The following is a 225,046-nucleotide window of genomic DNA, read 5'->3' as shown; positions in this document are numbered from 1 at the left end:
CTTGAGCGCCGACACTTCGACATTCTGCACGTCGCCGCCCATTTCCTCGACCACCAGCTCATGTTCGAGCAGGCGTTCGCGGACGCGTTGCGGGTTGGCGCCTTCCTTGTCGACCTTGTTGATCGCGACGATGATCGGCACGCCGGCCGCCTTCGCATGCTTGATCGCCTCGATCGACTGCGGCTTGAGCCCGTCGTCGGCGGCGACCACCAGGATGACGATGTCGGTGACGTTGGCGCCGCGCTGGCGCATTTCGGTGAACGCCTCGTGACCCGGAGTGTCGAGGAAGGTCACCAGGCTGCCGTCGGGAGTCTTCACCTGATAGGCGCCGATATGCTGGGTGATGCCGCCGGCTTCGCCGGCCTGCACATTGGCCCCGCGCAGCGCGTCGAGCAGCGAGGTCTTGCCGTGATCGACATGGCCCATGATCGTGACGACCGGTGCGCGCGGCTTCAGATGATCGGCATCGTCGACATCCTCATCGTGGCGGATGTCGATATCGCCTTCGCTGACGCGCGTGATCTCGTGCCCGAATTCGGTGACGAGCAGTTCGGCGGTGTCTTGGTCGATCGTGTCGGTACTGGCCGACGGGACGCCCATCTTGAACAGCGCCTTGATCAGGTCGCTGGTCTTTTCGGCCATGCGGTTGGCCAGTTCGGCGACCGTGATGCTTTCGGGCACGACGACTTCACGGACCTGCTTCTCGCGCGGGCCCGACGAGGTGGTGTGCGAGCGCTTTTCCTTTTCGCGGGCGCGCTTCAGCGCCGCGAGGCTGCGCGCGCGGGCGCCCTCGTCGTCGTTCAGCGCGCGGGTGACGGTCAGCTTGCCCGACTGGCGGCGGTTGTCGGCGCCGCGGTTCGCCTTGGGTTCGGGGCGCTTGGGTTCGGGACGCTTCGGCGCCTCGACCGGGGTGAAGCGGCGCGGCGCGGGGGCCGCGCTCGGCGCGGCGCGCGGCGCGGGCGCGGTTGCCGGTGCGGGTGCCGGTGCGGGTGCCGCTTCGACTTCCTCGGCCTTGGCGACGGGCGCTTCCACGGCGGGCGCCGCTTCGACCGCGGGCGCGGCGACGGGTTCGGCCACCGGCGCTTCGGCGCGGGCCTTTTGTTCCTCGGCGGCGCGGACGCGCGCGGCCTCTTCGCGGCGGCGCGTTTCTTCCTGCGAATTCATGCGCGCCTCTTCGGCCTCGCGCAGCAGCTGCGCCTGGCGTTCCTGGCGCGACATCAGGCTGTCGTTCTCGCTCGCACGCTTCGGCGCGGGGGGAGCTGGCGCAGGGGCCGGCGCAGGGGCGGGCGCAGGCGCCGGAGCGGCCTGAACCTCTTCGACCACCGGCTCGGGCGCGGCTTCGCCGGGACGACCGAGCACGCGGCGACGCTTCACCTCGACCACCACCGTATTGCGGCGGCCGTGGCTGAATTGCTGCTGCACCTGTCCGGCCTCGACCGTCCGCTTCAGCCCCAGGGGCTTGCGGGTAAGGGTCGGTTTGTCCTGTTCGTCACTCATCGAAAACCATCATTCCTTCAAAACGCGTCCGAAGCGGCGGTGCCATCTGGCCCCGCCCCAATTTCTGCCCCATCGTCGGACGACGGGTTGTGCGGGTCGGAATCGCGGTTGGCCGCGTCCCTACTCCATCCTGTGAAAAACTGCCAGCGGCTCAAATGCGCAAGCACACGCGCCGCAGCGCGGGCATCGGTTATCGCCAGATGCACCGCATTCTCGCGCCCCAATGCCATAGATAGGGTGCCACGGTCCACCGGCAAGACCCGCCCCTCGCGGCCCGAGCCCTCATCGTCCTCGCCGACCCGCCACGCCTGCGCCAGTTTCTTGCGCCCGTCCTCGCCCGCATCGCTGGCATGGAGGAGCAGGCGAACCTGGCCCTTGCGTGCCGCGGTTTCGATCTTTTCATTGCCGCTCAGCAAGGTGCCCGAGCGCGATTCGAGCCCCAGCCGGTCGAGCGTCGCGCGTTCGAGCTGCGCCGCTATGCGCGCGCCGAGGTCGTCGGGGATGGTGAACTGGCCCTCGTGCAACGCACGCGCGAGCCCGCTTTTCAGCTTGCCCTTTGCCTGCGCCGCTTCGAGTTCAGCACGGGTGACGCCGATCCACGCGCCGCGCCCCGGCGCCTTGCCATGGACGTCGGGCGCGATGCTGCCGTCGGGACCGAGCGCGAGGCGCACGAGTCGCTCCGCCGGCGAAACCTCGCCGGTGATGACGCAGCGCCGCTCGGGCACATGCTGGCCGCGCCGACCAGCGCGGTCTGGTTCGCTCAGTTGATCATTGTGCGGGGTCCGCATCAGCGGCCTCCCCGGTTGCGGGTTCGTCTTCGAACCAGTGCGCGCGCGCCGCCATGATGATCTCGTTGCCCTGCTCTTCGGACAGGCCATATTCGCCGAGCACGCCGCCCTTGTCCTCGGTGCGCTCGCGCGCCGGACCGCGGCGATTGTCCTGACGCTTCTTGGCGATCAGTTCGTCGGTGGCGAGGTCGGCGAGGTCGTCGAGCGTCTTGATCCCGGCCTTGCCGAGCACGACGAGCATCGCTTCGGTCAGGTGCGGGATTTCGGCGAGATCGTCCTCGACGCCCAGGCCGCGGCGTTCCTGGCGCGCTGCCTCTTCGCGGCGTTCGAGAGCTTCGGTGGCGCGGCTCTGCAGTTCCTGGCCGAGTTCGTCGTCGAAACCTTCGATGCTCGCCAGCTCGTCGAGCGACACATAGGCCACTTCCTCGAGCTCGCCGAAGCCTTCGGCGACGAGCAGCTGCGCGAGCGTTTCGTCGACGTCGAGCTCTTCCTGGAACATCGTCGAGCGTTCGACGAATTCGCGCTGGCGCTTCTCGCTCGCGTCGGCCTCGGTCATGATGTCGATCTGGCTGCCGGTCAGCTGGCTGGCGAGACGGACATTCTGGCCGCGGCGGCCGATGGCGAGCGACAGCTGGTCGTCGGGAACGACGACTTCGATGCGGCCGTCGTCCTCGTCGATCACGACGCGCTGCACCGTCGCCGGCTGGAGCGCGTTGACGACGAAGGTCGCGGTGTCCTCGGACCAGGGGATGATGTCGATCTTTTCGCCCTGCATTTCCTGGACGACCGCCTGGACGCGGCTGCCCTTCATGCCGACGCAGGCGCCGACGGGATCGATCGAGCCGTCATAGCTGATGACGCCGATCTTGGCGCGCGAGCCCGGGTCGCGGGCGGCGGCCTTGATCTCGATGATGCCATCGTAGATTTCGGGCACTTCCTGCGCGAAAAGCTTTTTCATGAAGTCGGGGTGTGCGCGGCTGAGGAAAATCTGCGGCCCGCGGTTTTCGCGGCGCACCGACAGGATCAGCGCGCGAACGCGGTCGCCGACGCGCATCAGTTCGCGCGGGATCTGCTGGTCGCGGCGGATGACACCTTCGGCGCGGCCGAGGTTGACGACGATGTGGCCGAATTCGACCGATTTGACGACGCCGGTGATCAGCTCGCTGGCGCGGTCCTTGAACTCTTCATACTGGCGTTCGCGGTCGGCTTCGCGGACCTTCTGGAAGATCACCTGCTTCGCCGACTGGGCGTCGATGCGGCCCAGATCGACTGCGGGCAGCGGGTCGACGATGAAGTCGCCGAGCTGGGCGTCCTTCTGCAGCTTCTGCCCGGCGGTGAGATCGACCTGCTTGAAATAATCCTCGACGGTCTCGACGACCTCGACGACGCGCCACAAACGAAGATCGCCGGTCTGGACGTCGAGCTTGGCGCGGATGTCGTTCTCGGCGCCGTAGCGCGCGCGCGCCGCGCGCTGGATCGCTTCCTCGATCGCCTCGATGACGATGCCCTTGTCGATCATCTTCTCGCTGGCCACCGAATTGGCAATGGCGAGCAGCTCGGCGCGGTTGGCGGAAATGGCAGTGGCCATCAGTCCTGTCCTTCTTCTTCCAGTTCGTCCGCGCCGTCGAGCGACAGCGGGATGGTTGCGGCAATCAATTTGTCGGTGAGGACGAGCTTCGCCGTGTCGATCGCGTCGAACGGCAGTTTGTGCTCGACCTCTTCCTTGTCGACGATGGTGACGAGGTCATCGCCATCGATCCCGGCGAGCAGCCCGTTGAAACGCTGACGCCCGTTCAATTTTTCCTTGAGCGTGACCTTCGCCTCATGCCCCGCCCAGTCGGCGAAGTCGCTGTGGCGGGTCAGCGGCCGGTCGATGCCGGGCGACGACACTTCGAGGCGGTACGCCACCTCGATCGGGTCCTTGCCCGCTTCCTCGAGCGCGTCGAGCTGGGCCGAGATGCGGCGCGACAATTCGGCGCAATCCTCGATCGTCAGCTGGCGCGTCTCCGGCCGTTCGGCCATCACCTGCAGGGTCGGATCGCTCTCGCCGCCAAAAAAGGCGACGCGCACCAGCGCAAGGCCGAGCGCTTCGGCTTCGGGGGCGATGATCGCATTGAGAACGTCGAGATCGGCCAAGCGGGTCTTTCAAAACGGTTGGGCGGAAAACCATGCGGGAATAGCCGCCGCGGCCCGCGGCCCCGACGTCCCAACTGGCTAACCATGTCAAGAAGTAGGGCGCATATAGGCGGTGCGGGGGATTCGGGCAAGGGGGAATGCCGCCGGCTGTGGAGGCCCGGAGCCAACCCCGCATCGCCATACCAAATGGCGGCGCCCATCAACGCCTTCCCCCCTTGCCTTTTCGTAATTCCACCCAGCGACCGCGGCCCTTTTGGTACCGCCATTTTCATACCATTTTTCCGCGACTTCCTATGTCGCAAGCTGTTATGCTAACGACATGCAAGCCCAAAACGCCAGCTCGCCCGCGCCCCGGCCCTTTGCCGACCTGATCGATGGAGCCAGCGATTTCGGGCCGCTTCCGCCCAAAGCCAACCCGATGTCGGGGGTCTATATGGGGCGGGAAATCGTGATGACCCAATTGTGGACCGGGCATAGCTTTCTCGCGTCGACCCGCGACATGATCGTCACGCCCAACATCCTCCACTTCGGGATGGTCGAACCGCACAACAGCCGACTGCTCGTTTCCTTGATCCAGCCCGGCGACGTCGTCGTCGACGTCGGGGCGAACACCGGTTTTTATTCGGTACTCGGCGCGTGGCGCGCGCAGCCGGGTGGCCAGCTCTGGGCGTTCGAGCCAAATCCGACCGCCTATGCGCTGATGTCCGACAATCTGCACAACAATGGTTTTGGCGGTATCGCCCGCCGCCATCGCATCGCGCTATCGAATCGTCAGGGGGAGGCGATGCTGCGTGTCTTTCCGGGCTATGAGGCGACCTCGACGATCCGCGACATCTCCTCGGCCTTTGTCGAACATACCGAACGCGAAACGGGACGCGCCTCGCACGAAGTCGCGGTGCCGGTCGACACGCTCGACGCTGTCATGCACGGCTGCCCCGGGATCGATTTCATGAAAATGGACGCCGAGGGTCATGAACCCGAAATCATCGACGGCGCGCGCGAGATATTGGCGCGGTCGAAAAATCTGAAGATGCTGATGGAGTTCGTGCCCCCGATCCTGGACGCGGAAAAGGCGCGGGCAATGCTGAGAACGCTTCGCGAATTGGGCCTGATCATCTACCGGCTCGACACCGATGCGAATCTGACGCGATACGACGATGACGACGCGTTGATGGCAATCGATTTTTCGGATCTGGTCGTCGTCAGGCCCTGATCACGTCCGGTCAGCCCTCTGTTTCCACCACGATATGCGGCCACTGCCCCGCGAGCCGTTCGGCCCAGCGCTCATAAGGCCAGGGAATGACCTCGGCATCGAACCAGAACAACCGTTCGCCCTCGAGATCATAAAGCGACACCGCGTCATCGCTCTCGTCCTGCCGCACGATGCGGATCTTGCCGATGCGCGAGGGGTGGATGCGCCCTTCGTCGCCACCCGACGCGCCAACCCGTCCCTGCCACCAGACAAGATCGCCGGTCGCGGGATCGACGAAGCTGCCACGGTTCGGGTTGGCGAGCATGTTGAGCGCCGCGCCGAGTCCGACCAGCGCCCCGAAACCCTGCGCCAACGGCACCAGCCAGGGCGCGCACTCGCGGCCGTCCGCGCTGCAATTATGCGCCGGATCGATCGCCGACCCCGCCCAGAAAAAGGCGAGGCCGAAGGCGAGCAGCAGCCACATGCGGTAGTCGGTTCGCGCGCTGCGCCGATAGCTGGGAATGGCGGTGCCGGTCATGGCGATGCCATAGCCCGACGGCGTCAACGACCGGCTAACGACCGGCGGCATTCCCCTTTCGGATGACGCTTGCTAAAAAACCGCGAGCGCGGCGAACGGAGGCCCATATGACGGCGGCAAACAAACTCGAAGGCCAGTGCCTGTGCGGCGCGGTGACGGTGCGGATGACGCCGCCCGAACCGCATGTCGATGCCTGTCACTGCGGCATGTGCCGGCGTTGGGGCGGCAGCGCGCTGCTGTCGCTGCGCATGGTCACCGACCCCGAGATCGAGGGGGCCGAGCATATCGGCCGCTATGCCTCCTCCGAATGGGCCGAGCGCGGCTTTTGTCGCCAATGCGGAACGCACCTGTTCTTTTTCTATAAGCCGAAGGCGAGCTATTCCTTCACCGCCGGGCTGTTCGGCGGCGCCGACGGTTTCGCCATGGTCGAAGAAATCTTCATCGACGAAAAACCGGCCCATTATGCGTTCACCGGGACGCGCGAACGGCTGACCGGAGCCGAGGTTATGGCGAAATTCGGGGTCGGCGAAAGCTGACCGGCGGCACGGCACCGCGCCGCCCGGGCATAAGCATGCGTTACAATCCTGTCCCCGTGCGGGACACCCTCGGCGCCGCGCAACATTTTGTTCGCACCTCGCGGCATAAGACAGGCTGCCGGACCCCGCGCGAATCGGTCGCGAAGGGGGGCACGAGACGCATTTGACGCATGAAGCCCGAATTCAACCTCTCGGCGCGATCGCCTTGGCTCGACCCGGCGCGCGACGCCGCGCCGCGTGGACCCCGGCGACGCTGGTGGATCGGCCTCGCCTTCGCCAGCCTGCTCGCCTGTTTCGCACTCGTCGCGACCACCGGGCAACTGCGCGCCTATGTCCCCGGCCCCTATAGCGTCAGCGTCCCGCTGACTTTCAAAGTCTACGACCCCACCCGCTGGGCGATCATGAACGCCGGGGACTATGAGGACGCGCTGAAACTCGATCCGACGCTTCCCGATCCGGGCAGCGTCGGCTGGGCCGACGCGACCGCGACCCCCGGGGTCGATCCCGCGACGCTGCGCCAGGAGACCTTCGTCGGACCGCCCGCCAAACCCTATGTGTTTCGCGGCGTCACCGCGCTCGACCGCGAACGCGCCCATTATTGCCTGACCTCGGCGATCTATTACGAAGCCGCGTCGGAAAGCGACGACGGCATGCGCGGCGTCGCGCAGGTCATCGTCAACCGTGCCCGCCACCCGAGCTTTCCCAACACGATCTGCGGCGTCGTGTTCCAGGGATCGCAGCGCGCCGGGGTGTGCCAGTTCACCTTCAGTTGCGACGGCGCGATGGCGCGCGCGCCGAGCAAGGCCAACTGGCTGCGCGCCAGCCGCATCGCATCGGCGGCGCTGAACGGCTATGTCTTCCCGGGGGTCGGGCTCGCGACTCATTATCACACGCAGGCGATCTGGCCGCGCTGGGGCAAGAGCCTGGTGATGACCAACATCGTCGGCGCGCATATCTTCCACCGCTGGCGCGGCCGCTGGGGCATGCCCGACGCCTTTCGCGCGCCGTATCTCGGCCGCGAGCCGGTGCCCGGCCCCTATCTGCCCGTCGCCCAGCAGCTCGCGATCCTAAAGGGCCAGGGCGCCGCGCCGACGGGCCTGCTTCCCGAAGGCAGCGGCACGCTCGCGCCGTTGCCCAACGTCGCCCCCGCGCCGACGCCGCAGGCGATGGCGCAAGGCGAACGCGCGATCGGCACCCCGGTGGCGACACCTGCCGCGCCCGCGAAAACCTATGCCGACCCGCGGCTCAACCAGTCGGGACAGGTCCGCGAGGAATATAACAAGAGCGGAGAGTGGATTCGCTGACCCGTTAGGCCTAGCCTGCCACCATCATCCGCAGGGAGGTTTGTCATGGGACATGTGAAGGGCATCGGCGGGCTGTTTTTCCGGTCGAAAGACCCCGCCGCGCTCAAGACCTGGTATCGCGAGCGCCTGGGCATCGGCGGCGGGTGCAGCGCCGACGAGAGCGTCGCGCCAAATGAATGGGTGTGGAATGTCGCGGCGGGTCCGCTCGTCTTCGAACCCTTCAAGGCCGACAGCGACTATTTCCCAGCCGACCGGCAGCATATGATCAACCTGCGCGTCGACAACCTCGACGCCGTGCTCGCCCCGTTTCGCGCCGCGGGCGACGAGGTGATCACCAAACCCGAATGGGATGACCCGAGCCTCGGCCGCTTTGCGCGCGTTTTCGATCCCGAAGGCAATCCGATCGAATTGTGGGAACCCGCGGCGGCGTAAGCGGCATCGACCAACAAAGCCTCGTCATTGCGAGGAGTCAAAGGCGACGCGGCAATCCAGAGTCGCGTAACCCGCCCTGGATTGCTTCGCTTCGCTCGCAATGACGATGCTTGGAAGCTTATCGTCCCTGGCTGCGCCAGCGCTTGACGACGCGCTCGAGAATCTCGGCCTCGCCGCCGGTCTCGCGCCATAGTTTCGAGAAGAGCGGATCGCTCGACGCCGGGCGCTTGTCCTCTTCGAGCGTGTCGAGATAGACGCGGATCGGGATCGAGACGCCTTCGCCGCAGATGATGCATTCGCGGTTGCGCAGCGCGGGGATCGAATCGATGAAGCCGCGCGCGCCTTCGGGCATTGCCGCCTTGACGAAATGCTGGTCGCGTTCGTTGTTGAGGCGCATCGAGATGATCGTGCCGCACTGCGACAGCACGCCTTCGGCCAGATCCGACGGGCGCTGGGTGATCAGGCCCAGCGAGACGCCATATTTGCGGCCTTCCTTGGCGATGCGTTCGAGGATCTTGCGCACCGCCTGGCCCTGGCCGACGTCCTTGGCGGGAATATAACGATGCGCCTCTTCGCAGACGAGCAGGATCGGGCGCTGCGGCTCGCCGCGCGACCAGATCGCATAGTCGAAGGTCAGCCGCGACAGCACCGCGACGACGACGGCGGTGATGTCCGAGGGGACCCCCGACACGTCGATGATCGAAATCGGCCGGCCGTCCGACGGCAGGCGAAAAATCTTGCCGATGAAATTGGCCATCGTGTCGGCGACGAGCATGCCCGAGAACATGAAATTATAACGCGGGTCGGCGCGCATTTCCTCGATCTTGCCCTTGATCCGCATGAAGGGCGCGCTCGACGACGCCTTGTCGAGCCGGCCCATCTCGTTCTGCAATATGTTGAGCAGGTCGGACAGGAGATAGGGGATCGGCGAATCGACGGTGAGCTTGGTCATGCCCTCGGCCAGCCGGTTCTTCTGCCGCGCCATCAGCAGGCACTTGGCGAGCACATCGCAGTCGCCCTGGCGATCGCGGCCCTCGCTGGTGACGAACACCTCGCAATGTTCTTCGAAGTTCATCAGCCAATAGGGCATGGCGAGATTGTCGACGTCGAACAGCGCGCCGGTGTTCTTGAACGCCGCCGAATATTCGCCGTGCGGGTCGATCATCACGATATGGCCCTGCGGCGATTGTTCGCAAATCTTGTGGAGGATCAGCGCGGCGCTGGTCGATTTGCCGGTGCCGGTCGATCCGAGCAGCGCGAAATGCTTGCCCAGCATCGCGTCGACATAGAGCGACCCGCGAATATCCTTGGTCGGATAGACGGTTCCGATCTCGACATGCGCGCGGTCGTCGGCGGCATAGATTTGCTTGAGGTCCGCGCTGGTCGCCGCATAGGCTTGGCTGCCGGGAATCGGATAGCGGGTGACGCCGCGGCGGAAATTGTGGATGCGGCCGGTCAGCTTTTCTTCGTCGCCTTCCCCCAGAAAGTCGATCGAGGCAAGGATCAGCCCTTCGCTGCGCTCGTGCAATTGCTGGTCGCGAATGCTGGCGAGCAGCCAGACATTGCCGACGCGAACCTTGATCTGCGCGCCGACCTGGCCCGCCATGGCGACCGCCGGATCGCCCGAATCCGACAGACGCTGCAGCGCCCCTACGTCGAGCAGGATGCGCGAAGCGGAGCCCGAAATATCAATGACTTCGCCGACCAACAGGTCGTCGCGATGATGTGCGGCGGCGGGGTTGACCGGCGCTGCGGTCGCGACGCCGCCAGCCAGCCGGACGTGCTGCACCGGCGCAGCTTCCCCGGCCTTGTACCCGCCACCTTGCATATCCATCAAAACTGCCCCGCCTGTGTCGTTTCGTGACCCCGGACACCGGTATCGCATCTGATGGTAAAGAAAGCGCTTATGATCGGCAAAATCGAGGGGTTAGCGCCGCTTGAAGGCTGCCGACGCCGCATAGCCGAGGAGCAGCGACAGCGCGACCGCGGCCAGCCCATAGAGAAAGCCGTGGCGCTGCGCCGCAAGCGCCACGAAGCGTTCGAAACCCGCCTTGCGGATCTCGACGTTGCGCGACGCGACCGCGAGCACGCGCCCCTTGCTGATCAGGAAGGTTTCGGCGCGATAGGTTCCGACCGGCACCCGCGCCGGCACCGGAATGCGCGCGCGGTACAACACGCCTTCGCTGATTTCCACCGCCGCCGGATTCTCGTAAAAAAGCCCGAGACGGCGATAAAGGTCGATCAGCCCGTTTTCGAAACGCTCGAGCTTGGCAGCCTCCGAAAAGCCCGTCGGCGACATCGACAGGTTGGTAAGGCCGAGCTCGAAGATTGCCGCAGTGCGCTCGTCGACCAGCTGATCGATCGGCCGCGACGAGCCGATCGCGTAGAAGCCGGGCGAGGTACGCAGGCGGATGCTGTTCGCATTGACCCAGATGCCCGCGACGCGTTTCTTTTCGCGCAGGACGATCGGGCGCACCGGCCCCTTCAGCACGACGACGATGTCGGCGCGGTCGTCGGGCAGGCGCTGGCCGGGATAGAGGATCGCGCCGAATAGCAGCAATTCCTCGCCGGTGAAACTGTACTGGATGTCGATCGCGCGGCTCGACACGTCGGGGACAAGACGCGGATCGTCGGCGCGCGCCGGGCCGGTCGCGAAGAAGGTCGCAGCCAGCAACAGCAGCAAGGCGCAGACGCGGGTCACTGGACCGTGTAGATTTCTTCGGGGCGGATGAAGAGGTCGACCGCCATGCGCAGCGCGACGAGCAGCACGATCACCGCGAGCGCCATGCGCAGATATTCGGGCTTCACCTTTTGCGCGAAACGCGCGCCGACCTGCGCCCCGGTGACGCTGCCGATCAGCAGCAGCCCGGCGAGCACGATGTCGACCGCGCCGGTGGTCATCGCATGGACCATCGTCGTCGCGATCGTCACGAACAATATCTGGAACAGCGAGGTGCCGACGACGACCTGCGTTCCCATGCCGAGCAGAAAAATCATCGCCGGGACCATGATGAAGCCGCCGCCGACCCCGAGCAGCATCGTCAGCACGCCGACGGCCATGCCGAGCAGCAAGGGCGCGAGCGGCGAAATATAGAGGCCCGAGCGATAGAAGCGCCAGCGCAGCGGCAGGTTGGCGACCATCGGATGGTGCCGCCGCTTACGCGCCGGGGCCGGCACCCCCGCCTTCATCGCCCGCAGCGCCCCCCACGCCTCGCGCGCCATGAACGACCCGACCGAGCCGAGCAGTGCGACATAAAGGATGTTGATCGTCGTATCGATCTGCCCCCACGCGGTGAGCAGCTCGAACAGCGCCGCACCGATCAGCGAGCCGATCAGCCCGCCCGCGACGAGCACCGTGCCCATGCGCAGGTCGATCCCGTCGCGTTCGAAATGCGCGAGCGCGCCCGACACGCTGGCGCCGGTGACCTGGGTCGCCGCCGATGCCGCCGCGACCGTCGGCGGAATGCCATAGAAGATCAGCAGCGGCGTGGTCAGGAAACCGCCGCCGACGCCGAACATGCCCGACAGGAACCCCACCCCGCCGCCGAGCAGGATGATGACCAGCGCATTGACCGACAAATTGGCGACAGGAAGGTAGAGATCCATGGGCCCCGAATGCGAAAATGCGCCCCGGACGGAGCGGCTGCGCCGACCCTAGACCAGTTTCATGCCATGGGGAATCGCCGCAGCACGGAAAATCGGGAAAAATCAGAAGTCGGCGGCGAGAGTCAGCGCGAGACCGCTGCCGGGCTTCGCATCGCCCGCCACGCGCTGCCGCCAGTCGAGCGCGAGGCGGCTGCCCTCGCCGACTTCGGGCAGGCGCAGCGTCAGCCGCGGGCCGACATCGACCCGCCCCGCGCCCGGCTGTACCGCCCCCGCCGCGAGCGCGCCGAGATGCAGGCTGGCCTGCGGGTTCCGGGCGATTTCGCGGTCGACGACGACCGCCGCATCGGCAAAACCGTCGCGCCGCCGCGCCCCCACGATGCCTGCCTGTCCATAGGCTTCGAGCCGGAAACGCCGCGGCAAGGCGACATCGCCGACCCCGCCGCTGACCATCGCCGCGAGGGCGGTGCGCCCGGCGCTTCCCGCCGCGACACGCTGCTCGATCGCGACATCGAGCGGCAGGTGCCGGGCCGGAGCGAAAGCAAGGCCGAAGGCGAGTTCGCGCTGGCGCGTTTCGGCGAGCGCGAGCGTCGCGCGGCCATAGGCGCGCACGCGCCCGCTGTCGCCGAAACCAAAAGCGAGCCGCGCGCCGGCCTGGCTGCCGCCGAGCTGGCTCGCCGCGGCGATGCCGCCGGGCGGCGCATCGCCCGACCCGCTGCGCATATAGGCCCAGCTGCCGAGCGACCAGCCGGCAAGCTGACGCTGCATCCAGAAGGGCTGGCCGCGGCCGGGCGGCGCGGCACGCGCCGGCAGCGGCGCGGTCACCCACGCCGATGCACCGGCCGGAAAGGCGGCGGCCGAGGCGCCGCCGACTTGCGGCGGCAGCAATCGCGCCATCAGCGCGAGCCGCAGATTGTGCCGGTCGCCGCCGCCCCATTCGCCGCTGGCCGCGTCCGTATCCGCGACCGGGGTTTGCGGCAGCGGGCGCGACATCCGTTCTTTCTGCTGTCCGCCCGCAGCGATCATCGAAGCCGGCACGGCGCGGGGCGTCGCTTCGGCGGTCGCCCATGGTGCAGGCATGGCCTCGCCCGCCCAGGGCGGAGGCGGCATCCCGGGTGGCGACGACGGGATCGCTGGGTTCCAGTGCGCCATCACCCGCACCAGCGTCCAACCGCCGAGCAGGAGCAACAGGAAACGCAGCGACCGCGCGTCGCGACGCGTGTGGCGGGCGATGATGACGCCCGTCACCCGCTGCGCCCCGGTGGCAGCGCCGGAACCGGCAGCGCGTCGCGCTCGCCATGCGGTGTCTTGTCCCATACCACCCGCCCCGACCGGAGCATGCGCCAATAGACCGCGACCGCGCGCCGCGCCGCGAGCATCGCGACGATGTTGGCGACAAAGGCGCGCGGGATCGACCGCAGCCCCTGCCGCCAGCCATAGGCGCGCGCCGCGAAATGGCCGCGCATGCCCAACCGCCAGAGCAGCAATGTCGCCGACAGGCCCATCAGATATTGCAGCATCGCCCCCGGCGGACGCGCCTGCCAGCCGAGGAGCGCATGGCCGATCCAGCCCGCCGCGCCGACGACCAGCGCGGCATAGGCGGCGAGCAGGACAAGCGCCGCGAGCGGGGCACGGCGATCGCGCCACAGCATCCAGCGGGCACGCCAGCCGCCGTCCTGCGGCCCCGCCCAGCCGAGATGGTCCCATCCCGCGAGCGCGATCCCCGCGATCCAGCGCGATTTCTGGCGCACCGCGGTCTCGATCGTTTCGGGGAAAGCGCCGCGCGACACGATCCAGTCGCCCGCGTCGTCGATGGCCGCGACGAACGCGGTGCCAAGGCCATGGGTGCCGACGAGGATCCCGATCTCATAATCCTCGGTCAGGCTGTCGGCGCGAAAGGGCTGACCGCCGCGTTCGATCGACAACAGGGTCAGCGCGTGGCGCGTCAGCGCGCAGCCAACCCCGGCCGAGGGCAGCGGCGCACCGATCCGCGTGCGCAGCGCCAGATCCTTGCCATGCGCCTCGGCGAATTCGTCGGCATAATGGCCCGCGACCCATTGCTGCCCGAGCCCGAGCAGGGGCAGCACCGGAATCTGCACCATCGCATGGCGCGTCAGTTCGGCGCGGTAGAGCGCGAGCTCGCCGCGGTGGACGATATCCTCGGCGTCGTGGAGCACGATGCCCGCGAACCATATGTCCTCGACCCGCTCGTCGCTGCCCATCGCCGCCCACAACCGGTTGAGGTTGTCGCCCTTGGTCGTCGGCCCTTCGGCATCGCCGATCACCAGCCGGAGGCGCGGATCGCCCGCGACCAGCGGCGACACCGCGAACAGCGTCGCCGCATCGTTGGGATAACAGCCGAGATAGATGCGGAAATCCTCGCCCTGCCAGGCGGCGAGCGTCCGCCGGATCATCGCGGGCAGCACCTTCGCCTCGTCCCAGGCCGGAACGAAGATCGCGAGCGGCCCCGCGAGCGGCGCCCGCGGCCGATGATCGCGCAGATAGCGCGGCGCGGCATCGCGGTCACGGGTGACGAACCACAATATGTCGAAGAACAGATCGTCGAAACCGATGACCAATATGCCGACCGACGCGAACAGCATCAGTTCGTGGCTGGCCAGCGCGACCAGCATTTCCAGCCCTGCGGTCGACAGCCCCATATGCCCCGCCCCCCTGTGGCGTCAGGCACCACAAGCATCTGGAACTAGTCAAAAACACGCGGCGGGTAAAGGGTGACGCGACCGCCATCGCACGCTAGGAGAGGCCCCTCCAATCCACCGAAGAAGCCGCTCTCACCCTATGACCCGCCGCTCGACACGTCCCTCCGCCCTGCGCGATTTCCTCGAAAGCGAGAGCGCGGGCGGGATGTTGCTGATCTTCGCGGCGGCGCTGGCGATGCTGATCGCCAATTCGGCCTTCGGCGAGACATATTCCCACGCGATCCATGCGGTGACCGGCCCCGTGCTGTCCGACAAGCTCGGCCCGATGACGGTCCATCTGTGGATCAACGACGGACTGATGGCGATCTTCTTCCTGCTCGTCGGGCTCGAGATCAAGCGCGAGTTCGTCGACGGCCGGCTCGCCAGCTGGGACCGGCGGCGGTTGCCCTTCATCGCCGCAGCGGCGGGTATGGCGGTGCCGGCGCTGCTCTACATGGCCTTTGCCGGCGGCACGCCGGGCCTCGCGCAAGGCTGGGCGATCCCGGCGGCGACCGACATCGCCTTCGCGATCGGCGTGCTCGCGCTGCTCGGCAAGCGCGCGCCGACCTCGCTCAAGCTGTTCCTCGTCACCGTCGCGATCGTCGACGACATGGGCGCGGTCGCGATCATCGCGCTTTTCTATACCGCCAAGATCAACCTCGTCGCACTCGCGGCGGCGGGAGCGGTCTTCGCCCTGATGTTCGTCTGCAACCGGATGGGGATCAAAAGCCTGCTCGTCTATCTGCTGCTGTTCGTGCTGCTCTGGTACGCGATGCTGCTCTCGGGCGTGCATGCGACGATCGCCGGCGTCCTAGCCGCGATGGCGATCCCGTTCGAGCGGACGCCCGGGGCCCCCGACAGCGCGACCTCGCCGCTCCATCGCCTCGAACATGCGCTGCACCCGTGGGTCGCCTTCGCGATCGTGCCCTTGTTCGGCTTCGCCAATGCCGGGGTCGATATCTCGGGCCTCACCGCCGAACAGATTTTCGCTCCGCTCCCACTTGGGATCGCCGCAGGGCTGTTTTTGGGCAAGCAGATCGGCATCTTCGGCAGCGTCTGGCTGGCCGTGAAATTCGGCATCGCCGGCAAGCTGCGCGGCGCGACCTGGCTGCAAATCTATGGCGTGTCCTTGCTGTGCGGTATCGGCTTCACGATGAGCCTGTTCATCGGCGGCCTCGCCTTCCCCGGCGATGCGCTGCTCATCGAGGAAGCCAAGATCGGCATATTGATGGGTTCGCTGGTTGCCGCGCTCGCCGGTTATGCGGTACTGCGCTTCGCGCCGCTGCACCCGCAGCATGGCGCGGTCGAAGCCAGCTGCGATGACGAAATCGTCGGCGACGGCGACGTCCGCGATACCTCGGAGCCGATTTCCGCATGATGCACCGCCTGCGCTTACCTCTGGCCGTCATGCTGACCGCCTCGACGCTGTCGGGCTGCTATGCGCTCGACCCCGAGATGAAGCGCACGGTCGAGGCACGCAAGACGCAGGACAGCCCCGCCGGCCCGGAGCGCAACCCCGCGCTGCCCGACACTGCCGCGAAGGCCCCGGTGCCGGAAGCAGCGGTGCCCGAAGTCGACGTGCGCCGGGTCGAGGTCGTGCGCGGCATGACCGCGCTGCCGCCGCCTTCGGGCGCGCCGGCCGCCCGGCCCGACGCCAATGGCGAAGAACGGGCGACGATCATTCCGGGCCTCACCGCCCTGCCGCCGCCGTCGGGATCGGCACCCGGGCTGCCCGCATCACCCGACCTGCCCCCACCGCCCGCGCCCGCCGCCGATTGGCCGGTGCGCTCGGCCGCCACGGTCGACCCCGCCGCCGCGACGCTCGCGGGTCAGACGGTCGACGCCATCGCCACCGCCTATGTCTCGCTCAGCCTCGAAATCGGCACACATGAAAAGGGTTATATCGACGCCTATTATGGCCCGCAAAGCCTGCTCGACGCCTCGACCGCGGCGCCCCGCGACCAGAAGGCGCTGCTCGTCTCGACCCGCCAGCTGATCGCCAAGCTCGAAGAGATCGCACCCGACCTCTCCGACCCGATCGAGCGCCAGCGCCGCGCCTTCCTCGCGGCGCAGCTCCGCGCCGCCGAGACGCGGCTGATGATGATGGGCGGCGCACGTTTCTCCTTTGCCGAAGAGGCCGAGCGCCTGTTCGGGGTGCGCCCGGTTCTGAAGCCGCTCAAAAGCTATGACGCGGCGCTCGCCTCGGTCGACGCGCTGGTTCCCGGCGAAGGCGCGCTGGCGACGCGGGTCGAGGCCTATCTCGACCGCTTCACCATCCCCAAGGACAGGTTGCAGGGGGTGTTCGAGGCCGCCATCGCGCGCTGCCGCGGGCGCACCGTCGCGCATGTCGCGCTGGCGCCGGGCGACAGTTTCGAATTGCAGTTCGTCACCGGCAAGAGCTGGAGCGGCTATAATTATTACCAGGGCGGCTATCACAGCATCATCCAGGTCAACACCGACTTGCCGATCCGCCTGTCGCGCGCGCTCGACCTCGGTTGCCACGAGGGCTATCCCGGCCACCACCTCCTCAACATGAAGCTCGAGGAGCAGATGGTGAAAGGGCGCGGCTGGATCGAGTATAGCGTTTATCCGCTGTACAGCCCGCAGAGCCTGATCGCCGAGGGCACCGCGAACTACGGCATCGACCTCGCCTTCCCCGGCCAGACGCGCCCCGACACCGAGCGTGACGTGCTGATGCCGCTCGCGGGCATCGAGCCGCCGTCGGACGACCGCTATTGGCAATTGCTCGACGCGATGAAGGCGCTGACCGGGGCGCGGCTGACGATCGCCCAGCAATATCTCGACGGCGTCATCGACCGGCCGACGGCGGTCCAGCTCACCGAAAAATATCTACTCGTCTCGCCGGCGCGCGCCGAACAGTCGGTCAGCTTCACCGACCAGTATCGCAGCTATGTGATCAACTATGGACTCGGCGAGGAAATCGTCCGCGCCTATATCGAGCGCGGCGAACCCGACCGCGACGAAATCTGGCGCCGCTTCGCGCTGATCATCGGCGAGCCGACCCTGCCCTCGGACCTGCTGGCGCGATGAAGCGCGCGGCGCCCTTGCTGTGGCTCGGCCAGTCGGGGTCGCCGCGCCGTCCCCCGGCGGGGGTCGCGCCGCGCGGCTGAACACCTTCGGCGCGCCGCGACGCGCGCCGTCCGTTCCTCCGTGCCATTTTCGCAAGGGATAAGCCCATGCTCGACAAGACCGAAACCCACCGCCGCATCGAAACCCCCGACATGAAAGATTATGGGGTCTATCTCGCGGTCGACCGCCTGCTGCTCTGCCAGAAACCGCTCGCCGAACTTTGCACCCCCGACGAATTGCAGTTCCAGATCGTCCACCAGGTCGAGGAATTGTGGATGAAGCTGATGGCCTTCACCCTCACCGAGATCGACGGCCATATGGCCGCGGGCGAGACGATGCGCGTGCTCAGCCTGTTCGACCGGGTCAATCGCATCATGCGGATGATGACCGACCAGCTGGGGCTGCTCGAGACGATGAGTCCCTTCGACTATCAGTCGATCCGCCTCCAGCTCGGCAACGGGTCAGGGCAGGAAAGCCCGGGTTTCCAGCTGCTCCTCACTTTGCCACAGCCGTTATGGGCGCGCTACAAGGCCGCCTATCTCGACCCGACGGGCCGCAGCGTCGCCGACGTCTACGACACCGGCTACAAGCATGACGACGCTTATATGGTTGCCGAGGCGCTGGTCGAGTTCGACGAATTGTTCCAGCTGTTCCGTGCCCATCACATCACCCTGATCCACCGTTCGATCGGCATGGGGTCGAAGTCACTGAAAGGCCGTCCGGTCGAACTGCTCAACGCCGGCGCGCGCCACCGTTTCTTCCCCGAGCTCTGGGACATCCGCGCCGAGATGACCGACCGCTGGGGCGCCGAATATGGCGTCAAGCGCGACAGCATCAGCGGCGGCGCGGCGGGGCACGGGAGCGGGCTGTGACGCCCGCGCTGCTTCAGCCCGCGGTCGCGGCGCGCTTCCACCTGCCGCCCGGCAGCGTCTATCTCAAAAGCCATAGCGTCGGCTGCCAGCCGCGCGCCGCAGCCGACGCGCTGCAGGCGCGGCTGCTCGATCCGTGGCGCGAGACCGGCGAGGCCTGGCCCGGCTGGCTCGCCGCGATCGACGACTGGCGTGCCGCACTTGGCGGCCTGATCGGCGTCGAAGCGCGCGACCTGTGCCCGGCAACCAATGTCAGCGCGGCGCTATCGCGTTACCTGTCGGCACTTGGGCAGGCCACCGACCGCCGCACGATCCTGCTCGCACCGAGCGCCTTCCCGACGATCGGCTATGTCGCGAGCGGGCTGGCGGCGGCGGGCTGGACGACGCGCTATTTGCACGCCGACGCCGATGTGCGCGATCCGGCGAGCTGGACCGCAGCGCTCGACGACAGCGTCGCGCTCGTCGTCGCGATGCATGTCAGTTCGAACAGCGGCGCGCTGACCGATATCGCGGCGGTGGCGCGCGCCGCCAAGGCGGCCGGCGCACGCTGCGTCGCCGACTGCGCACAGTCGGTCGGCATCGTCCCTGTGAACCCCGCCGCATGGGGCGCCGATGCCGTGATCGGCACCAGCGTCAAATGGCTGTGCGGCGGCCCCGGCGCGGCGTGGCTGTGGGTTGTCCCGCACGACCGGACGGCGCTCGACCCGATGGAGCGCGGCTGGTGGAGCCACGAAAATCCCTTCGAGATGGACATCGCCGACTTTCGCTACGCCCCCGACGCCCGGCGCTGGTGGGGCGGCACCCCCGATGTCGCGCCCTTCATCCTGTCGACGGCGGGGATCGGCGAGATCGCGGCGATCGGCGTCGATGCGATCGGCGCGCACAATCGCACGCTGCAAGCAATGCTACGCGACGCGCTGGAACCGAAGACCCCCGGGTGGAGCTGGCCCGAAGGCGCTGTCGGCGGGACGCTCTGCATCGATACCTGCACCGACCAGCCGCGCGTTGCCGAGGCGCTCGACCGGCACGATCTTCGCGCCGATTTCCGCGGCACGATCCTGCGTCTATCGTTCCATGCCTATAATGGCGTCGCCGATGTGGAGCGGGCGCTCGCCGCGCTCGGCTAGATATCGACGACAATCTTGCCGAAATGCGCGTTGGCGATCTGGTGACGGAAGGCGTCGCCGAGCCGTTCCAGCGGGAAATGATCGCTGATCACCGGCCGGATGCCATTCGTCTCGACGCCGTCGATCAGCGCGAGTTGCTGCGCACGGCTGCCGACGGTCAGCCCTTGCACCCGCAAATTCTTGCCCATCAGCAGCGCGGTCTGCACCGGTCCGGCGATGCCGGCCAGCACGCCGATCAGCGCGACATGGCCGCCGACGCGCGCCGCGACCATCGACTGGTCGAGCGTACCCGCGCCGCCGATTTCGACCACCGTGTCGACTCCGCGCCCGCCGGTCAGTTCGAGCGCCTTCGCGCCCCATTTCGGCTCTTCCTTGTAGTTGATCAGTTCGTCGGCGCCGAGCGCCTTCAGCTTGTCGAGCTTCGCATCGGACGAGCTGGTCGCGATCACCTTCGCGCCCGCCGCCTTGGCGAATTGCAGCGCGAACACCGACACCCCGCCGCTGCCCTGGATCAGCACGGTCGAGCCCGGCCGGGTCGCCCCGTCGACGAACAGCGCGCGCCATGCGGTGAGGCCCGCGCAGGTCAGCGTAGCCGCCTCGGCCGCCGACCAGCCCTGCGGCACGCGGGTGAACCAGTGCTGCGGGGTCACCACCACCTCGCGCGCATAACCGTCGATGCCGTCGCCCGGCACTTTGGCAAAGGCACTGGCGGGCGGTGCGCCGTCATTCCATTCGGGGAAAAAGAGCGATACGACCGGGTCGCCGACCCGATAGTCTGTCACGCCCTCACCCACCGCCTCGACCGTCCCTGCGCCATCGGACATCGGGATGCGCCCGGCGGCGGTCGGGATCATCCCGGCGACGACGGCAAAGTCGTGGAAGTTGAGCGACGACGCCGCCAGCCGGACGCGGATCTCGCCCGGACCCGGATCGCCCGGATCGGCGAGGGTGGCGACCGCCAGACTGTCGAGCGACGCGGGCGCGCCGAGGCGCATGGCCTTCACCATGAAGTATCTCCTGAAAAGCGGCTCCGCCGCGCTATTTCTGAAAGCAGCCGTAGCTCGCCGTACCGCTGCCGAGCGCGTCGGCGATCCGCACCGAACAATCCCATTCCTCCGGCGCCGCGCCCTCGGCCTGGATCGTCGCCTTGCCTTCGAAGCTGCCATCGGCCTGCGCGCTGAGGTCGGCCTTGAGCACCTTTTCGCCGACGGCCGCCTTGCGCTTGGTCAGATAGGCCTCGGCATCCTTGGCGGTCGGCGCCTTGTTGGCGGGCGCGGCATCGCCGCCGCACGCGGAGAGCAGCAGCGCGGCGGCGAGCGCCGCGCCTGCCCCGATCGACGCGCGCCTCATTCGGCGGCCATCGCCAGTTCGGCGCGCTGCGGTCCGCGGATCACGCCGCCGGGGGTCGGCCCCTGCATCGCGCCGTCGCGGAAGGTCACTTCGCCCGACTTGATCGTCGCGACATAGCCGTCGGCCTTTTGCAGCAGGCGCTTGCCGCCCGCGGGCAGGTCGAAAGCAAGCCAGGGCTTGCCCAGCTTGATCGCGTCCATGTCAATGACGTTGAGGTCGGCGAGATAGCCCGGCGCGAGCACCCCGCGATCCTCCAGCCCGTACAGCACCGCGGTGTCGCGGCACTGGCGCTTGATCGCATGTTCCAGCCCGATGCGGTTGCCGTTGCGGTCGCGCACCCAATGCTGGAGCATGAAGGTCGGCGACGCCGCGTCGCAGATCGTCCCGCAATGCGCGCCGCCGTCGGACAGGCTGTTCACCGTATCGTCGGCGGCCTGCAGGTCCTCGAGGAAATTGAGATTGCCGTCGCGGTAGTTGAGGATCGGGAAATAGATGAAGCCCTTGCCGTCGTCCTTCATCAGCAGGTCATAGGCATATTCGGACGGCGTCACCCCCGCCGCAGCAGCGCGATGCGCGATGCTTTCGTCCATCCGCGGCTCATAGTTGAAGTCGGGGTCCATCTCGAAATGGACCGGCCAGCCCTCGGCGACGACCTTCAGAAAGTCGAGGATATCGCTTTCGGGCCAGATATTGGCTTCCTGCGTCATGCGGGTGCGGAACGCGGGGTCCTTCAGATGCGCGAGCTGCTGCTCCCACGGCAGGTCGATGATTTCGTTCCACGCCGGCTTGAAGCGGAACGGATGCACGGTACCCTGCCACGCCATGATGACGCCATTGCCGCGCAGCGCGATCTGCGCGACGATGTTCGCGCCGGTCGCGTTCTGCTTGCGCATTTCCGCAATCTGCTCCTCGAGCGGCAGTTCCTTGGCGATCGACTGGAGCGCGGCGAAGGTCACCGGGAGGCCGGTTTCGCGGCTCAAATCACCCATCCACTCGAACTCGTTCCACTCGCGCTTCATGTCGCTCGCCATTTCGAACACGCCGTAACCGACGCGCCCCATCGCGCGGCCGATCGCGACCAGTTCCTCTGCGGTCGCGGTGGTGCCGGGGACGAGTTCGCCGTCGATCGACTTGTGGAGTACGGTGCGGCTGGTCGAAAAGCCGAGCGCGCCGGCGCGCACGCCCTCCTCGACGATGCGCGACATTTCGGCGATGTCCGCCTCGGTCGGGATCGCGCCGGGCTTTTCACGGTCGCCGAGCACATAGGCGCGCACCGCGCCATGCGGGACGTGGCACGCGACGTCGACGGTGCGCGGCAGCTTTTCGAGCGCGTCCATATATTCGGGGAAGGTCTCCCAATCCCACGACATGCCTTCGGCGAGCGCGGTGCCCGGAATATCCTCGACGCCTTCCATGAGGCTGATCAGCCATTCGTGGCGGTCGGGCTTGGCGGGGGCGAAGCCGACGCCGCAATTGCCCATCACGACGGTGGTGACGCCGTGCCAGCTCGACGGCGCCATTTCGGCATCCCAGGTCGCCTGGCCGTCATAATGGGTGTGGACGTCGACGAAGCCGGGGGTGACGACCTTGCCGGCGGCGTCGATTTCCTTGGCGCCCTTGCCAAGGTTTTCGCCCACGGCGACGATCCGGTCGCCGTCGATCGCGATGTCCGCGACAAAGGCGTCGCCGCCCGTTCCATCGACGACGGTGCCGCCGCGAATCACCAGATCATGCATGTCCACTCTCCCGATTTTTTCGTTTCAGGGAGAAACCTATCACGGATATTCGATATGCCAAGGCCTCGCGACCGGAGGACAATCAGCCGGGCGGCACATCGCGAAGGAAGGGTGAAAGCAGCTGCCGGTCCCAGCGGTCGGCATCGCGATCATGCGTGGGTCCCAGTCCCAGCGTCTCGACGCGTTCGACATGGGGATCGCGCCAGGTGCCGAAGAGGCGATCCCAGACGGTAAAGAGCGAGCCATAATTGCTGTCGGTCTGCACTTGCCGACTGCTGTGATGGATCAGGTGGACAGCGGGGGTCGCGAACAGCCAGGTGGCGGCGCGCCAGGCACGCCCCTTAGCACGAATATTGGCGTGCTCGGCGATGCCCGCGACAAGCAGCACGAGCTCGGCGATCGCGACCGCCGTCGGCGGCAGCGCGAACAGCCAGATCGCCGGCAGCGCGCACAGGAACGACACGAACTGCTCGACCGGATGATGGCGGAACCCCGTCGTCGCATCGACCCCGGTGTCGCTGTGATGGACGCGATGCAGCCGCCACAGCCAGCCGATGCGGTGCGAGGCGCGGTGCGCCCAATAGGCCGACAGGCTGCGCAGCAACACCGTCACAAGCACCGCGAGCGCGAGCGGCGCGGACGGTAGCGGCAGGGGCGCCGTCCCTTCCCGTCCGGCCCATGCGGCAAAGGCGATCAGGCTGACCGGCACGAGCGCGGCGAGCAACAGGCCGAGGATACCGAGCAGCAAATTGGTCGCCGGGCGCCGCAACCCCGCCCCCACATCGTCGCGCGTGCCGAACAGCGCCTCGGCGCAGGCAGCCGCAACGAAAGCGCCGGCCATCGCAAAGGGCGCCCACGCCATCACCTCCCGTGCGAATATCTGCTCCATCGTGCCAAGCGGTAAAGCCGCTTGCCGCCGTGGCAAGCGCTCGCTACGATTCCGGCACGACGTTATTTTTCCGAGGGGCTTCGATCATGCGCGCATTGGCCGTCACCATTCTTCTTGCCATCCCGACCGCCGCCTTTGCCGGCGTTGCCCCGACCCCCGGCCCCGAAGCCGGCGTCGGTGCCGCAGCGATGGCGGCCGTCGCCGCGGGCTATCTGTTCCTGAAGCGCCGTCGCAGCCGCTAAACCGGCGATGACCGCAGCGGCGGCGGTTTCGCCGCGACGAATCGAGCGCAGTGTCGTTTTCGCCGCCGCGCTGCTGATCGTCATCGCATCGGCGCTGACCACGCGCATCGGCGCGGCGATCGCGCATCGCGGCCTCGTCCCGTCGCTTTTCGAATTATTCGGCGTCAGCGCGATCGTCTGGTTCGCCGCCTTCGCGATATGCGCGATCGCGCGCGACGATGATGGCCGATCGGCCGACCATCGCGGCGACGCGCCGGTCCTCGCCGCGATGGTCGGCGCGGCGCTGCTGCCGCTCCCCGCGCTCGGCGCGGCGGCGGTCTTTGGCGCAGGCGCATGGCTGGCGCTGCGCTCCGAACCGGCATCGGGCGCGCGGCGGATTGGACTGGTTGCACTGGCTCTCAGCGCCCATCTGCTCTGGGGTCCGCTGATCCTGAAGCTGCTCGGCAGCGAGTTGCTCGCCTTCGATGCGCAAATCGCCGCGCTGTTCGCGGGCGGCAATGCCGACGGCAACATCTTCGGCCAGGCGGGATCGCAGGCTTTCACGGTCGGCCAGAACTGCTCGTCGCTGACCAATCTCTCGCTCGCCGGGGTCCTCGCGGTGACGCTGGCGCAATTGTTCGAACTGCGCTTCGATCGCCGTCTCGTCATCGCCACGCTGCTCGCGATGCTCGGCACGATCGTCGTCAACGGCATCCGCCTCGCGACGATCGCACGCCATCCCGACCTCTACGACTATCTGCACGGCGGCGCGGGGATGATGTTGTTCGGCTGGGCCTCGCTGCTCGTCACCGCCGCGATCGTCGGCACCGCCGTCGCGCGTCACCCCGATTTTGCGGCGCGCTGATCGCATCCTGATCGGCGCGGCGCTGCTCGCCGTGGCGCTTGTCGCGGCGAAATTGCTGTGGCTGCCGCGCAACGTCTACCCCGACCGCGAACGGCTGGCGGCGGCGATCGAGACGCGGCTCGCCACGGCGGGCCTGACGAGCAGCCGGCCGTGGGAAGCGGCACCCTTTCGTATCCGCGCCGCCGGCGGCGCCTGTACGATGATCGTCCAGCAACTCGACGTCGAGGCGGCGGAAAAGAGCATTTTCGCCGAACGCGCACGCATCATCGGTCCGGTGCGCTATCTATATGGCGATGGCGTGCGGACCGACTTCCCGCGCACCGGCACGGTGCTGCGCGACCAATATCAGCGGCAGGCGGCGCGGCTCGGCCTGTCGGTCGCGATCGACCCGATCATCGGCGTCGCCGCGTCGCCCGGCTGTCCAGATCCGGCGGCGCTGCTCGCGGGCCTCAAGCTCCGGCCGCGCGCCGGACCGCCGGCGCTGCCCTGACCGATTTCGCGCGCCAGCATCCCGGCGAGCCGTTAGAGTCGCGCGATACCAGCAAGGAGTCGATGCCATGAACCGCAAGCTCGCCGTCCCCTTCGCCCTCGCCCTGCTGCTCGCGGGATGCACCGCCGACGGCGCCGCGCCGCCGCCCACCGCCAATTATGCCGCGGCGCTTGCCGACCCCGCCCGCCCCGCGACCGATCGCGAGCGCGACGCGGCGCGCAAACCCGCCGAACTGCTTGCCTTCGCCCAGATCGCGCCGGGCGAGGCGGTCGGCGACTATGTGATGGGCGGCGGGTATGTCACGCGACTGCTCGCCGCCGCGGTCGGCCCCGAGGGCAAGGTCTATGCCTTCCAGCCCGCCGAATTCATCGCCTTCAAGAAACAATATGGCGACGATCAGGCGGCGGTCGACGCCGCCTATGCCAATGTCGACCCGGTCGGCGGGGCGTTCGCCGCGCCCGCCTTTCCGGTGCCGCTCGACACGATCATCACGGTGCAGAATTTCCACGACCTCTACCTCAAACCCTTCCCCGAAGGGACCGGCGCCAGGGCGAGCGCGGCGCTGTTCGCGGCGCTCAAGCCGGGCGGGACGCTCGTCGTCGTCGATCACAGCGCCGCCGACGGCAGCGGCAAGACCTTGTCCGACAGCCTGCACCGGATCGACCAGGCCGCGGTGATCGAAGCCCTGACCCGGGCGGGTTTCAGGCTTGATGCGACGAGCGACATCTATAAACGCCCCGAGGATCCGCGCACCACGAACGTCTTCGACCCCGCCATTCGCGGCAAGACCGACCAGTTCGCGCTACGCTTCCGCAAACCGAAATAGGGACCAACATGGCCGACGATGATTATGTCTATGACGAAGCGAGCGGCGAATGGATGTCCGCAAGCGATATCGCGGCGCGCGATGCTGCCGCATCGGCAGGTCCCGAGGTGCGCGACGCGGTCGGCAATCTGCTCGCCGACGGTGACAGCGTGGCGCTGATCAAGGATTTGACGGTCAAAGGCGCGGGCCAGACGCTCAAGGTCGGCACGGTGATCAAGTCGATCCGCCTGACCGGCGACGCGCAGGAAATCGACTGCCGCCACGACGGCATCAAGGGGCTGGTGCTGCGCGCGGAGTTCGTGCGCAAGCGCTGACGCGTCAGTGCTGCGACGGCGGCTTTTCGGCGCTCCAGTTCGGGCGCGCCGCATCCATGCCCGCGACGACCTTGTCCCAATAGGCCTCGGTCCGCCCCTGGAATTTCATGTCGAACGCATCGACGGTGCGGAACTCGAGCACCTCGACCCCCTCGGGTCCGGGCTTGTAGGTATAGGGGACGTCGCGCCCGACGAAGAAGCCGTCGCCCGCGCCCAGTTCCTCGGTGCCGAGTTTGAGCGATCCGGCGATGATATAATAGAGGCAGTCGGCGTCGTGGCTGTGCAGCGGCAGCGCGAAGCCGCTTTTGAACCAGGCATAGGTCAGGCTCATGTGCGGCAGCGCGAACAGCACCTTGGTGACATTGCCCTCGCCCACCCCGGCCGCGACCCAGCGGCCGATGCCCGCCTCGACGATCGGGGTCAGCCCCGCGAGCGTCATCTTCTCGGTCTCGTTGAGGTCGGGGGCATCGATGCCCCGATAGACGCGGAACGGCGCTGCGTCCGGCTTGCGATCGGCCTCGGCCATGGCTCTCTCCTCTTCCCGTTTCGATTTGCGACGTATCATGCCGCAACGGGAGGAGGAGAGTCCATAGCCCGGTCAGATTTTGCCCAGCGTTTCCCGGCGCGGTCCGAGATAGCCGAACAGATAGGCGCCGACCTTGCGCATCTGGATTTCCTCGGCGCCCTCGGTGATCCGGTAGCGGCGGTGGTGGCGATAGATATGCTCGAACGGTTTGTGGCGCGAATAGCCGATGCCGCCATGCACCTGCATCGCGCGGTCGGCGGCTTCGCAGCACAGGCGGTTCGCCCAGTAATTGCACATGCTGACCTTGTCAGACAGGTTCCGCTCGATTTCCTTGTGCGGCATATTGTCCATGTCCCACGCGGTCTTGCGGATCAGCAGGCGCAGCATTTCGGCTTGGGTCGCGAGCTCGACGAGCGGGAACTGGATCGCCTGGTTCTTCGCCAGCGCCTCGCCGAACGGCTTGCGCTCGCGCGCGTAGCGCACGCTTTCCTCGATGCAGAAGACCGCCGCACCCAGCGATGACGCGGCCTGCCGGATGCGGTTCTGATGGACGAAGCTCTGCGCGATCGACAGCCCGCCGCCGACGGGACCGAGCCGCGCGCTGTCGGGAACCCACACGTCGGTGAAGGTCATGCGCGGATGATCGGTCGGCATGTTGAAGGTCCACATATATTCGTCGACCGTCATGCCCGGGGTGCCGGTGGGCACCAGCAGGCAGGAGATGCCTTTCGCATCGCCATCATTCCCGTCGGTGCGGCAGAAGGTCGCGCAGTGGGTCGCGACATGCATGCCGGTGATCCACATCTTGCGCCCGTTGATCAGCCAGCCCTCGACCCCGTCGCGGGTCTCGCGCACCGCGCGGGTTTCCATATGCGTCGCGTCGGACCCGTGATCGGGTTCGGTCAGGCCGAAGGCGGTACGGCGCTTGCCCTCGAAGCCGCCGAGGATGAACTCCTGCTTCTGCTCCTCGCTCGTCGCGAATTGCTCGAACATCTGGACGAAGGGGAAATTGCCGACGATGCTGTGTTCGTTCTGCAGGTCGTTGTGGAGGCCGAGGCCCTTCGCGGCGAAATGCTCGCGGATCACCGCCATCCACAGGTTCGACCCGTCCTTGCCGCCGTACTTCTTCGGCGCCGAAAAGCGCCAGTGGCCCGCGGCATCGGCCTTGCGCGTGGCCGCCTTCAGCAATTGTTCCCAGTCGTGGCGCGGCAGGCCCTGATTGTCCCAGTCGGTCCGCGCATGTTCACGGCGATGGTCAAAGAAACGGATATTGTCGTCGGCGAGTTCGAGCGGCTTGATCTCGGCCTCGATGAAGGCGTCGAGTTCGTCCAGATAGGCCTGCAAATCGGCCGGTACGGCAAAATCCATGTCTCTCTCCTTTGGCTGTCGCCTCCGCCTTGCCAGCGTTCGGCGAGCCGCAAAAGCGCAAAATGCTTCGTAGACTAATCTTCTTGGACCTGCGCCCGCCAATGCCGCTTTTCGAGCTTCCGCAGGTTGGCTGCGTCTTTCAGCCGTTCGAGATAATGTGCGAGCAGCAGCAGTTCGTCGTCATCTTCCCGCCCGTCATATTCGCGCGGATAGATGGCGTTGCCGTAGTTCCGGACGCATTTTTCGGGGGTGTCGTCGACAATCAGCATCTGGTCGAGCGTCCAGCCGAAGCGTTTGAGCTTGGCGAGCGGCTTCAGATAGTGGCGGTGGTTCCACGGATCGAAGAAGGTGTAGTCATCATCGTCGCGTCGCACCCGGCTGAAGCTTGCCTTGCTTCGACCCCAAATGAATTCGAGCCGCCCCGGATCGGGAACGATCAGTTTGGCGACCGCCTCGACATATTCGTCCGACGCCGACGACCAGATCCCAACCGAATAATGCTCAAAACAGCTTGCCAGAAACGCGTCCAGATGCGGCCGCCGATACACGTGATAGCCATAGACGATATGATCGGCCACGCGGTGAAGCGGATCTTCGCTGGCGTGGATCAGCGTTTCATCAAGGTCGAGCACAAGCAGATGCCGCGCACGCCCTCGCGAATGCAGAGGCTGCTTCATCCGCCCCAGAGGTTGCGCGCCGCGCCGAGCGCGGTATATTTGGGGCTGTCGACCGCGCATTTGTCGATCGCTGCGCGTCGCAACTTCGCAAGCAGGCCGGGTTCGGCGAGCGTCGTCGTCCCCGCCATCAAGGCGGCGGACAAGGCCGCATCCTCGGCGCGTGTCCCGGCATCGAGGTCGCGCATCACGATGCCCAGCGCGTTCATCGCGACCACCGCCTCGAACTTGGCATGGCCCTCGGCGCGCGGCTTGATCGCACCCTCGATCCAGTCGCGCACCGCCTGCACGATTTCGCGGTTGGTCGGCTCGCCCGCCGGTGCGGCGGCGGCGGGCGGCGATGCCGGCAGCGCGCGCGCGCGTTCGGCCTCGGGCGCTTCCTCTTCGAGCAGGAGCACGAGGTCGAGTTCCTGTTCGGCGGTGCGCCGCCCGACGACGACACGCTCGACCGTGGTGTCGGCACCGCTGCGCCAGGCCTGCCCCATCTGCAGGCAGCCGAGTGCCCACCACAACGTCCGATAGACCAGCCAGAAGCGAAAGCGGGTGCGGTCGACGGGGGTGCCGCCCGCGGCTTCATAGGCCGCGAAATATTCCTCGAGGCTGCCGACCCCGAAGGCGGGGTTGTCGAGCCGGCCGAAACGCCACACGGTCATGCAGCCGAAAGCGAGGTCCTCGTGCGCGTCGCCGCGATGCGCGAGTTCCCAGTCGAGTACGACCGCAAGGCCATCGGCATCGACCATGATATTGCCCATGCGATAGTCGGCATGGACGAGCACCGGCGGCGCCGGTTCGGGCAGATGATCCTCGCACCATTTGATCGCGAGCGCGATCGCCGGCAGGTCGCCGCCATAGGTCAGGAAGCGCGCCTTCAATTCAGCGAGCGCCGCGGCGGTGTCCATATGCGGGATCGCGTCGGGGATGGTTTCGGCCGGGATCGCATGGATGCGCGCGAGTTCGCGCCCCAGGTCGGCGACGAGCGATGGCGGCGGGCTCGCGAGAATCGTCGCCGGGTTCACCTCGGCGATCACGCGCTTCATCACATAGCCGGTGCCCATGCCGTCGCCGTCCGCCAGCACGCCGACGACTTCGGGCGCCTTCACCCCGGCGGCATGCGCGGCCATCACCAGCGCCGCTTCGGTGACATGGCCATAGGGGCGGTCCGCCATATATTCGGCCGACGGCGCGCGGCGCAGCACATAGGGTTTGCCCGCGAAATCGAACGCCCAGCTTTCCATGTTCGCGCCCCCCGACAGGCGGCCGAGGCCCGAGAGCGTTCCGGGGCCGACGGCGCGGGTCATGAAAGCGGCGAGCAGGGTGTCGAGATCGGTCATTACTTTCCGATGCTAAGCTTTTCGGATCATCGCAAGCCGTTTTCGGCTTTCAACGAACGAAGTGCGCCTACACGGGCGGTCAGAACTGGAACTGGACCGCGTTGACATAATAGGACGCCAGCGGCTGCCCGTCCTTGTCGAGCGCTGGCTCGAAGCGCGCACGGCGCATCACGCCCTTGCACACCGCATCGTCGAATGGCTTGCCGTTGGTCGAGCGCTGGATATGGCAAGCGGTGGGAACCCCATCGGCTCCGACCGACAGCCGGAAACGCACAAGGCCCGGTTGGCCCTTCGCGAGCATGGCAGGCGGATAGTCGTTGCTGTTCAACCATTTTCCCGGCGATCCGACCGGCATCGCCGACCGCGACCGTTCGCGGTGCCGCGCCGCGTCGATTCCCCAATGCTCGAGCAGCTCGTCGGTGCAGCTGTTCATCGCGGTAAAGGCGGCTTTCATCGGCCCCGTCTTTAACCGCACCGGCTGGCGCAGCGGCCGTCCGATCAGCAGGCTGGCCGCCGCGGCCTTGTCGGCCTCGCTGATGGGTCCCGCCGACTCGGGATAATAGCCATGCTTGGCGGCAAAACGGCCGTCGTCGGTCGAATAGGGGCGGATCCGGATGTTGCCGCTGAAAATCCAGGCCGGCATATCGTCGCCAACCGTCCCCGGGAAAAACTGGAGCTTCTGCTCGCCCAGCTCGCCGAATGTGATCGACGCTTCGTCCTTGCCGCCTGGCCCGTCGAGAATCGCCCCCGCCAGCGTCAACCGAAAGCCGTCGCCCGGCTCGCCCTGTTCCATCGACAGGATGACCCGCTGCTTGCCCTCGCCGAAAAAACGCGCCAGCCGGCAATAATCGTCGGCATAATGCACATTCCACGGGGTCGTCGGCGCGAGTTCGACCGGTGCCCTTTCGGCCGCCATCGACGGCGCCGCCACGATCAGCGAGACAAGGCCCACCATTCCCATCCTGCTTCCCATGGCGCGATGCTACACCGCTGTTTTGCCGCGCGCAATCCGGCGGCGGACCTTAACGCCGCAAGCGGCCCTTCGTCCGCCGATCATGCCATTTCGCCGCGAAGTGCAGCCCCCACGCCAGCGGCACCGCGGCGAGGAACCAGCCCCATTGGATGCTCTCGATCATCCCGTCGCCGCCCAGATGCCCGAACATCGCGAGCAGGATCACCGGCGCGATGACGACATAGACCCCGATCTGATACCAGTTATGGCCGCTCGCGATATTCTGCGGATCGATCGGCAGCGGCGCGCGCGCCGCGACCGCCGCCTCGATGGCGTCGCGCCGCTCGCGCCAGCCGCCGATATAATCCCACGCCTCGATCCCGATCGTGCCGGCCTCGACGATGAAGATCGCGAGGCCGATCGCGGGGCCATGAAAGCGCGGCTCGATCGCGAGCAGGTCGAGCAGCCAGCCGCCGAGGAAGACTACCGTCAGCAAGCCGCCGACCGCCCACATCGCCTGGAACGGCAGCCCCGCGATCATCGCGTCGATATGCTGCTCCAGGTCGGCGCGCCAGCGCGCGACCTCCTCGGCCTTCACCCCGCGCACCCGCCCGTCGCGGCCGCGATAGGCGGGGCCCATCGCGGTCTCGACGAACCAGCGGTCGAAGCGGCGCAGTTCACCGTCGCGGATCTGCCGCTGCTGATAGTCGCTCGTGAATGCCATGCATCGCCCTCCGCATGCCGCTTTAGCCAAATGCGGTTACCACCCGGATAACAGGCGCTTGACCTTTGCCCGGCGATGGCGAACATCGGGCCATGCGATCTATGCTCCTCACAATATTCGCCGCATCCGCTCTGGCCGTCACGGGCACCGCCACCGCGGCGCCAACAATGTGGCAGCCAGCCGGACCGGCGCGGCTCGACCAGCAGCCGACGCAATGCACGCTGTCGCGCGAATTCACGGTCGGCGAGGAACGGTTGCTCGTCCAGTTCCAGACGACCTTCTCGCTCGCGACCTATCGGGTCACGCTCGCCAGCGCGACGGCGCTGCGCGACGTCCGCCCCGGAAAAGTCGAGCTGGCGCTGGCGGGATCGGACGCCGCACGCGAATTCGATGCGCAAACCGGCACCGTACCGAACCGGAAAGAACGCTTGCTGCAATGGTACGCGCATGACTTTTACCTCCCGCCGCTCGTAAAGGATGACCAGAATTTCCGGTTTTCAAGCGGCAGGTTCGACGCCGAACTGAGTTGGTCCGGAGCGGGTGAGGCCTTTCGCCAACTCGGCGGCTGCCATGACGCAGTCCTCGCGCAGGCGGGCGTCGATACGTCGATCGTGCGCGCAGCGCCCGTGTCGGCAAAGCCCGCAAACGTACCGGGCTACTGGGCGACAAACGCAGACTATCCTTCATCGGCCATGCGCGCGCGGGAGGAAGGCGAGGTCGGCTTCCTCGTCACGATCGGAACCGACGGGAATGTCAGCGAGTGCCGCGTGGCGAGCAGCAGCGGTTTTGCCAATCTCGACGACGGCACTTGCCCGCTCATCCGGCGACGCGCCAAATTCGAGCCCGCGCGCGACGCAGCGGGTGCACCGGTGACGGGCTATTACCTCGGCCGCATCATGTGGAAAATTCCGCAGTAGAGGGCGTCACCCCGCGCGTTCGCGCCCGCGCTCCATCACCGCGATCCGCCGCGCCTCGACTTCGTCGGCGCTGACGCTGCGGTTCGCCGCCGACGAGCGCTCCTGCTCGAGCGCCATCGCCGCGCCGAAGGGCAGCGCATAGCCGTCGTCGACCAACGCCTTGTACGCGCGCACCATCGCCGGGTCGGCGCTCGCGATATCGCGCGCCAATGCCTGCGCGGCGGGCAGCAGGTCGTCGGGCGCGACCACCCGATTGACGAGGCCCCAGGTGCACGCGGTCTCCGCGTCGAGGAAATTGCCGGTCAGCGACAATTCCTTCGCGCGGCCAATGCCGATCAACCGCGACAGTTTCTGCGACAGCCCCCAGCCGGGCATCACGCCGACCCGCGCATGGGTGTCGGCAAAGCGCGCGTTGGTCGATGCGATACGAATGTCGCACGCCAGCGCGACCTCGAACCCGCCGGTGATCGCGACCCCGTTGATCGCGCCGATCACCGGCTGCGGGCACAGCTCGATCGCCTTCACCGGATTCTCGTCGGCACCGGTCGCATTGGCGGCACCGAGATTGCTGGTATCGGCACCGAGCTCCTTGAGGTCGAGTCCGGCGGTGAACGCGCGTGTCCCCGCCCCGGTCAACACGATCGCGCGGATGCTGTCGTCGCCGGCAACCTCGCGCATCGCGGCGGCGAGGTCGGCGCGCAGCGCCTTCGACAGCGCGTTCATCGCTTCGGGGCGGTCGAGGGTGACGGTGGCGACACCGTCGTCGCGAGTGATGAGGACGAGGGACATCAGGCTATTTCTCCATAGGATGCGTAATCCTCTACATGGACATTCGGCCGACGAAAGCTGGTAAAACTCATGCTCGCCGACAAATCGAGCGCCTCGACCTGATGCCACCAGCCGACGGGCAGGAAGATCGATTCGCCGGGTCCGATGATCGTTTCCAGCACCGGCGGCGTATCGGCATCGCCCGCCCCGGCGGGCAACGGCTCGTTGCCCCAGTCGGAGAAGCAGTGGCGGCTGTTCTTCATCCGCGCAAAGGCCCAGGGCGGCGCCATCCGCACCCGCTTGCGGCCCAGTACCTGCACCAGCAGATTGTTGGTGAGGTCGTGGTGCCAGGGGGTGAGCGTGCCCCGGGGGCCGAGCCAGAAAAACCCGTCGCGGGTCCGACCGGTATCGAGCAGTTCGATCGGCGCCAAATCGTCCCACAACGGCCCGAGCGCCGCGGCGTTGGTGCCGCTGTTGTAGGCGGTCAGATAGATGTCGTTGCTCGCCTCGTCCTTGCGCAGCCAGTCGACGAATTCGCCGAAGCGTAGGAGGCGGCGGTGGTCATCCTTGGCGAGTTCGTAATCGGGGTCGCGCTCGCGCTCGACCTGCGCCTCGACGACCGCATCGCCCGCGAGCGCCGCAAAATGGTCGAGCGACCAGCGCGTCAACGCCGGCCAATGGTCGATCAGCCCGGTGAGTTTCGCCGGGCGGTTGCTCTCATAATAGTGCGGGTAAAAATGATCGGCATCCGGCGTCTCCACCAGGTCGAGCGCAAAGCCGCCCTCGGCCTCGCGCGCCAGCCGTTCCTGGTTCGCGAAGATCCAGCGCTGCTTCGCGATACGCGCCGCCTGCCGCCGCAGCATCGCCGCCATCGGGTCCTTCACCAGCCGGTCGATCTCGTACTTCGCCGACGCCGCCGACACCCCTGCGCCGACGAGCCGCGCCTGCAGCGCGGCATCATCGTCGCCGGCGGCGAGGCCTTCGGCGATCAACGCTCGCTTGTCGGATTGGGCCATGGCAGAATCTCCTTGGGTCCGCCCAAGGCTATGCCGATGACAATCGGATGACAATCAGTCGCCCATGGGCCCCTTGTAAGCCGGCCCATAGACTGCCGCACGGAAATCGCGATGCAGCGTTCCGTCATAGGGCAAAGTCTGGACGAAGAAGACCGCGGTCAGCTTGTTCGCCGGATCGACCCAGAACAAGGTCGAGGCCATGCCGTCCCAGAAAAATTCGCCGGTTGCGCCCCGGCTTTCGTCGGCACTCAGCGGCTGCCCCTTGCGCACCGCGAAGTCGAAACCGAACCCGACATTGCCCTTGCTCGGCAACCACGAGCGCTCCTTGATCGCCGGGTCGAGTTGGTCGCTCGCCATCAGCTTGACCGTCGAGGGTTTGAGGATGTGCGCACCGTCGAGGCTACCGCCATTGAGCAGCATGCGCGCGAAACGCTGGTAATCGTCGAGCGTCGAGGCGAGGCCGAAGCCGCCGGGGGTCAGTTTGTGATCGCGAAAGTTCAGCACCTGCGCGGTCGCCGCATCTTGCTGCACCATCTTGCCGTCGCGCTTCTCGTACATGGCGGCAAAGCGCGGCAGTCGTGTGTCGGGCTGGCGCCAGGCGGTCTCGGTCATCTTCAGCGGTTCGAAGATATGGGTGCGGACATAGTCGGCGAAACGCTGGCCCGAGAGCTTCTCGACCAGCGCCGCCTGCACATCGACCGCGATACTATACTCCCACTGGCTGCCCGGCTGGTACAGCAAAGGCACGGTCGCGAGGCGGCGGTTCGCCTCGGAGAGGTCGATGTCGAGCGCGAGCGGCGCGGCGGCGACATAGGCGTCGTGCGCTGGAGTCGGCCCCGCGCCATAGGCAAAGCCAGCAGTGTGGCGGAGGACGTCGCGCACCGTGATCGGCCGTTCGGTGGCAACATAGCGCGGCTGCCCCGCATCGTCCTTGCCCGCATAGACACGCATGCTCGCATATTCGGGCAGATATTTGGACAGCGGGTCATCGAGGCGGACCTTGCCCGCCTCCCACAGCTGCATCAACGCAACGCCGGTCACCGGCTTGGTCATCGAATAGATTTGCGCGATCGTGTCGCGGCGCATCGGACGGTTCGCGGCGCGGTCGGCCATGCCGGCGGTGCCGAAATAGACCTCGCGCCCGTCCTGCCAGATCAGCGCCGAGACGCCGCCCGCACGGTCGCTGGCGATCATCCGCTGGAGCGCCGCGTCGACCCGGGCCTTGTCGATGGCTAGCGATGGGGTCGCGGTCTGCGCCTGTGCGGGCAATATGGCGGGCGCCAGCGCGACTGCTGCCGCAGCCAGAGCCAGTGCTATTCGCGCGGTCCGCATAAAGCCATCTCCCACGGCCCTGCTTGGCGAGCCTTCGGCTCTGTCTATCGAATCGAACCCCGTTCGTCAGCATGCGCTGCGGCTGAATAGGTCTGCAAGCCGATCAGGGCGCCGCCGCCGGCTCTTCGGGCGTCTCGGCCTCGGTCAGCGCACCATTTTGGATCAGCCATTGCGGGTGTCCCGCCTGCACCGACGCCATGATGCGGTCGATCGCGGCGGCGACCTGTTCGCCTTCGGCCTCGCGGTCGCGCGCGACGACGACGCGGCGCGCCTGCGCGTCGATCAGCACCCGGTCGCGCGGCACCAGCTCGCCGACGGTCAGCCCGGCCATAATGTTGCGGCTGTCGTCCTCGCGCTGCTCGAGTGCCGAAAGGCGGCGGTTGAGCTGTTCCTCGACCTGCGCCGCCGCATTACTCTGCTGCCGGATCTGGACGATGCTGACGCGCACGTCACGTTTCAGCTTGGCGCGCACCTTCCGTGCGAGGTCGCTGTCGAGCTGCGACGCATAGCGGTCGACAAGGACCACACCGTCGACGGCGACCGCGTCATCCTCGATCCGCACGTTCAGGCTGTCGACCCGGTCGTCTTTTGCCAGCAGGCCGCCAAGTTCGCTCTGCACGGCATTGCGCGCGCCGATCTCGCGGACGATCGAGTTGAGCGACAGCGCCAGCGGGATCGATAAAACCCCGAGCGCCCCGACGATACCGACGACCTGCATCGCCGTATGCTGCCGCGTCAGCGACGGACCGAAATGATTGAGGCGGGCGACGATCGTCGCGGCAAAGGCGATCGCCAGCGTGTTGGTCAGGAAAAGCAGCGACGCGCCGAGCGCGAAATCCATTCGTCCGGTGACCAGTCCGAACGCGACCGTCGACAGCGGCGGCACCAGCGCGGTCGCGATCGCGACTCCCACCATCACCCCCGACAGCTTGCGCATGATCGCATAGACACCGGCGATACCGCCAACGACCGCGACACCGAGGTCGAGCAGCGTCGGCTGGGTCCGCGCCCGCAGTTCGGGCGTAACGTCGGCGATCGGCGAGACCCAGATGATCAGTGCGGCGACGAGGATCGCCACCGCCATGCCCGCCGCGAGCGTGACCAGCGAGCGTTTGATCAAATGGCTTTCGATCGTCGCCAGGCCAAAGCCGAGGCCCATGATCGGACCCATCAGGGGCGACACGAGCATCGCGCCGATGACCACGGCGGTCGAACTTTGCAGCAGGCCAAGCGTCGCGATCGCGGCAGCGAGGATGATCAGGAGCAGGAATTTCTTGTCGAGCCGCGCGTCGCGCGCGACGCTCGCCAGAATCAACGAGCGGTCGAGGGCGTCGTCGCCCCCGACCGCTTCGTCATTCGCGTCATTCCGCGTTGCCCGTCGGCCGCCCGCGTTGAAGGGGGCATCGCCGAGACCGGGCACGCCGGGGTGATCGCCGGTCATCGTCAGATCTTGCCGGTCAGCTCCGGAACGGCGCTGAACAGGTCGGCGACGAGGCCGAAGTCGGCGACCTGGAAGATCGGGGCGTCTTCGTCCTTGTTGATCGCGACGATGGTCTTCGAATCCTTCATGCCGGCGAGATGCTGGATCGCGCCCGAGATGCCGATCGCGAAATAGACCTGCGGCGCGACGATCTTGCCGGTCTGGCCGACCTGATAGTCGTTGGGGACATAGCCCGCATCGACAGCGGCGCGCGAAGCCCCGAGCGCAGCGCCGAGCTTGTCGGCGAGCGGGACGATGACTTCTTCGTACTTTTCGCTCGAACCCAGCGCACGGCCGCCCGACACGATGATCTTCGCCGAGGTCAGTTCGGGGCGATCCTGCTTGGCGATTTCGGCGCCGACGAAGCTCGACAGGCCGGCGTCGCCGCCCGCCGAGACGGCTTCGATCGCACCCGAACCGCCCGAGGTCGCGGCCTTGTCGAACGCGGTGCCGCGCACGGTCAGGACCAGCTTGGCGTCGCTCGATTCGACGGTCGCGATCGCGTTGCCGGCGTAAATCGGACGGGTGAAGCTCTTGTCGCCCTCGACCGACAGGATTTCCGAAATCTGCATCACGTCGAGCAAAGCGGCGACGCGCGGCGCGATATTCTTGCCGGTCGTGGTCGCGGGGGCGAGGAACGCGTCATGGCTTGCCATCAGTTCGGCAACCAGCGGTGCGATATTTTCGGGCAGATTGTGTCCGAAGGCGGCGTTGTCGGCGACATGCACCTTGCCAACGCCGGCGATCTGCGCGGCTTCCTTGGCGACGCCATCGACGCCGCTACCGGCGACCAGCAGATGGACTTCGCCAAGCTTCGATGCGGCAGTGATCACCGCGAGCGTGGCGTCCTTTACCGACGAACCGTCATGTTCGACCCAAACGAGCGTTTTCATGAGTGCACTCCCATGGCTTTCAACTTGGCAACCAGTTCATCGACATCGGCGACCTTGACGCCGGCCGAGCGAACCGGCGGCTCCGAAACCTTGACGACCTTGACGCGCGGCGTCGTGTCGACGCCGTAATCGGCGGGGGTCTTGGTATCGAGCGGCTTCGACTTCGCCTTCATGATGTTCGGCAGCGAGGCATAACGCGGCTCGTTGAGGCGAAGATCGGTGGTGACGATCGCGGGAAGCTTGAGCTTCACCGTCTCGAGGCCGCCGTCGACTTCGCGGGTCACGTTGACGCTGTCGCCGTCGACATTGACCGCGCTGGCGAACGTGCCCTGCGCCCAGCCGGTGAGCGCTGCGAGCATCTGGCCGGTCTGGTTGTTGTCGTCGTCGATCGCCTGCTTGCCGAGGATGACAAGGCCGGGCTGCTCCGCGTCGGCGATGCCCTTCAGGATCTTGGCGATCGCGAGCGGCTCGACCGCATCGTCGGTCTGCACCAGGATCGCGCGATCGGCGCCCATCGCCAGCGCGGTGCGCAGCGTTTCCTGCGCCTTCTGCGGGCCGACGGAAACCGCGACGATCTCGGTCGCGACGCCCTTTTCCTTCAGGCGGATCGCTTCTTCGACCCCGATCTCGTCGAACGGGTTCATCGACATTTTGACATTCGCCAGGTCGACGCCGGTGCCGTCGGACTTGACCCGCGGCTTGACGTTATAATCGAGCACCCGCTTCACGGGGACGAGGATTTTCATGGCTTTTAAAGCTCCTCTCAAAAATTGTGCACTGCGCCATAATTGGCGTTTACGTAAACGTCAACCGGCAGTCCCGCACCCCCTCTTCGTGGAGGGGGTGCGGGTTCTCACGCGACCCGCCGAACCTCGGCGACGATCTTCTGTGCGGCGTCGCCCAGATCGTTGGCCGCGACGATCGGCAGCCCCGAGTTGGCCAGGATGTCCTTGCCTTCCTGGACGTTCGTGCCTTCGAGGCGGACGACCAGCGGCACCGACAGATTCACTTCCTTCGCCGCCGCGACGATGCCGTCGGCGATGATGTCGCACTTCATGATGCCGCCGAAGATGTTGACGAGGATGCCCTTCACGGCGGGGTCCTTGAGGATGATCTTGAACGCCGCGGTGACCTTTTCCTTGCTCGCGCCGCCGCCGACGTCGAGGAAGTTGGCGGGGAATTCGCCGTTGAGCTTGATGATGTCCATCGTCGACATCGCCAGACCCGCGCCGTTCACCATGCAGCCGATGTTGCCGTCGAGCTTGATGTAGGCGAGGTCATATTCCGACGCCTCGACCTCGGCCGGGTCTTCCTCGGTCAGGTCGCGCAGCTCGGCGAGGTCCTTGTGGCGGAACATCGCATTGCCGTCGAACGCGACCTTGGCATCGAGGACGAGCAGTTCGTCGCCATTCGCGCCTTCGCACACCGCGAGCGGGTTGATTTCGATCTGCTCGGCGTCGGTCGCGAGGAAGGCGTCATAAAGCCCGGCGAGCACTTTCGCGGCCTGCTTGGCGAGGTCGCCCGACAGCCCGAGCGCCGCGGCGACGCTGCGGCCGTGGTGCGGCTGCAGGCCCGTGGCGGGGTCGATGGTGATGGTGTGGATCTTTTCCGGCGTGTCGTGCGCGACGGTTTCGATGTCCATGCCGCCCTCGGTCGAGGCGACGACCGCGACGCGGCTCGAGCCACGATCGACGAGCAGAGCAAGGTAGAATTCCTGCTTAATGTCGGCGCCGTCGGTGATGTAGAGGCGGTTGACCTGCTTGCCGGCTTCGCCGGTCTGGATGGTCACCAGCGTGTTGCCGAGCATGTCTTTGGCGTGCGCTTCGACCTCTTCGATCGTCTTGGCGAGACGGACGCCGCCCTTCGCGTCGGGGCCGAGTTCCTTGAACTTGCCCTTGCCGCGGCCGCCCGCGTGGATCTGCGATTTCACGACATAGAGCGGCCCGGGAAGCTGCTTCGCAGCGGCGACGGCTTCTTCAACACTCATCGCGGCGATGCCCTTGGGGATGGCGACGCCAAATTTTGCGAGCAGTTCTTTCGCCTGATATTCGTGGATGTTCATGAGGTCTGCCGGGCCTTTCGAGTCTGGGGCGGGGAGAATTGGCGCCGCCTAAGCACAAGTTCGCAGGCAAGGCTACCCCCGGGGCGACAAGAGATTCTTTCCGCTGGGCCGAGCAAACCTACCCTTCGTCATCCTGGCGCAGGCCGGGATGGCGATCGCGGTTCAGCCAAAAGCGCACACCGCCGCCGAACTCGTCGTCACCGCCAATATCTCGGCATCCTTGAGCGCGCGGACCTTGTGCAGGAATTGATTGAGCGACAGGTCGCTGGCATTCTTGTCCTTGAGGCTGGCGAGCGAGCCGATCCGTCGCAGTTGCACCAGCGACAGCCGGTCGACCATGCGTTCGGCCATGCAGCCCGCGACGCGCTGCGACAGGCCGGCATCGACGAGCCCCGTGCGCAGCCGCGTCTCGGGGGTCGCGCAACCCGTCAGCGTCAGCGCCACCAGCACCGGACCCAGCAACAGCTTTTTCATCGCTTTATCTTCCATGAAATTCAGCGACCGCGCGCGACACCGCCTGCATCGTCGCCATTCGCGCCGGGATCGGCGACGTCGCCTCGCCCATCATCACCACGATCGCATAACGGGTGCCGTCGGGGGCAGTCGCGATGCCGATGTCGTTATACCCCACGGTCATGCCCTTGTAATCCTGGCCGGTACCGGTCTTGTGGAGGAAGGTCCAGCCAGCGGGCAGCCCGGCCTTCAAGCGCTGCGGCCCGCTCTTGGTGCGGCTCATCACGCCCAGCATATATTGGGTCGATTCGGGCGACAGCAAAGTGCCGCGCGCCAGCCGGGTGAGCGCGCCTGCAATCGCAACGGGGCTGGCGCCGTCGGGCGGATTGGCGCGATAGGCATCCATCGCCGCCTTGCGCGTCGCCTCGGGCAAGGCCGCGCGCGCGGTCTGGAAATTGCGCGCGTTCGAATAGCTTTGCTGCCATTTGAGGCCCGCCGTGCCGGCCTGCAGCAGCCGCTCGCCGGGACCGAAGCGGATCGCGCCGAGATCCTTCTTGTCGATGAAGCGCCGGATCGCGTCGGGACCGCCGACGGTGCGCAGCAGGCTGTCGTTCGCGGTGTTGTCGCTGTGGGTGATCGCGGTTTCGATGAGGTCGCGGACGGTCATCGTCACCGCCCCCTGCGACTGGACGCGCGCCGCGATCGGCTGGTGAAAGACGGTGAGATCCTCGGGGCCGATACGAACCTTCTGGTCGAGGCTGAGCCGGCCGTTGTCGACCGCGTCGAGGACGGTCAGCGTGACCCAGAATTTCGATACGCTCTGCTGTGGAAACAGTTCGGCGCCGCGCTGGGCGAGCGTCCATTCACCGTCGATCCGCTGCACCGCGATTCCGGTCTTGCCGGGAAAGGCTTTCCAGATCTGGAAGATTCGGTCGTCGAGACCCGCCGGTGCACGGCGGAAGCCCGGGTCAGCGGGAAGCTGCGGCGTCGGCGTCGAACTGCGCACCGGCGGCCCGATCGGCACGCTGACCGCGCCCGGGGGATTTTTGGTCGGCGGCACCGCGCGCGGCGTTGGCACCACGGCAGCACTGCTGACGCAACCCGCGAGCACCATGGCTCCCATCAGAACCGCGAACGCCGCCTTGCCCGAAAAATCGACTTTCATTCAAACCCCGAAGCGACTGCGACCGTCATTCTATCCCGGCCTTTTTGGCCGGTTTCACCCGTCCCGCACCGGGTGTGCGGCGACCAGCGGTTTGCGACGAACGATTCCTTGCGCACGATGAGCGGCGGAACCTTTCGCCGGATCAGGGGGCCGGGGTGGCCCGCACGAGATTGGGATAGAGTCGCTTGAACGCCGCGAGCTTCGGGGCGTCCCAGCGGACGATGTAGCCGTTCGACGGATTCCGCTTCATGAAATCCTGATGACCGGCCTCGGCGCGATAGAAGGTCTTGTAGGTCTCGACCGGCACGACGATCGGCTTGGCGAAAAATTTGCCCTTGCCGATCTGCGACAGATAGGCGGTCGCGACCTGGCGCTGGGTCGCGTCCATCGGCACGATCGCGGCGCGATATTGGGTCCCCGTGTCGGGACCCTGGCGATTCTTGAGCGTCGGGTCGGCGACGACCGAAAACAGCACGCGCAGCAGGGTGCCATAGCTCACCTGCGTGGGGTCATAGACGATCCGTACCGCCTCGGCATGGCCCGACTTGCCGTCGTGGGTCAGCTCATATTTCGCGGTCGCGGCGCTGCCGCCATGATAGCCCGATTCGACCGAGACGACGCCCTTGACGTTCGAAAACACGCCCTCGACGCCCCAGAAGCAGCCGCCGGCGAGCACCGCGGTCGCGCGCTTCGCCTTGACCGCCGGATCGACCGCCGCCGCGGGCAGCTTGACCACCGTCTCCGCCTGCGCCGGCCAGACATGGGTGAAGATGACGACCCCCGCCAGCGCCACGATGACGTGGCGGGCGAAATTCATCCGGATCGGTTTCACAGCGTCATCGCGAGCGCCGGCTGCTGCATCATCACGAGCAGCCCGCCGATGGCGAAGCCTGCGAGCATGGTCGGAAACCAGTCGGAGCGAATCATGGAGAGCATCGGTTTGTCCTGTCATATCTATCGTTCGTGGCCGAAGCCTTGTTGGTTACACCGAACGATATGACGCGCCCCGAGCCGTCGTGCAGTGACGTGGGTCACCTTTAGGCGGCAGGCCTTACTTTCCGGTGAACCGGCTGGTTGTCCGGGGTTCAGAAACAGCTGCCCCTCCCGCCTGCGGGAGGGGAGCAAAATCAGCTCAGCGCCGCGCACGCCTGCTGGATGCGCACGCACGCCTCCTTCAGCACCGCTTCCGACGTCGCATAGGACACGCGGAACGCCGGCGACAGACCAAACGCGCCGCCGTGCACCGCCGCGACCTTGGCGCTGTCGAGGAAATAGTCGATCAGCGCCTCGTCGGTGTCGATCAGCTTGCCGTCGGGGGTCTTCTTGCCGATGCAGCCGCTGGCGTCGGGATAGACGTAAAAGGCGCCGTCGGGGGTCGGGCAGTTGAGGCCGGGCGCGTCGTTGAGCATCGCGACCACCTTGTCGCGGCGCTTCCGGAACGCGGCGTTGCGGTCGTCGAGGAACTGCTGCGGCCCGCCGAGCGCGGCGGCGGCGGCGGCCTGCGCGATCGAGCAGGGATTCGACGTCGATTGCGACTGCAGCTTGGCCATCGCCTTGATGATCCACGCCGGGCCGGCGGCATAGCCGATGCGCCAGCCGGTCATCGCATAGGCCTTTGAACAGCCGTTCACCGTCAGGATGCGATCGGCAAGGTCAGGGCAACGCTGCGCGAAGGTGGTGAAGGCGAAGTCGGCGTACCAGACATGCTCGTACATATCGTCGGTCATCACCATGACGTGCGGGTGGCGACGGATCACCTCGCCGAGCGCGTCGAGTTCCTCGCCCGAATAGGCGGCGCCCGACGGGTTCGACGGCGAGTTGAACATCACCCAGCGCGTCTTTTTGGTGATCGCCTTGTCGAGCTGCTGCGGGGTGATCTTATAGTTTTGTGCCGCCGTTCCTTCGACGATCACCGGCGTGCCGCCGCAGAAGGCGACGATGTCGGGATAGCTGACCCAATAGGGCGCGGGGATGATCACCTCGTCGCCCGGATCGACCGTCGCGACGAGCGCGTTGAACAGGGTGTGCTTGCCGCCGACGTTGACCGAAATCTGGTCGAGTCCGAAATCGAGCCCGTTGTCGCGGCGGAACTTCCCGCGGATCGCGTCCTTCAGCGCGACGGTGCCATCGACGAGCGTATATTTGGTCTGGCCGCCCCGGATCGCCTCGATCGCGGCTTCCTTGACGAAATCGGGCGTGTCGAAATCGGGTTCGCCGGCGCTCAGGCCGATGACGTCGACGCCCTCCGCTTTCAGCTTGGTCACCCGCGCGGTCATCGCGAGCGTCGCCGAAGGCTGGATGCGGCCGAGCGCGGCCGAGACATGGGGCGGAAAGGTCGACATGGAAAGCGTCCCCTGATTGGCACTGGAAGCGAGCGATTTGGCAGAAAATTGCGCGGGGCCGCGCCTAAAGCTTCCGCCCGCAAATCGCAAGGCGATGCGGGGATAATTTACCTATGCAGGCCTAAACTCCGCCCGTCATCCCGGCGACTGGGTTTGAGCCTCGCCCGCCAGCCGCGCCGGGATCAGCCCGCGCAAGCTGTTGCCGATGAAAAAGCCATCGGCAAGGTCCGCGAGGCGCAGGTGCGATTCGACCGCGCGCCCTTTCTCGATCAGTTCGGCGCGCAGCACCCCGGGCAACAGCCCGAGCGACAGTGGCGGGGTGAGCAATTGCCCGGCGCGCTCGACGAAGATGCTGCTCCAGCTGCCCTCGGTGACGAAGCCAGGTTCGTCGACGAACACCACCTCCGCCGTTCCGGCCTCGCTGCGTGCGGCGTCGAAGGCGGCGCGCAGGCTGGTCTTGTGGACGAGGCGGAAATCGTCGGCAGCCATCGGCGCCGGCCGTACCGCGACGGGGACCGGCAGTTCGGCGAGGCGCGGCAGCGGCGACACCTCGACCGCGAGCGCGCCCGACGGCGCCAGCCGCATCCGCACTCGCGCCGCGCTGCGCAGGCGGAACGTCGCCGATTGCAGGACGTTGCGCGCGCCGTGCCGGTCGAAGGTGAAGCCCAGCGCCGCCGCGCTCGCCTTCATCCGCGCCAGATGCCCCTCAAGCCGCTGCACCCCCTCGACAGGATCGAAAAGCATCGTTTCGATCAGGTCGAAACTTTCGCGCGCTGCCCCCACAAATTCCCCCTTGGCCAGACACTCCCGCCATTCCTCCGACGGCAGGCTGTCGGCGACGATGCCCGATCCCAGTCCCAGCGTGGCGCGAATCGGGCCATCCTGCAAGCCGGATAGCGGTGGACAGGCGGCCGGAAACACAAGCGTGCGGATCGCGACGTTGAACGCCGCGTCACCGCCGGGCTCGATGAAGCCGATCGAGCCGGTGTAAAGCCCGCGCGGGCTCGCCTCCAGTTCGTCGATGACCTCCATCGCGCGCACCTTCGGCGCGCCGGTGATCGATCCACACGGGAAGGCGGCGCGCAGCACGTCGACCGCGCCCTTGTCGGCGGGCAAGGTCGCGGTGACGTCGGACACCAGTTGATGGATCGTCGGAAAGCTTTCGACGCGAAACAGGTCGGGCACCGCGACCGACCCCGGCCGCGCGACGCGCGACAGGTCGTTGCGGATCAGGTCGACGATCATCAGGTTTTCGGCGCGCTGCTTGGGGTCGGTGGCCAGCGTGCGCGCGGCATGGGCATCGGCGTCGTCATCGGCCAGCCGCGCCGCCGTCCCCTTCATCGGTCGCGCCATCGCCTCGCGTCCGCGCAAGCCGAAGAACAGCTCGGGCGACAGCGACGCGATCGCCTGTTCGCCGGTCCAGATAAAGCCGCCATAGCCCGCGCGTGCCGTCCGCCGCAGCCGCGCATAGACCGCGAGCGGATTACCGATGACCGGCACCGCGGCCCGAAAGGTCAGGTTCGCCTGATAGATGTCGCCGGCGCGGATATAAGCCAGCACCGCTTCGACCGCGGCCTCGTAATCGGCGCGCGCGATTCCCGGTTCGACCGCGCCGATCCAGCTCGCCGCCGGATCGGGCAACCGCGCCGGTACGGCATCGGCGTCGATCCGCTCGACCCGCTCGAACAGGCCGAACCAGCCGAGCGGCGTGCCGTCGCCTGCGGGCGCACCGCCGCGCCACGCCGGCGCCAGCCCCTTGCCGCCTTCATAGACGAGATAGCCCGCGACATGCAGCCCGCGCGCTGCCGCCGCCTCGACCGCGTCGAGCAGCGCGGGAATTTCGGCGGCGCCGTCGGCGTGCAAAATCTCGACCGGATCGGCGAACAGCCGCGCCGCCACGGCATCCTCGACGCGCGCATCGTCGAGCAGGACGAAGGGCGCGCATCCCGGGCCGGGGAGCGGCAAGGCGGCGGCGTCGGTCATCTCCGTCCCGGCGGGTCGCCCCCGCCGTCCGCCACGATCAGCGGTCGCGCTTCATGCGGATGGTGCGGCCGCCATCGATCGTCGCGAAATAGCTGCCCATCGTCGCGGTCTTGATCTTGACCTTCTGCCCCGGCTTCGGCTGGCGCGGCAATTTGGTGGTGTCGATCTGCACCCACACCGCATCGTCCTCCATCACCAGCGTATATTTGCCCGACCGGTCGATGCTCGCGGAACGGATCGTCGTTTCGATTTCCCTGATCTCGTCCTCGTCGCCGCCGAAAATCCCGCCGAGCTTGGGGAAGGAGAAGCCGAACAGCCCGCGCCGCGTCTTCTTGGCGGTCTCGCGGTCGGTGAAGGTGATTTCCTTCGCCTGGTCGGCCGCCGACAGTTCGCCGACCTCGCGGTCGAAACAGGCAAGGCGCGCCGCCGCATCGCCGATGTCGCGGCACGCGTAAAGTTCCTGAATCTGCGTCGGAAGCGGCGGCGGCGCCTTGTCCCTGGCGACGGCCGGAACCGCCATGGCGGTCGCGATAATGGCGAGCGGCGCGATCAGCCGGAAAGACGGATGCAGCATCGAAACCCCCTGAAATATGGCGTGCGGACGATATCGCCCCTGCCTAGCCGCCGCGCCGCCGCGCCGCAAGCTGGCCCTGTTGCGACACTGGCTTGCTTACCCTAGTGTCAGGAAGCTTCCCCCCGAGCAAAAGGATCTGGCATAGAGATGGATAGCGGTTTTTCCTGGTCGACGAATTACAACCACCCCACGCCCTGGGACCAGGATTTCCCGCCGCTCTCGCTCCCCGACATGCTCGCCGCAAGCGTCGCGAAGCGCCGCGATGCGCCGATGCTCGATTTCATGGGACGCCATTTCAGCTACAACGAGGTCGCGCACGGGGTCGCCCGCGTCGCCAGGGGCCTGCAGGAACGCGGCATCGGCAAGGGCACGCGCATCGGCCTCTTCCTCCCCAACGTCCCGCATTATGTCGCGGCCTATTATGGCGCACTCGCCGCCGGGGCGACGGTGGTCAATTTCTCGCCGCTCTACACCGCGACCGAACTCGAGGCGCAGGTCGAGGATTCGGGTACCGAAATCCTCTTTACGATGAGCGCGACCGCGCTGCTGCCGACCGCCTTGAAGGTGCTCGACGGATCGAGCCTGAAACAGTTGATCGTCGGGTCGGTCGCTGGCGGATTGCCCGGCGCCAAGTCGCTGCTCTACCGGATGCTGCGCCGCAAGGAGGTCTCGGCGCTGCCCGACGACAGCCGCGTCACCCGCTTCTCGGCGCTGGTCGCCAATGACGGCCATTACGAACCCGCAACGATCGATCCCGAAACCGACGTCGCGCTGATCCAGTACACCGGCGGCACCACCGGCACGCCGAAGGGCGCGATGCTGACCCACCAGAATCTCACCGCCAACGCGCGGCAGGTCAACAGCATCGACCCCGATCACGACGCCGACGACCGCATCCTCGGCGTCCTCCCCTTCTTCCATGTCTTCGCCAACACCTGCGTCCTCAACCGCACGGTGCTCAACGGCGGCATGATCGCGATGCTGCCGCGTTTCGATGCCAAACAGGCGCTGGAGGCGATCACCCGCACAAAAACGACCGCGCTGCCCGGCGTGCCGACGATGTATCAGGCGCTGCTCGACCATCCCGACCTCGCGAAGACCGACTTCTCCAGCCTGCGCGTCTGCATTTCGGGGGGGGCGCCGATGCCCGCCGAGCTCCGCGAGAAATTCGTCGCCGCCACGGGCGCTTCGCTGGTCGAGGGCTATGGCCTCACCGAAAGTTCGGGCGTCGTCTCGACCAACCCCTATGCCGGCCCGGTCAAGGCGGGGACGATCGGCCAGCCGCTGCCCGCGACGCACATCCGTCTCGTCGACAAGGAAGACCCTATGAAGGACGCCCCGGCGGGCGAACCGGGGGAACTGGTCGTCAAGGGCCCGCAGATCATGCGCGGCTATTGGAACCGCGCCGACGCCGATGGCGACAGCTTCACCGAAGACGGCTGGCTGCGCACCGGCGACGTCGCGGTGATCGACGAAGACGGCTATGTCCGGATCGTCGACCGACTGAAGGACATGATCGCGGTCGGCGGCTTCAAGGTCTACCCCAGCGTCATCGAGGCGCATCTCTATGAACATCCCGCGGTCAAGGAAGCGATCGTCCTCGGCGTCCCCGACGCCTATCGCGGCGAGGCGCCCAAGGCGTTCGTGACGCTCGAGGACGGCTTCGACGTCTCCGGCGAAGCGCTCGCCGCCTGGCTCAACCCGCAGCTCGGCAAGCATGAGCGGGTGAACGCGGTCGAGGTGCGGCTGAATTTGCCCAAGACGATGATCGGGAAGCTCGATCGCAAGGCCTTGCGGGCGGAAGAGGGGGCGTGAATTTTGCCGCCACCCTTTTTCTTCGTCACCCCCGCGAAGGCGGGAGTGACGGGAGGGCGCGACTTGTGACAATGAGACATTGTAACCTTTGTCATGATATGCCATATCCACCATCGCAATTGCCCCAACGGAGAATCGGGTGACCCACGTCGCCAGCCACGACCATGCCACGACGCGCCTCGGCGCGCTGGTTCGGGCTGCGCGCGATTCGAAGCCGCTGACCTCGCTGTCGGGCGACCAGCTGGCGATGGGCCTGTCGGGGCTGTGCCTCGTCCACTGCCTCGCGACGACGGTCTTTTTCGCCTCGATCGCCTCGGTCGGCGGGGTGATGTTCGACAATCACCTGTTCCACGAAGTCGGCCTCGTCGTCGCGATCGGCTTCGCGCTGATCACGCTCGTCTCGGGTGTGCTCAGCCATGGCTATATGATGCCCTTCGCGGTCGGCAGTTTCGGGCTGGGCATGATGGGCGGCGCGCTGTCGCGGCCGCATGACGGCAGCGAAGTGCTGGCGACGATGATCGGCGTCGCGATCGTCGCGCTCGGCCACGACCTCAACCGGCGGGCGCGGCACTAGCGCGCCGAAACGGACCGGTCCGCCGCTTGCGGCACCCCCGCAAAGAGCCTACATTGTGCCCAGTTGGGCAGATTGGCGCGCGCCATTTCGGCCACGCGCATAAGGAAACGCCGATGGGCAAGCATGATCATCCGCACGTCGAGGCCAGTGGCGCCTCGCTCGCCAGTGCCGCGCAGACCGCGCTCGAGGCTGCGGGCGAAGCCTGGACCGACATGCGCGCGCAGATTTTTGACGCCGTCGCCGAGATCGGCAAGCCCGCCAGCGCCTATGAAATCGCCGACATCGTGTCGAAGAACCGCGGCAAGCGCGTCGCGCCGAACAGCGTCTATCGCATCCTCGACCTGTTCGTGGCGAACAACCTCGTCCGCCGGGTCGAAAGCGCCAATGCCTTTGTCGCCAACAGCCATCCCGGTTGCCTCCACGACTGCATCTTCCTGATCTGCGACAGCTGCGGGTCCGCCGTTCATATCGACAACGACAAATTGTCCGACGGCGTCCGCGCCGCCGCCGACGCGACCGGCTTTGCCGCCGAACGCCCGGTGATCGAAGTGCGCGGCAAATGCGCCGAGTGCCAATAGGGCGCCCCGATCGCACCCCGCCGGACCCGTAAATGGCTGGCGGGGGGCTCCATCGCTGGATCGAGGCGCAGCGCACGCGCCCGCCCGCCCCGACCCGCTGGTGGGTGCTGACCGTCGCGATGGGGGCCGCCATGCTCCTGTTCGGCCTTCACCTCGGGCGGGTCTTCCCGGCCGATGCCGCGGCGATCCACCCCGGCTATGGCGCGCCGGTCATCGCCTTCGAATTCGCACGCGGCGAGGCCGATCTGTTCGCGGTCTTCGGCACCAGCGCCGATCCGTTGCAGGTCGCCCGCCTCGCCGCGATGCGCGCGGGCAACGAGCAGGACTATCTGTTCATGCTGCTCTACGCCGCCTTCCTCGGCAGCGGCTGTTTCGCGCTGTGGCGCGAACTCCGGCTGCGCTGGCTGCTCGCCGCTGTCGCCCTGCCGATTTTCGCCGCGCTCTGCGACGCTTATGAGAATTGGCTGCTGTTCGACATCCAGGCGGCCTTCACGCTGGGCGATTATTCGCCCGCCATGGCCAGCCTGCCCTGGCCGGTCGCGGCCAAATTCCTCGCGCTCACCCTGACCAATGTCGCGATCGGCTATGCCATGGTGCAGATGGGGCGATGGTGGCAGTTCGCCGGCACGCTTGTCCTCATCCCCACCCTCGCGACGATCATGGCGTTGATCGCCCCCGCCGCCTTCGGCTGGACGCTGACCGCGGTGATCGGCGCCGGCTGGTTCGCGCTGCTCGTCATGGCGGCGATCGGCGCATGCTACGCGCTGGTTCGCCGCGAGCCGCTGGTCAATTTCGATCCCGAAACCCCGCACCGCCGCGCCGCCGATCGCGACGAACCCGAAATTTCGCTGGCGCCCGGCAAGCGCCGCCATTTCGGGCGCCGAAAGGAAGATATTTAGGGTCCGTACTCCCTTACAGCACCGTCGAGGTTTGAGGCAAAATGGCCCACTGCGAGGAGAGAAGGCGAAGACATATGTCAATATTTCGAGACTTCTCGACGAAGCAATGGGCCATTTTGGTCAAATCCCTTCGGGACGTCCAAATGGCTTCCATCTCGAACCGAAAGCCGCTTGGAAAGGCAACCAGCCTTCCCGGCGCACCTTTCGGTCCGACCTGTTCGCCATTTGGGCGCCTCGACGGTGCTGTAAGGGAGTACGGACCCTTAGCCTCTTTTCGTCGCGGCGCGGCGGGTCTAGGGACACGGGCGAATCCTGACACAGGGCAAAGGGGACTGCACCCATGAACACCGTCATCATCCGCGAGGACGACCTCGTCGAAACCATCGCCGACGCGCTCCAGTACATCAGCTATTTCCACCCGATGGACTATATCCGCGCGCTCGGTGCCGCTTATGAACGCGAAGTCTCGCCCGCCGCGAAGGACGCGATGGCGCAGATTCTGTCGAACAGCCGCATGTGCGCCGAGGGGCATCGCCCGATCTGCCAGGACACCGGCATCGTCACCGTGTTCATCAAATGGGGCATGGACTGCCGCCTCGACTCACCCCGCAGCCTGCAGCAGGTCGTCGATGAGGGCGTGCGCCGCGCCTATCTCCATCCCGAGAACAAACTGCGCGCCTCGATCCTCGCCGATCCCGCGTTCAGCCGCGTCAACACCAAGGACAACACGCCCTCTGTGCTCAATGTCGAAATGGTCCCCGGCGCCAAGGTCGTGATCGACGTCGCCGCGAAGGGCGGCGGCAGCGAGAACAAGTCGAAGTTCAAGATGCTGAACCCGTCCGACAGCATCGTCGACTGGGTGCTCGAAATGGTGCCGCAGATGGGCGCCGGCTGGTGCCCGCCAGGCATGCTCGGCATCGGCATCGGCGGCACCGCCGAAAAGGCGATGCTGCTGGCGAAGCAGTCGCTGATGGACCCGATCGATATGACCGAGCTGCTCGCGCGCGGTCCGTCGAACCCGACCGAGGAACTGCGCATCGAGCTGTATGAAAAGGTCAATGCGCTCGGCATCGGCGCGCAGGGCCTCGGCGGCCTCGCCACCGTGCTCGACGTCAAGATCGCCGACTGGCCGACCCACGCCGCGTCGAAGCCGGTGGCGATGATCCCCAACTGCGCGGCGACCCGCCACGCGCATGTCACGCTCGACGGCAGCGGCCCGGCGTTTCTCGAACCGCCGGTGCTTGCCGATTATCCACAGATCGACTGGAAACCCGACCAGGCGGCGATCCGCGTCGACCTTGACAATCTCACGCCCGAAGTCGTCGCGAGCTGGAAGCAGGGCGACCGCCTGCTCCTCAACGGCAAGATGCTCACCGGCCGCGACGCCGCGCACAAACGCATCGCCGAGATGCTGGCGAAGGGCGAAGAGCTGCCCGTCGCGTTCAAGGACCGCGTCATCTATTATGTCGGCCCGGTCGATCCGGTCGGCGAGGAAATCGTCGGCCCCGCAGGTCCCACCACCGCGACGCGCATGGACAAGTTCATGGACATGATGCTCGATCAGGGCCTGCTCGCCTGCGTCGGCAAGGCCGAACGCGGCCCCGCCGCGACGCAGGCGATCGCGAAGCACAAGAGCGCCTATCTGATGGCGGTCGGCGGCGCCGCCTATCTCGTCGCGCGCGCGATCAAGGGCAGCAAGGTCGTCGGCTTCGCCGACCTCGGCATGGAGGCGATCTACGAATTCGAGGTGCAGGACTTCCCGGTGACCGTCGCGGTCGACAGCGAAGGCCAGAACGTCCACGTCAATGCCCCCGCGCTGTGGCAAAGGCGAATCAAGGACGAAGGGTTGCTGGAGAAGGCGTGAGCGCCGCGCCACCATGAGCCGCTTCCCGATATGCTTCACCGTCGCCCTTGGGGTGGCGGTGCTGTTCTTCCTGATCGTCCCCTTCGGCGCGGGCGCCGGCACGGGCACGCGCCTCTTCTTCTCGATCCTCATGGGCGCCCTCATCACCGGCGGCGCGGCGGTGATCCTGTCATTCCTCCGCGACCTCGCCGGCCTGGCCCGTCGCCGCGCTGCACCGCAGCCGCCGATCGTGCCGCGCGCGCCGCCGCCCGACCTCTCGCCCGCGCGCAAAACGGCGGTGCGCAAGACCGTGGCAGTCCTGGCCGCACATGACCTCTTCGCGCCCGAAACCCCCGATCCCGCGCTCTTCTTTCCCGGCGTCGCCGACATGGACGAGAGCGTGAAGCCCGACACCATCCTCACCGCGCTCTGGGAACTCGATTATTACCATCCCGGCACCCGGCCCAAGCGCTTCATGGCCAACCTAGTCATGCTCGATTCCAAAACGGAACAGGAACCCGCGTATCTGCGCAAACAGGTCGAAGATCTCGCGCGGATCGCAGGCGTGTCGATCTCCGAGCTGACCGTCGACGCCGACTGGCCGCCGCACGACGGCCCGGTGCCGGTCCGCATCGCGATGCAGGCGGGCGGATCGCCGCTCGCGATCGAATATGCCGGGGCGGTCAAATATGCGAGTTCGTACATAGCGCACGCGATTGATGCGCGCGCGGGCGAGGTCGATACGGGCCGCCGCCTCGGCTGGCTGTGGACCGACCAGGGCGCGTGGATCAGCGCCTTGCCTGATGGCGCGGTCGAGGCGATGAATGCGGCGCTGAAGCTGACCCCGCAAAGCCGCTGCTGCTGGGAATGGGTGGGTGACGCCGCGCCAATGGCGGCGGGCGATCTGCCTTAATCGCGGCGCCTTACCGGCGCCCCCGATTCGATGGCCCTTTGAACGTCCATCGCTTCGTCGCCGTCCTCGCGCGGCGCATAATCGGCGAACGCCGCATAGGCCTCGGCCCAGCGCTCCTCCATCCGCACGACATTATAGGGGTGGCTGACGAGGTAGAATTGCCCCGCCTCCATCTGCGGCACGATCCGCGCCGCAAAGGCATCGGCATCCATCGCGGGCTCGGCATGGCGCGTCATGTCGGACTTGACCCAGCCGGGGATGATCACGCCGACCTCGATCGCGGACGACACCTCGTTCCGCAGCATATCCATCAGCCCCAGCACCGCATGCTTGCTCGCGACATAGGCCCCGCCCTTCACGCGCACCGCGTTGAACAGCGCATTTTCCGACGCGGTGGAATAAATCCCGGCCGGAAGCCCGTCGGCCTGAAAACGGCGCCCGAAGCTGCGGATACAGTTCCACACCCCCCAGAAATTGACCTCGAACAAGGCGCGCGCCGCCGCCGGATCGCAATCGATCACCGATGCACGCGGCCCGCCGACCCCAGCGTTGGCGATGATCGCATCGGCGCGGCCATGCGTCGCCCAGGCGAAGTCGGCGAGCGCCTCGACCGAAGCCGCATCGGTCACGTCGCCGACGAAGGCACGCGCATCGATGCCGAGCGCCGCCAGCGCCGCCACGGCCTCGGCCAGCTTCGCCTCGCGCGGTTCGCACAATATCAGCTTCGCCCCCGTGACCCCGAGCCGCTTCGCCAGTGCAAAACCGATCCCCGTCGCGCCGCCGGTGATCACGACGCATTTGCCAGCAAAATCCATCGCTCGGCCCTCCCTTGCGGATCAGGCTAGGCTCGCCCCGCGCCGATCGTCAATCGCCAGCTTGCCTTCCACGCCAGTTCGTCCAGACTTGCCCGGGGCCAAACCGCATAGGGGACGCAGCATGGATTTCCGCACCTTCGACCGCTTGAACCGCCGCGACGTGATTCGCGGCACCGCGATGCTCGGCGCCGGCGCCATGCTGATGCGCCCGCTGCCGTCGCTCGCCGCGACCGGCCCGATGGCCGAGATCCGTAAGGCGGCGGAGGCGGGCAAGGAAGCCTCGATCAAGCGGCTGCGCGACTGGATCGCGCTGCCCTCGATCGCCGCCGAGAACCGCAACATGCCCGAGGGCGCGGCCTATATGGCCGAGCTCGCGCGCGACGCGGGCTTCACCAATGTCGAGATCGTGCCCACCGACGGCCATCCCGGGGTCTTCGGCACGATCGACGTCGGCGCCAAACGCACCCTCGGCATCTATTTCATGTACGACGTCAAACAGTTCGATCCCGCCGAATGGTCGTCGCCGCCGCTCGAGGGCAAGTTCGTCGCCAAGGAAGGCCTCGGAACCGCGATCGTCGGGCGCGGCGCGACCAACCAGAAGGGCCCGGAATCGGCCTTCCTCGCCGCGCTCCACGCGATCCGTGCCGCCAAGGCGACGCTGCCGGTCAACATCGTGCTGATCTGCGAGGGCGAGGAAGAGATCGGCTCGCCGCATTTCCGCCAGGTCGCGACCAAGCCCAATGTCCTTGCCGCGCTCAAGAAATGCGACGGCATCTTCATCCCCTTCCCGTCGCAGGACAAGACCGGCGCGGTCGACGTCAACCTGGGATCGAAGGGGATCATCGAACTCGAACTGGTCGCGAGCGGCGAGAAATGGGGCCGCGGCCCGAAGGGCGACGTGCATAGCAGCCTCAAGGCGATGATCGACTCGCCCGCCTGGCGGCTGGTGCAGGCGCTACAGACGCTGGTCACTCCCGACGGCAACACCCCCGCGATCGAAGGCTGGTTCGAAAATGTCCGCCCGCTCACCGACCGCGAAAAGACGCTGATCCGCGAAGCCGCGAAGACCGCCGACGAAGCCGCCGACAAAAAGGCGCTGGGGGTCAATGTCTGGATCGACAACCTCAAATATGACGACGCGCTGATCCGCCTAGCGCAGGAACCGACGGTCAATATCGAGGGGCTGGTCGCGGGTTACACCGGCCCCGGCGGCAAGACCGTGCTGCCCGGCCGCGCGGTCGCCAAGCTCGACCTGCGCCTCGTCCCCAACCAGACGCGCGCCGAGGCCGAAAAGAAGCTGCGCGCGCATCTCGACAAACATGGCTTCACCGACGTCGAGATGAACGTGTCGGGCGGTTACGACCCGACCGAGGTCGCCGAGGACAGCCGCCTCATCCGCACCGAGCTCGCGACCTACAAAAAACTCGGCATCGCGACCAACATCAACGCGCGGCTCGCGGGCAGCTGGCCCGGCGCGACCTTCACCGCGCCGCCGGTGTCGATCCCGGCGGGCCATTTCGGCACCGGCCACGGTGGCGGCGCGCACGCGCCGAACGAATATTATCTGATCGATTCGACCAACCCCAAGGTCGCGGGGCTGGTCGATGCGACGATGGGCTTCGCCGAGTTCCTCTACACCCTCGCCGCCATCAAATAGGGAGGGGCAAATGACCGACCTCAACGGCGTCGCGCACGTCATCCTGACCGCAGGCGACTTCGCCCGCTCGACGGCTTTCTGGCGCGACGTCATCACCTATCTCGATCTCAAGATCGTACTCGACAGCGACGCGATGCTCTATGGCGTCGGCGGGCGCACCGCGATCGGCATCCGCACCGGCAGCCCCGAGAACGCCGGCAAGCGCTTCGACCAGGGCGCCCCCGGCCTCCACCACGCCTGCTTCCGCCTGCGCGACCGCGCCGCGGTCGATGCGATCCATGAATTCCTCAAGAATCGCGGCGACATCGTCTTGGTCCACGGCCCGCAGGAGGAACCCTGGGCGCCCGGCTATTATTCAATCCTGTTCGAGGACCCCGACGGCATCCGGATCGAGTTCAACCATGTGCCGGGGGTCGGGTTGCTGGCGGAGGGCGAGACGATCGGCGGGGCGGAGGTGTTCGACTAGCTGGCCGTTCTCGCTCTTCGTCATTGCGAGGAGCAAAGCGACGCGGCAATCCAGCGTGGGCGTAATCCGCCCTGGATTGCTTCGCTTCGCTCGCAATGACGCTGATCTAAAACCCGTACACCAACGTGAATCGCGTCTGCGTATCGACGCTCTCCACCCCCGGCGGCGGGCTCGAATCGATCTGTGCCGAATAGGCGATCCGTGCCGACAATTTTCCGCTCAGCTTGGCGTTGAGCGAGGTCAGCGAACTGGTCGAGCTGTTTGCCTCGCCGACGACGGTCGAGGCGACCTGCGTCAGCCGCAGCGTCGGTGACAATTGCCAGCCGAAGTCGAGTCCGGCGAGCGCGGTCAGTTCATTGTCGATGTCGCCGCGCACGAAATCGGTGCGTCGCCATGCCGGCCCGCCCTTCAGGCTGAGTGCCACCGACTTGCTGTCGATCAGCTTGTAACCGAGCCCGCCCGACAGGTTCCAGCGGCTGTCATAGCCGAGGATGCGATCCTTCTCCCAGCGCCCCAGCCCATAGACGAAGCCGCGGTCGCTCAGCCGATATTGCGGCTCGACCTCGCCGAGATAACGTTCGATCGAGGTACGGCCGTTGGTGCGCTGATAATCGGCCTGCAACCGCAATTTGTGCGTCCAGTCGATCCCCTTGCGCGCCAGCGCCAGCCCCGCGCTCAGCCCCGCCGATTTGGTGTTGCCAGTGCTCAGCGATCCGCCGATCTGCCCCTCGCCCTTCCAGTTTTCCCAGAATTTCGCCGCCGCCAATTTGGCGCGCACCGCCGCCGCCGCTTCGTCCTTCAGCCGTTGCCGCTCGGCGCGATAGGCGACGACCCGCGCGTCGATTTCCGCCGCGTCGTCGGGATTGGCCGCTTTCGCCAGCTTGGCGACGGCTTCGACATCGGCGTCCTTGCCGCTCGCGATGGCCGCGGTCAGCATGTCGCTCACCGGATCGGGCGGCACCACCGCGGGGTTCGCGCTCCGGTAATAGGCGATCAGCGCGTCGATCTCGCCCCGGCTGCCCGGATTGGTCCTGCGGGCGAGCCTGACCACCGCTTCGACATCGCTGTCCTCGCCGCTCGCGAAGGCGGCGTCGATCATCGCGCGCACCGCATCGGGCAAGGGCGGGTCGGGATCCATCAGCATCAGCGGGAGCGGTTCGACCAGCAACGGGTCGGCGAGCGCCGGGTCGGGCTGGAGCGGCATCGCGGGATCCTGTGCCGCATGCGCGGGCAGAATCGCAAGGGCGAGCGGCAGGCAAAGCGCGGCCAGTCGGGGGAGAGAGGTCACCGAAGACGTCCTTCGCTTGGGGGCAGAAGCCGGGTTCGTTCGACCGATCGCGCGGGCCTGCGCACGTTCGATGGCGCCCTATAACCCGAAAGTCGCTGGCATTTCCACCCCGGCTGTCCCATTTGCAAACCTATGTGGATCGCGATCATCGCCATTTTCGGCGCCGGCATCGGCAATTTCGCGATGCACCGCGCGTTCATGGAAAGCGACGACCCGCTGTTGCAGGAGATGCTCCGGCCGTTCACCGACAAGGTCGGCCCGAATATCACCTATGTCTTCGAGTTCCTGCTGCTCGTCGGCGCGATGGCGATCGCGACGCGCAACTGGTTCACCGGGCTTCTGCTCTACGGCCTCTACACCATCTTCAACGCGATGGCGTTCAGCTGGGTGATGCACCGGCCGAAATAGGCGCGGTCCACGCCGGCCCGACGATCGGCAGGCCCTGCGCCCGCAGCCGGTCGAGCACCCCGTCGGGTTCGGCGAGCACCAGCAACGGCACCACCGCCAGCGTCACGCCGGGCTTCGCCGCCGCATCATTGATCGCGCCGACCCACTGCTGGCGCAGCGCCGGGCCGAAGCCGTCGTTGGTCCATGGCCAGCAGCGCCCGAGCGCCCTTTCGAGCGGGTTGGCCATCACCGCCGGCACGTCGAACTCGGTCCACGCCTGCCCGCGCGCGGCGACGATATCGCCGCCGGCCTCGGTCGCCGTCATCGCCGCGTCGAGGCAGGGGATATGCGTTTCGGGAGCCGCCGCGAACAGATTGTCGAGCATGTCCTCGCCGCGCATCTCGCCCACCGGCTGCGCCGGAATGTCGGCGCGGTTCGCCGCCTTGCGGACGATATCGGACGCGTCGTCGGCCGTGTCGCGGTTGAAGGCGAGCCGCTTCGCGAGCAGATCGAACGCGGTCATCAGGAAATTCTTCTGCGCATAATCCTGATCGAACCGCGCCTCGAGCGCCCGCAGCCGCGCGATCTGATCCACGTCGAGATAGTCTGCGGCGACGCGATCCTTGGGCAATTTGGTCAGTCCGCCACCCTTGAAGATCAGCCGCAATATGTCGCCCGGCGACACCTTCGCCTTGGTCCCCAGGATGACCCGCTGCGCGCGCTCGGTCGCGCCCTCCAGTCGCTCGGGACGCCATGGCGTCGCTTTCGGCACGTTGCGGATTTCGCCGACCAGGATCACCGCGCCCGTCGGCGTCTTGATCGTCCACATCGGGGCGCCCGACCGGCGCGCGGTGACGACGATCTCGTCGGTGGTTTCGCCTGTCGCGGTTGGGGCGGCGGCGGGCTCGGTCGCCATTACATGCGGCGTCGTCGCCGCCAGCAGCGCGGCGATCAGAACGCCGCGCGCGGTCACGCGACGCCGTGGTACCACCACACCCCGTCGCGATCCTCACGCCGGACGCGCCCTTCGACCTCGAGCCGCTTCAGATGCGCGAGCGCCTCGCCGGTCGCCATGCCCAGCTGGTCCGGGCCGATCGGGCGGTTGAACAGCAGCGGGAAGGACTCCACCGCGCGCATCGGCGCCTTCGCGATCGCCTCGGCCAGATTATAGAGCCGCATGCGATGCTCGTCGCGCAGCGCCATCAGCCGGACGTGCAATCCCTTGAACGGTTCGCCATGCGCGGGGCAGGTCAGGACGTCGCCGGGCACCGTCGCGATCAGCTTGTCGATCGAATCGAGCCATTCGCCCAGCGGATCGGCACCGGGTTCGGTGATATTGATCGACACGTTCGAACTGATCCGCGGCAGCACCTGGTCGCCCGACACCAGCACGCCCTCGCGCTCGTTCCACAGGCACGCATGTTCGGGGCTGTGCCCCGACCCGACAACGACGCGCCACTGGTGTGCGCCCATGTCGAGCACATCGCCGTCCTTGATCCGCTGGTAGCTGCGCGGCAGCGGATAGACCATCAGGCCGAAGCGGCCCCAGCCCTCGCTCTTCTGCCGCTCGATCGCCGCCTCGTCCCAACCGGCGGCGCGCGACTGCGCCAGCGCCTCGTCGGGCGCCGTGTCGCTGGTGTCGCCAACGATCATTCGCGCGGTCAGCATTTCGCCGCGCGTCATCCACAGCTGGACGCCCTTCTTCTTCGCGATCCAGCCGGCAAGGCCGATATGGTCGGGGTGCAGGTGGGTGCCAATGACACGGGTGATCCGCGTGTCGGCAAGCGCGCCGGCGTAAAGCGCCTTCCACGCGTCCGAACAGATGGTCAGGCAGACGCCGGTGTCGACCACGGCGACGCCGTCCCCTCCGTCACTTGAAACGTCGTCGAGCAGCCAGCTGTTGATATGGCCGAGCGAGCCGGGCATCGGGATGCGCGCCCAGCGAATCCCCGGCGCGATGCGGATCGTCTCGCCCACTCCCGGTGCGGCGTCGCCCCAGGGATAGGTCAACCCGGCGCGGCTCGTCGCGGTGAAACTGTCGTCCTGGGTCAGCGAGGCGTCCGGCGAACCGCTGGCCGCCGGAATACCCTCTTCGTCACTGACCGACGCCACGCCTTATGCCGCCGTTTCGTCGTTCGCGGCGGCAAGCGCGGCTTCGCTGGCTTCCTCGGCGGCGCGCAGCTCGTTCGCGGCGATGCGCTCGGCGCGCAGTTCCTCGAGCAGCGCCTCGCGGTCGCCCTCGAAACGATTGTCGGTCGGCGCGGCGATACCGGCCTTCTTCGCAGCCTTGGCGACCAGCGCGTCGAGTTCACGCTGCGAACAGAGGCCGAGCGTCACCGGGTCCTTGGCGACGATGTTCGCGCTGTTCCAGTGGCTGCGGTCGCGGATCGCGCCGATCGTGTTGCGGGTGGTGCCGATCAGCTTGCCGATCGCGCCGTCCGAAACCTCGGGATGGTTCTTCAGGATCCACGCGATGCCGTCGGGCTTGTCCTGGCGCTTGCTGACCGGGGTGTAGCGCGGGCCGCGGGTGCGGCGGATCGTGTCCTGCGCCTGCTTGCTCATCTTGAGCTTGTAGTTCGGGTCGTTCTGACCCTTTTCGATCTCGTCCATCGACAGTTCGTGCGCGCGAACGGGATCGCGACCGGTATATTTGGTCGCCGCGGTCTCGTCGGCGATCGCCTGCACTTCGAGGATGTGGATGCCGCAATAATCGGCGATCTGGACGAAGGTGAGGCCGGTGTTGTCGACCAGCCAGGCGGCGGTCGCATGCGGCATCAACGGGGTGGCGTCGGGGTTGACCATGACTGCTCTCCAAAAGCGCAAATAATAAGGGCCGCCCCTCGCGGGGCGGCCGGACATTGGCAGCGGCTATATGCCGGTTTCGAAAAAGGGGCAAGTGCGGGGATTGGCGGGGCAGATGTCGGACTTGGAGCGGTTTCCAGACCACTCTCCATTTCCGTTCGTGTCGAACGGGATTTATCCGCAACCGTCCGATACGGCCTTCCCACTAATCCCCCATCGCCACGAAACCCGGCTCGCCCTCGACCCGCGCGATCCACGCCTGCACCCCCGGATAGTCCGCCAGTGCGAAAAACCCGCTGTCCTCTGCGACATGGGTGTAGGCATAAAGCGCGATATCGGCGAGCGTCAGTCCCGCGCCAACCAGCCAGTCGCGCCCCGCCAGATACTCGTCCATCAACGCCAACGCCGCCGCCCCCGCTTCCTGCTTCACCGGCACCAATGCCCGCTGCACATCGCTCAAATTCGCTTCGCCGATCCATTTCATCCAGAAGCGCAGCGTCGCGACATTGGGCTCGTGATTATATTGCTCCCAGAACATCCAGTGCAGCATGTCGGCGCGCGCGAAGCGATCGTGCGGCACCAGATGTGTGCCGTCGGCGAGCCAGAAACAGGCGGCATTGCTTTCGGGCAGGAATTTGTCGCCGATCTGCAGCACCGGGATGCGCCCGTTCGGGTTGACCTTCGCGAGAAACGCAGGCGTCCGCGTCTCGCCGGCGATGATGTCATATTCGCGCCGTTCGATCGGATAGGCGAGCAGCGCCGCGGTCAGCCGGATCTTGTAGCAATTGCCGCTCGCCGCATATTCGTGAAGGATCGGTCTCTCGCTCATAATGCCCCCAAGGCTCTTTCCGCGCGGCTAAGTGGCCTGGCGCGCCGGTATCTGGATCAGGTTGACAAAGGACATCGCCACCGCGCCGTGCTGGTTGGTCACGGTCATCAACATGGTCAGGACCCCTCGATCGGGTTTGCTGTCGGACCGGCGAACATCGATGATTTCGCGCCGGATCGACAGCAGATCGCCCGGCCGCACCGCGCTCCGCCACTGCAGGTCGTCGACCTTGAGGCCGAGCAGCGGCGTGTCGCCGAAGGGCGCCGAATCGACGAATTCGCGCATCACGACCGCAGCGACATGCCAGCCGCTGGCGATCAGGCCGCCAAAGCGTCCCCTGGCCGCTGCCTCGGCATCGACATGCATCGGCTGCGGGTCATATTCGCGGGCGAAGCGGATGATGTCCGCCTCGGTCATCTCGATCGGACCGCCAGTCCAGACCTGCCCGATTTCAAGGTCTTCGAGAAAGAGCGAATGCGCAGCCAAAATCACCTCCGGAACCGATACCCCCGCACCCGGAACGCCCGGTGATGGCTCTCGGCGCCTATGTCAACCACAGGCGCGGCGGCCTCATTCGACCGTCAGCACGATCTTCCCGACATGCGCGCCCGCCTGCATCCGCGCGTGCGCCGCGGCGGCTTCGGCGAGCGGAAAGGCTTGGTCCATCGCGGGCTTCCACGCGCCCTCCGCCAGGCGCGGCCACAATGTGCGGTGGATTTCGTCGGCCAGCGCCGCCTTGAAGTCGGCGCTGCGCGCGCGCAGCGTCGATCCGGTCATCGTCAGGCGGCGGCGCATCACCTGGCTGATGTCGATCTCGACCTTCGCCCCGCGCTGGAAAGCGATGGTGACATGGCGCCCGTCGTCGGCGAGGCATTCGAGATTGCGCGGCACATAGTCGCCGCCGACCATGTCGAGCACGGCGTTGACGCCCTTGCCGTCGGTGAACGCCTTGACCGCCGCGACATAGTCGTCGTTCGAATAATCGACCGCCAAGTCGGCACCGAGCGCGGTCGCCGCGGCGCATTTGTCGGCGCTGCCGCAGGTCACGATCACCTTGATGCCAAACAATTTACACAGCCCGATCGCGGTGGTGCCGATGCCGCTGGTGCCGCCATGGACCAGCACCGTCTCGCCCTCCATCACCCAGGCGCGTTCGAACAGATTGTGCCACACGGTGAACACCGTTTCGGGCAGCGCTGCGGCCTCGGCCATCGAAAAGCCGTTCGGCACCGGCAAACAGCTGCCCGTCGGCGCGGTGCAATATTCGGCATAGCCGCCGCCCGCGATCAGCGCGCACACCGCCTGCCCCAGCTGTTCGGGGTCGCCCCCCGGCCCGACCGCGACGATCGTCCCCGCGACCTCCAGCCCCGGCAGGTCCGATGCCCCCGGCGGCGGCGGATAAAAGCCCATGCGCTGCAGCACGTCGGGGCGGTTGACCCCCGCTGCGGCGACGCGGATCAGCACCTCGCCCGGTCCCGGTCGCGGCACGGGGCGCGTTTCGGGCACCAAAACTTCGGGGCCGCCCGGCGCGCTTATCGCGATGGCGGTCATGCTTTCCGGCACGCTGGTCACGTCTTGGTCCCCCTGCTTCCCACAGGCGCGCCTTATTGACAGCGCGGGGCGGCGGGTCAACAGTTTCGCCGCCGATCAACAGCATGAGGACAAAAGGATCCGGGCGATGGACGACGACAACGAACCCCGCCGCCGCGACGATGTGCTGGCGGCGCTGACCAAGCAGCCGCTCGACCCCTTGTCGGTCGACGAACTGAACGACCGCATCGTCGTCTTGCAGGAAGAGATCGAACGGACGCGCGCGCGGATCAGCTTTGCGACGAGCCACAAGCTGAGCGCCGACGCCTTGTTCAAGAAAAGCTAGCCGCGCGGCCCGGACTCGCTCCATAAGGCGCCATGGATTTCAACGACCAGCTGACCCGCTATTTCGGCACCGCCGACCTTGCGGCGATCCACCCCGAGGCGCTCGCCGCGGGCACCGAACGCATGCGCGTCGATTTCGGCCTCGAAACCAACCCCGGCCGCCGCTTTGCCTTGTGGGCGTTGATGCACATGCTCGGCGTCGCGCCCGACCTCGATGTCGCGTTCAAGGACGCGGGCGAGCGCGATCTGGCCCGCGATTTCATGGATATGGTCGACAGGGCGGGTGAGGATGACGGCTGACCACCGGTTGCGGGCATAAATCCTCCCTGCGGCGAAGCCGTGGGGAGGGGGACCGCCGCGAAGCGGTGGTGGAGGGGCCGCGGCCGCGCGCCAGTCTTTGACGGCGTCGGCCCCTCCGTCAGCCCTACGGGCTGCCACCTCCCCATCGCTGCGCGACAGGGAGGATCGGCAAGGTCCGCTTCCCACCCCAATCCCCAACGCCGCGTTAACCATATTCCAACCCCGATCTGCGCAAATTCGTGGCACCGACCGCTTTTCCCTTGCAGGCTGGCGGCGGCGTCGCCACCTTGTGTCTATCGGGCGGGCCTCTCCCCGGCTTGTCCCCAAGGAGATAAGCCTATGCCGTCCTTTTCGGAGAGCCTCGAAAAGACCCTGCACAATGCGCTGAAGGCGGCTTCCGAGCGCCATCACGAATATGCGACGCTCGAGCATCTGCTCTACGCGCTGATCGACGACGATCATGCCGCCGAAGTGATGCGCGCCTGCGGCGTCGCGCTCGACGACCTGCAATCGGCGGTCGTCCATTATCTCGACACCGAACTCGACAGCCTGAAGGTCGAAGGACACAGCGACCCGTCGCCGACGAGCGGATTCCAGCGCGTCGTCCAGCGCGCGATCCTGCACGTCCAGTCGTCGGGCAAGGATGAGGTGACCGGCGCCAACGTCCTCGTCGCGCTCTTCTCCGAACGCGAAAGCTATGCCGTCTATTTCCTGCAGCAGCAGGATTTGACGCGCCTCGACGCGGTCTCCTACCTCAGCCACGGCGTCGGCAAGGGCGGCAAGCCCTCGCCGCAGGCCGAGCCCGAGGAAAAGGAAGAAACGAAGGACAAGGCAGACGCGAAGAACAAAAAAGAGACCGCGCTCGACCAGTTCACCGTCAACCTCAACGAAAAGGCCAAGGTCGGCAAGGTCGATCCGCTGATCGGCCGCACCGCCGAGGTCGATCGCACGATCCAGATCCTTTGCCGCCGGTCGAAGAACAACCCGCTTTATGTGGGTGATCCCGGCGTCGGCAAGACCGCGATCGCCGAAGGTCTCGCGCGCAAGATCATCGAAGGCGACGTGCCCGAGGTGCTGCTGCCCGCGGTCATCTATTCGCTCGACATGGGCGCCTTGCTCGCGGGCACGCGTTATCGCGGCGATTTCGAGGAACGGCTGAAACAGGTCGTCACCGAGCTCGAAGGGCTGCCTCACGCGATCCTGTTCATCGACGAGATTCACACGGTGATCGGCGCCGGCGCGACCAGCGGCGGCGCGATGGACGCGTCGAATCTCTTGAAACCCGCACTGTCGGGCGGCGTGATCCGCTGCATCGGCTCGACGACCTACAAGGAGTTCCGCAATCACTTCGAAAAGGATCGCGCGCTGCTGCGCCGCTTCCAGAAGATCGACGTGATCGAACCGAGCCTCGAGGATACCAAGAAAATCCTCGCCGGGCTGCGCAGCGCGTTCGAGGCGCATCACCAGGTGCGTTATACGCAGGATGCGATCAACGCCGCGGTCGACCTGTCGGCGCGCTACATCAACGACCGCAAATTGCCCGACAAGGCGATCGACGTGATCGACGAGGTCGGCGCGATGCAGATGCTCGTCGCTCCGTCGAAGCGCAAAAAGACGATTACGGCGAAGGAGATCGAGCAGGTCATCGCGACGATGGCGCGCATCCCGCCCAAATCGGTGTCGAGCGACGACAAGGCGACGCTCGCCAATCTCGAAACCGACCTGAAGCGCGTCGTCTTCGGCCAGAACACCGCGATCGAGGTGCTGTCGTCGGCGATCAAGCTGAGCCGCGCGGGCCTGCGCGATCCCGAAAAGCCGATCGGCAACTATCTGTTCAGCGGCCCCACCGGCGTCGGCAAGACCGAGGTCGCCAAGCAGCTCGCGTCGATCATGGGCATTCCGCTCCAGCGCTTCGACATGTCCGAATATATGGAGCGCCACAGTGTGTCGCGCCTGATCGGTGCGCCTCCGGGCTATGTCGGTTATGATCAGGGCGGGCTGCTCACCGATGCGATCGACCAGAATCCGCATTGCGTGCTGCTGCTCGACGAGATCGAAAAGGCGCATCCCGACCTGTTCAACATATTGTTGCAGGTGATGGATCATGGCCGGCTGACCGATCACCACGGGAAGACGGTCGACTTCCGCAACGTCATCCTGATCATGACGACCAATGCGGGCGCCAGCGACATGGCGCGCGAAGGCATCGGCTTCGGCGCCTTCACCCGCGAGGATGTGCAGGAGGAAGCGGTGAAGAATCTCTTCACTCCCGAATTCCGCAACCGCCTCGATGCGATCGTGCCGTTCGGCTATCTGCCGCCCGAAGTGGTCGCGCGCGTCGTCGACAAGTTCATCCTCCAGCTCGAAATGCAGCTCGCCGACCGCAACGTCCATATCCAGCTCGACGAAGCGGCGCGCGAATGGCTGACCGGCAAGGGCTATGACAAGCTGTACGGCGCGCGTCCGATGGGCCGCCTGATCCAGGAAAAGATCAAGCAGCCGCTCGCCGAGGAGCTATTGTTCGGCAAGCTCGTCCATGGCGGCGAGGTCAAGGTGAAGATGAAGACCGGCGACGATGCCAAGGTCGGCAACCCGCTGACCTTCGAAATCGTCTCGGCGCCCCCCAAGGCGAGCAAGGCGAAAGCCAAGCCTAAAGCCGACAAGGCGAAGAAGGAAGCCGAATAGCGACCGAAAACGCCCTCCCCTCAGGGGAGGGCAGCGAGACTTGGACCGGCGTAGCCGGGCCGTAGTAACAGCGAGTGGGGGCCATCGACCTTGCACAAGGCCGCTGGCCTCCACCCCAACCCCTCCCCTGCAGGGGAGGCGCTTGATGCTTGGTTCGCGTTAAACGGATCGCAACCCCCTGCTGCTATGCCCGCCGCTCCTGACAATGGGGGACCGGGGCAGACGATGACGACACAATTGCAGCAATGGCTGGGCGAAGCGAATATGCTCCGCGAATTCGACCGCTGGTTCGACAGCGTGATGCGCAGCGGCAATTTCGACGAGCTCGACGCCTTCCTGACCGAAGAACTGCTCGCGCATGTCCATCCGATCACCTCGCTCTGCCTCGCGCGGCCGCTGTCGGCGGTGCGGGTCACCGGCTGGGACGAACTCGCCGCCGATGTGCTGCGCGACGAGGAACGCCACGCCGCCGCCGGCCCCGTCACCGCGATCGGTGTCGACCTGTCGGCGCACTGCGAACCCGACGACGACGCCTGGCCGCTCGAAGTCAATTTCTACGACGATGAGGCCTTTCCGTTCGGCGACGGCGACCTTACCGACATCAACGCCGCCGCCGCCGACACCAGCACGCCCTGGCAGGGCGAGTTTCGCGACATCGTCAACAGCCTGACCGTCGTCGGGCTCGGCCGCATCTATCGCGCGATCTCGGCCAATGCCCCCGGCCGCATCCCCTTCAGCGAACCCGCGCCGGTCGATGTCGTCGCCGATCGCCTCGGCCGCTATTTCATCACCCTGCGTTTCCATCAGGCGCTCGTCCGCGACGCGACGAACGAGGGCCTGCCCCGCCCGATGGTGCTGCTCGGCGGCGCGCACGACGTCGATCCCTGGTATGAAGCCGGCTATTGGTGCGAAACCGCGCACGCCGGCGACGACAAGATCGCCTCGATCCTCGACGCGCGCGACGAGGCGAACCGGGCGCGCTTCCAGGCCGAAACCGAAATGAAAATCGCCGAATGGCGCGACCGCCGCAACGTGATCACGCGCCGCCAGCTCCGCGCCGACAAGCAGCAGGCGTTCATCGATCTCAGCATCGCGCAGGACGCGATGTTCCACAGCATCACCGGCCTCGGCGACGGCCGCCCGTCGCACGAACTGTCGGACCATGAATATGAGATGCTGCTCTATGCCTGGCAGCGCCAGCGCGCCGAAAAGATCGGCGACGACCCCGACGCGATCGCAATTCCGGAAGCACCGCGCGGCGGACTGTTCGGGCTGTTCAGCCGGGCGTCTTGACGCGGGGAGGCGGCTCTCGCATTTCGGCGCCGCATCGCCTATATCGCTCCCATGTACGACTATGTCTCCGTGACCACCCGCGAGCCCGGCGCGACCACCCCCGTGCGCGACGGCACGATCAAGCTGCACGATGCGGCGGGCTTCGACGGGATGCGCAAGGCGGGGCGGCTGTCGGCCGAAATCCTCGACGCGCTCGTCCCCTTCGTCCAGCCCGGGGTGACCACCGGTGCGATCGACGACCTCGTTCGCACGATGATGCTCGACGGTGGCGGTATTCCGGCGACGCTCGGATACCGCGGCTTCACCCACAGCTGCTGCACCAGCATCAACCATGTTGTCTGCCACGGCATCCCCGACGACAAGCCGGTGCGCGACGGCGACATCGTCAACATCGACGTCACCAGCATCATCGACGGCTGGCACGGCGACACCAGCCGCATGTATCTGGTCGGCGATGTCCCGATCAAGGCGAAGCGGCTGGTCGAGGTCACCTATGAATGCCTGATGCTCGGCATCGAGCAGGCGAAGCCCGGCAACCGCATGGGCGACGTCGCGCACGCGATCCAGACCCACGCCGAAAAGCATCGCTATTCGGTCGTCCGCGATTTCTGCGGCCATGGGCTGGGACAGATGTTCCACGACGCGCCCGAAGTCGTCCACGCCGGCCGCCCCGGCACCGGCCCCGAACTGCGCCCCGGCATGTTCTTCACCATCGAACCGATGATCAACACCGGCAAATATGCGGTGAAGATGCTCGCCGACGGCTGGACCGCGGTGACCCGCGACCGCTCGCTTTCGGCGCAGTTCGAACATAGCATCGGCATTACCGAGACGGGGTGCGAGATTTTCACCGCCAGCCCGACGGGCCTGAACGCCCCGCCCTGGCAAAGCTGAACAGCCCGGCGATCTGTATTTCGTCATCCCGGACTTGATCCGCGATCCATGACTTCCAGCGTCGCTCCGGCCTTCGTGGACCCCGGATCAAACCCGGGGTGACGACAAGAGGCCGCCCACCCCCTCCGCCCCCCATTTTCCCGCTTGCACGCTACGCCCTTCGGGCGCAGTCTTGACGTTAACGTCAAGCATAGGCGTCGAACGGGAGAGCATGGGATGGCGAAACGGGTCTTTTCGGTCGCGCTGCTGGGCAGCGCGCTGCTGGCACTGGCGGCATGCAACGCATCGAAGAATGAGAGCGCAAGCGGCGGCGGATCGCTCGACGCGGCGGAACAGGCCAGCGAGACCCTGCTCAAAACCGGCGGCAATGGCGACGACTGGGGCGCCATCGGCTTCAGCTACGACGAACAGCGCTTCAGCCCGCTCACCGACATCAACGACAAGAATGTCGGCCAGCTCGGCGTCGCCTGGACCGCCGACCTCGACGATGCGCGCGGGCAGGAAGCCACGCCGGTCGTCGTCGATGGCGTGATGTATGTGACCCACGCCTGGTCGAAGGTGAGCGCCTGGGACGCCGCGACCGGAAAATTGCTGTGGAAATTCGACCCCAAGGTTCCCGGCGAACGCGCGGTTTCGGCCTGCTGCGACGTCGTCAATCGCGGCGTCGCGGTCTGGGGCGACAAGCTGTTCGTCGGCGCGCTCGACGGCCGCCTGATCGCGCTCGACCGCAAGACCGGCAAGGAATTATGGTCGACGCAGACCTTCGACACGTCAAAGCCTTACACCATCACCGGCGCCCCTCGCGTCGTGAAGGACATGGTACTGATCGGCAACGGCGGCGCCGAATTCGGGGTGCGCGGCTATGTCACCGCCTATGACGCCGACACCGGCAAGGAACGCTGGCGCTTCTACACCGCACCGAACCCCGAGAAGAAGGCGGACGGCGCGGTCAGCGACGACATTTTCGCGAGCAAGGCCAACGCGACCTGGCCCGACAAGGGCGAGTGGAAGGTGTCGGGCGGCGGCGGCACCGTGTGGGACGCGATCGTCTACGACAAGGATCTCGACCAGATCTACCTCGGCGTCGGCAACGGCAATCCATGGAACCACGGCGAGCGCTCGAACGGCGAAGGCGACAACTGGTTCCTCTCCTCGGTCGTCGCGCTCGACGCCTCGACCGGCAAATATAAATGGCATTATCAGGAAACCCCGGCCGAAACCTGGGACTATACCGCGACCCAGCCGATCATCCTCGCCGAGCAGGCGGTGGGCGGCAAACCGACCAAGGTGCTGTACCATGCGCCGAAGAACGGCTTTTTCTTCACCATCGACCGCACCAGCGGCAAGCTGATCGATGCGAAGCCTTTCGTCGACGGGATCAACTGGGCGACCGGCTACGACATGGCGACGGGCCGCCCGATCGAGAATCCCGAGGCGCGCTTCTACAAGACCGGCAAGCCCTTCATCGCGATCCCCGGGGCGCTCGGCGCGCACAACTGGCACCCGATGAGCTACAACCCGGCGACGGGTCTCGTCTACATCCCGGCGCAGCAGATTCCGCAGGGCTATCTCCAGGACATGGACGAGCTCGACAAGCGCAAGGTGCTCGGCTTCAACGTCGGCACCTCGCTCAACAAGACGATGCTGCCCGACGACAAGGCCGCCTTCCGCGCCGCAATCGCCGCGACCACCGGCCGCCTCGTCGCCTTCGACCCGCGCACCGGCAAGGTCGCCTGGGCGGTCGATTATCCGGCGGCGTGGAACGGCGGCACGATGACCACCGCGGGCAACCTCGTCTTCCAGGGCACCAGCACCGGCCGCTTCCGCGCCTACACCGCCGACACCGGCAAGCAGTTGCTCGACCTCGACATGCAGTCGGGGATCGTCAGCGCGCCTTCGACCTTCCGCGTCGGCGGCGTCCAATATGTGGCGTTCATGACCAGCAAGGGCGGCGCCTTCCCGCTCGTCGCCGGGGTTGCCGGCGGCGTCACGCGCAAGGTGCCGAACATCCCGCGCCTCGTCGTCATGAAGATCGGCGGCACCGCAAAGCTCCCCGCCCTGCCCGCGGCGGCGGCGTTCGCCTGGAACCCGCCGGCGCAGTTCGGCACCGCGGCGCAGGTCGCGGCGGGCAAGGCGCATTTCGGGCGCTATTGCATGGTCTGCCACGGCGACAGCGCGATCGGCAACGGCTTCACCCCCGACCTGCGCGTCTCGGGCCTGCTGGGCAATGCCGATGCGTGGAAGGGCGTGATCATCGACGGGGCGCTCAAGGACAACGGCATGGTCAGCTTCGCCAAGGTGCTCACGCCCGCCGATGCCGAGGCGATCCGCGCCTATGTCGTCGACCGCTCGATCTGGACCAAGGCCAACCTCGCCGACACCGCAGCGCCGATGGGACGCTGATCTGCCGCTTTTTTAGGCAGCAAGATTGCGCCGCTGCCCACCCCTTGGGCAGCGGCGCAATATGCTTTCAAAATTCTTGCTGAAACCCTGCGATTCGCCAATTGGCACGGCTTTTGATTGGTGCAAGATGGCGGGACACCGCACCGACTCGACGGCGAACCGGACAGGCCGACCTGATCCGGCTCGATGCGCAAGGGGCGGCGGCCAGCCCAAAGGGGGACGAGAAGCGTGAAGAAGATTGAGGCGATCATCAAGCCGTTCAAGCTCGACGAAGTGAAGGAAGCGCTGCACGAAGTCGGTGTCAGCGGCATCACCGTCACCGAGGCCAAGGGCTTCGGTCGGCAGAAGGGTCACACCGAACTGTATCGCGGTGCCGAATATGTCGTCGACTTTCTGCCCAAGGTGAAGCTCGAAGTCATCGTCGAGGATTCGATGGCCGAACGCGTGGTGGAGGCGATCGCAGCCGCCGCGCAGACCGGCCGCATCGGCGATGGCAAAATCTTCGTCATCCCGGTCGAGACCGCGCTGCGGATCCGGACCGGCGAACGCAACGAGGACGCGCTCTAAATTCTCCGCACTTTTCGAAAACCCGAAAACCCCCGGCACGCCGGACCATTTCGCAAGAAGGAAGCATAGACGATGGCTACGAAGCCCAAGGATATCATCGCGCGGATCAAGGAAAACGACATCGAGTGGGTCGACCTGCGCTTCACCGACCCCAAGGGCAAGTGGCAGCACCTCACCATGGTCGCCTCGGTCCTCGGCGAGGACGAACTCGAAGACGGGCTGATGTTCGACGGCTCGTCGATCGAAGGCTGGAAGGCGATCAACGAATCCGACATGATCCTGATGCCCGACCTCGACGCGGTCTATGACGATCCCTTTTCGGCGACCCCGATGCTCGTGATCTTCTGCGACATCGTCGAACCGTCGACCGGCGAAGGCTATGCCCGCGACCCGCGCACCACCGCGAAGCGCGCCGAGGCCTATGTCGCCTCGACCGGCATCGGCGACACCGTCTATGTCGGCCCCGAAGCCGAATTCTTCATGTTCGACGACGTCCGTTTCGAAACCGGCTACAACAAGTCGGGCTTCGAGATCGACGATATCGAACTGCCGACCAACACCGGCCGCAGCTATGAAGGCGGCAACCTCGGCCACCGTCCGCGCGCCAAGGGCGGCTATTTCCCCGTCGCGCCGGTCGACAGCGCCGTCGACATCCGCGCCGAGATGGTCTCGACCATGCTCGAACTCGGCCTGCCGTGCGACAAGCACCACCATGAGGTCGCCGCGGCGCAGCACGAGCTCGGCCTGACCTTCGGCACGCTGACCGAAACCGCCGACCGCATGCAGATTTACAAATATGTCGTCCACCAGGTCGCCCATGCTTATGGCAAGACCGCGACCTTCATGCCCAAGCCGATCAAGGACGACAACGGCAGCGGCATGCACACGCACATCTCGATCTGGGAAAAGGGCAAGCCGCTCTTCGCCGGCAACGGCTATGCGGGCCTCAGCGACATGTGCCTCTATTTCATCGGCGGCGTCGTCAAGCATGCCAAGGCCTTGAACGCCTTCACCAACCCGACGACGAACAGCTACAAGCGCCTCGTCCCCGGCTTCGAAGCCCCGGTGCTGCTCGCCTATTCGAGCCGCAACCGTTCGGCCTCGTGCCGCATCCCCTATGGTGCGGGCGCCAAGTCGAAGCGCGTCGAATTCCGCTTCCCCGACGCGATGGCCAACCCCTATCTCTGCTATTCGGCGCTGCTGATGGCGGGCCTCGACGGCATTCAGAACAAGATCCACCCGGGCGACCCGATGGACAAGAATCTCTACGACCTGCCGCCCGAGGAACTGGCCGAAGTCCCGACCGTCTGCGGAAGCTTGCGCGAAGCGCTCGACGCGCTGCTCGCCGACCATGACTTCCTGCTCAAGGGCGACGTCTTCACCAAGGACCAGATCGAAGCCTATGTCGAACTGAAGTGGGACGAGGTCTATCGCGTCGAACAGACCCCGAGCCCGGTCGAGTTCGACATGTACTACAGCGCCTGATCCACGCGATCAGCGTTGCCAAGGGGGGCGCCCGGTTCGGGGGGACCGGGCGCCCTTATTGTTCGTGGTGCGAGCGGCGCAACGGAGAATGTCGGCGTTGGGGTGGGAAGCGGACATTGCAGCTTTCTTACTTTGTCATCCCCGCGAAAGCGGGGACCCAGAGCGTCCGTTAGCTGGCCCATCCCTGGCTTCCCGCTTTCGCGGGAATGACAATGTGAGAGATGAGGCAGCAATCGATCGCTCGCTACCGTTCCAAAAGGGCCAAGCCGACAGCCCCGACCTTATTTGGTTCACCTAAAGGCGCAAAGGCACGAAGAGGCTGGCCCGCGGCCGCCCGCTCCCCGAAATCCTATTTCGTCACGCAACCCGCCCTACCCCCTTTCCTAATTTACCCCGCCATGCTTCAAACTGGCAGATGACCGACCCGACTCGCCCAACCACCATTCTCGAGGGCACTATCCTCGCCTTCGCCCCCGTGCCGCAGCAACGGCGCCGCGCCGATGGCTGGACCCCGCTGACGCAGGAACGCTTCATCCGCGCGCTCGAGGCGATGGGGTCCATCGGCGCCGCCGCGAAAGCCGTCGGGATGAGCCGCCGTTCGGCCTATAAATTGCGTGATCGCGACGGTGCCGACGGCTTCGCGCACGCCTGGGACCGGGCGCTCGATCTCGGGCGCGGGCGGATGTTCGACTATGCGATGGACCGCGCGCTCAATGGCATCACCACGGTACGCATCCTTCGCGGCGGCGCCGTCGATGTGACCGGAGGCCCCGACATGGCGCTCGTCCACGCCGCGCTGCGCGAACCCGCCGCGCCCGTTAAGGGCACAAAGGGCACAGAATGAAGCCGCCGACCGGGGGCCTTTGTGACCTTAAGGAGGTACAGAGTTCATCTCGCCGTTTCTTTTCCCGCCGCCCGTCATTGCAAAGACATTGGTAACCGCCATGATCCAAGCTAGATGAACGCGATCAGGGGGAGTATTGTTCGTGCGTTCGATTGCCGTTTTTCTTGCTGGGACCTGTCTGGCGCTCGCCGCGCCCGCTTTCGCGGCGGACGCGCCGCTCTATTCGGCGCCCGCCGAATGGGTGGTGCAAAACGGCGGACCGTTGCCCGCGGGCGATGCCGCGACGCCCTGGCTGCTCAGCGACCAACAGATATTGATCGAGGCCGACAAGCGCTCGACCTTCAGCGACCATGCCTTTCGCATCCAGTCGGCCGACGCGCTGCGCAACTGGAATGACCTGCAGTTCGTCTGGCACCCCGACCGCGACGACCTGATCGTCCACAGGCTCCAGATCGTGCGTGGCGGCGCGACGATCGACCTGCTCGCGCAGGGCCTCAAGCTCACCGTGCTGCGCCGCGAAAAGGATTTCGAGCAGAAGACGATCGACGGGCTGCTGACCGGCACCGCGGCGATCGAGGATCTGCGCGTCGGCGACATCGTCCGTTTCTCGGCGACGATCGTCGAGCGCAGCGACGTGCTGGCCGACAACAGCGAGGCGATGGTCGACGTCGAGGCGAAGCCGGCGTCGATCGCGCAAGGGTCGGTGCGCGTACTGTGGCCGCAGGGCCTGCCGATCAAATGGAAGGCGTTCGGCAAGGGCATCGCCCCGGTCGAACAGGACCAGGGCGGCTATCATAGCCTCACCCAGGCGCAGCCGGTGATCAAGCAGGACGAGATGCCCGAAGATGCGCCGCTGCGCTTCAAACGGTCGCCGGGCCTGGAATTTTCGACCTTCGCCACGTGGAACGACCTGTCGCGCACCACCGCGCCGCTCTATGCGACAAAGGGCACGATCAAGGAGGGCGGCACGCTCGCCGCCGAGATCGACAAGATCGCCCGGGCGAACCGCGACCCGAAGGCGCGGACCGCCGCCGCGCTCGCTTTCGTCCAGAACGAAATCCGCTATCTCTACAACGGCCTCGCCAACGGCAATTATGTGCCACAGACGCCCGAGCAGACCTGGACGCTGCGCTACGGCGACTGCAAGGCCAAGACGCTGCTGCTGCTCGCAGTTCTCGACCGGCTCGGCATCGACGCGCAGCCCGCGTTCGTCAGTTCGCAGCTCGGCAACCTCCTACCCACCCGCCTGCCCGCGCTCGGCGCCTTCGACCATGTCGTCGTCCAGGCGCGGATCGACGGCACCGACTATTGGCTCGACGGCACGACCGCTGGCGTCCATATCGACGACCTCGCCGACGTGCCGCCCTTCGGCTACGTCCTGCCGGTCGCGGCGGCGGGGCACGACCTGCTGCCCTTGCCTGTGCGGAAACCGGCGCGGCCCGATTTTTCGTTGAGCCTGACCTATGACCAGTCGGCGGGCCTCGCCTTTCCGCCGCTTTTCGACCTCTCCTTCACGATGCGCGGCGAACTCGCGGCGCGGATCGGCGGCATGAAGGATCAGACGACGCCGGAACAACTGCGCAGCCTTACCCGCCGGGCGCTCGGCAGCTTCATCGAGGGCGGTACGATCCATACCCGGTCGATCGAATTCGACGAGGCACGGGGGATCGCGACCATCCGCGCGTCGGGTATCGGCAGCCAGCCATGGTCCCGCGACGAGCCGCGCGCCTATGTCAATCTCGACGGGCTGGTCGCCGATTTCGAGATCAAGGCCGACCGCACCCGCGCCGCATGGCGCGACATCCCGCTCGCCGGGGCCGCGCCGAGCCTCATCGTGCAGAAACTCACGCTAAAGCTGCCGCCGCGCCCCGGCTATACGATCGAAGGCGATACCGCCGCCGACCTGACGATCGCCGGCATCGGCATGCGGCGCGAGGCGAAGCTGGCCGGCAACCGGCTCGATCAGACCGAGACGATCTGGAACAGCGGTGCCGAGATCGCGGCGAACCAATTGCCCGCCGCACGCGCGCAGGTCGCCGCCGCCAAGCAGCGCGAATTCATCCTCCGCGCCCCCGCAGGCTTCCCTTCGCCCGCCGAGGAAATCGCCGCCGCCAAGAAGGACAAGCGCCTCGGGCCGCTGCTCGCCGCCTATCAAAAGGCGATCGACGACGATCCCGACGCGGTCGCCGGCTATCTGAATCGCGCCACCTTCAACATCGACATTTTCGAACCGCGCGCCGCGCTGGCCGACCTTGACGAGGCGATCCGGCGCGAGGGCGACGCGAGTGCCTATCTCAGCCGCTCGAGCGTTCATTTCCAGCTCGGCGAATTCGAAAAGGCGCTCGTCGACGTCGACGAGGCGCTGGCACTCGACCCGGCGTCCGAAGACGCGCTGGGGTGGAAGGTGGCGACTTTGGGGGAGATGGAGCGCTTTGACGAAGCGATCGCGCTCGCCGATGATCAGATGTCGCTCGCCAAGGACAAGCGCGGCTGGACGACGACCAAGGCCGACCTGCTCGGCAAGGCGGGCCGCGCCGAAGAGGGGATATCGCTGCTCACCGCCGCGCTCGCCGACCGGCCCGGCGATTCGAGCCTGCTCAACCAGATGTGCTGGCTCAAGGGCACGCGGTCGATCCAGCTCGACACCGCGCTCAAGGATTGCACACGTGCGATCGAACTCACCGACACGCCGGCATCGGTGCTCGATAGCCGTGCGATGGTCTTCTATCGCCTCGGGCGGATGGAGGAGGCGCGCGCCGACCTCGATGCCGCGCTCAAGATCAGCCCCGACCTGCCCGCCTCGCTGTTCATGCGCGCGATTGTCCGGCTGCGGGATAACGACCGCGAAGGCGCGCAGGCCGACCTCGCGCTGGCCCGGCTACAGCATGGGCGGATCGATGCCGAATATGCGGGCTACGGGATCAAGCCCTGACCGGCCTATCGGACCATCATCCCCCGCCGCCCGATCGCGACGAACGATCCGAGCAAGAGCGCGGCGGCGGGTATGGTCACCACGTCGACCGGCGTCAGCCGCACGCCGAGACCCAGGAAATCGGCGGCGCCCCACAGCGACAGGACGATCCAGCTCAGATAAAAGGCCCAGGATGCACCCTCGAGCCCGAGTTGACGGCCGAGTTCGTCGAACCGGTCGCGCCACAGCCAGCTGACCAGTGCGCCGCCCGCCAGCATCAGCGCCAGCACCGCGAAGGCGACGCCGGCGGGGACGAGGCCGGCCGCGAAATCGGGGCCGCGGGCGACCGCGAGCAGCACCAGCGTCGCGCCGAGCAGCGCCATGACGATGGTCGAAAAGAGCAGGTTGGTGCGATCGTCGCGCAGCTCGTCGGCATCGGCGACATTGAGCACTTTGGCCCCGGCGCGCGGCGCCGCGACGCCGAACCCCACCATCGCCGCCATCAGCAAATAGACGAGCCCGACCCCGGCGAGCGCGATTCGCGACGGCCCCATCGCGTCGAGCAGGTCGGTGCCCGCCAGCGCCAGCACGCCCGACATCGCCGCCGCGCCGACCAGCGCGCCCATCGCCGTGCTCATGGCCGTCTTGCGCCACTTGCCGCGTCCATCCTTTGCCAGGGCCATCGTCATCATTCCTTCTCCGGCGTCCAGTGATCGATAAACAACACCCGCACCTCGACCCCGAACAGGGTCGCCATGCGCAGCGCGAGCGGCAGGCTGGGGTCATATTTGTCGGTCTCGACCGCGTTGATCGTCTGCCGCGAAACCTGCAGCCGGCGTGCCAGCTCGCCCTGGCTCCACCCCGCCGCTTCGCGATGATCGCGCACCCGATTTTCCAACGACCATCCTCTCGCCTGTCAAGAGCTCTTTACAGCGATCAACACCAGCCTGTCAAACACTCTTTACAGGCCACGCTTACGCTTTCCTAACCCGCCGCTGCTACATCGGGCGCAGGGCGAACAGGGGGCACAGTCCATGATGCGGAAAATCACGGTGATCGCGGCACTGCTGCTGCTCGCGGGCTGCGGCAAGGCGCTCGAGCTGGTCAATCAGACGCGAGTCGTCGCGGCGCCGCGCGAAGAAGTGTTCAAGAAAATGTTCGGCGACGGCACCGACACCGGGCTGCCGCTGGTCACCAACGGCGGTTCGACCAAGCTTTACGAGCTGGTGGTCGAAAAGGGCGATCCCGAATGGTCGGCGGTCGTCCCCAAACAGCGCCCCGACGCCTACAAGATCAAATATGCGGTCGCGATGGAAATCCCGCGCGAAATGCACATCCTCTACAGCATCGACGACGGTGCAGTGACCACCGGCCTCAAATTCACCCTCGAGGAACTGGCGCCCGACAAGACGCGGGTCGTCTTCCACGTCGACGAGCTGAAGGGCCATGATACCGAGGGCCTCGCGGTCAACACCGCAAAGCTGCATGCGATCGCCTATGAGGCGCTGAAAAAGCTCAAGGATTTCGACGAGGTCAAGGAACCCGCCTGACGCGGACTTGCGGCGCGGGACATCGCACGCCACTATGCGGCTCCCCCCTCAGGAGCCTCCTTCATGAAATCCTTGCCGCTTGCCGCCTTCCTCGCCGCGTCGCTCGTGCTCGCCCCTGCGGCACAGGCGAAATTGTCGAAGGCCGAAGCGGCCATGGCGAAGACGGTCACCGCCGAGCAGGAACGCTCGATCGCGCTGCTCGAAAAGCTCGTCAACCAGAATAGCGGCTCGCTGAACCTCGCCGGCGTCGAAAAGGTCGCGGTGATGATGCGCGCCGAACTCGAACCGCTGGGTTTCACGGTCACCTGGAAACCGACGCCGGAAACGAAGCGCGCCGGCCATCTGATCGCGGTCCACAAGGGCAAGCAGGGCAATAAACGCCTCCTGCTCATCGCCCATCTCGACACCGTTTTCGAACCCGATTCGCCGTTCCAGGCCTTCACCCGCAAGGGCGATATGGGCGAAGGGCCCGGCGCGGGCGACGACAAGGGCGGCATGGTCGTCATCGTCGCGGCGCTGCGCGCGATGAAGGCGGCGGGAACGCTCAAGGACGCCAATATCGAAATCCATATGACCGGCGACGAGGAAGACGCCGGCGATCCGATCGAGAAAGCGCGCGCCGACCTGGTCGAAGCGGGCAAACGCAGCGACGTCGCGCTCGATTTTGAGGGGCTGGTGCGCGATGGCGGCGCCGACATGGGATCGATCGCGCGGCGCTCGTCGGAAAGCTGGACCGTCACCGCGACCGGCAAGTCGGCGCACAGCTCGGGCATCTTCAGCGCCGCGGCGGGCGACGGCGCTATCTATGAACTCACCCGCATCATCGCGCGTTTCCGCACTGAACTCCCCGAACCGAACCTGACCTTCAACGTCGGGCTGATCGCGGGCGGGCAGGACGCGACCCTCGACGCGGGCGGCATCCGCGCGACCGCCAACGGCAAGACCAACATCATTCCGCCGATCGCGATCGCACGCGGCGATTTGCGCACTTTGTCCGCCGAACAGGCGACGCGGGTGAAAGCAAAGATGGCGGCGATCGTCGCCGAGCACGCCCCCGGCACCGGCGCGAAGCTGAGCTTTGACCCCGGCGGTTACCCGCCGATGGCGCCGACCGACGGCAACCGCGCGCTGCTGGGCAAGCTCAACAGCGTGAACCGCGACCTCGGGCTGGCCGAGATGGCGGCGCTCGATCCGCTCAAGCGCGGCGCCGGCGACATCAGCTTCGTCGCCGCCGATGTCGACGGGCTCGCGGGCCTCGGCCCCTATTCGACCGGCGACCATGCGCCGGGCGAGGCCGTCGACCTGCCGAGCATCGAGCGGCAGGCGACCCGCGCAGCGATCCTGATGTCGCGCCTCGCCGCCGAAAAGCGCTGACCGCGCCAAATTTAGCGCCAGACCGCGCTTGATTCATTCGCCGCCGTCATTAGGTAGCAATCCGATACGTATCCGGAACCGCCGATGGGAGAGAGAAAATGAGCAACTTCGAAACGCACCTGAAACAAAATTACATCGGCGGCCAGTGGGTCGACAGCCAGGGCGGCAAGGAACATCAGGTCATCAGCCCTTCGACCGAGGAAGCCACGACGACGATCGTGCTCGGCACCGCCGCCGACGTCGACGCCGCAGTCGAAGCTGCGAAAAAGGCCTTCGTCAGCTTCTCGCAGACCAGCCGCGAGGAACGGCTCGACCTGCTGAACCGCATCGTCGAGGAATATAAGAAGCGCATCCCCGACCTCGCCAAGTCGATGGCCGCCGAAATGGGCGCACCCGTCAGCTTCGCCGCCGCCGCACAGGCCCCCGCCGGACTCGGCGGTTTCCTCGGCACCATCGCCGCGCTGAAGGACTTCCAGTTCAAGGAACAGCATGGCGCCAACACCGTCGTCTATGAACCGATGGGCGTCGTCGGCATGATCACCCCGTGGAACTGGCCGCTCAACCAGATCGCGCTCAAGGTCGCCCCGGCGCTCGCCGGTGGCAACTGCATGGTGCTGAAACCCTCGGAAGAATGCCCGGGCAACGCGACCATCTTCGCCGAAATCCTCGACGCTGCGGGCGTACCCCCGGGCGTGTTCAACCTCGTGCAGGGTGACGGCCCGACCGTGGGCAATGCGATCTCGTCGCACCCCGGCATCGAAATGGTCAGCTTCACCGGCTCGACCCGCGCCGGCATCCTCGTGGCGAAGGCAGCCGCCGACACGGTCAAGCGCGTCCATCAGGAACTCGGCGGCAAGTCGCCGAACCTCGTCCTGCCCGACGCCGACCTCGCCGCCGTGCTGCCCCCGACGGTGCAGGGCGTGCTGATCAACACCGGCCAGAGCTGCATCGCGCCGACTCGCATCCTCGTCCAGAAGGAGCGCGAGGCCGAAGCGATCGGGGTCATCAAGGCGATGTTCGACGGCACCTCGGTCGGCGATCCGATGACCGAAGGCGGTCACATCGGCCCCGTCGTCAACAAGGCGCAATTCGACAAGATCCAGGGCCTGATCCAGTCGGCGATCGACGAGGGCGCGACGCTCGAAACCGGTGGCACCGGCCTGCCGGCCAACGTCAACCGCGGCTATTATATCAAGCCCACCGTCTTCTCGGGCGTCACCCCGAACATGCGCATCGCCAACGAGGAAGTGTTCGGCCCCGTCGCCACCGTCATGGCCTATGACACGCTCGACGAAGCGATCGCGGTCGCCAACGACACCGAATATGGCCTGTCGGCGGTGATCTCGGGCGACCCCGCCAAGGCCGCCGACGTCGCTCCGAAACTGCGCGCCGGCATGGTCGCGGTGAACAATTGGGGTCCCGCCCCGGGCGCGCCGTTCGGCGGCTACAAGGCGTCGGGCAACGGCCGCGAAGGCGGGTTGTTCGGCCTCAAGGACTTCATGGAGATCAAGGCGATCAGCGGCATTCCGGCGTAAGTCGAAAAAATCCTCCCTGCGGCGAAGCCGTGGGGAGGGGGGACCGCCGCGAAGCGGTGGTGGAGGGGCCAGCGACGCCTGCGCCAAGGCCCCTCCGTCAGCCGCTACGCGGCTGCCACCTCCCCATCGCTTCGCGACAGGGAGGATTGAAGACCCCTCCCTGTCGGGGAGGGGTTTTTCTTTGCCTCCCGGAAAGCTACACGCACCCCCATCATGACCAGCCGCTCTCCGCTCGCCCCCGCCGCCTTTCCCGCGCTCCCCGCCATCGCCGGCGTCACCCTTCGCGTCGCGCGCGCGCAGTACAAGAATTGGGACCGCTGCGACCTCACTTATGTCGAACTCACGCCGGGCACGACCGTCGCGGGCGTCTTCACGCGCAATGTCTGCTGCTCGTCCGAAGTCGAACTCGGCCGCGAACAGGTCAAGGATGGTTCGGCCCGCGCCCTTATCGTCAACGCCGGCAACAGCAACGCCTTCACCGGCTATCGCGGGCGCGAGGCGGTTGAACAGATCATGGGCCAGGTCGCCGACCATCTCGGCTGCGCACCGACCGACATCTTCGTCAGCTCGACCGGCGTCATCGGCGTGCCGCTGCCCAAGGACAGGGCGCGCGCCGGGGTCGATGCCGCGCTCACCGCGGAACCCTGCACATGGGAAGCCGCCGCCGAAACCATCTGCACCACCGACACCTTCGCCAAGGGCTCGGCCGCGAGCGCCGTCATCGGCGACCGCACCGTGCAGGTCGCGGGCATCGTCAAGGGATCGGGCATGATCGCACCCGACATGGCGACGATGCTCGGTTACATCTTCACCGACGCTGCGGTCGCGCCCGCGCTGCTGCAGGCGATGCTGACCGAAGCGACCGGCCCCAGCTTCAACAGCATCACCGTCGACAGCGACACCTCGACCAGCGACACCGTGCTGCTCTTCGCCACCGGTCAGGCGGGCAATGTGCCCCTCCAATCATGGGACGACGCCGGCGCCGACGCGCTCTACGCGGCGATCCGGCAGGTCTCGCTCGACCTCGCGCAGCAAGTCGTGCGCGACGGCGAAGGCGCGTCGAAATTCATCGAGATCGAGGTCAGCGGCGCGGCCGACGATCACAGCGCCAAGCGCGTCGCGCTCGCCATCGCCAACTCACCGCTCGTGAAGACCGCGATCGCGGGCGAGGACGCGAACTGGGGCCGCGTCGTGATGGCGGTGGGCAAGGCGGGCGAACCCGCCGACCGCGACCGGCTCGCGATCCGCTTCGGCGACCATTGGGTTGCGAAACAGGGCCTGCCCGTCGACGGCTATGACGAAGCGCCCGTCGCGGCACATCTCAAAGGTCTGGAGGTGCGCATCGGCGCCGACCTCGGCCTCGGCGACGGCCGCGCGACGGTGTGGACCTGCGACCTGACGCACGGTTACATCAGCATCAACGCTGATTATCGGAGCTGAGGCCATGCTGACGATCTGGGGCCGCCTCAATTCGCACAATGTGAAGAAGGTCGCCTGGTTCGCGGTCGAACTCGGCATCGATTTCGTTCGCCACGACGTCGGCGGCGCGTTCGGCATGGACGCCGCCTATCGCGCCAAAAATCCCAATGCGCTGATCCCGACGATCGACGACGGCGACGTGACGCTGTGGGAATCGAACGCGATCCTGCGCTACCTCGCGGCAAAGCATGGCGGGACGCGCTTCTGGCCGGCCGATCCCGCAGCGCGCGCGGTGGGCGACAAATGGATGGACTGGCAGGCGGGCTATGCCGACGCGCAGCGCGACGCCTTCATCAATCTCGTCCGCAAGGCGCCCGAGGATCGCGACCCGGCCGCGATCGCCGCCTCGGCGAAGCGCTGCGCCGCACAGATGGCGATCCTCGACACCGCGCTCGCGCGCGCGCCTTGGCTGTCGGGGGACGATTTCGGTGTCGGCGACATTCCGATGGGCGTCTACACCCACACTTGGTTTTCGCTCGCCATCGAGCGGCCCTCGCTACCGCATGTCGAGGACTGGTACGCGCGGATCAGGGAACGCCCGGGCTATGCCGAACAGGTGATGATCCCGCTGACCTGAGGATATTTACACTCGTCATTGCGAGCGAAGCAATCCAGGGCCATTTACGCCGACTCTGGATTGCCGCGTCGCTTCGCTCCTCGCAATGACGGAAAAGGTCTAGAGCGCGCTTTCGAGCCAGCCCTTGAGGGCGCTCTTCGGCGCCGCGCCGACCTTCGTGTCGGCGATCTCGCCATTCTTGAACAGGATCATCGTCGGGATGCCGCGCACGCCATATTTGCCCGGCGCATCGGGATGATCGTCGATGTTGAGCTTGGCGATCACCACCTTGCCCGCGAGTTCGTCCGAAATCTCTTCGAGCGAAGGGCCGATCATCTTGCACGGGCCGCACCATTCGGCCCAGAAATCGACGAGCACGGGCGTCTCGCTGTCGAGGACGTCGGCCTGGAAGCTAGCGTCGGTAATCGCTTTGGTACCCATCTAAGGTCTCCTGAAAATCTGCTTGGTCCCAAGCTAGGCAGTCGGCGCGTCCGGCTCAAGTCCTCAACCCGGCAAATTCGCCTTGGTTGCCAGCAAGCCCGGCTTGTGCGGCGCCAGCACCGCATCGTCGAGCGAGATCAGCGTCGGCCCCGCGGTGTAGAGCAAGGCCGCCGCAACCCGCCGCCCAGGGAAGATCACCGCGAGCGCATCGCGATAGGCCGCCATCTGCCGAAGGTACGCCGGCGCGACCTCGCCCGCCGACGCCGGCACATGCCGCCCGGTCTTGTAATCGACAACCGTCACCAGATCGCCCGTCACCAGCAGCCGGTCGACGATCCCCGCGACCACTGCGCCCTCGACCACCGCCGACAGCGGCACTTCGGCGAGCGATCCGGTTCCGAAGATCACGGCATGCTCCGGATCCTCAATCACCGCCAGCACCTCGTCTACCAGCGCGCCATGCGCTGCCGCATCGAGGTCGGGCGCCTGCACCCCCAGCCAGTGCAGCGCCGCCGCGCGCCGCCGCGCCGGGGCGACCGGCGGCAACCGCTCGAAGAGCGAATGGAGGAGCAATCCGCGCGACACCGCATCGGCGCGTAGCGTCCCCTGCGGCGGCACCGCGACATCGTCGTCGCCCAGCGCCGACGGCGCCAGCGGTCGCGGCGGCCGCGCCTCATCGGGGGCGGGTCGCTGCGCCCAGTCGGGAACGACCACCGGCGCGACGACCGGCCCCTTCGCCTTCGCCGGGCGCGCCCATTTCTTCGCCTGCACCGCATGGACGCGCTTCTGCCCCCAGCGCGGCCCGGCATCCTCCCAGCCGAGCCCCATGCCCTCCATCACCGCATCGACCGCGCCGTGCCAATTGTTATCGGGCAGCGTCCGATCGGCGGTCTTGGTGATGCCCGTGACGACCAGCAATTCTTCAGCGCGCGTCATCGCGACATAGAGCAGCCGCCAATGCTCCTGCAGCTCGGCACGCGCCTTCGCATCATGCGCCTCGGCGACCTTGCCGTAACGCTCCTCCTTGCCGAGCGCGAAGGCCGGCAATTTGTCCCAGCCGTTCAGCGACAGGTCGAAGCTCAGCCGTTTCGACGCCGGATCGTCGGTCGCATCGGCAAGGATGACGATCGGCGCCTGCAACCCCTTCGACCCGTGGACGGTCATCACGCGCACGACGTCGCTGCGCGCCTCGGTCTGGCGCTTGATGTCGGCGGTGCTCGCGTCGATCCGCGCCAGGAAGCCGAGCAGCGACGGCACCTCGAGCCGCTCAAAGGCCAGCGCCTGCGCGAGCAGTTCGTCGATCGGGTCGCGCGCCTCGCGCCCCAGCCGCGCATAGAGTTTGCGCCGCCCGTCGATCGGCCCCGACAGGACCCGATCGAGGAAGCGGAAGGGCGTGGTGAAATCGGCCATGCCGAGCAGCTCGCCAAGCGCCGTCATCGTTTCTGCCGGAACCTCGTCGCGGCGGTCCCGCAAGACCGCCCATAAAGACGACGTCCGCCCATGGGCAAAACCGAACAAGGCCTCCTGCGACCAGCCAAACAAAGGCGAGACGAGCAAAGCCGAAAGGTTGAGGTCGTCGAGCGGCTGTACCGCAAAGCGCATCGCCGCGAGCAGGTCCTGCACGGCGAGCGGCTGGGTCAGCGCGAAGCGGTCGACGCCCGCGACCGGCACATGGCGCGACTGGAGCCGCGCGACGATCCGCGCCGCAAGGTCGCGGCGCCGCCGCACGAGGATCAGCACATCGCCCGGCGCGACGCTGCGCCCGTCCTTGCCGTTGGCGATCCAGTCCTGCACCTCGTCGGCGATCGCGCGCGACAGCCGCAGGCTCGCGGGATCGCTCGCGGCGGCGAGGCTGTCGGCGCTCGGCGCGCCTTCGCCGTCCTCACTCTCGGCCTCGACCGCCTCCTCCTCGTCGGCGATATCGAGCGCCTTGCCCACCGGCAGCGGCTGCCACAGCTCGACCCGCCCCGGATGCGCACTCTTGAAAGGCAGCGGCTGTTTTTCACCGCTGTCGAGCCCCATCAATTCGGTCGCGCCTGCTGCGATCCATTGGTCCACCACGTCGAGCACGGCGGGACTCGATCGGTAATTGGTGACCAGATCAACACCCTTGAAGGGCCGCTCGCCCTCAGCCGCGCGCTGACTGAAGCGCAGCCGCGCCGCCTCGAACGCCGCGGGCTCGGTGCCCTGGAAACCAAAAATCGCCTGCTTGCGGTCGCCGACGGTGAACATCGTGCGGACTCGTTCGTCCTTCGCGCCCTGCCCGGCAAAAAATTCCTCGGCCAATGACAGGATGATCGCCCACTGCCGCGCATTAGTGTCCTGCGCCTCGTCGACCAAAATATGGTCGTTACGCTGGTCGAGCTTGAACCGCACCCAGTCGCCGAAATCGCCGCGCCCGAGCAGGTGCAGCGCGATGCCGATCAGATCGTCGAAATCGGCGAGCCCCGCTGCGCGCTTGGCGAGCGCATAGGCCTCGGCAAAGCGGCTCCCCAAATCCCAGGCGGCGGTGAGGTCGTCGGCGACCGCCATCGCCGCCGCAGTCGCGACCAGCGCATCGACCGCCCCGACGATCCGCCTCGCGGCGCCGAGGCAATCGTGCATCTTGCCCGTTTCCTTGGCGAAGTCGGCGCGCAGGTCGCCGGTGCCGGTGACAAAGCAGCCGCGCAGCGCGACAAGCATCGCGCCGCGCGTCGCCACATCGACGCGCGACCAGTCGCCCATCAGTTCGGCGCGCGCCTCGCCGGTCTTGGTGCCCCATGCCCGCCCGCTTGCGGCGACCGCCGCGATATCGGCATCGGCAACCAGCCCGTGCTCGAGCGCCGCAATCTGAAAGGCCGCCGGATCGCCCTGCGGCAGCCCCAGCGCGTCGCGCACATCGCCCGCCTTCGGGGACAGGCGCGGCTGGTTGGCGGCACCGAAACTGCCCGCGCAGCGCACCAGAAAAGCGATCGCGGCATCCTGCCCCATCCGCCGCGCCAGCATCGCCGCGACGCCGCGCATCGCATCGCCATCGCCATCGCCATCCTTCTGCCCGAGCAATTTGCCCAGCACCTCGCGCTGCAACGCGCTCGCCTCGTTATCCTCCAGCGGACGGAACCCCGGCAGGATTTTCGCTTCCAATGGAAAGCTCGCAAGCAGGGTCTGGCAGAAACTGTGGATCGTCTGGACCCGGATCGCGCCGCCGGGGCTGTCGATCACCGTCGCGAACAAGGAGCGCGCGCGATCGATGATCCCCGCCGCGTCCCAATCGGCGCCCAATGCGCGCAGGTCGAGCCGCAAATCGCCGTCGTCCATGCGCACCCACAGGGCCAGCCGCTCGTGGATGCGGTGCGCCATTTCGGCGGCCCCCGCCTTGGTGAAGGTGATGCACAGGATCGCCTCGGGCGACACGCCGCCAAGCATCAGCCGCAGCACCCGCGCCGACAGCACCTGCGTCTTGCCCGTGCCCGCCGACGCGCCGAGCCAGACATGATCGTCGGGGTTCGCGGCGGCGCTCTGGCCGGGATCGAGATCGAACAGCCGCGTCATGCCGCGCCCCCGTCGTCGCGCCCGAACCACTCGTCGCGCCGCATCAGCTGATCGAAATCGCTGTACCGCTTCGCGGCATCGCCGGGAACGAAGGGTTCGGCGCCGAGCAGGAAGCGTGTCGTCAGGTCGGCGAGCGCTTCGGCCGCGCGTTCGACAGCTTCTTCCGCACTCTTCAGCTCGCGCCGCGAACCATGCGTCGCCGACACCTTGCCCTCTTCGCCCTTCGCGCGGTCGCGCTTCAGGCTCCAATATTCAAGGGCTCCGACCGGCGCCGCGTCGAGTCCGTCGGCCTGCCCCGCCTCGGCGATCAGCCCGAGCAGGCCGAGCTGGTTGTCGAGACCCGCCGCCGCCGCGGTGCCCGACGGCGCCGAACCGCTCTTATAATCGACAATCGCGAGGCTGCCGTCGGCGAGCTGGTCGATGCGGTCGGCCTTGCCGTGCAGCCGGATGCCATCGACGACAATCGCGCCCTTCACCTCGCTTGCGACCGGCCAGCGCTTGTCGCGTTCGGCCCAGACGCGCTCCGCCGCCCAGCGCAGCGACGGTATTATGCGCGGCAACCAGAAGGCGCGCGCCAGCGCATCGAGCGCCGGATCGGCGGAGAGCGCCGCCAGTTCCTTTTCCAGTGCCCCCTCGGTCATCCCGGCGCGCTGCCAATCCTCGAGCAATGCATGCACGCGCGTCCCGAACCATTTGGCGTCGGGGCCCTGGCTCAGCGCATCGAGCGCGCTCAGCCGCAAGATCTTCGCCGCGTAAAAGGCAAAGGGATCGCGCGCGAGCTGGTCGACCCCGGTGACGCTGATCGCATCGGGCCGCGCGTCGGCAGGCGGCGAAAATTCGGGGCGCGGCGCGGGTTCGGGATCGCCCGGGGGCACATCGAGCAATGCGGCCAGCCCTGCGACCACTTGCCCGCCGATTTGCGCTTCGGGCAGGTCGCCCGCGAGTGCGCTCAACCGCAGCCAGAAACGCGACGCGACCGCGGGGTCGCCGCCGCTGCGCAAAGCGCGCGTCACCACCACCTTGGCCGCGGCGAGCGCCCCGGCGAAATCGTGCGCCGCCATGCCCTGCTGCCGCTCGGGCGCCCCGAGGCCGAGCAGACGGCGGATGCCCGGCGCGAGCCAGGGATCGGGGGTGACCGCCGGCGGCCAGCGCCCTTCGTCGAGCCCGCCCAATATCATCACATCGGCGCGCTGCAGCCGCGCCTCGAGCAGCCCCCAGATAAACAGCCGGGGATGCCCGCCATAGGGCGGCCTTACGCTCTCGCCGCCGAGCAGGTCGGCGAGCATCGTGGGAAAATCGCTCGGCGCGACGAGCGCCAGCCCCGCTCCTTTTGCCAGCACCCACCGGTCGAACAGGTCGGCGAGCTGACGCCCCGCCGGACCCGCCCACACCGCGTCGCCGGTCAGCCAGCCGAGCGCCGCCTGCAGCGCAGCGAGCAGGGTCGTCGGCGGCACCGCGGTTCCGGCGCTGAGCGGTGCAAGATGCACACCCAGCCCCGCGACCAGTTCGCCCCACCAGTCGTGCAGCGCCGCCGCCGCGCCATGCCCGCGCGCCTTGCTGTCGGCGGCGAGCAGCGCGAGGCGCACCGACACCCCGTCCCAGCCCGGGGTCAGCCCCGGCTCGCGCAGCAGCAGGTCGAGCCGCCGCACCTGGTCGAGCCAGGCCAAGCGCGCCTCGCCCTTGCGCACCAGCGGGTGGCCGAGCACCGTGAGCAGCCGCACGGGGTCGAAGCGCGCCGCCAGCTCGGCGAGCCCGAGCAGCAAGGTTCCCGGCGGCAGCTTCGCCAGCGGCCGCCCCGCGCTGTCGTCGACCGCAATGTCCCAGCGCGCCAGCGCGCTCGCGACGCGTTCGGCCAGCGCTCGGTCGGGGGTGACCAGCGCCGCGGTGCGCCCCGGCGTCTCGACCGCGGCGCGCATCATCAGCGCGATGCCCTGCGCCTCCTGCCCGTCGTCGGCGAACACCGCGCCCGACAGCCCGGCGATCTCGGCGCCAAGGTCGGTCTTGTCCTGCCAGCGCGCGGTGTAGGCGGCGGGCGCGAAGAGCAAGGACACGAAACCGGCGCGCGCCTCGGGTCCGTCGAACGCCGACACGCCCTCCCACGTCCGCACCTCGCCGCGCGCAACGCCCATGCGCCCGAGCAGCAGTTTCAGATGATATTGCGGATGCGTCTCCAGCGGCCGCGCCGGATTATCGGGGTCGGCGGCGACCGGCCCCAGCGCTTCCCATTCTTCCTCCGCCATGCCGAGGTCGAGCCCCGGCAGCACGACCATGCCGCGCTCCATGTCGGCGACGGTGCGGAGCAGCCGGACGATCGCCGGCGCGGCGGTGGTGATCCCCGCCGCGACGACGAAGCGCGCCGGCAGCGCGACGCGCCAGCCGTGGCTGACCCGGTCGAGCAGGCGGTTGCGCCGCTCGGCGCGGTCGATCATCCCCGCGCGCTTGAGTTCGGCGGGCCAATGCTCGACGAGCAGCCGCAGCCGCTCCCACGACGCCTGCCAATGCTGCGCGAGGTCGCCGAGCACCGCCGCGATCTCGCCGAGCCGCGCGGGCGCGACCTCCTCATAATGGAGCTGATCGATCACGCGCCCCAGCCCTTCGGCGAGTTGGAAGGCCGCCGCGCCGGTGATCGCCTCCTCGCCCGCCGGGCGGTGTTTCTCGATCAGCGCGGCGAGCATCAATCGTCGCCGCAGCGCATCGATCGCCGGCGGCAGCGCGCCGCTCTCGTCGATCGGGTCGAGCGCCAGCGCAACCTCTTCGTCGAGGTCGGCATCGCCGATCACGACAAGCCGCGGCATCAGCAGGCCTTGCCCGCCCGCGCGCACGAACGCCGCCTGTACCCCGCTGCGTGCGCGGTTGCTCGGCAACAGGATCAGCCCCTCGGCGAGCCCCAGCGCACCGTCGGCGAAGCGCGCGATCAGTCCGGCGACGAGCGCGTCGGAAAAGGCCCGCTGGACCGGGATCGAAAAGACCGTCGGCTTGGCGTCAGCCATCCGTCAGCGCGGCTTCGGTCGGTCCGATGCTCGCCGGGGTGCCGACGTCGAACCATTGGCCCATGTGCGACAGGCCGTAGAGCCGCCGCGCCGCGATCGCGCGGTCCCAGAAGATGTTGGTCGAAAACGGCCCTTCGGGCGCATCGACGAGCAGCCGCCGCGACACCAGCTGGACGCCGGTATAGACGAAGGGCGCGATACGGCCGGGCTTGCGGCGCGACAATTGCCCATTGGGGTCCATATGGAAATCGCCGCGCCCGCCGTGCCCCGTCGCACTTGCCTGGCGGATCACCAGCAGCAGCGCGTCCATGCGTTCGCTATCCCAGTGGCGCGCGAGTTGCGCAATGCTGTCCTGCGGCCCGTCGGTCCAGATATTGTCGCTGTTGACGATCAGGATCGGGTCGCCGGTCAGTTGCGGCAGCGCCTTCATCATGCCGCCGCCGGTTTCGAGCAGCCAGTCGCGTTCGTCCGAAATCGCGATGGTGAAATTGCGCTTCTGCGCCGCGAGATGCGCTTCGAGGGCGTCGGCTAGATAGTGGACGTTGACCACTACGTGGGGAATCCCGGCGGCTTCGATCCGGTCGAGGCTGTGGTCGATCAGCGGCTTGCCGGCGACGCGGACCAGCGGCTTGGGCCGGGTGGCGGTGAGGGGGCGCATGCGTTTGCCCAGCCCCGCCGCCATCACCATCGCGCTCTCGATCTTCGCGGTCATGCCCCGAATTCTTCCCACGCCGCCGCGCGCTTGTCGGCGGGGATATTCTCGTCGAACCAGGCCCGCACCGGGGCGAGCGCAGGGTGCGCGAGGTCGCGTTCGAGCAGCCCCCACATGCGCGGCTGGAACTGGCGATACCCCGGCTTGCCGTCGCGTTTCCACAACCGCACGAAGACGCCCAGAATGCGCGTGTTGCGCTGCGCCGCGAGCGCCCAATAGGCGTTTTCGATGCCGGTCCCGGTGGCGCCCTGGTAGCGCGCGAGCATCGCCGCCTCGACCGCCGGGGTCACGTCGCGCCGCGCATCCTCGAGCACCGAGGCCAGATCATAGGCGGGATGACCGATCAGCGCGTCCTGGAAATCGAGCAGGCCGTAATGCGCGACGCCCGTCTGTCCGGCGACGAGCATGATATTCTCGGCATGGAAATCGCGCAGCACGGTGACACGCGGCAGGCCGTCGTTTTCGACCGGCAGCAGCGCCGCCTCCCACGCCGCGCGAAACGCGTCGCGGTCGACGTCGAGGTCCAGCGCCGGGCAATACCAGTCGGCGAACAGCATGACCTCGTCGATCCATTGATCGAGCCCATGCACCGGCAGGTCCGCCATCGGTGGTTGCGCGTGCAAATGGACGAGCAAATCGGTCACCCCGGCATAATGCGCCATCTCGTCCTGCGGCGCCGCGTCGACGGTTTCGCGCAGCCGGACGTCGCCGAAATCCTCGATCAGCAGCAGCCCCTGCTCCAGGTCGCGCGCGATGATCGTCGGCGCATTCAACCCCTGCTCACACAGATATTCGGCGATCGCGATGAACGGGCGCGAGTCTTCCTGTTGTGGCGGCGCGTCCATCAGCACCGCTTGGCGGCCTTCGCCGACGACACGGAAATAGCGCCGGAACGACGCATCGCCCGCAAGCGGCAATATCTGCGCGTCGCCCCAGCCATGCGCGGCGAGGAAGGCGGGCGCATGGGGGGGCGGAATCATCGGAGCGGCCATCGGCTCCCCCAAGACGTCGGCACCGCGGCTGTCAAGACGCGCGCGTCGCCGCTTCCCGAAATCGTCAGTGCCAGCGCACCGGCCCAGCCCGTCTGGCCCAGCCGGTCGGGCCATTCGATCAGCAGCGCGCCGTCATGAACATAGTCGTCGAGGCCGAGTTCGATCAGCTCGTCCTCGTCCTCGATCCGGTAGAGATCGACATGCGCGATCGGCAAGTCGACCTCGGGCGGCGCATAGGGCTGGACGATCGCAAAGGTCGGGCTCGGCGCCTCGCCAGCCAGCCCGCGCGCCTTGAGCATCGCGCGCGCCAGCGTCGTCTTGCCCGCGCCGAGATCGCCCGACAACAGCACGACGTCGCCGGGGATCAGCGCCAATCCGATCGCCGCACCGATCCGCTCGGCTTCGGCGAGGCTGTAGTCGGTACGGAAGCTCATGCGCCGCGCGGCAGACTTACGCGGACCAGCGTCCCCTGGCCCTTTTCGCTCACCACCTCCATCGTGCCGCCGTGCGCGGCGACGAGCTGGCGAGCAAGCGCGAGGCCGATGCCGCCGCTCTGGGTCCCCGCCTGCTGGCCCTTGGTCACCGCCGCGACCGCATCGGGCATCCCAGGGCCATTGTCGGACACGATGATATCGACACCCTTCGCATCGCCATCGGCGTGAAGGAGTACGCGTCCGCCCTTCTTGCGGCTCGGCGCGGTATAGCGGACCGCGTTGTCGAGCAGCCCCGCGACCAGCCGCGACAGCCGCGCGGCGTCGCCTTCGATGCTGCCGAGCGCCGCCGAGATATTGCCGACCAGTTCGACCCCCTCGGCCGCGGCAAAGGGTTTGGCCTCAGCCAGCGCGCCAGCGAGCAGCGCCGCGACGTCGACCGGCGCGCGCTCGACCGCGAGCGTGCCCGCCTCACCCTGCGCGAGGTCGAGCACATTGTCGATCTGGCGCCCGAGAACGCCAACCGATTCCATGATCGCATCGACATAGGCCTGCTGCCCTTCGGCGAGCTTGCCGGCATAACCCGCCTGCAACATCTCGCCAAAGCCGCCGATCGAGGTCAGCGGCGTGCGCAGCTCGTAACTCATCCGCGACAGGAAGGCGGTCTTGACCTTGTCGGCGGCCTCGAGCGCTTCATTGCGTTCGCGCAGCGCAGATTCCATCTTCCGGTTGTCGCTGACGTCGAGCATGATCAGCAAGGCATTGCCGTCGGGCAGCGGGATCGCGGCGAAGTCGAAATGGCGCCCGTCCTTGAACCGGATCTCACCGACGCGCTGCGTCCGCTCCAGCGTCGCGGCACGGATCACCTCCTGCACGATGCTGATCTGGTTCGGCTTGGCCAGCCAGTCGGCCAGTCCACCCATCAGCGTATCGACGCGCGGATGCGCCGCCAGCGTCGGCTCGTCGACCCCCCACAGGCGGCGGAATCGTTGGTTCCACAGGTGCAGCCGCCCGTCGGGGGCGAACACCGCCACCGCCTCGAACAGATTGTCGAAGGTCGCGGTGCGCACGCGCAGCAAGGTGTCACGCGCCCCGGCGAGTTGGACCTGCTCGGTGCGGTCCTCGGCGATCAGCAACAACCCGCCGTCGGGGGTCGGCTGGGCGACGACGCGCAGATGCGTCCCGTCGCGCAGCAGCCACTCCTCCTCACTCGCCTCCGCCTGCGCGAACCAGTCGACATGCGCCTGCCGCCATTCGGGATAATCGCGCACCTCGGGGGTCCGCCCGGCGTCGCGCCAGGCGTCGAGCAGCCGCGCGAGGGCCGGCGTTTCGGCGATCGCGTCGGCGTCGAGGTCGAACATGCGGCGGAACGGCTGGTTCGCGAAGATCAGGCCCTGGTCGGGGCCGAACTGCGCGACCGCCGCCGACAACCGGTCGAGCAATTCGCGCTGCGTCTCGGCAAAGCGGCGGTGCGCGCCGCGCTCGCTCTCCAGCTCCTGCACGTCGATCGCATAGCCCGCGACCCCGATCGGCTTGCCGCCCGCCGGGGTCAGCGGCACGTCGACGACGCGCATGATCCGCCGCTCGCCCGCGATCGTCACCGGCACGGTGCGCATTTGCGCCGCCCCGGCGGTGCGCGCCGCCTGCGCCGCTTCGCCCGCGCTTACCCCGGCGACGGGTTCGAGCAGTTCGATCCCCTGGTCGATCACGACATCGGCGCTCTTCGCCTCGACCGCATTCACATAGGCCTGGTTGACCAGCGCCAGTTCGAGCCGCGGGTCGCGGAACCACATCGGAAAGGGCGCGACCTCGATCAGCCCCGACAGCGCCTCGAACGCCGCCATCGCCTCGTCGCGTTCGGACTTGAGCGCGATCTGCGACGACAGGCTTTCGGTCGCATCATCGAGCCACAACAGCACGCTGCCCGACCCGCCGATCGCCGCCGGAGCCGGACCGCCATGGACCAGAATCGTGCGCGAGCCGCCTTGCGGGCGCAGGCTCATCGTGAAGGGTTTGGCGCCGCGCTGCGCGCCGAGGATCGCCTGCCGCAGCGCGTCATGGTCGGGGGTTTCGAGGCCCGCGCCCAGCCCGCACAATTCGTCGAAATTGCGGGGGCCGCGTTCGAGCCCCAGCCAGCGGCCGAGCCGCTCGCTCGCCTCGATGCGCCAGTCGCCGCGCACGACGACGGGCAGATAGGGTGAAGCTTCGATCAGGCTCGCCAGCCGCTCGGTCTGCGCCGCGGCAAAGGCCGATCGCCGCTGCATCGCCAGCCCGCGCCCCGCCGCCCAGATGCCGAGCAGCAGCCACAGCGCCGCGAAGCCGCCGAGCGCGAACGTCAGGGTCGGGGACAGCGCGCCGCTCATCCTCCGTCACGCTCCCGCTTTTCCGCCACCGACGCCCTTGCCATGATAGCCAGCCCTAAAGGCGATGGGTGCATGTTTCAATCGCATGTCACAGCGGAACGGCGCGTCCCACCTTCCGATGGGCGCGCCGTCCACAGTTTTCGTCTCATCACGTCGTCATTGCGAGCGGAGCGAAGCGATCCAGGGCGGTTACCGCCCACTCTGGATTGCCGCGTCGCCCCCGGCTCCTCGCAATGACGAGGATTGCCCGAACGGCAGGGCGCATGCCCCGTCTTCGATCAATAGCGATAATGATCGGGCTTGAACGGACCTTCGACCGGCACGCCGATATAGTCGGCCTGCTTCTGGCTCAGCTGGCTGAGCTTCACGCCCAGCTTTTCGAGGTGCAGCGCCGCGACCTTTTCGTCGAGATGCTTGGGCAGGACATAGACGTCGTTCTTATACTGCTCGCTGCGCGTCCACAGTTCGATCTGCGCCAGCGTCTGGTTGGTGAAGCTCGCCGACATCACGAACGACGGGTGGCCGGTCGCATTGCCGAGGTTCACGAGGCGCCCCTTCGACAGGATGATGATCTGCTTGCCGTCGGGGAATTCGACGAGGTCGACCTGCGGCTTGACTTCGGTCCACTTGTAGTTGGCGAGCGCCGCGATCTGGATCTCGCTGTCGAAGTGGCCGATGTTGCAGACGATCGCCATATTCTTCATGCCCGCCATATGCTCGGCGGTGATGACGTCGGCGTTGCCGGTCGCGGTGACGAAGATGTCCGAACGCTTGACGGCTTCGTCCATCGTCACGACCTCGAAACCTTCCATCGCCGCCTGCAGCGCGCAGATCGGGTCGATTTCGGTGACGAGGACGCGCGCGCCGCCGTTGCGGAGCGACTGCGCCGAGCCCTTGCCGACGTCGCCGAAGCCGGCGACGGTGGCGACCTTGCCCGCGAGCATCACGTCGGTGCCGCGACGGATCGCGTCGACCAGCGATTCCTTGCAGCCATAGAGGTTGTCGAACTTCGACTTGGTGACGCTGTCGTTGACGTTGATCGCGGGGAAGGGCAGCTCGCCCTTCTTGGCGATGTGGTACAGGCGGTGGACGCCGGTCGTCGTTTCTTCCGACACGCCCTTGATCGCCTTGACCGTCTTCGTCAGGTAGCCCGGGTTGGCGGCAACGAACGCCTTCAGCGCGCGCTGCATTTCAATCTCTTCTTCATTCTCCGGCGCCGGCATCGCCTGCCCGGCTTCGAGCTTCGCGCCCCACAGCGCGAACATCGTGGCGTCGCCGCCATCGTCGAGGATCAGATTGCAGGTCGTGCCGTCTTCCACGCCCCAGTCGAAGATGCGGCCGACATAGTCCCAATAGTCGGCGAGGCTTTCGCCCTTCACCGCGAACACCGGCACGCCCGACGCGGCGATCGCGGCGGCGGCATGGTCCTGGGTCGAGAAGATGTTGCACGTCGCCCAGCGGACCTCGGCGCCGAGCGCGGTCAGCGTCTCGATCAGCACTGCGGTCTGGATCGTCATGTGCAGCGACCCGACGATTTTCGCACCCTTCAGCGGCTGCGACGCGCCGAATTCGCTGCGCAGCGCCATCAGGCCCGGCATTTCGGTTTCGGCGATGTTGATTTCCTTGCGCCCGAAATCGGCAAGGCCGATGTCGGCGACCACATAGTCACGGGTGTCGGCGGCGAGAGTGGCCATGGGTATTTCTCCTGTCAGATGGGGTGCGCCCGCTCGCAAACGACCGCGTAATTATGTTGCGCGCCCTAGCCCAAAGCGCCGCCCGGATCAAATATAAACTTTTCTTTATATCGCAAGTCCGGGGCCATCCACCGGCGACGTGCGGACGCGAATCAGGACGCGCGGAATCGCACGGCCTCGCGAAAAAAATTTCGACCGGCGCAATTGTGACAATCGCCCCGCCGCCTATGTGACAGCGCGTCGCAAAGCCCAAGATTCTGAAAATTCTGACTTATAATGCGCCTTGCGTTCAGCATAATCGGACTTTGTGACAGCTATGTTACAAATGGCTGAAAATATTGACTTTTGTGCGAAGCAGGCAGAAAATCATCCCAAGTTACGGGGAGATACAAAGATGAAAAAAATTCTGCTGCCGCTCGTCGCTCTTGCTTTCGCGACCCCTGCCGCCGCCCAGTCGATCATCGTCGTCACCGGCCCGCAGGCCGATTCGCAAGTCTTGCCGGTAGCCTATGCCGAACTCAAGGCCGGCGACAATCGCGCCGCGGTCGCCAAGCTGACCGACGAAACGACGCTCGATGCGCGCGACCCGTCGCGGCTGATCAATCTCGGCACGGCTTATGCCCGCCTGGGTCGCACCGCAGACGCCTCGACCGCCTATAGCGCGGCGATCGACAGCCCGATCCGTTACGATCTGGAACTCGCCAACGGCCGCTATGTCGATTCGCGCTGGGCCGCCCGCACCGCGCTCGCCAATCTCAACGAAGGGCGCCCGCTGCTCGCGCTGGCACGCTGAAACAAATCCGTCGCCCCCGCCTTCGCGGGGGCGACGCGTTTTGGGAACGTCTCGCTTACGCCTCGCCGCCCTCGGTCGTCAGCAGGCGCGCATCGACCCCGGCCTCCGCAAAGGCCGCCTGCCAGCGCTTTTCGGGCGGCGTGTCGAACAGCAAGGCGTCGCTGCCCGGCGTCACATGCCAGCCGTGGCGCACCATCTCGTCCTCGAGCTGGCCGCCCGCCCATCCGGCATAGCCCAGCGCGACCAGCCAACGCGACGGGCCGCGGCCTTCGCCGATCGCGCGCAAAATGTCGTGCGAGCTCGATATCGTCCAGCGCCCCGCGACCTCGATGGCGCCCTCGCCGCCCCAGTCCTTGCTGTGCAGAACGAAACCGCGCGACTGTTCCACCGGGCCGCCGAGGAACACCGGCTGGTCGAGCGGGTCGCCATCGTGCGCGATCTCGAGCTGGTCGAGCACCGCGCCCACCGTCATGCCCGCGATCGGGTCCGATATGCCGATACCCATCGCGCCCTCTTCGTCATGGCTGATCATCGCGATCACCATATGCTCGAAGCGGGGGTCGCCGATGCCGGGCAGCGCGAGGAGCAGCTGGCCGGTGAACCAGGGGGGAGCCGTTTCCATGACCGCACCATGCCCGCCCGCGTCGGCCCGGTCCAGCGCGCGCGTGAATTTATCCGCCGCGCTTGACTCGGGCCGGTCGCCACCCAATGTCTGCGCTCCCGATTCCCCCCGCTGAGAGGACGAAAACATGACGATCCAGACCGGAGACAAGCTGCCCGAAACGACGCTGGTCAAGGTGACCGAAGGCGGACCCGAACGGGTCAGCACCGCCGATTATTTCAAGGGCCGCAAGGTCGCGCTCTTCTCGGTACCCGGCGCCTTCACCCCGACCTGTTCGGCCAAGCACCTGCCGGGCTTCGTCGAAAAGGCCGAGGAACTGAAGGCCAAGGGCATCGACGAGATCGTCTGCACCGCTGTCAACGACGCCTTCGTCATGGGCGCCTGGGGCAAGAATGGCGACGCCGGCGGCTCCGTCACCATGCTCGCCGACGGCAATGGCGATTTCGCCGAAGCGGTCGGCCTCACCATGGACGGCCAGGCCTTTGGCATGGGCAAGCGCGGCCAGCGCTTCTCGATGATCGTCAACGACGGCGTCGTCGAACAGCTCAACGTCGAAGCCCCCGGCGAATTCAAGGTGTCGAGCGCCGACCATATGCTCGAGCAGCTCTGAGAAAATACGGGAGGGCGGCCTGTTCGCGGGCCGCCCCTTCCCTTTTGTCACATTTTCGTGCAACAGCGTCGCGATGACATCCTCATCGCAAAACCAGAACATCGCCGATCCCGCCGCCCTCGTCGAAGGGATCATCGCCGAGCTCCAGGACAAGTTCCGCACCTCGGTCTCCAATCTCAAATCGGCGATCGCCGCCTATGTCCGCGACGGCACACTGCCGCCGGCCGATGCCGCCGCGACCGGGCTGTTCGACTATCCGGCGCTCCGCCTCGTCACGACCGGCGAACAGCGCGAGGGGCAGACCGCCCATAATCTCGCCTTCGGCCAGTTCGAGCGCGCGGGCGAGTTCGTCACCACGGTCACCCGCCCCGACCTGTTCGCCGATTATCTGCGCGACCAGCTCAACCTGCTCGTCCGCCATTATGACGTCGAGCTGTCGGTGACGCGCACCGGGCAGCAAATCCCCTTTCCCTATGTGCTCGACGCCAGCGACGGGTCGGACATGGGGCGCGTCACCCCGCTCGAACTCGCGCGTCATTTCCCGACCACCGAGCTCGCCGACATCGGCGACGAGCTTGCCGACGGGCTGTTCGGCAGCGACCCCGCGGCGCCGCAGGCGCTCGCGCTGTTCGACGCGCTGCGCACCGACTTCTCCCTCGCGCGCCTCCGCCATTACACCGGCACTGCGCCCGAGCATTTCCAGCGTTATATCCTGTTCACCAACTACCACCGCTATGTCGACGAGTTCGTCTCCTGGGCGGGGGCGCAGGTCGGACAGGGCCGCTACACCGCGCTCGCGGGCGCCGCGGGCCTCTATGTCGACCAGCCGGGCGTCAACGCGAGCGCGCTCGTCGCCGACAGCGCCTGGCGCCGGCACCAGATGCCCGCCTATCATTTGATCGCGCCCGACGGCGGCGGCATCACCCTCGTCAACATCGGCGTCGGGCCGTCGAACGCCAAGACGATCTGCGACCATCTCGCGGTGCTGCGCCCCGAGGCCTGGCTGATGATCGGCCATTGCGGCGGGCTGCGCCCCAGCCAGCGCATCGGCGACTATGTCCTCGCCCACGCGTACCTCCGCGACGATCATATCCTCGACGCGGTCCTGCCCCCCGAAATCCCGATTCCGCCGATCGCCGAAGTACAGCAGGCGCTCGCCAGCGCCGCCGAAGCCGTATCCGGCACCAGCGGCGCCGACCTGAAAAAACGCATGCGCACCGGCACCGTCGTCACCACCGATGACCGCAACTGGGAGCTGCGCTACACCGACAGCGCGCTGCGCTTCTCGCAGTCGCGCGCGATTGGTATCGACATGGAAAGCGCGACGATCGCCGCGCAGGGCTACCGCTTCCGCGTCCCCTATGGCACCCTGCTCTGCGTCAGCGACAAGCCGCTCCACGGCGAGCTCAAGCTGCCCGGCCAGGCGAACCGCTTCTATGAAGAAGCGATCGCCGCGCATCTCCAGATCGGTATCCGCGCCTGCGAGACGATGCGCGACGAGGGCGCCAAGCTCCACAGCCGCAAACTCCGCGCCTTCAACGAACCGCCCTTCCGGTGAGCGCGGCTCCGAACCGCTCACGCTCGGTCGCCGGCCGCGTCGCGATCGTCACCGGCGCGGCGAGCGGTATGGGCCGCGCTACCGCGCTGCTGCTCGCGAGCGAAGGCGCGAAGGTCGCGGTCACCGACCTCAACCTTGCAGCGTGCGAGGCGGTCGCGGCCGAAGCAGGCCCCAATGCCAAAGCCTTTGCGCTCGATGTGTCGGACGGCGAGACGATCAAGGCCGTCGTCGCCGACATCGTCGCGCACTTCGGCGGCATCGACATCTTGATCAACAACGCCGGCATCTCGGCCTTCTGCCCGCTCGATGCCGACGATTATGACGGTATCTGGCACCGCGCCGTGGCGATCCTGCTCACCGCGCACCAGCGCATGGTTCGCGCCGCACTGCCCTTCCTTCGCCAAAGCGACGCCGCGCGTATCGTCAACATCGCCTCGACCGAGGGCCTCGGCGCGACACCCGGCGATACGCCCTATGTCGCCGCCAAGACCGGCGTCACCGGACTGACGCGCGGCCTCGCGGTCGATCTCGGCAAAGAGGGCATCACGGTCAACTGCATCTGCCCGGGTCCGATCCACACCGGCATGACCGACAAGGTGGCCGAGGCCGACAAGCTCGTCTTCGCCAAACGCCGCACCGCGCTGCGTCGGTACGGCGACCCCGAGGAAGTCGCGCATATGACGCTCAGCCTCGTCCTCCCCGCCGCCAGCTACATCACCGGCGCGGTGATCCCGGTCGACGGCGGGCTGATGGCACGCAATGCGTGACAGTTGGCTTTGAAGCAGAAAGCGGACCTTGCCCTCGGCCTTTCAGGGGAAAGGATGGCGCAGCTTGCTCCACAAGGCAGGTTAGCGGAAGAAGCAGTTCATCCCCGCGAACAGCGCGTCGATCTTCGCCGCTTCGCCGGGCGCGGCGAACATACCGCCAACGCTGTCCTGACCCGCGCCAAGGGTGAACTCCTCGCCAAGCGTGCTGTCCTCGATCGCGACGAGCTTGACCGACTCTGCGGCCTTGGCGCGGGTGGTGCCGATGGCGATGCCGCTCATCGTCGAATATAAGTCGGCGCCGGGTTCGTTGCCGAGGAACCAGCCGACGAACCTGCCGTCCTGAAAATTGAGGGTCATCGCGTCGTAGCGGGTGAACTCCATCGTGCCGGCGCCGCATTCCTCGTTGGTGCTGCGGTCGTCGAGGGTACCGGCGACGCGCGCCAGCGCTTCTTCGGCCTGCGCGCGCGGCACACCGAAGGCGAGCAGGCTGGTCTTGCCATTATTCTTGTCGATGAAGCGCAGGCCCTCTCCGTCGAGGCTGATCGCGGTGGTCGCAGCGCTCGGTCCATCGGCCTTTGCCTCAGGGACCGCCGGCGCGACGGGGTCGGCATCCACCGGCGCCTTGTCGGCGGCTGGCTTGCACGCGGCAAGCAGGCCGATCATGACGAGGGTGATGACGTTGCGCATCGCTCAATTCCTGCCGCGGGTGGGGATCACGAGAACCAGTATCGCACCGAGGGTGGCGAGCGCCATATCCTTTTGCGCGTCCCAGATGTCGCCTTGCTGCCCGTTATAGCGGTCGGCGGTCGCGCCCGCCGCGACGATGGTGAGCAGCCATTCGAACATTTCGTAGAGGCACGAGATGGCGAGCACCCACGCGAGCACGGCGAGGGTGGCGCCGCGCGGGGTCAGTCCGCCCCAGCGGCGGGCGATCTCGGCGACGGGGACGACCGACAGCGCGCCGAAGGCGAAATGGACGAGGCGATCATAATGGTTGCGGGTCCAGCCGAAGGCGTCCGACAGGGTGGTGCCGGTGAGCGCGCGCGCCCAATCGTCATAGGGAACGTTGCTGTAGGCATAGCGGCCGCCGAGCGTGTGAAGCGCGAGGAAGGCGATGATGCAGGCGAGCGCCGCGGTCGAAAGCGGCCAGCGGCGGAGCAGCCAGGGCGACGCGAGCAGGAAGACCAGCGTCGGGATATGCTGGAGCAGCGCGACCTCGGGATAGGGCTGCGCGATCTGGGCAAGGAGGAGCAGCGCGGCAAGAAGGGCCAAGAGCTGTTTCTGGGCGCGCGGGAGGGTAGTGATCATCCCCTTATCCGTTCGCATCGAGCGAAGTCGAGATGCCCATCGTTCGTGCGCGCCTGCGGGGTGTCTCGACTTCGCTCGACACGAACGGAAACTGGTGGGCGGGCCTGGGTCCCCATCACCAGCGGAGCGACATGCAACTGAGTCCCGCGTCAATGCGTGCGATCTGGGTCGTCGGAAGCGGACGGATCGCGTGACCGCGCGCTGCGAGCAGCGCGTGGGTGGCGGTCCAGCGATCGCCGACGAGAATGGTGTCGTTGATGCGGAGAAGGTTCGCCGCCGCCTCCTCGCCCGGCGGGGTCACGACGACCTCCAGTCCCGCGAATTGCGGGCAGTCGGCGAGCGCTGGGACGGCGAGGATGGTACCCGCGTCGATCAGCGAGCAGCCGGTCTTGAAATGCAGGACGCCGGGCGGGGTGTCGGCGATTTCGACGCTGTAGCCGAGGTCGGCGAGAAGCGTCGCCAGTTCCTCGGCGCCCGCGCGGTCGGTGCGCGCCGAGAGGCCGATGACGACGCGGTCGGCGAGGCGGAGCACGTCGCCGCCATCGACATGACCGGCGGTCATGGAGAGGCGTCGGGGATGATGCGCGGCGAGCGCGTCGCCAATAAACGCGACCTCGCCCGCGCGGGTGGCCGCACCGGGGCGGAGCAGGATCGCGCCCTCGGGGAAGGTCAGCGCGACATCCTCGACGAACAGAGCATCGGGGAAGGCGTCGAGCGCGGGCAGGATGGTGACGGCGAGGCCGAAATCCCGGAGCGTCGCGACATAGGCGTCATGTTCCGCGGCAAGCGCCGGAAAGTCCGGGTCGGGGCCGCCGTCGGCACGGATGCCGTGGATCGCCGAGGGGGCGGGGGTGCGGACAATGGCGTGGGTGAAGCGATAAGGGGTGGTCATGGCAGCGGCATAGCCCGAACGCTTTGCGGTCGGCAATGCGATCCTCCCTGTGGCGAAGCCATGGGGAGGTGGCAGCGCGAAGCGCTGACGGAGGGGCCGACGCCGTCAGGCGTCGTGTGAGGTTTCGGCCCCTCCACCACCGCTTCGCGGCGGTCCCCCTCCCCATCGCTACGCGACAGGGAGGATTAGGCTCAGCCCTTTTTGAGGTGGCGGCGGCCGAGCAGTTCGGCGATCTGCACCGCGTTGAGCGCGGCGCCCTTGCGCAAATTATCGCTGACGCACCAGAGATTCAGGCCGTTATCCACCGTCGGATCATCGCGGACGCGGCTGACGAAAGTCGCGAAGTCGCCGACGCATTCGACGGGGGTGATATAGCCGCCGTCCTCGCGCTTGTCGTGAAGGACGACGCCGGGGGCTTCGCGCAGGATGCGCTGGGCATCCTCGGCCGACAGCTCATTCTCCATCTCGATGTTGATCGCCTCGCTGTGGCCGACGAACACCGGCACGCGGACGCAGGTCGCCGTCACCTTGATCTTGGGATCGAGAATCTTCTTGGTCTCGACGACCATCTTCCACTCTTCCTTGGTCTGGCCGTCGTCGAGGAAGCTGTCGATGTGCGGGATGACGTTGAAGGCGATCTGCTTGGTGAACTTCTGGATGTCCTTTTCGTCGCCGACGAAGATCTGGCGCGTCTGGTTCCACAGTTCGTCCATGCCCGCCTTGCCTGCGCCCGATACCGATTGATAGGTCGAGACGACGACGCGCTTGATGGTGGCGGCATCGTGGAGCGGCTTGAGCGCGACGACCATCTGCGCAGTCGAGCAGTTCGGGTTCGCGATGATGTTGCGCTTGGTATAGCCATCGATCGCGTCGGGGTTCACCTCGGGCACGATCAGCGGCACGTCGGGGTCCATGCGATAGAGCGACGAGTTGTCGATCACGACGCAGCCCGCCGCCGCCGCCTTCGGCGCGTGGATCTTGGTCGCGTCGCTGCCGATCGCGAAGATCGCCATGTCCCAGCCGGTCCAGTCGAAATTGTCGATATTCTGGCATTTGGCGGTCTTGCCGGTATCGCCAAGTTCGATGTCGAGGCCCTGGCTGCGCGACGAGGCGACCAGCGCCAGTTCGTCGATGGGGAATTCGCGTTCGAACAGGATGGCGAGCACTTCGCGCCCGACATTGCCCGTCGCGCCGGCGACAACGATACGATAACCCATTGAAACACTCCTCAGCGTAAAACTCGAAATATGGTCAGACCTTCCAGCGGAAATGGCCGGTCAGCGGGTGGTCGAACAAGGCATCCTCTTCGCGGGCGCCGCGTCCGATATTGTGGATGATCAGCGGGCGGCCCGCTGCGTTAGTTCGGTCGGAAACGATGCCGGTGTGCGGAAAGCGCCCGCCAGTCATCGCGGTAAAGATATCGCCCGGCCGCCAGCCGGCGGGATCGGTCGAGACGGGCAGCCGCGCGCGCTGGCGCGTCCAAAAGGTCGCGAGGTTCGGCACGCGGCGGTGGTCGATGTTGCGGTCGGGACGGCGCAGCCCCCAGTTTTTCGGATAGGCCCCGAAGTCGGCCTTCATGTCGGCGTTTACAAGGGCCTGCAGATCGACCCCCAGCGCGTCGCGATAGGCGCGGATCAGGACGTCGGTGCACACGCCCTTGGCGCGCGCCACGTCGCCGTTCGGGAAGGGCAGCACGGTGTAAGCGGGGTCATAGGCGAGCGTCACGCCAACCTGCTTGCGGGCGGCAGCAACCAGCCGCTCGGCGGTGGTCGCCGCCAGCGCCCCGCCCGACAGTCCGAACGCGCCAAAGCACAGCCCCGCGCCGATAAGAGCGCGCCGTGAAGGCTGAAAGGACGCGGACTGCTGCATGAATTTGCGTTGCCCAAATGAAAAACGACCGGCTCTGCGCTTTGGCGGAACCGGTCGTTTTGGAAAGCTGTTTTCGCTTGGGGTTGGGAAAGTCTCCCTTAGCCCTCGCTGGCTTCCGGCCGGTAATCGCGGCGCTCCGCAATACGCGCCGATTTGCCGGTGCGGCCACGAAGATAGTAAAGCTTCGCACGACGCACGGCACCCTTGCGGATGACGGTAATGCTGTCGATGTTGGGCGAATAGAGCGGGAACACGCGCTCGACACCTTCGCCGAACGACATTTTGCGCACGGTGAAGTTGGAGCCCATGCCCTTGTTCGAGCGTGCGATGCACACGCCTTCGAAATTCTGGACGCGAGTGCGTTCGCCTTCGACCACCTTGACGCCGACTTTCAGCGTGTCGCCGGGACGGAAGGTCGGAATGGTCTTTGCCGCCTTGGCAATTTCTTCGGCTTCGATCGTCTGGATGAGGTTCATGCCTCTATTCCTTCTTCTTCTGCCGCGCGCCAGAGGCAGGTCGGTCCCGAGCATCGACATGACGCTCCCAAAGGTCCGGCCTGCGTAACCGTGTGTGATCCTCCGCCTGTTGTTTCCGCCAGGCGGCGATCTTCGCATGATCCCCCGATCGCAGCACTTCGGGGATCGTGCGCCCTTCCCATTCGACAGGTCGGGTATAGTGGGGGTATTCGAGCAAACCGTTCTCGAACGATTCGTCGTCCCCACTGGAAGTCGCGCCCATTACGCCGGGAATCAGGCGAATGCAAGCGTCGAGCAAAAGCAGCGCCCCCATCTCGCCGCCCGACAATATGATGTCGCCCATCGACACCTGTTCGATCGGGCGGGCGTCGAAGATGCGTTCGTCGAAACCCTCGAACCGCCCGCACAGGATGATCGCGCCGGGACCCGCCGCGAGGCTGCGCACCCGCGCCTGGGTGACCGGTGCGCCGCGCGGGGTCATCGCAAGGATCGGCAGGCCCGGGTTCGCCGCCACCGCATGGTCGAGCGCGGCGGCCAATATGTCGGCCTTCAGCACCATGCCGGCGCCGCCACCCGACGGCGTATCGTCGACGGTGCGGTGCCGGTCGGTCGCGAAGTCGCGGATCTGGACGGGCGCGCACGACCACACCCCGGCCTCAAGCGCGCGACCCGCCATGCTTTGCCCGAGCGGGCCGGGGAACATGTTTGGATAGAGGGTCAGGGGGACGGCGGCGAAGGTCATGGCAACGGCTGCCATAGCGCCTCGGGCAGCAGGTGGCGATCCATCTCCATCTCTTCGTGCAGCCATTCGCGGAAGCGTTCGATCTTGCGCACCCCGACGCGGTTGTCGCGGTGGACGAGAAAGTTGGCGCCGCCGGGCTGGTAGAGCGTGTCGAACGGCGCGACCATGCGGCCGCTGGCGAGTTCGAGTTGCCACAGCAGCGGGGTCATCAGCGCGATGCCATAGCCGCCCTGCACCGCGCTCGCCTCCTGCAACTGGCTGTCGAGTTCGATACCGCGGCGTTCCTGCGGCGGGGTGCCGACCCCGGCGGCGGCGAGCCAGCCCGCCCACCACGGATCGTTGGGGGCGAGGCGATCGACGCGGAGCAGGTCTTCGGGCGCCGCGATCGCGTTGGCGTCGCGAAACGCCGGCGAGCAGATCGGCGTCACATGGCTTCGGAACAGAAAGTCGGCGCGTAGCCCCGGCCAGGCGCCGCCGCCGACGCGGATCGCGACATCGACGTTCGAAGCGTCGAAATCGACCATTTCGTTGGCCATCGACATACGGACCGCGAGATCGGGGTGGCGAAGCTGGAAGCGGCCGATGCGCGCGCTGAGCCAGGTGCCGCCGAAGGTCGTCGCGGCGCTGATCGTCAGCACCTCGGCCTCGTCGTCATCCAAAGCGGCGAAGGCGTCGCCCATCGCGGCGAAGGCGCCCGAGACAGCGGGGAGCAGCCGCTGCCCTGTTTCGGACAGCCGCACCCGCCCCTTTTCACGCACGAACAGCGCGCGGCCGAGACGGTCCTCCAATTGGCGGACCTGATAGCTGACCGCGGCCTGCGTCATTCCCAGTTCCTCTGCTGCGCGCGAGAAGTTCTGCAGACGACCGGCGGCTTCGAAGGTGCGGACGGCGGCGAGGGGCGGCAGCTTGGGCATCGCGCTACATAAGGTGCCCTTATGAGATGATGCAAAGCTTTTGTTGGCGACGGAGCGGCCAAAGGCGCATCTGGAGAACATCGAAACACAGGAGACGAACCATGCAGGACGAACTCTGGATGCGGAACTGGAACGACGCGCAGCCGCGTTTCAGCGCCGATATCGATCGCGGCTTTGCTTCGCTGGCAGGCGCGATCGCGCGGCTGCGCCGGCGCCGCGACGACCGCACTGCGAACCTTCGCGCCCGGATCGGGATCGGCTGACGATCCTGTTCACCAGGCCATGCCCATGAACGCCCCCGGTGGTCCTTCGCCGGGTGCGTTCATGGGCATGGATGGTAGCCGGCGGCTGCCGTCGTAGCGCTCGCAACCCCGTCCCCTCCCTCCGCAAATCACCAAAATACAACCCTCCGTTAACCAAAAATCAGCGGCTTGGCGCCTAATTTCCTCCCACTCGGACCAGGGGGACAAGATGGCGCGATGGGCGCGGGCGTTGACGATGGGCGCGGTGCTGTGGGGCGCCGCGGTGCCCGCGCACGCGCAATCCTCGTTCGCCGACGCGACGGTGATGACATGGGACGGGGTGCTGACCGGCATCTTCCTCGGGCTGCTGCTGTTCTCGCTCGCCTATAATGCCGCTTTCCATGCGCTGCTCCGCGAGCGGTTTCTGATCTGGCAGAGCGTTCGCGCCTTTGCCTATTTCGCGCTCGCGATCGGGCTGTCGCCGCTGGCGATGGGGGGCTTTTTCACCCCCGACAGCTTTGCCCGGCAGGTCTGGATCACTTTGTTCTTCGATCTGGGCGTCGCGGTATCGGGGCCGTTCCTGCGCGCCTATCTGGAGCCGGGGACGATCCCGAAGCGGCTCTATCGGCTGCTGGGATGGCCGCCCTTCCTGATCCTGCTGACGACGCCGGTGACGGTGATGGCCGATCCGCCGGGGCTGTATTTCACGCTGCGCAGCCTGTTGCTGGTGACGATGCTGACGCTCGGCGTCACGACGGTGGCGATCGCGCTGCTGCGCGGCAGCCGCACCGCGCGGTATCAAGCGGCGGCGTGGAGCGGCATCGGCGGCGTCTATGGCGTCAGCCTGTTCCACGACATCGTGCTGCAGACACCGTTCGAATCCTTCCTGTTCCTGCTGTTTCCCGCTTTGGGATTGGAAGTGATGCTCACCGCGCTGGGCATTCTCGACCGGCTGATCCGTCTGCGCCGCGAACGAACCGAAGCGCAGGCCCAGGCCGAAGCGATGCGCGTCATCGCGCACACCGACCCGCTGACCGGTCTGCCCAACCGGCGCGCGATCGAGGAGAGTTACGGACAGGAGACGCCGGTCGCGATCGCGATCGTCGACCTCGACCATTTCAAGGCGATCAACGACCGCCACGGCCATGACGTCGGCGATCGGGTGATCTTTGCCGCCGGGGTGGCGCTGGGGTCGGGCAGCGCGATGGCGGCGCGGATCGGCGGCGAGGAGTTCGCCTTGCTGTTCCGCTGCGAGGCGAGCGCGGTCGCGGGCGAGGCCGAACGGCTGCGCCAGCGCGTCGGCGCCTATATCGCGCAGATGGTGCCGACGCTGAAACGGCCGGTGACCGCATCGATGGGCCTTGTCCATATCGCGCGCGAGACGAGCTTCGGCGCGGCGATGAAGTCGGCCGACATCAACCTGTACGCCGCCAAGGAAAGCGGGCGCGACCGGGTCGTGTTCATCGAGGCGGCCTGACCGGACGTCATTCCGAACGCCGGGCCGCGAATTGGAGCGCCGCGAGAGTCAGCAAGACGACCAGCGCCGCCGCGCCAATCGCGATCTTCTGGAACAGCAACGGATCGGGATCGTCGTTTGCGCCCGCGCTGCCAAGGAGAGCATTTGTGAAGAAGATGGCAGGGGCAACGCCCGTCAGCATGCCGGCCAGCCAGACCAGCGGCGGCGACAGCCGGCGCAGCAGCCACCAACTCACGACCGCCCCGGCGATCGGGACCAACACGACAAAGGTCAGGATGAAGATCATGGGTGGTCGCCGGGCACGACCCGCAGACGCCACGCCTGGATCATGACCGGGCTGGTCGGAGCGAGCAGCAAGGTGCCGTCGAGTTTGCCCTTTTCGCAATTGAGGCGAAAGGCCGTAGACAACGCCCCCAGCGGCGCGAGTGGCTCAGCGGTCGGGCAGGCGCCGACCTGATCCTTCAACTTCGCCAGTTCGGCGGTCCAGTTGTCGGCCGAGCGGTCGAGCAGGAAATTCATCGCGAGCTTGCCGTCCAGCGGTTTCAAACTGCCCGCGTCATAGGCAGCGCGTGTCGCGGCGAACATGTCGGCGACCGCGGGCGACACCGGCGTGTCGCGGCGGACGAGCAGTCCCGCCTTGTCCATCGCCACGGCCGTGTCCCACGCCGGACCCGACGGGCCGGCATAGGTGCGGTTGGCGAGCGCGAAAACCCCCGTGCCGGTGTCGGGCATCAGCATCACATGGCTGCCATAGCCGGGATAGCCACCGCCGTGCGCGAGCGTGAGGCCAAGGTCGCAGTCCTGCGCGACGCGCCAGCCCATGCCATAGGCGAGGCTTTGCTTACACGCGTCGTCGCCGCTCGATCCGATGCGATTGACGACCGAAGTGAAGTTCGACCCCTGCGCGATTTCGCGCACCGTCGACCGCCGGACCGGGCCGGTGTCGGGATCGTCGCGCGCCGGCCAGGCCGAGAGCAGGAAGGCGACCCATTTGGCATAGTCGTTGGCGCTGACCTGCAGGCCGCCCATGGCGTTGAAGGCGCCGTCGACCATTTCGGGTTCGGGCGCCCAGGCGTCATTCTCCCAGCGATAGCCGAGAGCATATGTGTCCTTCGGCGCATGGGGGGCGTCGAAACCGCTCGCGGTCATGCCGAGCGGGGTCAGGATCGTTTTGCGGACATAGTCGGTATAGGCCATGCCCGAGGCCTTGGCCACGATGCGGCCGAGCAGCGCATAGCCGAAGTTCGAATATTCATGTTGGCTCTGCGGCGCACGGCTGAACGGCACGCCCGCGGCGATCATTTTGGTGAATTCGGCTTGCGGCAACACCTGCTGGCGGTCGCCCCAGGGATCGTCGGTAACGAAACCACCGACATGCTGGAGCAGGTCGCGGATCCGGATGCGCGGGCTGTCCGTCGTCGGATAGGTCCAGCCCTTCATCTGGGGCACATAGGTTTCGGCGAGGTCGTCGAGGCGGAGCTTGCCATCGTCGCGCAATTTCAGGATCGACAGCGCGGTGAACGCCTTGGTCATCGAGGCGATGCGAAACAGGCTGTCGGGGGTGACCGGGCGCCGCGCGTCGAGATCCTGCACGCCGAGGCCCTTCACATAGACGAGCTTGCCGTTCTGGACGACGCCATAGACGAGCCCGGGAATGTGGGCGTCGGTCTGAAACGTCGCAAAGCGCGCGTCGATGTCGGGAGCGAGTTGCTCGAGGGTCTTTGGGGCGGGGTCATGCGCGGCGGCGGGCGACGCCACCGCGAACAGGGCGGCAAGGGCGATTCGCGATCTCGAACGCATGGCAGTCTCCCCCGTTTGTCGCGCCAAACTTGCTTCAATCTCGCTTAAAGTCACAAAAGCCCCGCATGCAGCGCATGATTTTGTGCCCTTTGTGCCCTTACGCGGGCGGTGCCGAAGGTTGCCGCGAACCGCGTTCCGACACGGCAAAAGCACCGAAAACGACGCTCGCACAGCGCGATAATGTAGGAAAGCGCAAAATGCGCCGCCGGGCCTATTCGACGAAGGCGGCGTCGACGGTCACGTTATCGGCATCCCATGCGGGCACCGCCCGCGCGTTCATCGGGACCATGAAGCGTTGCGGCTTCTTGCCTGCCTCAGCGGGCTTCTCGATCTCGAGAATGTCGCCGGCACCGAAATTATCGACCGCGACGACGGTGCCGATCGCGGCGCCGTCGGTCGAGACGCACGGCAGGCCGATGAGGTCATGATGGTAATATTCGCCCTCACCCAGCGGCGGCAGCGCCGAACGCGCGACCGTCAGCAACGTGCCACGCAGCGCTTCGGCGCCGCTGCGGTCGGTGACCTCGGCAAACATCGCGACCGCGCCCTGATTGGCAGGACGGATCGATTTCAGGGTCAGGATGCGCTCGCCCGCGCTGAAGGCGGAAAAGGCGCGGAGGGTCTCCGCGCCTTCGCCGAACAGTTTGAGCCGCACCTCGCCCCGCACCCCATGCGCGCCGGCAATGGCGGCGAGGGTGACGGGGCGGTTCGCGTCAGCCAAGATCAGGCCTTGGCTTCTTCTTCGCCGGCTTCTTCTGCGGGCGCTTCCTCAGCGACCGGAGCAGCCGGAGCTTCTTCGGCCGGTCCGCCTTCGGCGGCCTGTTCGGCCATCGCGGCGGCATCGTCGGCGGTCGCGTCGGCGGGGACATCTTCGGCCACCGCGTCGGCGACGGCTTCGGCGGTCGCTTCGCTCTTCACCGAACCGGTCGCGTCCGATTCAGCAGCCTCGGGAGCGGCGGCTTCTTCAGCGGCGGGCGCTTCTTCAGCAGCCGGAGCGGCTTCTTCGACGACTTCGGGCTCGGGAGCCGGAGCAGCAGCAGCGGCGGCGGCTGCTTCCTCGGCGTCAGCGATCTTCTGAGCCTTTTCCTCGGCGCGTTCCTTGGCCTTTTCGCCCGGGACCGCCTTGTTCGGATTGTTGCGCGCGGCGCGTTCCTGGACACCCGCGGCGTCGAGGAAGCGGGCGACGCGGTCGCTCGGCTGGGCGCCGACGCTCAGCCAATGCTTGGCGCGCTCGGCGTCAAGCTTGACGCGCTCGGGATTGTCCTTGGCGAGCAGCGGGTTGTAGCTGCCGATGCGCTCGATGAAGCGGCCGTCGCGCGGGGCGCGCGAATCGGCGACGACGATCTTGTAATAAGGGCGCTTCTTGGAGCCGCCGCGCGACAGGCGAATGGAGGTAGCCATGATGTAATTCCTTCTTTCTGATTCAAATTCGGTTGTCGGTTAAAATCACTTCTTCTTGTTCATGAGATTGGCGAGTTCGGGCGGGATCGCCCCGCCGCCGAGGCCGGGCAGGCCGCCGAGGCCACCGCCTCCGCCCCCCATGCCGCCACCGCCCATGCCCGGGATGCCGCCCTTGCCGAACAGCGCGCCGAGGCCTTTCAGCCCGCCCATCTTGCGGATCTTCTTCATCGCGGTCGCCATTTCCTGGTGCATCTTGAGCACCTTGTTGACCATCTGGACATTGGTGCCCGAGCCGTTGGCGATGCGGATCTTGCGCTTCGCGGTCAGGATTTCCGGCTTCGCGCGCTCCTTGGCGGTCATCGAGCCCATGATCGCGTCGAAGTGGATGAGCATCTTGTCGTCGGCGCCGCCCTGCGCCATCGCGACCTGCGCCTTCTTGATCCCCGGGATCATCCCGGCGAGCGCGCCGAGGCCGCCCATGCGGCGCATCTGATTGAGCTGGGTCCGCAGGTCGTTGAGGTCGAAGACGCCCTTGGCCATCTTCGCCGCCATCGCCTCGGCCTCTTCGGCCTGGATCGTTTCGGCGGCGCGCTCGACGAGGCTGACGACGTCGCCCATGCCGAGGATGCGGCCGGCGATGCGCGAGGGCTGGAAGAGTTCGAGCCCGTCGAGTTTCTCACCCGTACCCGCGAATTTGATCGGCTTGCCGGTGACCGCGCGCATCGAGAGCGCGGCACCGCCGCGCGCGTCGCCGTCCATACGGGTCAAGACGACGCCGGTAAGCGGCACCTGATCGGTGAAGCGCTGCGCGACCTGCACCGCATCCTGCCCGGTCAGGCTGTCGACGACGAGCAGGGTTTCAGCTGGATTGGCGGTGCGCGACACCGCCTGCATCTCGTCCATCAGCTGCTGATCGACATGGAGGCGGCCCGCCGTATCGAGCATCAGCACGTCGAAACCCTGAAGCTTCGCGGCCTGCAGCGCGCGTTGCGCGATCTCGACCGGCTGCTGACCCGCGACGATCGGCAGCGTTGCGACGTCGATCTGGGCGCCGAGGACGGCGAGCTGTTCCTGCGCGGCAGGGCGATTGACGTCGAGCGACGCCATCAGCACCTTCTTGCGCTCTTTTTCCTTGAGGCGCTTCGCGATCTTCGCGGTGGTCGTCGTCTTACCCGAACCCTGGAGGCCGACCATCATGATGACCGCGGGCGGCGTGACCGCAAGGTCGAGCTCGGCGGTTTCGGAGCCGAGCATTTCGGTCAGCGCGTCGCTGACGATCTTGACCACCTGCTGGCCCGGGGTGACCGAACGCAGGACATTGTGACCGATCGCGAGGTCGGTGACCTGGTCGACGAAGCTGCGCACGACGGGCAGCGCGACGTCGGCCTCGAGCAGGGCGATTCGCACTTCGCGCATCGCGGCGCGCACGTCGGCCTCGGTCAGCGCACCGCGACCGCGGAGCTTTCCGAAAACATCGCCAAGCCGGTTGCTCAGACTATCGAACACAGCCAAAATCCTTGCTACGACGCCCGCAACGCAAAACACGCCGGTGAGCGAAACCTCGCCAACCAGCGGTATCCGTGGACAGGTTTTCCGTCGCGGATGTCGTGTATGCCCCGCCGCAAAATGCGGTGGAACGGGGCGCCCTTACGGGAAAGGGCGGAGAAAGGCAAGCCAGCTCCTCCCTGTGGCGAAGCGATACCGAGGATTGGAATGACCCACACTTAACGCAAATTTCACCGCTTGGGGCGCAAAAGACCGGCTGTCTGTGGGGAAATGCGAATATGGCGACGGCCGCTGCGCCCAAACAACCCGACCGCGCCGACGGCGCGAAGCGCGATGTCGTCGCGGGCGGCATCGTCGTCGCCGCGATCATCCTGTTCGTCGGCACCGGCAGCAGCGTCATGCAATCGGTCGTTCGCGCGCTGTCGGGCATCGGCGGCGGCGCCGACCAGGTGCTCGCCGCGACCTTGATCCTCAACATCGCGCTGATCCTGTTCGGCTGGCGCCGCTACAACGACCTCCACCGCGAAATCCGCGAACGCACCGAGGCCGAACAGCGCGCCCGCTATCTGGCAGACACCGACCCGCTGACCAATTTCCTCAACCGCCGCGCGATGCTCGAACAGGGGCAGGCGCTGGTCGTCGAGGCCGCAGGCGAGCAGCGCCATGTGGCGCTGTTCCTGCTCGACCTCGACCATTTCAAGACGGTCAACGACATCCATGGCCACGCCGCGGGCGACCGCCTGTTGCAGGTCGCCGCCGAGCGCATCGCCAGCGTGCTGCCGCCGAGCGCGCTGATGGCGCGGCTGGGCGGTGACGAGTTCGTCGCGATGCTGATGTTCGATCCGGCGGGCAAGGCGCATATCGAGGCGCTGGCGGCGCAGCTCGTCACCGTGCTCGAAGAACCGGTGATCCACGATGCGCAGCAGATCCGCATCGGCGCGTCGATCGGGCTCGCGCTCGCGACCGAGGCGAGCGCGACGATGGACACGCTGGTCCGTCAGGCCGACATCGCCATGTATCATTGCAAGGACGAGGGACGGAACCGCTTCTGCTGGTTCGAGGCCGGCATGGAAATGGCGGTACAGGTCCGCAACCAGATCGAGACCGGCATCCGCAGCGGCATGCCGCGCGACGAATTCGTCCCCTTTTTCGAGCCGCAGGTCGACATCGCGACGGGCCGCCTGGTCGGATTCGAGATGCTGATGCGATGGGATTCACCCGAACATGGCATGATCGAGCCCGACCGGTTCATCCCAGTCGCCGAGGACAGCGGGCTGATCGGCGAGCTGTCGTTGCGCGTCGTGCGCCACGCGATGGAGATCGCCAAGGGGTGGGACCCGTCGATCACGCTGGCGGTCAATATCTCGCCGCAGCAATTGAAGGACCCCTGGTTCAGCCAGAAGCTGACCAAGCTGCTGGTCGAGACGGGATTCCCCGCGAGCCAGCTCGAGGTCGAGATCACCGAAAGTTCGCTGTTCGAGAATCTGCCGCTGGTGCGCTCGATCGTCACCAGCCTCAAGAACCAAGGCGTGTCGCTGAGCCTCGACGATTTCGGCACCGGCTACAGCTCGCTGTCGCACCTGCGCGCACTGCCGTTCGACCGGATCAAGATCGACCGCAGCTTCATCGCCGCGATGCAGGGCAGCCCCGATGCGCAGGCGATCGTCGTCGCGATCGTACGGCTGGGCGAAAGCCTCGCGATGCCGATCACCGCCGAGGGGGTCGAGGACGAGGCGACCGCGATCGAACTGACCCGGCTCGGCTGCGCCAAGGCGCAGGGCTGGCATTATGGCAAGCCGGTGTCGGCAGCGGAAACAGCGAAGCTGCTCGCCGACCGCGGCCTGCTGCGTTCGCCGCTGGTGCCCGAACAGGATGGCGCGAGCGAAGACGAGCGGCGGAAGTCGGCGTAACGCCTCCATCACTCCAATCGTCATTGCGAGGAGCCGACGGCGACGCGGCAATCCAGAGTTGCGCAAGGGCGCCGTGGACTGCTTCGCTCCGCTCGCGATGACGAGGCTTTGGAATAGTCCCGCCTCGCTAGACTTCACGCCCCTGCCGCCTTACATGCGCGGGATATGGCGGATCGCTTCACCAAGATGCACGGACTGGGCAACGACTTTGTCGTGATCGACGCGCGCGCGGCGCCCGTCGCGATGACCCCGGCGCGGGCGCATGCGATCGCCGACCGGCGGCATGGCATCGGGTGCGACCAGTTGATCCTGCTCGAACCGTCGACGCACGCCGATGTGAAGATGCGCATCTTCAACGCCGACGGCGGCGAGGTCGAGGCGTGCGGCAATGCGACGCGCTGTGTCGCGACGCTGATCGGCCAACCCGCGGTGATCGAGACCCTGGGCGGCATGCTGCGCGTGACGCCCGCCGACGGCGGCGCCGAGGTGGTGCTGGGCGAACCCGAATTCGACTGGGAGCATATCCCGCTGGCGATGCCGATGGACACGCGCGACATGCCGGTGGCGTGGGACGAGCTGGAGCATGGCGCGGCGGTCAATGTCGGCAACCCGCACATCGTCTTTTTCGTGCCCGAGGCCGATGCGGTGGGCCTGGGCGAGCTGGGGCCGCGGATCGAGACCGATCCGCTGTTCCCCGAACGCGTCAACGTCAATGTCGCGAGCCTCGACGGTCCCGACCGGCTGCAACTGCGCGTGTGGGAGCGCGGCGTCGGGCTGACGCAGGCGTGCGGCACCGGCGCCTGTGCGACCGCGGTCGCGGCGATCCGTGCCGGCAAGGTCCAGTCGCCGGTGACGGTGTCGCTGCCCGGCGGCGACCTGATCATCCGCTGGGGCCCCGGCGAGCCGATCGTGATGAGCGGCGCCGCGACGCGCGTGTTCGAGGGCGAGACCGACTGGGCGCAGTTCGGATGAGCGTTGCGGTTTTGGACGGCGGGCTTGACGTCGTCAATTTCGGGTGCCGGCTGAACATCGCCGAAGGCGAGGCGGTGCGCGCGGCGGCGACGGCGGCCGGTGCGCGCGATACGGTCATCTTCAACAGCTGCGCGGTGACCGACGAAGCGGTGCGGCAGGCGCGCCAGGCGGTGCGGCGCGCGCTGCGCGAGCGGCCCGAGGCGAATGTGGTGGTGACCGGTTGCGCGGCGGAGCTGGAAGGCGAACGCTTTGCGGCACTGGGTGCGCGGGTGGTGCGCAACGACGCCAAGGGGTTGACCGAGAGCTATGGCGCCGGGGCGCCGGTCGCGCGCAGCAAGAGCTATTCCCCTGCCCTGTCGGGTGCCGACCATGCCCGCGCCTTCCTCGGCGTGCAGACGGGTTGTTCGCACAGCTGCACCTTTTGCGCGACGGTGATCGCGCGCGGGGCGGCGCGATCGGCGAGCGTCGATGCCGTGGTCGAAAGCGCGCGCATGGCGCTGGAGCGCGGGCAACGCGAGATCGTGCTGACCGGGGTCGACCTGGCGAGCTATGGCGACGACAGCGGCACCACGCTCGCCGCGCTGATCGAGGCGTTGCTGGCGCTGCCGATCGAACGGCTGCGGCTGTCGTCGCTCGACCCGAACCGGATCGACGATGCGCTGTTCGCGCTGCTGGCCGGCGAAACGCGGGTTATGCCGCATGTCCACCTGTCGTTGCAGGCGGGCGACGATATGGTGCTGACGCGGATGAAGCGGCGGCATCGGCGCGCCGAGGTCGTCGACCTCGTCGCGCGGCTCAAGGCGGCGCGACCGGAGATTGCGATCGGCGCCGACCTGATCGCGGGCTTCCCGACCGAGGATGACGCGATGTTCGCGAACAGCCTGGCGCTGATCGACGAATGCGACATCGTCTTTGGCCATATCTTTCCCTATAGCGCGCGCGCCGGGACCCCCGCCGCGCGGATGCCGCAGGTTGGACGGACCGTGGCACGCGAACGGGCGGCGATACTGCGCGAAGCCAATGCGCGGCGGCGGCATGACTGGATGGACGGACTGACAGGAATGAGGACGAATATGCTGGTCGAACGCGACGGGCGGAGCGGCCATGGCGAGAATTTTGCGGGGCTGATGCTGGACGCTGACGCGGTGCCGGGGAGCATCGTGCCGGTGCGGATCGGCGCGCGCGACGGCGACCGGCTGGCCGCGGAGATTGCAGCATGAGCGGCGCGAGCTGGAGCGAACGGCTGTTCGGCGGGCTCAAACGCACGTCGGAGAAGCTGGGCGAGAATCTGGCGGGGCTGACCGGCAAGGCGCGGCTCGACGAGGACGATCTCGACCGCATAGAAGAGGCGCTGATCACCGCCGACCTGGGGCCCGCGATGGCGGGGCGGATCCGCGAGCGGCTGGCGGCGCGACGCGATGCGGTGGCGAGCGGGACCGAGGAGTTGCGCCGTATCGTCGCCGAGGAAATCGCCGCAGTGCTGCGCCCGGTCGCCGAACCGCTGGAGATCGACGCCTTTCCGCGCCCGCAGGTCATATTGGTGATCGGGGTCAACGGGTCGGGCAAGACCACCACCATCGCCAAGCTGGCGCATCTGTTCCAGGAACAGGATTATGGCGTGATGCTGGTCGCCGGCGACACCTTCCGCGCCGCCGCGATCGGCCAATTGAAGGTCTGGGCCGAACGCTTGGGCGTGCCGATCATGGCGGGTCCCGAGGGCGGCGACGCCGCGGGGATCGTGTTCGACGCGGTGAAGCAGGCGACCGCGACGGGTATCGACGTTTTGATCGTCGACACCGCCGGGCGATTACAGAACAAACGCGAGCTGATGGACGAACTCGAGAAGATCAAGCGCGTGCTCGGGCGGCTCAACCCCGCGGCGCCGCACGATGTCGTGCTGGTACTCGATGCGACGACGGGGCAGAATGCGCTGGCGCAGATCGATGTGTTCCGCGAGGTCGCGGGGGTCACCGGCCTCGTCATGACCAAGCTCGACGGCACCGCGCGCGGCGGCGTGCTCGTCGCCGCGGCCGAGCGCCACGGGCTTCCCATTCACGCGATCGGCATCGGCGAAACCATCGACGATCTTCGTCCGTTCGATGCCGACGAGATCGCGGGCATCATTGCAGGAAATATCAGATGAGCGACACGCTCGAGCAACTGCCGACCGGCCCCGAGGCCATTCCCGCGCCGCCGCCCGCCAAGCATGGCTGGCTCAATTTCGTGATCGACTTTGCCCCGCTGCTGATCTTCTTCGCGGTCTACAAGCTGAGTTCGGGCGGCACCGGCGCCTTTGCCGCGACCACGGCGGCGATCAAGGGCACCGTCGCCTTCATGATCGCGATCGTTGCCGCGATGATCATATCGAAGTGGAAGCTGGGCAAGATTTCGCCGATGCTGTGGCTGTCGAGCATCCTCGTCATCGGTTTCGGCGCGCTGACCGTCTATTTCCACGACGAAAGCTTCATCGTGATGAAGCCGACGATCATCTATGGCGCCTTCGCCGCGCTGCTGCTCGGCGGTTATTTCGCGGGCAAGCCGATGCTCAAATATCTGCTCCAGTCGGCGCTCGACGGGATCACGGAACGCGGCTGGATGCTGCTGTCGCGAAACTGGGGGCTGTTCTTCCTCGCCCTCGGCGTCGCCAATCACATCATGTATGTGCTGATCCAGCGGGGCCAGTTCAGCTTCGACACATGGCTGACGATCAAGGTGTGGGGGATCACCGCCCTCTCCTTCCTGTTCACGCTGACCCAGTTGCCGGTGATGATCAAGAACGGCCTCGCGCTGCCCGAGGAAGCGGCGACGGACAAGGGCTGACCAGCTAATCCTCCCTGTGGCGCAGCCATGGGGAGGTGGCAGCGGCGTAGCCGCTGACGGAGGGGCTATGGCGCAAGGTTGCCCGCCCCTCCCCCCCTCCCCCATCGCTTCGCGACAGGGAGGATCCTTTGCAGCAAGCTTGAGCCTTGCCCCCGTCGCTGGCATAGCCTTGCCCGGGCACCGGGTCGCGCCGCGCCTCATAACAAGCGAGGGGGACTTTCATGGACAAATTTTTCGGTAATCTGCACGCCGTGCTGGGTGCGGGGCTGGTGCTCGCGATCATCCTGATGCTCGGCCTCAACGGCCAGAATTTCGAGGACGGCATCGCTGCGGGCAATGCGATCATGCGCTGGCTGCACACCTTCTTCGGCGTGCTGTGGATCGGGCTGCTCTATTATTTCAACTTCGTCCAGATCCCGACAATGCCCAAGATTCCGGCCGAACTGAAGCCCGGCGTGTCGAAGCATATCGCGCCGGCCGCGCTTTTCTGGTTCCGCTGGGCGGCGGCGGCGACGGTGGTGCTGGGCCTCGCGATCGCGGGTCACGCCAAATATCTCGTTCCCGCGCTGACGCTGCAGGAGCCGTACAAGCTGATCGGCGTCGGCATGTGGCTCGGCCTGATCATGGCGTTCAACGTCTGGTTCCTGATCTGGCCGAACCAGAAGAAGGCGCTGGGCATCGTCGCGGCCGACGATGCGACCAAGGCGGCCTCGGCGAAGACCGCGATGATCTTTTCGCGGACCAACACCCTGCTGTCGATCCCGATGCTCTATGCGATGGTGAACGCCAACCTGGGCTGATCGAGACGACCTCCAGATCGCCGACGCGTCCCGAGGCAAGCCCGGGCCGCGTCGGCGAGTGGAATTACATCATCGGCGCAGGCGCGGCCGGTGCAGCCGGCGCGGCCTTCCGCGCTCTGCCGCCGGCGACTTCCGAAAGCTGATCGTCGTTCAGTTCGACGGGCTTCGGCTGCTTGGTCTTGGGATCGACTTTCTTGGTCATCTCAATGTTCCTCGTCAGAAAAGGATCGCGGGATGGCGAGCGTCGATTCGCTCGCCATGGACCCAGCTTAGGCCTTGCCTGCCGAAACATTGTGCGGACCGTCACAGCGGACCAAAAAGCAAACTCAGCCCTCGACCGCCGCCTTGTGCATGCGGCCGTTGAGCACATAATGCGCGACGCCGGCCTGCATGCCCGCGGCCTGTTCGTCGCCGATCTCGCGCACGCGGCGCGCGGGCGAACCCGCCCAGAGTTCGCGGCCGGGGATTTCCTTATTCTCGGTGAGCAAGGCGCCCGCGGCGAGCATCGCGTCGCTGCCGATGCGGCAGCCGTTCATCACCGTCGCTTTCAGCCCGACGAACGCCCGGTCTGCCAGCACGCAGCCATGGACCATCGCGAGATGGCCGATCAGCACATCCTCGCCGATGATCGTCGGATAGCCTTCGAGGCGGTGCGGCATCGGGCCGTCGCAATGAACGACGGTCCCGTCCTGGATGTTCGAGCGCGCGCCGACGACGATATGGCTGACATCGGCGCGCAGCACGCAATTATACCAGATGCTGACGTCGGGGCCGATCGTCACGTCGCCGATGATCCGGCAACCGGGCGCGATGAAGGCGCTGGGGTCGATCCGCGGCGTCTTGCCGTTGACTGTGATGATGCTGATGTCGGTTCGAGTCATTCGCTGCGGCCTCCGATGATATTCTTCCAGATCAGGATCGGCAGAGTCGAGGCATAATCATCCGTCCATCGCGCAAATCCCCCGCGTGCCTCGAGCGGTACCCAGACGCCGTTGTCGAACGCTTTTTCGCGCGGACGGATGCCCCCGGTCAACTGCACCATCCGCTGCGGCGTCGCGGTAAAGGCGACCCAGTTCGACCCCGTGAGCGCGCTCGTCGGATCGTCCTGCCCGGCGGTATCCATGCGAATCGCGGCGGTCCACCCGCGCGCCTTGGCTTCAGCCGCGAGCACGGGTTCCAGATCGAAGAACCGGTTCGAGATATGGATGAGCAGCACCCCGTCGGGCTGGAGCGCGCGGGCATAAATGCCGATCGCTTCCTCGGTCAGCAGATGGAGGGGGATCGCATCCGACGAGAAGGCGTCGATCACAAGGATATCGAACTGCGCCGGGGGCCGTTTTTCGATCTGCAGCCGCGCGTCACCGATGACGATCGGCGTGTCGCCCGCGCAGTTCGAAAGGAAGGTGAATTTCGACGGGTCGCGCGCGATGTCGACCATCACCGGGTCGATCTCGAAGATCGTCCATTGCTGGCCGGGCTTGCGATAGCAGGACAGCGTGCCCGCCCCCAGCCCGACGATGCCGACCGCGGCATCGGGGCCGGCAAGTTCGTTGGCCTTGTCGAGCGTCAGCCCGACCCCCGACTGATGGCCATAGTAAGTGGTGGGTTCGATCTCGCGTCCGGGCTCGGTTCGCTGAAGCCCGTGCAGCGTGGTGCCGTGCGCAAGGCGCCGCTGATGATTTTGCGGGTCGTCGGTGACCGTATAGACGCCGAAATAACTGCGCGTCCGCATGCCATGCTCGCCCTTTTCGAGCGTATCGACCCCGCCGACCCCCAGCATCAGCAGCGCGAGCGCGGTGACATAGGCCCAGCGCCAGCCGATGACGAGCAGGCCGATGAGCAGGATCAGCCCCGCCCAAAGGCCATTGCTGCCCTGGAAGGTGCCATCCCAGCCCTGCGCCAGATTCCAGCAGGCGAAGGCGGCGACGAGCAGCATGACGATGACGAAGGGCAAAGGCCTCCGGACCTTCAGCCATTCGTTCCACGGCAGGAAGGCGGGCAGCGGCAGCAAGGCGGCCGCCGCGAGCACCAGCAAGGGATGTTCATAGACCCAGTCGAACAGCAACGGCGCAAACAGCGCCGCAAAGAGGCCGCCGACCACGCCGCCCGCCGACATGACGAGATAGAAGAGCGTCAGATGCTGCGGCGCGGGACGCAGATGGTGGAGATAGTCGTGGAGCGCGGTGGCGACGACGAACAGCATGACGAGGCTCATCAGCGCGACGAGCATCGACCCGCCGCCGGTGCTGAGCAGCGCCTGTCCGCCCGCGATCAGCAGCACCGCGGGCGCGAGCACGCGGAAGGTCTGCTTGAGGGCGTCGGCGTTGGAAAAGGCGACCACGAAGCTGAGCAGATAGAGGCCGAGCGGCAGCACCCACAGCAAGGGCATGGCGACGATGTCGGTGGTGAGGTGCGTCGTCGTCGACAGCATCAACCCCGACGGTACGGCGGCGATGAGCAGCCAGTGGAGCTGGCGCCGCAGCGTCGGGCGCGGTTCGTCGGCGACGGGCGCGGTATCCGCGGCCGCGACCGCATGGCTGCGCCAGCGCGCCGCCCCAGCGGCAGCGACGAGCCCGACAAGCAGTGCATAGCCGGCGGTCCAGCCCCAGCTTTGCGCTGCGAGCGGCAGATTGGGTTCGACCAGCGCGGGGTAGGAGATCAGCCCCGCGAAGCTGCCGAGGTTCGAGGCGGCGTAGAGATAATAGGGATCGCCCGCACGGGTGTCCGCGGCGAACCACCGCTGGATCAGCGGCGCCTGCGCCGAGACCGCGAAAAACACCGGGCCGATCGAGGCGAGCAGCAACAACGGCACCCACAGCGCCTCTTGCCCCGGCGCCGGCGGCGCGATGGCGGCGATGCCGATCGGCAGCCACAGCGCGGCGAGCAGCAGCAGCGCGACATGGATCATCGCCTGGCGCCGCACCTGGAAGCGACCGAGCCAATGCGCATAGGCATAGCCGCCGAGCAGCAGCGCCTGATAGACCAGCATCGCGCTGTTCCACACCGCCGGGGCGCCGCCCAATTTGGGCAGCACCATGCGCGCGACCATCGGCTGGACCTGGAAGAGAAGGAAGCTGCCGACCAGGATGGTCAGCACGAAAAGCCAGCGCCGCGGTGTTGCCGTCATTATCGGGTCGGTCCCTTGTTCAAACGGAAAGGCTCAGTCGGAAAGGCCCAGGCAGAGCGGATCATGCGCCAAGCAGTCTCGCGGCGTGGAGCGCATGATAGGTGAGCACGCCCGAGGCGCCGGCGCGGCGAAAGGCGAGCAGGGTTTCGAGGACGAGCGCGTCGCGGTCGCCCGCGCCGGCCGCCGCCGCGGCCTCGATCATCGCATATTCGCCCGACACCTGATAGGCGAAGACGGGCACTTCGAAGCGCTGTTTCACCGCGCGGACGATATCGAGATAGGGCAGGCCGGGCTTGACCATGACGCTGTCGGCGCCCTCGGCCAAGTCCATTTCAACCTCGCGCAGCGCCTCTTCGGCGTTGGCGGGGTCCATCTGATAGCCCTTTTTGTCGCCCTTGAGCAGCCCGCGCGAACCGACCGCGTCGCGGAACGGCCCATAGAAGGCCGAGGCATATTTGGCGGCGTAGCTCATGATCTGGACATGGCCGAAACCCTCGCCCTCGAGGGCGGCGCGGATCGCGCCGATGCGGCCGTCCATCATGTCGCTGGGGGCGATGATGTCGGCACCGGCGCGCGCCTGGTTCAGTGCCTGGCCGACGAGCACCTCGACCGTCTCGTCGTTAAGGACGCGGCCGTCATCGTCGACCAGCCCGTCCTGCCCATGGCTGGTGTAAGGATCGAGCGCGACGTCGGTGAGCACGCCGATGGCGTCGCCATGCGCCGCCTTGATCGCGCGCACCGCGCGGCACATGAGATTGTCGGGATTGAGCGCCTCGGCGCCATCCTCGCTGCGCCGGTCGGCCTCGGTATAGGGAAAGAGCGCGAGGCACGGGATGCCCGCGGCGATCGCCTCGCCCGCGCGTTCGACGATCAGGTCGACCGACCAGCGCGACACGCCGGGCAGGCTGGCGATCGGTTCCTCGACGTCCTCGCCGGCGCAAACGAACAGCGGCCAGATGAGGTTGGCGGGGGTGAGGTGATTTTCGCGCACCATGGCGCGGCTCCATGCGGTGCGGCGGGTCCGGCGCAGGCGGAGGTCGGGAAAGGTGGCGCGAGTCATGGCGCGTGCATAGCGGGGTGATGGCACAGGGCCAATGGATATTGGCTATTAAGGCCCCTCCCCTTCGGGGGGAGCGGTAAGCTGGTCAGATGCCGCCGCCGACGCGTTTCGATGCAACGTCGGACAGGCTCCCGAGCTTCGGCGCTTCGGCCTGCTTCGCTGCCACCGGGGTCAGCGCGGCGCCCGGAGTCACGGCGGTGAGTTGGCGGATACGGGCGCGGAAGTCGGCGAGCGCCTTGCCCTCGAGCTGCGCGCGGGTGACGAAGCTGGCGGTCGCGGGGTTCACCGCGACGCCGTTGCGATAGACTTCGAAATGGAGGTGCGGGCCGGTCGAGAGGCCGGTCGAACCGATATAGCCGATCACCTGGCCGCGGTTGACGCGCTGGCCGGGGCGAACCGCGATGCGGCTCATATGGCCATAGCCGGTACCGACGCCGCCGCCATGGCTGAGCTTGACGAAATTGCCGAAGCCGCCATGGCGTCCGGCGATCGAGACGACCCCGTCGCTGACCGCATAGATGGGGGCGCCATAGCCGCCGCCGAAATCGACACCGCTGTGCATACGCTTGTAACCGAGGATCGGGTGGCGGCGCATGCCGAAGCCCGAGGTCTGGCGGCCGTTGGTCGGGCGGACCATGCCGCCGCGCGTCTCGCCGGCGCCCGATGCCTCGAACCATTGCACCCGGCCGTCGACATTCCATTCGATCATCGACAGCTTCTGCTTTCCGCCGCGCACGAGTCCGGCATAGAGCAATTTGCCGACTTCGCTCTCGCCGGTTTCGGCGCGGCGATAGTCGACGATGATGTCATATTCGTCGCCGGCACGGACATCGCTGGCGACCGAAATCTGTTTGCCGATGACACGGAGATAGGCCTGGATCGCCTCGGGCGGGGCGCCGGCGGCGCGCGCCGAGCGATAGAGGCTGTCACCGACGCGGCCGCGGATGCGCAGCGGCGTCGCGTCGACCGCGATCGGAATGCGGCGCATGACGAGGCGGCCATCGACGCGCTCCATCTCGATACGCAGGTCGAAGCGTGCACGCATCGCGAGCGCGTCGACCGGGCGCGGCATGGTGCGCGCGGCGCGGCGGCCGAGGATCAGGTCGATGCGCGTGCCCGGTGCGATGTCGGCGAGCGGCACCGCGCCCGACACCTGGCTCGCGAGCGCCTGCGCATCGGCGCTGCCAACGCCCGAGCGTTCGAGCAGGCGCGCGAAGCTGTCGCCGCTGCCCAGCGTGGCGGTGAGTTCGATTTGCGGCCGTTCGGGGGTCTGGGTGAGCGGGCGGACGGCGTCGGTCGCCGCCATGTGCCGCCCGGTGTCGCCGCCGAGCGCGAGCGGTACGATCATCTGCGCCCGGGCTTCGTTGAAATCGGCGGCGGCGAGCGCCGGGGCGCCGCCGGCCTGCAGCGGCTGGATGCCGGGAAAGGTCGAAATGGCGGCGGCGCACAGCGCGGTCAGCGTCGCGAGCCCGCGCCACCATGTCCGCGACCCGATATCGTCGCCGAGGTCGGGCGCGAGGTCGAGATTGGCGAGCCGGTCGCGCCAGCCTTCATGCCATTTGAGGTCGGGGGCGGGGTCGACGACGCCGTTGCGTCCGAAGGATATCGCCTGCGTCATCGACAGCGCGGCGGCATTGCCGGTCATGCCCGCGATGGGTTCGTGACGCTGGAACAAGACTGCAACCCCCACTCGGATCGCCGCTCCCGCCTCCCGCGCGAACGCCGCCGATGTTGTTTCCGACTGCTCGTCTGTAAAGAAAGGTCGTTAAAGTCAATTTAATGGGCCGGGGCACGAAAGCGCTTGCGGCGAGCCGTGGCCGAGGTGGGATATGACGTGAAACAAAAGAAAATGACCTTTCACGGCGCCATCCGTCGATCCGCTGTTGCACCGCAACGCGGGCCATGCCAGCTTGGCCATTAAGAAAATGTCGTCTCCCGCATCCAGCCCGGTCAAGGCCGTCCTTGGCCCCACCAACACCGGCAAAACCCATTTGGCGGTCGAGCGCCTGACCGCCCGTTCGAGCGGCATGATCGGCTTTCCGCTTCGCCTGCTGGCGCGCGAGGTTTACGATCGCGTCGTCCACATCAAGGGGCCGACGCAGGTCGCGCTGGTCACCGGCGAAGAGCGGATCATGCCGCCCGACGCGCGCTACCTGCTCGGCACGATGGAAGCGCTGCCCATCGAGCGCGACGTCGCCTTCGTCGGGATCGACGAGGCGCAACTTGGCGCCGACCCCGAACGCGGCCACGTCTTCACCGACCGGATGCTCCGCGCCCGCGGCCGCGAGGAGACGATGATCCTGGGGTCGGCGAGCATCCATGGCCTCGTCCGCGACCTGGTGCCCGAGGCCGAGATCATCACCCGGCCGCGTTTTTCGACCTTGAGCTATGCCGGGACGTGCAAGCTGTCGCGGCTGCCCAAACGCTCGGCGGTCGTCGCCTTCTCGGCCGAGGAGGTTTATGCGATCGCCGAAATGCTGCGCCGTTTTTCGGGCGGCGCCGCAGTGGTGATGGGGGCGCTGTCCCCGCGCACCCGCAACGCGCAGGTCGAAATGTTCCAGGCCGGCGAAGTCGATTACCTCGTCGCGACCGACGCGATCGGCATGGGGCTGAACCTCGACGTCCAGCATGTCGCCTTTGCGAGCCTGCAGAAATTCGACGGGCGGCGGCTGCGGCGGCTGACGGTGTCGGAAATGGCGCAGATCGCCGGACGCGCCGGGCGGCACCAGCAGGACGGGACATTCGGGACCGTCGGCCTGCCGCAGGGCGGCTTCACCCCCGAGGAGATCCACGCGATCGAGGGGCATCATTTCCCGCCGCTGCAGAGCGTCTACTGGCGCGAGCCCAACCCGGGCTATGCGACGCTCGACCAGTTGCTCGCCGACCTCGCGCAGCCGCCGTCGCACCCCCGCCTGCGCGCGGCGCCCGAGGCGGTCGACCTGGCGGTGCTCAAGCATCTGGCGGGAGACATGGAGGTCCGTGCGCGCGGCGGCGACTTCGATGCGGTGGCGCGATTGTGGGACGCCTGCGGCCTGCCCGATTTCGAACAATTGGGCGCCGAGCATCATAGCCGCACCGTGTTCAAGCTGTGGCAGTGGCGGACGAGCGGCGACGGGATGATCGACCCCGACTGGTTCGCGAAGAAGCTGGCACGGCTCGACATCGTCGAGGGCGACATCGATCAACTCGCGAGCCGGATCGCGGCGGTGCGCACGCTCTGTTTCATCGCCCAGCGCGGCGACTGGATCGCCGATGCGGCGGGCTGGACCGCGCAGACGCAAGTGCTCGAGACGCGGCTGTCCGACGCGCTGCACGCCGCCCTAGCGCAGCGTTTCGTCGACCGGCGGCTCGCGCTGCTGATCCGCGATGCAGGGCAGCGCCACGCCGCGCTGCCGGTCGCGGTCGGCGCCGACGGCACCGTTGCGGTCGACGGCGAGGCGATCGGGACACTGAAAGGGTTTCAGTTCAAGGTCGATGCGCAGGCGCGTGCGAGCGACCATCGGCTGCTGCTCGCGGCGGCCGAGAAACATCTGCGCGCCGAGATGGCGCGGCGGGCGACCGCGCTCGCCGAGAGCGAGGAGGCGGCGCTGGCGCTGGTCAGCGTGGCGGGCGAGACGCCGCGAATCGCCTGGCACGGCGATGTCGTCGCGACGCTCGCCAAGGGGCCGACTTTGGTCCAGCCGGCGATCCTGATCGAACCGGCGTTGCGCCGGCTCGAAGTGCCGCAGGTGCAGGCGATCGTCGAGCGGTTGCAGCGCTTCGTCGCGGCGCAGCTCGCACGCCACGCCGGCCCGCTCGCCGCGATGGGCGAAGCCGCCGGCGACCTGTTCACCCCGCCGCGCGTGCGCGCACTGCTCGCCGCGCTTGTCGATGGCGGCGGCTTTGTTGCGCGCACGGGCGTCGACGAGCAACTCGCCGCGATGAGCACCGAGGAACGCCCGTTGCTGCGCAAGATCGGGCTGACGATCGGCTCGCTCGATCTGTTCCACCCCTTGCTGCTGAAACCCGAGGCGGTGCGCTGGCGCGCCGCCTTGCTCGCCGCGCAGCAGGGTGGGCGTCTGCCCGTGCTGCCGCCGCATGGCGCGGTGTGGCAGAAGGACGGCCCCGTCGTCGGACTCGGCATCGCGGGGTTCCGCCGCTGCGGCGAAGGCTGGCTGCGGATCGACATGGCCGAGCGGCTGGCGCGCCAGGCGCACGCCGCGCGGTTGCAGGCCGATGCCAAGCCGCCGGCACCGATCGCCGGTGGCGACGAGCATGACGAGAATCATGGCGGACACGAGGTCGCGGCGGCCCCGCCGCCCGCCGGCTTCGCGATCGACCCGGCGCTGGCGACCTCGCTGGGACTCGACACCGGCGCGCGGCGCGGGCTGCTCCAGGCGTTCGGCTTTCGCAGCGTCGGCGAGCCCGAACTCGACCGCTGGCGCTGGTCGGGACATCGCGGCCGCGACAAGAAGCCGCGCCGCAAGCAAGGCCGGCGCCCGCACCCGGCGCGGCCCGACGCGGCGGCGAAGACCGGCCAGCCCGTCGTGGCGCCCGCCAAGCCGCGCAAGGACAAGCGGCACAAGACGGGCAAACCGGGCGGCGCGCCGCCGCCCCCGCCGCCACGGCCGGATCGCCCCGACCGCCCGGCACGACGCGGACCGTCACCGCACAGCCCCTTCGCGGGCCTCGCCGCGATGCTGGCGGATGCGCGGAAGGATTGAATGACCCACCCGAGCGCCACGGGGAGCATCCGGCTCGACAAGCTGCTCTGGTATCTGCGCCTGGCGCGTTCACGCAGTCTGGCACAAGCGATCGTCGCGGCGGGACACATAAGGCTCGACGGGCGGCGCGTGACGCGCGCCTCGTGCCCGGTCCACGCGGGGCAGGTCCTGGTGCTGCCGGTCGGCGAGCGGATCGAGGTGGTCCGCCTGCTCGCCCTCCCCGACCGCCGCGGCCCCGCATCCGAGGCGCAAGCCTGCTATGTGCGGCTGGGCAGCGACACGTCGGCCATCGGCAACTAATCTATCGACGCGACCAGAAAAGCTGTGCCGTCAAACGGCGGCGGCGCGCCTATCGAGTGAGAGTGATTCGCAACTACCCGAAAGCGTTGACGCGTCGCCGCCGCGCGGCATAGGAGGCGGGGAATCGCAACAAACAGGCGGCGCGATGCCGCCGACCGAGGGAGCCAACCCATGACCTATGTCGTCACCGACGCCTGCATCCGGTGCAAATATATGGACTGCGTCGAGGTGTGCCCCGTCGACTGCTTCTACGAAGGCGAGAATATGCTCGTCATCAACCCGAACGAGTGCATCGACTGCGGCGTGTGCGAACCCGAATGTCCCGCCGAAGCGATCCTGCCCGACACCGAGAGCGGGCTGGAAAAATGGCTGGAAATCAACACCAAGTTCAGCGCCGAATGGCCGAACATCACGGTCAAGAAGGACAGCCCCGCCGACGCCGACGAGTATAAGGGCGTCGAAGGCAAGTTCGAGAAGCTCTTCTCCGCCGAACCCGGCGAAGGCGACTGATTGCGATCCGGGGCGGCACGATGTCCGCCCCTTTTGCCCCCTTGAAACCGTCCTGCTTGGCGCCGATGTAAGGCAGCGGAGGGGCCAGCCCGTCGATTCCTGACGCGGCATCCCGAATAACGAAGGACGAATTTTCCATGATCGACCCGCTCGCCGCCCTGGTTCCCGTCGTCGTCGAGCAGACGAGCCGCGGCGAACGCAGCTTCGACATTTTCTCGCGCCTGCTGCGCGAACGGATCATCTTCGTCACCGGCGAGGTCGAGGATCAGATGGCCTCGCTGATCACCGCCCAGCTGTTGTTCCTCGAATCGGAAAATCCGAAGAAGGACATCTATATGTACATCAACTCGCCGGGCGGTGTGGTCACGGCGGGCATGGCGATTCACGACACGATGCAATATATCCGGCCGCGCGTCGGCACGGTGTGCGTCGGTCAGGCCGCATCGATGGGCAGCTTTCTGCTCGCCGCGGGCGAACCCGGCATGCGCGTCGCGCTGACCAACGCCCGCGTCATGATCCACCAGCCTTCGGGCGGGGCGCGCGGCATGGCGTCGGACATCGAGATCCAGGCCCGCGAGATCCTGCGCATCCGCAAGCGGATGAACGACCTGTATGTGAAGTACACCGGCAAGTCTTTGAAAGACATTGAAAAGGCGATGGACCGCGACACGTTCCTCGAGGCCGAAGAGGCCAAGGAATTCGGCCTCGTCGACCAGGTGTTCGACCGCCGTCCCGGCGCCCCGGGCGACGACGCGCCCAAGGAAGTGAGCGAAGGGCCGACGCCCTGAAATGACACAGGCGAACGGGCGGCAAGGACGTGGTAACCGCGTTTCTTGACGCCCCGTTCGCCGCCAGTCGCTAGCCGGGACATTGTGCCAATGTCACCCAATTGCCATATTGTAATTGGGTTGGCGGGGGCTAGGATGATCGGCGGCGCCTCCAGCGGGGGCGGCGCCAGCATGGGTTTTGCGGCGTTTCGCACGACCCCAAAAGGAATTTTATGACCAAGCTCTCTGGCTCCGACAGCAAGAGCACCCTCTATTGCTCCTTCTGCGGCAAATCGCAGCATGAAGTGCGCAAGCTGATCGCCGGGCCGACCGTCTTCATCTGCGACGAATGCGTCGAGCTGTGCAACGACATCATCCGCGAGGAGATCAAGGGCGGTGTCGCCGCGCGCAAGGACGGCGCGGTGCCGACCCCGCTCGAAATCTGTCAGCATCTCGACAATTATGTCATCGGCCAGAACACCGCCAAGCGCGTGCTGTCGGTCGCGGTGCACAATCACTACAAGCGCCTCGCCAATTCGGGCCGCGGCGACGAGGTCGAACTGGCGAAGTCGAACATCCTGCTCGTCGGCCCGACCGGCAGCGGCAAGACCCTGCTCGCACAGACGCTCGCGCGCTTCCTCGACGTGCCCTTCACCATGGCCGACGCGACGACGCTGACCGAAGCCGGCTACGTCGGCGAGGATGTCGAGAATATCATTCTCAAGCTGCTCCAGTCGTCCGATTATAATGTCGAAAAGGCGCAGCGCGGCATCGTCTATATCGACGAGATCGACAAGATCAGCCGCAAGGCCGAGAATCCCTCGATCACCCGCGACGTGTCGGGCGAAGGCGTGCAGCAGGCGCTGCTCAAGCTGATGGAAGGCACGACCGCGTCGGTGCCGCCGCAGGGCGGACGCAAGCATCCGCAGCAGGAATTCCTGCAGGTCGACACGACGAACATCTTGTTCATCGCGGGCGGCGCGTTCAGCGGGCTTGAAAAGATCATCGGCGACCGCCTGCAGGGCAAGTCGATCGGTTTCGGCGCGCATGTCGCCGGCCCCGACGAGCGCCGCATGGGCGAAGTGCTGAAGAATATCGAACCCGAGGATCTGCTGAAATTCGGCCTGATCCCCGAATTCGTCGGCCGCCTGCCCGTCATCGCGACGCTCGAGGATCTCGACATCGACGCGCTGGTCAAGATTCTGGGCGAGCCCAAGAATGCGCTGGTGAAGCAGTATCGCAAGCTGTTCGACCTCGAAGAGGTCGTGCTGACCTTCACCGACGACGCGCTGGTCGCGGTCGCCAAAAAGGCGATCGAACGCAAGACCGGCGCGCGCGGGCTGCGCTCGATCGTCGAGGCGATCCTGCTCGACACGATGTTCGACCTGCCCGACCTGACCGACGTGGTCGAGATCGTCGTCGACAAGGATGTCGTCGAGGGCCGCAAGGACCCGGTTCGCGTCTATGCCGACAAGGCGAAAGAGGCCGGCGACGCCGCCTGAGTCGCGGCGCGCGCCGGATCGGCGCGCGCCGACGATGTTGCATTGCAGCAACAGTCACCCGGAAAAACGCACTGCGGCTTGTGGATAAGTCGGAGGGCGCGACGCAAATTCGCGCTTTTTCGTTGCCACGCCCCGCGGCCCGCCGCGCGCGGCTTGCACTGTCACATTTGCTGTCACAATCGTGCCACATGCGGGCTTCAGGGGCGCTCGCAGGTTGAGGCGCGCCCCAAGATCGTGCGCCTGCCGAATGCACACCAAAGGGGACTTTCATGAAACTTCGTTATTCGATCGCCGCTAGCCTGATGGCTATCAGCGTGGCGACCGTCGTCGCCGTGCCTGCGCAGGCGCAGCAGATCACGACCGGTATCCAGGGCCAGGTCAGCGACGACAACGGCGCGCCGGTCAGCGGCGCGACGGTCGTCATCACCGACACCCGCACCGGCGCCGCGCGCACCATCGTCGCCGGTTCGGACGGCCGCTTCACCGCAAGCGGCCTCGTCACCGGCGGACCTTACTCGGTTTCGGCCAATGCCGATGGCTTTGAAGGCCAGTCGCTGAGCGAAATCTATACCACCCTGCAGGGCAACACCGACCTTCGGTTCCAGCTGGCATCGGGCGGCGGCGAGATCGTCGTCACCGGCACCCGCGTCCGCGTCACGCAGCTCGAAGTCGGCCCGGGCACCAGCTTCACCGCCGAGGTGCTGGCAAGCGCGCCGTCGTTCAACCGCGACATCCGCGACATCATCCGCCTCGATCCGCGCGTCAGCCTCGACCGCGATGACGGCGGCTCGGGCCAGGACCGCATCTCGTGCCTCGGCGGTAACGACCGCGGCAACGCCTTCACCGTCGACGGCATCAGCCAAGGCGACATCTACGGTCTGAACGACACCGGCTTCTCGTCGCGTTCGTCGACCCCGATTCCCTATGACGCCGTCCGCGAAACGCAGATCCAGTTCGCGCCGTTCGACGTCGACTATGGCCAGTTCACCGGCTGTGCCATCAACGTCGTGACCAAGGGTGGTACCAACGACTACAAGTTCGGCGGTTTCTTCGAATATGCCGACAACGGCATGCGCGGCGATAGCGTCCGCGGCCTGTCGGTCGCTCCGATCCAGCCCGAAAAGCGTTGGGGCGTGTGGGCCGGCGGTCCGCTCATCAAGGACCGCCTGTTCATCTTCGGCGCCTATGAGCATCAGGAAGCCGGTCAGTCGCAGGACGACGGCCCGGTCGGCGCCGGTTATCCGAACGAGCAGCGCGGCATCACTGCGGCGCAGTTCCAGGAAATCTCGGACGTGCTGAGCAGCGTCTATGGCGTCGAGACCGGCCCGCTGGTCAAGAGCCGTCCCTTCTCGAACGATCGCTACTTCGGTCGCCTCGACTGGCAGGTCAACGACGACCATCGTCTCGAGCTGACCTATCAGCGTCTCGAGGAAGGGTCGACCCGCCCGGACGACCTGTTCACCGGCACCTCGCCGCAGGCGATCGGCCTCAATACCTTCTACACCAGCGGTACAAAGTCGGACTATTATTCGGGACGCCTCTATTCGCAGTGGACCGACAATTTCTCGACCGAACTGCGCTATTCGCGCTCGGAAGTGCGTGACCGCCAAGATCCGATCGGCGGCGGTGAAGCCCAGTCGGCGAACCCGATCCCGCGTATCATCGTCGGCATCCAGAATGCGTCGGGCACGCCCAATGGCACGGTTCTCGCCGGTCCGGGCAACTCGCGCTCGGCGAACGACCTGCGCACCGATATCGACCAGTATCGCGCCGTCGCGAAGCTCGTCGCGGGCCGTCATGAACTGAAGGTCGGTTTTGAACTGAACCAGGCCAACCTGTTCAACCTGTTCGTCCAAAATGCCACCGGCACGCTGGTATTCAAGAATATCGACGACCTTCGCGCCGGCCTGTTGTCGCCCGGCACGACCGCCAACTCGACGAGCACCACCCCGAACAACGTCGTCAACGGCACGACCGTCGGCGCGTTCGGCAACTTCTCGGCGACCGGCGACGTTAACGACGCCGCAGCGGCCTTCAAGCGCAGCATCTACTCGATCTTCGCGCAGGACGACTGGGAAGTTACCGATCGCCTGAACGCGGTAATCGGTGTGCGCGCCGACTGGTATGATGGCGGTCGCCCGGCGCTGAACTCCGTGTTCCAGCAGCGCTACGGCATTCCCAACAACACCAGCTTCAGCAACCTGGCGCCGGTGATCATGCCGCGCCTCGCGCTGACCTATGACATGGACGATTTCGCCGTGTTCGGCCGGCCGAAGCTGACGACGGGCGTCGGCATCTTCTCGGGCGGCGATCCGGTCGTGTGGTTCGGCAACGCTTTCCAGAATGACGGCCGCGGCTTTGCCACCGGCACGTCTCGCGACGCGGCCTGCGCCGGCCTCGTCGGCCCCGGCGGCCAGATCGACGTTGTCGTCAACGGTCAGTTCACCGGCGTCCCGGCCTGCTTCCAGCAGTCGGCGTCAGCCAACGCGGCCCGCGGTCTTGGCGACACCCAGTCGATCAGCCCGAACATCAAGATGCCGACGGTGCTGCGCGCCAATATTGGTTTCAATTCGGAACTTAACTTCGCCCCCTCAGGCTTCTTCAGCGGCTGGAACCTCAACCTCGACTATATCTACAGCAAGTATAAGAACCCGCTGACGATCGTCGACCTGTCGCAGACGGTGAACCCGGCGCTCGGCCTCAACGGCTATACGGTCGACGGTCGCCCGATCTATCGCTCGATCGATCCGAATGTTGTTGGCTGTACGGCGAAGCTGGTCGGCCTGAACCCGGGTCCGGTGTACCAGAATGTCAACGCGGTCTGCTTCAACACCAGCCGCGACGACGAACTGCAGCTGACCAACAGCGCCGGTTTCCGGAGCCACAACGCGTCGATCATCCTGTCGAAGAATTTCAACGGCGGACTGTTCACCGAAAATGGCAGCGTCGATTTCAACATCGGCTACGCCTACACCGACTCGCAGGATCGCCGGAGCATGTACAACTCGACGGCGGGGTCCAACTATGACCTCGTTGCCGCGTTCGACCGCAATAATCCGGCCGCGACCCGCGGTTTTTATGAAAGCCGCCACAATATCTCGTCGCGCCTCGCCTTCCGCGAGGAGTTCTTTGAGGATCTGTCGACGCGCTTCGCGGTCACCTTCGTCGCCCGTTCGGGTCGTCCGTACAGCCTGACCTTCCAGGGTTCGGCCCAGTTCAACGACGACGCTTCGGGCAGCGACAACGCGCTGGCTTATATTCCGACCGGTCCGAACGATCCGAACGTTGTATTCCTCGACACGCTGAGCTCGGCCGGTGCGGTCCTCCGCACCGCGGCGCAGAACCGCGACGATTATAACAGCGTGATCTCGAGCATCGGATGCGCGCAGAAATATCGTGGCCGGACGATCGATCGCAACACCTGCCTTAACGACTGGTATTTCGACATCGACCTCAGCTTCTCGCAGGAAATCCCGGGTCCCGGCCGCCTGTTCGGGAAGAATGACAAGATCAAGCTCTATGCCACGATGGACAATTTCCTGAACTTCCTCGACCAGGACTGGAACGTCCAGCGTCGCCGCAACTTTGCGGGGCTTCAGGACATCGCAACTGCTGGGCGCGGAGCTGCCGGCACTGCCAACCCGGCTGTTGCTGCGGTCGACAATCAGGGCCGTTACGTGATCTCGAACGTCAACGGGCTGGCCGACTTCAACAACGACAACGGCATCAACGTGTCGTCGTCGGTGTGGCGCCTGAAGGTTGGTGTGTCGTACGAATTCTAATCGTACGACCAACGGCAAAAGATCGGGGCGCGGGAGGAAACTCCCGCGCCTTTTTCTTTGGGTGCTTTGCGGTGGGGAGAGGCCGGTCGGCCATTTCCGTTCCCCGGCGAAGGCCGGGGCCCAGAGCGGTGGAAAGGCGGCGTTGCATTATCACGCCCTGGACCCCGGCCTTCGCCGGGGAACGGTCGGATAGGTCCGCCCTCGCCCGCTACGGCCCGCTCAGGCGCCGGCGAGGCGGCGGGCGGTGTCCTGGACGAGCGCGATCATGTTGGGGACGCCCTGGGTGCGGTTCGACGACAGCTGGCGCGTCAGGTCGAAGGGGGCGAGCGCGGCGGTGACGTCCATCGCGGCGACCTCGCTCGCCGGCCGGTCCTGCACCGCGGCAAGGACAAGCGCGACGATACCCTTGGTGATCGCGGCATTGCTGTCGGCAAGGAAGTGGAGGCGGCCGTCGTCAGAGGGCACGGGGTAGACCCAGACGCTTGCCGAGCAGCCGCGCACCAGCGTGGCGTCGGTCTTGAGCGCATCGGGCATCGCCTCGAGGGTGCGGCCGAGGTCGATCAGCAGGCGATAGCGATCGTCGCCGTCGAGAAAGTCATATTCTTCGAAAATATCGTCGAGGCTGCGCATGGCGGCGGCCCTGACAGATTTGGGGAGGTCTGGGAAGGGTGCTTCCCGTCGCCCCCGCGAAGGCGGGGGCCGCAATCGGGCTTGCGCTACCTCTCCACCGGCCGTGTCGGGAGGCACGTGACTCCCGGCACCCTTCGCGGGGGCGACGGATCGTTAGAGATCCACGCCCGCGGCGATCGCTTCCAATTTGCGCAGCCGTTCCTTGAGGTCGGCGATCTCGATCCGCGATCCGGCGTGCGGGACATGCGCGTCCTGCGCCATCGGAGCGTGGCCGGCGGCGAGTTCCTCGCGCTTGAGCTGGATCCAGTCGCGCCAGCCGCGCAGCGCCACGATGCTGACGATGGTCAGGGCGGTGAGCGCAACCGCCGCAGCGGTGAGGTCGGGGGTGATGAAGGCCATGAGCTTGGCTCCTTTATCGGCGATCGGTGTTCTGGCGATCAGATTTGCGAGCGGTCGCGCAGCCGTTCGATTTCCTCGTCGAGGGTGGCGGCGCGATTGTTGTCGGTGGCGATGCGTTCGAGCACCTGGATGCGGTCCTTGAGGGTGCGAATCTCGGCCTGCAGCGCCTTGGTCTCGGCATCGTCCTTGGCGGGCGCGCCGACGAAATATTCATTGCCCCGGTTGTCGCGGCGGATGCCGTGCTTGGCGCGAATGATGCTGCCGATCGTCACGATGAGGACGATGCCGATAACCATTTCAAAGGGGTTCATGGGGGGATCCTTTCGAATATTTTTTAGTTGAGCGGCGCGTCGCGCAGCTTTTCGATTTCGTCCGAGACATCGACGCCCTTGTCGGTGACGATGCGCTCGAGGACGCGAACCCGCTGTTCCAACCGTTCGGTGTGCGCGGCATATTGCGCCGCCTTTTCAGCCGTCTCGCTGGTGATCGCCTGGAGCTGGCGTTCCTTGAACTTCAGGTGGCGCTCATAGGCGGCAAAACCGATCCCGAAGATCACCGGCAGCCCGACGACGATGAAGAAGAAACCCAGGACAAATCCGCCGCTCATCGTTCAACTCCTCAATTCGCGGGGCGCCGCAGCGCCTCGATCTCGCTCGCCAGCCGGCCGCTCTCGTCGGTGACGATGCGCTCGATCACCGCGAGCCGGTCCTTGACCGAACCCAGTTCGGCGCGGAGTTGGGCATTTTCCTGGCTGACCAGTTTGATGCGTTCCATCGCCTCGTCGCCGGTCTTGGGATAGACCGCCTTGCCCCAGCTATTCTCGAGCGGATACCCGTTCTTGACGCGGAGCCAGGTGGTGAAGACCCAGCCGCCGACCGTCGTGATGCCGATGATGGCGGCGACGGGGGCGATGGCGTTGAGTACATCGAGATTCATGATTTTTCCCCTCAGCGCAGCCGGTCGATCTGATCGGCGAGTTGCGCCGACTGACCATTGGTTTCGGTTGCGATCCGTTCGAGGACCGAGATCCGGTCTTCGAGCCGGACGATCTTCTCGGCGAGCTTGGCATTGTCGCCTTCGAGCAGCGCGATTTTTCGATCAGCGTCGGGGTCGGTTCGATGAACCGTGCCACCCCATTCATTTTCAACCGGATAGCCGTGCTTGGCGCGGGTCCAGGTGGTGAACATCCAGCCGCCGATCGACAAGGCGATGATGGCGAGGACGAAACCGGTACCACCGAAATTCATCTGTCTTCTCCCTGTTGCCGACAATCGCGCTCAGCGCAGGCTGTCGATCTCGTCGGCGAGCCGACGGTTGTGGCTGGTGTAGTAGAGTTCGATGTCGGCGAGCCGGCGATCGATGTCGCGGAAGCGCGAGCGGATGTCGCGGGTCGACGCGGTCGGGTTCGAGCGCACGCCCTGCCAGAACTTCGCTTCCTCGTTCGAGCCATAGAGCGCGAAGGGTTTCGGCGTGCCCATCCAGGCGACCATCCAGTAGGCGATCAGCGTCCAGGGGAAGCCGCCCATCAGGGTGAGGAGGACGGCACCGACGCGGACCCAGAGCACATCGACCCCGCTGTAATCGGCGATCCCCGAACACACACCGCTCCATTTGGCGTTCTGCTTGTCGAGGTAGAATTTGGTGCGGCTGGCAGACATCTCAGTTCCTCCTGGTCGGGTTTTCGAGTTGCGCCAGATCTTCATCGCTGCGAACCGCGGGGCGGAAATCGGGATGGTCGGCGCTGATGATGCGTTCGACGGTGTGGAGCCGGTTTTCGAGCCGGCGGGCGGTGTCGTAGAGTTCGTCGAGCAGCTGCTCATCTTCTCCGGTCAGCGTCTTGGCCTGTTTCCACTTGGTCACATAGTGGAGGATGAGCCAGGGCAGACCGAGGAAGAGAGTGCCGATGACGATCGGGACGATAATCACTTCTTCCATCGGTCCGGCTCCTTAGTTCTTGTTGGCCTGGGCCGCCTTGAGCGCGGCGAGCTCGTCGGCGACCTTGTCGGCGGCCTGGAGTTCGGCGATCTCTTCGTCGAGCGACTTCTTGTAGCCCAGACCCAGCGCATCGGCACGGCCTTCGGCCTCGTCGACGCGGCGTTCGAGGATTTCGAAGCGCGAGAAGGCGTCTTCGACCCGGTCGCCGTTGGTCATCTCGCGCAGCTTGTAGCGATTCTCGGCGCTTTCGAGGCGGGTCGAGACGTTCGACTGGCGCGCACGCGCTTCGCTGAGCTTCTTCTGCAGCTTGGCGATGTCGTTCTCATAACCCTTGAGCGCGTCGTCGAGCACCGAAATTTCGCTCTTCAGCCGCTCGGCCATGTCGCCGGCCTTCTGCTTTTCGACGAGCGCGGCGGTGGCGAGGTCTTCGCGGTCCTTCGACAGCGCGAGTTCGGCCTTTTCCTTCCAGCTGTCCTGCAGGCTTTCGAGCTTGGTGATGTGGCGGCGCATTTCCTTTTGGTCCGCGATGGTGCGGGCGGCGGAAGCGCGGACTTCGACGAGCGTCTCGTTCATCTCGAAGATGATCTGGCGGATCATCTTTTCGGGATCCTCCGCGCGGTCGAGCAGGTCGGTGACGTTGGCGGCGATGATGTCGCGGGTGCGTGAAAAAATACCCATGTGACTAAACTCCTGATCGAAACGTCTTGCGTGTTTAAAAAATGCTGGTGCCGGGGCGGGGCAAGGGGGGAGAGTGCCCCGGCACCAGTGCCGGTCAAGCCATCTGGCCGACCGCCGGGGTTGCTGCAGCGGCCGCGATCGCCATCCCGCCCGGGGAAGCGGCGATGCCGAAGGCGACTTGGGGCTGGTCGATCACGCCGACGAGGATCGCCAGAGCGCCGAGCGCGCTGAGCGCGAAGGTGGCGGTTTGGGCAAAAATCGGCTTCATGATCGTCAGTCCCTTTTTCGCTGCACCGGTGCGAGTTGCGCCGGTTCGTATGATGTAATGCAGAGAGCGTGCCAATTGCGGCGAAGGGCGCAAAACAGCCCAACTTCACACTGAAATGCCCTTTTGCGCCGATTTGACTTGCCAATCAGCGGGAAATTTTGCCAATCATTGGGAATGGAACGCGAAAGCCAATTCATCGGCCAGTCGGCGGCCTTTCAGGACTCGGTCGAGCGCGCCAGCCTCGCCGCGTCGCTCGACCGCCCGGTGCTGGTGATCGGCGAACGCGGCACCGGCAAGGAACTGATCGCCGAACGCCTCCACCGCCTGTCGACGCGGTGGGACAAGCCCTATGTGATCATGAACTGCGCCGCGATGCCCGAGACGCTGATCGAATCGGAGTTGTTCGGGCACGAGGCGGGCGCCTTCACCGGTGCGACGCGCACCCGCGCCGGACGCTTCGAGGAAGCCGATGGCGGCACGCTGTTTCTCGACGAACTGGCGACGCTGTCGATGGGCGCGCAGGAACGGTTGCTGCGCGCGGTCGAATATGGCGAGGTGACGCGTGTCGGATCGTCGCGCCCGCTGCGTGTCGATGTGCGCATCGTCGCGGCGACCAACGAACATCTGCCGGCACTGGTCGACGACAATCGGTTCCGCGCCGATTTGCTCGACCGGCTGTCGTTCGAGGTCATCACCCTGCCCCCGCTGCGCGCGCGCGAGGGCGATATCGAGGTGCTTGCGACCTATTTCGGACAGCGGATGGCGGCGGTGCTCGGCTGGGACGAATGGCCGGGCTTTGGTCCGCGCGCGCTCGCGGCGATGGAGGGACACGACTGGCCGGGCAATGTCCGCGAACTGCGCAACGTGATCGAGCGCGCCATCTATCGCTGGGCGGACCCCGAAAAGCCGGTCGACGCCTTGAGCTTCGATCCCTTCGCGAGTCCCTGGCAGCCGGCGGTGCGCAAGGTCGCAGCGAAAGCCGAATCATCGATGGCGCTATCGGACACGGCGCCCGCGCCCGTCGCGCCGCCGTCGGGCACGGTCAGCGATTTGCGCGCGGCGGTCGACGCCTATGAAAAGCAGATATTGTCCGACACGATGGCGCGCTGCCGCTTCAACCAGAAGATCGCCGCCGAGGCGCTGGGGCTGAGTTACGACCAGATCCGCCATGCGCTGAAGAAGCATGGGTTGAATTGAGGACCGATCCTCCCTGTCGCGCAGCGATGGGGAGGATTGTTCGCCTATTCCCCCGGCAGCTGTGCGTTCAGCGCCTCGATCACCGCATCCTGCGCCGACACCTGCTCCGACAACCGGTCGCGCAGGGCATAGATGTCGGGCAGGCCGTCGATCGCCTCGTCGACGCTGCGTTCGATATAAAGGCGTTCGATGTCGGCGAGCGCGCCGGTGATCGGCGCGCGCGCGGCGGTGAGGCGCGAGATCGCCTGTTCGGCAACGACCCAGCGCTCGCTCGCCACCGCGGCCCCCGCGGCGGCATTGACCAGCCGAGCCGTGGCATCGCGTTCGGCGGCGAAGGCCTGCTGTCCGGCGGCGCCATCCGATTCCCAGCGCGCGAGGCGGCCGGCGAGATCGGCGGGCAAGGGGCCCGGCGGCGGCACCACGACAGGGGTCGGCGCGACGTTGAGCCGTCCCTCGACCGCGCGCTTGGCGAGCGACGGGGCGGCGGGCGCCTGCGCCGCGGCGCAGGCCGACAAGGTCAGCGGCGCCGCGGCGATCGAGAGCAAAAGAAGGAAGCGCTTCATCGCCGCCCCTGATATGGGGGCGAGCGCCGGGCGGCAAGGGGCGAATCGGCGAGTCATATTCTCCCCGGCCGACGCCGGGGGGCGGCGCCGGCCCGCTCCCTCACCCGGCCTCCCCGACGATAGTAGCCTATGGGAGGCCGGGTGAGGGAGCGGGCCGGCGCCGATTCTCGCGATAGCGAGAAAAACGCGCAAAAAGCACGGTAATATGCGGTTGACAGCTCGGGCTTGGCTCGTTAGTGGGCCTGACTTTCCCGCATGCCGGAAAAATCGCCTGCCTTGGCAGGGGACTGGTGCGCGGGTGATTTAGTTTTTTGATTGGATGGAAGACCATGTTCGCAATCGTGCGCACGGGCGGCAAGCAGTATCGCGTCGCCGCCGGAGACAAAATCGCCGTCGAGAAGATCGCCGGTGAAGCTGGCGACACCGTGTCGCTGGGCGACATCCTGCTGGCCGGTGACGGCGGCGAAGTGAAGAGCGCCGACGGCCTCGTCGTTTCGGCCGAGATCATCGCCCAGACGCGCGGCGAAAAGGTCATCGTCTTCAAGAAGCGCCGCCGGCACAACTACCGTCGCCGCAACGGCCACCGTCAGTCGCTGACGCTGCTGCGCATCCTCGCCGTCGGCGAAGCCAAGAAGGCCGCGCCGAAGAAGGAAGCCGCTCCGAAGGAAGAGGCTGCTCCCGCGAAGGACGCCGCGCCCAAGAAGGCTGCTGCCCCGAAGGCCGAAGCCGCTGCCGAAGCGCCCGCCAAGAAGCCCGCTGCCAAGAAGGCAGCCCCCAAGAAGGACGCCTGAGCGCGGCAACGCGGCTCGGCCTCTCGAACGAACTAAGGAGCATCAGTCATGGCACATAAAAAAGCAGGCGGTTCATCGCGCAACGGTCGCGACTCAGCCGGCCGCCGCCTTGGCGTGAAGAAGTTCGGCGGTCAGGAAGTGATCGGCGGCAACATCATCGTGCGTCAGCGCGGTACCCGCGTCTATCCGGGCGTCAACGTCGGCATGGGCAAGGATCACACCCTGTTCGCGACCGCCGAAGGCCATGTCCGATTCCACGATGGCAAGCTTGGCCGCAAATATGTGTCGGTCGACGCCATGGCGGAAGCCGCCGAATAAGGACGATCTTCCAGGGTCGTCCATCAAGGGATGACCCGGAACGGTCCTTTCCGCATCGGCGGAAACAAAGTTCGAAAAGAGGGAGACGGGTCACCCCCGGTCTCCCTTTTTTCTTGCCCGTTTTCCGGCGCATGGCGCCACCATCGGCGAACGGGCGCGAAAATCGGGCCGATCATCTCCCTCTTCATCGCCTGTCGTCAAAGCGTCACCATCTGGCGCCAGGGCGACAGGCAAATGGGAGTGAAGACGATGTTCGCAAGAACCGAAAGATTATTGCTGCGGCCCGGCTGGCAGGAAGATGCCCCGGCGCTCGCCAAGGCGATCGGCGAGGAAGGCGTGGTCCGCAACCTCGCCACCGCGCCCTGGCCGTACCGCGAGGAACAGGCGATGGAATTCCTCGCCAAGCCGATCAACCCCGCCGAGCCGCGTTTCCTGATCTTCAACCGCACGGGCGGGTCGCCGCGCCTCGTCGGCGGCTGCGGCATTTCGCCCGCGCCAGACGGCACGCTGGAAATGGGTTACTGGATCGCCCGCCCCTATTGGGGGCTGGGTTTCGCAACCGAGGCGGGGCGCCAGTTGATTCGCATCGCGCGCGCGATGAACCTGCCCCGGCTGACCGCCGGCCACTTCACCGACAATCCGGCGTCGGGCGCGGTGCTGCGCAAGCTCGGCTTCCGGCCGACCGGCCAGATCGCCCAGCGCTATAGCCTCGCGCGCGGCGGCGAAGCCGCGTGTGCGCTGTTCGAGGAAGGGGACGGCGACAGCGATGGCGCCGTCACCCCGATGCGAAGCCGCATCGGGGTGGACGAGGACTTTCGTCAGGAACTGCGCCTGATGGCGGCGTGAGCCTTGAGCCCCTCCCCTGAAGGGGAGAGGGCTTGAGCTTTAGCCCCTGAGCTTGCCGGCCATGCCGATGATGTCGTCGAGCGGGTTGCCGTCGCCATCGAGGTCGAGCAGGCTGCCAAGCCCGCCCAACGCGCCGCCGCTGCTACCCGAGGCAGGCGCCGCGCCACCACCCAATGCGCCACCCAGCACATTGCCGAGCATGCCGCCCAAACCGCCCGTCAACCCGCCGCCGCCTTCGTTGCCGCCCTGCTTCGCCATGTAACCCGCGACGAGCATCGCGAGGATCGGCAGCATCTTCTTGAGCGTGCCGGCATCGATGCCGGTCTTCGCCGCCGCGTCGCCGGCGACCGAGCGGCTGACATCCTTCGACCCGAAGATCTGGCCGAGCACGTCATTGCCCTGTTCGACCGGGGTCGCCTGCGGCGCGAGCACCGCGTCGAGCAGGCCTCCACCGCCAAGGCCGGCGAGCAGCCCACCGAGACCTTCGATCCCGCCGCCGCCCTGCGCCTGTTTCTTGAAACCGCCGAGGATCGCCGGGAGCAGCGCCTCCGCGCCCTGTTTCGCGAGTCCGGGCGGGACGCCCAATTCTTTCGCCATCGATTCGATGCCGCCGGCCTGGGCGAGGATATCGGTCAGATTCATAAGGTTATGCTCCCACTTCGGCGCGCGGATCGAATGGCGCCGACGGGCGTTATCATAGCATCGCGCGGGCCGGGGACGAGCCGTTCATTGAGCTGTCATTTCCCCATGCCCAAGCATAGTCTGCGGGCGTGCGACTCCGCACCGCCGTATCAATGTGGGAGCATCACCATGGGTATTTTCAGTTCGATCAAAGACGCGATTTTCGGCAAGAAGGCGGAGGCCGCCGTGCCTGCTCCCCCCGTCGCCGCAACCACCAGCGCCCCCACGGCGGCGCAGCCCGTCCCCGCCGCGCCGGTGGCGATCAGCGACGTCGATGTCGTCGCGATCCTGACCGCACAGGCCGCCAACGCCGGACAGGACCTCAACTGGCGCACCTCGATCGTCGATTTGATGAAGCTGCTCGACCTCGACCCGAGCCTGGCCAACCGCAAGGAACTGGCGACCGAGCTTGGCTATACCGGCGCGCTCGACGGCAGCGCCGAAATGAACATCTGGCTGATCAAGGCGGTCATGCGCGAACTCGCCGCGAACGGCGGCACCGTGCCCGCCGACCTCACCGACTGACAAACGCACCATAGTTTTCGACGGGGGTCGGGCGAGCCAACGGCTTTCCCGGCCCCTTTTCGTTGACCCCCGCGCGGCGCCGCCTAGACAGGTTTCAGAAGAAACAAAGTCGCAGGGAGCCGCCAAGTGCACGACAGTCTTTCCACCCCCGTCAGCCGCCGCCACACGCTCGCCGCGCTCGGTGCCGGCACCGCGAGCTTCGCCGTTGCCGGTTCCGCCGTCGCCGAAACGATCATCACCGGCCCGCGCCCGAGCGCGGCGGACGCGCTGCTGACCTCGATCGCGGACAATCTGCTCGCGCAGTCGCCCGAGGGCGCGACCTCGCTCGGCATCGACACCGGCGCGCGCGCCGCCGAACGCGGCAAGCTCGGCGACCGCTCGCCGACGGGGGTAAAGGCGCTCACCGAGACGCTGAAGGCCGACCTCGCGCGTGTCCGCGCTTTCGACAAGGCGGGCCTCGACCATAAGACACGCACCAGCCTGGCGGTTGTCGACAGCGCGTACAGCGTCGCGCTCGACGGCTTTGCCCTGCCCTATGGCGACGTCGCGGTCGGCGGCTGGCGCAACACCCCCTATGTCGTGATCCAGAATGTCGGTGCCTATCTCGACGTTCCCAAATTCCTCGACAGCGATCATCCGGTGAAGAGCACTGGCGACGCCGAAGCCTATCTGTCGCGCCTGAACGCCTTTCCGGGCGTGCTCGATGGCGAGACCGAGCGGCTGAAATCGGCTGGCGGCCAGGGCATGATTGCCCCCGCCTTCCTGATCGACAAGGCGGTCAAGCAGATGGAAGCGAGCCTTGCCGATGCCAAGGCGGGCGGCGGCATGGTCGACAGCCTCGCCACCCGCACCCGCGATGCGAAGATCGCGGGCGACTGGACGGATCGGGCACAGGCGATCGTCACCGGCCCCGTCGCCGCAGCGCTCGAACGCCAGCTGGCCGAGATGAAGGCGCAGCGGCCCAAGGCGACGATGGATGCGGGAATGTGGGCGCGGCCGGGCGGCGACGAATGGTATGCCTGGGGCCTGCGCGCCAGCACCACGACGCGGATGACCCCCGACGAGGTTCACGCGATGGGCCGCGACGAGCTCGCCACGCTGCACGGTCAGATGGACCCGATCCTGCGCAAGATCGGCTATACGCAAGGCTCGGTCGGCGACCGCATGAACGCGCTCGCCAAGGACCCCAAATATAAATTCCCCGACAATGACGCGGGGCGCGCCGAGATCGTCGCCTATATCCAGACCTGGCTCGGCAAGATCCGCGCCGAACTGCCGCGCGCCTTCCGCACGCTGGTGAAGGGCAATGTCGAGGTGAAGCGACTGCCGCTCGCCGAGGAGCCGGGGGCACCGGCCGCCTATGGCGGCGCGGGGTCGATCGACGGTACGATCCCGGGGAAATTCTGGATCAACCTGCGCACGACCGAGTTGCATAGCAAATATTCGCTGCCTGACCTCGCGATGCACGAAGCGATCCCCGGCCACGCCTGGCAGGGCGAATATGCCAACCAGATGCCGCTGATCCGCACGATGCTGGCGTTCAACGCCTACAGCGAAGGCTGGGCGCTCTACGCCGAACAGCTCGCCGACGAACTCGGTCTCTATGACGATTTCGAGGTCGGACGGCTGGGGTATCTCCAGTCGCTCGCCTTCCGCGCCTGCCGCCTCGTCGTCGACACCGGACTGCACGCCAAGCGCTGGACGCGCGAACAGGGGGTCGAGTTTTTCGTCAAGGAGAATGGCTCGAACCCGCTCGAAGTATCGAGCGAGGTCGATCGCTATTGCAGCTGGGCCGGGCAGGCGTGCGGATACAAGGTCGGGCATAGCGAAATCGTCCGCCAGCGCGGGCTGGCGCAAAAGGCGCTCGGTGCGAAATACGACCTGCGCGATTTCGACGATGTCGTGGTCAAAGGCGGCAATGTGCCGCTCGACGTGCTGGCGCAGAATGTCGCGGAATATGTGGCGGGGGCGAAAGGCTGATGCGCCGGACGGCCACCGCCCTGGCGGCGCTACTGCTGGCGGGCGCGGCACAGGCCGCCGATGCCCCGCCGCCGCGGGTCGCGATTATCACATCGGACGTCGAGCGCTTTTTCGCGCTTTACGACGATCCCGCGATCGCCGGGCAGCCCGATCTGCTTGCGGCCCGCTACCTTGCCGAGCCGACGCCGGGGTTCGCCGAGTTTATGACGCTGCGCCGGATCACCCCCGAGCGGCTGGCGACGGCGCTGCGCGACAAGCGACAGGTCTTCGACGACGCGCGCGGCTGCGCGGCGAAGCTCGGCGGCGTCCGCCCGCGCCTCATCGCCGCAACCGACAGGCTCGCCGCGCTTTATCCGCAAGCGAAGTTTCCGCCGATCACCATCGCGATCGGCCGCGCATCGACCGCCGGGACCGCGAACGCCAACGGCCTCTACATCGGGCTGGAAGCCCTGTGTGCCGCAACATTCATCGAAGCCGACGACGAAGACCGCTTTGTCCACGTCATCGCGCATGAATATGTCCATGCGCAGCAACCTCTTGCGCAAGTCGAGGACCCCGAAGAAAAGGTGTTGCGGGCAGCGCTGGGCGAAGGGGTCGCCGAATTCGTCGGCGAGCTGATGTCCGGTTCGGTCGGCTATCCGCTGCTTCACCAATGGGCCAAGGGGCGCGAGAAGGCATTGGAGACCGCCTTCCTTGCCGAGAAGGACGAGAAAGCCATCGGGTCGCGCTGGCTCTATAACAAGCAAGGCAGCGATGGCTGGCCCGGCGACCTTGGCTATTGGGTCGGTTATCGAATCGTCAAAAGCTATTACAACCGCGCGCCCGACAAAGCGGCGGCGCTGCGCGAGATCATCGAGATGAAGGACCCGGCCGCCTTTCTCGCGGCGAGCGGCTGGACGCCGGGGATAGCCCTCTAACCCCGGCGCGCACCCTTATTTCTTCCCGAACAGCGACCCCGCGATGCCGCCGAGGTCGTTGAGCGGGTTGCCGTCGCCGTCGCGGTCGAGAGCGCCGAGGATGCCCGAAGCGCCGTCCTGCTGGAGCATCGTCGCGAAACGGCCGAGCGAACCTTCACCGCCGATATGGCCGACGATTTCCTGCAGTTTTTCGAGCGGCAAGCCGGTTGCTGCAGCGGCACCCTCGGCGGTGTCGCCCTGCATCGGGTGCTGCTTGGCGAGCGCCGCGATCGCCGATTCGACATGCTCGGGGGACAGGCCGACCTTCGCCGCAAGGTTGGTCACCGTGTCGTTGCCTGAAATCTGGCCGAGAATATTGTCCAAGATGCTCATGTCATGCGCTCCTATTTGGCAAAGCCGGTGCGACGCTATCACGCCGAAGGAAACGGCGCGAGGTCCGGTGTGACATATCCCCGCCGCGCAGGCACCGAAAAGAGCAGGTCGCGGCTGTAGAAGCGCAGCGGCCAGTCGCGCGCGCCCATCGGCGAAAGCAGCAGCGCGTTGACGCGCGCCGTCAGTCCCGTCTCCGCCGTCTCCGACAGGAACAGCCGTGCCCCCGCGACATAGGCGCGGGTGATGCTGTCGTGATAGCCCTGCGTGTCGTCGTTGACGCCGCCGACGCTGGTGTTGAAGCGGCGGATGATGCCGGCGATCTCGGCGTCGATGTCGATCTCGGGGCGTTCGGTCAGCAGCCACAGGCAGGCGCCCAGATGCGCCTCGTGCGTCCAGGCGGTGCGCGGCAGCGCGCAGGCGAGCAGCCCCTCGCCGAGCGCGTGTATGTCTTCGTCGCGCACGAAAAGGCGCGGCTTATAGTCGGTGGTCATCGGTCCGGTCCTTCCGGGTGAATGAGCACCCGGAAGTTTCCGGGTCAATTATGCTGCGACAGCCGCCTGCGGTGCGGCCTGACGGACGCCTTCGTCGACATGCTCGGCAAATTGCGCGAAATTGTCGATGAACTGGCCGACGAGCGTTTGCGCCGTGCGGTCATAGGCCGCCTTGTCGGCCCACGCCTCGCGCGGATCGAGCAGACCCGAATCGACGCCCGGAACCGCAACCGGAACCATGAAGCCGAAATTGGGGTCCTTGCGGAATTCGACATCGTTCAGGCTGCCGTCGAGCGCGGCGTTGAGCAGCGCGCGGGTCGCCTTGATCGGCATGCGCTTGATGCCGTCCATCGTCGCCATGCCACCGGTCCAGCCGGTGTTGACGAGCCAGCACTGGACGCCGCCCTTGGCGATGCGTTCCTTGAGCAGATTGCCGTAGACCGACGGGTGGCGCGGCATGAAGGGCGCGCCGAAGCAGGTCGAGAAGGTCGCCTCGGGCTCGGTCACGCCGATTTCGGTGCCGGCGACGCGCGCGGTATAGCCCGAGAGGAAGTGATACATCGCCTGGTCGGGGGTCAGCTTGGCGATCGGGGGCAACACGCCATAAGCGTCGGCGGTCAGCATGATGACCGTCTGCGGCACCGGACCCATGTTCTTTTCCGAGGTGTTCGGAATGAAATCGATCGGGTAGCTGCCGCGGCTGTTCTCGGCGAGGGTCGCATCGTCGAAGTCGAGTTCACGCGTCGCGGGGTCCATCACGACATTTTCGAGCACCGTGCCGAAGCGCTTGGTGGTCGCGAAAATCTCGGGCTCAGCCTCGGGCGAGAGGCGGATCATCTTGGCGTAGCAGCCGCCCTCGAAGTTGAAGACCGCCGTGTCCGACCAGCCATGCTCGTCGTCGCCGATCAGCGTGCGCGAAGCGTCGGCCGACAGCGTCGTCTTGCCGGTACCGCTGAGGCCGAAGAAGACCGCGGTGTCGCCGTTCGGACCGATGTTCGCCGAACAATGCATCGGCATCACGCCCTTCACCGGGAGCAGATAGTTGAGGATGCCGAACACCGACTTCTTCATCTCGCCGGCGTAGGCCGTGCCGCCGATCAGCACGAGCTTTTCGGAGAAATTGACCGCGACGACGGTTTCGGTGCGCGTGCCATGCTTCGCCGGATCGGCGCGGAAGCTCGGCAGGTCGATGATCGTATATTCGCTCGCGAAGGCCGCCAGTTCGTCGGCGGTCGGGCGGACGAGCAGGGTGCGGATGAACTGGCTGTGCCAGGCGAATTCGGTGACGACCTGGACCGCGACGCGATGTTCGGGCTGCGAACCGCCGAACAGCTGCTGGCGGAACAGGCGGGGACGATCGGCAAGATGCGCGAAGAAATCGGCCTTGAGCGCCGCGAAATGATCGGGGGTCATCGGCACATTGGTCTTGCCCCACCAGATGGTGTCGCGCGTTTCGTCGTCCTGGACGATGAACTTGTCCTTGGCGCTGCGCCCGGTGTGCTTGCCGGTGGCGACGACCAGCGGGCCGTCCTTGGCGAGCAGGCCTTCGCCATGACGGATGGCATCCTCGATCAGCGCCGACGTGCCCCAGTTTTCGGCAACCGCGGCCTGCGTTTCAACGGCGCCATTGCCGATGATGATCTTCGTCATGTTCTTGCCTTTCCCAACCGCGCCGCAGCCCCACTGCATAGGTATGCAAGGCCTGCCGAGCATAAGGGGAGGCCCGCATTTTCATGGGTGCCGACGTGACGCCGATTCCGTAAATTCCCGGCCGCGTTAGCGAGGATGAAGGATGAGGTCAAAAGATTAAAGCTGGGTATCGGCGGCGCCGCCATGCCGGTGCCGTTACGGAACCCGAGCGCCGGCGCGGTTGTGGCCAGGCCACGGATCGGCTAGTTGCCGGGACGCCCGCCCATATGGAAAGAGCATGACGGCAACCATCGCGCTGGTCGACGACGACCGCAACATCCTGCAATCCCTGTCGATCGCGCTGCAGGCCGAGGGTTTTGTCACGCGCGTCTATTCGGACGGCGAGGCGGCGCTGAAGCCGCTGATCGACAATCCACCCGACCTCGCCGTCTTCGACGTCAAGATGCCGCGCATGGACGGACTCGAACTGCTGCGCCGGCTGCGCGAAAAGAGCCAGCTGCCCGTCATCTTCCTGACCAGCAAGGACGACGAGATCGACGAGGCGCTCGGCCTCGCGATGGGCGCCGACGACTATATCGCCAAGCCCTTCTCGCAGCGGCTGGTGATTGCGCGCATCCGCGCCATCCTGCGCCGCGTCGAGCTCAACAAGAACGCGCCGGGCGACGAGGACGAGCCCGTCGCCGACCCGATCACCCGCGGCCGCCTGCGCATGGACCCGGCGCGCCACAAGGTCGAATGGGACGGCAAGGACGTGACGTTGACCGTCACCGAATTTTTGATCCTCGAAACGCTGGCGGCCCGCCCCGGCATCGTGCGCAGCCGCAACCAGTTGATGGACGCCGCCTATCAGGACGATGTCTATATCGATGACCGCACGATCGACAGCCACATCAAAAGGCTGCGACGCAAGTTCCGCGAGGTCGACCCCGAGTTCGACGCGATCGCGACGCTTTACGGCGCGGGATACCGGTTTGCCGACGAAAGCTGATCCCGCGCGCGACGCCGAGGACCAGCCGCTCGTCTGGTCGGCGCGCTGGTCGCTGACGACGCGCATCCTGGCGGTCAATATCGTCGCGATCGCGCTGCTCGCGGGCGGCTTCTTCTATCTCGACACCTATCGCAGCCGGCTGGTCGATACGCGAATCGAGGTGATGAAGGAGCAGCTCGCGATGCTCGACGAGGCGCTGGAGGCGGCCCGCCCCGACCAGCGCCGGCACCTGATCGACGAATTCACGCGCGCGACCGAATCGCGGCTGCGCTTCTATGCGCGCGGCGGCGACCGGCTCGACGACAGTTTTGATCATGGTCCGCCGACCTATACGCTGCGCGATCCCGACCTGCAGCCATGGAAACGCGACGCCGCGCGCGCGATGGACCGCGGCATCGACTGGATCGTCGGTGCACCCAATTATCCCGATTTCGAAGAACCCGCGACCGACCATGGCCCATCCTGGCCCGAGGTCACGGAGACGATGCGGAGCGGCCAGGCCACCACCCGCTTCCGCTACGCCCCCGAACGCACGCCCTTGCTCAGCGCGACGCGGATCGTCGACCTCGACACCCCGCAGGTCATGCTGATGACATTGAACGCGCGCGACATCACGCGCACCGTGCGCGCCGAACGTTTCCGGCTCGCGGTCGTGGTCGCGCTGGTGCTGATGACCTCGATCCTGCTCTCGCTCTTCCTCGCGCGCACGATCGTCCGCCCGCTGCGCAAGCTCGCGCGCGCCGCGGTCCGCGTTCGCCTGGGCCGCGCGCGCGAGGTCGTGGTGCCGCGCCTGCCGAGCCGCCGCGACGAGATCGGGACGCTGGCGCGCGCGCTGAGCGACATGACGCAGGCGCTGCGCGAACGCATCGACGCCGGCGAGCATTTCGCCGCCGATGTGACGCACGAGCTGAAGAACCCGATCGCCTCGGTACGCTCGGCGGTCGAGGGGCTGCGGCGCGTCCAGACCGACGAGCAACGCGCGCAGCTTCTGGCAATCGCCGACGAGGATGTCCGGCGGCTCGACCGGCTGGTCACCGACATCAGCGACGCGAGCCGCATCGACGCGCAATTGTCGCGCACCAATTTCGAGCCGATCGACCTGGGGCTGATGATCGAATCGATGCTCGCGTCGCGGGCGGCCAGGGCGGAGGGCACCGACCTGCCGCATCCGCGGATCGCCTTTGCCCGCCCGCGCAAGGGCGCGACGCTGGTGATGGGCGACGGCCATCGGCTCGAGCGCGTGATCGACAATGTCATCGACAATGCGATCAGCTTTTCGCCCCCCGGCGGCCTCGTCTGCGTGCGCGCGACGCGGCTGGGCAACGACGTCCATATCGGGGTCGACGACGACGGCCCGGGCATCGAACCGTCGCAGCGCGAGGCCATTTTCCGCCGGTTCCACAGCGAGCGCCCCGACGGCGAGGCGTTCGGGCGGCACAGCGGGCTGGGCCTCGCGATCGCACGAACGATCGTCGAGGGGCATAGCGGGCATATCGCCGCGCGCGACCGCGACGACGGCCAGCCGGGCGCGAGCCTGCTGATCACCCTTCCCGCCGCCGAGGGCAATGACGACGCGGCGTAAGCCCCGACCCAATCGCCTTGCCCCGCCGCTGACACGCCGGTAAGCCTGCGCCCCATGTTGCCGCGCCGGACCGCTCCCCAGATCGTCAATATCCACGCGAGTTGCGTCGCGGCGGGGAGCCGCGGCATTTTGATTCTGGGCCATTCGGGACAGGGCAAGTCCGACCTCGCACTGCGGCTGATCGATCGCGGCGCGCGGCTGGTCGCCGACGACCGCTGCGACATCTGGTTCGACCGCGGCCGCCTGTGGTGCCGCCCGCCCGCGATGCTCGCCGGCAAGCTGGAGGTGCGCGGCATCGGCATCGTCGAGCAGCCCTTTACCGGCCCGGTTCCGCTCGCGATCGCGGTGCGCCTGTCCGAACGGCCCGAGCGGATGCCGCCCGCGAACCAGGTCGAGGTCGTTGCGGGGGTCGAATTGCCCGCAGTGCTGATTTCGGGGTTCGAGGCATCGGCACCGATCAAGATCCTGATGGCGCTCGACCGGCTGGGGGTCGGGGCATGAAGGAGACGCGCGACCCGCGCCTGCTGCTCGTCACCGGCCTGTCGGGGGCGGGCAAGTCGACGGTGCTGAAAGTACTCGAGGACCTCGGCTGGGAGGTCGTCGACAACCTGCCCGTCGCGCTGCTCGACGCGCTGCTCGACGCCCCTGCCGGGCAAGGCCGTGAAGGCCGTCCGCTCGCGGTCGGCATCGACAGCCGCAGCCGCGGGTTCAAACCCGCGCCGCTGGTCAAACGGATGAAGCAACTCCGCGAAGCGGGCGGGCGCGACATCGACACTTTGTTCCTCGACTGCGCCGGCGCGGAACTCGAACGCCGCTTTTCGGAGACGCGCCGCCGCCACCCGATGGCCGAGGACCGCCCCGCCGCCGACGGCATCGCGCGCGAACGCGAGATGATGGAGCCGCTGCGCCGCTGGGCCGAGCATGTCGTCGACACCACCAATTACAGCAGCAACGACCTGCAACAGGAAATCCGCCAGCGTTTCGGCGACAGCGGCGAGGATGAGCCGGTGCTGAGCGTGCTGAGCTTCGGCTTCGCGCGCGGATTGCCGCGCAACGCCGACCTGGTGTTCGACATGCGCTATCTGCGCAACCCGCATTGGGACCCGAAACTGAAACCCGGTACCGGACTCGACGTCGATGTCGCCGCTTATGTCATGGCCGATCCCGCCTATGAGGCGACCGTCGGCCAGATCGAGGCACTGTTGCTGGCGCTGCTGCCGCGCTACCGCGCCGAGGGCAAAAGCTATGTCACCATCGCGTTCGGTTGCACCGGAGGGCGCCACCGATCGGTCCATGTCGCCGAACGTGTTGCCCAGACGCTACGGTCGGCGGGTCATGCGCCGACGGTCACCCACCGCAACCTTGACTCCGCCCCGCAAGATGGGCTTGAGGGCAAGCCCCCGTCCGCATCTCCCGCGTCCGGCGGCAAACAAGCATAAGGGTCTCGCACTTCATGCCCACTGACAAAGCATTGCCGCTGCTCGGGATGGTCCTCGTGACCCATGGCCGGCTCGCCGAGGAAATGGTGACCGCGATGGAGCATGTCGTCGGCCCGCAGCGCGCGATCGCCACCGTGTGCATCGGTCCCAACGACAATATGGAGATGCGGCGCAAGGAAATCGCCGACGCGATCCGCAAGGTCGACGAGGGCCGCGGCGTCATCATGCTGACCGACCTGTTCGGCGGCACCCCGTCGAACCTCGCGATCAGCCTGCTCGAGCCCGGGCGCACCGAAGTGATCGCCGGAGTCAACCTGCCGATGCTGATCCGGCTGGAAAGCGCGCGCAAGACCATGGACATCCGCCCGGCGGTGATCGCCGCAAAAGAGGCGGGCCAGAAATATATCTCCGTCGCGTCCGAAATGCTGGGGGTTGGTTCATGAACGAAAACAGCGAGACGGTCGAAATCACCAACCAGCGCGGTCTGCACGCGCGCGCCAGCGCCAAGTTCGTCACCTTCGTCAGCCGCCTGCCCGAGACCGTGTCGGTCGAGGTCGAAAAAGGCGGCAGCCGCGTCAACGGCACCTCGATCATGGGGCTGATGATGCTGGGCGCCGCCAAGGGCGATTCGATCACCATCCACACCAGCGGCGACGGCGCCGACGCGGCGCTGCTCAAGCTCGTCGGGCTGGTCAAGGACAGCTTCGGCGAGGATTGACGGCATGACCCAAGCGGGCCGCCGTTCCACCATTGAAAGCCTGTCCAATCCGCTGATCAAGCGGATGCGTCTGCTGCGCGAGAAGCGCCATCGCCGCGCCGAGGGGCTGTTCCTCGCCGAAGGGCTGCGTATCGCGACCGAGGCGCGCGAGGCAGGCGTGCTGCCTCTATGGCTGTTCTTAGGCCCAGAGGGTGCGGCGCATCCGCTGGCGCAGGCGCTGATCGACGCGACGCTGGAGTGTGGCGGCGAGGTGGTCGACACCACGCCGGCGATCCTGTCGAAGCTGTCGGGCAAGGACAATCCGCAGGCGATCGTCGCGATCTATGCCGAGCCGAAGACGTCGCTGGCCGACATCGACCGCGGCGCGTCGCCGATCTGGCTCGTCGCCGAACGGCTGCGCGATCCGGGCAATCTCGGTACCATGCTGCGCACCGGCGACGCGGTCGGCGCGGGCGGGTTGATCCTGCTCGACGAGAGCACCGATCCCTATGCGGTCGAGGCGGTGCGCGCGAGCATGGGGGCGATCTTTACCCAGCAACTGGTGCAGGCGCGGTGGGAAGACTTCCTGCCCTGGCTGCGTGGTGGTCCCGGGCAGCTGGTCGCGACCTGGCTCGACGGAGCGGAGGATTATCAGGCGGTGCGCTATGCCGCACCGACCTTCATCCTGATCGGCAATGAATCGCAGGGGATGCCGGCGGACTATGCCGCGGCCGCCGACGTGCGGGTTAAGATGCCGATGCTCGGCAAGGCCGATAGTTTGAACGCCGCGGTCGCGGCGGCAGTCATGGCCTATGAGGTATTGAACCAGCGGCGGAACCGATAGCGGGCGGGTCTCGTTCATCGGTCGATCAGCCCGATCGGTCCAGGAGGTCCGCATGACCAAGATCACCCTGCCCGCCCTCGCCCCGCTTTTGCTTCTCACCGCCTGCGTGCCCGCCGCCGAGGCACCGCAGGGACCCGGCGCGCCGCCGGCCGCCGCCTATTTCGCGCTTGGTACCGAGCCCGGCTGGACGCTCGAGATTACGCCGGGGATGCTCAACTACGACGGCGATTACGGCGACACCAAGATTGTCGTCGCCAACCCCGGCGCGCGGCCGAGCTTCAACGGCGAGCGCTATGTGACGCCGCGGCTGACCGTCGATATCACCCATGCCGCGTGCAGCGACGGGATGAGCGACCGTCGCTATCGCGACACGGTGACGCTGACCGCCGAGGGCAAAACGGTGAAGGGCTGCGGCGGCGGGGTGCTGCCGCCCGCCGAACTCGCGGGCACGAACTGGACCTTCGCCTCGATCGGCGGGGTCGCGGTCGCGGGCGACCGGCCGACGTCGCTCGTCTTCGAAGGCGCAAGGCTGAGCGGCAGCGCGGGCTGCAACCGCTTTTCGGGCGGTTATAAACGCGACGGACAGACGCTGACCGCCGGTCCGCTGATGGCGACCGAAATGGCGTGTCCCGGTGCGGGCATGACGCAGGAGAACGCCTTCTTCGATCTGATGCGCGGGCCGGTGAGTTTGAGCTTTCCATCCGACGGCACGCTGATTTTGACCGGCGCCGAGGGGCGGACGGTGGTGCTCAAGCGGGTGATCTAGAACCGCAAACTCTACCCCCGTTTGTGTCGAGCGAAGTCGAGACACCCATCTGCAGCGCTCTACTTCGGGGTGTCTCGACTTCGCTCGACACAAACGGAATTTGAGGTGGGTGCGCGAAAGCCGTCTTATTCGCCGTCGTTGACCGCCGCCGGCGCGCTGGCCAGCTTCGCGAGCGGGCGGGCGGTCTGTTCGGTCACGGGCAGCACCGGGATGTCCTTGTCGCCGGTCTCGATATCGAGCGCCTCGAAGCGGCGTGCCTGTGTCAGCACCTGCGATTCGAAACTGCCGACAAAACTGTTGTAGGCGCCGGTCGCCTGGTCGAGATTCTTGCCGACGCGCGCGATATGCGACCCCATCACCGACATGCGCGCGTAAAGCTCCTTGCCGAGCGCAGCGATCTCGCGCGCCTGGTTGGCGAGCTTTTCCTGCCGCCACACCGCCGCGACGGTGCGTGCGATCGCGATCAGGTTCGTCGGTGTCGCGAGCAGCACCTTGCGCTCGAACGCATAGTCCCACAGCGCCGGATCCTGATCGAGCGCCGCCGCAAGGAAATGTTCGCCGGGGACGAACATCACGACGAAATCGGGCGTGTCATCGAACTGGTTCCAATAGGATTTGGCGCCGAGGGTGTTGACATGCGCCTTCATCGCCGCGGCGTGCGCGGCGAGATGCAGCGTCTTTTCGGCTTCGTCGACCGCGCCGAACGCGTCCTGATAGGCGTTGAGCGAGACCTTGGCGTCGATGACGAGATTCTGGCCGCCGGGCACGCGCACGACGACGTCGGGGCGCAACCTTCCGCCGTCGCCATCGGTGACGCTGACCTCGGTCTGAAAATCGGCGTGTTCGGACAGGCCGCAGCTCTCCAGTACGTTGCGCAGTTGCTGTTCGCCCCAGCGGCCCCGCGCCTTGGGGGCGTTGCGCAGCGCGTTGACCAGTTTTGCGGCCTCGCTCGACACGCGTTCGGTGCCCGCGCGCATCGATTCGATCTGACCGTGGAGTAGGCCGAAGGCACTCTGGCGCTCGGTCTCGACCTTGCGCACCTCGACCTCATATTTTTCCAGCCGCTCGTGGACCGGTTGGAGCAGTGCCTTCAAATTCTGCCCCGCCGTCGTCTCGCTTTCCTTGAAACGCGCGTCGGCGCGTTCGAGGAACGTCTTTTGCGCACCATCGAGCATCGCCTGTCCAACCTCGCGGAACTGCGCGGTGAGCGCGGCCTGCGCGTCCTTCAATTGCGCGATCTGCGCATCATGCGCCACATCGCGCGCGCGCTGTTCGCTGACCAGTCCGGCGAGTTGCAGATCGGCAGCCTTGCGCGCCTCGGCCTCGGCCGCGAGATCGGTCACCGCGATCCTGAAGCGCTCCGAAAGCCCGTCGCGCTCGGCCTTCAGCGCCCCCGCCTGCCGCCCGGCGAACAGCCAGCCGATCAGCCCCCCGAGGATGAGGGCGACAAGGGCAACGAGCAACGAAACGATATCCATATGCGGAACATAGGACGAACAGCGCGCGCTTGGCTAGAGGCTTCTACCTTCGGGGCCCGGTTTCTTTTCGAAAGGATTGGTCACCGACGTCAGGATCCGGTCGATCATTTTCGACAGGGCGATCGTCCGCTCCCTCGTCGGCGTATCGGGCAGATCATTGGCGGGGGTCACGCAATGCGTCCGGACCAGCGTCTCGTCGCGGCCCGCATCGCCCGGCGTCATCTGGGTAAAGCAGTTATATTCCCATTTTCCATCGAAGTGGATGCGCCAGACGATCATCCGGGCATCGAGGAGGCTGGTTTCGACCTGCCAGCCCGGCATGCCTTCGATACTGCCGGGGACATAGTTGCGGTTGAGCAGATGGTCGCGCAGCTCGCCGATCGGCAGCGGATAGCGCTTCTCCTCGCTGTATCCGTCCGGGGCGCAGGCCGCCAAAGCGGCGACGAGCAGCAGCGGGACGGCACGCGGGTTCGTCCGGAGAGAAGGCAAGGTCAGAGCAGGTCGCTCGCGACGTCGAGTTCGCGGACGCGGCGCTTCTGGCGCGCGGCGTCGACCAGACGGCGCAGTTCCTCGCGCCGCTCGGCGGCGCGTTCGATGTGCGGGATCACCAGCGGGCCGTCACGCGTCGTCTCGTCGCTCGAATCGAGGCTGATGGTGCCGATCCCGGCCCATTGGTTGACGAGGGTGAAATCCATGCGGACATTCTTGACGCGGTAGAGTTCGATCTCGTCGATGCTCTTCACGAAAATGCCCTTGCGCAGGATCAGCCGGTCTTCGGTCAGTTCGTATGTGACCATCAGGTTGCGCACGTATAGAATGACGACCGCGATTGCCGCGACATACATCCATATTTGCGCGTACATGAACCAGCCCGGCGCCGTGCTGTCGAGCAGGCGCCAGAGCGTCAATATGCCGCCCGCCAGCAGCATCAACCAGATCAGCCAGCCGAGCAGGGTACCGCGCAGCCAGCCCGAGGTCGAGGAGCGGAAGCGGTCGAGGACTTCGGGCATCGGCGGCTCCCCTTACAACAGATAGACGATGACATAGCGCGCGACGAGCAGCGACAGAATCGCGATACTGGCGCGGACGCCCTTCACCCACATCGCCGCGACCATCAGCCCGGCGAGGATGAAGGTCAGCCCCCACACCAGCGGGTGTTTGAACGCGGCGACGAGCACCGGATGCGACAGATAGAAGGCAAGCTGCGCGCCGAGCAGCACGAGCAGCAGCACGAGGACGATGCGGCGGACGCGGAAATAATGGGTGTCGAGATTGGCGAACCCCTCGGGCTGCGAGGGAAAGACGAGCCGCGCGGCGAGGAAATAGAGGCTGGCAAAGGCGGCGACCGCCATCAGCGTGCGGCCCGACACCGCGATACTCTCGCGCACTGTCCACGCCGCCTGCCAGAAAGACAGCAGGTCGAGCATCACGAAGATCGCGAGCAAGGGGGTGAGCCAGCCGATCGCGAATTTCGCGCGGCTCTCTTCGGCCGCGAAGCGCGTTTCGAGCGCACGGCCGAGGCCGCTCAGCAGTTCGACCATCGAGAGGCCGAGCAGCAGGCTGTAGAGCGCAAAGACGAACTCGAAATCGCTCACGCGGTCCCCTTCCATGCCGCGGGCAATATCGCGCGATAGGCTTCGACCCCCGGCGCGCCGCCGATCGTCATGCCCTCGCTCAGCATCCAGTAATGGCGCACGATCTCCGCCTGTTGTTCAAGCCCGTAGCGATGCAGCGGCCAGCCGGGCTTGAGGCTGTAGTCATAGGTCGCGAAGGGGTGGCGCATGAAGACGAGGTACCAGCGGCCGCGCTGCTGCGCCTGCCAGACATGCGTCATTTCGTGGATGAACAGCCCCTTGGCACGCGTCGCATCGCTGACCGGACAGGAAAAATCGTCGCAATAGACGTCGCCGCGCGGGTGGAAATGCAGATGCCCCATCGGCGCCATCACGATCTGGCGCGGCTGGAAGAAGATCCATTTGCGGTGCCGGATGCGCACCGCGTCATAATCGATCGCGTCGCCGAACACGCTGCGCGCGAGCGCGACCTCTCCGTCGGTCAGGCGGCGCCCGGCGCGCTCCATTCCCGCTTATTTCTTTGCCGCGTCCGCCGCCTTGCCGGCAGCCTCGCCGCCATGACCCATCGCGCCATGGTCCATCGGCGCCCCGCCGCTGGCCGCGGTCGAGGCGTTCTTGATCGGCAGGTCGACGATGATCCGGTCGTTGTTGGTGAACATGAAGACGAGCGACAATTTGCCCGCGCGTACCGCCGCCGGGTTGACGTTCCAGATCATCAGATGCTTGCCGCCCTGCTTGAATTCCAGCGTGCCGCGCGCCGGGACCGGGGCGCGGTCGATCGACTTCATCGTCATCATGCCGTTTTCGCGGACGCTCTCGTGCATCTCGATGCGCTGCGCGAGGTCGGCCGACACCGCGACCAGTTCGACCGGCGCATCGCCGCCCTTCACCGTGAAATAACCGACCGCCGGCCGGTCGGGCGTCGCCCCCATTTCGATAGAACCGCCCGAAATGTGGAGCACCGGCCCCTTGCCCATATTCTCCTCGCACGCGGCCAGCGTGAGCGCGGTGGCGGCGAGCGTGGCGCCGAGGAAGAGACGGCGGGCAAAGAACTTCATCGGGGGTCTCCGTAAACAGGGGCAATTTCCTGTCCCCGATAAGGCCAATGAGTCCTTGTGCCAAGGATTAGCGCACCTATATCGCGGCCAGAAACCTATCCAGGCGTGCCTGTTCAGGGCGCCAATGAGACAATGAAGGACGTGTAAAACTATGGCCAAAGTGATCGGGATCGACCTCGGCACCACCAACAGCTGCGTGGCGGTGATGGAGGGTGGCAAACCCAAGGTTATCGAAAATGTGGAAGGCACGCGCACGACGCCGTCGATCGTCGCCTTCGCCAAGGACGGCGAGCGGCTGATCGGCCAGCCCGCGAAGCGCCAGGCGGTCACCAATCCCGAAAACACCATTTACGCGGTGAAGCGCCTGATCGGCCGCCGCTTCGACGATCCGATGACCAAGAAGGACATGGAACTCGTCCCCTATTCCATCGTCAAGGGTCCGACCGGCGATGCGTGGGTCAAGGCCGGCGGCGAGGATTATTCGCCGTCGCAGATCAGCGCGTTCATCCTGCAGAAGATGAAGGAAACCGCCGAAGCCTATCTGGGTGAAAAGGTCGAGCAAGCGGTCATCACCGTTCCCGCTTACTTCAACGACGCCCAGCGCCAGGCGACCAAGGACGCCGGCAAGATCGCCGGCCTCGAAGTGCTGCGCATCATCAACGAGCCGACCGCGGCGGCGCTCGCCTATGGCCTCGACAAGACCGAGAACAAGACGATCGCGGTCTATGACCTTGGCGGCGGCACTTTCGACATCTCGATCCTGGAGGTCGGCGACGGCGTGTTCGAGGTGAAGTCGACCAACGGCGACACCTTCCTCGGCGGTGAAGATTTCGACTCGAAGGTCGTCGAATTCCTCGCCGACACCTTCAAGAAGGACGAAGGCATCGACCTGCGCGGCGACAAGCTGGCGCTGCAGCGGCTGAAGGAAGCCGCCGAAAAGGCGAAGATCGAACTGTCGTCGGCCGCGACGACCGAAGTCAACCTGCCCTTCATCACCGCCGACGCGAGCGGTCCGAAGCATCTGGTCAAGACGATCACCCGCGCCGACCTGGAGAAACTGGTCGAAGACCTGGTCAAGCGTACCCTCGAGCCGTGCAAGAAGGCGATCAAGGATGCCGGCGTGTCGGCGAGCGAGATCGACGAGGTCGTGCTCGTCGGCGGCATGACGCGCATGCCGCGCGTGCGTGAGGTCGTGAAGGATTTCTTTGGCAAGGAACCGCACACCGGCGTTAACCCCGATGAAGTCGTCGCGATCGGCGCCGCGATCCAGGCGGGCGTGCTGCAGGGCGACGTCAAGGACGTGCTGCTGCTCGACGTCACCCCGCTGAGCCTCGGCATCGAGACGCTGGGCGGCGTGTTCACGCGCATGATCGACCGCAACACCACCATCCCGACCAAGAAGTCGCAGGTCTATTCGACCGCCGACGACAACCAGTCGGCGGTGACGATCCGCGTGTTCCAGGGCGAGCGCGAAATGGCCGCCGACAACAAGGCGCTGGGCCAGTTCGACCTGGTCGGCATCCCGCCGGCGCCGCGCGGCGTGCCGCAGATCGAGGTGACCTTCGACATCGACGCCAACGGCATCGTGTCGGTCCACGCCAAGGACAAGGGCACCGGCAAGGAACAGCAGATCAAGATCCAGGCGTCGGGTGGCCTGTCGGACGCCGACATCGACCAGATGGTCAAGGATGCCGAGCAGTTCGCCGAGGAAGACAAGGTGCGCCGCGAGGCCGCCGAGGCGAAGAACAACGCCGAAAGCCTGATCCACTCGACCGAAAGCCAGCTGCGCGAGCATGGTGACAAGGTCGACGCGAGCCTGAAGGCCGAGATCGAGGCGGCGGTTGCCGAAGCCAAGACCGCGGTCGAAGGCGGCGACGCCACCGCGATGACCGAAAAGTCGGCGGCGCTCGCGCAGGTCGCGATGAAGCTCGGCCAGGCGATCTATGAGCAGGAGCAGCAGGCCGCGGCGTCCCCCAGCGCCGATGGCGAGGCTCCGAAAGCCGACGAAGATGTCGTCGACGCCGAATTCTCGGAAGTCGAAGACGACAAGAAGTAAGAAGAAACTCTCCCCGCCGCGCGCCAGACGCGCGGCGGGGCTGAGGGGGCATTTGGGTTATGTCGCTCGACATCGATTATTACGAACTGCTCGAATGCGAGCGCACCGCCGACGACGCGACGCTGAAGGCGAGTTATCGCAAGCTCGCGATGAAATATCACCCCGACAAGAATCCGGGGTGCGGCGACAGCGAGGCCCGCTTCAAAGCGATCAGCGAGGCCTATGACTGCCTGCGCGATCCGCAGAAGCGCGCCGCCTATGACCGGTTCGGCAAGAGCATGCCGCATGGCGCGGGCGGCAATGCCGATTTCGGCGATATCGGCGATATCTTCGAATCGATCTTTGGCTCGGCCTTCGGCGGCGGGCGCCAGCAACGCGGCCCCGCGCGCGGCGCCGACCTGCGTTACGACATGGAAATCCGGCTCGAGGACGCCTTCACCGGCGTCACCCGCGAGATCCAGGTCGATGTCGCGGCGCGCTGCGACAGCTGCGACGGATCGGGCGCCAAGCCCGGCACCCAGACCAACCGCTGCACCACCTGCGCCGGCCACGGCAAGGTCCGCGCGCAGCAAGGCTTTTTCATGGTCGAGCGCACCTGCCCCAATTGCCAGGGCGCGGGCGAAGTCATCGCCGACCCGTGCAACACCTGCCATGGCGAAGGCCGGGTCGATCGGCGCAAGACGCTGACCGTCAACGTCCCCGCCGGGGTCGACGAAGGCACGCGCATCCGCCTGTCGGGCGAAGGCGAGAGCGGCGCGCGCGGCGCGGCGCCGGGCGACCTCTACATCTTCCTCCACATGGCGCGGCACAAGGTCTTCGAACGCGAGGGCACGACGCTGTTCACGCGCGCGCCGATCAGCTTCACCACCGCAGCGCTCGGCGGCGAGATCAGCATCCCGGGGCTCGACGGCGCCAAGCACGACATCCGCATCCCGGCGGGCATCCAGTCGGGCAAGCAATTGCGCCAGCGCGGCGCCGGCATGCCGGTGCTGAACGGGCGCGGCCATGGCGACCTGGTCGTCCAGATCGACGTCGAGACGCCGACCAAGCTGACCGCGCGGCAGAAGGAATTGCTCGCCGAATTCCGCGAGACCGAGACCGGCGACGAATGCCCCGCGAGCCAGGGCTTTTTCGGGCGGATCAAGGAAATGTGGGACGATCTGACAGATTGATCGCGCCGCGGTCGCCGCGAATGTCATAACATTGTCATTCCCGCGAAAGCGGGAACCTAGGGGTGAAGAAAGCCGAATCACGCACTGGATCCCCGCTTTCGCGGGGATGACATTTGTGGTCAGCCGATTTCTTTCCGCAATTCCGCGATCAGCGCCGCGACCTTGGGCAGCCGCTCCTCCTCCTCGTCGAGAATCGCGTGGAACGCCCGCCGTTTGATCGCCTTCAGCTCGTCGGCGGGCAGCGCTGCATCGCCTGTTACGCTCGACGCGACGATGTCGATCAGCCGGTCGGCGCCGTGGAGGCGGCCCCAGAGATAGTCGTTCTCGCGATAGGCGCGGCTGAAGAAGGCGCCGAAGCTGTTAAACTCGATCCCTTTGAGCATCGCCGCCGCGCCGCCGTTACGGATCGCGGTGGCGTCCGATGGCGAGATGCGGTCGATCTTGATCGGGTCGAACTCGTCGAACCCCTCGCCCTGTAGCAGCGGCAGCGTCGCGATGTCGTAGAAGGGGTAGCCGAGATAGGCGAGCAGCAGTGCACGCCGGTCGTCCTTGGGCAGGGCGCCGAGGCCCTCGGCGATCAGCGCGTCGGCGGCAGCGTCGGCGCCGATCAGGTCGCGGCGCGCGGCGATGGCGTCGATCCACTGGCCGGCATCGGCGTCGGCCGAGATATCGAGATCGGCGAACCAGCTGTCTCCCTCGCGCTCCAGATAGACGCCGAGTGCATCGTAGATGGTGTCGCGCATCGCGTCGCACGCGGGGTCGCGCGTATCGCGCTGCGCCTCGACCACCCGGTCGAGCTCGCGCGCGAGGAAGCGCAGGCGGCGCACGCGGAAACCGAGATCGTGGGTGCGGAAGAAGGTGACGGCGTCATTGCTCGCCCCCGCGCCGCGCCTGCCCGAAATACGGTCGAGCCCGCGTGCGCGCACCTCGTCCCAGAGCTGCTGGCGACGATTGCGGCGATGGATGTCGCCTTCGGGCGGGGCGAGGCGATCGACGATGCCGACCAGGTCCTCGACCATCGCCGACAGCTTGAGATGGCCATAAGGCGAGAAGGCGAAGCCCGCGCGTTCGGCCGCCTGTTCCTGCGCCTTGGCGCGCCATTTGGCGAGCCGGGCGGTGGTCGGGGTGTCGAGGAAGAAGGTGGTGCCGAAAAGCGCGGCCACTTGCTCTTCGACCTCTACCTTCATCGCGTCGAGGATATGTTGCATCCGGCGGATGCGGCGCGACATGCCCTCGATCGCCTCGACATTGTCGCGGATCGGCTGTTCGCGGGGGATTTCAGACATCGCGCCGAGGATCGTCGGCAGGAAACCGGGCAGGCGCGGGGCATCGCCCTCCGCGGTTTCGCCGGGCTTGCCGAAGCTGATCGAGCGATAATCGGGTTTCGGGTCGATATAGATGAAGCGGCGATCGATCTCGCGCCGCGCCGGGCGCTGTTTAAGCGCGGCGATCGCGGGACGGAAGGGCGCGTTGGCGAGCACCGAGCCGTCGATCAGCACGCGGTCGGCGGGATCGGCCTCGCCGCCTGCGGGCAGCTGCGCGCGGATGAAGCCGTCGCGGCCGGGCCAGGCGATCCCGCGCTTGTCGAGTACGCTGTCGAGTTCGCGCAGGGTGAAGGGCGGGAACGCGCCGGGAAAACTCGCGGTCGCGCGCGCCGCGGCGGCGAGACCGGGGACGTCGTCGAGCGCCTTGCCGGCACGGCTGTCCTGACGGAAATGGAGAATCAGGCGGTGCTCGTCCTCGGTCACGCGCGGCGGGCTGTTGAGCGACAGCGAGACGCGGTGGCCGGCAAAATCGGTGACCGAAACGAACAGGTCGACGGGCTGCCCCGCCGGCACCAGCGCGGGTCCGCGCGGCCCTTGGTCCATCGCGTCGAAGGCATCGAGGAGCAGGTTCGAAAAGGTCTCGCCACCGAAGGGCGGTTCGAACCAGCGCGCCCGCACGAAGCGCGACAGCTTCGCGCGCACCTCGTCCTGCGCGCCTTCGCCCACCGTGCGGTCGATGACATTGCCGCGCTTCTTCATCATCCAGCCGGCGATCGGCACCGCCCAGAATTTGGTCGCCGCCGACAAAGGCCGCGCGTCGGGGTCGATCAAATGATCGACGTCGGCATCGTCGAGCCACAGGTCGGTGAGCGGGTCGAGCGACTGGCCGGTGGCGAGTGCGCGTGCGAGGAAGATACCGTTGATCCCGCCCGCGCTGGCGCCCGCGACGATGTCGGCGAGCACGCGCAGGCGGATGGTGCTGCGTTCGGCGATGGACGCGAGCAGGTCGCGATAGACAGTCCCGACGCCGCTGAGCGGACCGCCGTCGTGGAAGGCGCGCGACGCCGCGGCGAGCCGCCACACCTCCTTGGTGATGCCGTGCATATAGACGGCGAGGCTGATGCCGCCGTAGCAAATCAGGGCGAAACGCAGTTCCTTCTCGCGCATGGTCAGGCTGATAGCGCGCTTTCCCTGGTGTGGCCAATTTTCCACGGCCCGGCGACAAAGCCGCCTGACAAGCGATTCTTCGGGCTTTTCTCTTGCCTATGCAAATCATTCGCATTAGCGGTTCTTGCAAACAGGAGCTGAGAATGAATCGCAAATTTGCCGCCGCCATGCTGGCTTGCACCATGCTGTCGTCCCCCGCCGTCGCGCAGGACGACACCGCGACCGACAAGGGGACAGGTGAAGACACGATCGTCGTCACAGCGGCGCGCACCATCTTGCCGCCGAACGCCCTGCCGCTGACCATCGACATCATCGGCAAGGACACGCTCGACCAGCAGATCGCGATTTCGGGATCGATCACCGACGCGGTGTCGAGCCTGACCCCCAGTTTCTCACCGACGCGCCAGAAACTCTCGGGCGCGGGCGAGACGCTGCGCGGCCGCTCGCCGCTCTATGCGATCAACGGCATCCCGCAGTCGACCCCGATGCGCGACGGCAGCCGCGACGGCTTCACCATCGACGGCTTCTTCATCGACCGCGTCGAGCTGATCTATGGGTCGAACGCGCTGCAAGGGGTCGGCGGCACCGGCGGTATCGTCAACCAGGTCACCGTCGGCGCGCCGAGAACCGAGGGTCTCGGTGGTCGCTTCCTGCTGCAGGGCACGGCCGACGATGGCTTCAGCAAGGACGGGCTGGGCGGCAAGGTCGCGGGCCTCGTCCAGTATAAGGCCGGCCGCTTCGATGCGACGGTCGGCGCCGCATTCGAAAGGCGCGGCGCCTTTTACGACGGCGACGGCCGCCGTATCGGTATCAACCTGACGCAAGGCGAGACGCAGGATTCGCAAACGCTCTCGCTGTTCGCGCGCCTCGGCTACGAACTTTCGTCGTCGGCGCGTCTCGACCTGACCGCCAGCCGTTTCGAACTCAAGGGCGACGGCGACTATGTCGCGCTCGCAGGCAACCGCCTGACCGGCGTGCCGACCAGCGCGGTGCGCGGCACCCCGCCGGGCGAAGCGGCGCAGAACCGCACCGAAAGCGTCGCGCTGTCGCTGACCGACACCGACCTTGGCGGCGGCAATTTCGTCAGCCAGATCTTCTTCAACCGCAGCCGCGACACCTTCGGCGGCGAAGTGAATACGCAAGCGACCTTTCAGGATCCCGCGCTCGCCCCCGTCGGCACGCTGTTCGACCAGTCGCAGAACCGCAGCCGCAAACTGGGCGCCAAGCTCAGCTATGAACGCGCGGTCCCGGGCTTCGAGGACCTGACCGTCACGGTCGGTTTCGACGCGCTCGTCGACAAGACCGAGCAGGCTCTGATCGCCACCGGGCGCGTCTGGGTACCGCCGAGCGATTTCCGCAGCCTCGCGCCCTTCGGCCAGGCGAACCTCAAATTGTTCGACGGTCTCGTCCGCCTCGCGGGCGGGGTGCGCTGGGAAAATGTGAAGATCGAAATCGACGATTATCACACGCTCGCCTCGACCACCTTCGTCGCCTGCTCGGCGACCGTCACCACCAACTGCGGCACCGCAACCTATGGCGGCGTCGACGTCGCGGGCGGCAAGCCCAAGTTCCAGGACCTGCTGATCAACGGCGGCCTGATCGTCGAGCCATGGGCGGGCATCCGCGCCTATGCGAGCTACGCCGAAGGCTTCACCGTGCCCGACATCGGTCGCATCACCCGCGCGGTGAACCGCACCGGGGTCGACCTCGACAGCTTCCTCGACATCTCGCCGATCGTGTCGAACAACCGCGAGATCGGCATCGAGTTGAAGCGCGGCCCGCTCGATGCCAGCGCGACCTATTTCTGGTCGTCGAGCGACAAGGGCCAGCTGCTCATCGCGCGGCCCGACCGCATCTTCGACGTCCAGCGCCAACGCGTCGAAATCGAGGGGCTCGAACTCAACCTGCGCGTCGCGATGCCGATCGACGGGCTGAAGCTTGGCGTCGGCTATGCGCATCTGCAGGGCCGGTATGACAGCGACAGCGCGAACCCCGATGGGATCGTCGACACCGACCTCGATGGCACCAACATCTCGCCCGACCGCCTGAACCTCAACGCGAGCTACAACAAGGGGCCTCTCTCGGCGCTGGTGCAGACGCAATTCTTCCTGTCCAAGAGCTTCCACGGCAAGGCGAACCCCGACCAGCGCAACAATTTCGGCGGCTACAACCTCACCGATGCCAGCATCCGTTACCAGACCGGCTTTGGCGGACTCAGCCTGAGCGTCCAGAACCTGTTCGACAAATTCTACATCGACTATTCGAGCGACACGCGGCTGCCGACCGACAATCTCGCCTTCTTTGCGGGACGCGGGCGAACCTTCGCGCTTGGCTGGGACTATCGCTTCTAACATGATGGCGCTGCTCGACACCCTCCATCGCTGGGCCGGGGGCCTGCTCGGCCTCGTCCTCGCGCTGCTCGGGCTGTCGGGCACGATCCTGCTCTATGAGCATCTGTGGATCGGGCTGCCGGGCACCGGCGACGCGCTGCGCGGCGACCTGCCCACGGTCGCCGCGACGACCGAGCGACTGATGGCGATGCCCGGCGCACAGGGCATCATCTATGCCGACGAGCGCTTCGGGCTCCACCAGCTCCGCCTCGGCAAGGAGGCGGGCGCCTATGCCAGCCAGTCGGGCGAGGTCGTCACACGCTGGGCGAGCCAGTGGGAGCGACCCGAACTGTGGATCTTTGATTTCCATCATCATCTGTTCGCGGGCGACAGCGGCGAATGGGTGATCGGCATCGCCGGGCTGGCCGGCCTGTTCTTCGTGATTTCAGGCGTCGTCCTGTGGTGGCGGACGCGAAAGACCTTCAGGCTGCGGCTGTGGCCGAAGCGGATGAGCCGCCCCGCGATCGTGATGCAGCATCGCGACCTGGGCGTGGTCGTGGCGCCGCTGTTGCTGATCTCGGTCGTCACCGGCACGATGATGATCTTCCGTCCCTTCGCGATGGTGATGATCGCCCCCTTCGGATCGCCGGCCGAGGCCGCCAGGGCGATCGAGCCGCCGAAATACAGCGGCGGCCCGCTCGCCGCGAAGCCCGATTACGCCGCGATGCTGACCGAAGCGCGGCGGCGCTTTCCCGATGCCGAGTTCCGCATCCTGTCGCTGCCGCGCAAGCCCGGCGACGCGATCATGCTGCGGATGCGCCAGCAGGCCGAATGGTTGCCCAACGGCCGTTCGACATTGTGGTTCGACGCCGCGACGGGCGAAGTGCTCGGCGCGCGCGATGCGCTGGCGATGCCCGGCGGCGCGCGGGCGTTCAACATGGCCTTCCCGATCCATGCGTCGAAGGTCGGCGGCTGGAGTTGGCGGATATTGATGACGCTCTCCGGCCTCGCGATGACGATGCTCGGCAGCTTCGCGGTGTGGAGCTTCTGGTTCAGGCGTCCGAAGCCTGTAAAACGGACGGCGAAGAAAGCCGCGCTGGCGTCCACTTAACTCGTCGCCCCCGCGAAGGCGGGGGTCGCTGGAAATGTTGCGCAAGGCCGATAGCGGCCCCCGCCTTCGCGGGGGCGACGGTTCTCGACGCGCCGCTTTCCTATTTTACCCGCCGCCCTATATCCTGCCCAGTCCCATGACCCGCGCCCGCGTCCTCCTGCTTACCGCCGCCCTCGGCCCGCTCGACTACCGGGTGCCCTATGGCATGGAGGCCGAACTCGGCAGCGTCGTCGTCGCGCCGCTCGGACCACGCAAGCTCGGCGGGGTGATGTGGGAAGACCAAAGTTTCGGATCGCCGGAAGCCGTCGGCGACAACCGGTTGCGTAACCTGTTCGAGGTCGTGCCGGTGCCGCCAATCCAGGCGCCGCTCCGCCGTCTCGTCGAATGGACGAGCGACTATTACCTCGCGCCGCCGGGGTCGGTGCTGCGCATGGTGCTGCCCGGGGTCGCCTTCGCCGATGCACGGCGCCCGATCATCGAATATCGCGCGACGGGTGAGCTGCCCAAGCGGATGACGCCGCAGCGGACGGTCGCGCTCGACATGATCGGACGCTCACAAGGAACGGTGCGCGAACTCGCTGCGCTTGCCGAGGTCAGCGAGGCGGTGGTGCGCGGGCTGGTGAACACCGGCGCGCTCGAGGCGGTCGCGGTTTCGGCCGACGCGCCTTATCCCGCTCCCGATCCGGCCTTCGCGCCGCCCGACCTATCGGACGAACAGACCGCGGCGGCGGCGCGGCTGATCGCGGCGGTGGCAGCCGAAAAATTCGAGACCCTGCTGCTCGACGGGGTCACCGGGTCGGGCAAGACCGAAGTCTATATGGAGGCGATCGCCGCCGCGATCGACGCGGGCAAGCAGGCGCTGGTGCTACTCCCCGAAATCGCGCTGACCGAGCCGATGTTGACGCGCTTTGCGGCGCGCTTCGGCTGCGAGCCGGTTGGGTGGCATTCAGGCCTCCGCTCGGCCGAGCGCCGCCGCGCCTGGCATGCCATCGCGAACGGTGACGCGCGCATCGTCATCGGCGCGCGCTCGGCACTGTTCCTGCCCTATGCACGGCTCGGCGTGATCGTCGTCGACGAAGCGCATGAAACAAGCTTCAAGCAGGAAGACGGCGTCCATTATCACGCGCGCGATGTCGCGGTGATGCGCGGGCATTTCGAAGGGCTGCCGGTGGTCCTCGCGAGTGCGACCCCCGCGCTCGAAAGCCTCGCGATGGTCGAGGCGGGGCGCTACCGCCATATCCAGCTGCCCGCGCGCTTCGGCGGCGCCACTTTGCCCGATCTCGCGGCGATCGACATGCGGCAGGACCCGCCCGACCGCGGCACCTGGCTCGCGCCGCCGCTCGTCGACGCGCTCGCCGACCGGCTGCACAAGGGCGAGCAGAGCCTGCTCTTTTTGAACCGCCGCGGTTTCGCACCGTTGACGCTCTGCCGTACCTGCGGCCACCGTATCCAGTGCCCGAACTGCACCGCGTGGATGGTCGAGCACCGGCTGGTCCACCGGCTCGCCTGCCATCATTGCGGCCATGTCATGCCGCCACCACGGCTGTGCCCCGAATGTGAGGACGAGGACAGTCTCGTCGCCTGCGGCCCCGGCGTCGAACGCGTCGCTGACGAGGTGCGCCTGCGTTTCCCCGAGGCACGCGTCGCGATCGTCACCAGCGATACGCTCTGGTCGCCCGCCAAAGCCGCCGAATTCGTCGACAATGTCGAGGGCGGGCTGGTCGATATCATCATCGGCACCCAGCTCGTCACCAAGGGCTATCATTTCCCGAACCTCACCCTCGTCGGGGTGGTCGACGCCGACCTCGGCCTCGACGGCGGCGATTTGCGCGCGTCCGAACGCACCTTCCAGCAGATCGCGCAGGTCGCGGGGCGCGCCGGGCGCGGCGTGAAGCCCGGCGAAGTGCTGATCCAGACGCGTGTGCCCGACGCGCCGGTGATGGCGGCGCTGGTCGCGAACGACCGCGACGGTTTCTATGCCGCCGAGGCCGCGGCGCGAAAGCATGCCGGCGCCCCGCCCTATGGCCGCTTCGCCGCGCTGGTGATTTCGTCGGAGGATATCGAAGTCGCGCGCGGCGTCGCGCAGCGGCTGGGGCAGAAAGCCCCGGTCGCCGAGGGTCTTGCCGTCTATGGCCCCGCCCCCGCCCCGCTCGCGATGCTGCGCGGCCGCCACCGTTTCCGCCTGTTGCTCCACGCGCCGCGCAGCTTCGACCTGCAAGGCACGATCCGCGAGTGGGTCGGCCAGATCGACTGGCCGTCGAAGGCGCGGCTGGCGATCGACATCGACCCCTATAGTTTCGTTTGACGGGCCAGGGCTTTACAGCCCGCCGCCTGCTTGGCAGCATGGCCGGGCAGAGGGGTGTGCCGGGGGATGAGACATGCATAAGGGGGCAATGGCGGCGCTGGCGCTGATCGCGGCGCTGGCGGCGACGGGCGCACAGGCCAAATGGCTGCGCGCCGACACCGACAATTTCATCATCTACAGCGAGGGCAATGAGCGGTCGCTGCGCGATTTCGCGGAGAATCTGCAACGCTTCGATGCGACGCTGCGCTTTCGCTTCAAGGTGCCGGGGGGCAAGGAGCCGAACCGGCTGACCATCTACCTCCTGCCCCGTGCCGAGGATGCCGGGCGACTGATGTCGGGCAAGCGCGGTTCGTCGATCGCCGGTTTTTACAGCCCCGACCCCGAAGGCAGCTTTGCCGTGTCGCATCGCGAGGATCTGGGCGGCGGCCTGGGCACCCCGCAATCGCAGCAGACCCTGTTTCACGAATATGGCCATCATTTCATGAAACGCTATGTCCATGCGGCCTTCCCCGCATGGTTCATCGAGGGCTTCGCCGAATATTATTCGACCGTCGATTTCAACCGCGAGGGCAAGGCCGAAATCGGCCGGCCAGCCTATGGCCGCGCCTATGGCCTGCTCGAAATGCCGAAGATACCGGCCGAGAAACTGCTGTTCGTCCAGCCCGGCGCGATGCGCAATTCGGGCCAGGTCGACGTCTATTACGGACGCTCGTGGATCCTGACGCACATGCTCTACAACGACGCCTCGCGCGCCGGGCAGCTCACCAAATATATCGAGGCGATCAATCGCGGCGAGGAGGCGAAGAAGGCGGCGGTCGGGGCGTTCGGCGATCTCGCGCAGCTCGACAAGGATCTCAATCGCTACACCCTGCGCCCGCTCACCTATCGCACCTCGCTCGAACCGATCGCTATCCCCGGCAATATCGCGATCACGCCGCTGGTGGCGGCCGAAGATGCGCTGATCGATCTGCGGCTCGAACGGATGAGCGCGAGCCGCGACAAGGAACGCCTTGCCAGGGTGCGCGACCAGTTGCGGGGGCTGACCGCACTGCACCCCGGCCATGCCAATGCCTGGTTCGAGCTGGCGATGGCCGAATGGGAGATCGACGAGGAAGAGCGCGATCTGGCCGCCGTGCGGGCGGCGACCGACAAGGCGCTGGCGCTCGACGCCGATCATGTCCGCGCCAATGTCCTGCTCGGCCGGCTGCTGGCGCTCGACATGGACAAGAAGAATGATTTCACAGCCGCCGCCTGGCGCGAGGTGCGCAAGCCGATCGCGCATGCCAATCGCACCAATCCCGACGACCCGGTACCGCTCTACGCCTATTTCCGAAGCTTCGTCGATCAGGGCGTAATGCCGCCCGACATCGCCATCCAGGGGCTTGCGCAGGCCTTTTCGCTGGCGCCCGAGGATATCCAGCTGCGCATGGAATATGCCTTTTCTCTCGCCAACAAGGGCGATTTCGAACCGGCCATCAAGCTGGCAAAGTCGGTCGCCTTCGACCCACACGGCGGCGGCGGCGAGGACTTACTGAACCAGCTCGAAGCGATGCGTGATCGCCGCAACGGTGGATCCGGCGCGGCGGCCGAGGAGGCAGCGCCGCCCGAAGCGACGGACCAGCCCCGTCAATAATCGGGTTCGGCGCCGCCCAATACCTGCTGCGCCTGCGCGGTGAGCCACGCCATCGCCGCCGCCCATGGCTGGTGCCCATGGCTGATCCGCGCGACGCCGAGGCCGGCGAGGTCCTTGTGCGTCGGGCCGCCCTTGCCGCGCAGGATGTTCACCGGCAGCGGCGAAGCGTCGCAGATCGCGCCGATGCATTTCGGATCGAGCAGGAAGGGCACGAACAGCGATCCCGCGCCGGCATCGGCATAAGCGCGCGCGCGTTCGAGCGTCGCGGCGACGAGTGTGTCGCCATCCTGCGCGACATCGGCGCCGCGAAAGGTGTCGCAGCGCGCGTTGACGAAAATGCCGGTGTCGGCGGCCGCGCGGTAGCGCGCGGCGGCCTCCGCGATCGGCAGCAATGCGGTCTCGCCGGGCAACCGGTCCTCCATGTTGATCCCCGCCGCGCCGGCTTCGCGCGCGCGAGCGACCGAGACGCCGACTGCCGCCGGGTCGGCGCCATAACCCGATTCCATGTCGATCGTGACCGGCAGGTCGGTGACCGACAGGATGCGCGCCAGATTTTCGAACACATCTTCGAGCGGGAAATCCTCGCCATCGGCGCGGCCCTGCGCCCCCGCGACGCCGTAACTGCCCGTCGCGATCGCCTTGGCGCCCGCCGCGGCGACCGCCTTCGCGCTCCCCGCGTCCCAGATGTTGACGAGGATCAGCGGATCGCCGGGGACATGGAGCGCGCGAAATTCAGCCACTTTGTCGGACATCAGAAACTCTCCCGCTTGAGCAATTCTTCCTTGATCGGCAGGCCATAGGCATAGCCGCCGAGCGTTCCGTCGCTGCGTAGCACACGGTGGCATGGAATGAGCACCGCGACATTGTTCGCACCATTGGCGCTGCCCGCCGCGCGCACCGCCTTCGGCTTGCCGACCGCGGCGGCGATGTCGGCATAGCTGCGCGTCTCGCCCGCCGGAATCGTCCTGAGCTCGCGCCACACCGCTTCCTGGAACGCGGTGCCCTTCACGTCGATCGGGATATGATCGAAGCCGTTCACCGGCGCCTCGACCGCGTCGACGACCTCTTTCAGGAGCGCGGCGAAATCACTGCCGCCTTCGATCAGCTCGGCGGCGGGGAAGCGTTTCTCGAGCGCCTCGCGCCCCTCGGCGAAACTCAGCCGGCACACGCCTTTTGTCGTCGCCGCGACGAGCATCTCGCCGAGGCTGGTCGGCACCACCGCCCAGTGGATCGTCGCGCCCTTGCCGCCGTTGACCCAAGCCGACGCCGTCATGCCCATGCGTCCCTCCATATTGTCATAGAAACGCGACGGCCCCGAAAAGCCCGCATCGTAGATCGCGTCGGTCACCCGGGCGCCCTCGCTGAGCGCCTGCCGCGCGCGTTCCTCGCGCAGCGCGCGCGCGTAAGCGGCGGGCGACAGGCCGGTGTGGCGGGTGAAGACGCGCTGGAAATGGGTCGGCGAATAGCCGGTGCGCGCGGCGAGATCGGCGAGTGCGAGCGGCTCCTCGCTGCCCTTGATCGCGGCGATCGCCTTGATCACCGCACCCTCGTCACGCGCGACGTCGTCGGGCAGGCAACGCTTGCACGGGCGCAGGCCGGTCGCCCTCGCCGCGGCGCCATCGGCGAAGAAGCGGACGTTCTGGCGCAGGGGATGGCGCGCGGCGCAGCTCGGGCGGCAATAGATGCCGGTGGTGAGCACCCCGGTGATGAAGCGGCCGTCATAGGCCTTGTCGCGCGCCTGCACCGCGTCCCAGCGCTCGTCATCGGTCATGGTGGAGAAGGCCATGGTCAGTTCCTCTCGATCCGCGCGGCGAAGCAGCCGTGCGCGGCATTATGCGCGTCGATATAGGCGATGGCATCGCCCGCCAACAGGTCGCGGATCGCCGCGTCGGCCTCGCCCGGTCCCGCGAGCCGCGCGTCCTGCAGCATGCCGCCAGCGTCGAAGGCGCGGAGCGCAAGCGGACGGCCTTCGAATACCGGCGGCGTGGTATCGACGTAAGTCGCCGCTTCGACGCCGGGCCGCACATAGATGGCATAAGCGCTGCGGTACGGCGTCGCGACATCGTGGCTGACATGGTGGAGCAGGATCAGCCCCTCGCCAGCGCGCGCATCCTGCAGGCTGATGCGGCACGGGAAGCCGCGGTCGGCGCCCGCGGTGACGCGGCGGGCGCCGTGCACCGCCAGTTCGGCATCGTCCATCGCGAAATAGGGCACGAAGGGATCGGGGCTGAGCCCGGTGATCTGATAGGTCATGGGGGTCCTTTCACTGCGTTGAAACCCCTATGCCCGCGTGCCGCGAAGCCTGCGTCCCGATGCTTGCGTTCAAACATCGCAGCGGGCGTCGGATGAGTGGAGGGGGTAGTTTTGGGGCGGATTTCTGCCGCCGTTGCCCCCTCCTCCGTCATCCCGGACTTGACCCGGGACCCGCCTTTTCTTCAAGATCAGGCAGGCCCCGGGTCAAGCCGGGGGTGACGGTTGTGGAACAGGCGAACATCGCCTTTCCAACAAAACCCACCATTTTCGCCCATGGACCGTATTGCTGTATTATAGCATTGACACACTGACATCGATCCACCACTCTCCCTGCCGAAACAGGGGAGTCTGCAGCATGGCGACCATCGACGCATCCTTCGCATCCACCAAACCGGCGCGCGGCGCCGACTGGCTCGGCCGCGCCGCGACCTTCTGCTACCTGACGATCGCGGCGGGACAGATGCTGTTCGTTGCCTTCATCCTGCTCTTCTATTATCCGGCGACGCTGTCCGGCGATTTCGCGGCCTGGAACAGCAAGCCGCTGATCATGGGGTTCGTCGCGGGCGACACCGCGGGCAACCTCTTCTTCGCGGTCCATGTGCTGATGGCGGCGCTGATCACCTTTGGCGGGCTGGTCCAGCTGGTGCCCGCGATCCGCAGCCGCTGGCCGGTCCTTCATCGCTGGAACGGGCGCCTCTATCTGGTGAGCGCGCTGACGCTCGCGCTCGGCGGGCTGTGGATGACATGGGGGCGCGGCACCTGGCTGACGCTGACCGGCGGCATCGGCATCACGCTCGACGCGCTGCTCATCCTCGGCTTTGCCGCGATGGCATGGCGCAGCGCCCGCGCCCGCCGCTTCGTCGACCATCGGCGCTGGGCGATCCGGCTGTTCGTCGTCGCGAGCGCGGTGTGGTTCATGCGTGTCGGCTATATGGTGTGGGGCATCGCGACCGGCGGCGCGGGGATCGGCAAGGCGATGGACGGCCCGTTCGACATCTTCCTCGCCTTCGCCAATTCGCTGCTGCCGCTCGCCGTCGCCGAACTCTATCTGCGTGCCGGGGCGCATGGGACAATGGCCGCGAAAAAGGGCGTTGCCGCGCTGCTGACCGTGAGCGGCGTCATCATCCTTGCCGGCAGCGCCGGCGCGTGGATGGTGATGTGGGGGCCATATATCTAGCCCCGCTTGCCTTCCCGCCCCACCCGATTAGGTTGCGCGGCATGACCCGCCTCTTTGCGCTGCTGCTCGCCCTTCTGTCCCTCACCCTGCCCGCGCGCGCCGACGACATCAGCGCCACGTCGCGGAGCGTCGTGCGCGTCGTCACCGTCGCGATGGTCGACGGCGAGGTCGTCGGCTTCGGCCATGGCAGCGGCATCGCCATCTCTCCCACCCGCATCGTCACCAACGCGCATGTCGTCGAATCGGCGGCGCGCTACCCCGATAATGTCGCCCTGGGCGTCGTCCCGTCGGAAGGACAAAAAAGCTATGCGGCGAAGCTGATCGCGATCGACACCAAGCGCGACCTCGCGCTGATCGAGATCACCGAGGGGCGCGTCCCCGCCGCCGCCATCTATTCGGGACCGTTCGAATCGGGCGCCGATGTGGTTGCCTTGGGATATCCGGGCAATGTCGACGCGGCGACGGCGCAGGGCGCCGGCGATTATATCACCCCGCGCACCCCGGTGCGCAGCGAGGGCAATCTGTCGAACACCCAGGGCGTCGACGGGGTCGCGATGCTCGTCCACACCGCCAAGATCGCGCGCGGCAATTCGGGCGGGCCGCTGCTCGACCAGTGCGGCCGCATCGTCGGCATCAACAATGCAATGACGCGCGCCGACGACGGCGATTCGCCTTTTTCCTTCGCGATCGCCAACCGCGAACTGACGCGATTCCTGACCGACGCGAGCCAGAGCTTCGGCAGCATCGGCACCCCGTGCCTGTCGCTCGCCGAGGCCGATGCGCGCGACCGCGCCGCGCTCGATGCCGACGCGCGCGCCAAGGCCGAGGCGAATGCGGCGAAGGACGAGGCGGCAGCGCTCGACCGCCAGCTGCGCGAAACGCGCGCCGACGAGGAGGCCCAGGCATCGCGCGAGAATCGCATGGCGCTCGCCGGCGTGCTGTTCGTGATCGGCGCGCTGTCGGCGGGGGCGGCGCTGATGTTCCACGGCCAGAAGAATGTCCGCAACGCCAAGATGGCCGGCGCTGCGGGCGGGGTGCTGGTGCTCGCCGCCGCGATCCTGTTCGCGACGCGCCCCGACGCGCATGGCGAGCTGCCGTCCGATCCGAAGGCGGCCGACGGCGCGGCTGCCCCCGCCGCGCTCGCCGAGGGCAATCTACTCTGCACGATCCGCCCCGACCGCAGCCGCATCACCATGTCCGAAACCCCCGACGTTCCCGTCGCGATCGGCACCTCGGGCTGCGTCAACGGCCGCACCCAATATGCGCAGGGCAGCGACGGCCGCTGGCAGCGCATCCTGGTCCCCAATGAGGAGCCGACGGTAACGATCGCGTCGATCGACGGCGCCGGGACCGACTATCGCGTCGACCGCTATTTTCTTGATGCCGAGACGATGGCGAAGGCCCGCGAGGTGCGTGCGGGGGTCGAGATCAAGGGCTGCAGCGTCGCGCCCGACCAGCTCGCGGCGCTCGCCACGCAGCAGGATGCGATCCGTTCGGTGCTGCCCGCGAGCCCGAACGAGCGACTGGTCTATTCGTGCCAGAAGCTGGCGAAGGGCGCAGTGGTCAACCCGGCGCCTTGAGCCGCCAGCCAGCGCCGGGGTCGATCCACAGATATTGGCTCATCAACTCGCCAGCGAACTCGCCATCGACGGTGCCGACCTCCTGCTGCATCGGGTCGTCGGCGCGAGCATATTCATAAGCGCAGGTCTTGCGCTTCCACAGGGTCGCGACGAGCGCATCGCGATACAGGAGGATGAGCCGTTTGTCGTTCACCGGCGCATGCGGCGCCCGGCTGCTAACGATGCGGAAGCCCGCCATATAAGCGTCGTCGACCACGCCGCAGAGCGCATCGCCCTCGCGGGTCAGCCGGAAGCGCGCCTCGGCCGCGAGCGTCGGCGCATTGGCGAGCGCGGTCAGTTGCCGCACCGCGACGCCACCGTCGGCGCGCGTGTCGAACCAAGTCATCAAGCGGCAGGTCCGCGCGGCCGGATCGGGATCGTGGCACTGAATCTTTCCGGCGCGCGCCGGGGCGAGCGGATCGGCAACCGGCTTCCACGCCGGATCGAGCCCGAAATCGGCACCCGCGAGCAGCATCAAGGCAAAAGCGAACGCCATCGTCACCTCCCGAAAGGGCGATCATCGCGCGAACTGGTAACGATCGGGTTAGCCGCGGGTCAGCGCAGCGTATCGACCCAGCCGGTCAGGATCGCCTGGGCCGGTGCGCCATAGGCAAGCTCGTGCCCCGCGCCGGCAACGAGCGCGACGGTCGCATCGGGCCGCGCCGCGCGCAGCCGGGCAAGGTTGTCGGGCTTGACCAAAGTGTCGGCGTCGCCGTGCATCAGAAAGACCGGCGCCTTCACGCGCGGCAGCTTCGCGGCATTGTCGAAGCGGTCGCGCACCAGCCAGCCGGGGATGAAGGCGAACTGGCTGCGCACCACGGCGGGCAGGTCCGAAAATCCCGATACGAGCATCAGCGCCGCGACATCGTGGCGCAGCGCCATCTCGGTCGCCGGCCCCGACCCGATCGAATTGCCGACGACGACGATGTCGCGCGGCGCCACGCCCGCATCGACGAGCCAGCGCATCGCCGCCTCGCCGTCGCGATACAGCCCATCCTCGCCCGGCGACCCCGGATTGCCGCCATAGCCGCGATATTCAGCGAGCAGCAGTCCCGCCCCCTTCGTCGCCGGCCCGCGCATCGCCTGAATCGCGCCGGACAGATTGTCGCCATTGCCGTGGAAAAAGAGGATCGTGCGCTGCCCCGGCGCGGCGGGACGATAAAAAGCCGACAGGCGCAGGCCATCGTCGGTTCGCGTGTGGACGAGGCGAAAGCCCGCAGGCGCCGCCTGTGGATAGTGGGCGGGCGCGGGAAAGAGCAGCCGACGCTGCTGCGTATAAAGGATCGCCGTCGCCGCGAGCGCGAAGACGAGAAAAAAGAGCAGCAGGTTGATCGCGAGCTTCACCCCGACGCGCTGTCCAGCGCCAGCGCGGTGCGGATTCGCGCCGCAGCCTCGCCCGGTGCGACCACGCCGGTGTCGATCACGATCGCGGGCGCGGGCAGCGGCGGATAATCGAACGCACCCGCCGCCTCGAGTTCGCGCAGCAGCGCCAGCGACGACAATTTGCCGCACGCCTGCCGCGCCGGCGCCTCGACGCGCGCCGCGATCACCTCGAGCGCGCAGTCGAGCGCGACGAAATCGACCTGCCCGCCCGCGGCCTCGACCAGCGCGACCGCCCGCTGCGGCAAATCAGGCGCGACGCTCGCCTCGGGGTGGAAGGTGAAGATCAGCGAGCGATCCTCGGCCGCAGCCGCGGCGAAGACGTCGAGCCACATCCGCTCGCGCAGTTCGACGAATCCGGGGCTGCCGAACGGAAACACCGCGAGCAGCGCATCGACGACGAGGTGGTTGTGGAACAGCGGCAGTCCGGTCAGCGCGGCAAGTTCACGCGCCACGGTCAGCTTGCCGCTCGCCGCGGGGCCGTGGAGGAAGACGAGCCTCACCCCCCGCACGCCTTGAACAGCATCAGCGTGCGTTCGCGCGCCTGCTCGCTGCTCGGCTCGTGATAATCCTTGCGGCGGTCGCTGTTGAAGCCGTGGTTGGCGTCATAGACGAAGATCTGCGCGGTCGGATGGTCCTTCGCGATCAGCGCCTCGACCCCTTCCATCGGAATGCCCGCGTCGAAGCGGCCGAAATGGGCGATGGTGGCGCAAGCGGGCGCCTGGTCGGCGAACTGGGTCGGGACGAGGCTGCCGTAATAGGCCGATGCGGCGGCGAGGTCGGGGCTGATCTGCGCCATCCGCCAGGCGACCGAGCCGCCGTAGCAATAGCCGGTGATGAAGACCGGTCCTTTTCCCTTCAGCCCATCGATGCAGGTTTGCGCATCCTTCAGGCTTTGTTCGAAGGGGTGGAGTTCGCGTGCCAACTGCACCGCGCGTTCGAACTGCGCGCCCGAATAGTCGCTCTCGAACCCCGGATGCTCGCGGTCGAAGATTGCGGGCGCCAGCACCTCATACCCGTCGGCGGCATATTCGTCGCACAGTTCGCGGATATGGTCGGTGACCCCGAAGATTTCCTGGATGAGGACCAGCCCGCCGCGCCGCTCGCCTTCGGGCGAGGCGTGATAGACTGCGATCTTGGCGCCATCGTCCATCGTCATCCGGATCATCTCGCCCATGGACTCACTCCTCTTCCGTTCGTGCCGCGCTTGTCACAAGCCTGCTCTGTTGGCGGTGCTTTTGAAGAAAGATCGGCTCTTCGACAAGCTTGCGACCGGAGGGGCGGCGAGAGGGTCGCAATGAGTCCAACCCCCGCCTTGCATTGCAGCAAAATCGTTGCTAGGCGCGCCGCGACTTCGCTGCGGGGGTATTCTTCGAATATCCGCCAAAAGCCGCGCGACCCATCCCCCCACGGGATAGCAACAAAGGACTTTCACGCGTGGAGAATTCCGGCGGCATTCAGGGCAACATCACGGCGGGCCTCGCGGGCCGTTATGCGGTCGCTTTGTTCGATCTGGCCCGCGAATCGAACGCGATCGACGCGGTCGCGGGCAGCCTCGCGACGCTGCGCGCGGGCCTTGCCGAATCGGCCGACCTGTCGGACCTGATCGCCAGCCCGGTCGTCGGCCGCACCGATGCCGCCAATGCGATATCGGCGGTGGCCAAGGCGATGAAGCTCGATTCGCTGACGACAAAATTCCTCGGCGTGCTCGCCGACAATCGCCGTCTCGCCGATCTGCCCAAGATGATCGACGCCTATGACGCGATCGTCGCCGACCATCGCGGCGAAGTGACCGCCAAGGTCACCAGCGCGCATCCGCTTTCCGCCGGTCAGCTCAAAGAGCTGACCGCGAACCTCAAAACCCGTGTCGGCCGCGATGTCGCCGTCGTCACGACCGTCGATCCCGCCATCCTTGGCGGCCTCGTCGTCCAGCTGGGCAGCCAGCTGATCGACGGCAGCATCCGTACCCGTCTCAATAGCTTCGCACAGGCGATGAAAGGCTAAACAATGGAAATCCGCGCCGCTGAAATCAGCAAGGTCATCAAGGACCAGATCGCCAATTTCGGCACCGATGCCACGGTCAGCGAAATCGGTCAGGTTCTGTCGGTCGGCGACGGCATCGCCCGCGTCCACGGCCTCGACAACGTCCAGGCCGGTGAAATGGTCGAATTCGCCAACGGCGTGCAGGGCATGGCGCTCAACCTCGAAGCCGACAACGTCGGCATCGTGATCTTCGGCTCGGACGCCGAGATCAAGGAAGGCGACACCGTCAAGCGCACCGGCACGATCGTCGACGTTCCCGTCGGCAAGGGCCTGCTCGGCCGCGTCGTCGATGGCCTCGGCAACCCGATCGACGGCAAGGGCCCGATCAAGGCCGAGAAGCGCATGCGCGTCGAAGTCAAGGCGCCGGGCATCATCCCGCGCACCTCGGTTCACGAACCCGTGCAGACCGGCCTCAAGGCGCTCGACGCCCTCGTCCCCGTCGGCCGCGGCCAGCGCGAACTGATCATCGGCGACCGTCAGACCGGCAAGACCGCCGTCGCGATCGATACCTTCATCAACCAGAAGGAAGCCAACGCGGGCGATGACGAGAGCAAGAAGCTCTATTGCATCTATGTCGCGATCGGCCAGAAGCGCTCGACCGTCGCGCAGATCGTCCGCCAGCTCGAAGAAAATGGCGCGATGGAATATTCGATCGTCGTCGCCGCGACCGCCTCGGAACCCGCTCCGCTGCAGTTCCTCGCGCCGTACACCGGCTGCACGATGGGCGAATATTTCCGCGACAACGGCATGCATGCCGTGATCGTGTATGACGATCTGTCGAAGCAGGCCGTCGCTTACCGTCAGATGTCGCTGCTGCTGCGCCGTCCGCCGGGCCGCGAAGCTTACCCCGGCGACGTCTTCTACCTGCACAGCCGCCTGCTCGAGCGTTCTGCAAAGATGAACGCCGACAATGGTTCGGGCTCGCTCACCGCGCTGCCGATCATCGAAACGCAGGCGGGCGACGTTTCGGCGTACATCCCGACCAACGTGATTTCGATCACCGACGGCCAGATCTTCCTCGAAACCAACCTGTTCAACGCCGGTATCCGCCCGGCGATCAACGTCGGCCTGTCGGTGAGCCGCGTCGGCTCGGCCGCGCAGACCAAGGCGATGAAGAAGGTGTCGGGCTCGATCAAGCTCGAGCTGGCGCAATATCGCGAAATGGAAGCCTTCGCGCAGTTCGGGTCTGACCTCGACGCGTCGACGCAGAAGCTGCTCAACCGCGGCGCGCGCCTGACGCAGCTTTTGAAGCAGCCGCAGTTCCAGCCGATGCCGTTCGAAGAGCAGACCGCGTCGATCTTCGCCGGCACCAACGGCTATCTCGACAACGTCGCGACCACCGACGTCTCGCGTTACGAAGCGGCGATGATCGCCTATCTGCGCAGCGACCATGCCGGCGTGCTCAAGACGATCCGCGACACCAAGGACCTTGGCGACGACGCCAAGAAGGGTCTGGTTGCCGCGCTCGAAGCGTTCGCCAAGATTTTCGCTTAAAAGGTTTCCGTCCTCCCGGCTTTGGCCGGGGTGACGAAATATAGGGGCCTTCATGGCAAACCTGAAAGAACTCAAAGGGCGGATCAACTCGGTCAAATCGACCCAGAAGATCACCAAGGCCAAGAAAATGGTCGCGGCGGCCAAGCTGCGCAAGGCGCAGGCGGCCGCCGAAGCCGCGCGTCCCTATGCGACGCGCCTCGAAGGCGTCGTCGCCAGCCTGGCGTCGAAGGTTGGCGTGTCGGACAGCGCGCCCAAACTTCTCTCCGGCACGGGCAAGAGCGACACCCACCTGCTCGTCGTGCTCAACAGCGACCGCGGCCTCGCCGGCGCGTTCAACTCGAACATCGTCAAGGCGGCGCGCGACAAGGCACTAGACCTGCAGGCACAGGGCAAGAAGGTCTTCTTCTACCTGATCGGCCGCAAGGGCCGTCCGGTGCTTAACCGCCTGTTCCCCGGCCAGGTCATCGAGAATTACGAAACCACCGGCATCCGCGACATCGGCTTCGATCAGGCGCACGAGATTTCGGCGAAGGTGATGGAACTTTATGAAGCCGGCGCGTTCGATGTCGCGCATGTCTTCTATTCGAAGTTCCGCTCGGCCCTGCTTCAGGAAGCGACCGGCCAGCAGCTGATCCCCGTTCCCGCCCCGGTCGACGTTCCGGCATCGAGCGGCGCGGCGGTCGAATATGAGCCCGACGAGGAAGCGATCCTCGCCGACCTGCTGCCGCGCAACATCACGATCCAGATCTTCAAGGGTCTGCTTGAAAACGCTGCGTCCGAACAGGGCGCGTCGATGACCGCGATGGACAATGCGACGCGCAACGCGGGCGACCTGATCAACAAGCTGACGATCATCTACAACCGCACGCGTCAGGCGGCGATCACCACCGAACTTATTGAAATCATCGCGGGCGCCGAAGCGCTCTAATCGATCAACCCAAGGAAGAAGACCATGGCTACCGCACCCGCTGAAAAGAAGGCTCCCGCCAAAAAGGCCGCCGCGCCCAAGGCTGCTGCGCCGAAGAAGGCGGCCGCTCCCAAGGCCGCGAGCACCGGAACCGCGACGGGCCGCATCGCCCAGGTCATCGGCGCCGTCGTCGACGTCCAGTTCACCGGCACCCTGCCCGCGATTCTGAACGCGCTCGAAACCGAGAACAACGGCAACCGCCTCGTCCTCGAAGTCGCGCAGCACCTCGGCGAAAACACCGTCCGCACCATCGCGATGGACGCAACCGACGGCCTGACCCGCGGCCAGCCCGTGACCGACACCGGCGCGCAGATCACCGTTCCCGTCGGCCCGCAGACGCTCGGCCGCATCCTCAACGTCATTGGCGAGCCGATCGACGAACGCGGTCCGGTCAACGCCGCGAGCCGCGCGCCGATCCACGCCAAGGCTCCGGAGTTCGTCGACCAGTCGACCGAAAGCAGCATCCTCGTCACCGGCATCAAGGTCATCGACCTGATCGCGCCTTATGCAAAGGGCGGCAAGATCGGCCTGTTCGGCGGCGCGGGCGTCGGCAAGACCGTGCTCATCCAGGAACTGATCAACAACATCGCCAAGGGCCATGGTGGTACGTCGGTGTTCGCGGGCGTCGGTGAACGCACGCGCGAAGGCAACGATCTGTACCACGAATTCCTCGACGCCGGCGTTATCGCCAAGGACGCCGACGGCAACCCGACCCCCGAAGGATCGAAGGTTGCGCTGGTGTTCGGCCAGATGAACGAACCCCCGGGCGCCCGCGCGCGCGTCGCGCTCTCGGGCCTGACGATCGCCGAATATTTCCGCGACCAGGAAGGCCAAGACGTGCTGTTCTTCGTCGACAACATCTTCCGCTTTACCCAGGCGGGTTCGGAAGTGTCGGCGCTGCTCGGCCGTATTCCGTCGGCCGTGGGTTATCAGCCGACGCTGTCGACCGACATGGGCGCGCTGCAGGAACGCATCACCTCGACCAACAAGGGCTCGATCACCTCGGTGCAGGCCATCTACGTTCCCGCGGATGACTTGACCGACCCTGCCCCGGCAACCTCGTTCGCTCACTTGGACGCGACGACGACGCTCAATCGCGCGATTTCGGAACTCGGCATCTATCCGGCGGTCGATCCGCTCGATTCGACCAGCCGCGTGCTGACCGCCGCGATCGTCGGCCAGGAGCATTACGAAACCGCTCGCCGCGTTCAGGAAACGCTGCAGAAGTACAAGTCGCTTCAGGACATCATCGCGATTCTCGGCATGGACGAGCTTTCGGAAGAAGATAAGCTGGTCGTCGCACGCGCGCGCAAGATCCAGCGCTTCCTGTCGCAGCCGTTCCACGTCGCCGAAGTCTTCACCAACATCCCCGGCAAGTTCGTGGCGATCGAAGACACGGTGAAGTCGTTCAAGGCGGTGGTCGATGGCGAATATGACCATCTGCCCGAAGCAGCCTTCTACATGGTCGGCGGCATCGACGAAGCGGTCGCCAAGGCCGCGAAGCTCGCCGAAGACGCGTAAGGAACCTATGCCCCTCCCCCAAGCGGGAGGGGTCTAAGGAAGTAAAATGGCTCTGAAGTTCGAACTCGTAACCCCCGCCCGCCTCGAGCGGACCGCCGATGTCTATATGGTCACCGTACCGGGCAGCGAAGGCGACTTTTCGGTGCTCGAAGGCCATGCCCCCTTCATGGCGACGCTGCGCAACGGCCCGCTGACCATCTACACGACACAGGGCGCTGCGCCCGAGACGATCGAGGTCGAAGGCGGCTTTGCCGAGGTCAATGAAGCCGGGCTGACCGTCCTCGCCGAGCACGTCACCGCCGGCTGACCCGCCGCAGACATTTTCGGAATGATCGACGCCCGCATCCCCCCGGATGCGGGCGTCGTTGCGTCAGGGGTAGCCCATGCCTTCCCGGCATTAGGAGAATGTCAAAGTTTCCGATCTATTCACCGTGTCGATTGGGGGTTCGCACGCTTCGGCCGCGACACACCGCATGGACATGATTCGGAAGCAGGACAGAGCAATGAGTGCATTCGGACGCCGACCCGGTACCGCAGGACGCCCCGCCTTTGGCGTGGCGAAGCCGATGCAGGGCGGGCCCGGTTCCTCGGGCGGCGGCCAGTTTCCCGCGCTCGACGCCGTTCCCCTGCCCGAATCGGCCCCGTCTTCGCTCAGCCCCGAAATGGAGGCGATGGACCGGCTGAACCAGCGATCGAGCGCCGAGGCGATGGAGCCGGAAAAGGCGCAGGGTTTCGAAGCGAGCGTCCACAAGATCAAGGAACAGGTGCTGCCGCGCCTGCTCGAACGCGTCGATCCCGAGGCCGCGGCGACGTTGTCGAAGGACGAGCTGACCGAGGAATTCCGTCCGATCATCCTCGAGGTGCTCGCCGAACTGCGGATCACGCTCAACCGCCGCGAACAGTTCGCGCTTGAAAAGGTTCTCGTCGACGAATTGCTCGGTTTCGGGCCGCTCGAGGAATTGCTGTCCGACCCCGACATTTCGGACATCATGGTCAACGGCCCGTACCAGACCTACATCGAAAAAAAGGGGCAACTGATGATCGCCCCGATCCAGTTTCGCGACGAACAGCATCTGTTCCAGATCGCGCAGCGCATCTGCAACATGGTCGGCCGCCGCGTCGACCAGACCACGCCGCTCGCCGACGCCCGCCTGAAGGACGGCAGCCGCGTCAACGTGATCGTCCCCCCGCTCAGTCTGCGCGGCACCGCGATCTCGATTCGTAAATTCTCGGCCAAGCCAATCACGCTCGACATGCTGTGCCAGTGGGGCGCGATGAGCCAGAAGATGTGCACCGCGCTGAAGATCGCCGGCGCCAGCCGCTTCAACATCGTCATCTCGGGCGGCACGGGTTCGGGCAAGACGACGATGCTCAACGCCTTGTCCAAGATGATCGACCCCGGCGAGCGCGTGCTGACCATCGAGGATGCCGCAGAACTTCGCCTGCAACAGCCGCATTGGCTGCCGCTCGAAACGCGTCCCGCCAACCTCGAGGGCAATGGCGCGATCCATATGGGCGACCTCGTCAAGAACGCGCTGCGTATGCGCCCCGACCGCATCATCATGGGTGAGGTCCGCGGCGCCGAATGTTTCGACCTTCTCGCCGCGATGAACACCGGTCACGACGGGTCGATGTGTACGCTGCACAGCAACAGCCCGCGCGAGTGCCTGGGCCGTATGGAGAACATGGTGCTGATGGGCGACGTGAAGATTCCGAAGGAAGCGATTTCCAAGCAGATCGCCGATTCGGTCGACATGGTGATCCAGATCAAGCGCCTGCGCGACGGGTCGCGCCGCGTCACCAACGTCACCGAGGTGATCGGCATGGAAGGCGACGTCATCGTCACCCAGGAATTGTTCAAGTTCGAATATCTCGACGAGGACAAGGACGGCAAGATCATCGGCGAATATCGCGCGATGGGCCTGCGCCCCTACACGCTGGAAAAGGCGCGCCAGTATGGCTTCGACCAGCCCTATCTGGAAGCCTGCCTCTAGGGCAGTTCGCGGAGCTGTTTCCCGGCGAGTGCGGGAAACACCTTGCCGACCTTGCCGATCAGATAGTCGCCATAGCTGCCGCCCGCCGCATGGACATCGGCGCCGTCCCAGCGCGGCAACAGCCGCGTTGTCGCGGGAACCGGCAGCGGGTCGACCGAAGCTGCGAAATCGGGGTCGTAGAAAAGCGGCCACGACAGCCGTTCCCGCCCCGATGCGTTTATCACCCGATGCGGCGCGGACCGAAAGCGCCCACGCGTCAGCCGTTCGAACATATCGCCGATATTAACGACAAGGGCATGGCCGCGCGGCGGCACTGCGATCCACGCCCCGTCCGCCGCGCGCACCTCCAGTCCACCATGCGCGTCCTGCCCGAGCAGGGTCAGCAAGCCGTAATCGCTATGTTCGCCGACGCCCAGAGCGTCAGCTTCGCCGCCCGGCGGATAGTGAAAGATACGGAAGAGCAAGGTCGGTCGGCGCGTCAGTTCGTTTGCGAAATGATCGGCGGAAAGCCCCAGCGCGAGCGCCATGCCGCGCATCAGCGCCTCGGCCGCGGCGACCGATGCCGCCAGATACTCTTCCACCGCAGGGCGCAATTCGGGTAGGCGTGTCGGCCACAGATTGGCGCCGTGCAGCGGCCAGCCAGCCGCAACGCGCGGATCGCCTTCGCCGAGTTCCTCGCCCAGATACAGTCCCTCCTTGCGGTCGGGCCGTCCCGAGGTCAGTTCGCCGCCGAGCGGGAACCAGCCGCGCCATGCGGTGCCGCCATGCGCCATCGCGATTTCGGCCTTCTCAGCCTCGGACAGCGCGAAAAAACGGTGGCTTACGGCCTCCAGCCGGTCGAACAGCGCATCGGAGATGCCATGGCCCTCGGCATAGAAAAAACCATAGTCGGCGCTCGCCGCGCCGATCGCGGCGGCGGTGCGTTCGACCGCGGCGGCATCGTCCATCGCGAGCAGCGGGGCGATGTCGATCGCGGGCAGCGCGGTCATCGCTGGATCAGCCAGAAGGCAAAGGCGAACAGCGCGACGCACGCCGATACGAGCGCGATGCCGCGCCAGGGCATGAAGCCGACCTTGTCGACGTCGCGGCGGTTGTTGCGCCGCCACCCCGCGAATTCGGCGACGCCGAACAGCAGCGCCGCGCCGATGCTCACCGACAGCATGGACACTTGCATCTGACGCCTTCCCTTCGCACTATGACCATCCCCCCCAACAGGGTCGGCAGAACCGGCCCGTCCCCGAGAGAGGTGTCCGATATGCGTGATTTCCGTGCCGTTGCAAGTGCAGCGCTGATCGTCGTGGCCGCGTGCAGCGCCCCCGCGCACAACGCCGCCGCGAGCGAAGCCGCGGCCAGGCCCGGCGATGCGATCGCGACCGCTGTCGCCGCGCCGACGCGCACCCCGGCCAATGTCGCGCGCGACCCCTATCGCCACCCGACCGAAACGCTCGCCTTCTTTGGCGTGAAGCCCGGCGATACGGTCGTCGAACTTTGGCCCGGCGGCGGCTGGTACACCGAAATCCTCGCGCCGCTGGCCAAGGCGGGTGGCGGCACCCTCTATGTCGCCGCGCCGTGGGAAAAGGGTCTCAACCGGGTCAAGGCGAAGCAGGAAAGCGATGCGGGCACCTATGGCGCGGTCAAGCTCGCCGAATTCCCGAATGGCGGCACCAATCCCAAGGTCGCCGACGGCAGCGCCGATGTCGTGCTGACCTTTCGCAACGTCCACAACTGGCGCTTCGACGGCGCCGATAACACGGCGAACGCGTTCAAGCAGATTTTCGCGATGCTGAAGCCCGGCGGCGTGCTCGGCGTCGAAGAACATCGCCTGCCCGAAGCGATGGATTCGGCGCTCGAGGAAAAAAGCGGCTATATGAAGCGCTCGTCGGTCATCGCCTTTGCCGAGGCGGCGGGGTTCAAGCTTGTCGGCGAAAGCGACATCAACGCCAATCCCAAGGATACGCATGACTATCCCGGCGGGGTGTGGACGCTGCCCCCCAGCTTGCGCGAGGGCGACAAGGACCGGGAAAAATATCTGGCGATCGGCGAATCGGACCGCATGACGCTGAAATTCGTGAAGCCCGCAAGCTGAAGCCGATCGAGACCATAGACCCTGCGCTGCTGCTCAGCGCCTATGCGCAGGGACTCTTTCCGATGGCCGACGGGGCGGACGACCCGTCGGTCCATTGGGTCGAGCCGCGGCTGCGCGCGATCCTGCCGCTCGACGGCTTCCGCCTCTCGCGTAGCCTGAAGAAGACGATCACAGGCGAACGTTTCCACGTCACCACCGATCGCGCCTTCGCCGACATAGTCGCGCTATGCGCCCAGCCCGCCGACGACCGGCCGACGACGTGGATCAACCCGGTGATCAAGGCGAGTTACGACCGGCTGTTCCGCCTCGGCCATGCGCACAGCGTCGAATGCTGGCAAATGGGCGAACTGGTCGGCGGCCTGTACGGCGTCACGCTGGGCCGCGCCTTTTTCGGCGAATCGATGGTCAGCCGCGTCCGCGACGCGTCGAAGGTCGCGCTCGCGCATCTCGTCGCACGGCTTCGCGCCGGCGGCTGGCAATTGCTCGACTGCCAGTTCATCACCCCGCATCTCGAATCGCTCGGCGCGATCGAAATCCCGCAGCGCGACTATCTGGCGCGGCTCTATTCGGTGTTGGCGGGCGGGGCGGGCACCGACGGCGGCGCGGCCTTGGCGGCGGGCGCCGGGGCTGCCGCTTCCGGCGTACCCTCGCCGCCGTTCGTCGCGGGGGACTGGGGCGCGCTCGACGCCTTGGGGGCGGCCTTGGCCGAGGGACGCGCGACGGGTTCGCCGCCGGGATATGTCATCGCACAGCTTTTGACGAACACGTCGTAGATCGGGTGCTGGATGATGTTGCGGTCGGGCCGCTCGCGGAAAATCCAGCCCGAGAAGACGCGATACCATTTGTCGTCGCGCTGATCCTGCACCGTCAGCTGGACGAAAGCCCCGGTTTCGGGCGGATCTTCCCACGGTGCGGTCTGTTCGCACGCGCGCAGCCGCACGATCGCGCGGCCGACGCGCGCCGATTCGCCGGGCTTCATCTCGAGATCGCGGACGAGGCCGTTGCGCTTGTTGAGCAGGCCGACCACCGCGACGCGGCTCGCCATCGGGGTCGCGCCCTCGATCCCGCCGACTTCGGCCGGCACGCGTTCGGACTTGGCGATCGTCGGGACGGTGGCGCTGCCCCCGGCCTTGGACGGCTTGCCGTCGCAGGCGGTCAGCGCGGTCGCGGCCAGAAGCGCGATCAGCGCGGTCGGAAGCTGGCGCGCCATCGCGTCGGTCACTCGGCGCCGGGGCGCCAGGCCTCATAATCGCCGGTCGCGGCAGCGCGCTTGCCGCCGCGTTCGAGCGCACCCGCCGGGCGATAGGCGGTGCCGGTACCGGTCAGGTTCGGCGTCGCTTGCTGTTCCCAAGCGCGCGGCGCTGGCAGCATGTCGGCGGGCAGGTCGTCGAACGTGCCGTGCAGCCAGCCATGCCATTCGGGCGGCACCCGGCTCGCGTCATTCGAACCATTATAGAGGACCCAGCGGCGGTCGCCCTTGCGCGCGCGGAAATAGCGGTTGCCAAGGCCGTCCTCGCCGACCTGTTCGCCGGTTTTCCAGCTGTTCAGCAGCGTGCCGACGGTCGCGCCGTCCCACCAGGTGAAAATCTTGCCTAACATGCCCATGGCCGCGCGTTTACAGGCAAGCAGCGCCGTTTCGCAAGCGCCAATGGCGACAAGCGCGCCGGATCATTTGTCATTCCAGGTAACAACGGCGCTCTCGTCGATACCCAGCTTCGCCGCCGTGCCGCCCGCGAGTTCGAGCACCGCGCTCACCTCGCCGCCGCTGACCACCGGCTCGAGATTTTCGGGGATGGTGTTTTCGGCGATGCGGTCGATGCTGCCGTCGGCGCGGATGAAGACCATATCGAGCGGAATCAGCGTGTTCTTCATCCAGAAGCTCGCGAAGCGCGGCTTTTCGAACGGAAACAGCATGCCGCCGTTTTCGGGCAGGCTGGTACGGAACATCAGCCCCTTCGCCTGTTCCTCCGGAGTGCGCGCGACCTCGACGGTGAAGACATGCGTCTTGTCGGGGGCCTTGATCGTGAGCGGGATCGAGCCGGCCTGCGCGCTGTCCGATTCGCCGCCGCAGCCCGTTACCGGCAGGGCCATGACAAGAGCAACAGCGGTCATCCACGCACGCATCGGCCTATCCTTTCGCCGTCCCGGTAAGCGTCCGCTCCTAATCGAGCCCCGCTTCGTCGTCCAGCGCGGCCTCGTCGCCCGGCGCGGTAGCGAGGATACGCCGCGCGAGCGCCAGCGAATGGCCGGCGCGGGCAAAGGCCGCGACGTGCCGCTCGCGTAACCCCGGGTCGGTGATCGCCTCCCGGGCATAGGGACCCAAGCGGCGGCGGCGCGCGAAACCGAGCGCCGACGACAGCGCCGCGCCCTCGGCGGCAGCGACCGCCGCGACCGAATCCGTGGAATCGATGCCGTCGACCCACAATTGCGCCTTCACCCGCCGCACTCCCAGCCCGCGCCGCGTCATCGCGCCCGCGCGCATGCCGGCATATTGCTTGTCGTCGACGAAGCCGAGCCGGTCCATTTTCGCGACCGCCGCCGCGCAGGCGGCGGGTCCGTCGATGGCGTCGGCCCAGTCTGATTCGCGTATCTTTCTCGATAGATAGCGCGCCAATTTTGCGCGGCTGGTGGCGAATCGCGCGACATAGGCGAGCGCCAGCTCGTCGAGCCGCGTCGCGTCGAGGGGTCTCTTCGCCCGGTCGGAGGAAGCGCGGCGGTTGGCCATATGCCATGTTTATGCCACAGTCGGGCCTGATTGAGAACGACCAGCGCCGCCATATCGGGCATCAAAGCCTGAAAATAGGCGATTTGTTCCAACGATAAAGGGATCGCGCAGCACGTATGACACAGAAAGATGACATGCTTGTTGCCGCGCGCCCCGCTTCGCGGGATGCCGGAGCTTCTATGACCGACACCATCACCGATTCGGCGGACGCGCTCGTGCCGACGCCGACCGAATGTTTCCAGCCGCGCCGTTTTTCGGACTTCGCCACGATCGGCGAAGCGCTCGACTATGCCGCGACCGGCACCCGCGGCCTCAATTTCCACGATCCGCGTGGGCGTCTGGTGCGCCCCTATCCGTACAGCGAACTGAAGCATGATTCGCTTCAGACCGCGTATCGCCTGATCGCCGCGGGCGTGAAGCCCGGCGATCGCGTCGCGCTGATCGCCGAGACCGGTGCCGAATTCGCCGCGCTGTTCTTCGGCACCATCTATGCCGGCGCCTGGCCGGTGCCGCTGCCGCTGCCGACCAGCTTCGGCGGGCGCGACAGCTATGTCGGCCAGCTCGTCGTTCAGTTGACCAGCTGCGACCCGACGATGCTCTTCTTCCCACCCGAGATCGCCGCGATGGCGGTCGAGGCCGCCGAGAAGCAGGGCGTCGCACCGATGGACTGGAGCGAATTCGCCGCCCGTCCCGCGCCGCAGACCACCCTGCCCGCGCAGAACAGCAACGAGACCTGCTACCTCCAATATAGCAGCGGCTCGACGCGCTTCCCGCATGGCGTCGCGGTCACCCACGCCGCTTTGCTCAACAATCTCGCCGCGCATTCGCACGGCATGGAAGTGCGCGACAGCGACCGCTGCGTCTCGTGGCTGCCCTGGTATCACGACATGGGCCTCGTCGGCTGCCTGCTTTCGCCGGTCGCCAACCAGGTGTCGGTCGATTATCTGAAGACCGAGGATTTCGCACGCCGGCCGCTCGCCTGGCTCGACCTGATCAGCCGCAATAGCGGCACGACTTTGAGCTATTCGCCGACCTTCGGCTATGACATCTGCGCGCGCCGCGTGTCGAGCCAGACGCATGTCGCCGACCGTTTCGACCTGTCGCGCTGGCGCGTTGCGGGCAATGGTGCCGACATGATCCGCCCCGACGTGATGCAGAGCTTCGTCGATGCCTTTGCCGACGCCGGATTCAAGGCGAGCGCTTTCCTGCCGAGCTATGGTCTCGCAGAAGCGACGCTCGCGGTCAGCATCATGCCGCCGGGCGAGGGCATCGTCGTCGAACTGGTCGAGGAGACCGAGCTGTCGGGCGCCGCCAACGACGCCGGCCGCCCGACCCGTTACCGTGCGATCGTCAATTGCGGCCGCGCCGCACGCGACATGGTGATCGAGGTCCGTGACGAGGCGGGCAACAGCCTGCCCGACCAGACCGTCGGCAAGGTGTGGTGCAGCGGCCCGTCGCTGATGACCGGTTATTATCGCGACCCCGAAGCGACCGCCGCCTGCCTTGTCGATGGCTGGCTCGACACCGGCGATATGGGATATTTATCCCATGGTTACATATACATCGTTGGCCGTGCCAAGGACATGATCATCATCAACGGCAAGAATCACTGGCCGCAGGATATCGAATGGGCGGTCGAGCAATTGCCCGGCTTCAAATCGGGTGACATCGCCGCTTTCGCGATCACCGCGCCGGGCGGCGAGGAAACCCCCGCCGTGCTCGTCCAGTGCCGCACCAGCGACGACGCCGAGCGCGCGCTGCTGCGCGAGACGATCCGCGACCGCGTCCGCGCGATCACCGGGATGAACTGCCTGATCGAGCTGATCCCGCCGCGCACGCTGCCGCGTACCAGTTCGGGCAAACTCAGCCGGTCGAAGGCGCGGGCGCAATATCTGGCCGGGGAAATCCAGCCCTTCGCGATCGCCGCCTGATTTTCGTCCCTGACGGGGACCAAAAAAGCGATCAGCCGTTCGCGCATGGTTACGTTCGGGTAACCCGCTTTCGCTAGAACGGTCCCGTGACCAGGGTGGCGAATGATCCGATTCCGACCGACGATATTCCTGCGCGTGCGCTGCTCGGGCTGAACCGGCGCGACGAGGATATCGGCGATTTGCGGCGCCTGCAGCTCGCGCCGTTGCGCGGCCAGGGAAAATTGCGCCTCGTCATGGGGCTCGGCATGACGATCGTCGCCGTATTGACGATGGTGAGCGCGGTCCCAATGGCGGTCGTCGGCGGCTGGGCGATCGCGACGATCCTGTTCAGCCTCTGGTCCTGGCAGGTCGTCTCCCGCCTGCCGCTGGGCGAAATCCACCACACGGGCGCCGCCGAGTTCAACCTTTGCAACCGGCACGCCATCTATTCGGCCGTCGTCTGGTCGGCGCCCTTCTGGCTCCAGGGCCTCCACCCCTCGCTCGATCACCTGCTGTCGATGTGGACCGTAGCGCTGCTGATGATGCTGACGCTGGCGATCGTCGCGCACACGCTGCCGATGGCATGCCTGCTCTTCATCATGCCGGTCAGCCTGTCGGCGGCCGGGGCGCTGGTCTTCGCCGGCGCGCCCGCGCACGCAGGGGTCGCGATCGCCGCCGGCGCGATGCTCACGGGCTTCTGCATTCGGTTCGGGCAAAGCCACATCCGCTTTCGCCGAGCCGAAGCGGTACTGCACGAAAAAACCGAGACGGTCAGCCTGCTGCTGCGCGAATTCGAGGAAACCTCCGCCGACTGGCTGTGGCAGACCGACAACAGTCGCCGCCTCGTCCATGTCTCGCCGCGCCTCGCCTTCGCGATCGGAGCGCCCGCCGACCAGCTCGAAGGCCTGCCGCTGCTGCAGGCGCTGTCGGGCGATGCGTGGGAGACCGGGAACTTCCCCAAGAGCCTGCACGACATGGCCGAGCGGATGAAGCGGCGCGAGAGTTTTTCGAACCTGATCGTCCCCGTCACCATCGACGGCGCGCCGCGCTGGTGGGAATTGTCGGCGTCACCGCGCCTCGACGAAGCGGGCAAGTTCCTGGGCTTTCGCGGGGTCGGATCGGACGTCACCGAACAGCGCGCCTCGGCCGAACAGATCGCCAAGATGGCGCGCTTCGACAACCTCACCGGCTTGCCGAACCGGCTCAGCCTCAACGAGGATCTCGAGCGCGCGCTGAACCATGCGATCGATGCCAAGACGCGCTGCGCGATGCTGATGCTCGACCTCGACCGCTTCAAAGCGGTCAACGATACGCTCGGCCACCCCGTCGGCGACAAATTGCTGGCGCAGGTCGCGGCGCGGCTGAAGGGTATGATGGACCGCGGCATGACCTGCGGCCGGCTGGGCGGCGACGAATTCGCCATCATCCTCCACCATGTGCCGACCGCGAGCGATGCCGAAGCACTGGGCCAGCGCATCATCGCGGCGCTCAGCCGCCCCTATGTGGTCGACAATCACCAGTTGTTCGTCGGTGCCAGCATCGGCTTCGCGGTCGGGCCGCAGGACGGCGCTACGGTCGAGACGCTGACCCGCAACGCCGACCTGGCGCTCTACAAGTCCAAGGACAAGGGCGGCAACGTCGTCGCCGCCTATGTCGCCTCGCTCCACGCCCAGGCCGAGGAACGGCGCGTGATGGAACAGGAATTGCGCGGCGCGCTCGAACGGCGCGAGTTCGAACTTTATTACCAGCCGGTCGTCACCGCCGAGGACGGAATGCTGAACGGCTTCGAAGCGCTGATTCGCTGGAACAACCAGAAGCTCGGCAATGTTTCGCCCGGCCGCTTCATTCCGCTCGCCGAGGACAGCCGCCTGATCTCACCGATCGGCGAATGGGTGCTGCGTACCGCGTGTCACGAAGCGATGCGCTGGCCGTCGAACCTCAAGGTTGCGGTCAACGTGTCGGCCGAACAGCTGACCGACCCCGCCTTCGCTTCGGTCGTCGTCTCGGCACTCGCGCAAAGTGGCCTGCCACCGCAACGGCTCGAGATCGAGGTCACCGAAAGCGTGTTCCTGCGCGACGGCGGCGGCGCCGCGCAATTGCTCGACCAGCTGATCGGACTCGGCATCCGCCTCAGCCTCGACGATTTCGGTACCGGCTATTCGTCGCTCGGCTATCTGCGCAAGACCCAATTTTCAACGATCAAAGTCGATCGCAGCTTCGTCGTTGGCGCCGCCAAGGGCATCACCGAATCGATCGCGATCATCCGCGCCGTCGTCGCGCTCGCCGACAGCCTCGGCATGTCGACGACGGCGGAGGGTGCGGAGACTGAACTAGAGGTTGAAACGATTCGCGCGCTCGGCTGCCGCAACATCCAGGGCTATTATTACGGCCGCCCGATGCCGGCGACCGATGTCCTGACGCTGTTCCGTCCGGCCGCCAGCCAGGCCAGCGCCGCCGCCTGACGCGGCGAGCCGAGCGAGTCCGGCGACGAATCGAACGGCCTTTCAAAAGGTTCCCCGGTTCACCCCGCGTCCGATGCAGTTCGTCGCGCGGCGGGTGGTTTGCGGCAAAAGCCGTGGCAGAGACGCTCCAACGCTTGAACACAAGCCAAACGGGGGTCGCTTTCCATGTCAGCCAGCCGCTTTTCAGCAGCCATTGTCGCATGCCTGATGATGCTTGCCGCCGCCCTGACCAGCACCCCCGCCGCCGCCGCCAACTACCTCCAGTGCGTTCCGTTCGCCCGCGCCGAATCGGGCGTCGATATCCGCGGCAACGCCGGCACCTGGTGGGCGCAGGCTGCGGGCCAGTATGACCGCGGCGACGAACCGCGCGAAGGCGCGGTCATGGCGTTCGCCGGCACGCGCGGCATGCCGATCGGCCATGTCGCCGTCGTGAAGAAGATCGTCGGCGACCGCGAAATCCTGATCGACCATGCCAATTGGTCGCCGATCAACGGCCGCCGCGGCCAGATCGAACGCAACGTGCGCGTCGTCGACGTGAGCAGCGCCGGCGACTGGAGCATGGTCCGCGTGTGGTACGCCCCGATCGGCGACCTCGGCCTGCGCGCCAACCCGGTGCAGGGCTTCATCTATCCCGGCCGGGGCGCCGCGCCGCGCAAGGCGCCGAGCTTCGACGCTCCGGTGTGGGCCAGCAACGACTGGACCCCGGGCAACGGCCTCGCAATGGTCGCCGCGTCGCTCGGCCAGTAAAGCCCCGCCACCGCTACAAACGAAAAAGCCCCGGCTCGCGCCGGGGCTTTTTCGTTTGTAGCAGGCGCCCAGGTGGCCGGCGCGGCGCGTCTCAGTCCTCGGACGGGGCGTCGTCCGCCTTGTCGGCGACGACATCCTCGAACCAGGCTTCGACCTCGCCAGACAGCTTGATCGTCATCGGCTGGCCGAAACGGTCCTTCGACTTGCCCGCGGCGACGCGGATCCAGCCTTCGGAGATCGAATATTCCTCGACGTCGGTGCGCTCCTTGCCCTTGAAGCGGATGCCGATGCCGCGTTGCAGCACCTCCATGTCGAAATGGGGCGAGCGCGGGTTGGTCGACATATGGTCGGGCGGCGTATCGGTCATAAAGCAATTCCCATAAAAAGATGGCGCGGCCCTAGCGGGGCCGCGCCATCATCGTCAATCGGGAAGGCGTTTCGGCGCCGCGTCAGAAGTCGCCCTTCAGCGTCACGAAGAACTGCTGCGGCGCTCCCGCGAGCAGGGTCTGGCTGTCGCCGCGGTTGGCGAAGCCGTTGGTGCCGATCGTCGAGACATAAGCCTTGTCGAACAGGTTGGTGGCATTGGCCTGGATCGTCAGCCCGCCGAGCATCCCGTCGGTGAAGCGATAGCCGATGCTGGCGTCGACGATCACGAACCCGCCCACAGCGGCGTCATTCTCGAACGAATAATAGCGCTTCGACGTATAGTTGGCGCCGACCCGGGCGAAGATATTGCCATTGTCCCACGTGATCTCGCCCTTGGCGAGATGGCGGGGCGAATTGACCACCGTCTTGCCCGCGGTCGCCGCGATCACGACATTCGCGGCGTTGACGACATCGTCCTGATATTCGGAGTCATTATAGGCGTAGGAACCGAAGAGCGAGAGGTCGGGGGTGACCCGGAAGGTCCCCGCCGCCTCGATGCCCCATGACCGCACGTCGCCGACATTCTGCAGGATCGCAGGATTGCCCTGGATGCCCGAACCGTTGGCGAAAGCGATGATGCGATCCTTGAAGTCGACATAATAGCCCGCGACGACGCCCTGAAAGACGGGCGACTTGGTGCGGAAGCCGAGTTCATAGGTGGTCGAGGTTTCGGGTTTCAGGTCGAGCGCGTCGAAGCCCGCCTGCGTCGTCGCGAAAGGCCCGCCCGTCGCCGAGCTTTCGAAGGCGCGCATATTCTGCGTGTAGCTCGCGAACAGCTCGTTATCGTCGTTCAGGCGGAACAGCACACCCGCCTGCGGCAGGAACCAGTCCTTCGCCACCGTGCGCCCCGAGGCTAGCCCGCCGCTCACCACCGGGCTAGCCTCGTTGGTGACCTTGAGTCCCTTCCAGCCCGCATTGATCTGGACCTGCCCGAGGTCGAGGGTGTCCTGGACGTGATATTGCAGCGTTTCGGTCTTGAAATCGAATTCCCACTGGGTCGCGAGCGGATCCTTGGGGAATTTCAGGCTGCCGCGGCTCGGCGCCCCGGTGGTGTTGGCGAGGCCATAGAAGCGCCGCGCCTGGTTGAAATCATTGTCCTCGTACCACAGGCCGAGATCGAGCGTATTGGCACCGATCTTGAACTCGCTCGACGCGACGACACCATAGCGCTCGATCGCATATTCGGTGGTACGGATCGTCATCGGCGCGCCGCCCGGCGTGGTCACATAGGGGGTGAACCACAGGCCGCGGCCGCGATTGCTGTGATAATAGCCGGTCGCCTTCAGCGTCCAGTTGTCGGTGACCGGCACGTCGCCGCCGATCCCCGCGAGCCAGTCCTTGCGCAGCCCCGATGCGTCATAATAGGCATCGTCGACGGTCAGGATCGGCGCCGGGAACGTCTCGCCGGCGCCCGGATAGGGCGCGGTATAGGTCGCACCCAGCGGCAGGCTGCCGTTGGCGACGCCGGCGTTGAACGCCGCGCGCGTGACCTGGTTCTGATAGACTTGCGCGACGCGGACCGCGAGGTCCCAGTCCTTGGCATAATTGTCCCAGTCATAGCCGAGACGGCCGATCATTTCGGCGCTGAGGTCCTGATAGTCGTTTTCGGCGCGGTCCGAATAATTGACGAAGCCGAACAGTTTGCCGTCGCCGACCGGCTGGACGATGCGTGCATTGACCTGATGCTGGCGCTGGACGCCGTCGCCCTTCCACTTGTCGGCATCCTGCCAGGCATAGCTGACCGCGAGCATCGGGCCGCCGGACATGATTTCGCCGCTGTCGAGGCGGACGAAGCCGCGCTTGGTATTTTCGCTGCCATAGGTGCCCGAAAATTCGACCCCCATGTCGGCCTTGGGATCGCGCGAGAAAAATTCGATCGTGCCCCCGAGGTTGCTCGAAGAAGCGGCGGCGAGCGCGCCCGCACCCTGCGCGACCTCGACCCGGCCGACATTCTCGCTGATCAGCGCACGGCTGATATGCAGACCGTTATGGTTGCCATAGCTCATGTCGCCGAGCGGAATGCCGTCGAGCGTGAAGCCGAGCTGGTTCTGGCTGAAACCGCGGATCGAGATGCGCGACGACCATTCATAGGCGCCGAAGGCATCGGCCGACTGGAAATTCACGCCCGGCAGCTTGTCGATCGCCTTCAGCGGACTGATCCCCGCGACGTCGAGCGCGATGTCCGCGGCACCCAGTTCCTGCACCTGGCGCGCCTGGCCGGTGCCGAGTACGACGATCTCTTCGGCCGCACCGGCATCGACGGCAGCGCCGTCCGCCGCGTCGGCGGCATAGGCCGGCGTCGCCGCGAGCATGGCGATCAGCGCGGCGCCCGCGCGCAAGCGGCGGCTCATAATCTGGTTCATCGATAGTCCCCTCTGCCCGCGCCGAAATGGCGCCGGGATGCGCCGCGGCTTTAGGGAGGCGATATTGCGGCGCAGCGGCACAGGCATGACCCGGCGATGACAAGATGACGACGAGGACTGTCATCTTCGCACCTCCGCTTGCGAGCGGCGGCAAAGCTTGGCATGAGCACGTCCGGGTCGCGTATCGGGGAATGAACCATGACGATACGCCGGGCGGGTTTCGCCCTTAGCGCCGCGATGCTCGCGGCATCGACCCTGCCCGCCTTCGCGGTCGAACCGCCCCCCTGCCCCGCCGACAACGGCGGCCCGTGCGACGAGGCGGCGAACACGCTGGTCGCCGACGTGATCGCCCGGTTCGAAAAGGCGAATGGCGAGGAGCAAGTTCAGGCCGCGCTGGCGCTCGTCGACCTCGTCGCCCAATATCGCACCCGCTTGTCGGAGCGGAACGCGTTCAGCGCCGACACGGGGCTGTGGATCTATTTTCGCGACGACCGCGACCCCGGTGATGGCGATTACCAGCGGGTGACGAACAAGATGCGCGGCTATGCCACCCGCGCCGCCGCCGCCAAGGACGTCGAGAGCGAGCTATTCTTCCTCGACTGGATGAGCCTCGGCCTGTCTTATGAAGAGCGGCTGGCGCATGCGCGGTTGATCCATCGCCGCGCCGCCGAACATGACCTGCTGACCACATCCCCGGCCCGCAGCGCCCGCGTCAGCCTCGAAATCTATGGCCGCGAACTGCTCGAACAGGGCCGCTATGCCGAGGTCGCGCGTGCGCTCGACGACACCTATGCCGAGCTCGAGGCGGCGGGGATGACGGTCGACAATTGGGAACTGCAACTGCGCTATGCCGAGGCCCTGAATTTGGTGCGCCGCGACGAGGAGTCCGATCGCGCTTTCGACGCACTGCTCGTCATGCTGGCGGGTCCCGCATATAACGACTATCAGCGCCAGTTCGCGAACAACCAGATCAGCTATTACCGCAATATCGCCGGTCGCTTCGCCGCCGCCGAGGGTCCGGGGCGCATCGCCGCGACCGAGGGCGAACGGCTGCAGGGCCGCGAAGACATCGGCACCCAGAAATCGCGCTATAATTTCGCGCTCGCGCTGCTCGGGCAGGGCAAGGCCGAAGAATCGCTGCCCTATTTCGAGGAGGCGTTGCCGCTCCAACTCGCGGCCGAACGCGGCGGCGGCTGGTACGACGCGAAGACCGATACGATCATCCTGCTCACCACCCTCGCCCGTGCCCGCGCGCAGGTGAAGGGGCGCGAGGCCGACGGGCTGACGGCGGCGATCGACGCCGCCGACCGGCTTCGTCAGCGGCGCGAGGCCGGGCTGGCCACCGACGACGCCAATCCCGCCGTGGCGGCGCTGGCAAAAGCGGTCGCGCGCGGTACCCGACGCAACCCGCAATCGGGCGCCTTCGACATGGTGATGTTCGCCGGCTGGGCCGCGCGCAATCAGGATAGCGCCATGGATCAGGCCTTTCTCGCGGCGCAGGACCTGACGCTCACCGATGCCGGCGACGCGATCAACCAGGCCGCCGCGCGCAATCTGGCCGGCACCGGCTCCCTCGGCGAACTGGTTCGCCAGCGACAGGACACCGCGCAGGCGGTGGTGTCGCTGAACCAGCGCTATCGCGACATGGCGCTCGGCAAGGACGAGGCCAAGGCAGGAGCGCTCCGCTCCGAACTCGATGCGGCGGCAGCGCGGCTCGCGCCGCTCGACGCGCGCATCGCCGCCGAGTTTCCCGACTATGCGACGCTGGTCACCCCCAAGGCAATCGACGTTGCAGCGGTGCAGGCATTGCTTGAGCCCGACGAGGCGGTGCTGATGCTGCTGCCGTCGGAGGGGCATCATTATGCTTTCGCAATTTCGAAGCAGGGCGCGCGGTGGCACCGCTTCGACGACGGCGCGGCACCCGTTGCCGCCGACGTCGCGCGGCTCAAATGCCGGATCGACGAGAATACCTGCTCGCTGCCCGACTATGACGCGCTGGTCGCCGCCGAGGACAAGGGCGGCCCCAGCCCGATCGACAAACGCTATCCGCGCTACGACCGTGCGGCGGCCTGGCGCCTCTACCAGCGCCTGATCGCGCCGGTCGCGGCCGCGCTGCCCGAAGGCGGACGCATCTACACCGTCGCGAGCGGGCCGGTGGCGGGGCTGCCGCTCGCCGCGCTGGTCGCGAGCGAGCCGGAGGGCGAGGCCGAAAGCGGCGCCGAGGCCGACCTTGCCGCGACCGACTGGCTCGCCAAACATTATCGCTTCGTCACCCTGCCCTCGGTCAGCGCGCTCGCGCTCGCCTCGCGCGAAAGCGGCGCGCTGCCCGCGTCGCGTCGTCCCGACCTGGTCGCCTATGGCGCGCCGACCCTCGTCGGCAACGGCAAGGCCGGCGCGCGCGGCGCCGACGGGACGCTGCGCAAGCGTGGCGGCATCGGGGTGCGCGGCGGCGGCCTGACGCTGGCGAGCGGCGACAAGACGATGGCGTCGGTCGACAAGCTCCGCAAACTCGACCCGCTGCCCGGCACCGTCACCGAACTGACCAGGCTGTCGGCGGCGATCGCTCGCGGTGGCGGCGTCCGCCTCGGCCGCGACGCGACCGAGACGGCGGTCAAGGCCGACCGCGAACTGCCCCGCGCGATCGCGGTCGTGTTCGCGACGCACGGGCTGCTCCCCGGCGAAATGGGCACCGGGTCCGAGCCCGGTCTCGTTCTCACCCCGCCGGGCAAGGCGAGCGCAACCGACGACGGCCTGCTCACGGCGAGCGAGGCGGCGGCCTTGTCCTTATCGGCGCGCTGGGTGGTGCTGTCGGCGTGCAACACCGCGACCCCCGGGGTCGAGGCGGGCGCCAGCGGCGAATCGCTGTCGAGCCTTGCGCGCAGCTTCCTCTATGCGGGGGCGGGCAATCTGCTGGCGAGCCATTGGCGCGTCGCGGACGACGCCACCGCGGCGCTCACCGTCGAAGCGCTCGCGAACAAGGACGCGACCCCGGCGACCGCGCTCGCGCTGGCGATGGAGGCGGTGCGCACCGGCAAGCGCGCCGACGGGTCGGTGGTCGAGGGATGGCAGCCGCACTGGGCGCATCCGGCGAGCTGGGCGCCCTTTACGCTGGTGACCAACCGCGATCGTTAGGCCGGGGAATGGCCGTCAGACGCGCGCGGTGCGACGCTGCCCTGTGTCGAGCCGCTCGGCGGCGGGATAAAGATCGGCCTCCTCGCGTTCGATCCGCATTCCGATCGCGTCGAGTATCGCCTCGGTTTCGCGGCAGAAACCCGGCCAGTCGCCGGCGACATTTTCCGCCGTCCAGCGCGCGTCATAGGCCATGAATTCTTCGGCCAGATGCCCCGTCTCGTGGACGAATTCGCCCGCCAGCCGCTTCAGGGCGGCATCGCCGCTCGCCAGAAGCCGCGGATAGAGGACCCAGTCCTCGCATTTCAGGTGACGCACCAGCGTGTCGCGAAACATGCCGCGCACCGCGGCGAGTTCGGTCGGGCGCGGCGGCTGCGGCGCGGCGGCGATATCCATCAGGAAGCGCGAGAGGGTGGCGAGGGCCGCATGTTCGGCGCGCAGTCGCCGCATTTCATGGACCATATGCATAGGGGCCGCCCGGTTTCGAGTGGTCCCTCGCAGCCCGTCCTAGGTCTTGCCCGTGAAAAGAGGGTTAAGCCGCATTTGCCATTGGGGCCGGCATGGGTGTTTGCCGACCGGTTTTGCGTCGAAAATCATTGCCAAACTGGCAGCGCCTGCCCGATCGACGGCGAGATTGCCGGACGATCAGTTGTTGTTGCACTCGCCGCCGGTGCAGTTATCGGGGTCGCCGCTGGCCGAAAGCGCGAGCGCCCCGCCCACCACGACAAGCACGCCGACCACGACCAGCGCCGTCGTCGTGCCGCCCGACAGATTGTTGCGGTTTTTGTCCGCCGGCCGCCCGCCGGGGGTATAGCGCGCCGGAGTCAGCCGCAGCCCCGCGAGCGAAAGCTGCGGTGCGGCATCGTCGCCGCGAAAGCCGAACTCCAGCCCCTCGCCGATCCGCCAATTGGGACTGCGCAGATCGCTGCCGCCGCTATGCTGCATCGGCGCAATGGTCAGGCCGGCGCGGATCATCGGCTTCTCGCGTCCACTTCCGCCCAGCGAGATGCGGATGCGCGCGCCCGCAAAACCGCCCATTTCGACCGGGCCGATTCCATTCATGTGCGGCGCGGGGCCGACCGTCTGGGCATGCAGTGGAGCGGCGCAGCTTGCCGCGAGCGCGATGATCCATATCGATGTTTTCATGGCGACTCCTCCCGCGCCGAATGTGCTGCCCGTTTGTGGCGGAAAGATGGACCGTCAGCCGCCGCGGCTCTTCATCAGCGGCTGGATTCGCGTCCCGAACGCCTCGACCCCCTCCAGAAAATCGTCGAAGGTCAGCAGCACCCCGCCGGTGTTCGGCACTTCGGCCATCTCGTCGAGCATACGCGCGACGCTGGCATAGCTGCCGACGAGCGTCCCCATATTGATGTTAACCGCGCCTTCGGGCGCCGCGAGCTGGCGAACGTTGGTCGTTGTATTATGCTTGTCGGCGGCGCCCTGGTCGATCAGCCACGAGATCGCATCGACATCGACCCCGTCGTTGTACGACTTCCATTTCGCATGCGCCTCCTCGTCGGTCTCGGCGGCGATGATCATCACCAGTACGAACACCGATACGTCGCGCCCGGTCTTCGCGGTCGCGACCGCGAGCCGCTCGTTGTTCGATGCGAAGGCGGTCGGGGTGTTCACCCCCTTGCCGAGGCAGAAGGCATAATCGGCCCATTGCGCCGAGAAGGCGAGCCCCTCGTCCGACGAGCCGGCGCAGATGATCTTCATGTCGCCTTGCGGAGTCGGGCGGACGAGGCAATCGTCCATCTGGTAATAATCGCCCTTGAAATCGCTGCGCCCCGTCTCCCATAATTCGCGCAGGATGCGGGCATATTCGTCGAGCATCTGATAGCGGTTGCGAAAATGCTCGTCGCCCGGCCACAGCCCCATCTGGCTATATTCGGGGCGCTGCCAGCCGGTGATCAGATTGAGCCCGAAGCGCCCGTGGCTGATGCTGTCGATCGTGTTGCACATCCGCGCCGCGAAGGCGGGCGGGATGACGAGCGTCGGGCAGGTCGCATAGATCTTGATCTTCTCGGTCACCGCGGCGAGCCCCGCCATCAGCGTGAAGCTTTCCAGCCCATATTCCCAGAACTCGGTCTTGCCGCCGAAGCCGCGCAGCTTGATCATCGACAGCAGGAAATCGAGCCCGTGCCGCTCGGCCGCCTGGGCGATTTGTTTGTTGAGGTCGAAGCTCGGCATATATTGCGGCGCGTTTTCGCTGATCAGCCAGCCATTGTTGTTGATGGGAACAAAGACGCCGACTTGCATGGCTTATCTCCTGAGGAAATCGAGGACGACGCGGTTGAAAGTCTCGGGATCGGTGACGTTGCAGGCGTGGCCGCCCCAATCGAAGATGTGCGTTTCGGCCCAGCCGACCGGCGCCGCGACATCGAGCGCGCTGGCGAGCGGCACGAGCATATCGTCGCGCGTCGCGATAACGAGCCATGCCGGCGTCGCGGTCATGTCGATCAGGGCGGGCGAATAGGCGCGCACCGCCGCGATGCGTTTTTCGACCGTCGCGGCGCCGGGAAAATGCGCGAGCTGCTGTTCGGCCTCGGCGACCAGTTCGGCATCATGCGCCGAAATCCAGTCGGGCGGATAGAGGAACAGCGGCTGGGCATGGAGGAAGGCGGCGGGGCCGCTACCCCAAAGCAGGTTGAGCCGGACGTCGAAGCAGCGCGCGGTATGCGGGTCGAGCGTGCGCCAGCCGTTGACGACAACGAGCCGGTCGATCCGCGTCGTCATGATCGCCAGTTCGATCCCGATCATGCCACCAAGCGCGTGGCCGACGAAGCTCGCCTCCCCGATATCCAGCGCGTCCATCAACGCGATCACATCGGCCGCCATGTCTTCGACCGACGTCGTGGGTGGCAAATCGCGACGGCTGCGCCCCGTCCCGCGATGGTCGTAGAGCAGGACGCGGTAATCCGCTGCAAGTGCGGCGAGGTTGGGCGCCCAATAGCTGGCCGATCCGCCCAGCCCCGGCGACAGGATCAGCGGCGGCGCATCCTCCGCCCCGTGAAGTTCAAAATAGAGGCCCGCGGCCTCAGCCAATGTGCGCGACGCTCGCGATCTCGACGAGGCAGTCGGCCTTCACCAGCTCGGCCTTGATGCAGTAGCGCGCGGGCTTGGCGCCCGGGAAATAGTCGGCATAGACCGCATTGAACGCCGCATAATCGGCGAAGTCCTTGAGGAAGATATGGTTCATCGCGACATCCTCGAGCGTCGCACCGGCGGCCTCCAGCGTGATCTTGATGACATCGAGCACATGCCGCGTCTGCGCCGCCGCATCGCCGATATGGAGCACCACCCCGCCCTCGCCGAGCGCGAGGACGCCCGACACATAGACAGTGTTCCCGGCCTTCGCCCCCGCAGAATAGGGCGCGATCGGGGTCGGGAATTGCGGCGGGTTGATCGGTTCGAACGGCACTATTCTTCTCCCCGGGGTTGTTGGCCGATGCTGCCGCAAAAATCGGCTACATTGCTCACCCAGCCAAAGAATTTTTCGACATTATAGACGGTCGCGTCGCGCACATAGTCCGGACCCAGATGATGCGTCGCGTCTTCCAGCATCACCGAAAAATATTCGAGGTGGAACGCATCGCGCAGCGTCGATTCGACGCAGACATTGCTGGCAATCCCGACGAAGACGATCGTGCGGATGCCGCGCGACCGCAGGGTGCTGTCGAGCTGTGAGTTGAAGAAGGCCGAATAGCGCGTCTTGTGTAGCCGGATGTCGCCCGGCTGCGGCGCAAGCGCCTCCACCAGCTCATAATCCCACCCGCCGCGCGCCAGAAGCTGCCCCCGCAATTCGGGCCGCGCGCGCATCGTCTTCAGCGCATTCGACTTGTGCCAGTTCGGCGACCCCGGCCCGCCCGCCTCGACATATTCGGCGTCCCAGCCATTTTGCAGATAGATCACCGGCATGCCCGCGCCGCGCGCGACGGTGAGCACCTGCACGATCCGCCCGATCACTCCCGCAGCGCCCGAAATGTCGAACCCCGCAAGGTCGACATAACCGCCCTTCGACGCATAGGCATTCTGCATGTCGATCACGACGACGGCGGTCGCCCGCGGGTCGACGATCAGCGGTTCGGGCCGCGCGGGCAGGGTCAGCTTCGTCCCGTCGCCGGGTGTGGTATCGACCGCAATCGCCATGGGGTCCCCTTCAAGCCAGGGCGGCAGCTTCCCCGAAAGCGGCAGGCGATGCAAGCCACCGCCGCCCGAAAGAAAACCGGCGGCCTTTTGAGGGGCCGCCGGTGCGAATTTTATGCCATTTCCTTCTTGCGCGAGGCCTTTTTGCGCTCGTGCGGGTCAAGCAGCGCCTTGCGGATTCGGATGTTCTTCGGGGTCACTTCGACCATTTCGTCGTCGTCGATATAGGCGATCGCCTGTTCGAGCGTCATGCGTTTCGGCGGGGTCAGGCGGATCGCGTCGTCCTTGCCCGTCGAGCGGAAGTTCGTGAGCTGCTTCGACTTCATCGGGTTGACCTCGAGATCGTCGGGCTTGGCATTTTCGCCGATGATCATGCCCTCATAGAGCGCCTCGCCGGGCGAGACGAAGAGGATGCCGCGCTCTTCGAGCGGGCCAAGCGCATAGGCGACAGCGTCGCCGTTGCCGTTCGAGATCAGCACGCCGTTCTGGCGGCCGGCGATATTGCCCTTGTACGGGCCATATTTCTCGAACAGGCGGTTCATGATGCCGGTGCCGCGCGTATCCGACAGGAATTCGCCATGATAGCCGATCAGGCCGCGCGACGGGCCCGAGAAGGTGATGCGCGTCTTACCGCCGCCCGAGGGGCGCATGTCGGTGAGGTCGGCCTTGCGGACCTGCATCTTCTCGACGACCGTGCCCGAATGCTCGTCGTCGACGTCGATGACGACGGTTTCATAGGGTTCGGTGCGTTTGCCGGCCTCGTCCTCGCCGTACAGCACGCGCGGGCGGCTGATGCCGAGTTCGAAGCCTTCACGGCGCATCGTTTCGATGAGCACGCCGAGCTGGAGCTCGCCGCGGCCCGCGACTTCGAAGCTGTCCTTGTCGGCGCTTTCGGTGATGCGGATCGCAACATTGGTTTCGGCTTCGCGGAACAGGCGGTCGCGGATCATGCGGCTCGTGACCTTGCTGCCCTCGCGGCCCGCCATCGGCGAATCGTTCACCGCAAAGCGCATCGACAGCGTCGGCGGATCGATCGGCTGCGCGGCGATCGGTTCGCTGACGCTGGTGTCGGCGATAGTGTTGGCGACGGTCGCCTGCGAAAGCCCGGCGATCGCGACAATGTCGCCCGCGCGCGCTTCCTCGACGGGAACGCGCTCCAGACCGCGGAAGGCGAGCAGCTTCGACGCGCGGCCGGTTTCGATCACCTTGCCGTCCATGTCGATCGCGTGGATCGGCTGGTTGACCTTGACCGTGCCCGACTGGACGCGGCCGGTCAGGATGCGGCCGATGAAGTTATCGCGGTCGAGCAGCGTGGCGAGGAAGGTGAAGGGACCGTCTTCGGGCAGGCCCGGGGTCGGGACATGGCTGACGATCGTCTTGAACAAAGGCTCGAGCGTGCCTTCGCGCGCGTCGGGGCTGTCCGACGCGAAACCGCCGCGGCCCGAGGCGTAGAGGATCGGGAAGTCGAGCTGTTCGTCATTGGCTTCGAGCGTCAGGAACAGTTCGAACACCTCGTCGAGCACTTCGGCGGCGCGCGCGTCGCTGCGGTCGATCTTGTTGACGACGACGATCGGCTTGAGGCCGAGCGCGAGCGCCTTGCCGGTGACGAACTTGGTCTGCGGCATCGGGCCTTCGGCGGCGTCAACAAGCAGGATGACGCCGTCGACCATCGAGAGGATACGCTCGACCTCGCCGCCGAAGTCGGCGTGGCCGGGGGTGTCGACGATGTTGATGCGCGTCAGGTCGGCGCCTTCGCCCCATTCGACGCTGGTGCACTTCGCGAGAATGGTGATCCCGCGTTCCTTTTCGAGATCGTTCGAGTCCATCGCGCGCTCTTCGACGCGCTGGTTGTCGCGGAAGGTGCCCGACTGACGGAAGAGCTGGTCGACGAGGGTGGTTTTGCCGTGATCGACGTGCGCGATGATGGCGATGTTGCGCAAAGACATGCGGAAAGGCCTTGATTGTGAGGGAGCGGCAGTGGCTGCCGCGATCGGCGCGCGCCTAGCAGAAGCCTTGTTGCAGCGCAACGAAATTGCCGAAGTTGGCGAAGGTGTTGCGGAGCGTGGCGCGCGCCGAAGAAGTTTCAATAACTATTGAAACTTCAGAAATTCACGCTATAACGAGTCGCGTGGATCCCTCGTCCGCCCCCGACTCTCCATCGCCGCCGTTTCGGCTCTCCCCGCTAGCGCAGGCTTTTGTCCTGCATTTCGGCGAGATGGGGAGCCGCTGGGGGATCAACCGCACCGTCGGACAGATTTATGCGATGCTGTTCCTCGCCGACGGTCCGCGCCATGCCGAGGAGATCAGCGAGGCGCTGGGGCTGTCGCGCGGCAGCGTCTCGATGGGGCTGAAAGAACTCGCAAGCTGGCGGCTGGTGCAATTGAAGCACCTGCCCGGCGACCGGCGCGACTATTATGCGACCCCGCGCGACGTGTGGGCGATCTTCCGCACCCTCGTCGAGGAGCGCAAGAAGCGCGAGATCGACCCGACGCTGACGACGCTGCGCGCGCTGCTGATGGAGCCCGCGACCGACCCCGCCGACCGCTTCGCGCAGGAACGCATCGCGGCGATGCACGAACAGATCGAGCTGCTCACCGACTGGTATGCCGAGATGGAGCGGCTCGATACCGAACGGCTGCTCCAGCTTTTGCGGCTCGGCGAGCGTGTGGTAAAAGCGCTCGAGTTCAAGGACCGCATGCTTGGCCGCGGGAAGGGTGTCTCGACCGCCTCGACAGGCTCGGGACAGGCTTCGCTCGACACAAACGGGGGGTAGCAGACGACGATGGACGCACTTGACCCGCTGATCCTCGCGCGCATCCAGTTCGCGGCGAACATCAGTTTCCATATCCTGTTCCCGACGATCACGATCGCATTGGGCTGGGCGCTGCTCGGCTTCAAACTCGCGTACAACCGCACCGGCAACGCGGCGTGGATGGACGCGTACCGCCTGTGGGTGAAGGTCTTCGCGCTGAGTTTCGCGATGGGGGTCGTCTCGGGCATCACGATGAGTTTCCAATTCGGCACCAACTGGCCGGGCTATATGGAAAAGGTCGGCAATGTCGCGGGGCCGTTGCTCGCTTATGAGGTGCTGACCGCCTTTTTCCTCGAGGCGGTGTTCCTGGGGATCATGCTGTTCGGGTTCAGCCGCGTGCCGAACTGGGTGCACACGCTCGCCACATGCCTGGTCGCGGGCGGCACGACGCTGTCGGCCTTCTGGATCATCGCGCTCAACAGCTGGATGCAGACCCCGGTCGGCTATGAGATCCGCGATGGCGTCGTCCATGCGACCGACTGGTGGGCGATCGTCTTCAACCCGTCGATGCCGTACCGCCTGATGCACATGCTGCTCGCCTCGGCACTCACCGTATCCTTCCTGATCGCGGGTATGTCGGCGTGGCGCTGGCTGCGCGACGGCGGCGGCGAAGGGGTGCGGCGCACGCTGAAAGCCTCCCTCTATGCCGCCGCACTGCTGATCCCGGTGCAGATTTTCGTCGGCGACATGCACGGGCTCAACACGCTCGAACATCAGCCGCAAAAGATCGCGGCGATGGAGGCCAATTGGGAGACGCGCAGCCATGTCCCGCTCGTGCTGTTCGCGATCCCCGACGAGAAAGCGCGCACCAACCATCTGGAAGTCGCCGTGCCGTCGGGCGCGAGCCTCATCCTGAAGCATGAAGCCGCTGGCGTCGTTCCCGGGCTCAACGATTATGAAGGCAACCATCCCCCGGTCGCGCCCTTGTTCTGGGGATTCCGGATCATGGTCGGGCTGGGGGTGCTGATGCTGGCGATATCGTGGTTCGGCGCGTGGAATGTCTGGCGGCGCGGGGTCGATGGCCTGCCGCGCTGGTATGCGCGCGCGCTCGTCGCGATGACCTTCGCCGGCTGGGTCGCGACGCTCGCGGGTTGGTATGTCACCGAGATCGGACGCCAGCCCTGGCTGGTCACCGGGGTGCTCAGGACCGCCGACGCGGTGGGACCGGTCGGCAGCGCGATGGTCGCGAGTTCGCTGACGCTGTATCTTACGGTCTATGTGGTGCTGCTCGCCGCCTATATCGCGGTGCTCTACCGCCTCGCGCGGCTCGGCAAGGCGGCGCCCGACGCGAAGGCGATGTTCCCGATCCCCGGCGCCGCGCCCGGTCCCGCCGAACCGCTCGAAGAGGGAGTGACGCCATGACGCCGTTCGTCGATCCCTGGTGGCTGCCGGTGATCTTTGCGGGCCTCATGGGCCTGTCGATCCTGCTCTATGTCATCCTCGACGGTTATGACCTCGGCGTCGGCATGCTGACGCGGCTGGAGAAGGACGCGAACCGCGACCTGATGGTGGCGTCGATCGGGCCGTTCTGGGACGCGAACGAGACCTGGCTGGTGCTCGGTATCGGGTTGCTGCTCGTCGCCTTTCCGGTCGCGCATGGGTTGATCCTGACCCAGCTGTACCTGCCCGTCGTGCTGATGCTGGTCGCGCTGATCCTGCGCGGGGTGTCGTTCGAATTCCGCGCCAAGGCACCGCCCGAACAGAAGCATCGCTGGGACGCCGCCTTCTTTTATGGCTCGCTGCTCACCGCGCTCTGCCAGGGCTATATGCTCGGCGCCTATGTGCTGGGGTTCGACCAGAGCCTGTCGTCGGTATTGTTCTGCCTGCTCGCAGCGCTCGGGCTGGTCGCGGGCTATCTGTTCGTCGGCGCCTGCTGGCTGGTCTACAAGGTCGAGGGCGATTTGCAGAAGCGCGCGGTGCGCTGGGCCGAGGTGACTTTGTGGCTGACCGCGCTGGCGATGGCGATCATCTCGATCGCGACGCCCCTGCTGTCGGAGCGCATCTTCGCGCGCTGGTTCCGCCTGCCCGAGATCATCGCGCTGCTGCCGATCCCGATCGCCGCCGCGACGCTGTTCGCCGGGCTCGCGATCTTCCTGCGCCGACCCTTGCGCGAAAAGGACGAACTGAGTTGGGTGCCGCTGGCGACCGCGGGCATCTTGTTCGCGCTGGGCTTCGTCGGCATCGCCTATAGCTTCTACCCCTATCTGATCGCCGACCGGCTCGACATCTGGCAGGCGGCGGCGTCACCCGAATCGCTGAGCATCATCCTGATCGGCGCGCTGTTCGTGCTGCCGGTGATTTTGGGATATTCGATCCTGTCGCACTGGATCTTTCGCGGGAAGGCGACGCATTTGAGTTATGAGTGAGGGGTGGGCGGGCTGTCCGCTTTCATCCGACACAGACTGGGTTCGGGGTTCCGGCGCCGCGCTCAGACGTCGAGATTGCTGACGCGCTTCAATTCCGACCGCAGGCGTTGCTCGTCGAAGGCATGCTGCTCGAACGGGCCACCGCGCTCCACCCAGAACAGGAACAGATGCGCCGACCATTGGTTGGGATTGGGCGTCATGCGACCGTGGCGCAGGTCGATGCCGCGATAGAGGACGGCGTCGCCGGGCTGCATCGCGACCGCGGTAAAGGGTTCGTCACCGAAATCGTCGACGCACGGCCCCTCACCCTTCACCGGCACCGACCCGACCTCCAGCGACCAGGGTACAGCGTCGCTGTAAACGAGCGTGAGCGACACGCTGTGCTCGCACGAGGGGCGATCCGAATGGACCCGGCAGATGTCGTCCTTTCCATAGATGCGGAAATAGTCGTAGCTGGGCAGCAGGTCCGCCCCGGTCAGTTCGCTGACGATCGGCGTCAGGCCCCACAAAAAGGTCGTCAGCGGCCGGTAGAAATGGCCGGAGATGTCGATCGTCTGCTTCTTGGAGAGCGGGTGCGGCTTGGCAAAGGTGTCGAAACTCTTGCCCGCGGCCGACAGGTCGAGTTCGATCTGCCGGAACAGGTTCGCGGCGACCTCCGGCGGGATCAGGCCCCGGATCGTCGCATAGCCATCGTCTTTATAATTGCCTTCGATTCGCATGCGCCGACTTACCGCGCCTTGGCCGCCTGCCGAAGCCCGATTTTCACGGCGCGCTATTTGGCCGCTTGCCGCCGTTCGTCATCCCGGATCAAGTCCGGGGTGACGGGTGGGGTGAAACGGTCAGAGTCTGGCACGGCGACGACGCCGCGTGATAGTCGGCGCCCCAGCGGCGATAGCCGGCGGCGTCGATGTGGAAGCGGGTGACCGTGTAGATGCCGAGACCGACGTCGAAGCGCGCGCCGGTGCGGGCGTGGAGGGGGCAGAGGCGCGCGATCAGATCGTCGCGTGACAGCGGCGCGACCGGTTCGAGGTCGAGCGCCGCGAAGCGGAGGTGGCGGCTCGCTTTCGCGCCCTTGAAACAGCTGTTGGCGACGGGGTCGCGATAACCCGACACGATACGCACCGGCCCGGTGACGGGGACCAGTTCATCGCGGATATAGCGCAAGGTCGGCACCATCGCGGGCCAGAGCGCGCGCGGCGGGACGGCGAAGGGTTGGGCCGCCTTGCAGCGCCGCCAGCGCGCGTCGCTGCGCAAGATGTCGGCGAGCGGCAGGACGTCGGCGACGCCCCGGCTTTTCAGATAGGCCTCGATTCCCACGACATCGTTCTTCGCGGCGCCGAGGCGCCAGGCGGCGAAGAGATCGGCGTCCTTTTGCGGCGCGACGCCGATGATCGGGGCGACCGAGCGGGTGAGCAGCGCCCAGCCGGCGGCCGCGGCGACGATCAACAGCAGCGCGGCGACCAGCGCGCGCCTCACAGCATCGCGACCAGTCGCTCGACCTCCTGCCCCGCAGCCCGCGCGGCGCGGACGAGGTTCGCCTGGAAATCGCCGCCGCTTGTGTCATTGGCATCGTCGGTGACCGCCTTGATCGCGGCCCAGGGCTTGCCGAGGCGCGCCGCGACCTGTGCGACCGCGCCGACCTCCATATCGACGAGCGTCGCGCCGAGATTGGCCTTCAAATCGGCGGCGGCATCGGGGCAGGCGACGAAGCTGTCGCCGCTGGCGATGCGCGCATGCGGCAGGCCGAGGCCGGGGTCGGCCATCGCGGCGAAATGCGCTTCGCCCGCTTCGCCCATCGGCCAGTCGCCGGCGCGATAGCGGCGGAAAAGACCGGGCTCGTTCGCGCCATAATCATGCTGCACCGCCTCGGCGAGCCAATAGGCGCGGCCGGGTTCGGCGCCGAGCGCGCCGCAGGTGCCCGACATGAGGAGGATGTCGGCGTCGGCCGCGAACAGCCCGGCGGCGAGCGCGGCGTTGACCTTGCCGAGGCCGCAGATGGCGACGGTGATGCGGTGGCCGTGGGTTGTGAGGCGGCGGACGGGGAAGGCCCCGTGGATCGGGGTGCGGGTGCCGAGGAAGAGGGCGTCGGCCTCTTCGGCGAGCGCGGCGAGGATGAGGAGGTTGGCCATGGGGCGTGTCTAACCCCGTTTCGGTTCGTGTCGAGCGAAGTCGGGACAGCTTTGCGCCGCGCCAATGTCCCTCGACGACGCTCGGGACGAACGGCGGGATCCGAGTGTTCGGTTGGCATAGCGCTGTAACCTCTTGCGGCGCGGCCGCGAACAAGGGGACTCAAACCCCCGCACCATCCAAGGACCCCGCCATGACCCGCAACATCATCCTCGCCGCCCTGATCGCCGCCGCGCCGCTGGGCGCGGGCATCGCGCATGTCGCGCCGGCCTTTGCCGCCGACAAGAGCGAGGTGGCGTTCGTGAAATTCACCCAGCCGGCATTCGACGCGGCGCGCGCCAGGGGGCAGCGCATCCTGATCGACGTCCATGCGCCCTGGTGCCCGGTGTGCGCACGCCAGCAGCCGGGGATCGCCGCCGCGCAAAAGCTGCCCGCGAACCGGAATGTCGTGGTGTTCCGGATCGATTTCGACAGCCAGAAGGATGTCCAGCGCCCGCTCGGCGTCACCCGCCAGTCGACGCTGATCGCGTATAAGGGCAAGACCGAGACCGGCCGCCTGCTCGGTGAAACCGACCCCTCGAAGATCGCGCGGCTCGTCGCCTCAACGCGCTGAGCGGCGCGCCGGACCGCGATCATGGACCTGCCGACATGCTGCTGACGCTGGGCGCCGCCTTTCTCGCCGGGGTGCTAACGATCTTGTCGCCGTGCATCCTGCCGATCCTGCCGATCGTGCTGGGCGCGGCGAGCAGCGAACATCGCTGGGGACCGGCGGCGCTGGCGATCGGACTCGCCACCGGTTTTGCCGCGCTGGGCCTGCTCATCGCGACCGTCGGCGTGTCGATCGGCATCGACCCGACGGCATTCCGCCGTGTGTCGGCGTGGTTGCTCATCGGTTTCGGCCTGATCCTGATTGTCCCGTCGGCGCAGCGCGCGATGACGCGGCTGCTGACGCCGATCGGCGATTGGGCGAACCGCCGCAGCCAGGGCGGCCCGCGCCGCGGCGTCGGCGGCCAATTCGGGCTCGGGCTGTTGCTCGGCGCGGTGTGGAGTCCGTGCGTCGGGCCGACGCTCGGCGCCGCGCTGTTGCTCGCGAGCCAGGGGCAGGAGCTGGCGCAGGCGGGCGCGGTGATGCTGGTGTTCGGCATCGGCATCGCGATTCCCTTGCTCGCGATCGGCCTGCTCGGACGGCAAGCGCTGCTGCGCGGGCGCGACCGGCTGGGCAAGGCATCGAACCGGGGCAAGCAATGGCTCGGTTTCGGCCTGCTGCTCGCGGGGGTGCTGGTGCTCTCCGGCTGGGACAAGGCGATCGAAACCTGGTTCCTGATCCACGGACCGGCGTGGGCGAGCGACTGGTCGACGCGCTTCTGATCGGACCTTGCCAAGCCGCTGCGGCGTCGTCATCACGCGCCGAATGCTCGCGCGCATCTTCCCCGACCGCTTCGTGCCCTTGCTCCTCGCGACGATCCTGCTCGCCAGCCTGCTGCCGGTGCGAGGAAGCATGGTGCCGGTGGCGCAGTGGGTTTCGACCGCGGCGATCATATTCCTGTTCTTTCTCAACGGCGTCCGCCTGCCGCGTGACGAGGTGCTGCACGGCATCCGCAACTGGAAATTGCAGGGGGGCGCGCTGACCTTCTGTTTCGGGATCATGGCGCTGTTCGGGCTCACCGCGCAGGCGGCGACCGCATCCTTCCTGCCCGCGACGCTGGCGCTCGGCTTTCTGTTCCTCGGCATCCTGCCCTCGACCGTCCAGTCGGCGACCGCCGCGAGCAGCCTGGCGGGCGGCAATGTCGCGGCGAGCGTCGTCGCGGCGGCGCTGCTCAACCTGATCGGGGTCGCGGCCTCGCCCTTGCTGTTCGCGGGACTCGCGGGGAGCGCGGGGGAGATTCATGGCGAGGCGGTGCTGCGTATCGTCGCGATATTGCTGCTGCCCTTCATAGCGGGACAATTGGTGCAGCGCTGGCTGCGGCCATGGGTGCTGGCGCACAAAGAGCTGGCGACCTTCATGGACCGCACCGCGATCGCGATCGCGGTCTATGTCGCCTTTTCGGCCGCGGTCGTCGCGGGCATCTGGCAATTGCTCGACGGGCGCGAGATCGCGATCGTGTTCGGCGTCGTCGGGGTGTTGCTGGCGCTGGCGTTCGGCGGGGCCTGGGCGGTCGGCGCGCTGTTGAAGCTCGCGCGGCCCGACCGGATCACCCTGCTGTTTTCGGGGGCGCAGAAAAGCATCGCGGTCGGCGCGCCGCTCGCCGCGACGCTGTTTCCGCCCGCGGTCGCGGGCATGGTGCTGGTGCCGATCCTTGTCTATCATATGGCGCAGCTGATCCTGTCGGCCTGGCTGGCGCCGGTGCTGGGCAGCGCGAATGAAGTGTGATGCTTGAATAACACAGTGCCGCGTGCCATATAGGCAAGCGGTACGGGGCCCGAAAGGAAGACGAATGAGCGAGCAGACCGCAACCGCGACGGCAACCGACGAACTGAAGCTGACCCCGCCCGATCCGGTGCCCGTGGTGTCGCCCGAAAAGGCCGCGGGCCTCGTCTCGCTGTCGACCGAGCAGAAATCGAAGCTGGAAGAGCGCGTCGACGGCTTTATCGACGATCTGGTCGCGCAGGACGAGAACAGCCCCGAATTCGGCCAGCGGATCGACCAGATCACCAATATGGGCCGCAAGGAAATGCTGGAGGCGGCGAACCAGTCGAACCGCTTCCTCGACCGGCCAGTGAAGGCGATGGACCGCGACAGCGACATCGGCATGAACCTCATTGAACTGCGCAACACCGTCGAGCGGCTCGACCCGTCGGCGAACGGCAAATTGCTGTCGAAGCGCGGCTTTCTCGACAAGATTTTCGGCAGCAGCGTCACCAATTATTTCGCGCAATATCGCAGCGCCCAGTCGCATATCTCGGGCGTGCTGACCGCCTTGTCGAACGGCAAGGACGAGCTGTTGATGGACAATGCCGCGATCGACGTCGAGCGCCGCAAGCTGTGGGAGGCGATGGGCAAGCTCGAGCAGATGATCCACATCGCGGGCACCCTCGACGCGCGGCTGGAGGCCAAGGCCGAGGAACTCGACGGCACCAATCCCGCGAAAGCCAAGGTGCTGCGCGAAAATGCGCTCTTCTATGCGCGGCAGCGGACGCAGGATTTGCTGACCCAGATGGCGGTGACGGTGCAGGGTTACCTCGCGCTCGACCTCGTGAAGAAGAACAATATCGAGCTGGTGAAGGGGGTCGACCGCGCGAGTACGACCACCGTCGGCGCGCTCAAGACCGCGATCACCGTCGCGCAGGCGATGACCAACCAAAAGCTGGTGCTCGAACAGATCACCGCGCTGAACACCACCACCGCGAACATCATCGACGGCACGTCGAAGATGTTGAAGGACAACACCGCGCGCATCCACGAACAGGCCGCGTCGAGCACGATCCCGATGGAGACGCTCAGCCGCGCCTTCCAGAACATCTATGACACGATGGATGCGATCGACACCTTCAAGCTCAAGGCGCTCGACAGCATGAAGACCACGGTCCAGTCGCTCGAGGGCGAGGTCGCCAAGTCGAAGGGCTATATCGCGCGCGCCGAGGGCGCGAGCCAGGCGCAGGCGAGCGTCGGCGGGGCCGACAGCCCGCTCGCCTCGCTCGAAGCGTGAGCGGAGCCGCGATGACTATGAGCGAGGTCGACAAGATCAGCGCGCTCGGCAATGCCGCGATCGAACGGTCGCGCGAGCGGCGGCGGCCGATCGGGACCAAGAGCGTCGCGCTGCGCCGCCAGCATCTGTACAAGAAGCTGGGACGGATACTGGTCGCTGCGGGGGTCGTGTTGCTCGGCGCGGCGGTGTTCGGGTTGCTGATCCAGCCGCTCGGCTTCGTCGGCCTGCTCGCGCTCACCGTGCTGCTGATCGGGGTCGCGATACTGTTCGGCCGCTCGCCCTTCCCCGAGCCGCGCCAGGCCGACCTGCCCAAGACCGATTTGAAGCAGCTCGCGGGCCGCACCGAAATCTGGCTCGAAGCGCAGCGTCCGGCGCTACCCGCCCCGGCGCGGACGCTGGTCGACGGCATCGGGGTGCAGCTCGACCTGCTCGCGCCGCAGCTCCAGACGCTCGATGCGTCGAGCCCCGCCGCGTCGAACATCCGCAAACTCGTCGGCGAGGACCTGCCCGAGCTGGTCGCGGGGTATCAGCGGATTCCCGCCGGGCTGCGCGGCGAGGCGCATGCGGGGCGGACACCCGACGAGACTTTGGTCGGCGGATTGAAGACGCTGGAAAGCGAGATCGGCCATGCCGCGCGCAGCCTGGCGGCGGGCGAACTCGACAAGCTGGCGACGCGCGAACGCTATCTGCAGCTCAAATATCAGGGTGTCGGCGACGAGGACGGACCCGCGCCCCTCTGAAATTCCAGGCGGCTTACTGGCGGTTAACGCCCTGACTCTATAGCATCGGCTTTCCGGAACCGGGTTTCGGGAGGCATAGTTGGACGAAATCACAGACGGACCGCGAACGCGCGATGATGCCGGGACAAGGGGCAGCCGGGGCCGTGCCGCGCTGATCCTGTTCGCGCTGGTCTTCGCGGCAAGCCTGTTCGGCATCTACACGCGCCCGATCGGTTTCCTTGCCAATTTGTGGCCGGCCAATGCGATCATGCTCGCCTTCCTGCTCCGTGTCCCGGCGGGCCGGACATGGCAGGGCTGGCTTGCGGCGGCCGCTGCCTATCTGGCGGCCGACCTGCTGACCGGGGCCAGCCTGCCCAAGGCGCTGCTGCTCAACAGCGCGAACCTGGCGGGCATCGCGACCGCCGCCGCCATTTATGCGCGCCGGCCCGCCGACATGATCCGGCTGCGGCAGCCTGCGTCGATGCTGTTCCTCGTCCTGACGGTCGCCGCGGGGGCGGCCGTGGCCGGCGTGATCGGAGCGGTCGCCAACCCCTGGCTGTTCGGGCGGCAGCTGTTGTCGGGATGGTCCTTCTGGTTCGCGACCGAGTTCGTCAACTATGTGACGATCCTGCCGCTGCTGCTGGCCGCGCCGCCTTTCGGCGCGCTGCCCGGCGCCGTGCGCGACGGACTGCGCGCGCTGCCGACGGCGCGCATCCTTCCAATCGTCGCGCTGGCGCTGTCCTGCCTGCTCGCGGCGATCGTCGGCGGCCCCGGCGCGATCGCCTTTCCGGTTCCGGCGCTGCTGTGGTGCGGTTTGACCTATCGCGTCTTCACCGTCGCCATCCTGACCCTCTTGTACGGCAATTGGGCGCTGATCGTTCTCGCCTCCCGGACCGGCGTCGATGCGGAAATGATGATGATCTCGATCCGGCTCGGCGCCGCGCTGGTCGCGATCGCGCCGGTCACCGTCGCCTGCATCGCCGAAAACCGCAACGAGCTGCTCGGCCGGCTGCGCCATATCGCCGCGCATGACCATCTGACCGGGACCCGCGCCCGCGGCGCCTTTCTGGACGATGTGCAGGCTTCGCTGGCCAATGCGCGCGAGCCCGCCGCGATCCTGATGATCGACATCGATCATTTCAAGGCGATCAACGACAATCACGGCCATGCCGCCGGCGACCGGTTGCTGCAGTCCTTTTCCGGGCGCGTCCGGTCGTGCCTGCGCGCCGGCGACCATTTCGGCCGGATGGGGGGCGAGGAGTTCGCCGTCTTCCTGCCCGCGACGAACCGGGCCATGGCGAGCCGGATCGCCGCCGGCATCCTCGGCGCGCTGCGTGACGATCCGTTCGAGGTGGACGACGATCGCGCGATCACCCTGACCGCCAGCATCGGGATCGCCCTGATCGACGGATCGTCGCCCCCGGCGACAGAGTCGTTGTTCGCCGCCGCCGATGCGGCCCTTTACCGGGCGAAAGGTGCCGGGCGAGACCGGATCGAAGTCGCGCGGCACGACCCCGTCGCGCTGGCCGGCTGACCCGCGCCCGCACGCGCGCATCGCTTGCCAAGCGCGAGTGCCGGCGCCACAAGGTCCCGGATGTTCGACCAGTTTTTCGCTTCCGAAAATGTGATCTTCAGCGCCGCGCTGTTATTGATGTTGCTGATCGGCGCGGTGCAGGCGCTGGGCGTCGTCGGCGATGTCGATGGCGCGCATGTCGGCGACCATGACGGCGACGCCGGCGCGGCCGAGGCGCTACTCGCCTGGGCGGGGATCGGGCGCGTGCCCTTTCTGATGTGGCTGGTCGTCTTCCTCGCGCTGTTCGGGACACTGGGGCTGGGGTTCCAGCAACTGCTGACGGCGCTGACCGGCGGCCCCGCGACCAGCCTGTTGGCGGCGCCGGTGGCCGCGGTCGCCGCGCTCCCGCCGACGGGCGCCGCGGCGCGGGTGATCGCGCGCGTCTTCCCGGGCATCGAGACCACCGCGATCGATCGCGACGAATTGATCGGCACGCGCGCGACGATCACCGTCGGAACCGCATCGCCGGGAAATCCGGCGCCCGCCAAATGCACCGACCGTCACGGCCAGCCGCACCAGATCATGGTCGAGCCCGACAGCGCAGACCAGCGATTCCAGACCGGCGAGACGATCTTGCTGGTCAAGCGCGACGGCGAAATATTCAAAGGCTTTTCAAACGGCGATTTCTATTTACCCCGCCTCGACTGACCTTAAGATTGCCCCATGGCGCCCCCGATTCTGGGGGCCGAAAACAAGCTTTGGGGGCAGTAAAATTCCATGATGATTGAAATTGCGATCTACGCCGGCGTCGGGCTTGCGGTCCTGCTGATCCTGGGACTGATCATCACCCGGCTTTATCGCCGCGCGACGAAAGAAATAGCTTTTGTCCGCACCGGATTTCGCGGCGAACGCGTGATCATGAACGGCGGCGCGCTGGTGCTGCCGGTGCTCCACGAAACGATGCCGGTGAACATGAACACCGTGCGGCTGGCGGTCGAGCGCAAGAATGTCGATGCGCTGATCACGCTCGACCGGCTGCGCATCGACGTGAAGGCCGAATTTTACGTCCGCGTCCGGCCCGATGCCGGCGCGATCGGGATGGCGGCGCAGACCTTGGGCCTGCGCACGATGAACCCCGAGGCGCTCAAAGACCTGGTCGAGGGCAAGTTCGTCGACGCGCTGCGCTCGGTCGCGGCGGGCATGACGATGAACCAGTTGCACGAACAGCGCGCCGATTTTGTGCAGAAGGTGCAGCAGGTCAGCTCGAACGATTTGTCGATGAACGGACTCGAACTCGAATCGGTGTCGCTGACCGGACTCGACCAGACGTCGATCGAGCATTTCAACGCCAATAATGCCTTCGATGCCGAGGGCCTGACCAAGCTGACCGAGCAGATCGAGCTGCGCAAGAAGGCGCGCAACGACATCGAACAGGATACGCGCGTTCAGATCGAGACCAAGAACCTTGAGGCCGACAAGCGCAGCTTCGAGATCAGCCGCGACAATGAATTCGCGCGGCTGGAGCAGGAGCGCGAGGTCGAGATGCGCCGCGCCGTCCAAGCCGCCGAGATCGCCCGCGAACAGGCGCAGCGCAACCAGGAGGCCGAGGGTGCCCGCATCCAGGCCAAGCAGCTGGTCGATGCCAAGCAGATCGAGGCCGATCGCGCGATCGAGGAAGCGCGCATCGCGCAGGAGCAGGCGGTCGAGCTGGCGCGGCAGGAGCAGCAGATCCTGATCCAGAACAAGAGCCGCGAGGAAAGCCAGGCGCGCGGCGAGGCGGACGAGGCGCGTGCCGTCGCGGTCGCCGCCGAGGAACAGGTGGCAACCGCGCGCGAGACCGAGATCGCCGAGCGGTCCAAACGGATCGAGCTGATCGAGGCGGCGAAGGAAGCCGAGCGGCAGGCGATTTCGGTGAAGGTGCAAGCCGAGGCGGAGAAAGAAGCCGCGTCGAACCGCGCGGCGGCGCTGCGTTTCGAAGCCGAGGGCGAAGCCGACGCCGAGAGATTGCGTGCCGAGGCGGCGCGCGTCCGGTTCGAGGTCGAGGCCGCGGGCCAGCGCGCGATCAACGAGGCGGCGAACATCTTGTCGTCGAACCAGATTTCGCTGCAGACCAAGATGGCGCTGCTGAAAGTGCTGCCCGAGGTGGTGCGCGAAGCCGCCAAGCCGATGGAGGCGATCGATTCGATCAAGATCGTCCAGGTCGACGGGATCACGCAGAATGGCGGCGGGAGCGGCGGATCGGGCGGCGGCACCGGCGACCATGGCGGTGGGGGCGGCGGCAACCTCGCCAGCAATGCGGTGTCGGCGGCGCTCGCCTATCGCGCGCAGGCGCCGGTGATCGACGGGCTGATGAAGGAACTCGGTTTCGACGGCGGCTCGCTCGACGCGCTGATCGGCGGCGCGACCGCCGAGGCCGGGTTGCCGGTCGCGACCCCCGCTCCGCGCGCAGGCCGAAAGCCGCGCCCCGCCGCGCCCGAACCGGTCGAGGACGACGACGAAGCCTGATTTTTCTGGTCTTTCCAACCCCCGCCGGCTGAAGGCTTGCAGGGGTTGGGGTGGTTGGCGGACCGAAAGATCCTCCCTGTCGCGAAGCGATGGGGAGGAATTTCAGCCCGAAGCCTTCCCTAAGCCCCGCGCAGCCTTTGCGTCCCGCCGAACCACAATAGCAGGATCAGCAGCAACGGCGGTGCGAGGCCCCATTGCGCGGGGCCGGCGAGCGGGGCGAGCAAGGCGGTGCCCGAGAGGAGCCAAAAGGCCGCGAGCAGCGCCACCACGGCCAGTGCCTCGTACGCAAAGCTGGTCCAGAAGCGCGCGCGGGCGCGGGCATAGGCGGCCTGCGCGTCGATCGCGCGGTCGACCTGCACCGCGAAGGCGCGGTCGCCGGGGCGCGTCGGCGGCGCGAGCATCGCGGCCAGAAACGCATCGGGCATCGCATCCATGTCGTCCGACCCGGTCATGCCGCGCCTCCTTCGCCGATCAGTTTCTGCGCCTTGGCGCGGCCGCGCAAGACCAAAGATTTGAGCGTACCGAGCGGCACCGCCATGATCTCTGCGGCCTCGCCGTGCGACCAGCCATGGCCGAAGCAGAGGGTGAGCGCGGCGCGTTCCTGCGCCGACAAGCCGGCGAGCAGCCGGTCGGCGTCGATCGCGGCGTCGGTCGCGGGGTGCGGGTTGCTGCTGGTCGCGGCGTCCTCATCGCGCGCGGCCAGCCCTTCGCGGCGTTTCGCGGTGCGCCGCTGGTCGAGGAACAGGCGCCAGCCGATCCCCATGACCCAGGCCGCATAGCTGCCCTGCCCGCGATAATCGCCCGCCCGGCTCCACGCGCGGACAAACGCCTCCTGCGCGAGGTCGTCGCCGTCGGCCTCGCTGCCCGCGGCACGCGACAGGAAGGAGCGCAGCCGCCCCTCGTGCCGCAGCACGAGGAGCTGGAAAGCGGCACGGTCTCCCCCGGCAACGCGCTGGTTGAGGGCCCAATCTTCATCGCGAGCGTCCTCATCCTTGTGCAGCGGCCCGTTCCTCGGCAGCCGCGGCGCGCGCGAGGCGGCGGCGGACAAGCAGGGCGATACCGACGAAGGCGGGGAAGAGCGCGGCGCCGGCCGAGATACGGATCAATTCCTCATGCCCCTGAATCAGCCCGAAGCCCGCCATG

At 66.7% G+C, this 225,046-nt stretch carries 220 protein-coding genes and 2 pseudogenes (2 of these 222 only partly in view); 102 read left to right on the top strand and 120 right to left on the bottom strand.

The genetic code is table 11. The features are described 5' to 3' along the window. The 4 genes in view from infB to rimP are tightly spaced (at most 17 nt apart) and all read right to left on the bottom strand, a layout consistent with a single transcriptional unit that may run on beyond the window. A protein-coding gene (gene infB, locus AC07U1_RS08615; RefSeq protein ID WP_495176815.1) for a translation initiation factor IF-2 crosses the window boundary here: on the bottom strand, nt 1–1,497 show its 5' portion. Its footprint begins 1,059 nt before the window's first position; the window shows 1,497 of its 2,556 coding nt (coding positions 1–1,497); its start codon is at nt 1,495–1,497; its stop codon lies beyond the left edge, outside the window. Between the two features lie 17 nt (nt 1,498–1,514). After that, nucleotides 1,515–2,285, bottom strand: coding sequence for a DUF448 domain-containing protein (locus AC07U1_RS08610; protein ID WP_495176816.1), 771 nt, complete (start codon nt 2,283–2,285; stop codon nt 1,515–1,517). After that, the gene (nusA, locus tag AC07U1_RS08605; protein ID WP_056345723.1) at nt 2,266–3,873 is read right to left on the bottom strand and encodes a transcription termination factor NusA; all 1,608 of its coding nucleotides are present in this window, start codon (nt 3,871–3,873) and stop codon (nt 2,266–2,268) included. The genes AC07U1_RS08610 and nusA overlap by 20 nt, the downstream gene beginning before the upstream one ends. Continuing rightward, the gene (rimP, locus tag AC07U1_RS08600) at nt 3,873–4,421 is read right to left on the bottom strand and encodes a ribosome maturation protein RimP (protein WP_187141143.1); all 549 of its coding nucleotides are present in this window, start codon (nt 4,419–4,421) and stop codon (nt 3,873–3,875) included. The genes nusA and rimP overlap by 1 nt, the downstream gene beginning before the upstream one ends. A gap of 319 nt (nt 4,422–4,740) precedes the next feature. On the opposite strand from rimP, the gene AC07U1_RS08595 reads away from it, so the two are divergent. After that, entirely contained in the window at nt 4,741–5,634 is an 894-nt protein-coding gene (locus AC07U1_RS08595) for an FkbM family methyltransferase (protein ID WP_187141142.1), read from the top strand. Between the two features lie 10 nt (nt 5,635–5,644). Here the strand turns inward: AC07U1_RS08595 and AC07U1_RS08590 are convergent, their stop codons facing one another. Further along, nucleotides 5,645–6,202, bottom strand: coding sequence for a hypothetical protein (locus tag AC07U1_RS08590; RefSeq protein ID WP_495197682.1), 558 nt, complete (start codon nt 6,200–6,202; stop codon nt 5,645–5,647). 56 nt (nt 6,203–6,258) lie between these two features. Here AC07U1_RS08590 and AC07U1_RS08585 point away from each other — a divergent pair, with 56 nt between their 5' ends. The 3 genes from AC07U1_RS08585 to AC07U1_RS08575 all read left to right on the top strand — a co-directional run bounded on the left by AC07U1_RS08585 (nt 6,259) and on the right by AC07U1_RS08575 (nt 8,423). Further along, nucleotides 6,259–6,687, top strand: coding sequence for a GFA family protein (locus tag AC07U1_RS08585; RefSeq protein WP_495176818.1), 429 nt, complete (start codon nt 6,259–6,261; stop codon nt 6,685–6,687). Between the two features lie 170 nt (nt 6,688–6,857). Beyond that, on the top strand, nt 6,858–7,991 hold the full coding sequence (locus tag AC07U1_RS08580) for a cell wall hydrolase (RefSeq protein ID WP_495176819.1): 1,134 nt from the start codon (nt 6,858–6,860) through the stop codon (nt 7,989–7,991). 45 nt (nt 7,992–8,036) lie between these two features. Then, on the top strand, nt 8,037–8,423 hold the full coding sequence (locus AC07U1_RS08575) for a VOC family protein (protein ID WP_495176820.1): 387 nt from the start codon (nt 8,037–8,039) through the stop codon (nt 8,421–8,423). 118 nt (nt 8,424–8,541) lie between these two features. On the opposite strand, the gene AC07U1_RS08570 is transcribed toward AC07U1_RS08575, so the two are convergent. From AC07U1_RS08570 to AC07U1_RS08550, 5 genes are all read right to left on the bottom strand, one after another. Next, nucleotides 8,542–10,257 (bottom strand): ATP-binding protein, encoded by a 1,716-nt coding sequence (locus AC07U1_RS08570; protein ID WP_495176821.1) that lies wholly within the window; start codon nt 10,255–10,257, stop codon nt 8,542–8,544. A gap of 93 nt (nt 10,258–10,350) precedes the next feature. Next, on the bottom strand, nt 10,351–11,124 hold the full coding sequence (locus tag AC07U1_RS08565; protein ID WP_495176822.1) for a TIGR02186 family protein: 774 nt from the start codon (nt 11,122–11,124) through the stop codon (nt 10,351–10,353). Next, nucleotides 11,121–12,029, bottom strand: coding sequence for a sulfite exporter TauE/SafE family protein (locus tag AC07U1_RS08560; RefSeq protein ID WP_495176823.1), 909 nt, complete (start codon nt 12,027–12,029; stop codon nt 11,121–11,123). Before AC07U1_RS08560 ends, AC07U1_RS08565 begins: the two co-directional genes overlap by 4 nt. Before the next feature lie 102 nt (nt 12,030–12,131). Beyond that, nucleotides 12,132–13,274, bottom strand: a complete 1,143-nt coding sequence (locus tag AC07U1_RS08555) for a hypothetical protein (protein WP_495176824.1) — start codon at nt 13,272–13,274, stop codon at nt 12,132–12,134. Next, entirely contained in the window at nt 13,271–14,686 is a 1,416-nt protein-coding gene (locus AC07U1_RS08550) for a glycosyl transferase family protein (protein WP_495176825.1), read from the bottom strand. The genes AC07U1_RS08555 and AC07U1_RS08550 overlap by 4 nt, the downstream gene beginning before the upstream one ends. Nucleotides 14,687–14,825: 139 nt before the next feature. On the opposite strand from AC07U1_RS08550, the gene nhaA reads away from it, so the two are divergent. The 4 genes from nhaA to AC07U1_RS08530 all read left to right on the top strand — a co-directional run bounded on the left by nhaA (nt 14,826) and on the right by AC07U1_RS08530 (nt 19,811). Beyond that, the gene (gene nhaA, locus AC07U1_RS08545; RefSeq protein ID WP_492737232.1) at nt 14,826–16,103 is read left to right on the top strand and encodes a Na+/H+ antiporter NhaA; all 1,278 of its coding nucleotides are present in this window, start codon (nt 14,826–14,828) and stop codon (nt 16,101–16,103) included. Next, a complete protein-coding gene (locus AC07U1_RS08540; RefSeq protein WP_495176826.1) occupies nt 16,100–17,776 on the top strand; it encodes a hypothetical protein in 1,677 nt (558 codons plus the stop codon). Before nhaA ends, AC07U1_RS08540 begins: the two co-directional genes overlap by 4 nt. Nucleotides 17,777–17,922: 146 nt before the next feature. After that, on the top strand, nt 17,923–18,687 hold the full coding sequence (locus AC07U1_RS08535) for a tryptophan 2,3-dioxygenase family protein (protein ID WP_492737236.1): 765 nt from the start codon (nt 17,923–17,925) through the stop codon (nt 18,685–18,687). Further along, entirely contained in the window at nt 18,684–19,811 is a 1,128-nt protein-coding gene (locus tag AC07U1_RS08530) for an aminotransferase class V-fold PLP-dependent enzyme (RefSeq protein WP_495176827.1), read from the top strand. The genes AC07U1_RS08535 and AC07U1_RS08530 overlap by 4 nt, the downstream gene beginning before the upstream one ends. On the opposite strand, the gene AC07U1_RS08525 is transcribed toward AC07U1_RS08530, so the two are convergent. The 4 genes from AC07U1_RS08525 to AC07U1_RS08510 form a co-directional block, all read right to left on the bottom strand. Continuing rightward, nucleotides 19,808–20,815 carry a zinc-dependent alcohol dehydrogenase family protein gene (locus AC07U1_RS08525; protein ID WP_495177475.1) on the bottom strand — a complete coding sequence of 336 codons (1,008 nt, stop codon included), beginning with the start codon at nt 20,813–20,815 and terminating at the stop codon, nt 19,808–19,810. The two genes, AC07U1_RS08530 and AC07U1_RS08525, sit on opposite strands and share 4 nt — an antisense overlap. 34 nt (nt 20,816–20,849) lie before the next feature. Beyond that, complete coding sequence (locus AC07U1_RS08520) at nt 20,850–21,161, bottom strand: hypothetical protein (RefSeq protein WP_056345685.1); 312 nt, start codon at nt 21,159–21,161, stop codon at nt 20,850–20,852. Then, on the bottom strand, nt 21,158–22,897 hold the full coding sequence (locus tag AC07U1_RS08515; RefSeq protein WP_495176828.1) for an N-acyl-D-amino-acid deacylase family protein: 1,740 nt from the start codon (nt 22,895–22,897) through the stop codon (nt 21,158–21,160). Before AC07U1_RS08515 ends, AC07U1_RS08520 begins: the two co-directional genes overlap by 4 nt. Before the next feature lie 82 nt (nt 22,898–22,979). After that, nucleotides 22,980–23,786 (bottom strand): sterol desaturase family protein, encoded by an 807-nt coding sequence (locus AC07U1_RS08510; protein WP_495176829.1) that lies wholly within the window; start codon nt 23,784–23,786, stop codon nt 22,980–22,982. Nucleotides 23,787–23,872: 86 nt separating this feature from the next. Between AC07U1_RS08510 and AC07U1_RS08505 the strand changes: the two genes are divergently transcribed. The 5 genes from AC07U1_RS08505 (at nt 23,873) to AC07U1_RS08485 (ending at nt 26,502) form a co-directional block, all read left to right on the top strand. Then, entirely contained in the window at nt 23,873–24,028 is a 156-nt protein-coding gene (locus AC07U1_RS08505) for a hypothetical protein (RefSeq protein WP_156377610.1), read from the top strand. Between the two features lie 7 nt (nt 24,029–24,035). Beyond that, entirely contained in the window at nt 24,036–24,872 is an 837-nt protein-coding gene (locus AC07U1_RS08500) for a hypothetical protein (RefSeq protein ID WP_495176830.1), read from the top strand. After that, nucleotides 24,859–25,362, top strand: coding sequence for a hypothetical protein (locus AC07U1_RS08495; RefSeq protein ID WP_495176831.1), 504 nt, complete (start codon nt 24,859–24,861; stop codon nt 25,360–25,362). The genes AC07U1_RS08500 and AC07U1_RS08495 overlap by 14 nt, the downstream gene beginning before the upstream one ends. Nucleotides 25,363–25,429: 67 nt before the next feature. Beyond that, nucleotides 25,430–26,188 carry a class I SAM-dependent methyltransferase gene (locus AC07U1_RS08490; RefSeq protein ID WP_495176832.1) on the top strand — a complete coding sequence of 253 codons (759 nt, stop codon included), beginning with the start codon at nt 25,430–25,432 and terminating at the stop codon, nt 26,186–26,188. Nucleotides 26,189–26,196: 8 nt separating this feature from the next. After that, nucleotides 26,197–26,502: an alkylphosphonate utilization protein gene (locus tag AC07U1_RS08485; protein WP_056345667.1), complete on the top strand. Its 306-nt coding sequence runs from the start codon at nt 26,197–26,199 to the stop codon at nt 26,500–26,502. A 4-nt stretch (nt 26,503–26,506) separates the two neighbouring features. Here the strand turns inward: AC07U1_RS08485 and AC07U1_RS08480 are convergent, their stop codons facing one another. The 6 genes from AC07U1_RS08480 to AC07U1_RS08455 form a co-directional block, all read right to left on the bottom strand. Next, nucleotides 26,507–27,028, bottom strand: coding sequence for a cupin domain-containing protein (locus AC07U1_RS08480; RefSeq protein WP_495176833.1), 522 nt, complete (start codon nt 27,026–27,028; stop codon nt 26,507–26,509). A gap of 72 nt (nt 27,029–27,100) precedes the next feature. Continuing rightward, nucleotides 27,101–28,396 carry an acyl-CoA dehydrogenase family protein gene (locus AC07U1_RS08475; protein ID WP_495176834.1) on the bottom strand — a complete coding sequence of 432 codons (1,296 nt, stop codon included), beginning with the start codon at nt 28,394–28,396 and terminating at the stop codon, nt 27,101–27,103. Nucleotides 28,397–28,470: 74 nt separating this feature from the next. Further along, on the bottom strand, nt 28,471–29,028 hold the full coding sequence (locus AC07U1_RS08470) for an NIF family HAD-type phosphatase (RefSeq protein ID WP_495176835.1): 558 nt from the start codon (nt 29,026–29,028) through the stop codon (nt 28,471–28,473). A gap of 41 nt (nt 29,029–29,069) precedes the next feature. Continuing rightward, nucleotides 29,070–30,401, bottom strand: coding sequence for a phosphotransferase family protein (locus AC07U1_RS08465; protein WP_495176836.1), 1,332 nt, complete (start codon nt 30,399–30,401; stop codon nt 29,070–29,072). 79 nt (nt 30,402–30,480) lie between these two features. Then, nucleotides 30,481–31,374 (bottom strand): energy transducer TonB, encoded by an 894-nt coding sequence (locus tag AC07U1_RS08460; protein ID WP_495197681.1) that lies wholly within the window; start codon nt 31,372–31,374, stop codon nt 30,481–30,483. Nucleotides 31,375–31,423: 49 nt separating this feature from the next. Next, nucleotides 31,424–32,077: a hypothetical protein gene (locus AC07U1_RS08455; RefSeq protein ID WP_492737261.1), complete on the bottom strand. Its 654-nt coding sequence runs from the start codon at nt 32,075–32,077 to the stop codon at nt 31,424–31,426. Nucleotides 32,078–32,244: 167 nt separating this feature from the next. Between AC07U1_RS08455 and AC07U1_RS08450 the strand changes: the two genes are divergently transcribed. Next, nucleotides 32,245–32,994, top strand: coding sequence for an energy transducer TonB (locus AC07U1_RS08450; protein ID WP_056345642.1), 750 nt, complete (start codon nt 32,245–32,247; stop codon nt 32,992–32,994). A 6-nt stretch (nt 32,995–33,000) separates the two neighbouring features. Here AC07U1_RS08450 and AC07U1_RS08445 read toward each other — a convergent pair whose 3' ends face one another. The 13 genes from AC07U1_RS08445 to AC07U1_RS08385 form a co-directional block, all read right to left on the bottom strand. After that, nucleotides 33,001–33,783 carry an enoyl-CoA hydratase gene (locus AC07U1_RS08445; protein ID WP_495176838.1) on the bottom strand — a complete coding sequence of 261 codons (783 nt, stop codon included), beginning with the start codon at nt 33,781–33,783 and terminating at the stop codon, nt 33,001–33,003. Next, nucleotides 33,783–34,778: a cupin domain-containing protein gene (locus AC07U1_RS08440; protein ID WP_495176839.1), complete on the bottom strand. Its 996-nt coding sequence runs from the start codon at nt 34,776–34,778 to the stop codon at nt 33,783–33,785. The genes AC07U1_RS08445 and AC07U1_RS08440 overlap by 1 nt, the downstream gene beginning before the upstream one ends. 54 nt (nt 34,779–34,832) lie before the next feature. Then, entirely contained in the window at nt 34,833–36,110 is a 1,278-nt protein-coding gene (locus AC07U1_RS08435) for a serine hydrolase domain-containing protein (RefSeq protein WP_495176840.1), read from the bottom strand. Between the two features lie 103 nt (nt 36,111–36,213). Then, nucleotides 36,214–37,551, bottom strand: a complete 1,338-nt coding sequence (locus AC07U1_RS08430; protein ID WP_495176841.1) for a DUF389 domain-containing protein — start codon at nt 37,549–37,551, stop codon at nt 36,214–36,216. Between the two features lie 2 nt (nt 37,552–37,553). Beyond that, nucleotides 37,554–38,483, bottom strand: coding sequence for an electron transfer flavoprotein subunit alpha/FixB family protein (locus AC07U1_RS08425; RefSeq protein ID WP_495176842.1), 930 nt, complete (start codon nt 38,481–38,483; stop codon nt 37,554–37,556). After that, nucleotides 38,480–39,229: an electron transfer flavoprotein subunit beta/FixA family protein gene (locus tag AC07U1_RS08420; RefSeq protein ID WP_056345625.1), complete on the bottom strand. Its 750-nt coding sequence runs from the start codon at nt 39,227–39,229 to the stop codon at nt 38,480–38,482. Before AC07U1_RS08420 ends, AC07U1_RS08425 begins: the two co-directional genes overlap by 4 nt. A 107-nt stretch (nt 39,230–39,336) precedes the next feature. Then, nucleotides 39,337–40,545, bottom strand: a complete 1,209-nt coding sequence (gene sucC, locus AC07U1_RS08415; RefSeq protein ID WP_187141015.1) for an ADP-forming succinate--CoA ligase subunit beta — start codon at nt 40,543–40,545, stop codon at nt 39,337–39,339. Nucleotides 40,546–40,707: 162 nt separating this feature from the next. Beyond that, nucleotides 40,708–41,019, bottom strand: coding sequence for a hypothetical protein (locus AC07U1_RS08410; protein ID WP_187141014.1), 312 nt, complete (start codon nt 41,017–41,019; stop codon nt 40,708–40,710). A 4-nt stretch (nt 41,020–41,023) separates the two neighbouring features. After that, the gene (locus AC07U1_RS08405; RefSeq protein ID WP_187141013.1) at nt 41,024–42,163 is read right to left on the bottom strand and encodes a serine hydrolase; all 1,140 of its coding nucleotides are present in this window, start codon (nt 42,161–42,163) and stop codon (nt 41,024–41,026) included. 142 nt (nt 42,164–42,305) lie between these two features. Then, the gene (msrA, locus tag AC07U1_RS08400) at nt 42,306–42,980 is read right to left on the bottom strand and encodes a peptide-methionine (S)-S-oxide reductase MsrA (RefSeq protein ID WP_187141012.1); all 675 of its coding nucleotides are present in this window, start codon (nt 42,978–42,980) and stop codon (nt 42,306–42,308) included. A gap of 310 nt (nt 42,981–43,290) precedes the next feature. Continuing rightward, nucleotides 43,291–44,505, bottom strand: a complete 1,215-nt coding sequence (locus AC07U1_RS08395; RefSeq protein ID WP_495176843.1) for a pyridoxal phosphate-dependent aminotransferase — start codon at nt 44,503–44,505, stop codon at nt 43,291–43,293. A 135-nt stretch (nt 44,506–44,640) separates the two neighbouring features. After that, entirely contained in the window at nt 44,641–46,488 is a 1,848-nt protein-coding gene (gene pabB / locus AC07U1_RS08390) for an aminodeoxychorismate synthase component I (RefSeq protein ID WP_495176844.1), read from the bottom strand. A 37-nt stretch (nt 46,489–46,525) separates the two neighbouring features. Continuing rightward, a complete protein-coding gene (locus tag AC07U1_RS08385) occupies nt 46,526–47,062 on the bottom strand; it encodes a hypothetical protein (RefSeq protein ID WP_495176845.1) in 537 nt (178 codons plus the stop codon). A 147-nt stretch (nt 47,063–47,209) separates the two neighbouring features. Between AC07U1_RS08385 and AC07U1_RS08380 the strand changes: the two genes are divergently transcribed. The 6 genes from AC07U1_RS08380 (at nt 47,210) to AC07U1_RS08355 (ending at nt 53,684) form a co-directional block, all read left to right on the top strand. Continuing rightward, nucleotides 47,210–48,877: an AMP-binding protein gene (locus tag AC07U1_RS08380; protein WP_495176846.1), complete on the top strand. Its 1,668-nt coding sequence runs from the start codon at nt 47,210–47,212 to the stop codon at nt 48,875–48,877. Between the two features lie 139 nt (nt 48,878–49,016). Next, nucleotides 49,017–49,451, top strand: coding sequence for a MerC domain-containing protein (locus AC07U1_RS08375; protein WP_082544899.1), 435 nt, complete (start codon nt 49,017–49,019; stop codon nt 49,449–49,451). 113 nt (nt 49,452–49,564) lie between these two features. Next, nucleotides 49,565–50,029 carry a Fur family transcriptional regulator gene (locus AC07U1_RS08370; protein ID WP_056345603.1) on the top strand — a complete coding sequence of 155 codons (465 nt, stop codon included), beginning with the start codon at nt 49,565–49,567 and terminating at the stop codon, nt 50,027–50,029. A gap of 32 nt (nt 50,030–50,061) precedes the next feature. After that, on the top strand, nt 50,062–50,928 hold the full coding sequence (locus AC07U1_RS08365) for a hypothetical protein (protein WP_495176847.1): 867 nt from the start codon (nt 50,062–50,064) through the stop codon (nt 50,926–50,928). 340 nt (nt 50,929–51,268) lie between these two features. Further along, a complete protein-coding gene (locus AC07U1_RS08360) occupies nt 51,269–52,792 on the top strand; it encodes a fumarate hydratase (protein ID WP_495176848.1) in 1,524 nt (507 codons plus the stop codon). A gap of 13 nt (nt 52,793–52,805) precedes the next feature. Then, nucleotides 52,806–53,684 carry a hypothetical protein gene (locus AC07U1_RS08355; RefSeq protein WP_495176849.1) on the top strand — a complete coding sequence of 293 codons (879 nt, stop codon included), beginning with the start codon at nt 52,806–52,808 and terminating at the stop codon, nt 53,682–53,684. Here the strand turns inward: AC07U1_RS08355 and AC07U1_RS08350 are convergent. Further along, nucleotides 53,681–54,499, bottom strand: a complete 819-nt coding sequence (locus AC07U1_RS08350) for an SDR family NAD(P)-dependent oxidoreductase (RefSeq protein ID WP_495176850.1) — start codon at nt 54,497–54,499, stop codon at nt 53,681–53,683. The genes AC07U1_RS08355 and AC07U1_RS08350 overlap by 4 nt on opposite strands. A gap of 121 nt (nt 54,500–54,620) precedes the next feature. On the opposite strand from AC07U1_RS08350, the gene AC07U1_RS08345 reads away from it, so the two are divergent. Both AC07U1_RS08345 and AC07U1_RS08340 read left to right on the top strand, forming a co-directional pair. Next, entirely contained in the window at nt 54,621–56,156 is a 1,536-nt protein-coding gene (locus AC07U1_RS08345) for a M20/M25/M40 family metallo-hydrolase (RefSeq protein ID WP_187141003.1), read from the top strand. 10 nt (nt 56,157–56,166) lie between these two features. Beyond that, complete coding sequence (locus AC07U1_RS08340) at nt 56,167–56,622, top strand: VOC family protein (protein ID WP_495176851.1); 456 nt, start codon at nt 56,167–56,169, stop codon at nt 56,620–56,622. Between the two features lie 106 nt (nt 56,623–56,728). Here AC07U1_RS08340 and AC07U1_RS08335 read toward each other — a convergent pair whose 3' ends face one another. Further along, entirely contained in the window at nt 56,729–57,910 is a 1,182-nt protein-coding gene (locus AC07U1_RS08335; RefSeq protein ID WP_495176852.1) for a DUF481 domain-containing protein, read from the bottom strand. A gap of 132 nt (nt 57,911–58,042) precedes the next feature. Between AC07U1_RS08335 and AC07U1_RS08330 the strand changes: the two genes are divergently transcribed. Further along, complete coding sequence (locus AC07U1_RS08330) at nt 58,043–58,318, top strand: hypothetical protein (RefSeq protein WP_495176853.1); 276 nt, start codon at nt 58,043–58,045, stop codon at nt 58,316–58,318. On the opposite strand, the gene AC07U1_RS08325 is transcribed toward AC07U1_RS08330, so the two are convergent. The 6 genes from AC07U1_RS08325 to AC07U1_RS08300 form a co-directional block, all read right to left on the bottom strand. Beyond that, the gene (locus AC07U1_RS08325) at nt 58,290–59,270 is read right to left on the bottom strand and encodes a TraB/GumN family protein (protein WP_495176854.1); all 981 of its coding nucleotides are present in this window, start codon (nt 59,268–59,270) and stop codon (nt 58,290–58,292) included. The two genes, AC07U1_RS08330 and AC07U1_RS08325, sit on opposite strands and share 29 nt — an antisense overlap. After that, the gene (locus AC07U1_RS08320; protein WP_495176855.1) at nt 59,267–60,409 is read right to left on the bottom strand and encodes an MBL fold metallo-hydrolase; all 1,143 of its coding nucleotides are present in this window, start codon (nt 60,407–60,409) and stop codon (nt 59,267–59,269) included. Before AC07U1_RS08320 ends, AC07U1_RS08325 begins: the two co-directional genes overlap by 4 nt. Before the next feature lie 3 nt (nt 60,410–60,412). After that, nucleotides 60,413–61,072 carry a DUF1013 domain-containing protein gene (locus AC07U1_RS08315; RefSeq protein WP_056347151.1) on the bottom strand — a complete coding sequence of 220 codons (660 nt, stop codon included), beginning with the start codon at nt 61,070–61,072 and terminating at the stop codon, nt 60,413–60,415. A 232-nt stretch (nt 61,073–61,304) separates the two neighbouring features. Continuing rightward, entirely contained in the window at nt 61,305–61,928 is a 624-nt protein-coding gene (locus AC07U1_RS08310; RefSeq protein ID WP_187141000.1) for a glutathione S-transferase family protein, read from the bottom strand. Between the two features lie 27 nt (nt 61,929–61,955). Next, entirely contained in the window at nt 61,956–62,414 is a 459-nt protein-coding gene (locus AC07U1_RS08305; RefSeq protein WP_200937990.1) for a MaoC family dehydratase, read from the bottom strand. Nucleotides 62,415–62,498: 84 nt separating this feature from the next. Further along, nucleotides 62,499–63,500, bottom strand: a complete 1,002-nt coding sequence (locus AC07U1_RS08300; protein ID WP_495176856.1) for an NAD(P)H-quinone oxidoreductase — start codon at nt 63,498–63,500, stop codon at nt 62,499–62,501. Nucleotides 63,501–63,606: 106 nt separating this feature from the next. Between AC07U1_RS08300 and AC07U1_RS08295 the strand changes: the two genes are divergently transcribed. The 10 genes from AC07U1_RS08295 to AC07U1_RS08250 all read left to right on the top strand — a co-directional run bounded on the left by AC07U1_RS08295 (nt 63,607) and on the right by AC07U1_RS08250 (nt 77,206). Continuing rightward, nucleotides 63,607–63,804, top strand: coding sequence for a DUF1192 domain-containing protein (locus tag AC07U1_RS08295; RefSeq protein ID WP_187140999.1), 198 nt, complete (start codon nt 63,607–63,609; stop codon nt 63,802–63,804). 32 nt (nt 63,805–63,836) lie between these two features. Next, nucleotides 63,837–64,103, top strand: coding sequence for a hypothetical protein (locus tag AC07U1_RS08290; RefSeq protein ID WP_056345575.1), 267 nt, complete (start codon nt 63,837–63,839; stop codon nt 64,101–64,103). A 339-nt stretch (nt 64,104–64,442) separates the two neighbouring features. Beyond that, nucleotides 64,443–66,788 carry an ATP-dependent Clp protease ATP-binding subunit ClpA gene (clpA, locus tag AC07U1_RS08285; protein ID WP_492737308.1) on the top strand — a complete coding sequence of 782 codons (2,346 nt, stop codon included), beginning with the start codon at nt 64,443–64,445 and terminating at the stop codon, nt 66,786–66,788. 225 nt (nt 66,789–67,013) lie between these two features. Then, nucleotides 67,014–68,081: a hypothetical protein gene (locus AC07U1_RS08280; RefSeq protein ID WP_495176857.1), complete on the top strand. Its 1,068-nt coding sequence runs from the start codon at nt 67,014–67,016 to the stop codon at nt 68,079–68,081. 51 nt (nt 68,082–68,132) lie between these two features. After that, nucleotides 68,133–68,975, top strand: coding sequence for a type I methionyl aminopeptidase (map, locus tag AC07U1_RS08275; RefSeq protein WP_492737314.1), 843 nt, complete (start codon nt 68,133–68,135; stop codon nt 68,973–68,975). 216 nt (nt 68,976–69,191) lie between these two features. Further along, entirely contained in the window at nt 69,192–71,378 is a 2,187-nt protein-coding gene (locus AC07U1_RS08270; RefSeq protein ID WP_495176858.1) for a PQQ-dependent dehydrogenase, methanol/ethanol family, read from the top strand. Between the two features lie 228 nt (nt 71,379–71,606). Next, the gene (locus AC07U1_RS08265; protein ID WP_037518110.1) at nt 71,607–71,945 is read left to right on the top strand and encodes a P-II family nitrogen regulator; all 339 of its coding nucleotides are present in this window, start codon (nt 71,607–71,609) and stop codon (nt 71,943–71,945) included. A 72-nt stretch (nt 71,946–72,017) separates the two neighbouring features. Further along, on the top strand, nt 72,018–73,430 hold the full coding sequence (gene glnA / locus AC07U1_RS08260) for a type I glutamate--ammonia ligase (protein WP_187140990.1): 1,413 nt from the start codon (nt 72,018–72,020) through the stop codon (nt 73,428–73,430). Nucleotides 73,431–73,845: 415 nt separating this feature from the next. Continuing rightward, on the top strand, nt 73,846–74,274 hold the full coding sequence (locus AC07U1_RS08255; RefSeq protein ID WP_495176859.1) for a hypothetical protein: 429 nt from the start codon (nt 73,846–73,848) through the stop codon (nt 74,272–74,274). Between the two features lie 142 nt (nt 74,275–74,416). Further along, nucleotides 74,417–77,206 (top strand): DUF3857 domain-containing protein, encoded by a 2,790-nt coding sequence (locus AC07U1_RS08250; protein ID WP_495176860.1) that lies wholly within the window; start codon nt 74,417–74,419, stop codon nt 77,204–77,206. A gap of 5 nt (nt 77,207–77,211) precedes the next feature. On the opposite strand, the gene AC07U1_RS08245 is transcribed toward AC07U1_RS08250, so the two are convergent. Together AC07U1_RS08245 and AC07U1_RS08240 are read right to left on the bottom strand one after the other, a co-directional pair. Beyond that, a complete protein-coding gene (locus AC07U1_RS08245) occupies nt 77,212–77,868 on the bottom strand; it encodes a hypothetical protein (RefSeq protein WP_156377608.1) in 657 nt (218 codons plus the stop codon). Between the two features lie 5 nt (nt 77,869–77,873). Beyond that, complete coding sequence (locus AC07U1_RS08240; RefSeq protein ID WP_056345548.1) at nt 77,874–78,083, bottom strand: helix-turn-helix transcriptional regulator; 210 nt, start codon at nt 78,081–78,083, stop codon at nt 77,874–77,876. Nucleotides 78,084–78,219: 136 nt separating this feature from the next. On the opposite strand from AC07U1_RS08240, the gene AC07U1_RS08235 reads away from it, so the two are divergent. From AC07U1_RS08235 to AC07U1_RS08215, 5 genes are all read left to right on the top strand, one after another. Further along, nucleotides 78,220–78,735, top strand: a complete 516-nt coding sequence (locus AC07U1_RS08235) for a hypothetical protein (RefSeq protein WP_056345545.1) — start codon at nt 78,220–78,222, stop codon at nt 78,733–78,735. A 63-nt stretch (nt 78,736–78,798) separates the two neighbouring features. Beyond that, entirely contained in the window at nt 78,799–80,109 is a 1,311-nt protein-coding gene (locus AC07U1_RS08230) for a M20/M25/M40 family metallo-hydrolase (RefSeq protein WP_495176861.1), read from the top strand. A gap of 98 nt (nt 80,110–80,207) precedes the next feature. Continuing rightward, on the top strand, nt 80,208–81,644 hold the full coding sequence (locus AC07U1_RS08225) for an aldehyde dehydrogenase family protein (RefSeq protein ID WP_495176862.1): 1,437 nt from the start codon (nt 80,208–80,210) through the stop codon (nt 81,642–81,644). Between the two features lie 213 nt (nt 81,645–81,857). Further along, nucleotides 81,858–83,084: a bifunctional glutamate N-acetyltransferase/amino-acid acetyltransferase ArgJ gene (gene argJ, locus AC07U1_RS08220; RefSeq protein WP_495176863.1), complete on the top strand. Its 1,227-nt coding sequence runs from the start codon at nt 81,858–81,860 to the stop codon at nt 83,082–83,084. 4 nt (nt 83,085–83,088) lie between these two features. Then, nucleotides 83,089–83,700 carry a glutathione S-transferase family protein gene (locus AC07U1_RS08215; protein ID WP_495176864.1) on the top strand — a complete coding sequence of 204 codons (612 nt, stop codon included), beginning with the start codon at nt 83,089–83,091 and terminating at the stop codon, nt 83,698–83,700. A 99-nt stretch (nt 83,701–83,799) separates the two neighbouring features. Here AC07U1_RS08215 and trxA read toward each other — a convergent pair whose 3' ends face one another. The 8 genes from trxA to ahcY form a co-directional block, all read right to left on the bottom strand. Beyond that, nucleotides 83,800–84,120: a thioredoxin TrxA gene (trxA, locus tag AC07U1_RS08210; RefSeq protein ID WP_495176865.1), complete on the bottom strand. Its 321-nt coding sequence runs from the start codon at nt 84,118–84,120 to the stop codon at nt 83,800–83,802. A 63-nt stretch (nt 84,121–84,183) separates the two neighbouring features. Beyond that, nucleotides 84,184–87,651, bottom strand: coding sequence for a double-strand break repair helicase AddA (addA, locus tag AC07U1_RS08205; protein WP_495176866.1), 3,468 nt, complete (start codon nt 87,649–87,651; stop codon nt 84,184–84,186). Next, nucleotides 87,648–90,641 (bottom strand): double-strand break repair protein AddB, encoded by a 2,994-nt coding sequence (gene addB / locus AC07U1_RS08200; protein ID WP_495176867.1) that lies wholly within the window; start codon nt 90,639–90,641, stop codon nt 87,648–87,650. Before addB ends, addA begins: the two co-directional genes overlap by 4 nt. Then, nucleotides 90,634–91,353, bottom strand: a complete 720-nt coding sequence (locus tag AC07U1_RS08195) for a nucleotidyltransferase family protein (RefSeq protein WP_495176868.1) — start codon at nt 91,351–91,353, stop codon at nt 90,634–90,636. Before AC07U1_RS08195 ends, addB begins: the two co-directional genes overlap by 8 nt. After that, nucleotides 91,350–92,345 (bottom strand): aminoglycoside phosphotransferase family protein, encoded by a 996-nt coding sequence (locus AC07U1_RS08190; protein ID WP_495197680.1) that lies wholly within the window; start codon nt 92,343–92,345, stop codon nt 91,350–91,352. The genes AC07U1_RS08195 and AC07U1_RS08190 overlap by 4 nt, the downstream gene beginning before the upstream one ends. Continuing rightward, nucleotides 92,330–92,779, bottom strand: a complete 450-nt coding sequence (gene tsaE / locus AC07U1_RS08185) for a tRNA (adenosine(37)-N6)-threonylcarbamoyltransferase complex ATPase subunit type 1 TsaE (RefSeq protein ID WP_056345519.1) — start codon at nt 92,777–92,779, stop codon at nt 92,330–92,332. Before tsaE ends, AC07U1_RS08190 begins: the two co-directional genes overlap by 16 nt. Further along, nucleotides 92,776–95,139, bottom strand: a complete 2,364-nt coding sequence (locus AC07U1_RS08180) for a PAS domain-containing sensor histidine kinase (protein WP_495176870.1) — start codon at nt 95,137–95,139, stop codon at nt 92,776–92,778. The genes tsaE and AC07U1_RS08180 overlap by 4 nt, the downstream gene beginning before the upstream one ends. 278 nt (nt 95,140–95,417) lie before the next feature. Next, complete coding sequence (gene ahcY, locus AC07U1_RS08175) at nt 95,418–96,833, bottom strand: adenosylhomocysteinase (protein WP_492737343.1); 1,416 nt, start codon at nt 96,831–96,833, stop codon at nt 95,418–95,420. A 394-nt stretch (nt 96,834–97,227) separates the two neighbouring features. Between ahcY and AC07U1_RS08170 the strand changes: the two genes are divergently transcribed. Beyond that, entirely contained in the window at nt 97,228–97,626 is a 399-nt protein-coding gene (locus AC07U1_RS08170; RefSeq protein WP_495176871.1) for a hypothetical protein, read from the top strand. A gap of 55 nt (nt 97,627–97,681) precedes the next feature. Here AC07U1_RS08170 and AC07U1_RS08165 read toward each other — a convergent pair whose 3' ends face one another. After that, a complete protein-coding gene (locus tag AC07U1_RS08165) occupies nt 97,682–98,248 on the bottom strand; it encodes a YqgE/AlgH family protein (protein WP_495176872.1) in 567 nt (188 codons plus the stop codon). Nucleotides 98,249–98,375: 127 nt separating this feature from the next. Here AC07U1_RS08165 and AC07U1_RS08160 point away from each other — a divergent pair, with 127 nt between their 5' ends. From AC07U1_RS08160 to AC07U1_RS08150, 3 genes are all read left to right on the top strand, one after another. Then, nucleotides 98,376–98,858, top strand: a complete 483-nt coding sequence (locus AC07U1_RS08160) for a peroxiredoxin (protein WP_056345507.1) — start codon at nt 98,376–98,378, stop codon at nt 98,856–98,858. Nucleotides 98,859–98,931: 73 nt separating this feature from the next. Continuing rightward, nucleotides 98,932–100,416, top strand: a complete 1,485-nt coding sequence (locus AC07U1_RS08155) for an AMP nucleosidase (protein ID WP_056345504.1) — start codon at nt 98,932–98,934, stop codon at nt 100,414–100,416. Beyond that, entirely contained in the window at nt 100,413–101,183 is a 771-nt protein-coding gene (locus tag AC07U1_RS08150) for an SDR family NAD(P)-dependent oxidoreductase (RefSeq protein ID WP_495176873.1), read from the top strand. The genes AC07U1_RS08155 and AC07U1_RS08150 overlap by 4 nt, the downstream gene beginning before the upstream one ends. A gap of 81 nt (nt 101,184–101,264) precedes the next feature. On the opposite strand, the gene AC07U1_RS08145 is transcribed toward AC07U1_RS08150, so the two are convergent. The 8 genes from AC07U1_RS08145 to AC07U1_RS08110 form a co-directional block, all read right to left on the bottom strand. Continuing rightward, nucleotides 101,265–101,870: a hypothetical protein gene (locus tag AC07U1_RS08145; RefSeq protein ID WP_495176874.1), complete on the bottom strand. Its 606-nt coding sequence runs from the start codon at nt 101,868–101,870 to the stop codon at nt 101,265–101,267. Nucleotides 101,871–101,873: 3 nt separating this feature from the next. Further along, nucleotides 101,874–102,491: a DUF2238 domain-containing protein gene (locus tag AC07U1_RS08140; protein WP_495176875.1), complete on the bottom strand. Its 618-nt coding sequence runs from the start codon at nt 102,489–102,491 to the stop codon at nt 101,874–101,876. A 115-nt stretch (nt 102,492–102,606) separates the two neighbouring features. Beyond that, nucleotides 102,607–103,383, bottom strand: a complete 777-nt coding sequence (locus AC07U1_RS08135) for an arginine deiminase family protein (RefSeq protein ID WP_495197679.1) — start codon at nt 103,381–103,383, stop codon at nt 102,607–102,609. 191 nt (nt 103,384–103,574) lie between these two features. Further along, nucleotides 103,575–104,600: an aspartate-semialdehyde dehydrogenase gene (locus AC07U1_RS08130; RefSeq protein WP_495176877.1), complete on the bottom strand. Its 1,026-nt coding sequence runs from the start codon at nt 104,598–104,600 to the stop codon at nt 103,575–103,577. Nucleotides 104,601–104,634: 34 nt separating this feature from the next. Then, nucleotides 104,635–105,252, bottom strand: a complete 618-nt coding sequence (locus AC07U1_RS08125) for a DUF1287 domain-containing protein (protein WP_492737359.1) — start codon at nt 105,250–105,252, stop codon at nt 104,635–104,637. A 98-nt stretch (nt 105,253–105,350) separates the two neighbouring features. Continuing rightward, nucleotides 105,351–105,728 (bottom strand): 50S ribosomal protein L19, encoded by a 378-nt coding sequence (gene rplS / locus AC07U1_RS08120; protein WP_056345487.1) that lies wholly within the window; start codon nt 105,726–105,728, stop codon nt 105,351–105,353. A gap of 4 nt (nt 105,729–105,732) precedes the next feature. Then, nucleotides 105,733–106,470 carry a tRNA (guanosine(37)-N1)-methyltransferase TrmD gene (gene trmD / locus AC07U1_RS08115; protein ID WP_495176878.1) on the bottom strand — a complete coding sequence of 246 codons (738 nt, stop codon included), beginning with the start codon at nt 106,468–106,470 and terminating at the stop codon, nt 105,733–105,735. Continuing rightward, nucleotides 106,467–107,384 (bottom strand): LysR substrate-binding domain-containing protein, encoded by a 918-nt coding sequence (locus AC07U1_RS08110; RefSeq protein ID WP_495176879.1) that lies wholly within the window; start codon nt 107,382–107,384, stop codon nt 106,467–106,469. Before AC07U1_RS08110 ends, trmD begins: the two co-directional genes overlap by 4 nt. Before the next feature lie 101 nt (nt 107,385–107,485). On the opposite strand from AC07U1_RS08110, the gene AC07U1_RS08105 reads away from it, so the two are divergent. Both AC07U1_RS08105 and AC07U1_RS08100 read left to right on the top strand, forming a co-directional pair. After that, nucleotides 107,486–107,647, top strand: coding sequence for a hypothetical protein (locus AC07U1_RS08105; RefSeq protein ID WP_495176880.1), 162 nt, complete (start codon nt 107,486–107,488; stop codon nt 107,645–107,647). Nucleotides 107,648–107,855: 208 nt separating this feature from the next. Beyond that, nucleotides 107,856–109,103 carry a sensor domain-containing diguanylate cyclase gene (locus AC07U1_RS08100; protein ID WP_495176881.1) on the top strand — a complete coding sequence of 416 codons (1,248 nt, stop codon included), beginning with the start codon at nt 107,856–107,858 and terminating at the stop codon, nt 109,101–109,103. A gap of 7 nt (nt 109,104–109,110) precedes the next feature. Here the strand turns inward: AC07U1_RS08100 and AC07U1_RS08095 are convergent, their stop codons facing one another. The 5 genes and pseudogenes from AC07U1_RS08095 to ffh form a co-directional block, all read right to left on the bottom strand. After that, on the bottom strand, nt 109,111–109,389 hold the full coding sequence (locus AC07U1_RS08095; protein ID WP_056345477.1) for a hypothetical protein: 279 nt from the start codon (nt 109,387–109,389) through the stop codon (nt 109,111–109,113). Further along, nucleotides 109,386–110,903 (bottom strand): serine hydrolase domain-containing protein, encoded by a 1,518-nt coding sequence (locus AC07U1_RS08090; protein ID WP_495176882.1) that lies wholly within the window; start codon nt 110,901–110,903, stop codon nt 109,386–109,388. Before AC07U1_RS08090 ends, AC07U1_RS08095 begins: the two co-directional genes overlap by 4 nt. Nucleotides 110,904–111,114: 211 nt before the next feature. Further along, nucleotides 111,115–111,624 (bottom strand): ribosome maturation factor RimM, encoded by a 510-nt coding sequence (gene rimM / locus AC07U1_RS08085; RefSeq protein WP_056345471.1) that lies wholly within the window; start codon nt 111,622–111,624, stop codon nt 111,115–111,117. Nucleotides 111,625–111,836: 212 nt separating this feature from the next. Further along, nucleotides 111,837–112,304 (bottom strand): annotated as a pseudogene (gene rpsP, locus AC07U1_RS08080) (30S ribosomal protein S16); the annotation flags it as partial. Nucleotides 112,305–112,349: 45 nt separating this feature from the next. Next, complete coding sequence (gene ffh, locus AC07U1_RS08075) at nt 112,350–113,810, bottom strand: signal recognition particle protein (protein ID WP_495176883.1); 1,461 nt, start codon at nt 113,808–113,810, stop codon at nt 112,350–112,352. Nucleotides 113,811–114,088: 278 nt separating this feature from the next. On the opposite strand from ffh, the gene AC07U1_RS08070 reads away from it, so the two are divergent. From AC07U1_RS08070 to AC07U1_RS08045, 6 genes are all read left to right on the top strand, one after another. Beyond that, nucleotides 114,089–115,720, top strand: a complete 1,632-nt coding sequence (locus AC07U1_RS08070) for a putative bifunctional diguanylate cyclase/phosphodiesterase (protein ID WP_056345462.1) — start codon at nt 114,089–114,091, stop codon at nt 115,718–115,720. Nucleotides 115,721–115,885: 165 nt separating this feature from the next. Then, nucleotides 115,886–116,692 (top strand): diaminopimelate epimerase, encoded by an 807-nt coding sequence (dapF, locus tag AC07U1_RS08065; protein WP_495176884.1) that lies wholly within the window; start codon nt 115,886–115,888, stop codon nt 116,690–116,692. Then, on the top strand, nt 116,689–117,912 hold the full coding sequence (locus AC07U1_RS08060) for a MiaB/RimO family radical SAM methylthiotransferase (protein WP_495176885.1): 1,224 nt from the start codon (nt 116,689–116,691) through the stop codon (nt 117,910–117,912). Before dapF ends, AC07U1_RS08060 begins: the two co-directional genes overlap by 4 nt. Next, the gene (gene ftsY, locus AC07U1_RS08055) at nt 117,909–118,835 is read left to right on the top strand and encodes a signal recognition particle-docking protein FtsY (protein ID WP_495176886.1); all 927 of its coding nucleotides are present in this window, start codon (nt 117,909–117,911) and stop codon (nt 118,833–118,835) included. Before AC07U1_RS08060 ends, ftsY begins: the two co-directional genes overlap by 4 nt. Then, nucleotides 118,832–119,512 (top strand): inner membrane-spanning protein YciB, encoded by a 681-nt coding sequence (locus AC07U1_RS08050; protein WP_495176887.1) that lies wholly within the window; start codon nt 118,832–118,834, stop codon nt 119,510–119,512. Before ftsY ends, AC07U1_RS08050 begins: the two co-directional genes overlap by 4 nt. A 221-nt stretch (nt 119,513–119,733) precedes the next feature. Continuing rightward, nucleotides 119,734–120,312 carry a urate hydroxylase PuuD gene (locus tag AC07U1_RS08045; RefSeq protein ID WP_495176888.1) on the top strand — a complete coding sequence of 193 codons (579 nt, stop codon included), beginning with the start codon at nt 119,734–119,736 and terminating at the stop codon, nt 120,310–120,312. Nucleotides 120,313–120,376: 64 nt separating this feature from the next. On the opposite strand, the gene AC07U1_RS08040 is transcribed toward AC07U1_RS08045, so the two are convergent. The 5 genes from AC07U1_RS08040 to AC07U1_RS08020 all read right to left on the bottom strand — a co-directional run bounded on the left by AC07U1_RS08040 (nt 120,377) and on the right by AC07U1_RS08020 (nt 126,144). Then, nucleotides 120,377–120,514 carry a hypothetical protein gene (locus AC07U1_RS08040; RefSeq protein ID WP_156377606.1) on the bottom strand — a complete coding sequence of 46 codons (138 nt, stop codon included), beginning with the start codon at nt 120,512–120,514 and terminating at the stop codon, nt 120,377–120,379. 124 nt (nt 120,515–120,638) lie between these two features. Then, entirely contained in the window at nt 120,639–121,193 is a 555-nt protein-coding gene (locus tag AC07U1_RS08035) for a gamma carbonic anhydrase family protein (RefSeq protein ID WP_495176889.1), read from the bottom strand. Beyond that, nucleotides 121,190–123,439, bottom strand: a complete 2,250-nt coding sequence (locus AC07U1_RS08030) for a spermidine synthase (protein ID WP_495176890.1) — start codon at nt 123,437–123,439, stop codon at nt 121,190–121,192. Before AC07U1_RS08030 ends, AC07U1_RS08035 begins: the two co-directional genes overlap by 4 nt. A 61-nt stretch (nt 123,440–123,500) precedes the next feature. Then, on the bottom strand, nt 123,501–124,499 hold the full coding sequence (hemB, locus tag AC07U1_RS08025; RefSeq protein ID WP_495176891.1) for a porphobilinogen synthase: 999 nt from the start codon (nt 124,497–124,499) through the stop codon (nt 123,501–123,503). A gap of 85 nt (nt 124,500–124,584) precedes the next feature. After that, nucleotides 124,585–126,144 carry a M23 family metallopeptidase gene (locus AC07U1_RS08020; protein WP_187142204.1) on the bottom strand — a complete coding sequence of 520 codons (1,560 nt, stop codon included), beginning with the start codon at nt 126,142–126,144 and terminating at the stop codon, nt 124,585–124,587. Nucleotides 126,145–126,424: 280 nt separating this feature from the next. Here AC07U1_RS08020 and AC07U1_RS08015 point away from each other — a divergent pair, with 280 nt between their 5' ends. The 6 genes from AC07U1_RS08015 to AC07U1_RS07990 all read left to right on the top strand — a co-directional run bounded on the left by AC07U1_RS08015 (nt 126,425) and on the right by AC07U1_RS07990 (nt 136,063). Continuing rightward, nucleotides 126,425–129,202 carry a helicase-related protein gene (locus AC07U1_RS08015; RefSeq protein ID WP_495176892.1) on the top strand — a complete coding sequence of 926 codons (2,778 nt, stop codon included), beginning with the start codon at nt 126,425–126,427 and terminating at the stop codon, nt 129,200–129,202. Beyond that, nucleotides 129,203–129,502, top strand: coding sequence for an RNA-binding S4 domain-containing protein (locus tag AC07U1_RS08010; RefSeq protein ID WP_056345436.1), 300 nt, complete (start codon nt 129,203–129,205; stop codon nt 129,500–129,502). It begins immediately after the preceding gene. 171 nt (nt 129,503–129,673) lie between these two features. Next, nucleotides 129,674–130,012 carry a ferredoxin FdxA gene (fdxA, locus tag AC07U1_RS08005; protein ID WP_056345433.1) on the top strand — a complete coding sequence of 113 codons (339 nt, stop codon included), beginning with the start codon at nt 129,674–129,676 and terminating at the stop codon, nt 130,010–130,012. A gap of 137 nt (nt 130,013–130,149) precedes the next feature. Beyond that, entirely contained in the window at nt 130,150–130,800 is a 651-nt protein-coding gene (gene clpP, locus AC07U1_RS08000; protein ID WP_056345431.1) for an ATP-dependent Clp endopeptidase proteolytic subunit ClpP, read from the top strand. 212 nt (nt 130,801–131,012) lie between these two features. Next, nucleotides 131,013–132,281, top strand: coding sequence for an ATP-dependent Clp protease ATP-binding subunit ClpX (clpX, locus tag AC07U1_RS07995; RefSeq protein WP_056345428.1), 1,269 nt, complete (start codon nt 131,013–131,015; stop codon nt 132,279–132,281). A 269-nt stretch (nt 132,282–132,550) separates the two neighbouring features. Further along, nucleotides 132,551–136,063, top strand: a complete 3,513-nt coding sequence (locus AC07U1_RS07990) for a TonB-dependent receptor (RefSeq protein WP_495176893.1) — start codon at nt 132,551–132,553, stop codon at nt 136,061–136,063. Between the two features lie 219 nt (nt 136,064–136,282). On the opposite strand, the gene AC07U1_RS07985 is transcribed toward AC07U1_RS07990, so the two are convergent. From AC07U1_RS07985 to AC07U1_RS07940, 10 genes are all read right to left on the bottom strand, one after another. After that, nucleotides 136,283–136,693, bottom strand: a complete 411-nt coding sequence (locus AC07U1_RS07985) for a SufE family protein (RefSeq protein ID WP_187142198.1) — start codon at nt 136,691–136,693, stop codon at nt 136,283–136,285. Nucleotides 136,694–136,846: 153 nt separating this feature from the next. Continuing rightward, a complete protein-coding gene (locus AC07U1_RS07980) occupies nt 136,847–137,092 on the bottom strand; it encodes a hypothetical protein (RefSeq protein ID WP_056345417.1) in 246 nt (81 codons plus the stop codon). Nucleotides 137,093–137,130: 38 nt separating this feature from the next. Continuing rightward, on the bottom strand, nt 137,131–137,403 hold the full coding sequence (locus AC07U1_RS07975; RefSeq protein ID WP_056345414.1) for a hypothetical protein: 273 nt from the start codon (nt 137,401–137,403) through the stop codon (nt 137,131–137,133). A gap of 23 nt (nt 137,404–137,426) precedes the next feature. After that, nucleotides 137,427–137,699, bottom strand: a complete 273-nt coding sequence (locus AC07U1_RS07970) for a hypothetical protein (RefSeq protein WP_056345411.1) — start codon at nt 137,697–137,699, stop codon at nt 137,427–137,429. An 11-nt stretch (nt 137,700–137,710) separates the two neighbouring features. Beyond that, a complete protein-coding gene (locus AC07U1_RS07965; protein ID WP_187142199.1) occupies nt 137,711–138,028 on the bottom strand; it encodes a hypothetical protein in 318 nt (105 codons plus the stop codon). Nucleotides 138,029–138,039: 11 nt separating this feature from the next. Next, entirely contained in the window at nt 138,040–138,339 is a 300-nt protein-coding gene (locus tag AC07U1_RS07960; RefSeq protein ID WP_056345406.1) for a hypothetical protein, read from the bottom strand. A gap of 30 nt (nt 138,340–138,369) precedes the next feature. Next, nucleotides 138,370–138,750 carry an envelope stress response membrane protein PspC gene (gene pspC / locus AC07U1_RS07955; RefSeq protein ID WP_056345403.1) on the bottom strand — a complete coding sequence of 127 codons (381 nt, stop codon included), beginning with the start codon at nt 138,748–138,750 and terminating at the stop codon, nt 138,370–138,372. 1 nt (nt 138,751) lies between these two features. Next, on the bottom strand, nt 138,752–139,027 hold the full coding sequence (pspB, locus tag AC07U1_RS07950; protein WP_056345400.1) for an envelope stress response membrane protein PspB: 276 nt from the start codon (nt 139,025–139,027) through the stop codon (nt 138,752–138,754). A 12-nt stretch (nt 139,028–139,039) separates the two neighbouring features. Then, complete coding sequence (gene pspA, locus AC07U1_RS07945) at nt 139,040–139,705, bottom strand: phage shock protein PspA (RefSeq protein ID WP_495176894.1); 666 nt, start codon at nt 139,703–139,705, stop codon at nt 139,040–139,042. Nucleotides 139,706–139,799: 94 nt separating this feature from the next. Then, nucleotides 139,800–139,973, bottom strand: a complete 174-nt coding sequence (locus AC07U1_RS07940) for a hypothetical protein (RefSeq protein WP_495176895.1) — start codon at nt 139,971–139,973, stop codon at nt 139,800–139,802. 174 nt (nt 139,974–140,147) lie between these two features. On the opposite strand from AC07U1_RS07940, the gene pspF reads away from it, so the two are divergent. Then, nucleotides 140,148–141,170, top strand: coding sequence for a phage shock protein operon transcriptional activator (gene pspF, locus AC07U1_RS07935; protein WP_495176896.1), 1,023 nt, complete (start codon nt 140,148–140,150; stop codon nt 141,168–141,170). 44 nt (nt 141,171–141,214) lie between these two features. Here the strand turns inward: pspF and AC07U1_RS07930 are convergent, their stop codons facing one another. Then, nucleotides 141,215–141,733, bottom strand: a complete 519-nt coding sequence (locus tag AC07U1_RS07930) for a hypothetical protein (protein WP_495176897.1) — start codon at nt 141,731–141,733, stop codon at nt 141,215–141,217. Nucleotides 141,734–142,062: 329 nt separating this feature from the next. Here AC07U1_RS07930 and rplU point away from each other — a divergent pair, with 329 nt between their 5' ends. The 3 genes from rplU to AC07U1_RS07915 all read left to right on the top strand — a co-directional run bounded on the left by rplU (nt 142,063) and on the right by AC07U1_RS07915 (nt 143,688). Next, on the top strand, nt 142,063–142,524 hold the full coding sequence (rplU, locus tag AC07U1_RS07925) for a 50S ribosomal protein L21 (protein WP_056345388.1): 462 nt from the start codon (nt 142,063–142,065) through the stop codon (nt 142,522–142,524). Between the two features lie 48 nt (nt 142,525–142,572). Further along, nucleotides 142,573–142,842, top strand: coding sequence for a 50S ribosomal protein L27 (gene rpmA / locus AC07U1_RS07920; RefSeq protein ID WP_056345384.1), 270 nt, complete (start codon nt 142,573–142,575; stop codon nt 142,840–142,842). Between the two features lie 249 nt (nt 142,843–143,091). After that, nucleotides 143,092–143,688 (top strand): GNAT family N-acetyltransferase, encoded by a 597-nt coding sequence (locus AC07U1_RS07915; RefSeq protein ID WP_187142202.1) that lies wholly within the window; start codon nt 143,092–143,094, stop codon nt 143,686–143,688. A 39-nt stretch (nt 143,689–143,727) separates the two neighbouring features. On the opposite strand, the gene AC07U1_RS07910 is transcribed toward AC07U1_RS07915, so the two are convergent. After that, a complete protein-coding gene (locus tag AC07U1_RS07910) occupies nt 143,728–144,330 on the bottom strand; it encodes a DUF937 domain-containing protein (protein WP_187142203.1) in 603 nt (200 codons plus the stop codon). Nucleotides 144,331–144,498: 168 nt separating this feature from the next. On the opposite strand from AC07U1_RS07910, the gene AC07U1_RS07905 reads away from it, so the two are divergent. The 3 genes from AC07U1_RS07905 to AC07U1_RS07895 all read left to right on the top strand — a co-directional run bounded on the left by AC07U1_RS07905 (nt 144,499) and on the right by AC07U1_RS07895 (nt 147,791). Beyond that, the gene (locus AC07U1_RS07905; protein WP_495176898.1) at nt 144,499–144,894 is read left to right on the top strand and encodes a DUF3597 domain-containing protein; all 396 of its coding nucleotides are present in this window, start codon (nt 144,499–144,501) and stop codon (nt 144,892–144,894) included. A gap of 126 nt (nt 144,895–145,020) precedes the next feature. Continuing rightward, the gene (locus tag AC07U1_RS07900; protein ID WP_495176899.1) at nt 145,021–146,874 is read left to right on the top strand and encodes a DUF885 domain-containing protein; all 1,854 of its coding nucleotides are present in this window, start codon (nt 145,021–145,023) and stop codon (nt 146,872–146,874) included. Beyond that, nucleotides 146,874–147,791, top strand: coding sequence for a gliding motility protein GldB-related protein (locus tag AC07U1_RS07895; protein ID WP_495176900.1), 918 nt, complete (start codon nt 146,874–146,876; stop codon nt 147,789–147,791). Before AC07U1_RS07900 ends, AC07U1_RS07895 begins: the two co-directional genes overlap by 1 nt. Before the next feature lie 15 nt (nt 147,792–147,806). Here the strand turns inward: AC07U1_RS07895 and AC07U1_RS07890 are convergent, their stop codons facing one another. The 3 genes from AC07U1_RS07890 to AC07U1_RS07880 are packed head-to-tail and all read right to left on the bottom strand — an operon-like array spanning nt 147,807 to nt 150,304. Further along, a complete protein-coding gene (locus AC07U1_RS07890; RefSeq protein ID WP_166943032.1) occupies nt 147,807–148,163 on the bottom strand; it encodes a hypothetical protein in 357 nt (118 codons plus the stop codon). Between the two features lie 38 nt (nt 148,164–148,201). Beyond that, complete coding sequence (locus AC07U1_RS07885; RefSeq protein WP_495176901.1) at nt 148,202–148,654, bottom strand: hypothetical protein; 453 nt, start codon at nt 148,652–148,654, stop codon at nt 148,202–148,204. Nucleotides 148,655–148,702: 48 nt separating this feature from the next. Further along, nucleotides 148,703–150,304 (bottom strand): phosphoenolpyruvate carboxykinase, encoded by a 1,602-nt coding sequence (locus tag AC07U1_RS07880; protein WP_056345355.1) that lies wholly within the window; start codon nt 150,302–150,304, stop codon nt 148,703–148,705. A gap of 277 nt (nt 150,305–150,581) precedes the next feature. Between AC07U1_RS07880 and AC07U1_RS07875 the strand changes: the two genes are divergently transcribed. The 8 genes from AC07U1_RS07875 to AC07U1_RS07840 are packed head-to-tail and all read left to right on the top strand — an operon-like array spanning nt 150,582 to nt 156,620. Beyond that, on the top strand, nt 150,582–151,292 hold the full coding sequence (locus tag AC07U1_RS07875; RefSeq protein ID WP_056345351.1) for a response regulator transcription factor: 711 nt from the start codon (nt 150,582–150,584) through the stop codon (nt 151,290–151,292). Further along, nucleotides 151,276–152,874 (top strand): sensor histidine kinase, encoded by a 1,599-nt coding sequence (locus tag AC07U1_RS07870; protein ID WP_495176902.1) that lies wholly within the window; start codon nt 151,276–151,278, stop codon nt 152,872–152,874. Before AC07U1_RS07875 ends, AC07U1_RS07870 begins: the two co-directional genes overlap by 17 nt. 54 nt (nt 152,875–152,928) lie before the next feature. Next, nucleotides 152,929–153,375, top strand: a complete 447-nt coding sequence (locus tag AC07U1_RS07865; RefSeq protein WP_495176903.1) for an HPr kinase/phosphorylase — start codon at nt 152,929–152,931, stop codon at nt 153,373–153,375. Further along, a complete protein-coding gene (gene rapZ, locus AC07U1_RS07860) occupies nt 153,372–154,313 on the top strand; it encodes an RNase adapter RapZ (RefSeq protein WP_495176904.1) in 942 nt (313 codons plus the stop codon). The genes AC07U1_RS07865 and rapZ overlap by 4 nt, the downstream gene beginning before the upstream one ends. A gap of 38 nt (nt 154,314–154,351) precedes the next feature. Next, nucleotides 154,352–154,756 (top strand): PTS sugar transporter subunit IIA, encoded by a 405-nt coding sequence (locus AC07U1_RS07855; RefSeq protein WP_056347134.1) that lies wholly within the window; start codon nt 154,352–154,354, stop codon nt 154,754–154,756. After that, nucleotides 154,753–155,031 carry an HPr family phosphocarrier protein gene (locus AC07U1_RS07850; protein WP_056345338.1) on the top strand — a complete coding sequence of 93 codons (279 nt, stop codon included), beginning with the start codon at nt 154,753–154,755 and terminating at the stop codon, nt 155,029–155,031. The genes AC07U1_RS07855 and AC07U1_RS07850 overlap by 4 nt, the downstream gene beginning before the upstream one ends. Nucleotides 155,032–155,035: 4 nt before the next feature. Beyond that, a complete protein-coding gene (locus AC07U1_RS07845; protein WP_495176905.1) occupies nt 155,036–155,854 on the top strand; it encodes a TrmH family RNA methyltransferase in 819 nt (272 codons plus the stop codon). A 52-nt stretch (nt 155,855–155,906) separates the two neighbouring features. Then, nucleotides 155,907–156,620 carry an META domain-containing protein gene (locus tag AC07U1_RS07840; protein WP_495176906.1) on the top strand — a complete coding sequence of 238 codons (714 nt, stop codon included), beginning with the start codon at nt 155,907–155,909 and terminating at the stop codon, nt 156,618–156,620. Between the two features lie 125 nt (nt 156,621–156,745). Here the strand turns inward: AC07U1_RS07840 and AC07U1_RS07835 are convergent, their stop codons facing one another. Genes AC07U1_RS07835 through AC07U1_RS07810 form a run of 6 tightly spaced genes read right to left on the bottom strand, consistent with a single transcriptional unit; the run spans nt 156,746 to nt 160,730 of the window. Further along, complete coding sequence (locus AC07U1_RS07835) at nt 156,746–158,098, bottom strand: DNA recombination protein RmuC (protein ID WP_495176907.1); 1,353 nt, start codon at nt 158,096–158,098, stop codon at nt 156,746–156,748. A 33-nt stretch (nt 158,099–158,131) separates the two neighbouring features. Next, nucleotides 158,132–158,587 (bottom strand): hypothetical protein, encoded by a 456-nt coding sequence (locus AC07U1_RS07830; protein ID WP_495176908.1) that lies wholly within the window; start codon nt 158,585–158,587, stop codon nt 158,132–158,134. A gap of 2 nt (nt 158,588–158,589) precedes the next feature. Continuing rightward, complete coding sequence (locus AC07U1_RS07825; RefSeq protein WP_495176909.1) at nt 158,590–159,108, bottom strand: PH domain-containing protein; 519 nt, start codon at nt 159,106–159,108, stop codon at nt 158,590–158,592. A gap of 12 nt (nt 159,109–159,120) precedes the next feature. Continuing rightward, the gene (locus AC07U1_RS07820) at nt 159,121–159,693 is read right to left on the bottom strand and encodes a hypothetical protein (RefSeq protein ID WP_495176910.1); all 573 of its coding nucleotides are present in this window, start codon (nt 159,691–159,693) and stop codon (nt 159,121–159,123) included. Continuing rightward, nucleotides 159,690–160,178 carry a vgr related protein gene (locus AC07U1_RS07815; RefSeq protein WP_495176911.1) on the bottom strand — a complete coding sequence of 163 codons (489 nt, stop codon included), beginning with the start codon at nt 160,176–160,178 and terminating at the stop codon, nt 159,690–159,692. The genes AC07U1_RS07820 and AC07U1_RS07815 overlap by 4 nt, the downstream gene beginning before the upstream one ends. A 6-nt stretch (nt 160,179–160,184) precedes the next feature. Then, nucleotides 160,185–160,730, bottom strand: a complete 546-nt coding sequence (locus tag AC07U1_RS07810) for a copper chaperone PCu(A)C (protein WP_187141299.1) — start codon at nt 160,728–160,730, stop codon at nt 160,185–160,187. A 151-nt stretch (nt 160,731–160,881) separates the two neighbouring features. Between AC07U1_RS07810 and dnaK the strand changes: the two genes are divergently transcribed. Beyond that, nucleotides 160,882–162,786, top strand: a complete 1,905-nt coding sequence (dnaK, locus tag AC07U1_RS07805; RefSeq protein ID WP_187141298.1) for a molecular chaperone DnaK — start codon at nt 160,882–160,884, stop codon at nt 162,784–162,786. A gap of 59 nt (nt 162,787–162,845) precedes the next feature. Then, on the top strand, nt 162,846–163,958 hold the full coding sequence (gene dnaJ, locus AC07U1_RS07800; protein WP_056345313.1) for a molecular chaperone DnaJ: 1,113 nt from the start codon (nt 162,846–162,848) through the stop codon (nt 163,956–163,958). A 119-nt stretch (nt 163,959–164,077) separates the two neighbouring features. On the opposite strand, the gene AC07U1_RS07795 is transcribed toward dnaJ, so the two are convergent. Beyond that, the gene (locus AC07U1_RS07795) at nt 164,078–166,390 is read right to left on the bottom strand and encodes a patatin-like protein (RefSeq protein WP_495176912.1); all 2,313 of its coding nucleotides are present in this window, start codon (nt 166,388–166,390) and stop codon (nt 164,078–164,080) included. 143 nt (nt 166,391–166,533) lie between these two features. Here AC07U1_RS07795 and AC07U1_RS07790 point away from each other — a divergent pair, with 143 nt between their 5' ends. The 4 genes from AC07U1_RS07790 (at nt 166,534) to AC07U1_RS07775 (ending at nt 173,769) form a co-directional block, all read left to right on the top strand. After that, a complete protein-coding gene (locus AC07U1_RS07790) occupies nt 166,534–168,741 on the top strand; it encodes a TonB-dependent receptor (RefSeq protein ID WP_495176913.1) in 2,208 nt (735 codons plus the stop codon). Nucleotides 168,742–168,745: 4 nt separating this feature from the next. Continuing rightward, nucleotides 168,746–169,831, top strand: coding sequence for a PepSY-associated TM helix domain-containing protein (locus AC07U1_RS07785; protein ID WP_492738074.1), 1,086 nt, complete (start codon nt 168,746–168,748; stop codon nt 169,829–169,831). Between the two features lie 136 nt (nt 169,832–169,967). Beyond that, nucleotides 169,968–172,136, top strand: coding sequence for a primosomal protein N' (locus AC07U1_RS07780; RefSeq protein ID WP_495176914.1), 2,169 nt, complete (start codon nt 169,968–169,970; stop codon nt 172,134–172,136). A gap of 73 nt (nt 172,137–172,209) precedes the next feature. Beyond that, the gene (locus AC07U1_RS07775; protein WP_495176915.1) at nt 172,210–173,769 is read left to right on the top strand and encodes a hypothetical protein; all 1,560 of its coding nucleotides are present in this window, start codon (nt 172,210–172,212) and stop codon (nt 173,767–173,769) included. Here AC07U1_RS07775 and AC07U1_RS07770 read toward each other — a convergent pair. Genes AC07U1_RS07770 through AC07U1_RS07760 form a run of 3 tightly spaced genes read right to left on the bottom strand, consistent with a single transcriptional unit; the run spans nt 173,763 to nt 176,022 of the window. Then, nucleotides 173,763–174,521 carry an isocitrate lyase/PEP mutase family protein gene (locus tag AC07U1_RS07770; RefSeq protein ID WP_495176916.1) on the bottom strand — a complete coding sequence of 253 codons (759 nt, stop codon included), beginning with the start codon at nt 174,519–174,521 and terminating at the stop codon, nt 173,763–173,765. The genes AC07U1_RS07775 and AC07U1_RS07770 overlap by 7 nt on opposite strands. Continuing rightward, nucleotides 174,521–175,555 carry a bifunctional DNA-binding transcriptional regulator/O6-methylguanine-DNA methyltransferase Ada gene (ada, locus tag AC07U1_RS07765; RefSeq protein ID WP_495176917.1) on the bottom strand — a complete coding sequence of 345 codons (1,035 nt, stop codon included), beginning with the start codon at nt 175,553–175,555 and terminating at the stop codon, nt 174,521–174,523. The genes AC07U1_RS07770 and ada overlap by 1 nt, the downstream gene beginning before the upstream one ends. Nucleotides 175,556–175,557: 2 nt before the next feature. Further along, entirely contained in the window at nt 175,558–176,022 is a 465-nt protein-coding gene (locus tag AC07U1_RS07760) for a DUF1203 domain-containing protein (protein WP_492737451.1), read from the bottom strand. Nucleotides 176,023–176,377: 355 nt separating this feature from the next. Here AC07U1_RS07760 and AC07U1_RS07755 point away from each other — a divergent pair, with 355 nt between their 5' ends. Together AC07U1_RS07755 and AC07U1_RS07750 are read left to right on the top strand one after the other, a co-directional pair. Then, entirely contained in the window at nt 176,378–177,199 is an 822-nt protein-coding gene (locus AC07U1_RS07755; RefSeq protein WP_492737453.1) for a DUF2306 domain-containing protein, read from the top strand. Between the two features lie 41 nt (nt 177,200–177,240). Further along, nucleotides 177,241–178,779 carry a S1C family serine protease gene (locus AC07U1_RS07750; RefSeq protein ID WP_495176918.1) on the top strand — a complete coding sequence of 513 codons (1,539 nt, stop codon included), beginning with the start codon at nt 177,241–177,243 and terminating at the stop codon, nt 178,777–178,779. Here the strand turns inward: AC07U1_RS07750 and AC07U1_RS07745 are convergent. Genes AC07U1_RS07745 through AC07U1_RS07730 form a run of 4 tightly spaced genes read right to left on the bottom strand, consistent with a single transcriptional unit; the run spans nt 178,763 to nt 181,375 of the window. Continuing rightward, the gene (locus tag AC07U1_RS07745; protein WP_156377601.1) at nt 178,763–179,314 is read right to left on the bottom strand and encodes a hypothetical protein; all 552 of its coding nucleotides are present in this window, start codon (nt 179,312–179,314) and stop codon (nt 178,763–178,765) included. The two genes, AC07U1_RS07750 and AC07U1_RS07745, sit on opposite strands and share 17 nt — an antisense overlap. A 59-nt stretch (nt 179,315–179,373) precedes the next feature. Then, on the bottom strand, nt 179,374–180,162 hold the full coding sequence (locus tag AC07U1_RS07740; protein ID WP_495176919.1) for an alpha/beta hydrolase: 789 nt from the start codon (nt 180,160–180,162) through the stop codon (nt 179,374–179,376). Next, nucleotides 180,159–180,701 carry a P-loop nucleotide/nucleoside kinase family protein gene (locus tag AC07U1_RS07735; protein WP_495176920.1) on the bottom strand — a complete coding sequence of 181 codons (543 nt, stop codon included), beginning with the start codon at nt 180,699–180,701 and terminating at the stop codon, nt 180,159–180,161. The genes AC07U1_RS07740 and AC07U1_RS07735 overlap by 4 nt, the downstream gene beginning before the upstream one ends. Then, nucleotides 180,698–181,375: a dienelactone hydrolase family protein gene (locus tag AC07U1_RS07730; protein WP_495176921.1), complete on the bottom strand. Its 678-nt coding sequence runs from the start codon at nt 181,373–181,375 to the stop codon at nt 180,698–180,700. Before AC07U1_RS07730 ends, AC07U1_RS07735 begins: the two co-directional genes overlap by 4 nt. Nucleotides 181,376–181,635: 260 nt before the next feature. Between AC07U1_RS07730 and AC07U1_RS07725 the strand changes: the two genes are divergently transcribed. From AC07U1_RS07725 to AC07U1_RS07700, 6 genes are all read left to right on the top strand, one after another. Next, nucleotides 181,636–182,202 (top strand): F0F1 ATP synthase subunit delta, encoded by a 567-nt coding sequence (locus AC07U1_RS07725; RefSeq protein WP_495176922.1) that lies wholly within the window; start codon nt 181,636–181,638, stop codon nt 182,200–182,202. 3 nt (nt 182,203–182,205) lie between these two features. Continuing rightward, on the top strand, nt 182,206–183,735 hold the full coding sequence (gene atpA, locus AC07U1_RS07720) for a F0F1 ATP synthase subunit alpha (protein WP_056345276.1): 1,530 nt from the start codon (nt 182,206–182,208) through the stop codon (nt 183,733–183,735). A gap of 52 nt (nt 183,736–183,787) precedes the next feature. After that, entirely contained in the window at nt 183,788–184,663 is an 876-nt protein-coding gene (locus AC07U1_RS07715; RefSeq protein ID WP_495176923.1) for a F0F1 ATP synthase subunit gamma, read from the top strand. Between the two features lie 24 nt (nt 184,664–184,687). Next, a complete protein-coding gene (gene atpD / locus AC07U1_RS07710) occupies nt 184,688–186,223 on the top strand; it encodes a F0F1 ATP synthase subunit beta (protein ID WP_495176924.1) in 1,536 nt (511 codons plus the stop codon). 46 nt (nt 186,224–186,269) lie between these two features. Continuing rightward, nucleotides 186,270–186,530: an ATP synthase F1 subunit epsilon gene (locus tag AC07U1_RS07705; protein WP_056345270.1), complete on the top strand. Its 261-nt coding sequence runs from the start codon at nt 186,270–186,272 to the stop codon at nt 186,528–186,530. A 196-nt stretch (nt 186,531–186,726) separates the two neighbouring features. Continuing rightward, nucleotides 186,727–188,217, top strand: a complete 1,491-nt coding sequence (locus AC07U1_RS07700) for a TadA family conjugal transfer-associated ATPase (RefSeq protein WP_056345267.1) — start codon at nt 186,727–186,729, stop codon at nt 188,215–188,217. Here the strand turns inward: AC07U1_RS07700 and AC07U1_RS07695 are convergent. Both AC07U1_RS07695 and AC07U1_RS07690 read right to left on the bottom strand, forming a co-directional pair. Then, nucleotides 188,214–189,206, bottom strand: coding sequence for an isopenicillin N synthase family dioxygenase (locus AC07U1_RS07695; protein ID WP_495176925.1), 993 nt, complete (start codon nt 189,204–189,206; stop codon nt 188,214–188,216). The two genes, AC07U1_RS07700 and AC07U1_RS07695, sit on opposite strands and share 4 nt — an antisense overlap. After that, nucleotides 189,203–189,391 carry a hypothetical protein gene (locus AC07U1_RS07690; RefSeq protein ID WP_056345261.1) on the bottom strand — a complete coding sequence of 63 codons (189 nt, stop codon included), beginning with the start codon at nt 189,389–189,391 and terminating at the stop codon, nt 189,203–189,205. The genes AC07U1_RS07695 and AC07U1_RS07690 overlap by 4 nt, the downstream gene beginning before the upstream one ends. Before the next feature lie 81 nt (nt 189,392–189,472). Here AC07U1_RS07690 and AC07U1_RS07685 point away from each other — a divergent pair, with 81 nt between their 5' ends. Next, a complete protein-coding gene (locus tag AC07U1_RS07685) occupies nt 189,473–190,303 on the top strand; it encodes a class I SAM-dependent methyltransferase (RefSeq protein ID WP_056345256.1) in 831 nt (276 codons plus the stop codon). A gap of 5 nt (nt 190,304–190,308) precedes the next feature. Continuing rightward, nucleotides 190,309–191,076, top strand: coding sequence for a leucyl/phenylalanyl-tRNA--protein transferase (aat, locus tag AC07U1_RS07680; RefSeq protein WP_187141311.1), 768 nt, complete (start codon nt 190,309–190,311; stop codon nt 191,074–191,076). Between the two features lie 35 nt (nt 191,077–191,111). Here aat and AC07U1_RS07675 read toward each other — a convergent pair. The 4 genes and pseudogenes from AC07U1_RS07675 to AC07U1_RS07660 all read right to left on the bottom strand — a co-directional run. Continuing rightward, nucleotides 191,112–191,282: pseudogene (locus tag AC07U1_RS07675) on the bottom strand (DUF2155 domain-containing protein); the annotation flags it as partial. Between the two features lie 239 nt (nt 191,283–191,521). Then, nucleotides 191,522–191,908: an NADH:ubiquinone oxidoreductase subunit NDUFA12 gene (locus AC07U1_RS07670; RefSeq protein WP_056345252.1), complete on the bottom strand. Its 387-nt coding sequence runs from the start codon at nt 191,906–191,908 to the stop codon at nt 191,522–191,524. A 63-nt stretch (nt 191,909–191,971) separates the two neighbouring features. Further along, nucleotides 191,972–192,427 (bottom strand): DUF192 domain-containing protein, encoded by a 456-nt coding sequence (locus AC07U1_RS07665; RefSeq protein ID WP_492737475.1) that lies wholly within the window; start codon nt 192,425–192,427, stop codon nt 191,972–191,974. Nucleotides 192,428–192,464: 37 nt separating this feature from the next. Beyond that, on the bottom strand, nt 192,465–193,028 hold the full coding sequence (locus AC07U1_RS07660) for a RecX family transcriptional regulator (protein ID WP_495176926.1): 564 nt from the start codon (nt 193,026–193,028) through the stop codon (nt 192,465–192,467). A gap of 179 nt (nt 193,029–193,207) precedes the next feature. On the opposite strand from AC07U1_RS07660, the gene AC07U1_RS07655 reads away from it, so the two are divergent. The 3 genes from AC07U1_RS07655 (at nt 193,208) to AC07U1_RS07645 (ending at nt 198,147) form a co-directional block, all read left to right on the top strand. Beyond that, nucleotides 193,208–194,959, top strand: coding sequence for a fatty acyl-AMP ligase (locus AC07U1_RS07655; RefSeq protein ID WP_056345243.1), 1,752 nt, complete (start codon nt 193,208–193,210; stop codon nt 194,957–194,959). Between the two features lie 86 nt (nt 194,960–195,045). Further along, entirely contained in the window at nt 195,046–197,400 is a 2,355-nt protein-coding gene (locus AC07U1_RS07650; RefSeq protein WP_495176927.1) for a putative bifunctional diguanylate cyclase/phosphodiesterase, read from the top strand. Nucleotides 197,401–197,565: 165 nt separating this feature from the next. Beyond that, nucleotides 197,566–198,147 carry a CHAP domain-containing protein gene (locus AC07U1_RS07645; RefSeq protein WP_492737483.1) on the top strand — a complete coding sequence of 194 codons (582 nt, stop codon included), beginning with the start codon at nt 197,566–197,568 and terminating at the stop codon, nt 198,145–198,147. Between the two features lie 91 nt (nt 198,148–198,238). Here AC07U1_RS07645 and AC07U1_RS07640 read toward each other — a convergent pair whose 3' ends face one another. After that, the gene (locus tag AC07U1_RS07640; RefSeq protein WP_187141274.1) at nt 198,239–198,514 is read right to left on the bottom strand and encodes a DUF3297 family protein; all 276 of its coding nucleotides are present in this window, start codon (nt 198,512–198,514) and stop codon (nt 198,239–198,241) included. Between the two features lie 82 nt (nt 198,515–198,596). Beyond that, nucleotides 198,597–200,936 (bottom strand): TonB-dependent receptor, encoded by a 2,340-nt coding sequence (locus AC07U1_RS07635; RefSeq protein ID WP_495176929.1) that lies wholly within the window; start codon nt 200,934–200,936, stop codon nt 198,597–198,599. Between the two features lie 198 nt (nt 200,937–201,134). Here AC07U1_RS07635 and AC07U1_RS07630 point away from each other — a divergent pair, with 198 nt between their 5' ends. Continuing rightward, nucleotides 201,135–204,068 carry a CHAT domain-containing protein gene (locus AC07U1_RS07630; RefSeq protein WP_495176930.1) on the top strand — a complete coding sequence of 978 codons (2,934 nt, stop codon included), beginning with the start codon at nt 201,135–201,137 and terminating at the stop codon, nt 204,066–204,068. 15 nt (nt 204,069–204,083) lie between these two features. Here AC07U1_RS07630 and AC07U1_RS07625 read toward each other — a convergent pair whose 3' ends face one another. The 7 genes from AC07U1_RS07625 to typA form a co-directional block, all read right to left on the bottom strand. Then, nucleotides 204,084–204,533: a hemerythrin domain-containing protein gene (locus AC07U1_RS07625; RefSeq protein ID WP_495176931.1), complete on the bottom strand. Its 450-nt coding sequence runs from the start codon at nt 204,531–204,533 to the stop codon at nt 204,084–204,086. 177 nt (nt 204,534–204,710) lie between these two features. Further along, on the bottom strand, nt 204,711–205,211 hold the full coding sequence (locus AC07U1_RS07620) for a hypothetical protein (RefSeq protein ID WP_495176932.1): 501 nt from the start codon (nt 205,209–205,211) through the stop codon (nt 204,711–204,713). A 54-nt stretch (nt 205,212–205,265) separates the two neighbouring features. Further along, a complete protein-coding gene (rutA, locus tag AC07U1_RS07615; RefSeq protein WP_495176933.1) occupies nt 205,266–206,327 on the bottom strand; it encodes a pyrimidine utilization protein A in 1,062 nt (353 codons plus the stop codon). Between the two features lie 3 nt (nt 206,328–206,330). Further along, nucleotides 206,331–207,113, bottom strand: coding sequence for a pyrimidine utilization protein D (rutD, locus tag AC07U1_RS07610; protein ID WP_495176934.1), 783 nt, complete (start codon nt 207,111–207,113; stop codon nt 206,331–206,333). After that, nucleotides 207,106–207,489: a pyrimidine utilization protein C gene (rutC, locus tag AC07U1_RS07605; protein WP_495176935.1), complete on the bottom strand. Its 384-nt coding sequence runs from the start codon at nt 207,487–207,489 to the stop codon at nt 207,106–207,108. Before rutC ends, rutD begins: the two co-directional genes overlap by 8 nt. Continuing rightward, nucleotides 207,489–208,217 (bottom strand): pyrimidine utilization protein B, encoded by a 729-nt coding sequence (gene rutB / locus AC07U1_RS07600; protein ID WP_495176936.1) that lies wholly within the window; start codon nt 208,215–208,217, stop codon nt 207,489–207,491. Before rutB ends, rutC begins: the two co-directional genes overlap by 1 nt. Before the next feature lie 110 nt (nt 208,218–208,327). Next, the gene (gene typA, locus AC07U1_RS07595) at nt 208,328–210,160 is read right to left on the bottom strand and encodes a translational GTPase TypA (RefSeq protein ID WP_187141268.1); all 1,833 of its coding nucleotides are present in this window, start codon (nt 210,158–210,160) and stop codon (nt 208,328–208,330) included. A 269-nt stretch (nt 210,161–210,429) separates the two neighbouring features. Here typA and AC07U1_RS07590 point away from each other — a divergent pair, with 269 nt between their 5' ends. Genes AC07U1_RS07590 through AC07U1_RS07580 form a run of 3 tightly spaced genes read left to right on the top strand, consistent with a single transcriptional unit; the run spans nt 210,430 to nt 213,392 of the window. Then, nucleotides 210,430–210,987, top strand: a complete 558-nt coding sequence (locus AC07U1_RS07590) for a GbsR/MarR family transcriptional regulator (protein WP_187141267.1) — start codon at nt 210,430–210,432, stop codon at nt 210,985–210,987. 9 nt (nt 210,988–210,996) lie between these two features. Beyond that, nucleotides 210,997–212,388, top strand: a complete 1,392-nt coding sequence (locus tag AC07U1_RS07585; protein WP_187141266.1) for a cytochrome ubiquinol oxidase subunit I — start codon at nt 210,997–210,999, stop codon at nt 212,386–212,388. Continuing rightward, nucleotides 212,385–213,392 (top strand): cytochrome d ubiquinol oxidase subunit II, encoded by a 1,008-nt coding sequence (locus AC07U1_RS07580; protein ID WP_187141265.1) that lies wholly within the window; start codon nt 212,385–212,387, stop codon nt 213,390–213,392. The genes AC07U1_RS07585 and AC07U1_RS07580 overlap by 4 nt, the downstream gene beginning before the upstream one ends. 62 nt (nt 213,393–213,454) lie before the next feature. Here AC07U1_RS07580 and AC07U1_RS07575 read toward each other — a convergent pair whose 3' ends face one another. The 3 genes from AC07U1_RS07575 to AC07U1_RS07565 all read right to left on the bottom strand — a co-directional run bounded on the left by AC07U1_RS07575 (nt 213,455) and on the right by AC07U1_RS07565 (nt 215,521). Further along, nucleotides 213,455–214,111 (bottom strand): hypothetical protein, encoded by a 657-nt coding sequence (locus tag AC07U1_RS07575; protein ID WP_495176937.1) that lies wholly within the window; start codon nt 214,109–214,111, stop codon nt 213,455–213,457. An 88-nt stretch (nt 214,112–214,199) separates the two neighbouring features. Continuing rightward, nucleotides 214,200–214,868: a D-Ala-D-Ala carboxypeptidase family metallohydrolase gene (locus AC07U1_RS07570; protein ID WP_495176938.1), complete on the bottom strand. Its 669-nt coding sequence runs from the start codon at nt 214,866–214,868 to the stop codon at nt 214,200–214,202. Then, nucleotides 214,865–215,521 (bottom strand): 5'-methylthioadenosine/S-adenosylhomocysteine nucleosidase family protein, encoded by a 657-nt coding sequence (locus tag AC07U1_RS07565; RefSeq protein ID WP_495176939.1) that lies wholly within the window; start codon nt 215,519–215,521, stop codon nt 214,865–214,867. Before AC07U1_RS07565 ends, AC07U1_RS07570 begins: the two co-directional genes overlap by 4 nt. 191 nt (nt 215,522–215,712) lie before the next feature. Here AC07U1_RS07565 and AC07U1_RS07560 point away from each other — a divergent pair, with 191 nt between their 5' ends. The 8 genes from AC07U1_RS07560 (at nt 215,713) to AC07U1_RS07525 (ending at nt 223,903) form a co-directional block, all read left to right on the top strand. Further along, nucleotides 215,713–216,132 (top strand): thioredoxin family protein, encoded by a 420-nt coding sequence (locus AC07U1_RS07560; protein WP_492737513.1) that lies wholly within the window; start codon nt 215,713–215,715, stop codon nt 216,130–216,132. Between the two features lie 35 nt (nt 216,133–216,167). Then, complete coding sequence (locus AC07U1_RS07555) at nt 216,168–216,887, top strand: cytochrome c biogenesis CcdA family protein (RefSeq protein WP_495176940.1); 720 nt, start codon at nt 216,168–216,170, stop codon at nt 216,885–216,887. A 43-nt stretch (nt 216,888–216,930) separates the two neighbouring features. Then, a complete protein-coding gene (locus tag AC07U1_RS07550) occupies nt 216,931–217,890 on the top strand; it encodes a bile acid:sodium symporter family protein (RefSeq protein WP_495176941.1) in 960 nt (319 codons plus the stop codon). Between the two features lie 64 nt (nt 217,891–217,954). After that, complete coding sequence (locus tag AC07U1_RS07545) at nt 217,955–219,166, top strand: toxic anion resistance protein (RefSeq protein WP_492737519.1); 1,212 nt, start codon at nt 217,955–217,957, stop codon at nt 219,164–219,166. Nucleotides 219,167–219,183: 17 nt separating this feature from the next. Then, complete coding sequence (locus tag AC07U1_RS07540) at nt 219,184–219,906, top strand: hypothetical protein (protein WP_495197678.1); 723 nt, start codon at nt 219,184–219,186, stop codon at nt 219,904–219,906. Between the two features lie 79 nt (nt 219,907–219,985). Continuing rightward, complete coding sequence (locus AC07U1_RS07535; RefSeq protein ID WP_495176943.1) at nt 219,986–221,419, top strand: GGDEF domain-containing protein; 1,434 nt, start codon at nt 219,986–219,988, stop codon at nt 221,417–221,419. Between the two features lie 60 nt (nt 221,420–221,479). Further along, nucleotides 221,480–222,106 carry an OB-fold-containig protein gene (locus AC07U1_RS07530; RefSeq protein WP_187141255.1) on the top strand — a complete coding sequence of 209 codons (627 nt, stop codon included), beginning with the start codon at nt 221,480–221,482 and terminating at the stop codon, nt 222,104–222,106. A 69-nt stretch (nt 222,107–222,175) separates the two neighbouring features. Beyond that, nucleotides 222,176–223,903, top strand: coding sequence for a flotillin family protein (locus AC07U1_RS07525; RefSeq protein WP_495176944.1), 1,728 nt, complete (start codon nt 222,176–222,178; stop codon nt 223,901–223,903). A gap of 119 nt (nt 223,904–224,022) precedes the next feature. Here AC07U1_RS07525 and AC07U1_RS07520 read toward each other — a convergent pair whose 3' ends face one another. The 3 genes in view from AC07U1_RS07520 to AC07U1_RS07510 are tightly spaced (each overlapping or abutting the next) and all read right to left on the bottom strand, a layout consistent with a single transcriptional unit that may run on beyond the window. Then, nucleotides 224,023–224,355: a hypothetical protein gene (locus AC07U1_RS07520; protein WP_492737528.1), complete on the bottom strand. Its 333-nt coding sequence runs from the start codon at nt 224,353–224,355 to the stop codon at nt 224,023–224,025. After that, entirely contained in the window at nt 224,352–224,951 is a 600-nt protein-coding gene (locus AC07U1_RS07515) for an RNA polymerase sigma factor (RefSeq protein WP_495176945.1), read from the bottom strand. The genes AC07U1_RS07520 and AC07U1_RS07515 overlap by 4 nt, the downstream gene beginning before the upstream one ends. Further along, a protein-coding gene (locus AC07U1_RS07510) for a hypothetical protein (protein ID WP_495176946.1) crosses the window boundary here: on the bottom strand, nt 224,890–225,046 show its final stretch. Its footprint extends 461 nt past the window's final position; only the last 157 of its 618 coding nucleotides appear in the window; the start codon falls outside the window, past its right edge — the gene reads right to left on this strand; it ends in the stop codon at nt 224,890–224,892. Before AC07U1_RS07510 ends, AC07U1_RS07515 begins: the two co-directional genes overlap by 62 nt.

Source organism: Sphingopyxis sp. GW821-FHT02C12 (assembly GCF_059421785.1).
Note: the sequence above shows the minus strand (reverse complement) of the source record. Positions and strands in the feature narration are given on the sequence as shown.

Bases quoted from the DNA above. Each gene is read 5' to 3' on its own strand.
- AC07U1_RS08610 (WP_495176816.1), bottom strand. From the start codon at position 2,285: ATGCGGACCCCGCACAATGATCAACTGAGCGAACCAGACCGCGCTGGT.
- nusA (WP_056345723.1), bottom strand. From the start codon at position 3,873: ATGGCCACTGCCATTTCCGCCAACCGCGCCGAGCTGCTCGCCATTGCC.
- AC07U1_RS08595 (WP_187141142.1), top strand. From the start codon at position 4,741: ATGCAAGCCCAAAACGCCAGCTCGCCCGCGCCCCGGCCCTTTGCCGAC.
- AC07U1_RS08590 (WP_495197682.1), bottom strand. From the start codon at position 6,202: ATGCCGCCGGTCGTTAGCCGGTCGTTGACGCCGTCGGGCTATGGCATC.
- AC07U1_RS08585 (WP_495176818.1), top strand. From the start codon at position 6,259: ATGACGGCGGCAAACAAACTCGAAGGCCAGTGCCTGTGCGGCGCGGTG.
- AC07U1_RS08580 (WP_495176819.1), top strand. From the start codon at position 6,858: ATGAAGCCCGAATTCAACCTCTCGGCGCGATCGCCTTGGCTCGACCCG.
- AC07U1_RS08575 (WP_495176820.1), top strand. From the start codon at position 8,037: ATGGGACATGTGAAGGGCATCGGCGGGCTGTTTTTCCGGTCGAAAGAC.
- AC07U1_RS08570 (WP_495176821.1), bottom strand. From the start codon at position 10,257: ATGGATATGCAAGGTGGCGGGTACAAGGCCGGGGAAGCTGCGCCGGTG.
- AC07U1_RS08560 (WP_495176823.1), bottom strand. From the start codon at position 12,029: ATGGATCTCTACCTTCCTGTCGCCAATTTGTCGGTCAATGCGCTGGTC.
- AC07U1_RS08550 (WP_495176825.1), bottom strand. From the start codon at position 14,686: ATGGGGCTGTCGACCGCAGGGCTGGAAATGCTGGTCGCGCTGGCCAGC.
- nhaA (WP_492737232.1), top strand. From the start codon at position 14,826: ATGACCCGCCGCTCGACACGTCCCTCCGCCCTGCGCGATTTCCTCGAA.
- AC07U1_RS08540 (WP_495176826.1), top strand. From the start codon at position 16,100: ATGATGCACCGCCTGCGCTTACCTCTGGCCGTCATGCTGACCGCCTCG.
- AC07U1_RS08535 (WP_492737236.1), top strand. From the start codon at position 17,923: ATGCTCGACAAGACCGAAACCCACCGCCGCATCGAAACCCCCGACATG.
- AC07U1_RS08520 (WP_056345685.1), bottom strand. From the start codon at position 21,161: ATGAGGCGCGCGTCGATCGGGGCAGGCGCGGCGCTCGCCGCCGCGCTG.
- AC07U1_RS08515 (WP_495176828.1), bottom strand. From the start codon at position 22,897: ATGCATGATCTGGTGATTCGCGGCGGCACCGTCGTCGATGGAACGGGC.
- AC07U1_RS08510 (WP_495176829.1), bottom strand. From the start codon at position 23,786: ATGGAGCAGATATTCGCACGGGAGGTGATGGCGTGGGCGCCCTTTGCG.
- AC07U1_RS08505 (WP_156377610.1), top strand. From the start codon at position 23,873: ATGCGCGCATTGGCCGTCACCATTCTTCTTGCCATCCCGACCGCCGCC.
- AC07U1_RS08500 (WP_495176830.1), top strand. From the start codon at position 24,036: ATGACCGCAGCGGCGGCGGTTTCGCCGCGACGAATCGAGCGCAGTGTC.
- AC07U1_RS08490 (WP_495176832.1), top strand. From the start codon at position 25,430: ATGAACCGCAAGCTCGCCGTCCCCTTCGCCCTCGCCCTGCTGCTCGCG.
- AC07U1_RS08485 (WP_056345667.1), top strand. From the start codon at position 26,197: ATGGCCGACGATGATTATGTCTATGACGAAGCGAGCGGCGAATGGATG.
- AC07U1_RS08480 (WP_495176833.1), bottom strand. From the start codon at position 27,028: ATGGCCGAGGCCGATCGCAAGCCGGACGCAGCGCCGTTCCGCGTCTAT.
- AC07U1_RS08475 (WP_495176834.1), bottom strand. From the start codon at position 28,396: ATGGATTTTGCCGTACCGGCCGATTTGCAGGCCTATCTGGACGAACTC.
- AC07U1_RS08465 (WP_495176836.1), bottom strand. From the start codon at position 30,401: ATGACCGATCTCGACACCCTGCTCGCCGCTTTCATGACCCGCGCCGTC.
- AC07U1_RS08460 (WP_495197681.1), bottom strand. From the start codon at position 31,374: ATGGGAAGCAGGATGGGAATGGTGGGCCTTGTCTCGCTGATCGTGGCG.
- AC07U1_RS08455 (WP_492737261.1), bottom strand. From the start codon at position 32,077: ATGGCATTCACGAGCGACTATCAGCAGCGGCAGATCCGCGACGGTGAA.
- AC07U1_RS08450 (WP_056345642.1), top strand. From the start codon at position 32,245: ATGTGGCAGCCAGCCGGACCGGCGCGGCTCGACCAGCAGCCGACGCAA.
- AC07U1_RS08445 (WP_495176838.1), bottom strand. From the start codon at position 33,783: ATGTCCCTCGTCCTCATCACTCGCGACGACGGTGTCGCCACCGTCACC.
- AC07U1_RS08440 (WP_495176839.1), bottom strand. From the start codon at position 34,778: ATGGCCCAATCCGACAAGCGAGCGTTGATCGCCGAAGGCCTCGCCGCC.
- AC07U1_RS08435 (WP_495176840.1), bottom strand. From the start codon at position 36,110: ATGCGGACCGCGCGAATAGCACTGGCTCTGGCTGCGGCAGCAGTCGCG.
- AC07U1_RS08430 (WP_495176841.1), bottom strand. From the start codon at position 37,551: ATGACCGGCGATCACCCCGGCGTGCCCGGTCTCGGCGATGCCCCCTTC.
- AC07U1_RS08425 (WP_495176842.1), bottom strand. From the start codon at position 38,483: ATGAAAACGCTCGTTTGGGTCGAACATGACGGTTCGTCGGTAAAGGAC.
- AC07U1_RS08420 (WP_056345625.1), bottom strand. From the start codon at position 39,229: ATGAAAATCCTCGTCCCCGTGAAGCGGGTGCTCGATTATAACGTCAAG.
- sucC (WP_187141015.1), bottom strand. From the start codon at position 40,545: ATGAACATCCACGAATATCAGGCGAAAGAACTGCTCGCAAAATTTGGC.
- AC07U1_RS08410 (WP_187141014.1), bottom strand. From the start codon at position 41,019: ATGAAAAAGCTGTTGCTGGGTCCGGTGCTGGTGGCGCTGACGCTGACG.
- AC07U1_RS08405 (WP_187141013.1), bottom strand. From the start codon at position 42,163: ATGAAAGTCGATTTTTCGGGCAAGGCGGCGTTCGCGGTTCTGATGGGA.
- msrA (WP_187141012.1), bottom strand. From the start codon at position 42,980: ATGAATTTCGCCCGCCACGTCATCGTGGCGCTGGCGGGGGTCGTCATC.
- AC07U1_RS08395 (WP_495176843.1), bottom strand. From the start codon at position 44,505: ATGTCGACCTTTCCGCCCCATGTCTCGGCCGCGCTCGGCCGCATCCAG.
- pabB (WP_495176844.1), bottom strand. From the start codon at position 46,488: ATGACCGACGCCGCCGCCTTGCCGCTCCCCGGCCCGGGATGCGCGCCC.
- AC07U1_RS08385 (WP_495176845.1), bottom strand. From the start codon at position 47,062: ATGCTGCATCCGTCTTTCCGGCTGATCGCGCCGCTCGCCATTATCGCG.
- AC07U1_RS08380 (WP_495176846.1), top strand. From the start codon at position 47,210: ATGGATAGCGGTTTTTCCTGGTCGACGAATTACAACCACCCCACGCCC.
- AC07U1_RS08370 (WP_056345603.1), top strand. From the start codon at position 49,565: ATGGGCAAGCATGATCATCCGCACGTCGAGGCCAGTGGCGCCTCGCTC.
- AC07U1_RS08365 (WP_495176847.1), top strand. From the start codon at position 50,062: ATGGCTGGCGGGGGGCTCCATCGCTGGATCGAGGCGCAGCGCACGCGC.
- AC07U1_RS08360 (WP_495176848.1), top strand. From the start codon at position 51,269: ATGAACACCGTCATCATCCGCGAGGACGACCTCGTCGAAACCATCGCC.
- AC07U1_RS08355 (WP_495176849.1), top strand. From the start codon at position 52,806: ATGAGCCGCTTCCCGATATGCTTCACCGTCGCCCTTGGGGTGGCGGTG.
- AC07U1_RS08350 (WP_495176850.1), bottom strand. From the start codon at position 54,499: ATGGATTTTGCTGGCAAATGCGTCGTGATCACCGGCGGCGCGACGGGG.
- AC07U1_RS08345 (WP_187141003.1), top strand. From the start codon at position 54,621: ATGGATTTCCGCACCTTCGACCGCTTGAACCGCCGCGACGTGATTCGC.
- AC07U1_RS08340 (WP_495176851.1), top strand. From the start codon at position 56,167: ATGACCGACCTCAACGGCGTCGCGCACGTCATCCTGACCGCAGGCGAC.
- AC07U1_RS08330 (WP_495176853.1), top strand. From the start codon at position 58,043: ATGTGGATCGCGATCATCGCCATTTTCGGCGCCGGCATCGGCAATTTC.
- AC07U1_RS08315 (WP_056347151.1), bottom strand. From the start codon at position 61,072: ATGCCGCATGCGACCGCCGCCTGGCTGGTCGACAACACCGGCCTCACC.
- AC07U1_RS08310 (WP_187141000.1), bottom strand. From the start codon at position 61,928: ATGAGCGAGAGACCGATCCTTCACGAATATGCGGCGAGCGGCAATTGC.
- AC07U1_RS08295 (WP_187140999.1), top strand. From the start codon at position 63,607: ATGGACGACGACAACGAACCCCGCCGCCGCGACGATGTGCTGGCGGCG.
- AC07U1_RS08290 (WP_056345575.1), top strand. From the start codon at position 63,837: ATGGATTTCAACGACCAGCTGACCCGCTATTTCGGCACCGCCGACCTT.
- clpA (WP_492737308.1), top strand. From the start codon at position 64,443: ATGCCGTCCTTTTCGGAGAGCCTCGAAAAGACCCTGCACAATGCGCTG.
- AC07U1_RS08280 (WP_495176857.1), top strand. From the start codon at position 67,014: ATGACGACACAATTGCAGCAATGGCTGGGCGAAGCGAATATGCTCCGC.
- map (WP_492737314.1), top strand. From the start codon at position 68,133: ATGTACGACTATGTCTCCGTGACCACCCGCGAGCCCGGCGCGACCACC.
- AC07U1_RS08270 (WP_495176858.1), top strand. From the start codon at position 69,192: ATGGCGAAACGGGTCTTTTCGGTCGCGCTGCTGGGCAGCGCGCTGCTG.
- glnA (WP_187140990.1), top strand. From the start codon at position 72,018: ATGGCTACGAAGCCCAAGGATATCATCGCGCGGATCAAGGAAAACGAC.
- AC07U1_RS08255 (WP_495176859.1), top strand. From the start codon at position 73,846: ATGACCGACCCGACTCGCCCAACCACCATTCTCGAGGGCACTATCCTC.
- AC07U1_RS08245 (WP_156377608.1), bottom strand. From the start codon at position 77,868: ATGGCCCTGGCAAAGGATGGACGCGGCAAGTGGCGCAAGACGGCCATG.
- AC07U1_RS08235 (WP_056345545.1), top strand. From the start codon at position 78,220: ATGATGCGGAAAATCACGGTGATCGCGGCACTGCTGCTGCTCGCGGGC.
- AC07U1_RS08230 (WP_495176861.1), top strand. From the start codon at position 78,799: ATGAAATCCTTGCCGCTTGCCGCCTTCCTCGCCGCGTCGCTCGTGCTC.
- AC07U1_RS08225 (WP_495176862.1), top strand. From the start codon at position 80,208: ATGAGCAACTTCGAAACGCACCTGAAACAAAATTACATCGGCGGCCAG.
- argJ (WP_495176863.1), top strand. From the start codon at position 81,858: ATGACCAGCCGCTCTCCGCTCGCCCCCGCCGCCTTTCCCGCGCTCCCC.
- AC07U1_RS08215 (WP_495176864.1), top strand. From the start codon at position 83,089: ATGCTGACGATCTGGGGCCGCCTCAATTCGCACAATGTGAAGAAGGTC.
- trxA (WP_495176865.1), bottom strand. From the start codon at position 84,120: ATGGGTACCAAAGCGATTACCGACGCTAGCTTCCAGGCCGACGTCCTC.
- addA (WP_495176866.1), bottom strand. From the start codon at position 87,651: ATGACGCGGCTGTTCGATCTCGATCCCGGCCAGAGCGCCGCCGCGAAC.
- addB (WP_495176867.1), bottom strand. From the start codon at position 90,641: ATGGCTGACGCCAAGCCGACGGTCTTTTCGATCCCGGTCCAGCGGGCC.
- AC07U1_RS08195 (WP_495176868.1), bottom strand. From the start codon at position 91,353: ATGACCGCGAAGATCGAGAGCGCGATGGTGATGGCGGCGGGGCTGGGC.
- AC07U1_RS08190 (WP_495197680.1), bottom strand. From the start codon at position 92,345: ATGGCCGCTCCGATGATTCCGCCCCCCCATGCGCCCGCCTTCCTCGCC.
- tsaE (WP_056345519.1), bottom strand. From the start codon at position 92,779: ATGAGCTTCCGTACCGACTACAGCCTCGCCGAAGCCGAGCGGATCGGT.
- AC07U1_RS08180 (WP_495176870.1), bottom strand. From the start codon at position 95,139: ATGAGCGGCGCGCTGTCCCCGACCCTGACGTTCGCGCTCGGCGGCTTC.
- ahcY (WP_492737343.1), bottom strand. From the start codon at position 96,833: ATGGCCACTCTCGCCGCCGACACCCGTGACTATGTGGTCGCCGACATC.
- AC07U1_RS08170 (WP_495176871.1), top strand. From the start codon at position 97,228: ATGAAAAAAATTCTGCTGCCGCTCGTCGCTCTTGCTTTCGCGACCCCT.
- AC07U1_RS08165 (WP_495176872.1), bottom strand. From the start codon at position 98,248: ATGGAAACGGCTCCCCCCTGGTTCACCGGCCAGCTGCTCCTCGCGCTG.
- AC07U1_RS08160 (WP_056345507.1), top strand. From the start codon at position 98,376: ATGACGATCCAGACCGGAGACAAGCTGCCCGAAACGACGCTGGTCAAG.
- AC07U1_RS08155 (WP_056345504.1), top strand. From the start codon at position 98,932: ATGACATCCTCATCGCAAAACCAGAACATCGCCGATCCCGCCGCCCTC.
- AC07U1_RS08145 (WP_495176874.1), bottom strand. From the start codon at position 101,870: ATGCGCAACGTCATCACCCTCGTCATGATCGGCCTGCTTGCCGCGTGC.
- AC07U1_RS08140 (WP_495176875.1), bottom strand. From the start codon at position 102,491: ATGATCACTACCCTCCCGCGCGCCCAGAAACAGCTCTTGGCCCTTCTT.
- AC07U1_RS08135 (WP_495197679.1), bottom strand. From the start codon at position 103,383: ATGACCACCCCTTATCGCTTCACCCACGCCATTGTCCGCACCCCCGCC.
- AC07U1_RS08130 (WP_495176877.1), bottom strand. From the start codon at position 104,600: ATGGGTTATCGTATCGTTGTCGCCGGCGCGACGGGCAATGTCGGGCGC.
- AC07U1_RS08125 (WP_492737359.1), bottom strand. From the start codon at position 105,252: ATGCAGCAGTCCGCGTCCTTTCAGCCTTCACGGCGCGCTCTTATCGGC.
- rplS (WP_056345487.1), bottom strand. From the start codon at position 105,728: ATGAACCTCATCCAGACGATCGAAGCCGAAGAAATTGCCAAGGCGGCA.
- trmD (WP_495176878.1), bottom strand. From the start codon at position 106,470: ATGACCTTCGCCGCCGTCCCCCTGACCCTCTATCCAAACATGTTCCCC.
- AC07U1_RS08110 (WP_495176879.1), bottom strand. From the start codon at position 107,384: ATGCCCAAGCTGCCGCCCCTCGCCGCCGTCCGCACCTTCGAAGCCGCC.
- AC07U1_RS08105 (WP_495176880.1), top strand. From the start codon at position 107,486: ATGCAGGACGAACTCTGGATGCGGAACTGGAACGACGCGCAGCCGCGT.
- AC07U1_RS08100 (WP_495176881.1), top strand. From the start codon at position 107,856: ATGGCGCGATGGGCGCGGGCGTTGACGATGGGCGCGGTGCTGTGGGGC.
- AC07U1_RS08095 (WP_056345477.1), bottom strand. From the start codon at position 109,389: ATGATCTTCATCCTGACCTTTGTCGTGTTGGTCCCGATCGCCGGGGCG.
- AC07U1_RS08090 (WP_495176882.1), bottom strand. From the start codon at position 110,903: ATGCGTTCGAGATCGCGAATCGCCCTTGCCGCCCTGTTCGCGGTGGCG.
- AC07U1_RS08070 (WP_056345462.1), top strand. From the start codon at position 114,089: ATGGCGACGGCCGCTGCGCCCAAACAACCCGACCGCGCCGACGGCGCG.
- dapF (WP_495176884.1), top strand. From the start codon at position 115,886: ATGGCGGATCGCTTCACCAAGATGCACGGACTGGGCAACGACTTTGTC.
- AC07U1_RS08060 (WP_495176885.1), top strand. From the start codon at position 116,689: ATGAGCGTTGCGGTTTTGGACGGCGGGCTTGACGTCGTCAATTTCGGG.
- ftsY (WP_495176886.1), top strand. From the start codon at position 117,909: ATGAGCGGCGCGAGCTGGAGCGAACGGCTGTTCGGCGGGCTCAAACGC.
- AC07U1_RS08050 (WP_495176887.1), top strand. From the start codon at position 118,832: ATGAGCGACACGCTCGAGCAACTGCCGACCGGCCCCGAGGCCATTCCC.
- AC07U1_RS08045 (WP_495176888.1), top strand. From the start codon at position 119,734: ATGGACAAATTTTTCGGTAATCTGCACGCCGTGCTGGGTGCGGGGCTG.
- AC07U1_RS08040 (WP_156377606.1), bottom strand. From the start codon at position 120,514: ATGACCAAGAAAGTCGATCCCAAGACCAAGCAGCCGAAGCCCGTCGAA.
- AC07U1_RS08035 (WP_495176889.1), bottom strand. From the start codon at position 121,193: ATGACTCGAACCGACATCAGCATCATCACAGTCAACGGCAAGACGCCG.
- AC07U1_RS08030 (WP_495176890.1), bottom strand. From the start codon at position 123,439: ATGACGGCAACACCGCGGCGCTGGCTTTTCGTGCTGACCATCCTGGTC.
- hemB (WP_495176891.1), bottom strand. From the start codon at position 124,499: ATGACTCGCGCCACCTTTCCCGACCTCCGCCTGCGCCGGACCCGCCGC.
- AC07U1_RS08020 (WP_187142204.1), bottom strand. From the start codon at position 126,144: ATGACCGGCAATGCCGCCGCGCTGTCGATGACGCAGGCGATATCCTTC.
- AC07U1_RS08015 (WP_495176892.1), top strand. From the start codon at position 126,425: ATGTCGTCTCCCGCATCCAGCCCGGTCAAGGCCGTCCTTGGCCCCACC.
- AC07U1_RS08010 (WP_056345436.1), top strand. From the start codon at position 129,203: ATGACCCACCCGAGCGCCACGGGGAGCATCCGGCTCGACAAGCTGCTC.
- fdxA (WP_056345433.1), top strand. From the start codon at position 129,674: ATGACCTATGTCGTCACCGACGCCTGCATCCGGTGCAAATATATGGAC.
- clpP (WP_056345431.1), top strand. From the start codon at position 130,150: ATGATCGACCCGCTCGCCGCCCTGGTTCCCGTCGTCGTCGAGCAGACG.
- clpX (WP_056345428.1), top strand. From the start codon at position 131,013: ATGACCAAGCTCTCTGGCTCCGACAGCAAGAGCACCCTCTATTGCTCC.
- AC07U1_RS07990 (WP_495176893.1), top strand. From the start codon at position 132,551: ATGAAACTTCGTTATTCGATCGCCGCTAGCCTGATGGCTATCAGCGTG.
- AC07U1_RS07985 (WP_187142198.1), bottom strand. From the start codon at position 136,693: ATGCGCAGCCTCGACGATATTTTCGAAGAATATGACTTTCTCGACGGC.
- AC07U1_RS07980 (WP_056345417.1), bottom strand. From the start codon at position 137,092: ATGGCCTTCATCACCCCCGACCTCACCGCTGCGGCGGTTGCGCTCACC.
- AC07U1_RS07975 (WP_056345414.1), bottom strand. From the start codon at position 137,403: ATGAACCCCTTTGAAATGGTTATCGGCATCGTCCTCATCGTGACGATC.
- AC07U1_RS07970 (WP_056345411.1), bottom strand. From the start codon at position 137,699: ATGAGCGGCGGATTTGTCCTGGGTTTCTTCTTCATCGTCGTCGGGCTG.
- AC07U1_RS07965 (WP_187142199.1), bottom strand. From the start codon at position 138,028: ATGAATCTCGATGTACTCAACGCCATCGCCCCCGTCGCCGCCATCATC.
- AC07U1_RS07960 (WP_056345406.1), bottom strand. From the start codon at position 138,339: ATGAATTTCGGTGGTACCGGTTTCGTCCTCGCCATCATCGCCTTGTCG.
- pspC (WP_056345403.1), bottom strand. From the start codon at position 138,750: ATGTCTGCCAGCCGCACCAAATTCTACCTCGACAAGCAGAACGCCAAA.
- pspB (WP_056345400.1), bottom strand. From the start codon at position 139,027: ATGGAAGAAGTGATTATCGTCCCGATCGTCATCGGCACTCTCTTCCTC.
- pspA (WP_495176894.1), bottom strand. From the start codon at position 139,705: ATGGGTATTTTTTCACGCACCCGCGACATCATCGCCGCCAACGTCACC.
- AC07U1_RS07940 (WP_495176895.1), bottom strand. From the start codon at position 139,973: ATGAAGCCGATTTTTGCCCAAACCGCCACCTTCGCGCTCAGCGCGCTC.
- pspF (WP_495176896.1), top strand. From the start codon at position 140,148: ATGGAACGCGAAAGCCAATTCATCGGCCAGTCGGCGGCCTTTCAGGAC.
- AC07U1_RS07930 (WP_495176897.1), bottom strand. From the start codon at position 141,733: ATGAAGCGCTTCCTTCTTTTGCTCTCGATCGCCGCGGCGCCGCTGACC.
- rplU (WP_056345388.1), top strand. From the start codon at position 142,063: ATGTTCGCAATCGTGCGCACGGGCGGCAAGCAGTATCGCGTCGCCGCC.
- rpmA (WP_056345384.1), top strand. From the start codon at position 142,573: ATGGCACATAAAAAAGCAGGCGGTTCATCGCGCAACGGTCGCGACTCA.
- AC07U1_RS07915 (WP_187142202.1), top strand. From the start codon at position 143,092: ATGTTCGCAAGAACCGAAAGATTATTGCTGCGGCCCGGCTGGCAGGAA.
- AC07U1_RS07910 (WP_187142203.1), bottom strand. From the start codon at position 144,330: ATGAATCTGACCGATATCCTCGCCCAGGCCGGCGGCATCGAATCGATG.
- AC07U1_RS07905 (WP_495176898.1), top strand. From the start codon at position 144,499: ATGGGTATTTTCAGTTCGATCAAAGACGCGATTTTCGGCAAGAAGGCG.
- AC07U1_RS07895 (WP_495176900.1), top strand. From the start codon at position 146,874: ATGCGCCGGACGGCCACCGCCCTGGCGGCGCTACTGCTGGCGGGCGCG.
- AC07U1_RS07890 (WP_166943032.1), bottom strand. From the start codon at position 148,163: ATGAGCATCTTGGACAATATTCTCGGCCAGATTTCAGGCAACGACACG.
- AC07U1_RS07885 (WP_495176901.1), bottom strand. From the start codon at position 148,654: ATGACCACCGACTATAAGCCGCGCCTTTTCGTGCGCGACGAAGACATA.
- AC07U1_RS07880 (WP_056345355.1), bottom strand. From the start codon at position 150,304: ATGACGAAGATCATCATCGGCAATGGCGCCGTTGAAACGCAGGCCGCG.
- AC07U1_RS07875 (WP_056345351.1), top strand. From the start codon at position 150,582: ATGACGGCAACCATCGCGCTGGTCGACGACGACCGCAACATCCTGCAA.
- AC07U1_RS07865 (WP_495176903.1), top strand. From the start codon at position 152,929: ATGTTGCCGCGCCGGACCGCTCCCCAGATCGTCAATATCCACGCGAGT.
- rapZ (WP_495176904.1), top strand. From the start codon at position 153,372: ATGAAGGAGACGCGCGACCCGCGCCTGCTGCTCGTCACCGGCCTGTCG.
- AC07U1_RS07850 (WP_056345338.1), top strand. From the start codon at position 154,753: ATGAACGAAAACAGCGAGACGGTCGAAATCACCAACCAGCGCGGTCTG.
- AC07U1_RS07845 (WP_495176905.1), top strand. From the start codon at position 155,036: ATGACCCAAGCGGGCCGCCGTTCCACCATTGAAAGCCTGTCCAATCCG.
- AC07U1_RS07840 (WP_495176906.1), top strand. From the start codon at position 155,907: ATGACCAAGATCACCCTGCCCGCCCTCGCCCCGCTTTTGCTTCTCACC.
- AC07U1_RS07835 (WP_495176907.1), bottom strand. From the start codon at position 158,098: ATGGATATCGTTTCGTTGCTCGTTGCCCTTGTCGCCCTCATCCTCGGG.
- AC07U1_RS07825 (WP_495176909.1), bottom strand. From the start codon at position 159,108: ATGCCCGAAGTCCTCGACCGCTTCCGCTCCTCGACCTCGGGCTGGCTG.
- AC07U1_RS07815 (WP_495176911.1), bottom strand. From the start codon at position 160,178: ATGGAGCGCGCCGGGCGCCGCCTGACCGACGGAGAGGTCGCGCTCGCG.
- AC07U1_RS07810 (WP_187141299.1), bottom strand. From the start codon at position 160,730: ATGAAGTTCTTTGCCCGCCGTCTCTTCCTCGGCGCCACGCTCGCCGCC.
- dnaK (WP_187141298.1), top strand. From the start codon at position 160,882: ATGGCCAAAGTGATCGGGATCGACCTCGGCACCACCAACAGCTGCGTG.
- dnaJ (WP_056345313.1), top strand. From the start codon at position 162,846: ATGTCGCTCGACATCGATTATTACGAACTGCTCGAATGCGAGCGCACC.
- AC07U1_RS07795 (WP_495176912.1), bottom strand. From the start codon at position 166,390: ATGCGCGAGAAGGAACTGCGTTTCGCCCTGATTTGCTACGGCGGCATC.
- AC07U1_RS07790 (WP_495176913.1), top strand. From the start codon at position 166,534: ATGAATCGCAAATTTGCCGCCGCCATGCTGGCTTGCACCATGCTGTCG.
- AC07U1_RS07785 (WP_492738074.1), top strand. From the start codon at position 168,746: ATGGCGCTGCTCGACACCCTCCATCGCTGGGCCGGGGGCCTGCTCGGC.
- AC07U1_RS07780 (WP_495176914.1), top strand. From the start codon at position 169,968: ATGACCCGCGCCCGCGTCCTCCTGCTTACCGCCGCCCTCGGCCCGCTC.
- AC07U1_RS07775 (WP_495176915.1), top strand. From the start codon at position 172,210: ATGCATAAGGGGGCAATGGCGGCGCTGGCGCTGATCGCGGCGCTGGCG.
- AC07U1_RS07770 (WP_495176916.1), bottom strand. From the start codon at position 174,521: ATGTCCGACAAAGTGGCTGAATTTCGCGCGCTCCATGTCCCCGGCGAT.
- ada (WP_495176917.1), bottom strand. From the start codon at position 175,555: ATGGCCTTCTCCACCATGACCGATGACGAGCGCTGGGACGCGGTGCAG.
- AC07U1_RS07760 (WP_492737451.1), bottom strand. From the start codon at position 176,022: ATGACCTATCAGATCACCGGGCTCAGCCCCGATCCCTTCGTGCCCTAT.
- AC07U1_RS07755 (WP_492737453.1), top strand. From the start codon at position 176,378: ATGGCGACCATCGACGCATCCTTCGCATCCACCAAACCGGCGCGCGGC.
- AC07U1_RS07750 (WP_495176918.1), top strand. From the start codon at position 177,241: ATGACCCGCCTCTTTGCGCTGCTGCTCGCCCTTCTGTCCCTCACCCTG.
- AC07U1_RS07745 (WP_156377601.1), bottom strand. From the start codon at position 179,314: ATGGCGTTCGCTTTTGCCTTGATGCTGCTCGCGGGTGCCGATTTCGGG.
- AC07U1_RS07730 (WP_495176921.1), bottom strand. From the start codon at position 181,375: ATGGGCGAGATGATCCGGATGACGATGGACGATGGCGCCAAGATCGCA.
- atpA (WP_056345276.1), top strand. From the start codon at position 182,206: ATGGAAATCCGCGCCGCTGAAATCAGCAAGGTCATCAAGGACCAGATC.
- AC07U1_RS07715 (WP_495176923.1), top strand. From the start codon at position 183,788: ATGGCAAACCTGAAAGAACTCAAAGGGCGGATCAACTCGGTCAAATCG.
- atpD (WP_495176924.1), top strand. From the start codon at position 184,688: ATGGCTACCGCACCCGCTGAAAAGAAGGCTCCCGCCAAAAAGGCCGCC.
- AC07U1_RS07705 (WP_056345270.1), top strand. From the start codon at position 186,270: ATGGCTCTGAAGTTCGAACTCGTAACCCCCGCCCGCCTCGAGCGGACC.
- AC07U1_RS07700 (WP_056345267.1), top strand. From the start codon at position 186,727: ATGAGTGCATTCGGACGCCGACCCGGTACCGCAGGACGCCCCGCCTTT.
- AC07U1_RS07695 (WP_495176925.1), bottom strand. From the start codon at position 189,206: ATGACCGCGCTGCCCGCGATCGACATCGCCCCGCTGCTCGCGATGGAC.
- AC07U1_RS07690 (WP_056345261.1), bottom strand. From the start codon at position 189,391: ATGCAAGTGTCCATGCTGTCGGTGAGCATCGGCGCGGCGCTGCTGTTC.
- AC07U1_RS07685 (WP_056345256.1), top strand. From the start codon at position 189,473: ATGCGTGATTTCCGTGCCGTTGCAAGTGCAGCGCTGATCGTCGTGGCC.
- AC07U1_RS07670 (WP_056345252.1), bottom strand. From the start codon at position 191,908: ATGGGCATGTTAGGCAAGATTTTCACCTGGTGGGACGGCGCGACCGTC.
- AC07U1_RS07665 (WP_492737475.1), bottom strand. From the start codon at position 192,427: ATGCGTGCGTGGATGACCGCTGTTGCTCTTGTCATGGCCCTGCCGGTA.
- AC07U1_RS07660 (WP_495176926.1), bottom strand. From the start codon at position 193,028: ATGGCCAACCGCCGCGCTTCCTCCGACCGGGCGAAGAGACCCCTCGAC.
- AC07U1_RS07655 (WP_056345243.1), top strand. From the start codon at position 193,208: ATGACCGACACCATCACCGATTCGGCGGACGCGCTCGTGCCGACGCCG.
- AC07U1_RS07645 (WP_492737483.1), top strand. From the start codon at position 197,566: ATGTCAGCCAGCCGCTTTTCAGCAGCCATTGTCGCATGCCTGATGATG.
- AC07U1_RS07640 (WP_187141274.1), bottom strand. From the start codon at position 198,514: ATGACCGATACGCCGCCCGACCATATGTCGACCAACCCGCGCTCGCCC.
- AC07U1_RS07635 (WP_495176929.1), bottom strand. From the start codon at position 200,936: ATGAACCAGATTATGAGCCGCCGCTTGCGCGCGGGCGCCGCGCTGATC.
- AC07U1_RS07630 (WP_495176930.1), top strand. From the start codon at position 201,135: ATGACGATACGCCGGGCGGGTTTCGCCCTTAGCGCCGCGATGCTCGCG.
- AC07U1_RS07625 (WP_495176931.1), bottom strand. From the start codon at position 204,533: ATGCATATGGTCCATGAAATGCGGCGACTGCGCGCCGAACATGCGGCC.
- AC07U1_RS07620 (WP_495176932.1), bottom strand. From the start codon at position 205,211: ATGAAAACATCGATATGGATCATCGCGCTCGCGGCAAGCTGCGCCGCT.
- rutA (WP_495176933.1), bottom strand. From the start codon at position 206,327: ATGCAAGTCGGCGTCTTTGTTCCCATCAACAACAATGGCTGGCTGATC.
- rutB (WP_495176936.1), bottom strand. From the start codon at position 208,217: ATGGCGATTGCGGTCGATACCACACCCGGCGACGGGACGAAGCTGACC.
- typA (WP_187141268.1), bottom strand. From the start codon at position 210,160: ATGTCTTTGCGCAACATCGCCATCATCGCGCACGTCGATCACGGCAAA.
- AC07U1_RS07590 (WP_187141267.1), top strand. From the start codon at position 210,430: ATGGGGAGCCGCTGGGGGATCAACCGCACCGTCGGACAGATTTATGCG.
- AC07U1_RS07585 (WP_187141266.1), top strand. From the start codon at position 210,997: ATGGACGCACTTGACCCGCTGATCCTCGCGCGCATCCAGTTCGCGGCG.
- AC07U1_RS07580 (WP_187141265.1), top strand. From the start codon at position 212,385: ATGACGCCGTTCGTCGATCCCTGGTGGCTGCCGGTGATCTTTGCGGGC.
- AC07U1_RS07575 (WP_495176937.1), bottom strand. From the start codon at position 214,111: ATGCGAATCGAAGGCAATTATAAAGACGATGGCTATGCGACGATCCGG.
- AC07U1_RS07565 (WP_495176939.1), bottom strand. From the start codon at position 215,521: ATGGCCAACCTCCTCATCCTCGCCGCGCTCGCCGAAGAGGCCGACGCC.
- AC07U1_RS07560 (WP_492737513.1), top strand. From the start codon at position 215,713: ATGACCCGCAACATCATCCTCGCCGCCCTGATCGCCGCCGCGCCGCTG.
- AC07U1_RS07555 (WP_495176940.1), top strand. From the start codon at position 216,168: ATGCTGCTGACGCTGGGCGCCGCCTTTCTCGCCGGGGTGCTAACGATC.
- AC07U1_RS07550 (WP_495176941.1), top strand. From the start codon at position 216,931: ATGCTCGCGCGCATCTTCCCCGACCGCTTCGTGCCCTTGCTCCTCGCG.
- AC07U1_RS07545 (WP_492737519.1), top strand. From the start codon at position 217,955: ATGAGCGAGCAGACCGCAACCGCGACGGCAACCGACGAACTGAAGCTG.
- AC07U1_RS07540 (WP_495197678.1), top strand. From the start codon at position 219,184: ATGAGCGAGGTCGACAAGATCAGCGCGCTCGGCAATGCCGCGATCGAA.
- AC07U1_RS07530 (WP_187141255.1), top strand. From the start codon at position 221,480: ATGTTCGACCAGTTTTTCGCTTCCGAAAATGTGATCTTCAGCGCCGCG.
- AC07U1_RS07525 (WP_495176944.1), top strand. From the start codon at position 222,176: ATGATGATTGAAATTGCGATCTACGCCGGCGTCGGGCTTGCGGTCCTG.
- AC07U1_RS07520 (WP_492737528.1), bottom strand. From the start codon at position 224,355: ATGACCGGGTCGGACGACATGGATGCGATGCCCGATGCGTTTCTGGCC.